This is a genomic window from Nocardia puris (assembly GCF_036051655.1).
GTDB classification, from domain to species: Bacteria; Actinomycetota; Actinomycetes; order Mycobacteriales; family Mycobacteriaceae; genus Nocardia; species Nocardia puris.
In genome coordinates this window covers 4,000,951-4,231,636 of sequence record NZ_CP107943.1, presented here as the reverse complement: position 1 = coordinate 4,231,636, position 230,686 = coordinate 4,000,951, and the positions used below count along the sequence as shown (strand labels likewise).

Sequence of the window (230,686 nt, the reverse complement as noted above, 5' to 3'; positions counted from 1 at the left end):
CCGCATGACCCGCACCGGCACCCGACCCGCCACCGCGCGCCAATGGGCGGGCCTGGCCCTGCTCGCCCTGCCCACCGTGCTGCTCGGCCTCGACCTGACCGTGCTCTACCTCGCCCTGCCCGCCCTGTCCGCCGATCTCGACCCGACGGCGACCCAAACGCTGTGGATCATGGACTCCTACGGCTTCTTCATCGCCGGATTCCTGCTCACCATGGGCACACTCGGCGATCGGATCGGCAGGCGACGACTGCTGGTGCTCGGCATGGCCGCGTTCGCGGCGGCGTCGGTCCTGGCGGCGTTCGCCCCGACCGCCGAGGCGCTGATCGCGGCGCGGGCCCTGCTGGGCATCGCGGGCGCGACGCTCATGCCCTCCACGTTGTCGCTGATCGCGACGCTGTTCCCCGAGCCGCGACAGCGCGCGGTCGCGATCGGCGTGTGGGCGACGATGTTCGCCCTCGGCATGGCCGCCGGACCCGTGGTGGGCGGCCTGCTGGTGGAGCGGTTCTGGTGGGGCGCGGCGTTCCTGCCCGCGCTGCCGATCGCGGTGATCGTCCTGGCCGGCGCGCCCCGGCTGCTGCCCGAGTACACCTCGCCCGGCCGCGGCCGGCTCGACCCGGTCAGCGTCGCGTTGTCGCTGGCGATGCTGCTGCCCGTCGTCTACGCGGTCAAACATCTCGCGGCGCACGGTCCGGACGTCACGGTCGTCCTGACCGGCGGGGTCGGCATCGCGGCGGGAATCGCGTTCGTGCGCAGGCAGATACGCCTCGATGATCCACTGCTGGACGTCACGTTGTTCACCGACCGGGTGTTCGCGTCGGCGTCGGCGGTGCTGCTGGCCGGGCTCGTCGGTGTGGGCGGGGCGATGTATCTGGTCACGCTGTACCTCCAAATGATCGCGGGCCTGTCCCCGGCCGCCGCGGGGTGGTGGATGGGGCCGCCCGCGCTGGCGATGTTCGCGGCGGCGATCGGCGCGCCGCTGCTGGCCAGGCGGGTGCGGCCCGGGTGGGTCATGGCCGGCACGCTGGGCGGTTCGGTGATCGGCTACGCGCTCCTGGCGACGGCGGGGACCGACAGCCGTCACGCCGTCGTGCTCGGCTTCGCGTTCATCTACGCCGGGCTCGGCGCGATCGCCGCGCTCGGCACCGATATGGTGGTCGGCGCCGCGCCGCCCGCGAAATCCGGTTCGGCGGCGGCGGTTTCGGAGACGGTGCAGGAGTTGGGCCTGGCCGTCGGCGTGGCCGTGCTCGGCAGTCTCACGACCGCTCTCTACCGCGCTCGGGTGCGGATTCCCGAGGGGACACCGCCCGAGGTGGCCGACCGGATCGGCGAGAGCATCGACGCCGCCGTCGCCGCGGCCGACCGCGCGCCCGCCGCCGCGATGGACAGCGCCGCCGCCGCGTTCACCACCGGCCTGAACGTGTCCGCGGCGGTGGCGGGCGTGGCGATCGCGGTGGTAGCGGCGCTGTGCGCGGTCGCGTTGCGCGGGATCCGGCCCCTCGGCGGCGGGTGAGCGTCGTCTAGCCTGTGGGCAGGAGGGCGCATGGGCGAGGAGGACGTGATCACCGACGGGCGGATCACCGACGGGCGCAAGGCCAGAGGCCAACGGCGCCGCGCCGAGATCATCGACGCCACACTGACGATCGTGCGGCGCGACGGGGCGGCCGGGGTCACGCATCGCACCGTCGCCAAGGAGGCGGGCATCCCCACCAGCCTCAGCACCTACTACTTCGCCACCCTCGACGACCTGCTCGTCGCGGCGCTCACGAGCGTCGCGGAGAACTACACCGCCCGCATCCGCGGCATCATCGACGGCCGCGACGACAAGCTGCGCGGCCTCGCCGAACTCATCGCCGAATCGGCCGGTCCGGGGCGCGACCGGGCGCTGGCCGAACGCGAACTGTCGACCATGGCGGCGCGCAGGCCCGCGCTGCGGCCGGTCGCGCGCCGCTGGCGGGAGAATGTCGCCGAACTCGGCGGGCACTGCACCGACGACCCCGAGGCGATCGCGTCGCTGGTCGCGACGTCCGACGGGCTGTGCACGGCCGTGCTGCTGGACGATATGCCCGCCGATGTCGAGCACATCGAGGCGGTGTTGCGCCGAGCGATCGGAATCGCTTGACGCGTGAGCGGATCCGCGACGCTCGACCCGGCGGCGCGCGGGTGGTCGCACTCCCCGACAATCGAGGAGCCCACTGGGTAAGGCGAACAACAGGATTCGCTGAGCGAGCCACTCACCCGCGCGGGATGCCGAGCACCATCCCGTCCACGAACTCGGCCACGGCGGTGCGGGCGCGGAACTCCTCGCGCATCCGCGACAGTTCCGGCAGCAACTCCCCGACGCGGTCGAATTCCGCGAACTCGTCCGGTGCCACCAGATCGCTCCACAGCGGGCGCGGGTCCCCCGCCGCGGCGGCGGCCGCGCGTTCGTCCGGGACGCGGCGCATCATGAGCTCGCCGAGCACGAAACGCCACATCGCCGAGTACATGTAGGTGCCGTGGCGGATGTCGGCACCGAGTTCCATTGCCGCGCCGACGAACTCGTCGAGGATCCACATCGCCGCGCGACCGAACGATTCGCCCGCGACGAGTACGTCCACCACCCACGGCAATTCGTGCAGCACCTCGATGACGTGCATCGCGAGGGTGATCAACCGGTCGCGGGGCGAGTCCGGCAGGTCCGGGCGCGGCACCCGCTCGGCCTCCTCGCTCAGCACGGCGATGAACAGCTGCGCCTTGCCCGGGAAGTGGTGGTAGACGGCGGCGGTGCTCACACCGAGTTCGTCGGCGAGTCTGCGCATGCTGAACCCGGCCGATCCGTCCTGTTTCAGCATGCGGGTGGTGGCGGCCACGACTTCCTCGCGGGTCACCCGCACGGGGCGTCCGCGTCGCCGGGGTGTAGTCGCGCCTGTCATGGGCCCATTCTTCGATGCGAAGGTCTCGACAGCGAGGTAAGGCTGTGCTGACCATAATAAACACACGCGTTACTAAATTATGGAGGTCGCCGTGACCACACGGACCGGAACCGGGCGGGCTGGACCCTCGCCGCCGTCTTCACCGTGATGTTCCTTGTGTCCCTGGATCTTTCGATCGTCAACGTGGCACTGCCGGATATCGACGCCGAGTTGGACTTCTCGGCGTCGGGGCTGAGCTGGGTGCTCAACGCCTATCTGCTCCCCTTCGCGGGCCTCATGCTGTTCGGCGGCCGCTTGGCCGACTTCACCGGGCGGCGCACGCTCCTGCTCGCCTGCCTCGCCGTGTTCGGAGTGGCCAGCGCGTGGGGCGGGTTGGCCCAAGTCGCACCGGAATTGCTGGCGGCGCGGGCCATTCAAGGTGTGGCCGCGTCGGTGCTGGCGCCGATGTCGCCGGCGTTGGTCACCGCGGAGTTCGCCGAGGGGCCGGCACGGTCCGGGGCCATGGCCGCGCGTGGGGCGGTGCGGACGCGGCCGGCGGTGCGGCCGGTGTGGTGCTGAACGGGTTGCTCACGGAGTACGTGGGGTGGCGCGCCGTGATGTGGGTGAACGTGATGTTCGTCGCGGTGGCGGTGTTCGCCGTGCTGCGCGGCGTGGACAACGCGGTGCGCGGGCCGCGCGGCAAGCTGGATCTGCCCGGCGCCGTGCATGGTGGACGCCTTCGGCGAGGACGCCGCCGACGCGGTGCTCGACGTGACCGGCGGGGATGTCAACGACGAACTGCGGACCGTGCGCGACACCGTCACCCGGCTCACGGGCGCTCCCGGTCGCTCGTTCCGGCAGTGGGCCGAGGAGAACGCCGCCGCCTTCCGCTGAGGGGGGATATGAGTTGACCTCGAGTTCGGTTGATGTTTCAGGATCGGGAGCATGAGCATCCTGTTCCACAACACCATGAAGATCACCGACGGCCATCTCGAGGAGTTCAAGGGGGCGGTGCGTCGCGCGGTCGCCTTCGTCGAGGAGCACGGGCCGCAGCTGGTGGTGCAGGTCTTCCTGGATGAGGCGCGCGGGCTCGCGCACAGCTTCCAGCTCTACGCGGACTCCGACGCGGTCCTCGCGCACTGGAAGCTGTCCGACCCCTACATCCGGGATGTGATGGCGCACTGCACCGTCCAGTCCTTCGAGACCTTCGGCGAGATGTCCGACGACGTGCTCGACGGTCTGCGGTCGGGGCCCGCCGGCGAGGCGACCGTGCGGCCGTTCCTCACCGGGTTCACCCGATTCGCCTGACCCGGCCCGGCGGTGGCGCGCGGCGCTACCGCAGCGGAATGTCGACGCCGTGCTGGCCGGCGGGGCGCGGGCCGAAGATCCGGCGCTGCGCCTCGGCGATGGCCACGTCGTTGATGCTGGCCTCCCGTCGCGACATCAGACCCTCGGAGCTGAACTCCCACAACTCGTTTCCGTAGCTGCGCCACCACTGTCCGGCGCGATCGTGCCACTCGTACTGGAAGCGCACGGCGATGCGGTTCTCGCGAAAACCCCACAGGCTCTTGCGAAGTGCGTAATCGAGCTCGCGTTCCCACTTGGCGGTGAGGAACTCCACGATCTCCGCACGGCCGCTCACGAAGGCGTCCCTGTTGCGCCACAAGGAATCCGGCGTGTACGCGGCGGCTACGCGCTCCGGATCGCGAGTGTTCCACGCGTCCTCGGCGGCTTGGACCTTCTGCGCCGCGGTCTCCGGGGTGAACGGCGGGAAGGGCGGGCGAACGTCCGGCATGGGCACTCCTCTCACAGGTGGAGAACGAACGTTCTCCACTCCCGCGCTACAGTAGGGAACGACCGTTCTCCACGTCAAGGGAGCCCCGATGCCCGCCGCCCTCACCGCCGAGCGACAAGCAGGCGACCGCGAGGCGCTCCTCGACGTCGCCGAATCGCTGTTCTACGCCCACGGTTTCCAGTCCGTCGGCATGGACCGTCTCCGCGCGGCGTCGAGCCTGTCGCTCAAGCGCATCTACGCGATGTTCCCCACCAAGGACGACCTCGCCGTCGCGGTCCTGCGCCGCCGCGACCTCCGCTGGCGCACCCGCCTGGTCGACTACGTCGAACGATTCGCCGACCCCACCCGGCGCGTGCTCGCCCTCTTCGACTGGCTGCGCGACTGGTTCGCCGAACCCGGCTTCCGCGGCTGCGCCTGGATCAACGCGCACGGCGAACTCGGACCGACCTCCGACGCCGTGCTCGCCGAAGTCCGCGCCCACAAGGAGGCGTTCCACGCTCACGTCACGGGGTGGGTGGACGCGGCCGGATCCGATGCGGGCGAAGCGATCTACCTCCTGGCGGAGGGCGCGATGGTGACGGCGGGTATCACGGGCGATCCGGACGTGGCACGCAAGGCCCGCGACGCCGCCGAACGCCTGCTCACCGGGGCACGGCCATAGACCCGACATCGCCGCGATCAAGCCCAGGTCCCGCTTGTCCGGAAACGCAACAGCGGGGAACCCGCCGCCATGGCGAATTCCCGCTGCGCGAATTACTTCGAGCCGATCAGGCGAGCTGCGCCTGGAACATCCAGCGCTGCTTCTCCAGTTCGGCCGTGATGCCGATGAGCAGATCCTGGGTCACCGGATCGGCGGTATCGGTCGCCTCGACGCGTTCGCGCATGCGGCGCACGAGCAGGTCCAGCCGGTCGGTGATCGCCTCGACCACGTCGTGGTCGGCGAGGTAGCCGGCCGGGAACTCGGGCAGCGCCGAGGTGGCGGCCACGGTCGCGGCGCGGCCGTCGGGCGAGATGCCCAGGGCGGCGGCGCGCTCGGCCACCGAGTCGGAGAACTCGCGGGCGCTGCCGACCAGTTCGTCCAACTGGAGGTGCAGCTCACGGAAGTTCTTGCCGACCACGTTCCAGTGCGCCTGCTTGCCGATCAGCGACAGGTCGATCAGATCGGACAGGGCGTCCGCCAACACCACGCCGACGGCCTTCTGCTCCGCCTTCCCCAACGGGCTGGTGATGGGGCTCTTCGGCAGGGTCGAAGTCATTGCAGCTCCTCTCGTGGAAAGTCCTCGGTAGGGCTTTTCTGGAATGACTCCAGATTAGCCTCGGACTCCGCGGGATGCCAGCAATCAGGAGATGAGTTGCTTCACAATCAGCCGCAAACGACGTCCACGGCACTCCCCAGCAGATCGAGGCCATGATCCAGCTCGTCGTCGGCGAGCGTGAGCGGAGGCAACAGCTTCACCACTTCGTCGAACGACCCGGAGGTCTCCACCAAAAGGCCACGCTCAAAGGCCGCCTGACAAACCTTCCCCGCGCGCGACGCGTCCTCGAAGACCAACCCGTGCACCAGCCCGCGCCCGCGCGTGGACACACCGGACACCGTCGCCGCGATCCGCGACAACACCCCGGCGATCCGCTCCCCCTTCGCCTTGGTGGAACGTTCGAGCGCGTCGTCCGACCAGTAGTGCTCCAGCGCGACGCGCGCGGTGACGAACGCCGGGTTATTGCCGCGAAACGTGCCGTTGTGCTCCCCGGGCGCCCACTGGTCCAGTTCGGATTTGAAAAGCACCAGCGCCATGGGCAATCCGTAACCGCCGATGGACTTCGACAGCGTGACGATGTCGGGGGTGATGCCCGCGACCTCGAACGAGAAGAATGGCCCGGTGCGTCCGCACCCCATCTGCACGTCATCCACGATCAGCAAGATCCCGCGCGCCGCGCACAGCTCCGCCAACCGGCGCAACCATTCCGCCCGCGCGACGTTCACGCCGCCCTCACCCTGCACGGTCTCCACTATCACGGCGGCAGGTTTGTCCACGCCGGACGACGGGTCGTCGAGGGCGCGCGCCATCCACGCCAACTCGTCGCCCGACTCGAGGTACCCGTCGTAGGGCATGGGCGTCACGTGCACCAGTGGCACGCCCGCGCCCGCCCGCTTCGCGGCGTTTCCCGTCACCGACAGCGCGCCCAACGACATCCCGTGGAACGCGTTGGTGAAGTTCAGCACCGCCTGGCACCCCGTCACCTTGCGCGCCAGCTTCAGCGCGGCCTCCACGGCGTTCGCCCCGGTCGGACCGGGGAACTGCACCTTGTAGTCCAGCCCGCGCGGCGCGAGCACCCGGTCGCGCAGGGTCTCGAGCAGCGCACGCTTGGCGACCGTCGACATATCGAGCGCGTGAGTGATCCCGTCACCCGCGATGTAGTCGAGGAGGGCGCGTTTGAGCACCGGGTTGTTGTGGCCGTAGTTGAGCGCGCCCGCGCCGGCGAAGAAGTCCAGGTACTCGCGGCCCTGTTCGTCACGCAGCCAGCCGCCGCTGGCCGTGCGAAACACCGTGGGCCAGGACCGGCAGTAACCGCGCACGTTCGATTCGAGTGCCTCGAAAACGGTCGACTCGGCGACAGTCATCGACGATCCTTCCTGTCGTGCGCGACCTCTCCACATATGTGAAGTGAGTGCGTTTCTAACACTCGCGCGACGGATCCGTGGCGGTTTCGGCCGAATCCGCGCCGAACACTTCCCCGTGCCGCGCGCGGGCTGTAATGTCAACTCCTTGTGCGCTGGGGTGAGGTAGGCCGGAATTCACTGACGGCGACCACCCGCACCCGCCGCGAAACCACCCTCTACTGGCGCCTCGCGGTGGCCGGATTCCGCCGGCAATCGCAGTACAAGCTGGCCATGTTCGCCGGCCTGTTCACCAACTGCGTGTTCGGACTCGTCCGCGCCTCGGTGCTGCTGGCGGCGGTGCGGGCGGGCAGCGAGTTCGGCGGCTACGACGAGGGCAGCATGGCCGCCTACGTCTGGCTCTCCCAAGGCATGATCGCCCTCACCCAATTCATGGGCCCGCCACTGGAATTGGCCGAGCGTGTGAGGAACGGCGACGTGGCCGTCGACTTCCTGCGTCCCGTCGACATCCAATTCGCCTACCTGGCAGCCGATCTCGGCCGCGCCACGTGCGCGCTCATCCCGCGTTTCCTGCCCAGCGTGCTGTTCGGGGTGGTCACCTTCGGGCTGGCGCTGCCCGGCACGCCCGGACCCTATGTGCTGGGCCTGATCTCGATGGTGCTGGCCGTCTCGCTGTCGTTCCTCGGGCTGTTCGCCGTGGGCCTGGTCGGGTTCTGGGTGGTGGAGACGCGCGGCGTGCGGACGCTGTACCAGATCCTCGGCACCTTCCTGGCCGGGCTGTTCGTGCCGGTGCACATGTTCCCCGACTGGCTGCGCGCGCTCGCCCACGCCACCCCGTTCCCGTCCATCCTCCAGGCGCCGATCGACGTCCTGTCGGGCCGCGTCCTGGGCATGGACGCGGTGAGTGTGGTGGCCACCCAGGCGTTCTGGGTGCTCGCCATCGGCCTGCTCGGCCGGTTCCTGCTGCGCGCGGGCCGGCGCAAGCTGGAGGTCCAGGGTGGCTGAACGTCTCGGCACCGCACCGGCGGGCACCTGGTTCACCCCGTACGCCGCCGTGCTGCGCTCGCGCATCCGGGCGCAGCGCGCCTACCGGCTTTCCTTCGCCAGCGAGATGTTCAGCGCGCTGCTGGTCGGTCTCGTCGAATTCGCCGAGGTGTGGGTGATCTTCCACAACGTGCACGTGCTCGGCGGGCTGGACCTGAAGGCGGCGCTGCTGCTGTTCGGCCTGTCCAACACCGCGTTCGCGCTCGCGCAGGTGCTCGTCGGCCACCTCGACACCCTGCCGACGCTGATCCGGATGGGCACCCTGGACGCGTATCACCTACGCCCGCAACCACTGCTGGCCCAGCTCGTGACCGGCGACATCTCGCTGCGCCGCTGCGCCCGCGCCGCCGTGGCGATCGTGGTGCTGGTGATCGGCTTGGCGCACAACGACATCGCGTGGACCCCCGCCACGGTGGCGCTGCTGGTGACCACACTCGTCTGCGGCGTCCTGATGTTCGCCGGGATCTTCGTGTGCGCCGCCGGACTCCAGTTCTATCTGATCGACGGCTCCGAACTCACCAACAGCTTCACTTACGGCGGCTCCTTCGCCGCCACGCAGCCCGCGTCGGTGTTCCCGACGCCGCTGAAACTGTTGTTCGGCTTCGCGATTCCGGTCGCGTTCACCGCGTATCTGCCCACCCTCGCGCTGCTGGACCTGCCCGGCCCGGCGCTGCTGCCCGCCTGGCTCGCGTGGTGGGTCCCGGTGGCGACGCTGTGGGTGTGGCTGCTGGCCTTCGGACTCTGGCGGCTGGGCACCAGGCACTATCAGGGAGGTGGGGGATGAACACGGCGGCGGCAGGCTTACCCGACGCGATCATCGATATCGAGGATCTGACCAGGCAATTCACGCTCTACCGCAAGAACGGCCGGTGGCGCCGCGAACGTGACGTGATCACGGCCGTGGACCGGATGACCTTTCGCGTGGAACGCGGTGCGGCCGTGGGCTATATCGGCGCCAACGGCGCGGGCAAGTCCACCACCATCAAGATGCTCACGGGCATCCTGGTGCCCACCTCGGGACACGTGCGCACCTGCGGGCTGGAGCCGGTGCGCATGCGGCGCGCGCTGGCCTCCCGGATCGGCGTGGTGTTCGGGCAGCGCTCCCAGCTGTGGTGGGATCTGCCGCTGCGCGAATCGTTTTCGATCCTCGCGGCCATCCACCGGCTCGATCCCGACCTCGCCCGCAAACGCACCTACGAACTGGTCGAACAACTGGAGATGGCCGAAACCCTCGGCACCCCGGTGCGGCAGCTCTCCCTCGGCCAGCGCATGCGCGCGGAAGTGGCTGCCGCCCTGCTGCATTCGCCCGAGCTGATCATCCTGGACGAGCCCACGATCGGACTCGACGTGCTCTCCAAACAGCGGCTGCGCGAGTTCCTGCGCGCCGAACGGGCCGACCGCGGCACCACCCTGCTGCTCACCACCCACGACATGGGCGATATCGAAAGGCTCTGCGACCGTGTGCTCGTCGTCGATCACGGCCGTCTCGTCTACGACGGCACCCTGCCCGGCCTCGGCGCGACGGTGGGTGCGCGCCGGGTCCTCGTGCTCGACCTCGCCGAGCCCGCCCCCGATCTGCGCGACCTGCCCCCGGGCGCGGAACTGCTCTCCAGCGAGGCCGACGGGATGCGCCAGCGGCTGGCGTTCGACGCCGAATCCGTCACGGCCGCACAGCTACTCGCCGCCGTCGCGGATCGGGCGGCGGTGCGCGACCTGTCCATCGAGGAACCGGGCATCGAGGACGTGGTGCGCCGCGTCTACGAGAACGCCCGCTGAATACACGAATCCCCCGCATGCCGAGGCACGCGGGGGATCACCGGCCGGTTGATCAGGGTTCGCGCGGACCCTGATCGAGCCGGAACGGCGGGTACTCGTCGCGCATCAGACCCGCGTAGGCCTGCACGCGCAGCAGCCACCGGTTGATGCCGACCACGAAGTCGTACAGCCCCTTCGGGTAGCGGGCGGTGAACAGCAGGCCGATCAGCGCGATGGCCACCAGCACGTGGATCACCGGCCAGCTCATCGCCAGGTTCCACGCGCCGGTGCCCTCGTCCTGCACCGCACTGGCCACGGTGCCGCTCATCAGCACACCGATGATCAGGTAGTGCGGGATGGCCAGCAGCCACCACTTCACCAGCACCAGCCCGCGATGCAGCTTCTCCGGGTGGTCGATCTCCAGATCGGCCGGGTACTCCGGGTCCGGCCGCAACGAGAACGGCGGATACTTGTCCGTGCCGAGCACGGTGAGCGCGTAGAAACTGACGCGCCAATTCCAGCGCATCACACCGACATTGAACTCGAACAACGCCTTCGGGTACTTCCCGGTGAACAGGATCGCGAAGAACGCGATGACCGTCACGACGGCGTACCCGATGTGCAGGAAGAACAGCACGAAGTAGTGCGGGATGGCGAGCAACCACTTCACCAGCCACATCCACCGGGACAGTCCGGGGTCCAGATCGCCCCTGACCCGCACCGGGTGCGCGGCCGGTTCCGGCTTGCCGAGCTCCATGTCCATGGTCGAGGCTCCTTCGGGCGGCAGCATGCTGTGAGGATTTTCACGATTCTGGCGGACGAAGAGCGCGGTCCGGCCACGATGCGGGCTCGACACGCCGACGAATCGCGGCGGGCTTCGTTGCGCCACCGCGACGGCCGCGCAATACTGTTCGGCGGTTGTTTCGAAATCCGTTGCGATTGGGGGGAATCCGACCATGCGTAGATCGCGCACCCTGGTGGCCGTCGTCGGCCTGTTGCTCATCACCGTGCTCGTCGTCAGCGCCTGCGGCGGCAGCAACGGCAAGCGCAAGCGCTCGCACTCCTCCTCCGGCGGCGGGGCGGCCGCCACCAGCACCACCGCCGCGCCCGCGTACCGCACCTGCGAGGACGCGTGGAACGCGGGCAAGGCCCCGCTGCGCCGCAATCAGCCCGGCTACTCGGTGCAATTGGACCGGCTCGACGGCGCCGAGGACGGCGTCGCCTGCCTGGTGCGCCCGAAATCCTGAGCGGGGCACTCAGCCTCGGCTTGTACCATCGGCGATCGTGACGTTCGCTGCCGCACGCCGCCCCGCCCCGCGGGCGGTCGTCGCGTTCGTGTTCGCGGCGTGGGTCCTGGCCCTCGTGCTGCCGGACTGTCACGTGTTCGCCAGGGCCGCCGCCGTCCACGAGCACATCGAGTCCGTCGGCCCGGGAGTCGAGAACACCGTCACGCTCTGGGCGGCGGCCGACCGGCACGCGCACGTCAACCCGCCGGAACGGCACCTGCCCGGCGACGCGCTGCTCGTCGCCCCGCCGCGCTCCGGTCCGTCCTGGCCGGATCTGCTGCCCGGCCTCGACACTCCCCCGGCCGCGCCGCCCGCCCCCGAGCGGCTCGGCGCGGCGCCCCGCGCGCCACCCGGTAGCGCCCTTCCGGTTCTCGGCGGCCGGGATCTCCTCGTCCGATTCGGGATCGATCGGAACTGATCGGTTCGCGTCAGGCCGCGCCCGCGTGCGCGGCCGGTGTCCGTGCGTCCCGCACCACACCCCGTCGGTGACGCGCGTCCCCGCGCGCCCCGACCCGCACAGAATCGGACGATTCCATGACCGCAGCCTTGCAGTACCCCCTGCCCGCGTCGCCCGACGCGACGCCGAGCCCCGCCGGACTGCTCACCAGCGCCCAGCGCTGCCCCCGCCCCGCCACCCTGGTAGGCAACACGCCCGTCCTCTGGATCACCGAACCACTCGCGCCCGCGGGCCGGGGGTTCTGGGCAAAGCTCGAAGGCGCCAATCCGGGCGGGATGAAGGACCGGCCCGCCCTGCACATGGTCGAACGCGCCACCGCGCGCGGTGAACTCGCGCCCGGCGCGCCGATCGTCGAATCCACCAGCGGCACACTCGGACTCGGGCTCGCGCTGGCGGGCACGGTGTATCGGCACCCGGTCACGCTGGTCACCGACCCCGGTTTGGAGCCGATCGTGGCGCGCATGCTCGCCGCCTATGGCGCGCGGGTGGAGACCGTCACCGAACCGCACCCGGTGGGCGGCTGGCAGCAGGCCCGCCGCGACCGCGTGACCGACCTGCTCGCCGCCGACCCGCGCGCCTGGTGCCCCGACCAGTACCGCAACCCCGACAACCGCGACGCCTACACCGCCCTCGCCACCGAACTCGTCGCCCAGCTCGGCCGGATCGACGCGCTGGTGTGCTCGGTGGGCACCGGCGGGCACTCCGCGGGCATCTCCCGGGCGCTGCGCCGCTGGTTTCCGCACCTGCGCTTGATCGGCGTCGACACCGTGGCCTCCACCATCTTCGGCCAGCCCGCCGGGCCCCGCCTCATGCGCGGGCTGGGCTCCTCCATCCATCCCGCGAACGTCGACTACCCGGCGTTCGACGAGGTCCACTGGGTCGCGCCCGCCGAGGCCGTGTGGGCGTGCCGGGCGCTGGCCGCCACCCACCACACGGGCGGCGGCTGGAGCGTGGGCGCGGTCGCGCTCGTCGCGGGCTGGCTGGCCCGCACCGGCGACCCCGACCAGCGCATCGCCGCGATCTTCCCCGACGGGCCGCTGCGCTACTTCGACACCGTCTACAACGACGCGTACTGCCGCGAACACGGTCTGCTCGGCGGGGAACCACCCGTCGAACCGGCCACCCTGCCCCACCCGTCGGCGGCCGTGGTGGACTCGTGGACGCGCTGCGCGACGGTGGTGGACCCGAAGGCGCGCCCGCTGACCGACCCGACCGAGGACCCGCACATGCCCGACGTACCAGCCCGGCCCGGGGCCGCGCGGTGAGGAACTTCTACGCCACTTACCGCAGCTTCGGCGCGCCCAGCCGGATGTTGATGGTGAACCAGTTCGCCATCAACACCGGGTTCTTCATGCTCATGCCGTACCTGGCCGCCCACATGGCGGGCCCGCTGGGACTGGCCGCGTGGGCGGTGGGACTGGTGCTGGGCATCCGGAACTTCTCCCAGCAGGGCATGTTCCTGGTCGGCGGCACGCTGGCCGACCGGCTCGGCTACAAACCGCTGATCGTCGCGGGCTGCCTGCTGCGCACCGGCGGTTTCGCGTTGCTGGCCGTCGCCGATTCGCTCACCGCGCTGCTGATCGCCTCGGCGGCAACGGGATTCGCGGGCGCGCTGTTCAACCCGGCGGTGCGCGCGTACCTGGCGGTCGACGCGGGCGAACGCCGGTTGGAGGCGTTCGCACTGTTCAACATCTTCTACCAGGCGGGCACCCTGCTGGGGCCGATCCTCGGGCTGGTACTGATGGCATTCGACTTCCAGGTGACGGCCGCCGCCGCGGCCGCGGTGTTCGCCGTGCTCACGGTGGCCCAGTTGCGCGCGCTGCCCCAGCACCGCGCGGCCCCGAAATCGGCCTCGGTGCTGGACGATTGGCGCACGGCGCTGGCCAACCGGCCGTTCCTGCTGTTCTCGGCGGCGATGATCGGCTGCTACGTGCTCTCGTTCCAGGTGTATCTGGCGCTGCCCATGCAGGCCGACCGCGTGGTCGGCGCGGGAGCGGCGGCCGCGCTGATGACGGCGGTGTTCGTGGTGTCGGGCGTGATCGCGATCGCCGGGCAGCTGCGCATCACCCGCTGGTTCGCGGCGCGCTGGGGCAGGCCGCGCAGCCTGGTGATCGGGCTGGGCGTGCTGGCGGCGGCGTTCGTGCCGCTGCTGCTGGTGCCCGGCACGGCGTTCGGCGTTCCGGTCGCGGTGGGTGCACTGCTGCTGACCGCCGCCGGACTGGGCATCGGTGCGGCGGCGGTGTTCCCGTTCGAGATGGACACCGTGGTGGCGCTGTGCGGTGACCGGCTGGTGGCCACCCACTACGGGCTGTACAACACCATCGTCGGCACCGGCATCCTGCTCGGAAACCTGGGCACCGGCACGGTGCTCGACGCGGCGCGCGCGGCCGGTGTGAGTTCGCTGGCGTGGGCGGCGCTGATCGCGATCGGGCTGGCCTCGGCGGCGGGCTTGTACCGCCTGGCGCGCACGGGGCGGCTGGAGTCACGCGTCCCGGTCGGCTGAGCGCACGGGGTGGGCCGGGTGCGTCGCGTCCGGCCCACCCCCGAAGCTCAGCGCTTCCGGAGCCGAAGGGCGCCGGCGCCCGAATGACAAGCCGAACTCGGATCCCGGTGCACGAACGCGAGTACCGGTGCACAGTTGTACTCGCGGCACAGTTGCCTTCGCGGCCAGGCGTGCGATCAGGTCGGCGCTTCCCCCTGCGCCGAATACAGACTGACCTCACCGCGTTCGCTGAGAAACGCGTTGACCAGCATGATCCGGTTGGCGCGCAACTCGTCGGGCTCCGGCGCGGTGGTGGTGATCGAGATCTGCGGAATGGCGCCCCAGTTCACGACATAGCGTTCGGGCGGGCCGCCGTCGTCGGACAGGCGCGCGAGCCGGTACACCGACACCGTTTTCCGGACGATCAGGCCGCGGACGACCTCCGCGATTCGCTCCGGGTCTTCCAGGGCGAACATGAAACCGAACGTCAGCTCCGGTGACGACACGTAGGCGGGCACGAACTCCGAGGTTAGCCCATCGACCGGAGGCGCGCAGCAGCCCCGCCGAATCGGTTGCCGCGCATATGCCGACCGCCATTCCGGCGCGGATCCCCGCGGATTCCCGGTGACCGAAACGTAACGGACGATAACGATTTCCCGCCGGCGCGTTGATTTTTACACCATACTATTGCGCGGTTTCCGCGCTCGCGCTTTCCTGAAAGTGTCCCGATTCACCGGGTCGTCTTCCTCAACGCACCGTCGCGTATTTCCCGGTCGCCCCGAGGCGTGCCGGGGGATCGAGTGGGGGCGCGCGGACTCGGGGCTGCGCCGGCGCCGAGGGGCTGCTCCTCCCCGAAATCCCCCTCGGCCCTGGCGCATCCACGCCGAGATCCTGATCGCGAGAGCGCCATGCCGACCGAATACGCCGTGAGCCGCGTCCGGGCCGACGAGCTGCCGCCGAGTTCGGCGCTGCTGCGCGCCTTCCGAGACCGGGACGGGCGCGGGCACCCGGTCCTGGACACCGCCCGCGAACTGGCCGCCTGCCACGAGCGCAGGCGGGCGCTGACCGCGGGCGCGGGCGACCCGCAGCGCACCGCACTCGAGGACATCGACGGGCACCGCGCCGAACTCGTGGACCGGATCAACGGCTGGGTGGCCACCCACGTCGTCCACCGCACCGGCGCCTCGTTGCACACCGAGACGCTCGGCGCGGTGATCGACAGGATGGCGGCGAAATGGATTGCGGCGCGACAGGCCCTGGGTTTCACCGACGCGACCGATCGGCCGCCGGCCGGGCTGGACGGCCAGGCCCGCCTGCAGTGGACCCGGCTGGCCGAGCTGGCCGACGGCTATCAGGATCTGATCACCGACGTCGCCGAACACCGGCGCAGGCTGCCGGTGTGGTGATCACCGGCGGTCGTCGACCTCCGTGTCGACGACCTCGGCCTCCACGAACGACGTTTCGGCGGTGGGCTTTTCGGTGGCGGGGGCCGCGGCGGCGGGCTCGTCGAACCCGGCCGCGGCGTCCTCGTCGTCGAACAGCGCCGCCTCCCGGTGCGCGGCGGCGTCCTTGCGGGCCGCCGCGGCCGCCTCGTTCATCTCGATCGCGTCGGTGATCCACTCACCGATCTCCCGGGTGACCTCCTGCACGGTGCCGGTGATGATCGTCGCGATATTTCCGACGTGCCGGGCACCGGACGACGTCAATTCCTGGATCAAATCCTTGTTGGTCTCGAATTTCCCGATCATTCACACGCCCACTTCGGTTGCCTTCCGCTGTCGCATCACGATAACACCGGGTGATGGCGACCCCTTGACGAAACGATCCGGCAGCGAGAGCTTGAAAATCTTCAGCCACACATCGCCGAGCTGCTTGCGCAGCGGCCCGCTGTTGTAGGGCAGGCCGTACTTCTCGCACAGCGCGCGCACCTCGGGCGCCATCTCCGGGTACCGGTTGGCGGGCACGTCGGGGAACAGGTGGTGCTCGATCTGGTGCGACAGGTTGCCGCTCATGATGTGGAACAGCTTGCCGCCGTCGATGTTCGCCGAGCCCAGCATCTGGCGCACGTACCACTCGCCGCGGGTCTCCTCAGCGGTCTCGTCCTCGGTGAACGTCTGTACGCCCGACGGGAAGTGCCCGCAGAAGATGATCGAGTACGCCCACACGTTGCGGACGATGTTCGCGGCGGCGTTGCCCAGCAGGGTGCTCACGAACAGCGGGCCGGTCAGCGCCGGGAAGATCACGTAGTCCTTCAGCGACTGCTTGCCCGCCTTGCGCCACCAGCCCTTGACCAGCGGCTTCAGGTCGCTCCACTTGCGCTTGCCCTGCACGATGTTCTCCGCCTCGGCGTCGTGCAGCATGACGCCCCACTCGAAGAACACCATGAGCAGGAACGCGTAGAGCGGGTTGCCCAGGTAGTAGGGGTTCCACTTCTGGCCCTCATCGATGCGCAGGATGCCGTAGCCGATGTCGCGGTCCATGCCGTGGATATTGGTGTAGGTGTGGTGCATGTAGTTGTGCGAGTGCCGCCACTGGTCGGCCGGGCACACGGTGTCCCACTCGAATTCGCGGGAGTTCAGGTCCGGCTCGCGCATCCAGTCGTACTGGCCGTGCATGACGTTGTGGCCGATCTCCATGTTGTCGAGAATCTTCGACACACCGAGCGCGGCGACGCCGGCCAGCCAGAACGGGGGCAGGAAGCCCAGGTACATCAGGCCGCGCCCGGCGATCTCGAGTCCGCGCTGCGCCTTGATGATCGAGTAGATGTATTCGCGGTCGCGATCGCCCAGGTCGGCGACGATGCGGGCGCGCAGCTCGTCGAGGGTCTTGCCGATCTCCTCCACCTGTTCGGGCGTGAGGACCAGCGGGCCGTCTTTGGTTTCGGTCAGGATGGTCATGTCGAGAGTCCCCTTCGTGTCTAGATTTCGATGTCGACATCGCCCACGGCGGCGCTGACGCAGAGCTGGATGGGCTGGTCGGGGTCGCTGTCGAGTTCACCGGTGCGCAGGTTGCGGGTGCAGCCGGTGCGGCGAACGGCCGTGCAGGAGAAGCAGATCCCCATGCGGCAGCCGTACTCCGGGTTCAGTCCGGCGGCCTCGGCCTGCTCGAGCAGGCTGGCCCCGGCGTTCTCGGAAGTCACGCCGCTGGCGCTGAACGTGGTCGCACCGGTCACCTCGCTCGCGTCGACGGGCGCGACCGAGAGGGTGAACTCCTCCGAGTGCAGGCGTTCGCCGAGATCCTCGGCCTCGAACACCTTGCGGACCGCTTCCATCATCGGCGGCGGGCCGCACATGAACGTCTGCGCCTCGGCGTACCAGGGCGCGACGCGCTCGAGCTCGTCGTAGCCGAACGGGCCGTGGCCCTGTTCCGGGTAGCGCATCTCGATGCGGAAGTTCGGGTGCCGCGCGGCGATCGCGTCGATCTCCGCCCGGTGCGGCACCGCCTCCGGGGAGCGCGCGTAGTGCAGGAAGGTGAGCTGCCCCGGGTAGCCCTCGTCGGCGAGGGTCCGCATCATCGACAGCACCGGCGTGATGCCGCTGCCGCCGCTGATCAGCAGCACTTTCTCCGGCCGCGGCGCGGGCAGGCGGAACACGCCCTCGGCGGGGCTCAGATCCACCACCGTGCCGGGCGTGGCGTGCTCGTAGAGGTACTGCGACACCAGCCCGCCGGGATGCGCCTTGACGGTGAGCTGGATGTGGCGGTCGCGGCGCCCCTCGGGGTTGACCGGCGAATAGCACCGGGTGTGCCGGACGCCGTCGATGACGACGCCGAGCTGGACGTACTGCCCCGCGACGTGCCCGCGCCACCGGCGGTTGGGCCGCAGGGTGAGCGTCACCGAGCCGGGCGCCGAGCGGCGCACGTGGGTGATCTCGGCACGCGTCTGCCGCACCGTGAGGGTGGGGCGGACCAGTTCGAGATACCGGTCCAGCGGGTGGGGCGTGGTCAGGGTCTGCACCAGGTCGATGAGATCCACCATTCGGTTCTCCGTGCCTCTGCTCGTGGGTACTGATGGGCTGTCGGGCGTGCGGATCGTCACTGGACGAAATTTCAGTGCACGCCTGTACACTCACTTAGTGTGACCGATGGACATGGGCCGGTGTCAACCGGCAAAGCATGTGACCCGAACTACACAACGTGGAAAAGCGAATGGTGAACGGATGTATGCTCACCCTGATGAGCGAGCAGGCAGCAACCCGGGGCGAGCGCAAGGAGCGCACGCGGCAGGCCCTGGTCGAGGGCACCTTGGCGCTGGCCGAGGACCGCGGTTTCGCGGCCCTGAGCCTGCGTGAGATCGCCCGCTCGGCCGGCATCGTGCCCACCGCCTTCTACCGGCACTTCGCCTCGCTCGACGATCTGGGCACCGCCCTGGTCGACGAGGGCGTCACCGCGCTGCGGCTCGCGCTGCGCGAGGTGCGCCGCAAGCCCGACGCGAGCGTGGCCGACACGGTGCGCTTCGTCTTCGACCAGGTGGCGGGCAAACGCGCGATCTTCGGTTTCCTCACCCGCGAACGGCACGGCGGTTCGGCCATCCTGCGCAAGGCGATCGCGCTGGAACTCCAGCTGATCGTGCGCGAACTCGTCGCCGACCTCTCGCGGGTGCCGACCCTGGACGACTGGAGCCCGCGCGATCTGGAGATCGCCGCCGACCTGCTGGTGGGCACCGTCGCCGACGGTATCGCCACCTACCTCTCGGCCGACGAGCGCGAGCAGCGCAACGCCGTCGCGAACACCGTGCAGAAGGTGCGGCTGATCGCGCTCGGCATGGACAACTGGTGGCCGCCGAAGGACCGGTGAGCGCGGACTTCGTCCGGGCTCCGGCGAGTCCGGGATTCCCTCCCGTGGTCCGTGCGGCGGCCGGAACACCGGTAGTGCGGTTGCCGGGCCCGGACCGGTAGTCCCGCCTCGGCGGCGGCTCTGGCTACCGTCCACGCGAGAGAGGGCCGGGCTCGTCAGACGGGCTCGGCGTGGTCAGGCGGGCTCGGCGCGTTCAGGCGGGACTGGCACGCTCAGGTCGGACCGACACACTCAGGCGGAACCGACACGCTCAGACGAGACCGGCGCACCGACGAGTCCGGCGCGTCAGACGGTCTGCGCCGAATCCCTCTCCGGCGCGCGCACGGGCAGTAGCACGAGCAGGCCCAGCCCGAGCACGATCAGCAGGCCGACGATGCCCGCCCGGTCGGCGTCGAACAACCACACGAACAGGCCGAACAGCGCGGGCGCGAGGAACGAGACCGCGCGGCCGGTGGTGGTGTAGAGGCCGAACATCTGGCCCTCGCGGCCGGGCGGGGCCAGGCGCGCCAGGAACGAGCGCGCCGAGGCCTGCGCCGGGCCGACGAAGATGGTGAGCAGCAGGCCGAACACCCAGAACATAGCCGGGCCCGACACGATCAGCAGCGCGACGCCGCACACCAGCATCGCCCCGAGCGAGCCCACGATCACCCGCTTGGGCCCGACCCGGTCGTCGAACCGGCCCGCGACCACCGCGCCCAGCGCCGCCACCACGTTGGCGGCCACGCCGAACAGCAGCACATCGGCGTCGGCGATGCCGTACACCTGCACCGCGAGGATCGCGCCGAAGGTGAACACGCCCGCCAGCCCGTCCCGGAAGACCGCGCTGGCCAGCAGATACCAGACCGTGCGCCGATCGGTGCGCCACAGATCGCGCAGATCGCGGAACAGCACGCGGTACGACCCGAGGATTCCCGCGCTCGCCGCGCCGGGATCGGCTCCGGTGCGCGGCAATTCGGGCACGGCGAAGAGCACGGGCAGCGCGAACGCGGCGAACCACACCGCCGCCAGCACCGCGACCAGGCGGATATTGAGGCCGTCGTCGGTGGGGATGCCGAAGATGCCCCGGGTGTCGCCGTCACCGGAGATGAAGCCGAAGTAGCAGATGAGCAGCAGGAAGATGCCGCCGAAATAGCCCATGGCCCAACCGAATCCGGAGACCCGGCCGACGGTCTCGGGCGTGGACACCTGGCGCAGCATGGCGTTGTAGGGCACGTTCGCCAGTTCGAAGACCGCGGCGCCGAACGCCAGCAGCACCAGGCCCAGCCACAGGTCGCGGTGGTCGTCGTGCACGAAGAACATCGCCATCATCGACAACACCACCAGCGCGGTCAGAACACCCAGCCCGCGTTTGCGTTTCGCGGCCGCGTCGAACCACTGCCCGCTGACGGGCGCGGTGAGCGCGACGACCACGCCCGAGACGGCGAGCGCCCAGGCCAGCCACGCGCTGGCCGACACGCCGCCGGGCAGGTCGTCGCCGACCTCCTTGGTGAGATAGACCGAGAACACGAAGGTCAGGATCACCGCGTTGAACGCCGACGATCCCCAGTCCCACAGCCCCCACGCGACCACCTGACCGCGCCCGGCGGCCTCTCCGATCGTGCCGCGCGCGTCCACCTCGGTCATGCCACGCAGCGTAATGGCTGCGGAGGTCGCGCACCCGGGTTCGGCCGCGCGACGCGCGCCGGAACGCTATGCACTCGGTTGCATAGTACTGTGAGTTCCGAGTAAAGTCGCCGCATGGCCCTCGAGCACGCGCTGCTGGTATCGCTGACCGAGCGGGCCGGTTCGGGCTACGAGCTGGCCCGCCGCTTCGACAAGTCCATCGGCTTCTTCTGGAGCGCCACCCACCAGCAGATCTACCGGGTGCTGCGGCGCATGGAGGAATCCGGTTGGCTGGACTGCGAATCCGTGGCGCAGGAGGGCAAGCCGGACAAGAAGGTGTACTCGGTGAACGCCGCGGGCCGCGCCGAACTGGCCCGCTGGATCGCCGCGCCGTCGAACACCGACCTGCCGCGCAGCGAACTCGGCGTCAAGATCCGCGGCGCCGCCCACGGCGATATCGACGCCCTGTGCGCGGAGATCACCCGCCACCGCGACGAGCACGCGGCCCGGCTCGAGGTGTACCGCCTCATCGAGAAACGCGACTTCGCCGCGCCGGATCAGCTCTCCGGCACGGCCCTGCACCAGTACCTGGTCCTGCGCGGCGGTATCCGCGTGGAGGCCGGGTTCACCGAATGGTGCGACGAGGTACTGCAAGCCCTGCGTCCCGGCGCGTCAGCCCCGCGCCCGGACCGAGCGAAAGGCGAGACGCCCCCATGAGTTCCTTCCCCCACCTGTTCGAACCGCTCGACCTCGGCTTCACCACGCTGCGCAACCGCGTGGTGATGGGCTCGATGCACACCGGACTGGAGGATCGCGCCTGGGATACGAACAAGCTGGCGGCCTACTTCGCCGAACGCGCGAAAGGTGGTGTGGGCCTGATCATCACGGGCGGCTACGCCCCCAACCGCACCGGCTGGCTGCTGCCCTTCGGCGCGAAGCTCACCAACAAGACCGAGGCCTACCGCCACCGCGCCATCACCAAGGCGGTGCACCGCGAGGGCGGCAAGATCGCCATCCAGATCCTGCACGCCGGACGCTATTCCTATATGCCGGGCAGTGTTTCGGCGTCCTCGATCAAGGCGCCGATCAATCCGTTCCGGCCGCGCGCGCTCTCCTCGCGCGGGGTCGAGCAGACCATCGACGACTACGCCCGCTGCGCTCAGCTCGCGCAGTTCGCGGGGTACGACGGCTGCGAGATCATGGGCGGGGAGGGCTATTTCATCAATCAGTTCCTCGCCCCGCGCACCAACAAGCGCACCGACAAGTGGGGCGGGTCGCCGGAGAACCGCAGGCGGCTGCCGCTCGAGATCGTGCGCCGCGTGCGGGCGGCGGTCGGTACCGACTTCATCATCGTGTTCCGGCTCTCGATGGCCGAACTGGTGGAGAAGGGGCAGACGTTCGAAGAGATCGTCACGCTCGCCAAGGAATTGGAGCGGGCGGGCGTCACCATCATCAACACCGACATCGGCTGGCACGAGGCGCGGGTGCCCACCATCGTGACCTCGGTGCCGCGCGCGGCGTTCGTGGAGTTCACCGCCAAGATCACCCGCGAGGTGAGCATCCCGGTGTGCGCGTCCAACCGCATCAATATGCCCGAGATCGCCGAGGAGATCCTGACTCGCGGTGACGCCCAGCTGGTTTCGCTCGCGCGCCCGTTCCTCACCGATCCGGAGTGGGTGAACAAGGCCGCGCAGGACCGCGTCGACGAGATCAACACCTGCATCGCCTGCAACCAGGCCTGCCTGGATCACGCCTTCCAGCACAAGACCGTCTCCTGCCTGCTCAACCCGCGCGCCGGGCACGAGACCGAGCTGAAGCTGCTGCCCACCCGCCGCGCCAAGCGCGTCGCCGTGGTGGGCGCGGGGCCCGCCGGCCTCTCGGCGGCGGTGAGCCTGGCCGAGCGCGGCCACCGCGTGGACCTGTTCGAGGCCGACGACAAGATCGGCGGCCAGTTCGACATCGCCCGCCGCATCCCCGGCAAGGAGGAGTTCAGCGAATCCATCCGCTACTTCACGCGGATGATCGAAATCCACGGCGTGCGACTGCATCTCGGCAAGCGGGTGAGCGCAGGCGAACTGCTCGAAGGCCGCTACGACGAAGTGGTGCTCGCCACCGGCGTGAAGCCGCGCATCCCGAACATCCCCGGCATCGACCACCCGATGGTGCTCTCCTACGCCGAACTAGTCCGCGACGGGAAACCGGTCGGCAAGCGGGTCGCGGTGATCGGCGCGGGCGGCATCGGTTACGACGTGAGCGAATTCCTCACCGTCGACGGGCATCCCGCGCTCAAACTGGAGGAGTGGAAGGAGGAGTGGGGCGTCACCGCCGACGACGAGCAGGTCCCCGGCCAGCTCACCACCCCGCGCCCCTCCCCCGCCGCGCGCGAAGTGGTGCTGTTGCAACGCAAGTCGGGCACGTTCGGCAAGAGCCTCGGCAAGACCTCCGGCTGGGTGCACCGCGCCGCGCTGAAGGCCAAGGGCGTCGAACAGATCGGCGGGGTGAACTACGAACGCATCGACGATCACGGCCTGCACATCAGCTTCGGCGAGAAACGCGAACGGCCGCAACTGATCCCGGTGGACAACGTGATCATCTGCGCGGGCCAGGAGTCGGTGCGCGACCTCGAGCAGCCGCTGCTGGCCGCGGGCATCACCCCGCACCTCATCGGCGGCGCCGAACTGGCCTCCGAACTCGACGCCAAACGCGCGATCGACCAGGGCACCCGCCTGGCCGCGCGGCTGTAGGCGGGCGGGCATCGCCTAGCATCGCTGGCGTGAGCCTGCCCTCCCCCACCTCCGAGAACCGCGCCGTCGTCACCGGGGCCTCCTCCGGCATCGGCACCGCCCTGGCCGCCGATCTTGCCGGTCGCGGCTATTCGCTGATCCTCGTCGCCCGCCGCGGCGACGTCCTCAACGAGCTCGCGCAGCGGCTCACGCTCGCGCACGGCATCACCGCCGAGGTGCGCGCGGTCGACCTGGCCGACCGCGACCAGCGCGGGCCGCTCGCCGAGGAACTGGCCGCCCGCGATATCGCGATCCTGTGCAATAACGCGGGCATCGCCACGTTCGGGCCGGTCGCCGAACTGGATCTGGCCTACGAACGCGCCCAGATGGAACTCAACGCGGTGGCGGTGCACGACCTCACCCTCGCCGTGCTGCCCGGCATGATCGCGCGCGGCGCGGGCGGCATCCTGATCAGCGGCTCGGCCGCGGGCAACATGCCGATCCCGAACAACGCCACCTACGCGGCCAGCAAGGCCTTCGCCAACACCTTCTCCGAATCGCTGCGCGGCGAGCTGAAGGGCTCCGGCGTGCACGTCACGCTGCTCGCGCCCGGCCCGGTGCGCACCGAGACCCCCGACCCGGCCGAGGCGTCGATCGTGGACCGCATGGTGCCCGACTTCATGTGGGTGTCCTCCGAGCACACCGCGAAGGTGTCCATCGACGCGCTGGCCCGCAACAAGATGCGCGTGGTCCCCGGCCTGATCAGCAAGGGGATGAGCGTCGCGGGACAGTACGGTCCGCGCGCGGTGACCGCGCCCATCGCCGGGGCGTTCTACCGCAAGCTCGGCGGCTGAGCCGGCGTCAGCGGTCCGTCAGGAACGAGCGCGGGCGCGTCAAGGAGGCGTAGGCGAGCGGTTCACCCGGCCCGGATCGGCGTAGTCCTGGCATCGGCCCCGCAGTGCCGAGAAAGCGGGGGCACACCAGGAGAACACTGTGACGCTGCTCGACATCTTCCCCTCGTTGAAGTCGGGAATGCCCTCGCGGCTGGACCCGGCGGTGTGGCCGCGCAATACGCACTACGACACCGAGGGACGGATCACGGTCGGCGGGGTAGCCCTCGCCGACATCGCCGACGAGTACGGCACGGCGGTCTACGTCCTCGACGAACACGAGGTCCGCGACCGCTGCCGCGCCTACCGCGCGAGGTTCCCCGAGGCGGAGATCATCTACGCGGGCAAGGCCTTGATGATCACGGGCGTGGCCGAATGGGTTGCCGCCGAAGGTCTTTCGGTGGACGTGTGCTCGGCCGGCGAGCTGGCCGTCGCGCTGGCCGCCGGCGTGGACCCCGAGCGAATCGTGCTGCACGGCAACGGCAAGACCTCCGAGGAACTGCGGACGGCGGTGCGCCACGGCGTCGGCCGGATCGTGGTGGACTCGCTCACCGAGATCACGCTGCTCTCCGCGCTGGCCACCCGGCGCCAGCGCGTGCTGCTTCGGCTCTCGCCGGGGATCGACGTGCACGGGCACCCGGCCGTGCGCACCGGCGTGGTGGACCAGAAGTTCGGGCTGCCGCTGGGCAGCGACGCCGCCGCCGAGGCCGTGGCACGCCTTGTCGGACAACCGAATCTGGAGCTCGTCGGCTTCCACTGCCACCTGGGTTCCCAGATCCACAACCCCGACCACTACGGCGAGGCGATCCGCCGGATGGTCGCCGCGGCGGCCGAGGCGCATCGCGCGCACGGCGTGCTGCTCACCGAACTCGACCTCGGCGGCGGGCACGCGGTGGCCTACCGGTCCGGTGACGCCGAGATGGACCTCAGCGAACTCGCCGACATCGTGGAGGACGGCCTGGACGCGGCCTGCGCCCGGCACCGCTTCCCCCGGCCGCGGATCGCGTTCGAACCCGGACGCGCCATCGTCGCGCGGGCAGGCGTGACGCTGTACCGGGTGCTCTCGGTCAAACACGTCGACGGCGGGCACACCTACGTCACCGTGGACGGCGGCATGGGCGACAACCCGCGCGTCGCGCTGTACGGCGCGCGCTACGAGGCGGTGATCGCCAACCGCCACCCGTGCGGGCCGCACATGGTGGCGACCGTCGTGGGCCGCTACTGCGAGGCCGGCGACGTGCTCGCCGCCGACGTGCGCCTGCCCGCCGACCTGCACCCCGGCGAAGTCCTCGCCGTGCCCTGCACCGGCGCCTACCACCACAGCCTGGCCTCGGCGTACAACGGCGTCGGCCGGCCGCCCGTGATCGCGGTGCGCGACGGACGCACCCGGGTGCTCGTGCGCCGCGAGACCGTCGAGGATCTGCTGGTGCGCGATATCGGGCGGTGAGGATGGTCCGGGGCGCTCGGTGGGCCTGACCTGCTCGGCCCGCTCGGCCACCGACCATGGCCCGGCTCGGCTTCCGCGCACGGCGGGACCCAGCCTCAACCACGGCCCGGGCACCGCCTGGTCGCGCTCGGCCAAGTCCGGCTCCCGGGCACCGGACGGCACCGGCTCGGCTCCCGCGCACCCCGGGTCGGCCGCCGAGCACGGTCGACCAGATCACTGCGTCGACCGTTCACGACCTCAACGGTCGACAGCCTCCGCTCAGCGGCGTTTGCGGGTGCCGAACAGGCTGCGGCTGATCTCGCGGCCGGCGGCGGAGGCGGCCGAGCGCAGGAAGCTCTTCACCGCCGGGTTCTTCATGATGCGCTCGGCGGCCGAGTCCTCCTCGGCGTTGCTCGGCGAACGGCCGGGGGCCCGCGCGGCCTCCGGCTGTTCGGCGGGTGCGGCGGCCAGCTTCGCGGCCAGCATCTCGTAGGCCGATTCGCGGTCGACGGTCTGTCCGTACTTGCCCGCCAGCGGACTCGACAAGGCGCGGGACTTGATGGCGTCCGCGCCGATGGTGTCCATCAGCGAGCGCGGCGGCACGATCCTGGTCCAGGCCACCGGCGTCGGCGCACCCTTCTCCGAGAGCACCGTCACCACGGCCTCACCGGTGCCGAGCGAGGTGAGGGCCTTCTCCAGGTCGTAGACGGCGGTCTTCGGGTAGGTGCGGACCGTCTTGGAGAGCGCCTTCTGATCGTCGGGGGTGAAGGCGCGCAACGCGTGCTGGATGCGCGCACCCAGTTGCGAGAGCACCGGATTCGGGATGTCGGTGGGCAGCTGGGTGCAGAAGAACACGCCCACGCCCTTGGACCGGATGAGCTTGACGGTCTGCTCGACCTGCTCCAGGAACGCCTTCGACGCGTCCGCGAACAGCAGGTGCGCCTCGTCGAAGATGAACACCAGCTTCGGCTTGTCCACATCGCCCACCTCGGGCAGCGTCTGGAACAGATCGGCCAGCACCCACATCAGGAACGTGGAGAACATCACCGGCCGCGCCGCCTGCGCGCCCAGCTCGAACAGCGTGATCACGCCCTGCCCGCCCGCGACGCGCAGCAGATCGGCCGGGTCCAGTTCGGGTTCGCCGAAGAAGGTGTCGCCGCCGTCGGCCTCCAGATTCACCAGCGCGCGCAGGATCACGCCCGCTGTCTGCGCCGAGACGCCGCCGATGCCCTTCAGATCCTCCTTGCCCTCCGGGCTGGTGAGGTGGGTGATGACGGCGCGCAGATCCTTCAGGTCCAGCAGCGCCAGGCCCTGCTGGTCGGCCCAGTGGAAGATCAGGCCGAGCGTGGACTCCTGGGTGTCGTTGAGGTCGAGCACCTTGCTCAGCAGCACCGGGCCGAACGAGGTGATCGTCGCGCGGATCGGCACGCCGATGCCGCCGGTGCCGAGCGAGACGAACTCCGTGGGGAATCCGCTCGGCGCCCAGCCTTCCGCGCCGGTCTCCTTCGCGCGTGCGGTGATCTTGTCGTTCGCCTCCCCCGGCTGGCTCAGGCCGGACAGGTCGCCCTTGATGTCGGCCAGCACCACGGGAACGCCCGCCTGCGAGAGCTGTTCGGCGATGCCCTGCAAAGTCTTGGTCTTACCGGTGCCGGTGGCCCCCGCGACCAGGCCGTGGCGGTTCAGGGTGCGCATCGGGATGCGGACGCGGGCGGTGGGGTCGACGGTGCCGTCGACCACGACCGTGCCGAGTTCCAGAGCCGCGCCCTCGGCGGCGTAGCCGGAAGCGATCTCCTGGGCGGCCGAGTTCGATTCGGCGGCGGCGGGTTTCGTGGCGGCGTCCGCGTCCGGCGACGATGTGCCGGTGTTCGCGGCGGCGTTCGCGCTCGCGGCGGTGGATGCGGCGCCCGCGGGATCCGGGTCCTCGGCGGTCGCGCCCGCGCCGTCGGTCGCGACCTGGTGCTCCGCCGCTTCGCGTTCGGCGGCTTCGGCCGCGGCGGCCGCCTCCGCCGCCACGCGCGCCGCTTCCTCGGCCGCCTTGCGCGCCGCTGCCGCCTTCTCCTGGGGGGTGGTCATCGCACGTCCTCCGTCCGGGTACCGCTCGCCAACCGCATCACCGGGCGCCGCGCCGGTCGTGGGGCGGGACCCTGCCGAAACTGTAGTCCCGGCGACCGCGATCGGAGGGGTGATAGCCGAGGTGGTGTCGCCGGCGCCGCGACGCGCGCGAGGGAAACGAACAGGGCTGTTCACCGAAGGTGCACACCGAGGTGGCAGTAATGTTGCCTGCGTGTCCGACAAACTTGTGGTGTGGATGGATTGCGAGATGACCGGCTTGCGTCTCGACGGCGACAAGCTGATCGAGGTGGCCGCGCTCGTGACCGACAGCGATCTCAACATCCTCGGTGACGGCGTCGACATCGTCATCCACGCCGATGACGAAGCGCTGGCCGCGATGCCCCCGGTGGTGGTCGACATGCACGCGCGCTCCGGGCTGACCGAGGAGGTCCGCCGCTCCACCGTGACGCTGGCCGAGGCCGAGCAGCAGGTGCTCGACTACATCAAGACCTACGCGCCCACCCCGGGAACCGTTCCGCTGGCGGGGAATTCGATCGCCACCGACCGGGCCTTCATCGCCCGCGACATGCCCGCGCTGGACAGCCACCTGCACTACCGCATGATCGACGTGAGCTCCATCAAGGAGCTGTGCCGCCGCTGGTACCCGCGCATCTACTTCGGCCAGCCGGAGAAGGGCCTCACCCACCGCGCCCTCGCCGACATCAAGGAGTCCATCCGCGAGCTCGAGTTCTACCGCCGCACGGCCTTCGTCGCCCCACCCGGCCCCTCCTCCGCCGAGATCAACGCCGTGGCCTCCGCACTCGGCGGCACCCCACGACCCGCCGCATCGGCCCAGGTCAACGGCGCGCCGGAAACCGATTAGGGATTCGGCGGGCCGACACGCTAGTATCTACCGCGCCGGTGTTTCACCGGCCACGGTGAGTGTAGTTCAGTTGGTAGAGCACCAGGTTGTGATCCTGGCTGTCGCGGGTTCGAGTCCCGTCACTCACCCTCCCAGACCCGGGTGGTCCGAGAAATCGGCCCACCCGGGTCTTTTCCGTTGGTGGGCGTGTTGTCCGCGAAAGAGCACCAAAAAGGGACCGGTGGCCGATCAGGCTTCGCGTCCTGACGGACGGTACACGGCGCTCTACCTGACGGTTCGTGGCGCGCTGGCTGACGATATGCGACGCTCTGACTGACGGTTTGCGACAGTCGTGACTGACCGATTGCGACGCTCAGACTGACCGTTTGCGACAGTCTGGCTGACCGATTGCGACCACCCGGCTGACGATCTGCGGCAGTCGGACTGACGCCACGCGACTACTGGCGCGGTCGGGTTCGCGGCCTCGATCGCGGCAGGTCGGGACGGCCCATTCGAGTAGTCGACCGCGTTCGGCTGCATCCCGTCAGATCGAGTCGGGCCGAGCGGGGAATGCGCCCAGAGAACCCGGTGCCGAGCCGGTCGCACAGCCCCTAGTGGTGTGAAACATATTCGTGTCCGAATGTGGTCCTCATCTCCCGACGGCGACGTAGGATGCCGGGTTGGGCGGTGTCGCGGTGACATCCGCCCGGAGAGTAGAAGGACAGCACTTCGTGAAGCGTTCCGCCGTTCTCGCAGCACTCGTCGGCGCGGCCCTGGTCGGCGGGTCCGGCGGGACCGCGACGGCAGCCGTCGCCCCCACCCCGATCGACCTGCCCGCGGGCACCGGAGCCGGAACCGGATCGGCCGGGATCACCAGCGGGTCGGCGTTCGACACCGGATCGTCCGGCGGCACCACGACCACCGGATCCGGTGACAGCGGGTCGGGGGCCGCGCTGGAACAGCTCATCTTCGGCGGGCCCTTGGTGTGCGCCGCCGTCGGCAGCGCCATGAACCGCAACCTCACCTGCGACGGCACCCCGGGCCCGAACATCCCCTGAACCACGAAGAAAGGCCCCCGATCTCGAAACCGGGGGCCTTCGTCGTACCAGGGTCAGCCGATGTCGGCGTTACCGGCCTTCCACTGCTCCCACGGAATGTTCCAGTCGCCCAGACCGTCCACACCGGACAGCGTGCCGCCCACGGTGTTCTTCACGATCGCGATATCGCCCCGCTTGGCCGTATTGAACACCCAGCGCGCGTTCTCCGGACTCAGGTTCAAGCAACCGTGACTCACGTTGCGGTACCCCTGATCGCCCAGCGACCACGGCGCCGAGTGGAAGAAGATGCCGCTGTAGGACATGCGCGTGGCCCAGTCCACCGGCGTGCGGTATCCGTCGGCCGAGTTCACCGACACACCGTAGGTGGACGAGTCCATGATGATGTGCTCGTGCCGGTCGGCGATGATGTAGACGCCGTTCGGGGTGGGCGTGGAATCCTTGCCCATCGCCGTCGGCATCGTGCGCACCACCTGGCCGTTCTGCTCGACCGTCACCTGCTTGGTGTTGTCGTCGGCGGTGAAGATCGTCGCGTCACCCACCACGAAATGCGAGGTGATGTTCTGCTGGCCGTACAGCCCGTTGCCCAGATCCTTGCCGTAGACGTTCACCTTGATGTCCACGCGCGTCCCCGGCGCCCAGAAATGCTCCGGCCGCCAGCGCACCTCGCGGTTGTTCACCCAGTAGAACGCCCCCTCCACCGCCGGCGTCGTGGTGATCTCGATCGCTTCCTGCGCGGCCTTGCGGTCGGGGATGTTCTCGTCGAACTGGATCGCCACCGGCTGGCCGATACCGACCACCTCGCCTTCGGCGACCGTCAGATACGGCTTGGTCTGATTGTTCGGCGAACTCGTCGTGAAGCTCAGCCGGGTCGAGTTCTCGCCGCCGAGACCGATCGCGTCGGCCGTCAACTGGTAGGTGCGGCCGTAGCCGAGCACCTCCGCCGTCTCCCACGTGCGGCCGTCCGCCGCCAGCGTGCCCTGCACCTGTTTGCCGTCGGGGTTGGTCAACGTCACATTCGTGAATTTGCCGTCGTCGACCTTGAACGCCATCGGCATCGCGGGCGAGACGCCCTTGTCGCCGTCCTTCACCGGTGACACCAGCTTCGGCTTGATCAGCTCGGTGATCGGATTGCTGTCGATCGCCACGTCGACGGTGCTACCCGAGGACGCCCCGCACGCCGTCAATCCGAGCACCACCACCGCGAGCAGGGCCACCGGCCCGCCGACTCTCCGGAACGGCCGATGTCGACCTCGACCAACGCTCATCATCAACCCCGTTTCAAGTCCCGGCGCCGCTCACCAAGCGCCGACGGCTTCGGATCCGACCGATTACTGGAAGCTCAACCCACCGCGCCGGGCGGGACCGGTCGAGACCACGCCTGCCATTCTGCCAGCCCCACCGCGACCGAACCACCGCCGACACCGCACGACACGAGCCGAGTTCCACCCCATAGATCCCCGCGCACCCCCGCGGCGTTAACACCGGGCCGCCGGCCCGCGAACACGCCTCACCAGGCGATTTCACATCTCCGGCCCTCTCCTGTTACTGTTTGTCCCGCACCGGAACACGGGGCAGGCGCCATTAGCTCAATTGGCAGAGCAGCTGACTCTTAATCAGCGGGTTCGGGGTTCGAGTCCCTGATGGCGCACCCTTTCTCTACTCACGAACAGAACAACCGTGTTCCGTGCTCTAGTGCACTGGAACACGCTTCTGGCGGCCCTTCTACCAGCGGCTTTCCTTCAAAGAACCAGGTCGGCACTGTTCCGCCGGTCGTTCCTTTGCCCTCTCCCGAATCGGTTGTCGTCCCGCGTGCGCGCGGACGACTCGAGGCGATGCCGCCCACGTCCTATAGCCGGGTCAAGGTGGTCTTCGGGTCGGTCTTGGTCAACTATGCCGGTCGGATCGCCGAACGATCGGTCCTGTCGTCGTTGGGCTGGGAGGCGGGAACGCCGATCCATATCGAGCCCGTACTGCCCGATGTAATCCTTGTCACATCGCCATCGGACGGCGTGTACGCCATCGCCCGCAACGGCCAATTGCCGATCCCCGCTCGGATCCGGCGGGCGGCGCGGGTGCGTATCGGCCACCGGGTGCTGCTGGCCGCGCACCCGGATCAGAATCGGCTGATCATCGTCTGTCAGAACGCATTCGACACTCTCGTCGCAGGTATCTGCGATCAGATCGACGGGGGTGGACAGCAGTGACCACCTCTGCGCAACCGGTCAACGAGGCCGAACTCGACGCCGCCCGCACGCTCCTGGCCCGGATGGGCATCACCCCCGCTGACCTGCTCGATATCCGCGCGACAGCACCAACTTTCGCCGAGTACATCCCCGTGGTGAGAGCCAGGGTGGTCGCACCGGGAACCCTCAAGACCTACAACACCCATTGGAAGGCACTCGAAAAGCTGTGGGGCGCACGTCGCCTCGACGAGCCGACCGTCGGTGAGATCACCGATATGCGAGACACCGCGCGGCGCAACGCCAAGCAGGATCGCAATGCCCGCGATGGCCGCGGAGCCGCCGAAGCCATGATCGGTGCCCTGCGGTTCCTGTACCGGCAGGCGGAGAACGACGGACTGATTCGCCCGGGTGACAATCCGGCGCGCCGGGTGCCCAAACCTCGCCGAGTCCCGTCCACCCGTCGAGGGCTGCCGCTGAGCCAGATCGCCGAGATCGCCCATGTCGCGGCGACTACCGGCAACGACCCGGATTTGGACACTCTCCTGCTGCGGCTGCATTCGGAGACCGCGTGCCGTCGCGGCGGGGCACTGGCGCTGCGGCCGGAGGATCTGGATCCGCAGCAATGCCTGATCTTCCTACGGGAAAAGGGCAAAGTCTCACGGTGGCAACCGGTCTCCCCGACACTCATGGCCAACCTGCTCCACCATGCCCAGACGCGCGGCGCGCATCCCGGCGAACAACTGCTGCGCTACCGCAGCGGCAAACCCATCACGCGCCGCCGCTACGACGGCCTGTGGACCCGCATCGGACTCGAGCTGCCGTGGGTGGAGAAGCAGCAGATCAGCACGCACTGGCTCCGGCACACGACCTTGACCTGGGTCGAGCGAACCTTCGGGTATGCCATCGCCCGCGCCTATGCCGGCCACGCCGAGAGCAAATCCGACGGCTCGACCGCGACCTACGTGCGGGCCTGCCTCGAGGAGGTCGCGCTCGCGCTGGCCACTCTCACCGGCGAACCACATCCACTCGCCGCAGCCTGATTCGACATCCGCACCCGACCGCGCAATAGCCCGTGTGTGGCACCGGCGCGAAGCGCGGTCGGGTGTCCGACGCTGATGGAGTTCTTCATGACCGTTATCCGGTCTTCCGTGCGCACGAGCGCAATCGAGTGCGCACAGCCCGTCCATGCCCGTTCCGAGTTCGGCTCCTCTGCTTCCGTCCGCTTCTTTTGGTGTGTGCTGATCGTGTCCGTCGCCGTGAGCATCTCCGGCAATGCGGTGCACGCCGTACTGCACGCTCGATCACTGGCGATCGTGGCTGCGGCGGTCGCCGTCGTGCCCCCGGTCGCGCTGATGACAGCGGTGCACGGCGTCACGATGCTGCTGCGTGCGCACGCCCGATCCAGGCTCATCCACTTGCTCACGACGTTCATGACCATGCTGATCGCGGCCGGGGCGTTCCGGTTGTCCTTCACCGCTCTGCGCGATCTCGCGGTCATGGCCGGAATCTCGGAACGGGAAGCCTGGATTTGGCCCGTCATCGTCGAGGGCTCCCAGGCCCAGGCGACGCTCGCCCTGCTCGCCATCGCCCATACCCCGATCACCACCCGTGCGCACGCGGCTTCGCCAATGCTGCCACCAGTTGCCGCAGTTCTGTGCACGCAGAACTCACCCGATCAATCAGACCCAGGCCCTGTGCCCGACGCCCACGAATGCGCTTCCGATGTGCGCACACCAGCTCAGCCCTCCCGCAGCGATGAATCCTGGATCCAGGTCGCGAGACTCATATGCGCGAGCGACCCTGCCCGGCGCCGTGACCCCACGGTGGTGGCGCGAGTCCCCACCCGTCATCACGAAGATGGGTGGAGCCCCTCGCAGATCGCTCGCGAGATGGATCGCAGCCGTTCGAGTGTCAGCCGGATTATCAGTCAGGCGCGTGACCTACTGGGCAACCATGCTCTGTCCAGGCCCGTGAACCCCATGTGTCTGGATGCGCTAGGCAGCTCGAATCCTGAACCGCAATCACGGAATTCGGTCCTGTCTGTGCCGGACTCGTCACTGGACAGTCGAATCAACGACTAGGCGATATCGCCACGCGGCCTTTGGGGCGGTGGGCGGGCGCACGCTACACCGGCGGCGTGGGCGGTCAAGCCGCGTGTGCCGACCACGGTAGGTGCCGACAGTTCGACCGTGGCCGGACGAGTGGGTTTCTCGGCTTGACCGCCCACTGACGCCGCCGGTGTCGACGCGTTGCGCCCACCGCCCCGAAGGCGCGGCGGACACCTGTACGCGGGTGTTTCGGCGCGCTTATCGGGCTCGTCTCGTTGAGGAGTCGTCGATGTCGTCGTTCGAAGCTGTGCTGAAGGAACCTGGTCAGTTCATCGCCGCGGTGCCGGCGATGCTGGGATTCGTCCCGGAGCGGTCGTTGGTCGTCGCTGTGCTGCGCCAATCGTCTGCCCACACCCATGATGTGCAGGTCGTTGCTCGTCTCGATCTGCCTCCTGCAGGGCAAGATTCGCTGCTGCCGGAGCGCCTTGTAAAGGTTTGCCGGAGCTCTGGTGCTGTCCATGCGCTGGCGGTGATCATCGATGACCGTGCCTCGCGTCCCGACGACGCTTGCGGTGCCAACGATGTCGAGCATCAACGGCTGGTCGATCGTTTACGACAGGATCTGGCCGCCTGCGATGTCGTACTCGCCGGAGCATGGGCAATGCCGCGGATCAGCGAAGCCGCTCGTTGGTGGAACATCGAATCACCGGAGTTCCACGGTCTTCTGCCGGACCCTTCGGCCTCGCAGGTAGCTGCCCAACACGTTTTTGCCGGTCGTGTGCTGCGATCGTCGCGAGAGGAGTTGGTCGATTTCATCGCCATCGACAAAGTGATGCGCGCACAGGTGTTGGCTCACCTGCCGGACGCGGCCGCCGATGCGCAGCGGCGGCTGGCTCGTGCGATCCAGATCAACAATCCTGACGCCTACACCAGGATGGCGTTGTGTCGGGTGCTGTCGGTCATCGCCCAGGCTCGTGCCGTGGTGGCGATTCCGGCGCGCGCGATCGCCGAAGTCAGTGTCGCGCTGCGTGATCTGGCCGTCCGCGACGTCATGTTCGGCGTCGCGGGTGGTGCGCACGCGCACGCTGCCGAGCACCTGTGGAGTGTTCTCACGCGTGCACTGCCCGACCCGGATCGAGCAGAGGCCGCTACCTTGCTGGCGTTCAGTGCGTATCTGCGTGGCGACGGTGTGCTGGCCGGGATTGCCCTCGAGCAGGCGCTGGCCTCTGATCCCGAGCACAGGATGGCGGTTCTACTCGATATCGGGTTGCAGACGGCGCTGCCGCCCGCGCGCTTGGCCAAGCTCGTCAACTCCGGGATCGAAGCCGCCGCTGATCTGCGCGTCGATATCGGTGCCGCCACAGCCGATTCCGGCACGGAGGGCGCGCGATGAGCATTGACCGTCTGGCATGGGCGTTACTGTCTCGCGCGGCATCGGGTCCGTGCGGCCCGCTGACTGCGCTGATCGATCAGATCGGCCCCAGCCGAGCGGCCCTGATGCTGCAATCCGGTGATCTACCAGTGGATCAGAATGTCCTCGATCGTGGTGCCTCCGGCCTGAAGGCCGCGGCGCGGGATCTGGACCTGGTGGAGCGTCTGGGCGGCCGGTTGGTGACTCCCGAGGATGACGAATGGCCGCAGGAGATGTTGGAGTGCCTGCCGTCGCGCTCGGACAACGTCGGTGACGCACCGCCGGTCGCGTTGTGGGTGCGCGGGGACCGGTCGCTGCGGGAGGTCACCGACCGTGCGGTCGCGGTGATCGGAGCACGAGCCAGCACCGACTGCGGCAACCATGTCGCCACCGAGATCGCTGCTGATCTCGCGGGTTCGGGCTGGACTGTGGCGGCTGGCGCAGCGTTCGGCATCGAAGCGGCAGCGCATCGCGCGGTGATGGCGGTCGGCGGGGTGACGGTGGCGGTGATGCCGTGCGGGCTCGACCGCCCGTACCCGTTCGCGCACGACCGGCTGCTGGACGCGATCGCCGACGACGGGCTGGTGGTGACCGAATATCCACCGGGCTCGACCGCTCGGCGGCAGACGTTCCTCGACCGGAACCGGCTGGTCGCGGCGTTGTCAGCAGCGACTGTCGTCGTGGAGGCCGGGGCGCGCTCGGGGGCGGCGTCCACGTTGCGCTGGGCCGCGCGGTTCGGCCGCCCGGTGCTCGCGGTTCCCGGACCGGTGACCTCGGCAGCGTCAGCGGGCTGTCACCGATTCATCGCGGACGGTGACGCACAGTTGGTGACCTGCGCAGACGATATTCGCCAGACCTTGGTCAGCCATTCTGGACCCACACGATAGCGGTGCCCGCAAATACGCTGCCCCCGCCCGAGGAAAAGGGGCGATGACGATCCTGCCGCAGACCTTATCAGGTGCGGGGTGTCGGTTTCGTCGCGTACGGGTGGTCGGTGGGCGGGCGCACGCTACACCGGCGGCGCGGGCGGTCAAGCCGCACCGCGCCTCACACCAACAGGCACAAACCGTCACATATCCGGCACCGATCGTCGGCGGAACGGCTTGACCGCCCTCCCCGCCGCCGGTATCCGCGTATAGCGCCCCACCGACCACACCCGCACGTCACGGCCAGTCCTGGTGCCGCCGCGGTTGTGACTGGCCCCGGGCGCGTTGTCGTCGGCTGGCGTGGGCATGTCATCGGGCCCACGCCAGCCGATCCCCATCCTTCACCCCATCGCCGATCCAGCACGGCCACGTTTCACGCCCAGGGGTCGGCTGGTGAATCCCTATCGCTTTCAAGGAGGTTCCCTCGATGTCGGCATACCAGAACCCGCAGGGCAGCACCGTGGTCGCGCAGCGCGAAGGTTCGATGCTGCATGTCACGCTGTCGCGGTCGATCGATGATCCGCCGATCTCCGAGGCCAGCTGGTCGGCCCAGCTGGCCGCGGCAGCGCGCCGCGAACTCGGCGGCCCGGCACGGCGGGTCTCATCCGGCGTGGCGTTCACCCGCGACTCCACCGGCGGGCGGCAGCAACGCCGCACCGCGACCTACACCATCGATTCCGCGTTCACGGTCACAGATCGCGGTGACGAGATGCGCGTAGCTGTTTCCGGGTCGCTCACTGCGGCCGGTGCCCGAGCGCTCACCGCGCGACTTCCGCTCGACTATGTGGTGCGCCGCCACCGTGGCGGGTGGTGGCTCGCACGCGAGGGCCAGGTCCTGCACAAGCTGAGTGTCGGCGCGAAAGTCGTTGTGGCACTGCCACCACGCTGCGAGCTGGCCGAGCACTTCGGCAAAGGCGTCGCCGCCACGACCCGCACCACCATCCGGGGATCGATGGCCCCTTTCCTCACCGTCGCGCACGCGTGCACCGCGCACACGCCGACACCGGAACAGATCGTCGCGCACAACCACGCATGCGGCGAAACGGTCGACTCGATCGAGATCACCGATCTGACCTCCGGGCGCACCGTCGTGTCCTGGACACCCGAACCCGCTGCGGCCACTTCGTGACCCTGAGCACCTATCCACACATCGCGCCGGGCCTGGCCCTCCCACTCAGGAGAGCCGGGCCCGGCGCGACCACTTTGAGGAGGAATACGCCGTGTCCCCCAACAGATTCCGTGACGCCGCCTACGCTGCGGCGGAGCGGGGGTGGATGGTCTTTCCTTTGCGGCCAGGCTCCAAACGTCCCGCCATCGTGGCCTGGCCAAACCAGGCCACGACCGACCACGATCGCATCACTCGATGGTGGACACGCAATCCCACCTACAACATCGGAATCGCTACCGGCCCCAGCGATTTGCATGTGATAGACCTCGACACCCGCCATGACCACGACGGGGCCGACACCCTCTGCCAGCTCGCGGTTGATGCATCGGCGCGGGCGTCGTTGCTCACCTTCGCGGTGGCGACACCGAATGGCCGTCACCTCTACTACCGGGTTCCCGCCGGTATGCGCCTGCCCAATACCGCCTCTCGAATCGGTGCCGGAATCGACTCGCGGGGACACGGCGGCTACGTCGTGGCCGCAGGATCGCGGATCGGACCAGGCTCCTACCGCGTTCTGTCTGCCCGTCCACCGGTGGTGCTGCCGGACTGGATAGTCGAACTGCTTGCGCCACAGCCACTTTCCCCGAACCGTTCGATGTCGACACCGCCCCGCAGTCTCGACGCCTACCTCAACGCCATCGTCGCCGCCGAAACCCACAACGTCCGCGCAGCGGAGCCGGGCGTTCGCAACATCACCTTGTTCCGCGCCTCGTTCACTCTCGGCCGTCTGGTGGCGGGCGGAGAACTCGACCAGCTGTTCACCCGTGACTCCCTTGCCGCCGCGGCGCAGGGCCACATCGGAATCCAGAATTTCACCGCCCGTGAGATGTATCGCACGATCGCCAGCGGCTTCACCATCGGCGCCAACCGGCCGCGCCGTCTGGCCCGACCGCAGTGATCTCCGCCGCTGGCCTTCCGTCCCGCAGTCTTTCCTTCCGCTCCCGAGGAGTGCTCATGCCTGAGTTTCGTGTGCTTTGGGAAATCGACCTCACCGCTGGGACTCCGTGCGACGCGGCGCGCCTGGCCCGCGAGGCACGGCTCGATTTCGACAGCAGCGCAACCGTATTCACCGTCACGGGTTCGGACGACAACATCGCCCATACGGTCGCTCCCGCTGTCACGGATTCGTCCCGGTGGTGACCCGATGTCGTGTGATCCGATCATCACGGCCGGGCTCTCACCTCGCCGCATCGCCCGCAACATTGCTCGGGTGTTCGCCGCCGCGACGCCACAGGATCTCGAGGCCGGACGCCGCTGGTATCCCGACGCACGTGCTCTCGCCACCCAGCTCGCTATCGAGGGCGAGGTCGCCGTCGAGACCGCCGCCATCGTGCTCGCGCACCTCTCGCCCCGCACCCCTTGGGCGCGCACGATCGGCTTCGCCCGCGCTCTACTGACCATCGGCGAGGCACGAGGGGCGATCGGTGCCAATGTCGGCCGTGCTCGCGCCGCTCTCGTCGCCGCTGATCCGTGGACGACGTTCGCCGCGACCGCACCGAAGACCCGTGCCTTCGCCGCCGCGATCCTCGGTGACCCGGACGCCGTTGTCATCGACGTCTGGTCCGCACGCGTCGCCGGAATCTCGGACCCGGCCCGCCGCCTGCGCCGCGTCGGCTTCTACGACGCCGCCGCCGACCTCTACCGACACGTCGCTCACGACCACTCGATCACCCCGACGGTCCTTCAAGCGGTCACCTGGACCGTCATCCGCGGCAAGCCCGACTGAATCACCCCAAGCCTCGGCGCGCCACCGGTCTCCTGCCCGCCGCCTCAGCGCGGGGCTTCATCGTGCCGCCACCACGATCCGACGGCGCCGACTCTCCTCCAACGGAAAGGACTCTCCTGTCATGGGTAAGGGAAGCAGCAAATCGACTGTGCAGCACTTCAACCGGCTCCCCGACGGTTCGATCGGATGCTGGATCTTCGGATGCAACAAGCCCGCGACCCGCTGGATCGATCTGGAGCGCTGGGGGATTCGCCGCTGGCTCTCCACGGCCTATTGCGACGACCACGGCGACGACGACTTACGCGACACATCCCATGTCCATCGCGTCCGGCCCATCCGCACCAACCGTCCTGATCGCAGCTCCACCCCCGATCCGGACTAGGTCCGCAGGCATGCCGCGATGGGATCAATTCATCTCTCGAACTCCAAACAAAGGTGGCAACAACGAATTTCGGCATAACCGGCACGGGCCGTAGTGCCGTACCTGGTGGCCACAGCTTGGCCTCCACACAACGACCTCCCCTTGATGGACCGGACGCACTCGCGCCCGGTCCATCTACCGTTTCCCGAAAGGACTGAGCAGCAATGGATTTCGACACGATCGGCACCGCCACCGCTGAGCTCTTGCTCCGCCAGGTCAGCAGGATATGCGGCAATTACGCCGAGCAGCACCAGTGGACCGAAGAGGAAATCGCGGCTGCTCAGCAGCGCCACCCCGGCCAGGCCGATGTGCTGTTCCACGCGTTCTACCTGATGCAGCTGACCAATGTGAACCTGTACTGCGAGATGCTGCTGCGCGCACACTGCCGCGAGCTTCTCGAACGCGTCGCCGCGGGTGCGGACACCCGCCCTGGTACGGCGGTGGAAGTCCTGTTGCTCACCCACCGCGCCAGCCTCACCGCGCCTCTGACCGCTGCCGCAGTCGGCTTGTTCCTGCGCATGTGGAAAGCCGCCTCTCTGCCTGATCCGGACAACCACACTGCAGCCCTCGACTACTACGAATCCAGCGTCGGCAGCGAAATCGACGAACTCGAAACCCGCGCGCGACGATCCGAGCAACAGGTCCAGCGCATCCCGGACCCCAGCCCCGAATGCGCGGGCGAACACCTCGGACAAGCAGTCACCTGCCGGATCGTGGGATCGATCCCGCGCCGTGCCGCTCCGGCACCTGGGATTCCGGACGCCGAATTCGCTTCTGAGAGAGGACCTCACGAATGTCCGGCATGAATTGGTCCGAGGTGTTCGGCCTACGTGTGGACGTCTACCGGTCGGTGAACGCAACCAAGACCGCGGTATCACTGCCAGCCACGATCAGCTCACCGTGGTCGGCCTCATCGACGAGACCAACGGCGGTCGGGTCGTGGCCACACCCTGGTGGCGGCAAAGCCGGCTCAGCGCCACCGCCCCGGCGGTGGTCGTGTACATCGAATACCGCTACCGGCTCGACGGCAGACAACCGCCCCAGAAATACGCCTAACCTGACACCGCTGGAACTCGACCCGGATAAACCGGCCGTCTACTACACAGCCCACAGCGGCAACTACGCCGGCGGCAGCGCGATGTTCAGCGACCCGATCGAGGCTCTGCTCGGCTATCCGCCAGGCCACGTGCTGCCCGTCCACGACCACAACCCGTTCTAGCCACTCATCAACTAGCTCCCGCACCTCGAAGGGCCAGGCAGTCCTTACCTGCCTGGCCCTTCGTCGTGTCCGACCCACGTCCGAATACGAAGGGACGCACCCATGTTGAAAGCCATGTCGTGGTTCTGCGGCGCCGGTGGCGACTCGCAGGCGATGGGCCAAGTACCCGGCGTCGAAGTGTTCTTCGGCGCGAACCACTGGGACCGCGCCATCGAATCTCACTCTGCCAACTTCCCTCTCGCCGACCACTTCTGCGGAGATCTCAGCAGCAAAGACGGACGCAGGCGAGTCGCGACATTGCCTGTCGCCGACATCTTCTGGGCGTCTCCGGAGTGCCCGCAATGGAGTGTCGCGCGAGGCAAGAAACGCGACTACGACGCCACCATGCAGGGTGACCTATTCGATACTCCCCGCGACGAGGAGGCCGACCGCAGCCGCGCTCTCATGGAAGAGGTTCCGCTGTACCTGCGTACGGTGATCGCCCGCGGTGGGCGTATCCGTGCCGGAGTAGTGGAGAACGTGGTCGATGTCCGCCAGTGGGACAAATGGTCGCACTGGCTGGCTTCGATTCGCGAACTCGGTTACCAGACACGGGTTATCGCGTTGAACTCGATGCACGCCCAGCCCGCACGTACCCCGGTCGCACCACAGTCGCGCGACCGGTTGTACGTCGCCTACTGGGACACCAAGCTGGGCCGCACACCGGATTGGTCGAAATGGTTGCGCCCGTTGGCCTATTGCCCCTCCTGCGATCAATGGGTCCACGCGATGCAGGTGTTCAAAACGCCAGGCGCGGATATGGGCCGCTACCGCCAGCAGTACATCTACCGGTGCCCGCACGTCCGGTGTCGCAACACGATCGTGGAACCGCCCGCCTACCCCGCCGCCAGCGTCATCGACTGGTCGATACCGGGCCAGCGCATCGGCGACCGCGACCGCCCCCTCGCCGAGAAGACCATGGCCCGCATCCGGGCAGGGTTGCAGCGCTACGCCATCCCGCTCATGGTCCCCGCCGGAGGCACCTGGCGCGACGCGGCGGCCCCGGTCACCGAGCCGCTGAGCACGCGCACCACCCGCGAGAACGACGCACTGGCGATCCCGGCCCCGTTCCTGGCGCTGCTGCGGTCCGACCGCGCCCGCACGGTGGGCTTGTTGGATCCACTGGCCACCATCGTCGCCGACGGCAGCAACCACGCCCTGGTCGTGCCGTGCGAAGGCCGCGACGGCAAGGAAGCGGTACCGGCCAGCCTGCCGCTACGCACCCAGACCACCCGCGCCGAAACCGGCATAGCATTCCTGCCCTTCATCGCCGAACTGCGCGGCGGAGCATCCGACGCCCGCCCGGCCACCGACCCCTTGGCAACGGTGACCGCCAGCGGCAACCACCACGGACTGGTCACCCCCGACCCGTTGCCCGAGCAGGTCCGCGAAGCACTACTGCTGCCCTACTACAGCAACGGACTGGCCCGCCCCATCGGGCAACCGGTACCCACGGTTTCCACCCGCGACCGGTTCGCGCTGGTCAATCCGGACACCATGGCCGACCTCGATATCGACGACGTGCGTTTCCGCATGCTCGACCCGGACGAGATCGGTCTGGCCATGGCGTTCGCCCGCGACTACGTCGTACTGGGCAACAAACGCGAACGCGTGCGCCAGTACGGCAACGCCGTCACCCCGCCCGCGGCCGAAGTCATCGTTTCCGCGCTGGTCGAGGCGATCACCGGCGAACAGATGGAGCGGTGGGCGGCCCCCGTCGCCGCCTAAATCCCCCGCACACAGTGGGTCCCGGGCAGTCCTTACCTGCCCGGGACCCCTCCAACTCTAACCAGGGAACCCCGATGCCCACCAACAACACCTTGCAGTTCGCGCGTCTCATCGCCGCACTGGCGTCCCAGTCCTCGACATGTCACGTTGAGCGCACGGGTGAACTGTCCGGCGGTCCCAGGCAAGTAGCAGTGCGCGGATCGAGCTGGTGTCCGGAGTGCTGGCGATCTGCCCCAAGGGGATCAGGGGTGGTCGGGTAAACCGCCGATGAACCTGCGGCACGGCGATGGGGACGAACCTCCGCTGGCGCTCCGGTCGCCGCAAAGAGCGCGGCGATCCCCATCCCCGCACCGCAGAACCCCCGCCGGCCCGCAGGGCCCGGCCCTCCCCTGATGGCGAAGCCGCAGATCGCCAGCCCTCCAGGCACCGCCCGATCACGGAGTTCTCCGGATCGGGGGTCGGGAGGGGTTGGGGTCAGTCCAATTCCGTTTCTCATTCGAGGAGTGCATTGTCATGGCTGGAGAAATCGTCGTCCCGGTTATGGGTAATCTCACCGCTGACCCCGAGCACAAGCTGTTGCCCAGCGGCCAGACCGTCGCGAACTTCACCGTCGCGCAGAACTCGCGCGTGTTCGATCGTGAGTCCAACGAGTGGCGCGATGGTGCCACGGTGTTCATGCGGTGCGTGGCGTGGGCCGAGCTGGCTGATCATGTCGCGGCCACGCTGGCCAAGGGCATGCGGGCGGTCGTCTTCGGTCGGCTGCGTCAGCGCAGCTATGAGGACCGCAACGGCATTATGCAGTGGATCACTGAGCTGATCGTCGATGACATCGGGCCGTCGCTCAAGTACGTCACTGCCGAGGTGCACGTCCGCGAGGCGGCCGACGATGAGCAGCCGGGTGCCCGCCGCGGTGACCGCGCTCTGGTCGGTGCCGGTGTCGGGGATCAGCCCGGCTTCTGATCGCTGTCACCTACGCAGGGAGCCGCTCATCCGTGAGCGGCTCCCTGCTGCTGTTCTGCACGACAACCAGGAGGTGGCTGTCGATGTCTGTCCGCGAATCCTCACCTGTCCCGTCCGTGGTGGTGCCGGGGGCCTGGTTAGCGCTGCTGATGCTGTCGCGTCAGGTCCGCGAATTGATCGTCGCCCGTGACGATCTGCTCGACGCCGCCGCCATCCACGCCCTGTGCGAGCACGAGGAGCGCCTGATCGGCCAGGCCCGCTACTACGACCGAACCCGTGCATGCGCAGGGCTGCGGTGAACACCTCGACCGCCCGTGAGCCATTCACGGAGGAAGGAGATCGATCGTGGGACTGATCTGGATCGCGGCCGTCGCCGTACTTGCCGCGCTGCTGCTGTGGTGGGCGTTCCCCACTCTGGCTCGGATCGTCGGGTTCTTCATCGTGTTCGACTCACTGCTCGCGCTGGTGTTGACCCCGGCTCGCGCGATTCCCGGCCGACTGGGGTGGCTCGCGCTCGGCCTGGTCATCTGGCTGGCCGGGCACTGGGCGTACGCATTCAAGCACGGCGCGTGGGCCTCGCCCATCGCCCTGCGCATCTTCGCCCTGCCCGGCCTGCGCTGGATGATCCCCCGCTGCACCCTCATCCACTTCGACGACCGCTACCGGTAGATCGCGCTCCCCGATCCCCGTGTCCTCACCAGGATCGGGGTCCAGTGTCGCGCTACGCAGCAGTTGCCGAACCCGTCCCACGCCGAGCCCGGTGATCGCGCACAACTGCGATTCGTTCATGCCCCGTCCGTGCAGGCGCGCCAGCGCGGCTCCTGCCCCGGCTTCGGCTTCCGCTTCCACCCGCGCATATCGCGCGTTCGCGGCGGCGATCGCGGTGTCCCGCCTGCACGCCGCCCGCCTCAGCCGCCCGTACAGTTTGCCGAACTCCACCAGATCGGACTCGTTCGCCCGCACCAGTCGGGCCTGCTCGGCGAGCATCTCCGCCATCACCCCGTGCGCCCACTTGCGCGCATTCCCTGTATCCGCCATCGCGGACCTCCCTTCCCGAATCCCGCGCCCGGGACCGTTTCGCCCGGCCTGTCCCGCGCGGTGAATCATTCATTCATTTCCTCTCTTCATCCAACATCCCACCCCTTCGTTACATTCATCAATCCCTCCAGAAATTCCTCACCATCACTCCCCATATGGGATTTATTCTATTCATCGACACACCTCTTGCATTCACATGCTTACTCGTGGGTAATGTCTTTTTAGAGTTTACATTCCGCGCTATTTTCGAAGAGGTGATGACCCTTCACCGCTTACACGCCGGAGACGGCTACGAGTACCTGACCAGGCAAGTGGCCAGCGGTGATCGCCTGCGCGACCGCACCCGTGACCTCACCGACTATTACACCGAGCACGGCACCCCACCGGGTGTATGGATGGGCCGCGGCGCGCGTGCACTCGGCTTGTCCGGAAATGTGACCGAAGCACAGATGCAGGCATTATTCGGGGAAGGATTGCACCCTGACGCGGACGCCATCATCGCCGCGGCGATCGCCGAAGGGAAGACGGCGAAACAGGCGGTCGAAGCCGCCCAAATCGGCAGAATCTTCTACGAATATTCCACCGAGCCCAGCCCCATTCGCAACATTTTCGACCGCAAGGTCGACGAATTCACCCTCACCCAGCGGTGCCGGCCCGACTGGGACGAGCGCACCATCCTGCGCACCGATGCCGCCCGCGAACACCTCGCCACGACACTCGGTCGCGTCCCGGACCGCGCTGAGATCGCCGAGGCGCTGGCGGCGGAGAAAGTCCGCACGCGCAAGGCAGTGGCCGGGTTCGATTGCGTGTTCACCCCGCAGAAATCGATCAGCATTCTGTGGGGGCTGGGTTCGGATGCGGTGCGCCGCGAGATCTGGCAATGCCACCTCGAGGCCGTGACAGAGGTGCTGGAGTACGCCGAATCCCGCTACGCGGTGACCCGCCGCGGCGCGAACGGCGTCAGGCAGATCGACGCGACCGGGCTGATCATCGCCGCGTTCACCCACTACGACAACCGTGCAGGGGACATGAATCCGCATACGCACGCGGTGATTTCGGGAAAGGTCCTCGGCTCCGACGGCGAATGGTCGGCGCTGGATGCGCGAGCGCTCTACGCGGCAGCGGTGTCGCTGTCATGCCGCTACAACGCCACCATCGTCGGAAAACTCAAGCGGCGCATGGGATGGCGCTTCGAAGAACGCACCCGCGGGCGCGGCAAACTGCCCGTGCTCGAAGTCGTCGGCGTAACCGAAGCCATGGTTGCCGAATTCTCCCGCCGCGACGACATCCTGGCCCGCTTCGAACAACTCGCCGCCCACTACCGGGACACACACGGACACAACCCGAAGCTGACCACCCAGTACAAACTCGCGCAGCAAGCGACCCTCGAGACGCGCCAGCACAAGCCGTTGCCGACCACATTGCGGCACATGATCGCCGAATGGGGCGTCCGATTCCGCGCCGTGTTCGGCCACCGCAGCGGGCAGGAATTCGTCGACCGCCTGCACTGGGAACACACCCATCCCGACGCGCCCCGGCCCTTCGATCCGAACGAAACCGCGGCCGCGGTCGGTGTCGACCTCGGCGGTATCGCCGCGCTGCCGGCCGCTGCTCCAGCGCAACTCGAGTACGCGATCAATTCCCAGCTCGATCGCTGCTTGTTCGATTCGCCGCAGGCGCGGACCGCCGCTCGTGCGCAGGTAGTTGCCCGGCTCGTCCCCGAGCCGGAGCAGGCCGTGCTCGATCGGATCGACGAGATCTGCGCCGTGCACAAGCGCAGCGTCTACGATCCTGCGGTCATCGCGGTCGAGGTCACCGAGATCGTGGGACGGCGCCGCCCTACATGGACCGAAGCCAACATTGCCTCCGTGGTCGAGGACCGCCTCGCCGTCTGCGACTTCGCCTCCGACCAAGCACACCGCGACGCGGTCGCCCACGTCACTGCCTTGGTCCGCGACAGGCACTCGATCCAGCTGAGCATCGACCCGGATCCTGTCCCAGCCGCCGTGGCACGGGCGTCCGGGGAGAGCATTTTCACCACCACCGGCTCCATCCGATATACCTCCCCCGCCGTGCTGGACGCCGAAACACGTCTGCTCAAGGCTGCCCGGACGCCCGTACGCGGACAGCTATCCGCTCCTGTTGTGGACAAGGCGATCAAGCGCGTCGAAGCCCGCGAATCCTGCCACTTGAATCCCGGCCAGCGTGCGATCGCCCGCTATCTGTGCACCGTCGACACGCGGCTCGCGGTTGCGATCGGCCCGGCCGGCACCGGCAAGACCACCGCCATGAAAGCTGTCGCCGAAGCGTGGCAGGCGGCCGGGCGGACCGTCATCCCGCTGGCACCGTCGGCCTCGGCCGCCCGCGAACTCGGCGCCAGCCTCCACGCCCCGGCCCGCACCCTGCACAAACTGTTCGCCCAAATCACCTTCGGAGTCCCCACCGGACTGACACCCGACACGATGCTTCTCATCGACGAAGCCGCCATGGCCGCCACCTTCGACCTCGACAAACTCCTGACAGTGGCCACCAGCCACGGCGCGATCATCCGCTGTATCGGCGACCCCGAACAGCTATCCGCCGTCGAATCCGGCGGCATCATCCGCACCATCGCCCGCGATCTCCGCGCTCCCCAGCTTCGACAGGTTGTCCGCTTCGACGACCCGAACGAAGCCGAGGCCACCCTCGCTGTCCGCGCCGGCGACGCCAAGACAGCGTGGGAGTTCTACCACGATCACGGCCGGATCACCCACGGCATGAGCGACCAACTGCGCACCGCCATCCTCACCGCACACCTGGCCGACACCGCAGCCGGAATCTCCTCGGTCATGATCGCCGCCACCCTCAACGACGTCTCCGCCCTCAACACCGCCACCCAAGCCGCACACATCAACACCGGACGCGTGCGCACCGATGGCGGCCGGATTCCGTTGTCCGACGGGCACTGCGGATTCCCCGGCGACATCGTCGTCACCCGCGCCAACAACCCCCACCTGAAGATCATCGGCGGGCGGCGCCACGGCACGCAGGTCGACAACGGCGACCTGTGGCGCATCCGCCGCGTCCACACCGACGGCTCGATCACCGTCACCGGTACCAGCCACCGCGGATCGGTCCTGTTGCCACCGGACTACATCAGCGAGCACGTCGAACTCGGCTACGCCACCACCGTCCACCGTGCCCAAGGCATCACCGTGCGCCGCGCCTACCTGCTCCTCAACGCCACCCTCGGCCGTGCCCTGGCCTATGTCGGTCTCACCCGCGGATCCGAACTCAACCGCCTCTACCTCGCCACCGACGCCCTTGTCGACATCTCCGGCGACCAGCAACCCGACGACCCGCAAGAACCGTTGCGCTGCTTCGCCCGCGTGCTCGCCCGCGAGGACGACAACCGCTCCGCCATCGACATCATGCGCGCCGAACAAGCCGCTGCCGACCGCCGCATCCACGCCAGCTACCAGCACGCCCACCAGCTGCTCGCCGACGCCCGCGCCGAATACCTGCTCGATCGGGCCCTACCGGTCATGTACTTCCATGACGCGAAACAGTCACCGACCTACCGGGATCTGCTCGACACGATCGCTCTCGCCGACGCTCACCACTTCGACACCGCCGAGCTGGTCGCCAGTATCGCCACCAACAACTACGACGATCTCGGCGAATCCCTCGCCACCGCCCGCGACACCGCCGCGGTCCTGCGTGCTCGCGCCGACCGCTGGATCCGGCACCGCCTCCCAACAACCACCCCCAACCCGCTCGTCATCGCCCCTCACGAGACCCTCACCGCCACAGACGAACACGCGCTCTTCGCGCTGGTCGGGCAAGCCAACACCGGACCCTCTCCCACCCTCGCGACACAGCCACGATTCCGCGCCCTACGCGACCTGTCCTCCGCCCGGCAGTGTCCACCCGTACCGACACCCTGGCCCGGCATCGACGTTCAACTCGCCGACTACGCCCACGAACTACGCCGCCGAGTCCTCGCGCGCGCAACAACCACTACACCTGTCACCGATCCACTGGCGCGCTCACGGGAAACCTCTGCCGTCACCACTCCCATGGGGGAAGAAACCCCAACACTCAATGGCACTCTGACTGCCACCGCCATGCCGGACACCGAAACACTGTGCGACGTCAGCGCATACGACGCTGCGTGCCTGATCGCGGACCTCAATGCCCACGAGACCCTCGCACTCAGCTCCGCCGCTCCCGTCGGCACCGAACCACCGACACCCGGTTCCGCGGTGAGTCCCGACCGTCTGGACCGGATGCGGGCCGACTACCACTCCTACGTCAAGGAACTCGCCGATTCCCACACCGACCGATGCCTCTACCGGGCGCTGCCTGCCGTCCTCTACCGACTCGCCACCCAATCCCGGCACTGGACACCCTTGCTCGACACCATCGCCCTCGCCGGCGCCCACCAACTTGACACCAGTTCGCTCATCGCGGCCATCGCCACCGACAACTACAACGACCTGGGCGCCTCTCTTCTCCTCACCGACGACCCTGCGCGCGAACTACGCGACCGCGCCGACGGATGGATCCTCCAGCACCTACCCGACCCACGCTCCACCGACCAAGCCCGCTTTCGCGCACTCAATGATTGGCCCTATTCCGGTCAGTTCAGACCGATCCCCAACTACCCCGGCCGCGACGAACTGCTGGCCGACTTCGCCGACGAGCTACGCCAGCGAATCGAACGGGCACGATCACTCAACCGCACCGCCGCCCCATCCACAACGACCACACCCGCCCCACCCTCGCCCGCGCCCGCGCCAAAGCGAACCACCACATCCGGCCGTCGCCGTGTCAAGTCAGCTACCCCCGGCGCCAACCACCGTCGACATCGGCGCGGGCTGTAAAACTAGTCTTCATCGACTGTCGCGGCCCCGGACATGGGCCCGGGAACAGGTCGCCATCCCGACCATGGCCGGGGACCGAGCTTCCCACGGAGACACGCGATTCGGTGATCGGCTTGGGCGCGGTCGACAGGAATGCGTACGGCGGTTTGCGCGGCCATGGTGGTCATCCGGAATTCGCGAAGATCACGAAGTAGCTCGTAACCTTCCCACTCGGTCACGTCGTGCCCGTAGACGTCGCAGAATGCCCGGTACTGCTCCGCGCTGATTTGGCCGAGCGTCTGGTACTTGATCGCGGTGTGGACGGTGTCCCATTCCGGTGGCCCGGTAGAGGTTCGTTCCAGGTCGAGCAGGATTACCTGACCGTCCTCGGTGGCGACGACATTGCCGCCCCATGCGTCACCGTGGACGACGGACCAGGGGAGCCCGGTCGGTCGCTGATCCCAGCGCATTTTCAGCTCGGCTAGGTGCTCACGCATCCACATGCGGTCATCGGCCGAGATGGTGCTCGCCGATTGGATTCGCTTATCCAGTCGCACAAAGGGATCCAGGGTGCCCAGGTCGAAATCCTCTGGTGGAGTAAGCGCATGGAGCTTTCGGAGCGCGGCAGCAACCTCGGTGGGTGTGCCGTGCCGGTGCGGCGGGAGCTCCTGCCAGAACGTCACTGCGCGCTCGTCGATGACGACCGGCTGATCGATCTCGGGAACGACGCGCACGGCTGGCATGCCCACTGATTCGAGCCATCGCGCCACCTGGACTTCGCGCTGTGCTGCGGCTTGCTGGCCGGGCCGCGCTATCCGTACGACGACGGCGCCTGGAAGCCGGTAGATGACATTCTCGCTGCGGTTCAGGACAACGGCTCCGCTGGAATCCAGGCCGACATGTTTGCAGGCAGCGCGCAGGACCTCACCGGTTGAATCGGCCGAAATCTTTGAGCTCATATGGCGACAAGTCCCTTGATGCGGTTGCTGAGCTTGGCTACGCCCGGCTGGTCTATCCGCCGGGCCGCGAATCTCTGCAGATCTCGCAAATCGTCGGCGGCTCGGTGGGAGCGCAAGCCTTTCGCGTCGGTGAGTGCCCGTGTCGCGATGGTCGTCGCTTCCTGTGGGTCGCCGAGAGCCATCACCAGAGATGACAGTTTGATCCCTGAGATGGCGCGGGAGCGGCGGTAGGCGTCGGTGTGCCCGTTGACCGCTGTCGCGAGTCGGTGTCGTGCTTCGGTGGCGAACGCTCCGCCCATGGCGAGGTCGTAGAGGGCGTGCCCGGTGTCTCCGGAATGCTGCGCCAGGTCGTAGTACTTCATCCAGGCGGGATCGTTGTCGGGGCGGGCGCGCGCGAATTCGTCGTCGGCCCTGCCGACCTCGGTCACGGTGTCCTGCACGCGGCCGAGCTTGGCCAGCGCGCGGGCCTTGGTGGTGTGCAGCATCGCTCTTTCCGTCGCGGTGAGCCGATCGGATCGGACGAAGGCCAGCTCGACCGAGGTCAGTCCGTCCTCGAGATCGCCCCGCCAGATCGATTGCCGGGCCATGGAGGAGAGCACCTTCGCACGAAGGCTCCAGTCGTTGCTCTTCTCGGCGCAGTCCAGCGCCAGCTGGAACATGGCTCGTGCGTCGGTGTGCTCGTAGCGGTCGAAGGCCATGAATCCCGCTGTGTGGCTGAGGAACCCGACCGCGGAGCGGAGTTCGGCCTTGTCTTTCGGTGTCGCGTTCGCGTCGAGCAGGCGCACCGCGTGACGCAGCTGCGCGAGGACGGCTTCGCGTACCAGACCGCGGCCGTCGGCGGCGTCCCACGAGCTGATCTGTTTGGCCGCGGTCCGGATCTCCTCGATTTCCGCCTCGCCGACCGTGGAGGGTACGGGCGTCGATTTGAGGGTGGAGATCAGCTCCAGCAGCGTCGCGGGGGCGAGCGTGATCGCTGCCGCGGTTCGCAGGAATCCCTGGCGGTTCACATCCTCGAGAGTATCGGCGTTTCGCATCGGCAGTTTGAACCACAGGAGATCGCCGGGGATCTTCAGTGTCTGGGCCCAGTGGATGAGTTTGCTCAGCTGTTCTGGTGCGGCACCGTTCTCGAGTCTGCTCAGCTGGCCCTGGGTGAGGTTGAGCCAGCCGGCCACCATTTCCTGCGCCAGCGGGCGGCCGTGGAAGGGGTGGGTTCGGTAGGCGTAGATCACGCGACCCATATGCCAGGTAGCCAGCGCGTCGTGCATCAGGTCGGTTTGCCAGAATTCGCGGGGCAGGTCGGGCGGCTCGAGGATCCTGGGTTCGCAAGCCGCGCACACGGATTCGTCGTTGTACCGGTTCAGCCTGGTCCCGCAATGCGCACAGTAGCGCCGCGGCGGCGGCATCCGTTTCATCCGACCGCTCCGGCCCGACGTTGGGGCATCGACCCCCTCGATCTCCCTGATCTGCGGAAGCTACCACGCCTCGGGGGTGGCCGGTATGTGTTCGACGCATATCGCGGCCCGTGCACGGGACATGGTTTCGCCCCTTCTCGGGCTGGACGCTTGGGCTGTCCGATTCGGTATCGAGAAAGGAGCAGGCTGTGGGATTGTCGTTGGTCGTTCCGCTGATCGGACCGCCTGCCGCAGGGAAGACCACGTTGGCCATGGTGCTCGGAAGCGAGCCAGGGCGGCGGATCTTCCGCCTTCGCGAACATGTGCCGCGACAGGTGCTGTCGGCCACCGCGACCGACAGCCAGCGGCTGGGGTGGATCGACGAGGACACCGTCGAAACGGCACTGCGCGGCTACTTCACCCGCGTCTACGAGGACCCGGATGTCCATACCGTGTTGATGGACAACTTCCCCGGGTCCGCAAGCCAGGTCGACCAGCTGGTGTCCGTGCTGCGGGAGTTCGCGCCGCCGTACCACATCGAAGCGATCGAGGTCGTGACCGACGCCAAGACGTTGAAGCAGCGAGCGCACAACCGGAAGGTCTGCCACCGCTGCGAGCGCGACCCGATCTCCGATCCCCGGCTACCCGCCATCCCGAAACCGAGTGATCCGTGGGCCTGTGCCCAGTGCGGGGGCCTGCTCCATCCGCGCCGGGGTGACTCGCCGCGGCTGCTGAAGGCCAGGATCCAGCGTTATCAGAACGCCGCCGGGGCAATCCGTTCCGGATTCGCCGATTCGGGCATCCCGGTCACCCAGCTCGACACCACAACAACCATCACCGGGGCTGCGGATCTGCTTGCCCCACTGCTGATCTCACGGAGCGCAGTCCAATGACATCGGTTTCACTGCCCACCCCGACCCTGCGGGCAGACGGCTACGGCCATGCCCGGATGCCGCGCAAGATCGATATGCCCGAACCCGAGCGGGTCGACCGCGTGCCCTATGGGCGGTTCCGGAACGTCTACCTCTACATCACCGAGGCGTGCCAATTACGTTGTGAGCATTGCTATATGGGCGAGCGCCTGGAGCGCGCGCTCAAGCTGGAGCTGCCGCAGATCGTGGACACGCTGTCGACCTGGCGGAAACTGGGCGGGTCCAAGGTGACCATTCTTGGTGGCGAACCGACCCTGCACCCCTACTTCGTCGATGCGATCCGGGGAGCGGGCAAGCTCGGCTACGAGGACGTCATCACCACCACCAACGCGCAGCTGCCGGCGGCGAAGAAGTTCCGGCAGATGGAGCCCTCGGACTTCGCCTACGTCCAGGTCAGCATGGACGGAGGCAGCGCCACGACCCACGACCGTGTGCGCGGCCCCAAGACGTTCGAAACCGCGCTCGCGACAACCGAAGAACTGACCGAACGCGGATTCGACACGCGCATCATCTGCACCGTCAACAAAGCCAACGAGACCGACGTCCTGCGGCTGCTCGACATCGCCGACGAGCTGGGCGTCAGCCTGGTGAAATTCCATGTGTTCAGCACCATCGGCACCGGCCACGGAAACCCCGACATGGCCATGACCCCACCGGAATGGGTCACCTTCTGCGACAACCTGAATCAGGTTGCCCTCGAATACAAGACGCGCGTCTGGTACCAGCCGACCTACGCCCGCCGCGACCAGATGGACCGCTACGCCGGTGAGGGCTATCAGGGCTGCATCGGCCGCACCCTCGACCGGATCTCGATCTTCCCCGACGGCAGGGCCTACGTCTGCTCGTACTTGTTCGACACGAAGATGAACTACGCCCAGATGACCGACGGTCAGGTCCAGCTCAACCACGGCCCCAATGAATTCGAGCTGTTCACAAGCGTGCTGACCGAATCCAGCTGCGGCGACTGTAAATCCAGCGCCTGCATGGGCGGCTGCCCAGCCGAAGAGCTGGTGATGGGCGCGTCCTCCTGCAGCGCCTACCCCGACATCGTGCCGGTGTGCCGACTGTGGAAATCCAGCGCCAAACCCGAGGAATGAGACCGATGAACGACACCAACGCCGCCGACCGCCTGGACCTGGCAGCGAACAAACTGTGCGAGATCGACTGGAACGACATCGACGAGGTAGAACGCGCGTCCTTCGAGTTCTTCGAGGAACTCGCCGCCGATCCGGCCATCGTGCGCGCACGGCTCGACGACCTGCCGAACCGGCCGCAGCTGCTCGCCTTGTGCGAGCACTACGACATTCTTGACAAGGTCGTCCTATTCAGCGACGACTCCGGCGTGCGGGTTCGGCTGCATGTGTTCCTGCCGGGCTACTTCGACCGGCCACACAACCACCGATGGTCCTACGCCAGCAGGATTCTGCGCGGGCAGTACCGGCACTACCTGTTCGGCAACGCCGAGGTCGACGACCAGATCGAACCCGCGAAACTGCCCGTCCTGCAGGTCCGTGAGGAACCGGTCGGCGTCGGCTACGCGCTGCATCACACGATGGTGCACGCCGTGGTCGCCGAACCATTCACTGTTTCGCTGGTCGTTCGTGGTCCGGCGGTCAAGGATCGCTTCCTGGTCGCAGACCGCAGGACCGGGCAGGTGTGGTGGCAATACGGTGCCGACCAGGAATCGCCCGAGGAGTCGGTGAAGAAGCGGATGACCGGCGAGCGGTTGCAGGAAATCGTTGCGCGCCTGGCGGAGTGGGACCTCTACTAATTGGCCGAACTGCGCGCCAGCATCGTGATCAGTGACTCCAGTTCGATCAGCGTCGGCAGTGGGGCGCTGTGCTGCCGTGCGCACCGCAGCGCCCCACTGGCCGAGCCGAGCAGCAAACTGCGGTCCATGGGGATACCGGCGCGCAGGCCGTAGAGCACGCCGCCGGAGAATGCCGCTCCAGCGCAATGCGTGTGACGCACCGGGACCCCGAAGGCGGGGCGGTGACCAGTTGCGAGCGACTGGCTGCGAGCGCGCCGAAAGCGCCGGCGGTCACGATCACCCACTGGGCACAGGTCTGCCCCAACAGTTTCCGAGCGACGATCGGTGCGTCGCGATGCGAGCTATCGTCGACATTCGTCTGGATCAGCAGATTCGCATAGCCCGCCAACTCGACCCGCAGGGTGTCCGACAGCGGCGTGCCGCCGAGGTTGACCAGCAGCCGCGCCCCGTGATTGCGGGCCGCTCGAACGACACGGAGCGCGGCTGCCTCGATGAGCTGGTAAGCGTCGAGATAGACGAACGCGGCGGCGCTGAGCGCGGAAAGGTCCACGTTGGTCAATTCGTTGGCTACACCGGACAAATGCGCGAACCACGTGCGGGTGTTGTGGTCGTCGGCGACGACCACAATCCGCGGCGTCGAGACCTCGGCGCTGGCTACAGCCGTCGTAGGCACTGCGCGTTGCTGTAGCCAGCGGCCGACCCGCCCGCCGGCCTCGTCGTTGCCGATTCTGTTAGCCACCAATAGCGTTGGCACGTCGAGGGCCGCCAACACTGCGGCCGTCATGGGTCCATCGGCAGCGATCGACTGCTCGGTGACCCGGACTTCGGCTCCGTGGTTGGCGAAAGGGAACTCCGGCACGCTCCACAGCTCGGCCGATGCCAGGTAGCTGACGCACACGACCGGTCTGTCTTGCGTGGTCATGGTGCTACCAGCCGTACACCGAGAATGGCTCGTCCGCAGCGAGGTGGTGCATCGCGGTGCGACAGTAGGCGATCATGTGGTCAGGCAGCGCGTGAATCGGAAACCATTCCAGCGCGACGCATTTGTTCGGTTCCAGGTTCGTCGGTTCACCCTGCCAGGTGTCCACGGTGAAGAAGAACGCCATCCGCCCGCCGGAGGACGAGTTGTGCATGATGTGGCCGAACCGCACATCCTCCGGTGCGATCCGCACACCGATCTCCTCATCCGCCTCCCGGAGCAGAGCGTCGACGACCGATTCATCGGCTTCGAGATGACCGGACGGCAGATGCCACGCCCCGTCCTCGTATCCGGTGTTCTGCCGCCGACCGAACAACACCTCATCACCACGGCGCAGCACCAGATGCACGTCCCCGGTGACCTTGTGACGCTGCGGCTTGGCGACCTGGCTCGGCTGGACTGTCGTTTCCAAGACCTCTCCCTTCGAACGATTCATGTGCGCTGAGCTGGACTGTTGGAACGAATCGTGGTCGAGCGCTCCGAGCCTAATGTGCTGAACGGAGGGTGGTTATGCGTCGGATACATACCGCACACCGTGGACGCCCGGAGAGGCCGTCCACACCACCGAGACGAAGGCGAAAACGTGCGCTCCACAATCGAACTGCGAGTTTCGGCATCGTGGCTATCAACTGCCACCACTCTCTGGTTACTCCAGGTATCGCCCTTGCCGCATCGACAGGCGAGTAGATTCCCGGCCCGATGGACAAGCATCGCCCCCAAGATTCGCACGCGAGGAGTGCAGCCCCCATGATCATCGCTCCACTGCAGCCCAAACACATCAGTGACATCCATCAGCTCATGGAGCGAGGCGAGCCATATGTTCATGCCCGCAACCTGTCCGATTATTGGCTGTACGCCGCCTTGTTCTCGTCGACATGCCCTATCGCAACCGACGGCGACAGCATCGTCGGTGCCGTCATCGCTTTCCGCAGCCAGGACAATCCCGCAGACGTCTACCTCCAGGACGTCATGGTCCATCCGCAGCACCAGCGGCGCGGCATTGCTCGGGCACTCCTGGACAGCGTGCGATCACAAGCCGAGACATGGGAGTGCGAACGAATCTACCTGACCTCGGAACCCGACAACGAAGCTGCTCACGTCACCTGGACCGCCCTTGGCTTCACGAATGTGCCTGGCGATCACGAGATCAATGGCGTCTCGGTCATCACCGACTTCAAGGGCCCAGGACGCAACCGCGCCGTCTTCGAACTAACCCTGACAGGTAAGTGAGGCAATCAATTTCAGCCCGAAGCTGCGGCGTGAACTGCAGTTAAGCCGCCAGAGCTTCTCTATCGAATTCCCCATCACGTGCGCCTGCCACGAAGGCCACCCACTCCTGGCGAGTGAACCGCAGCATCACACCGCTGTTGGTACGGAGTTCGACCCAACCCGTGTCGCCGATCTCGATGGCGGGCTCCGTGACGGCGCTCGAGCCGGTCACGGCAACCGTGACGAGGTGTTTCCACTGCGCCGGTGTCACGGCAATGATCGGCTCTGACACCGGATCGTTCGCAGGGTCGCGCCGGTATTTGCTGTCGCGAATGTAGACCCGGATACCGTCGCTCGCCACCTCGACGCAATTGCCGCCGGTGTTTCCGCTGTAGCTGGATGTCCGCCATGTGAGCGGGCGCGAGATCATGATTTGCTCCACTAGTTGTTGTCGATCGCTGCGATGCGCTCAGCAAGCATATCGGCCGACTCCGCTGGCGAAAGGGCTGCGGCGCAGAGCCGTTCGGCTGCCAGTTTGTACCAGCGCAGCTGGTCTTCGTCTTGAACGTAGAGGGCGCCGGTGGAGTGCTCGACGTATCCGATGCTGCGGTCGCCGGGCAGGTCGAGCAGCACGAAGTCTCCGTTGATGCCGTCGTGCACAGGCACCGAGAACGGCATGATGTGGAGTTCGACATTGTCGCGCTTCATCAAATCCAGCAGGTGCTCGAGCTGTTGGCGCATCACCGCGGGGCCGCCGACGAGCCGATGCAACACGGCCTCATCGATCACCGCGCGGAAATTCAACGGCGCCGTCTCGGTCTCCAGTCTTTGCCGGGCCATCCGGGCCTTGACGACTTGGTCGATCTCCAGCGGGGCGATCTCGATGCTGTCCGCGAACAGTGCGCGAGCGTATTCAGGCGTTTGCACCTGGCCCGGGAGCTTCATCGATTCGAAGGCGAAGAGTCCCTCGCACATCCCCTCCAATCCGACGAAGGTTTTGAACCAGTCGGGCAGCACCTCACCGAACGGTGTCCACCAAGGGTTCTGATCTGCGCGAGCGGCCAGCGACACCACGCGGTCGATGTGCTTCTCGTCAACGCCGTAGAGCGCGAGCAACTTTCGAATGTCAGCAGGTTGCTGCTGGGTACGGCCGGTCTCCAGATAGTTGATCTTCGCCGTGCTGGAGCCGATTTCCTTGGAGGCTTCGACCTGCGATATGCGGGCACGCTCCCGTGCCACGCGCAGCTCGTATCCGATCAGGAAGCTGACGGCTGTCGGGTCTGCACGACGCTCTGACATCGGACCATACCTCCTCAACTTGGCAGCGCGAGAGTACCGGGCGTCCCTCCACTACCACCGTACTCAACGCTCGTGAAGCTATTGCTGAATGTAGACCTACCAAGTAGTCTACATTCAATCCATCTAAGGGATGTCCCGTAAGCCGTTGAGCGGCAACGGGTATCGTGTCGCGGGTGGTGAACTCGGCGTCTGACCCGGTGATGGTGGAGTTGTTCTCCGGGCTGCGACCACGCACGTTCGCTCGCCTGATCACCCAGTTGCGGCGCGAGGGCGCTGATCGGCCGTTGCGGGGCCGGCCTTGGGGGTTGTGTTTCGAAGACCGGGTGTTGCTGGTGGCCTCCTACTGGCGGACCAACCTCACGATGCGTCAGCTCGCGGCGGTGTTCGGGGTCTCGAAATCGGCCGCGGCCCGGGTGATCGATGACCTGGGGCCGGCGTTGGCGCTACGGCCCCGGGCCCGGTTCGGCCGTGGTGCGGTGTTGATCGTGGACGGGACCCTGGTCCCGACCCGTGATCACAAGGTCGCCGCCCAGAGTAAGAACTACCGGTACTCGACCAATCATCAGGTCGTGATCGATGCCGACACCGAGCTCGTCGTCGCGCTCGGGCGGCCGTTGCCGGGCAACCGCAACGACTGCCGGGCCTGGACCGAGTCCGGTGCGGCCGAGGCTTGCCGCAACGCGGTGGTGATCGCTGATGGCGGCTACCAGGGCACCGGCTTGATCATCCCGCACCGCCGCTCGCCTGGTGTCGAGCTGCCGGAATGGAAACAGGCACACAACAAGTCCCACCGCAAGGTCCGCGCCCGTGTCGAGCATGCCTTCGCCCGGATGAAGACCTGGAAGATATTGCGCGACTGCCGGTTGCGCGGTGATGGGGTGAGTGTCGCGATGTCCGGGGTGGCGAGGCTGGCCAACCTTGCCCACGCCTGCTGATTCCTGGCCAGTGGACCGGCACTGTCACCGAGTCAGACTTACGGGACATCCCTTAGTGCCGTGTCCGAGAAGGTTGATGCGGTAACCGTCGTCGGGGTGGCGGGTTGATCATCTGACGGGGACCGGCGATGCTGCCCGGTGGAGGTGGTGCCGGTGGCTCGGAAGCCGGATGTGTTCGTCAGGGCCCTCACCTCGGAAGAGGGCCGCAAACTCGCGCAGATCGGGCGGCGCAGCAAGCAGCCGGTGCGGATGCGACGCGCGATCGTGGTGATGGCCTCGGGCCAGCACCAACCAGTGCCGCTGATCGCGAAGCTGATGCAAGTATCGGAAGCGTATGTGCGGCAAGTGATCCACGACTTCAACGAGAAGGGCATGGACGCACTGGACCCAAAATGGAACGGGGGCAGACCAGCGAAGACGGACCCGGCCACGCGTGACCGGATCTGTCAGATCGCTCGGTGCTGTCCCCTGGATCTGGGGTGGCCGTTCTCGACGTGGAGTCTGTCGAAGCTGGTAGAAGTGCTGCGGGGTAACGGAATTGCCGACATCAGCCGCGAAACTCTGCGGGGAATCCTCAAGGTCGGTGGGGTGTCATGGCAGGCCACGAAAACGTGGAAGGCCAGCAACGACCCCGATTTCGTGGAGAAGATGAACAGGGTCCTGAACCTCTACGACAATCCGCCGGCCGACGGGCGGGTGGTCTGTGTCGACGAGTTCGGGCCGCTGAACCTGATGCCGCGCCCCGGTCGGGGCTGGGCGCAGGCCGGGCGACCGAAGCGGCTTCGTGCCACCTACAACCGTCACGACGGGGTCCGGCACATGTTCGGTGCTCTGGACCTGCGGACCGGCCAGTTGTACTACCGGATCCGGGACCGGAAGCGGGCGGTCGAGTTCTTGGCGTTCGTGAAATCGTTGCGAGTTCGCTGGCCGGGTGAGCGGTTGTACCTGATTCTGGACAACTACTCGGTCCACAAGCGTCGTGAAGTGCGGGAATGGTGTGCCGACAACGAGGTCGAGTTGGTGTTCGTTCCGACGTATTCGTCGTGGTTGAACCGGATCGAGTGCGAGTTCGCCGCGCTGCGCTACTTCGCGCTCAACGGCACCGATCACCGCTCCCATGCGGTGCAGGACGCGGCGATCGGTGACTACATCCGGTGGCGCAACCAGCACGCCCGACCGATCCGAGACTTCGCTGTCGGCTCGAAGATCCGGCGCCCGGATTACCTAACCAACGTTGCCTGACGAGGCACTAGATCGGGTTGTCCGGCGAGCGGCCCGCGAATCCTGCCGAGGTAGCGGCTGGCCGTCCGCAGGATGACACCCGACACTACCGATTCGCGGTTCGCGAAGTGCCGGTACACGGTGGCCCTGGAGACGCCGGCCTGCCGAGCGATGTCCTCCATCGTTGTAGCCGAGAGTCCGATCTCTTCGAAGCAGAACTCCGCGGCATCGAGTAGGGCATCCGTCGTGTCACGCAGGGCCGTAGTTCGCGCACGGCGACGCACAGGTTTCGTCGTCACCACGACGAGTATGCCGCTCCTGCGTTAATAGAGCGCGCACTTCCGCTCCTCCCTCTCGGTGAGCACTTCAGCGATCGGATTTATGACACATATTGAACGATATGTCTCGCCCCGAATTCTATCCGGCCCGTTCGTCACGCAGCCGGGGCAGGAGATGGCGGCGCGCGAACCGGCGCGCGCCCTCAGGGGTGTCGAGGGATATGCCGGTCGAAGGGGTGAGCACGAACGACAAGATCACGCGGACCGTCAACTCGGAGACCACGCGAAGTTCGGCATCTGTGCGGTCATCATGGACCTCTTGTGCGAGTTGATCGGCCAGAAAGTTCGACGCGGTCTCGACAAGGCCGCCTCCCTCGATCGTGAGAAACGGTAGTAAGGACTCCGGCTCGGTCTCCAACAGGCGATTGAGCAGAGCGTGCCCACGGACTGCCGCCAGCGTGAACACGAATCCCTCGACGATCTTGTCCTCGAGATCCCGATGGCCCGACACCTCGGCTTCCAACTCCACGAGGAACCTGCCGAGTTCTCGCAGGATCACCGCCTCGACGATGCGCTCCTTGCTCGGGAAGTGTCGGTACAGCGTCACACGCGCCAGCCGTGCGCGACGCGCGATGTCCTCGATCCTGCTGCGACTGATCCCGACAACCTCGAACTGCCGGAGCCCGGCGTCGAGGATCCGTTCCGGGGTTCCAGTCGGCGTCGGCGTCCGGATCACCGACACTGCCTTCAGAAGCAAGCTGGTGTAGTTCATCGTCCTGATCAGGTCCTTCGATCCAGGCGGCTGGTCGGCTGCCGAGCGTGCCGGATCGCCGGTCGACCTTGAGCGTGTCCCAGACCCATCGTATAGCCCACTTCGAGAAACACTCTGAAGTGGGCATTGAAACAATAATACTAGATAGGTACCGTTATTCTCTGTGGTTCGCAAAGGGGCGACCCGGCGCATCCCCGGACTGACCGATGAACGGATGAGGACCAATAGGCACCGGCCCTCATCCGCAGATGCCCTTGCGACAGCCATCGCTGGAGTCGGCGTCCGGTACACCGCGCGGCCCACCGAGATATCACCTGTGCGCGTGACTTGCTCACCGCGGACCCACCGGAGACCAACGGGCGAACTCTCCGCACGATCAGAGTTTCCGATGATCGCGGTCGCATACCAGAAGTCCCTGCGGAATCGCTTTCCCGCCGCGAACGACGACGCCTGGCGGGGCTATCGATGGTTGAACTCACGAGCCGATGGTGGCCGGTTGGCGATCGTGGGAGACTCGGCGGGGAGATATCAGGCGGTCGCCACGCCACCCGCGGCTACTCGAGGAGCACCCAAAGGTGGCTGTCATCCGCAGTCGGCCTTGCTGGCCTTGAACCCATTAACGGATGCCACGCTCAAATTGGAGCGGATGCGCGGGCGGCTTCAGAAGGGCCCGCCGCCAACCTCCGCCGCCGTCGGGGCCATCGGCTTGTACACCGCCAACCCGTCCGCGAGAGTCTTCGCTGCCGGACGTGGGCGGATCGGCTCCCGCGGCGCTGCCCTGTCCTCCGGACACCAGGTCGGAATAGTGTCCACAATCGCGAAGGAGTAACGCGATGCCAATCGATTTGCACCACACACTAAACACCGTCAAACAGCGTCAATGGGCACTCGGCGACTTCGACTGGGAGGAGCCCGGGGCGGACGCGATAACGACCGAGCAACGCCCGCAGGTCAAACAGTTCATGTCTGATCTTGTCTGGATCGAGCAGGTCGGCTCGCGAGCGTTCATAGCGCTCGCCCATCAAACCCACGACACCACGCTGAAAGAGATCTACCGCTACTTCCACGCCGAGGAGCAAAAACACGCGAACGCCGAACTGGCCCTGATGCGCCGATGGGGCATGCTCGACGACGACGAGATCCCCGAACCGAATACCAATATCCGGCTTGCCATCAACTGGCTGGACAACTACGCCGACGATCTGCCGCTGTCCGTTCTGGGCTCGGCCATTCCAATGCTCGAGGTGGCGCTCGACGGAGCACTACTGAAGTTTCTCCTCGAGGAGATCAAAGACCCGCTGTGTCACAAGGTCTTCCAAAAGATCAACGCTGATGAGTCCCGTCATCTGGCTGTAGACTTCCACGTGCTGGACATGATCGGAGCGGGGCCGGTGCACCGACTGTTCATCGAAGCAGCCGGCACCGCGCTGCGCCCATCCATGCTCATCGGCATCCTCACCGGGTTGCCCCTGCTGACCCGTATGCACGACAGCATCATCGCGATGGGGCTCGACGAACAGAAGCTCTTCGACGCGATTCGGAAATTCGGCGTAATCGGAGACCGCAGCGTAGCCACCCGCCGCAATCCGATTTACCACGTAATCAAGTATTACGGCGAAATGGTCATGGACCGGTCACACCCCTATCACCTACTGGTCGGCAACGCTCTCCTGACGATTACTGAACGTTACCCTAGAAAATGGCTCGGACCGGTTCCCTCGTGGATCAACGAACTCACCTACCAACCGGTGTCCGCAGCATGATCGACAAGAGGCAGCAGCAGCGCGATGACCCCGGGAAAACGATCCCCGCCGTCACACGCGTGCTGATCATAGGTGCGGGGTTATCAGGAATCGGTACCGCAATTCGATTGCGTTGCGCGGGTATCGAGGACATCGTCGTACTCGAGCGCGCGACCGGACCCGGCGGCGCGTGGCGCGACAACGTCTACCCGGGTGCGCATTGCGATATTCCGTCGGTGCTGGGCTCGTTCTCGCTCGCCCGGAATCCGCGAGGGAGCCATGAATATTCGTCAGGTGCGGACATCCTTGCCTACATCCACGACGTGATCGCCCGTCACGGTCTCGAACGACGAATCTGGTACGGCCGCACCGTGATCGGACTCGACTTCGACGAAGCCGCAGGGACCTGGCGGGTGCGTACCTCGACCAGTGGTGGCGAGGAGGTCATCACCGCACGCTCGGTCGTGATGGCCGTTGGGCCGTTATCCAACACGAGCAGGCCCGACATCGTCGGTATTGACGGCTATCGCGGTCACAAGGTATACAGCGCCCGATGGGACCCCAGTCTCGACGTGACCGGACTTACGGTGGCGGTCGTCGGCACCGGTGCCACTGCAGTTCAGGTCATCCCGGAGTTGGTGAACCGGGCCCGTCACGTGACCGTGTTTCAGCATACGCCGAGATGGGTCCTACCTCACCCGCAGTACAGGGTGCCAGCGTGGAACAGGTCGTTGTTCGAGAAACTTCCGCTCACCAAGGATCTGACCCGGACCGCCTACTTCTGGGCACACGAGGCGATGAGGTCCGGTGTGGTGTGGCCAACGGGTCTCACCACTGCATTGGAACAGGTGGCCAAACTCCAGTTGAGACGTCAGATCAAGGACAAGTGGACACGACGGCAACTCACACCGAACTATCGGGCCAACTGTCAGCAATTGCTTGTTTCGAATGCGTACCTTCCGGCTCTAGATCGGGACCACTGCAAACTCCTCACCTTCCCGATAGTCCGTCTCACCGAACGCGGTATCCTCACCGTCGATGGTGTCGAGCGCTGCTTCGACACCATCGTGTTCGCAACCGGATTCGACGTACCCTGCAAGATCGGAACGCCATTCCCCATTCGTGGTCGTGACGCCCACCTCCTCCGGGAAGAATGGGCCGAGGGCGCCTGCGCGTACAAGAGCGTCCATGTTTCCGGTTACCCCAACCTGCATTTCACCTTCGGCCCGAACTCCTGTTCTGGTCGCAATTCGGCGCTGTTCTTTCTGGAAGCCCAGATCGACTACATCGTCGAGTCGGTGCGGATGCTCGAGCGATGGGGCCTGCGATACCTCGATGCGCGTAAGTCAGCGCAGGACCGATTCAACGCGGGTATTCGGCAACGCTTTTCCGGGACGACCCGGAATTCCAGATGCGCCAGCTGGCATCCGACGGAAGATGGATTCAACCCCACCATATTCCCGGGCTCGGCGCGCCAATTCCGTGCCCAAATGGATGAGTTCACGCTCTCCGACTATCACGCAGTGAGCCTTTCCGAGTAGCGGTGTGTCGCGGTCAGATGCTGCGACCGTGTTGAAGGTGTAGCAACACCAGAGCAGCCGCGGTGATCGCACCGATTCGCCAGGGGCACAAGCTGACTCGGCGCAGGGCCTTGAACCATTCGATTAGCGCGTTGCCGCGCTCGCCGACCGCGCGAACCTGGTTGTGGGCCTTGTTCGTGGCCGCCTACAGCCGGGAACGGGAGCAACTGCAACGAGGCACGATCGGCCGCAGGACGGCGGCCCGTGCACGCCGTCCTGCGCGGCGAATCCGTCGATGCCGACGAGCTGTCGCTGGCTCTGGGCCACGGCAATTCCGGACGGCGCTGATTCTCACCGCCGACGAGAACGCCGCCGAACCGGATGTCGTCCGGGCGCTCGAACGACAGGCCGCGGAGTACGCCACCGCCATCGGCGGTTCCCGTCCTTTGACAATCCCGAGTGCCGCCCGCAGCTTGTGGGCGTGGGTGGCCTCACCCAGACCGCCTGGGGAGACGGTCTCGCTCCCGCGACCGCGTGCGGGCATTCGTGTCGCGATGGGGACCGCAATCCCCGGGGTGACCGGTCCAACGAACTCGGGGGGTTTAGAACCGGAGCAGGAGCAATCCCGCCACCGCACCCCGGGCCTACTCAGCGATCGCAGGGTCGTGTTGTTCAGTTGCCCAACAGGATTCGCTTTCGTATTGACTGAACTATCAAACTTGTTCTCGCAGTTCAGGAGACAGATCTGGAGTCATTGATCTACGGTCGTTGCCCATGGCCTCGAACGAGGACGAGCAGCGGGATCTGGCGGTCCTGGTGGATTCGGCGGCGGGGGCGTTGGTCGCGACGGGCGATCGGTGGGAGCCATGCCGTCTGGTCGATCGCGACAGGGTGCCGCGTCGTTCTTTCGCGAGTTGCTGGCGGCCGTGACGCAGTCGGGCTACGGTTCGCTCGTACGGCGCCTCTGCCCCACCGACACAGGTCCTCGATCAGAACAGACCTCCCGATCCCGTCCAGGCTGGCTGCCCGAGACGAAATCCGCAGTCCCGCACGGTGATTCCCACGTTCACCAGGTAGTCAATCGGCCAGGCAGGCACCCAGCTCTACTCCGGCAGCACCGCCACGGCTACGCCGCAGACCTTCACCATGACCACCTCACCGCTCGAGATGCGCGGATACGGAGCCGAAAACCCTTACAACTAGAGGGTTTTCGATCGCTGCAGACCGGCCCACATCCACAGGTTGGAGCCAGCTCCGCTGTTACGGAGGCTGGTTCAGAGTGAGCTGGCGGCGATGGTGAGAAGATTTGCCAGAGCTTCCTCCAACTCCGGTAGCAAGGCTGCCTCCTGGGCTACCCGGACCGAGCGTAGCGATGGGGTCTCGTCGGATGTAGCGATTTGGGCGAGCCTCGTCCATGATTGCGCGGCCAGCCGTGCTGCGCTTGCGGCCGCGTCGACATGCGGGTTACGCGTGTGATCGGCAAGATCGACGCACCCCTGAGCGAGGAGCCGACGAAACAGGCCGCCTCCGGTGCCCGCTTTTTCGATGAAGGCGGCGAGTGCCCTGAGCACGGCCTCGAGGTCGGCGTCCCCGAAGATGTCGGGCCAGCGTGTGACATCGTCGGCAAAGCAGCGAACGCCGTCGAGTCCGGTGCCGGACACACCGTTCGCGGGTGGTGCGGCGATGGCACTCGGTCCCCCGTGTCGCAGGGTTGCCGCCGATTGTTCGAGTGCCGCGGCAGCCATGGACGGGAGGTCGGGCGCGGCGGAAGGCCATTCGACCATGTAGGTGGCGTGACGTGTGGGTGTCGGGAATCCGGTGGAGGAGCGGGCTCGTGCCAGCGCGTCATAAGGCACCGTCTGGATCTCATCGCGGTCGTTGTCGACAACATATGCCACGCGGGTCTCGTCGTCGTAGCCAACGATAACGATGTCGTGGCGGCTCATGCGCAGTCGTACCCGTAGGTACGGCAGTTCAGCGATATCGGCCCAGACCATGACGGGCCGGCCGGAGTCCAGTTCGGTCGTCACCCATTTCCAACCGAGAACGGGATCGTCGGTCTGACGTAGTTCGACCTTCGCGCCGAGGCGCCGCAACAGGTCGACCTCCAAATCGGCACCACGCCCCACCAGGTATATCGGCGGGTTCAGCGCATCGACGCGCAGGTACGCGAAATCGAGCGCACCGCCGAGGGTGAACACGAGTCCTTCGCTGAGCTGACCACCCCAGCCAAGTCCCGCCCAGGTCATGAGATCGCGCAACGCACCCGACCCGCAATGGCCGCCCTTCTGGTGCGGGTACGGCAGAACTAGCATCCGGTAGCCACCTTCAGACTCGACAGACCGCGGAAGGACAACCCCGTGCGCCATTGAGGCTGTTCGACGAGCCTCATGCCGGGAAAACGCGCCGTGAGGAGCGGGAAGAGTTCAGCTCCTTCGAGCCGGGCCAACGGCGCGCCGAGGCAGAAGTGAATGCCGGCGCCAAACGATAACGGCGGGATCCCGGTTCGGGTGATGTCGAGCCTATCGGGGTCACAGAATCGGTCCGGGTCTCGGTTGGCCGCCCCGAGCAGGGTCAGTACAACCTGCCCAGGGTGTAGGTCGACTCCCGCCAGCCGTGTCGGCTCGAGCACCGTGCGCCCGTTGGTCTGGACCGGCGAGTCGTAACGCAACAGTTCTTCGACGGCATTGCTCGCCAGGTCGGGCCGGTCGCGCAGTAGGTCCATTTGGTCGGGATGGGCTAGCAGCGCGGCAACCCCGTTACCGATGAGGTTTGTGGTGGTTTCGAACCCCGCCGCGAACAACAGAATCGCGGTGCCGACGCATTCGTCGTCATCCAAGACGTCGTCGCCGTGCGCGACAGCGAGTCGGCTGAGCAAGTCATCGGCGGGGTGGGCGCGTTTGACCGCCAAGAGGTCTGTGAAATACGTGGCGAGTTGGTCTTCAGCTTCACAGGCGGCGGTCAGCGCCGCGACGTCGGCGCCGGGTTCGAGTGAGGCGACCAGGGCACGCACCAGAGGCGCTGCCACTGCTCGATCGGCCACTGGCACTCCGAGAAGATCGCCTATCACATTCACAGGCAGCGGAAGCGCGAGATCGGTGATGATGTCGGCGAAGCCCTGGTCCTCGATGACATCGAGCAGGTGCTGGATCTGCGTGACGATGCGGCCGCGCAACTCTTCGATGTGCCGGGGGGTGAACACGTCAGCGACCAGCCGACGCAGCCGGTGGTGGTCCGGCGGGTTGCGGAACAGCATGGTGCGCCGGAACCGATGCATGGCCTGATGTTGCAATTCTTCAGGAATCTCGGACAAGCCGAAGCCCAGTGACTCATCGGCCTTGCCGAGTCTACGGTCGCGGAGCGCGGCCGCGCAGTCGTCGTAACGGCTCAACACCAGCACACCCGATCGCGTGACAAACACGGGCTGCGTCTCGCGCAGGCGCCGGAACGCCTCGTAGGGCCCGGCTGAGCCGTGATCGGTGAGCAAAACGTCGAGGAGCAGTTCCCTCTCGGTTGGTGCGGTCATGACTGCCTCCGAGTGGTCGCCTGCGACTGGAGGAAGTGTTCGGCCTCGACCACGATGAACAGGGCGGTGGCCGTGGCTACCGAGCGTCCCTCCGCATCCTCCATCCTGGCCGCGAGATTCAATTTCCGGCCATCCCGCGACCGCACATCGGCATGCAGGGTGTAGGGAGTGTCGAGCAGAACCGGGGCGAGATAGTCCAGGTCAAGACGGCGTGTCACAGCGAGTTCGCCGACCGTGTAGAGCAGGAAGCCAAACAGGTCATCGATGACGGTCGCCACCGCGCCGCCGTGTGCTATCCCGGGCGCTCCCACATGACGCTGGTCGAAAAGGTGGTGAGCGACGACGCCGTCTCCGCAGCGCCGCACCGACAGGGAATGCCCGTGCGGGTTCGCCGGCCCGCAACCAAGGCAATGGGGATGGTGTGGCGGCAACTCGGGCGAGCCGGACTCCAGGAACCGGAACGAGCGCGCCCAGTCCTCCACTTCGGGGTTGGACGACCAACTGACCGCATCCGACCTACCGACCTCATCCGAAGCCTTGCCCATGGTCAGACCTCCCTGTCGACTGACGCGCACCCAACACCGGTCTCGTGTGTGACCGTGATGCATCTACCATTGGAGACAATCAGCACATATTTGTCAACAAATGATCAGAAGTCCGTCGCGTGTCACATCATGGTTGCAACAAGCGGCGGCGATCACGCCAAAGTTGGACACTCGAAGAGAGGCGAGGAGATTGTCAACTCATGAACAAAACTGGCATTCTGTTACGCTCGGTTGAGTGGTAGAGGAATCGGTGAGGCTGTCGTTCAGACGGCACCTCCGCGAGACGGCAATCCGCGCGGCTCGCACCCTGACTGTCGAGAAGGGCTGGGAACGGGTCCGCTTCGGCGAGGTCGCCACGCTCATCGGGGTATCACGTGCCACCTTGTATCGAGAGTTCGGCGACAAGCAAGGCCTTGGGGATGCGCTCGTACTGTACGAGGCGGAGCGGTTCTTGAGCGGCGTCGAGGATGTGCTCGCATCGCACAGCGGAGCGGTGCCTGAATCGATACGCGCGATGGTGCGCTACACCCTTGACGAGGCTGCGGCCAGCCCGTTGCTCAAAGCCGTCCTCACCACTCCGGGTAGCAGCCCTCGCGACGAAACCGGCGTCCTCCCCCTGCTGACAACCTCTGCTTCCATGCTTCAGCTCGCGTCCGAGCGACTGGTCGCCTCGTTCGGCCAACACTTCCCCCGCCTTGACCTCGATGACGTCGCCGACGCGGTCGATGCGCTCATTCGCCTGACGGTCAGCCACCTCGTACTACCGGCCGACGACAGCACCGAAACGGCACGCCGAATCTCCGAGGTGGCGCTGCGTTACCTCGAAGCGGGCTCCACGGACCTCACACCGGATGGGGCAGCCGCGAGCCACAGCGCGGTACCCAGCGGGTGAGACTGCTGACCTGCTCGACGATGCGTGTGTTCAGGGCTGGATCTGCGAAGCCAAGTACGCGGCGAGTTTGCCCGGTCACGACGAGCCGTACCCGTCGATCGAGGAACAGCTCGCCCCCAGATATGGTCCGGCGTGATGGCGCGGATTCACCACGAACGGCCACCTACAACCGGTGGGCACACCAAGCCCGCCATGAACGAACTTGGTAGCGATCGAGCCTGGCTCCAAAAAATGCGGGCACGCACTCGCTGTTGTCAGATCACCGTCCCGAGGACCCGCCTCATCAGGCCGAGCGGGCGAGCACCAGTTCCGCCCGGTCGATGGGGAGTTGCTGCGTGATGACCCGCTTGCTGTATATGAAGTCACGGGGGCGGTTGATGCAGTCGGCCGCAATGAGCTCGCCCGCACGCAGGTAAAAGCAGGTGAAGTCGCGGTCCAGGGTCGGATCGCCGCTGAGGACGACTTCGTCGTAGCCGGTGTTGAGCCCGGCGATCTGGAGCTTGAGGTTGTATTGATCTGACCAGAACCACGGAAGCGCCGCTATCTTCTTGGACTTCCCGCAGACGGTCGCGGCGGCGACTTTGGCCTGCTCGCCCGCGCTCGGCACGGACTCGAGGCGTATGCGACGGCCGTAACGCGCCATGGTGTGGCTGGCGCAGTCCCCGGCGGCCACGATGTCGGGGTCGCTGGTCCGGGTCTGGTCGTCGATCACGACGCCGTTGTCGACGGCCAGACCCGCGGCGGCGGCGAGCTCGGTGTTCGGCTCCACGCCAATGCCGACGATGACGAGGTCGGCCGGAATTGCTTCGCCACTGGCCAGGACCACTTCGCGGACTCGGCTGTCGCCGGACAGCGCCTCGACCAGCGCGCCCGTCCGGATGTGCACACCCGACTCCCGGTGGATGCGGGCGAAGAACGCCGACACTTGGGGGGCGGTGACCCGTTCGAGGACACGCTCGGTCGCCTCGAGCACGGTGACCTCCAGACCCAGCGCACGTAACGAGGCAGCCGTCTCCAGTCCGATGTAGCCGCCGCCGACGATCACGGCCCGACGTCTGGGGCTGGTGGCCTCTCGGATCATCTCGACGTCTGCGGCGGTGCGCAGGTAGTAGACCCCGGCCAGGTCGGCTCCCGGGGCGGAAAGCCGACGAGGGCGGGCTCCAGTGCACAGCGCGAGCTTGTCATAGGGCAGTGCGTCGCCGGTGCTAAGTAGGAGGTGACCAGCCGAGCGGTCGATCGCCTCCACCGTCGCAGCCAGCAGTCGGATTCCCTGCTTGGCGTAGAATTCGGCGCTGCGGATCGCGAGCCCATCGAGTGTGCTCTTCCCGGCCAGGTATGCCTTCGACAGCGGCGGGCGGTGGTAGGGCAGTGTCGACTCCTCGCCGATGAGGACGATCTCACCGGTCCAGCCTTCCTGGCGCAGACTGGCCGCGAGTTGGACCCCGGCATGGCCGGTCCCGACGATGAGGGCTCGCCGCGAGCTCATGCGCTGGCTTTCGGAGTGAGGCGGACCATCATCTTGCTGATACCTCGGACGAAGTTGGACTGCACGTACTCGGGCTCGCCGACCACCTCGATGTTCTCGAAGCGAGGAAGCAGCTCCTCCCAGAGAATCCGTAGCTGCAACTCGGCCAGCCGGTTGCCCATACAGCGGTGGACGCCGAAGCCGAAGGAGATGTGGTTGCGGGCGTTGGCCCGGTCGATGATGAACTCGTCGGGCCGTTCGAACACGCGCTCGTCGCGGTTGCCCGAGGCGTACCACATCACTACCTTGTCGCCCTTGCGGATGAACTGCCCGTTCAGCATGGTGTCCGCCTTGGCGATCCGGCGCATGTAGGCCAGCGGGGTTTGCCACCGGATGATCTCCGAGACCATGTTGGGGATCAGGCCGGGGTTCGCCTTCAGCTTGTCGAACTGGTCAGGGAAGCGGTTCAGTGCGAGAACACCGCCGCTCATCGAGTTCCGGGTCGTGTCGTTGCCTCCGACGATCAGCAACACGAGATTGCCCAAGAATTCCATCGGGCGGTCGATCAGGTCCTTGGTGTTCTCGTTGCTCTGCAACATAGTGATCAGATCGAAGCCGGGTTCCTCCCCGGCAGCTGTCCGGGCCGCCTTGTCGTGCCAGAGAGCGCTGAGACCGCGCGCCATGTCGCGCATGGCGGGGAAAATCTCGTCGTTGTCCGAGGGACCGCCGTTGGCTTGCTCCATCGACGTTGCGAGATCTGACCAGTAGACGAGCTTGCGACGCTGCTCGTACGGGAAGTCCAGTAGAGTCGCGAGCATCCGAGCGGTCAACTCGATCGAGACGTTCCGCACCCAGTCGAACGGCTGATCCACGGGCAGGTTGTCCAGCACCTCCTGGACACGCGATCGGATCAGACCCTCCATCTCACGCAGGTTCTTCGGTGCGACAACACCTTGGACAGCGGCCCGCTGCGCGTCGTGGCGCGGTGGGTCCATCGCGATGAACATCTCGATATCAAGGAAACGAGGCGGGGCCCCGATGATAATGAACGGCTCGGCGGAGAAGAGCTCGTGGTTCTTGTCGACGGCCACGATGTCGGCATGCCGCGTGACGGACCAGAACGGACCGAACGGACTGTTGGGCTGATAGTGGACCGGAGCCTCGTTGCGCAAGCGCTCGAAGTAGGACTGCCAGCGCCCCTGACGATAGAGGAAGGGGTTGCTGAGGTCGATGTCGGCGAGCTCGACGTCCTCGACCGGCGGGATGGGGCTCTCGACGAAGAGCTTCTCTCCGTTCGTCCCGGTCACCCACCGCTGGGTCTTGTCATACAGATGTGCGCCCTGGATCTGAAGATCCATCGGGATCGTCGACTGAACTTTGGTGGTGATTGCTTCAGGAATCTTCATAACCTTGGTGGTGATTACTTCAGGAATCTTCATCACGTCTTAGCTGTCTCTCGTAGTCACATCTGGAACTCAGGTAGTTGGACGATCAAGCCGTCCCACTCCGCGGCGGCCGTCATCTGGCAGGACAGCCGGGAGGTCGGCTGGCGCTCGGGGTTCATCGCGAGCATCTCCTCCTCCTCGGGGCCGGAGAGGCCGACCTGCCCGGACCATTGCGGATCGACGATCACATGGCAGGTGCCGCACGCGGCTTCACCTCCGCAGTCGCCGTCGATGCCGGGCACCGCATTGTTGGTCGCGACCTGCATCAGCGACTGACCCTCCTGGAGAGGCACCTCGTGCTTCTGGCCGTCGTGGGAGACAAAGGTGACAACTGCCATAGCCAACTCCTGATACGTAGTCCTCAATCTGAATACTGGGTAAAAGTCTTGTCGACGATGAGCGCTACGACTATGTTCGACGGAGTCAGAAACTTGTGAATTCGGCTCAGCGAGACGATGGTGAACCTCAATGACGAGGGTGTGCACCAATGACGCGGGTGTGCCCCCGCTCGTGTTCGTGCAACTGCTCGAGAGCCAAGCGCTCGACCCCGACGCCGTCGCACGGCTCCGCACCATCATGGCTCGCGAAGGAACCGACGAGGCGACGCTGATCCAGCGTGACGCCCAGGTCCCGTTACGGTGGTTTCGGGAGGTATACCCCGAACTCGATGTCGATCAGGCAACCCTGCTCGGTTTCGCGTTCGCTGAACAGGCCCAGTTGACGTCCTTCGGCCCGTTGAGTTTTCCGCTGGTCAGCGCGGGCTCGGTGGCCGAGATCGTGGAGCTGCTCACCTATCTGCCGTTGATTTCGACAGCGGTCAGCCCACAGTTCCATCCGAGTGAGCACGGCCTCACCGTCGGGCTCACCGGGCACACACGTGATCCGGCGCTGGACTGCCTGGTCGTCACCTACAGCGGGTCGGCGCTACTGCGACTGCTCGACATGCTCGCCGGAGAGGTACGAACTGTGACACTCCATCTGAGTTGGCCAGCGCCGGCCTTCCCGACCAATCGCGAGGACATGCTGGCCGGGCGCCTGTTCTTCGACGCTCCGATGTCGTTCCTCCATATACCCGCTGACACTCTCAACGAGGTCTGCCGGTTCTCTGATCCCGTCGCGTATCGACTCGCCATCGTCGATCTGCGACGAACTCTCGACCAGCGCAGCGGAACCATATCGTTCTCGGAGAAGGTGAGACGGTTGTTGGAGAAGGATCCCGGACAGAGAAGTAGTCAGTCGGTCGCACACGAGCTGTCGATATCCACCAGCACGCTCAAGCGTCGCCTCGCCGATGAGGGGACCACCTTTCGCGGGTTGTGCCAGTCATTCCTGCGCGAACGCGCGGTGCTGCGGCTACTCGACCGATCAATGTCGGTAAGTGAGATCGCCACTGACCTCGGATACAGCGACCTCACCAACTTCTCACACGCCTTCAAGCGATGGACCGGCCGCTCTCCGAGCGAGTTCCGGCACACACAACGCTGAGTTGCCCAGGGCAGTCCGGAGACAAGATGGTTCGGCCTGTCGCTTCCGGTCCAATACTGGATCTGGCACGAGTTTCGTGATCCCGTCTGGTCGGGTTGTTCAGTCGCTCATCAGGATTCGCTTGCGAAGCAGGTCGGGTTTGGCCCGGCCGAACATCTGACGTTCGATTATCTTGACCCTGTTGACGTGGCCCTCGACGACACCGCTGCTCCATGACAAGGTGAGTCTCGGTCGTCGGCCCGGTGTCGATGAGGTCGACAGTCAGCGAATCGGGTTGTGTTTCCGCCACATTCGCGTTGTTCAGGCACTCGCGATGGCGGCGAGGGTGCGTTCGACGGCCTCGCCAAGGTTGTGCCACAGATGCCAGCGGTCGGCGACTTGCAGGGCAGTCGGTGCTCCGGCGGTGGCGACGTCGGCAAAGGCTCCCGCGCGGTCGCGGCAGATGATCTCGACACCAGGGTGCGCTCGGAGCCAGGCGGCCACCGTGTCGGCGGTGCGGTCGTCGAGCACTTCGACCGGCCGCCGGGACTCGACGTCGATCAGAATCGTGCCGTAGTCGTGGCCTCAGCGCAGCGCGAAGTCGTCGACCCCGCGCACCCGCGGCGTCGCAGGTTGCGGGTCGGGCATCGCGCGGATCTTGCGCAACAACGTCATCCGGCTCACCGACGCCGCCAGGTTCCGGGTCAACCGAGCCCCGGCGCGGCCCACCCACTGCCAGCGCGACCGACCGCACCCAGCACGCGCTCCAGCAACGTGGTGCGCCGCGCGAGCCCCGCCAGGCCGGGGAGCTGTTCGGCGAAAGTTCTTCGGTCGCAAGCGGAGTTGCTGCAGAACAACCGGCGCTCATAGCGGCTGTGCACCGGGCTCGACACCTGCCCGCAGTCCGGACACGGCACCGGTGCCTCGGGCGCGCTCGCCTCGATCCGGACGACGGCACCGGCCTCGACCACGCTCTCAATCCGCAGCTCACTCAGGTGCGGGAACAGGACCGCCAACGGCCCGACAGCAGAGCACGCGCGACATAATGAATCATCAACGGCCAACGCGCATCCCGATTGGGTCAATCACTCAATCTGTGCCAGATCCACAGTTGGGCCGAAGTTGACACGCCCACGCAATCCCCATCAACACCGGATGAGTTGAATGGGGAGGCCGTCGGAAGGGACCGGCAACGATGTGTTGTCCCAGCGGACACGGTAGCCTGCACGCCACGCGCGACGAGATCATCGACAACGTCACAAATCAGTTCACCGCGAGTGCTCGGCGCAGATGATGCTGACACAAGCAACGCCGAGAGGGCGGATCGGGCTGCTGGCATTGCAGGCCTCCTGTTGGTACCAGTCGGTGGTCGCGCACGATTCGTCGAGGATGCGCCTCTTGCCTGGGCTTGTCCGCCCGCAGATACCGGGTCGATACCGGCGGCGGGGAACGTGCTGGACGAACCCACCGGAGGGTTCGAGGAGAACCCAACCGCCCGATCCCGCCGAGAATTTGCCGCGGACGGCTACGTGGCGCGTTGCCCCGGCTTTTCGAGAGTGGGACTTGTGAGGGCTCCGGAAGCCATGGTTGAGTACTCTTCCACGTGTTCGGCCAGCCGGTGCCAGGCGGCGTGGACGGCCGGATCCGCCGGGTCGCCGTTCATCAGGAGATGGTAGGCGTGGATCTGGCTGCCCGCGAGGGTGTCGATCAGATCGCCGAGTGATTCGTGGCGATGTGTGATCGGCGGTTCGAGATGGGTGAGGTGGGCTGTGGCCCAGCCGTCGATCGCTGTGATGAGAGAGAGTCTTTCCGCATCGATGGCAGCGGAGTTCGTGAGTTTGAGTGCGAATCGATGCAGGGTTCCCAACTTGTTCGCGGGAGTGCTCAATGGATGGCCGCCCCTACTGTCACCGCGTATCGCCGCGAGTAGTTCCGCGCCGGTTGGTAGCGAAACAGCGTGCTCGGAGGGCACTGCGGAGAGCGGCTGCAGTGGAACACGATCGGCAGCCGCGGCGTTGGTGGACGGTGTCATGCTCGACTCCCGCGGTTGTTGGTTGCAGGTCGGTGGTGGCACCCGACGCGAGGTGATTCCAAATCGGTGGGGCGGTGCCGGACCGATTCGGTGGCGCGGGCACCTCGCGCCAGGTGCACGAATGATTGTTTCGCGGCCGAGCAACTATCGGGAGACCGGTCCCGCCCCCCATTGAGCCCCCCATTTTCGCGGCGGGCTCACCGGGTTCGGTGCAGGCAAGCTACCGTTTGGCCAAGCTCGGGACGCGGGAAGGGTCGGCTCGGTGGTGCCATCGGCGAGAAACCAACGGTTGGATCACATGATCAAGCGGCGGGGTTGGACACGCCGCGACGCCGCTGATGCCGTGAATGTGGCATATGAGCAAATCACCGGCAGACCAGGGGCATACACCGAGGAACGAATTCGTCGCTTGATCAGGGGTGAGATCACCTGGCCGCATCCGGAATACCGGCGAGCGCTCGAAGAGGTATTCGGGGTGCCGGTATCGGACCTGGGGCTGTTCAATCGCCGACGCGGGGTGGACGCGTATGTGAGCACGGCCCAGGGCGGCAATGGTGTTTCGGCGTGGGACATCGAGGCGATGGAAGGGAGGAGCGAGATGAACCGCCGGAACGTGATGGAGGCGATCGCGGTTCTCGGTGCGGCATCGCCGGCGGTCCTGGTCGGCACGAGCGGTGGCGACGAGACCGAACGGCTGGCCGGACCGGTGTCGGCACCGTGGCGTGTCGACGACGCGACGTTCGATATCGTCGAGGTCATCGTCAACCACGCGAAGCTGCAAGACGATCTCCTCGGCCCACGAGCGGCCCTCGGGACCATGCTCAGTCAGGCGCGGCTGATGGATTCGTTACTCGTCGGTGTCGACGGCGGACGGTTACGTTCGCGGGCACTGGTGCTGCGTAGCCATATAGGCGTGTCCTCCGGGTGGCAATGTTTTGATCTTGGTCATCACAGCGCTGCCGCTGCACATTTCACCGTTGCGCGTGAAGCAGCCGATGAGGCCGGCGCGCACGACACGTCGGCAATGGCAATGGCTGAGTGGTCCTGGACGGCCGGGGCGATCGGGGCCGCGACGCTCGCACTGGATCTCGCCGCCGCCGCGGAGTCCCGCGCCGCGGTCGCCGGTGACCCGCGGCTGCGCGCGCACGCCGCCGGGATCGCCGGGGTGGCCCTGGCCAGGCTCGGTCACGCCCGCGAAGCGCGCGCCGCGTTGACGCGCGCCGTGACGCCCGACATCGAGGCGGTCCGCGATCCCGCGGAATCGATCGCATACTTCTGCGATCCAGCGCACATCGCGCGACTGCGCGCGGAAACCCTCCGGTGCACAGGCGACACGGCGGCCGCGATCAGTGCGGCGACCGAGGCGATCGCGCTGCAGCCCCGGCGCGACAGCGCTGAAACCTACGTGCTGCTCGGCACGCTCCACCTCGAGGCCGACGATATCAACGCCGCCGTCGCCGCATTCTTGACTGCCGCCGACACCGCTAATCAATCCCCGCGGGTAGCCGGCCAGCTGAGATCAGCGCAAGATGCTCTCGAAACCGCGGCGCCACGATCGAGCGCTGTCCGATTGCTCGACGATCGACTCAGCGACCTGCAACCTCCGGCCCCTTGACTGCCAGTCCCCCGGACCGAACCCGCAGACCACGCTCGGTCGGCAGCCGGCGAGTTCGACGGAGGAATCCGTAGCGGGTGCCATCCGGTGGGCGATATCGACTGGGGTGTAGCAGGATTCGAACATCACAGGTCCTCGGCCAAGCCGCCGCAGTAGGCGGTCGCGGCCACGTCGGCCAGGCGATCAGACTGCCGCGCAGGCCGCGCGGAGCGCTTTAAGACAATCTATCCGCCGCTTGACCGGCCTGGATACGAGGGCTACCTTCTAGCGCATGAACACCTACAGTCAGGCTGTGGGTGGAGAAAGTGTGACAAAGTCCCTGATGGCGCACTCCACTCGATAGCAGGCCCATGCCCACGGAGGGCGTGGGCTTTTCTCGTTTCGTCGTGTTTTGCGGGGGCGCAGCCCCCGCGCCCCGCCCGGAGGGGCTTCGCCCCCCGGACCCCCTATTGTGGCTGGTTGCGTTGGGCGGGGGTGTCGCGGATTGTGCTTGGGCTTGCTGCCTGAGGCCCATTGTGGCTGGGTGCGTTGGGCGGGTGTGTCGCGGATTGTTCTTGGGTGTACGCCTGAACGCCATCGTGACTGGTCGCGTTTGTGGGGAATGTCACGTTTTGGTGGGTGGACTTCGGGGGGTTGCGCACCTCTCTCTGGTCCGCCGGGCGACGCACGGCGGATCTCGTCCATGAGTAAGCGGTCCCGTGTTCGCGAACGGGTGGCGCGTCGCTCGTGCACCGGGGTATCTCGGTGCGTCACCAGTCGCTGAAGCTGTGGCGAGTTTGCCTGCCCCACAACAGGAATGAAGCGTCGCGCTGCCGCCGGATCGGCCACCCGGTCAGCGACGGGGCCCGAGGGCCGCGGCGAGACCGTTGAGGCGCAGGGTGGTGCCGCCGCGCAGGTGGGGGAAGTCGGCGCTGCCGTCGCCGGTGCGGGCGAGGAAGGTGACCTGCTCGGTCCACGTCAGGAGACTCGTGCCGGGGGTGTCGTCGGCGAAGAGAATGGTGGCCAACGACGCCCAGCGCGGGATGTCGTCGACGGTCGATTCGTAGGCGAAGACGATTCGCCGGTCCGCGACGATATCCAAGTAGTGCGACCGGTAGGTGAGGCGTTCCGGTGGCGAATCCAGCACGGCGAAAGTGCTGTGCGCTTCTTCGCCGCCGCCGACACGGAACTCGTGGCGGTAGGTCGCGTCCGATCCGGGCAGGCGGAACCAGCGTCGGCGGATCGGCTCGTCCGCGAATGCGGCGAACACCGATGCCGTTGGGGCGTCGAAGTGGCGGGTGAGGGTGAAGCTATGGTGCCGGACGTCCAGCGCGGGATGCGGCGGCGAGACGGCCTCCGTATGAACATTCTGGGCTGACATGTCGCCTCCTCCGCGCCAGCCCAGGGGGCAATGGCTCGTCGGTAAGGAACACGGACGGTGCCGCGATCCTTCCCTCGCGACGAAATCGCCACCTCCATAGATGAATTCGCCTACTACCGCCCTGAGGACGGCCGGACCCGAGTCCAGCCACGGACGGTCGGCGGCACGGCCTGGCCGACTCAGGAAGAACAAGCGGCCGCGGATCAGTTCGGGGTGCGAGTCAGGGCCGTTCGACGGTGGGGAGGATTTCGGTGAGGTCGGCAGTGCCGGGCAGCCAGGTCGGAGCGGCGGTAGTGCTGAGCCCGGGGTGTTGCGGAACAGCACCACGCGCCATTCTCCGGGCGGCCCGCTGCGCGACGAGTGATTGGACGGCCGTTGGCGTCCGGGTTCAGCGCGGACCGGGCGGATGGGATCATGCCGGCGATCGCGCGCAGCAGGACGAGGGTGCCCAATGGCCGGGGTGCGTGATCCGGGCGTTATAGAAGGTGGCTCCAGAGGGTCGAATCGGCCCCCGGAGTCCGGATTGCCCTATCCGTGGCGCCTGTTACACGACTTCTTCTGTGACCTCGGGCACAGGATGTTTACCCGCAAACTCCCTGCATAGATCGCGTTTCGATAACGGCTTCCTGGGCTTTTCAAGATCGGTGACCCCATCCGTTCAACTCTCGTTCACCCGCCGTTTACCTTCCGTGACCATTCTGCAATGCGGGTCGAAGAAGAGACCTGAAGTCGGTTCGACCGAACGAGAACTGAACATCAGTCGGAATCGGCCGGGAGGGCACAGCGCCCCGAGAACGGCACCTTCCGACTTCGCTCCACCGTAGTGGAGTTCCGCGCGACGTCGCGGGGCGGGGCCCATGCGCCCGCCGCGACTACCCCGAGCCAGGGGCGCGTTCCGGGGACCCGGTGTCCCCCACAACCAAATCCACACAACAGCACATCGATCTCTGCCCGACGAGCGCTCCGCGCGCCCGCCGCCGGATTCGTGCTGCCTCGCGCGGCCCGGACCCGACCCTGTCCCCGAACAAGGAACGATCCAGATGCCTGACAGTCGCCTTTCCACCCTCCGCCGCACGACCCTGCGCGAGGGACTGACCTTCGCCGTCGCCGCGGCCGGAATCGTGGCCGTCACCGCCTCCTCGGCGGTGTCGGTGGCCGACGACAGCACCGCGCCCCGCGTCGCGATGATCGCCGAGCAGGAGCAGACCGAGCCGGCCGAACTGGTCGCCGAGGCCGCCCCGGTGGCCGAGCCGGTCGCGGAGGTCCCCCAGATCGACGAGCTGATCGCCCAGCCCGCGCCGATGCCCGAGCCCGCCCCGCCGGTGTACGAGAACAACCTGGACGGCTGGATCCGCCAGGCGCTCGACATCATGCGCGCCAACGGCATCCCCGGCAGCTACGAGGGCATCCACCGCAACATCCTGCGCGAGTCCTCGGGCAACCCGCAGGCCATCAACCTGTGGGACTCCAACGCCGCCAAGGGCATCCCGTCCAAGGGCCTGCTCCAGGTGATCGACCCGACCTTCGCCGCCTACCACGTGCCCGGCACCCCGTTCGACGTGTGGGATCCGGTCGCCAATATCGTCGCCGCGTGCAACTACGCCGCGCACCGCTACGGCAGCATGGACAACGTCAACGGCGCGTACTGATCCACGCCCCTCGAACGCCCCGCCCCGGCCCCGGCCGACGGCGGGGCGTTCGTCGTAGGATGCCCCCGTGGCCGATTACGCGCACACCGACGCGTCGGTCAGCCGCCGGGCCGAGAAGGCCCGCCGCTTGGCCGTCTACCTGTGGGACCGCGACATCAGCGGCGCCGAACTCCGCGACATGCCCGCCGCGACCCGCCGCAAACTGGCCCGCGCCGCCGACACCAACCCCCCCAGCACCGACGAGACCTGGCACGCCGTGGCCGACCTCCTCGACGAGAAGAACGCCTGGGCCGACCGCCACCCCGCCCACCCCGCCGCCCGGCGCGCCCACGCCGACGAGAAACTGCTCTGGGTGAAGCCCCCGATCACGCCTTGGTGAACCGGCATTCGGATCTCCACGGACCCCCGTGCCAGGTCCTGTCGTTCCGCGTCATCGTCACCCTCGAAACGACCTTGGCGCACGTCTGCGACCCGCCCGCCGCCCTGCAGATCTTGACCGAGAACCCCGTTCTGGGCAGGGAGTTCGCCGAGCCACCGGTCGGACTGGCGCACCTCGGCGCCTGTCTGGATCGCCTCGCCACCGGTCGGGTCGAAGGAAAAGTCCTCATCGACCCCGCGGCCTGAACGCCCGAGATGGCTGCCACCACCGCGATCACGAGGATCGGCGCTCAGTCCCGATGACCGTGCAGCGTGAGGGTGTCCTCGATGCAGCGGGTGAGGAAGGCGTCGTCGATGGGTCTCCCGCCGACCAGAACGCGGAAATACAGTGGTGCGGCAAGGGTTTCCAGGACCGCCCGCGGTTCGGTGTCCGGTGGGAGTTCACCGCGCTCGATCGCCCTGGTGACCACCGGCGAGCTGAGCTCGAACCGGTCGCTCCAGAACCGGCGCCGGGCCGCGTCGACCTCGGGATCGGCCGAGAGCGCGATCGTGGTCCCCACCAGTCGGCCGATCCCCGGCTGTTCGATCAGGTGCGACACCTGTTCGGCGAGCACCCGCAGATCCGTGCGCAGCGCGCCGGTGTCGGGCAGTGGGTTCGCCGCGGCGGCCAGTTCGGCGAGCGCCGCGGCGATCAGCGCCGTACGGGTGCCCCAGCGGCGGTAGATCGTGGTCTCGGCGACCCCGGCCCGGGCGGCGATGTCGCTGACGGTCAATCCCTCGATGCCGTGTTCGATGACCTGGTCCAGGGTCGCGGTCAGCACCGTCCGGCGCACCCGCGCCGAACGGCCCCCGGTCCGCTTGCGCGGGACCGGGGCCGAGGGGATCTGGTCGTCGGCTTCGCGGCCCTGCTCCATGGTCCAAGTTCTACTCGACCGGTACGCGCGTGCCCACTCCGCGGGCCGGGACGCGCGGCCACGCGTGCTCTCAGCGCAGGCAGGCGAGATCCAGTTGCCGAATTCGCACGCCAGATGCCGGACTCATGTACAGCGCGGCGGCCACCTCGTCGGCGAGGGTCGCGAAGGCATCGATGCTCGGCGATATAGAGCTTGGGCAGCGCCGCGGGGCACGCGACTTCGAGCTGGCTGCAGAACCCGTCGGCGGGCTCGTCACGGAATTGGTGGATACTCGAGCGCGAACTGGCGGTGTCGGAACGGATCACCCGGATCGCGGTCGCGACGAGCCGGGGCCGAGTCAAGTACTCGGTCACCCATCTGCGAGCGCCGGGCCTGTCAGCCGAACGATTCGCCGCCTGGTTCGAGAATCTCGTCGTTGTCGACGACGAGAGCGCGATGAACGCCGCGTGCCCGGATCACTACCTGCTACGGGGTTTGCCCGACGGACGCCAGGAGGTGGTCGAGACCACCGGCGGCTCCCCCGCGGCGACCCGCTTCCTCGTCGACTATCGGCTCACCGACGACATCACCGCCCCGGTCGACCCGGCCTATCCGGTCCAGATCGCGGGCACGGCTCTGCTGGACGACGGACTGGTCATCGGCGGAGTCCGGCACCAGTTCCGCGACCGCGACGGCGCGCTGGAGGCACTGCTGAGCGTGCAGTTCCCCGCCGCGGTGCCCGCCAGGAACATCCACCAGCACCAGTGGCACCTGGCGTGCGAGTTCAGCAACTGGCTGACCGCGTCGGCGCCGTTCGCTGCGATCGCGCGATGACCCTCACTAGCGAACGCACCGCTGGGGCCTGCGCGCCATATAGGAGGCCGCCGTGAAGTACGTGGCGGCCGCCGAACGAGCTGTCATCGACGAGATCCCGCGAATCCGCGAACAGGCGGCGCGGAGACCATCGCGGATCACACGTCCGCCAGGTCCGTCGTCTCCTCGACGGTCGCGCTCACCCGATCCGACAACGACCGCAACGCCGCCCCTTCGGCGTCGGAGAGCTGATCGATGAACAGCCGGCGCACCAGCTCCACATGGTTGGGCGCCGCGCGCTCCAGTGCTGCACGACCCGCCGGGGTGAGTTCGACGACAATCCCGCGGGCGTCCTCTTCCGAGGGTTTGCGATCGACCAAGCCGCGCGCGGCCATGCGGGCCAGGTGTTTGGAGAGGCGGCTCTTCTCCCAGCACACCTCGGCGGCCAGATCCTTGGCGCGCAGGCGCCCCTCCGGCGCGGCTGAGAGCGAGACCAGCAGTTCGTAGTCGGCCGCCGAGAGGCCGTCGCGGGCGAGCCCGGCGGCGAGGGCCGCGTCCATGCGCTGGCGCAGCCGGATATAAGCCTGCCAGGTCCGCTGCTCGTCGTCGTTCAACCATCGCACCACGGGAATGATCCTAGTACGCATATGGTTGACATGGACACCAACTGAGGGAACCGCAACAGGAGGACCCCATGCCCGCCATCGCCGTCGACAACATCCTGGTCCTGCCGCGCCTGCCTCGCCCGGACGAGACCCTGCGCCGGCGACCCGTCAAGCAGGTCGTCACCGCGCACAAGCAGCGCGAGGGTGCGGGCTTCGAGGTGACCCGTCCGTTCCCGAGTGTGGACCTGCGCACCGCCGACCCGTTCATCCTGCTCGACCAGATGGGCCCGGTCACCTACGAGCCGTACGAGGCCAAGGGCGCGCCGTGGCATCCGCACCGAGGCTTCGAAACCGTCACCTACATGCTCGACGGCACGATGGTGCACCACGACTCCAATGGTGGCGGCGGCACCATCGGCGAGGGTGACACCCAGTGGATGACCGCGGGCTCGGGCATCCTGCACGACGAGGTGCCGCCGGAGGAGCTGGTCGTCACGGGCGGGCTGTTCCACGGCATCCAGCTGTGGGTGAACCTGCCGCGCGCCATGAAGTTCGCGGCGCCGCGCTACCAGGATCTGCGCGGCTCGGAACTCACGCTCGTCTCCTCGCACGACGGCGGCGCGCTGGTGCGGCTGATCGCCGGCGAAGTGGGCGGATTCGAGGGTCCGGGATCGACGCACACGCCCATCGCCTACGCGCACGCGTCGGTGAGCCCGGGTGGACAACTGGAAACGCCGTGGCCGCAACACTTCTCGGCGATGGTGTACGTGCTGTCGGGCAGCGGCACGGTGGGCGAGGACCGCAGGCCGGTCGCCGAAGGTCAACTAGCGGTTTTCGGCCCCGGTGACGCGATCACGGTCGCGGCCGACGATCGCCAGCACAATCAGACCGGCGATCTGGAGATCCTGCTACTGGGCGGGCAACCGCTGCGCGAACCCGTCATCCAGTACGGGCCTTTCGTGATGAACACCCGCGAAGAGATCATCCAGGCCATCGAGGACTTCCAGTCCGGCCGCATGGGCAACATCCCCGCCGAGCACCTGACGGGCAAGCGCCTCGGCACATAACCGCTCCGTGCTGCCATCCCCTATTCGCGCCGATTAGGGGATGGCTCGGTTGACAACGGCGCGGCCCGTCGCGACAGTGGGTGCGGCGCCGCTCGTCGGGCGCCGAACAACCGACCGCAGCACAAACAGAGGAATACATGAACGTTCGCCGGCTCACCGTCAGCGTCGCCGCGGTGGGACTCACTGTCCTCGCGGCCCCGGCCGCCCTGGCCAACACCGGTTCCGCGGGAACCGGCTCTTCCGCCATCGACACCGGCTCGGCCGCCACCGGGTCGGCGGGCCTGTCGCAGACCGGCTCCGCGGGCGGTGCGTTCCGCAACTGCGACGAGGCCCGCGCGGCCGGTCGCGCCCCGATCTTCCGCGGGGAGCCGGGCTACGGCCCGCACCTGGACCCCGACGGCGACGGATTCGCCTGCCCGACGGTCTGATTCACCGCCGACAGACGAGAACCCCCGGCGCGGCTCGCACCGCACCGGGGGTTCTGTCGTTGATCGGGTCAGCGGAACAGCTTGACGAGCACCAGGCCCACCACCAGCGCACCCGCGCCGATCAGGCTGTACTTCACCTTGGGCTCGTTCAGCTTGGCGACCACCAGGCTCTTGGTGTCGTTCGCGATCCGCTGCGGATCGGCGCGCACGGCGATCTCGTCGAGGGTGGTCGCGAGCCGGGCTCGGGCCTCCTCGATCTCCCGCTCGATCCGCTCGGTATCCCTGGCCACGTCTGTCCTCCTGTCGATGGGCGTGCCGCCGGGCGCGGACCGGCCGCGGTGTTCGCACCGGCCGAGGTCCGCCTGTCAGCGGGGCTCGCGCTCGAGTGTATCGGTCCGGCGTCGGACCGGTCCGATACCGTGCACAGGGTGACCAACCAACGACTCTCCCCCGGCGACACCGCCCCCGCGTTCACGCTGCCCGACGCCGACGGCAAGGAGGTCTCGCTCGCCGACTACCGCGGCCGCAAGGTGATCGTCTACTTCTACCCCGCCGCGTCCACACCCGGTTGCACCAAGCAGGCCTGCGACTTCCGCGACAACCTCGCCGAACTGAACGAGGCCGGCCTCGAGGTCCTGGGCATCTCTCCCGACAAGCCCGCCAAACTCGCCAAGTTCCGCGACGCGGAGGGCCTCACCTTCCCGCTGCTGTCGGATCCGGACAAGGCGGTGCTCACGGCCTGGGGCGCCTTCGGCGAGAAGACGATGTACGGCAAGACCGTCACCGGCGTCATCCGCTCCACCTTCCTGGTCGACGAGCAGGGCCGCATCGAAGTCGCCCAGTACAACGTCCGCGCAACGGGCCACGTCGCCAAACTCCGCCGCGACCTGTCGGTGTAGTAGCAAAGAGGGTCACAGATAGGATCTGATCATTATCTATTTACACATATGGTCTCTTGGGAGACTATATGTGTATGAGCGAGATGACGACCTCGCAGGCGGCCGAGCTGCTGGGTGTCACGCCACGGCAGGTTGCCCGCATGGCATCCTCCGGTCGGATCGACGTGGCAAGACGCGTCGGACGAACCTTGCTGGTCGATGCCGGCTCGGTACATCGACTCGTCAGGCAGCGCCGACATCCCGGGCGGATATGGACTCAGCGCACGGCATGGAGTGCGCTGAGCCTGCTGTCCGGATCCGATCCCGTATGGGCGTCTTCTGCCGAGCGGACCCGGCTCATTCACCGGCTCCGGAGAATGGCCCCGGAGGAGCTCACTCACCTGAGCGCCAACCGAGCTGTCGTCCATCGCTTCCGAGGTGACTCGGAAGCCACGCACGACCTGCCGAACTACATCGCGGTGACCGGATCGTCAGCAACACGGCACCCCCTCTGGCAGCGCTTCGAGCTGACCTCCGAGCCGACAGGAGTTGATGGGTACGTCCCGGCATCCGAGCTGGAACCGCTGGTCGACCACTTCCACCTGGTCCCCGACCCAGCAGGTGAGATAGCGCTCCGCACAACAACTTTCGAGAGCGCATTCCTCGGCGGCCACACTCCGTGGGCGGCCGTCGCTGTCGATCTGACCGAATCGCTGGACACCCGCGAGAGTCGGGCGGGACACAACGAACTCACCGAGTTGCTCGAGAGGATGCGTCAGCATGACCGATAGCACCGCCCGCGCGCGCTGGCGTATTCCGGCACCGGCGGGCGGCTGGGGTCCACCATGGCCGCAGGTGACCGAGCTCGTCTCCGTATTTCCCGGCGACCTGTGGACATTGGTCGGCGGCCTGATGATCCAAATCCACGCCGTACACGCCAACCTGCCGATCCACAGGGCGACCATCGATATCGACATGGTGTTGCATATCGAAACCGGTGCAACAACGTTCGGCCAGGCACGGTACGCACTGGAATCAGTCGGCTATGAGCTTCGCCTCCCGGACACCCGGAAGGCGCCCGTGCACCGATTCCTGCGGGGACACCAGCAAGTCGATGTCATGATCGCTGATCACCTGGCGCCGAGCCGTCGCCCGACCGTGGCCGGCCACGAGGTATTTCGCATCCCGGCCGGCACGTCAGCTCTCCGCAAGACCGTGAACTGCGACATCGAAGTATCCGACGGCCAGACCATCACCGTGAGTGTGCCCAACGTTTTGGGCGCGCTGGTTCTCAAAGGTGCTGCCTACCTCGAGGATCCACGCGACCGAGACCGCCATCTCGACGATGCGGCCTTGCTGGCATGCGCGATCGCCAACCCACGCGCGTACGCCCGCGAGATGTCGGGAAGCGATTCCCGACGGGTCCAATCCCTCGTCACGCAGTTGCGCGATCCATTGCACAGATCATGGTTGGCCGTTCCGCCCGAACTTCGCGAACGGGCTCGAGATGCCCTGATCGCTACGGTTCGAGCCCCGCACGGGCAACCGCCCGTGCGACGACTCGGCGAGAGGTGAGTGTTGAGCGATGCAGCGCCCAGTACAACGAACTCCGCCGCGACCTGTCGGTGTAGTCAGCGTCCATAAGAGCTGAGGAACGCCTCGTAGCCGTCGAGTAGGCGGTCCAGGCCGAAGACGAAATCGGCTTCCGCCCAGTCGATGTCCTTGTTGTCGAAGGCGCGCTCGGCGAACGCGGCCAGCAGCGCGGGGAATCGCTGCGGGTCGAGCAAGTGACGCATCGGCTCGTCGAAGTCGATTTCGGCGTCGAGGTCGGCGGCGATGTCGCGCGCCATGCGCCGCCTGCCGATCACGTACAGCGACAGGTTCATGACCAGCTGTAGTTTCACCGATTCCGGCACCGGCACGCCGGACAGCGTGCCGAGCCCGGCCTCGAGCCACGCCATGTTGTTGGGCCCGAGCGGCGGCGTGCCGAGCGGGATGTCCAGCGCCCACTGGTGGCGGCCCAGCACCTCGTATTCGGTGCGCCCCCACAGCGAAAGCCCTTCCCGCCAGGACAGTTCCGGCCCGATCTCGGGGGGCAACCCCACCACGCGGTCGAGCACCATCTCCGCCAGCGTGCTCTTGCTGTCCACGTACCGGTACAGCGACATCGCGGTGAAGCCGAGTTCGCGCGCGACGCGGTTCATCGACATCGCCGCGTAGCCCTCCGCCGCGCCGACGGCGATGGCCGCGTCGAGGATCTGGTCCAGCGTGAGCCCGCGTCTGGGCCCGCGACCGCCCTCGCGCTCCAGCCCCCACATCAACGCCACCGACTTGGGCAGCACCTCTTCGCCCGGCGTCATCGCCTCGACCTCCTTCGCACACTCCGACTCTATCCGGGCCCCGGCGGGCTTCCCTTGCGCCACAAAACTATTTACTCTATAAACTGAGTTTATCTCATAAACAGTTTTGAACGGAGATCGCATGTCCCCCCACCCCGCCCTCACCGTGCGCGGCCTGGCCAAGTCGTTCGGCGCGCACACGGTGCTCACCAACGTCGACCTGGACGTCGCCGCGGGCACCGTGTACTCCCTGCTCGGCCCCAACGGAGCGGGCAAGACCACGCTCGTGCGCATCCTCACCACCCTGAGCAAGCCCGACCGCGGCGAGGTGCGCCTGCTCGGCCACGACCCGCTGCGCGAACCCGACATCGTTCGCCGCCTGATCGGCGTCACCGGCCAGTACGCGGCCGTCGACAACGTGCTCACCGGCGCCGAGAACCTGCGGCTCACCGGCAAGTTGCTGCACCTCGGCACGGCCGAGACCCGAAGCCGCAGTGCGGATCTGCTCGCGCGCTTCGACCTCGTCGAAGCCGCCGACCGGCCCGTGTCCACCTACTCCGGCGGTATGCGGCGGCGGATCGACCTGGCGATGAGCCTGATGGGCCGCCCGCGCATGGTGTTCCTCGACGAGCCCACCACCGGCCTGGACCCGCGCAGCCGCCGCGATCTGTGGACGGCCATCCGGGAACTCACCGCCGACGGCGCCACCGTCATCCTCACCACGCAGTACCTGGAGGAGGCCGACCAGCTCGCCGACCGCATCGCGGTGCTCGACGGCGGCCGCATCGTGGCCGACGGCACGGCCGAGGAATTGAAGCGGCTGGTCCCCGGCGGGCACATCAAGCTGCGGTTCGCCGACCACGCCACCCTCGCCGCGGCCGCCCGCGCCGTCGCGAACGCCCAGGCCGACCCCGCCGAACTCACCCTCACCGTGCCGTCGGGCGGCGCGGCCGTCGAGATGAAACTCCTGCTCGACCGGCTCGCCGACGCGGACGTCACCATCGAGCAGCTCACCGTCCACACCCCCGACCTCGACGATGTGTTCTTCGCCCTCACCGGGCACCCCACCGCGGCCGGCAAAGCCGCGTGACGAGAAAGCGACCCCTCACCATGACCGCACCGACCCTCGCCGTCCGCGCCCTGCGCACCGCGCAGGATTCCGGCACCATGTTCGACCGCAGCCTGCGCCACACCCTGCGCAGCCCCGACACCATGATCGTGACGTTCGCGCTGCCGATCGTGATCCTGCTGATGTTCGTCTACGTCTTCGGCGGCGCGATGGACGTGGGACCCGGCCCCTACATCGACTACGTCGTGCCCGGCATCATCCTGCTGTGCGCGGCGTTCGGCGCCGCCACCACCGCCGTCTCACTGTCCACCGACCTGGCCGAGGGCATCATCGACCGCTTCCGCACCATGGCCATCGCGCGGTCGGCCGTGCTCGCCGGGCACGTCGCGGAAAGCCTGCTGCGCAACCTGATCACCACGGCGCTGGTGATCGCCACGGCCGTCGCGCTCGGCTTCCGCCCCACCGGCGATCCGCTGCGCTGGCTCGCCGCGTTCGCGGTGATCGGGATGTTCGTGGTCGCGATGTCGTGGCTGGCGGCCGCGTTCGGCCTGCTGGCGCGCAATCCCGAAGCGGCGAACGGGATCACGTTCGTGTTCATGTTCCTGCCCTACGTCAGCAGCGCGTTCGTGCCGACGGAGACCATGCCGACGGCGCTGCACGCGTTCGCCGAGAACCAGCCGGTCACCCCGATCATCGAGACGCTGCGCGGCCTGCTGATGGGCACCCCCATCGGCAACAGCGCGTGGCTGGCGGTGCTGTGGTGCGCGGGCCTCGGGCTCGTCGGCTACCTCGCGGCCGGCGCGCTGTTCCGCCGCCGCACCGCCAACTGACGGTCGGGCCGCACGGCCGTCGCGAATGCTCCCAAACCGTCGGGAAACCCGGGCTCCGGCGTCACCACGGTCGCCCCTGACCGCCGATCCCGTGCCGGCCCGGGTCACGTGACATCACGCTCCCACCGGCCGCACCACGCGAAATGCCCGGCATCGCCGTGATGCCGGGCATTTCGAGACTCCTGTCCTTCCGAGACGAGAGCGTCAGCGCACGACCTGGTCGGTCCCCCAGCGCAGCATCAGGCGGAAGTGGTTGTCCCACCACCGCTGTGCCTCCGGGGTGAACGCGGGCGGCAGCGGCTCGTCGCCGCGGAACGCCGGGTCGCTGTGACCGGACGACGGAATCCCGGTGCCGGGCACCGGAACCGAGTCGGCCTCGCCCGCGACCTCCGTGGGCGCGACGGCGTCCTCCAGCGCGAGGGGCCTGCTCCCCCACTGTTGCACCGCCCAGGCCGCGTCGCCCGGAACGCTCTGCGCCGCCTGTGGTTTCACCACGGGGGCCGGACCCTGCGCGGGGTGACGTTCGTCGGGCACGAGGCCTTCGGGGAGCTCACCGGGCCGCACCGTCGACCCGGTGCTCAGACCCGCCGACGAGCCGCTGTCGGACACCACGCGCGAGTCGGCGGTGGTGCGCGCATCCACCACCGTGGGCGCCGAACCGTCGAACAGCGACCAGGCGCCGCCCACCGCACCGGCCGCCACCACGCCCGCCACCGCGAACAGCGCGCCCGCCCGGCGTCCGCCGCGCCGCGCGCGGGCCTCGGGCATCGGCACGACCGCGCCCGGGACGTCGTCCATGGCGAACAGCGCCGCCCCGAGTGCCGACGCCGTGGTCGCGATCGGACACGGCAGCACGGGCGCGCCGAACCGCTCGACCGCCGCGCGCACGGCGGGAGTGTCGGCCGACGAGCCGATCAGCACCACCGCGTCGGGCCGCACCGCCGCCGCCTCGATCTGATCCAGCGCCGCGGTGACGGCCGCGCCGAGCGATTCCGGGGTGGCGCCACCGGTCTGCGCCACCGCCGTGAGCACCCGGCTGCGGGCGCGGTCGACCAGGGTGAACGCCTGGTGGCCCGGCACCACCTCGCACAGCAGCAGGTTGTCGAATTCGTCGAGCCAGGTCATCGCGCCGGACGCGCTCAGGTGCGCCGACTTCGCCGACAGCAGCGAGGCGGTGTGCCACGGCGTCGCCGCGAGCGCCGTGACGACGGCGCGGCGTTCGGCCGCGTCGCGATACGCCACGGCCGCCCCGGCTATCTCACCGTCCACCTCGCCGGCGACATGGTCCATCGCTGCATGCACCGCCGCGGCCACGTCGGCTTTGCCGTCGCCGCCGGTTTCCTCGACCCGGTGCGCGAGCACCCGGTCGGATATCTTCCCGTCGCCGTCACCGAGCGCCACCGCGTGCACGGCGCCGCGTTCGGTGGAAACGCCGAGAGTTATCACAGATCGAGCTACCACAGATTCGCCTTCCCCAGTGACCACACCGAACGGATCGCCCTCGCGTGCGTGGAGGGCGCAACCCCTTGACAAGCGGGTGAATCGAGCGCGCGATGCACGCACGCTCGGTTGGTGTTCGGAGCCGTCACGGCGGTGGATGGGTGGTGAAATGTGACAGAGTCGGACACGCAGACTCGCATGCGCGTGTTGCCCACGTGCCGGTACCGCTAGCCTGGGTCTGTGGAAGTGGACACGGAGACCAGGGCGAAGCCGGTGAAGCGACACCTGGACCCCGCGTTGGAGTTGCAGGACGACCCGCAGGAGTTGATGCCGCGCAAGCGGCCGACCCAGGAGCGCAGCAAGCGGAAATTCGACGCGCTGCTGCAGGCTTCCCGCGAATTGCTGGTCGAGGTGGGCTTCGAATCGTTCACCTGTGAGGAGGTCGCGGCCCGCGCCGAGGTGCCGATCGGCACGCTCTACCAGTTCTTCGCCAACAAGTACGTGATCGTCTGCGAGTTGAATCGCCAAGACCTGGTCGCGGTTTCGCAGGAGCTGGCCGACTTCCACGGCGAGATCCCCTCGCTGGACTGGTTGCGGCACATGAACCAGTTCGTCGACCACCTGGCCAGCCTGTGGATGACCGACCCGTCGCGGCGCGAGGTGTGGCTGGCCATGCAGTCCACGCCGTCCACCCGCGCGACCGGCGCCCTGCACGAGAAGCAGTTCGCCGAAGTCGTCTCGCAGATGCTGCGCCCGCTCACCCCGCGCACGCACCGGGCGCGGCGCACCATGATGGCCGAGGTGCTGGTGCACGTCGTGTACTCGATGCTGAATTTCTCGGTGCAGGACGAACAGTCGCACGCCGAGGCCGTGTCCGAACTCAAGCGCCTGATGGTCGCCTATCTGCTGGTGGCGGAGAAGGAATCCCGCTCCGCCAGCCAGAAGAAGTAGCGGCGCTCAGCCGACGCGACCCTCGATGAGGTCGGCGAGTTCGCCGGGATCCTCGAGCACGACCATCGCGGCGGCGGTGTCGCCGTCGTGGGTCAGCGAGAGATGCACCCGCGCGCGCGGCAGGAATTCGGCGGCCAGCCCGTGCAATTTGATGCTCGGCCTGCCCCACGCGTCGTTGACGACTTCGATCAGCGGGTATGGGTTGTCGCCGATCTGCGGGCGGCGCGCGAACCGCGACGACGCCCAGGCCTTGAGCACCGCCTCCTTCGCCGCCCAGCGCGCGGCGTAGCTGCGCGCCGGATCGGTGCCCTTGCTCTGGCAGTAGCGCCGCTCGCCCGCGGTGAAACTCTCCCTGAGCATGGTGGTGCCCGATCGTTCGAGCTGTTCGGCGAACTCGGAGATGGTCACCAAGTCCAGGCCGATCCCCAAGATGGTCACTGCGCTCCTCGACCCTCGGTGGAGTGCGGCCGCGGCGCGGCCGCACTCCGTGTCACCCGGCCCGGCGGGTTCGCCGGGCCGCGCCGCCGGACGTACAGCGGCCTGGAGTGCAGGGTAACGGCCGGAGTTACTGCGCCGCAGTGCCTTCGCCGTCGAGTTGCCCGACGATCACCGCGCTCGCCCCGCAGCCGAACCCGTCGGTGCGGTACGCGCCGTCCGCGCCCAGCCGCGCCCGCGGCGAGAGCAGCACGTCGGCCTCGAGCTGACGCACCTGGTCGGACGGGGTGCCGTCGGCGCCCAAGCGCCGGTCGGCCGGCCGCTCGTACAGGGGGGCGCCGCCGCACATGGCCTCGGCGATGCGCTGGCGCCCGGCCAGCTGACGCCGCTGCGCCGCCTCCCGGTACTCGTCGCGCCGCCCCGGCTCGATGGCCTGGAGGAACGCCTCCGGATGCACCACCGCGAGCAGACCCGACACGTGCCCGAAGCCGAGCGAGGTCACCAGGCCCGCCTTGAGCGGGAACCGGTCGCCGAACCGCAGCGGCTGCCGCGGCCACACCAGGTGCGGGTAGGCGCGCATCTTCTCGTCCACGCAGTCCAGGCTCCGGTTCGGCGGCACCACACCGTTTTCCAGCACCTGGCACAGGCCGATCAGCTGGAACGCGGCGGCACCGCCCTTGGCGTGGCCGGTGAGGCTCTTCTGCGAGACCACGAACAGCGGCGCGCCCTCGGAGCGTCCGACCGCGGCGGCCAGCCGCTCGTGCAGCTCCGACTCGTTGGGATCGTTGGCGGCGGTGGAGGTGTCGTGCTTGGACACCACCGCGATCTCGTCGGGGCGCACACCGAGCTTGCGCAGTTCGGCGGCGAAACGGCTTTCGCGTCCGCCGCGGCCCGCGCCCAGCGCGCCGAGGCCGGGCGCCGGGATGGAGGTGTGCACGCCGTCGGCGAAGGACTGCGCGTAGGCCACCACGCCCAGCACCGGCAGGCCCATCTCCAGCGCCACGTCACCGCGGGCCAGCAGCACGGTGCCGCCGCCCTGCGATTCCACGAACCCGCCGCGGCGGCGGTCGTTGGCGCGCGAGAAGTAGCGGTCGCTGATGCCCTTGGCGCGCATGGCCGCCGAGTCGGCGGTGGCCGACATGTCACCGAAGCCGACGATGCCCTCGATGCCCAGATCGTCGTAGCCGCCGGCCACGACCAGTTCGGCCTTGCCGAGCTTGATCTTGTCGACGCCCTCCTCGACCGACACCGCCGCCGTGGCGCAGGCCGCCACCGGGTGCACCATCGCGCCGTAGCTGCCCACGTAGGACTGCACCACGTGCGCCAGCGCCACGTTGGGCAGCGCCTCCTGGAGGATGTCGTTCGGGCGCGGCTCGCCGAGCAGGTTGTCGATGTAGAGCGAGCGCATCGAGGACATGCCGCCCATGCCGGTGCCCTGGGTGTTGGCCACCAGGCTCGGGTGCACCCAGCTCATCAGCTCGGCGGGGCTGAACCCGGAGCTCACGAACGCGTCCACCGTGCAGGCGATGTTCCACAGCGCCACCCGGTCCACCGACGAGGCCATATCGGCGGAGATGCCCCACACCGTGGGATCCCAGCCGGTGGGGATCTGGCCGCCCACCACGCGCGACAGCTTGGCCTTGCGCGGCACCCGGATCTCGGTGCCCGCCTTGCGGGTGACCGACCAGTCGCCGGAACCCTCGACGGGGGTGATCACCGTGTGCTCGGGATCGGCGGCGTGGAAGGCGCGGGCCTCGGCCTCGCCGCCGACGGTGAAGGTCAGATCCTTGTCCAGGAACACCGAGGTCATCAGCGGCGCGGTGTTGTCGACCATGGCGGCGTCGTCCTCGTAGCGGCGCACACCGCAGCGGGCGACCACGACGTCGTGGTAGCGCTCGGCGAGCTCCGATTCCGGGACGTACTCGCCGGATTCGGCGTCGTACCAGCCGGGCTTGGGCTCGTTCTCCCAGACCACCAGGCCGGTGGTCCACGCCAGTTCCAATACGCCCGCCGCGGACAGTTCGTCGGAGACCTCCATCTCGAAGCGGGTGCGCGAGGAGCCGTACGGGCCGAGTTCGGCCGCGCCGACGATGACCACCATGTCGGCGAGATCGGCGGCGACCTCGCCCCATTCGGGCACCGGCAGCGCCGAGCTCACGGTGGGCGGCGCGGGCAGCGCCGGAATGGTCACGGCCGCATCGGTGTCGGCTTCGTCCGCGGCGGCGGCCTGCTCGGCGGCCTGCTTGGCCAGCGCGGGCAGGTCCAGCTTGGCGCGGGCCAGTCCGCCGGTGAGGTCGATCTGCTGCGGGCCGGTCGCGGTGACCTGCCGGGCCCGCGAGGTGCACCACTTGAGCAGTTCGTCGGCCATCTCGGCGGTCGACCAGGTCTGCACGCCGGCCGCTTCCACGGCCTCCACCATCGGATCGTTGTGGCCCATCAGCCCGGTGCCGCGCACCCAGCCGATCAGCGCGTGCACCAGCGTGACCCGCGCCGCCCACGACTTCTCGGCGCGCCACTTGGCCACCACCGCGTCCAGCGCGGCCTTGGACTCGCCGTAGGCGCCGTCGCCGCCGAACATGCCGCGGTTGGGCGAACCCGGCAGCACCACATGCAGTTTCGCGTCCACGTCGTGGTCGGCGCCGAGCTTGGAAAGCCCGCCGATGAGGCGTTCCACCGACCACAGCAGCACGCGCATCTCCATCTCGGCGCGCGCGCCCGCGTCGGCCAGATCGCCCGCCACGCGGGGCGCGGCGAAGGGCAGCAGCAGCGTCGGGGTGAGGGCGTCTTTGACCTTCACCTTCGCACCGCCCGTGGTCTCCACCTGTTCGGTGCCGACCCAGTCGATCAGGGCGTCCACGTCCTGGTAGGAGGCCATGTTCGCGGGCACCACCCACAGCTTCGCGCCGTCGCGGGCATTGTCGCGGTAGAGCTGCTTGTAGAAGGCCAGGCGCTCGTCGCCGAGGCTCGAGGTGGTGACCACGACGGTCGCGCCACCGGCGAGCAGCTTCGCGGTGGCCGCCGCGGCGATGGAACCCTTGCTCGCGCCGGTGATCACCGCGACGTCGTCGGACCACAGGCCCGCGTCCTCGGTGTTCAGCGCGGCCTCGGCGATGCGGGCGTAGCGGCCGGCCAGCACCGAGCGGGCCTCGTGCTTGGCCTTCTCCCGCCACCAGTTGGCCTGCGCGGCAACGGCTTCGCCCGCGCCCAGGTAGCTCTCGACCGAGGCGTCGGCGGAGTCGGCGTCGTCGAGCAGCCACAGCCGGGCCAGGTCCTCGCGGGCGGTGGCCCAGCGGTCGTCGATCAGCACGGCCTTGCGGGCGTCGAAGGCGGGCGCGACCAGACGCGGCCAGTCCGAACCCAATTCGGCCGAGACCAGATCCACCAGCGAATCCGTGGTGGCCTCCGGCGCGGACGCCTGCTCGGCCAGGCCGAGCTGTTCGAGGATGACGCGCGCGGCCGAGGCCAGCACGCCGTCGCGGCCGGTGATCTGCTCGGTGAACTCGCCGAGCGCGGCTGCGTCCACGGTGGCGCCACCACCGCCGCCCGCGCTGGGCAGCGAGACCGCGACGCCGCGCCGCGCCGCGACGGCCTGCACGGCCGCGTCGATCGCCGCGTCCACCGAGGCCGCGTCGCCCAGCGCGCCGGGCACCAGTCCGCCGAGATCGCCGCCGCGCACGCTGGCGCCCTCGCGGGTGCCGAGCGAGACCTCGGCGGTGACGTGGCTGGCCCAGCCGTCGCCCAGTTCCCACACCTTCTTGACGCGTTCGGCGACGGCGGCCGGGCGCTTGCCCGACGGACCGAACACCTTGCGCAGGTGGTCGTTGATGGCATCGGAGAGCACCGAGCCGAACGGCTTGTAGGTGCGCGCCAGCCGGTCGACGGTGGCCGCGAGCGCGCCCATATCGGCGTCGGCGGCGCCGTCGATCGCGCCGAGCGAGAGCTCGGAGCCGAGGTCGACCAGCAGCTGGTTGCGGCGCGAGGAGACGCCGTCGCACAGGCCCTCGATGGTGTCCACCGGGCCGATCTGGTCCAGCCGCAGCTTGGTCCACAGCGCGATGAGCACGCGGGTGGCGTCGGCGGCGGTGAACGCGATGTCGTCGGGGCGCGGTCCGCCCGCGCTCGCCGCGGGGGCGGGCGCGGCGGCGGCCACCGGGGCGGCGGCCTGCGCGGCCGGCTCGGCGACGGTCTCCTCCGGCTCGTCCACGTGGGCGGGATCGGTGTCGGTGGAGTACACGATCGCGGCTTCGCGCTCGACGTTGAGCACCTCGACGGTCGCGGTGCCGAACGCGGGCAGCTTGAGCGTCTGGCTCGCCAGGTTCGCCACGGTCGGCGTGGCGCCGAGACCGATCTCCACGAACCGCTCGACCCCGAGGCCGCCGTGCGCGGTGTCGGTGAACAGCAGGTCCTGGGTCTCGATCCAGCGCACCGGGCTGGCGAACTGCCAGGCCAGCAGTTCGATCAGCACCACGCGGCACAGCTCGGTCGGGCGCGCGGCCCACGACTCGAAGTCGGCGAGCACCGCGGCCAGCGGCTCCGAGGGCACCAGATCGGCGATCTCGGCGATGAACGCGCGCTCCAGCGAGAACGGGCGCGGTACCAGGTTCGGGATGTAGCGGCCGACAAGGACTTCCGGGTGCAGATCCTCGGGCAGCAGCTGCTCGAGCTTGTGCCGGAACTCGGGCACGCCCTTGCGCAGCACCGTCGAGTGGAACGGCACGTCGATGCCGGGCACCAGGATGAACGCCCGCTTGCCGCCGAATTCGGCACGGCGGCGGTCGATCTCGGTCTCCAGCGCCTCCAGGCCCGCGACCGTGCCCGCGATGGCGTACTGCGAGCCGCGCAGGTTCAGGTTCACGACCTCGAGGAATTCACCGGTGCGCTCGGAGATGCCGGAGACGAAGTCGATCACCTCGTCGTCGGGCAGGCCGATCTGCGAGGGGCGGATGGCGGCCATCCGGTAGTCGCTGCGGCCCTTGGCATCCCGGGGCACCAGCTCGTGCATGGCCGAGCCGCGCTGGAACACCACCTCGAGCACCGCCTCCAGCGGCAGCACCCCGGCCACGGCGGCGAGCGCGTTGTACTCGCCCACCGAGTGCCCGGCCAGCATCGCGCCCTCCACGAAGGCGCCCGCCTCGCGCAGCTCCGCGACCTGCGCCACGCCGAGGGTCGCCATCGCGACCTGGGTGAACTGCGTCAGGTGCAGCACGCCGTCGGGGTGGCGGTGCTCGACGCCACGCGCCTTGAGGTAGGTCGGGTTGTCGCGCACCACGGCCAGGATGGAGAAGCCCAGCGCCTCGCGGGTGTGCTTGTCGGCGCGGTCCCAGATCTCCTTGGCGGCCTTGGACCGGGTGCGGGCGTCCAGGCCCATCCCCTTGCGCTGGATGCCCTGGCCCGGGAACGCGTAGACGGTGCGGGGGGCGGCGGTGCGGCCGGTCGCGGTCATCACCAGGTCGCCGCCGGTGCGGCAGGAGACCTCCACGATCTCGGCGCCCGCGTCCACGGCGACCCGCTCGACGCGCACGTCGATCTCCGCGCCGGGGCGGACCATGCCGAGGAAGCGGGTGGTCCACGCGGTGAGAGTCCGTGCGGGAACGGAGCTTTCGGCGTCCACGGCCGACACCGCGTGCTGCGCGGCGGCCGAGAGCCACATGCCGTGCACGATGGGGCTGCCCAGCCCGGCCAGCTTGGCGGCGTTGTCGCTGGTGTGGATCGGGTTGTGGTCGCCGGAGACCGTGGCGAACGCGTCCATGGCGCGCGGCGCGACGATCGTGACGTCGCGGCGACGGCGGCGCGGGGTGTCGGTGGCCGACTCCGCGGTGCCCGCGGCGCGCGGCGGATCGGTGAGTTCGCCCGCGCCGTTGCGGCCCCGGATCGCGAAACGCTCGGTGAGCTGAGCCAGCGGCACCACGTCCAGGCCCTGGTCGCGCATCTCGCCGACACTCACCCGCACCTCGACCACGCGGCCCAGATCGGTGTCGAGCACCGAGGCCGATTCCGCGCGCACCACGAGAATGCTGGTGGTGGTGGGCAATTCGCGCAGCAGCTCGATCCGGTGATCCAGGTGGACCAGGTCGAGCATGCCCTCGATCACCGACGCGGCGTCGGCCGTGCGGGTCGCGCCCAGCACGGCGAACACGGCGGGCCAGCACGCGCCGACCAGCACGTCGGGCACGGTGCGTCCCAAGGTGCTCAGGTTCGCGGGCAGGCCCGAGCCGGTGACGCCCGCGTGGTCGGCGATCAGGTCCGGGGTCCACGCCACGTTCACGTGCGCGGCGCCGCCCTTGACCTCGGGCAGCGACTGCCCGGCCGCGACGGCCAGCAGCGCCGACATGGCGGCCTCGGCGTCGTCCTCGGTGATGACGGGCGCGCCGCCGTTGTAGCTGGAGGCCGGCACGGTGATCCGCAGGCGCACCGCGTCGCGGCGCAGCAGCGGGACCGTCAATTCCACGTAGGCGTGGTCGGATTCGGGTCCGGTGGTGGGCGTCAGCGTGGCGCCGGTGGGGCGGTGCACCGCGCCCTGCTCGTCCACGGTCCACTCGCCCAGATCGCCGAGGCGGTGGATCGGGTTGAGCGTGGTGCGCCCGGCCCACTGCACGTCGGGGGCGGCGAGCACGACGTCGAGCACACCGGAGGTGACGCCCGCGCGACGGCGCCCGTCCACGGCGGCCGGGACGACGCCCGCGCGCACCAGCGAGTACGCGGTGTCCTGTTCGAAGCGGTCGAGCAGTTCGCCGACCGGCTCGTCCACGCGGGTGATGCCCGCGACGGACACGGTGCCCGGGATGACGCACACCTGGTCGGCCGAGTAGCGCGGATCGTGAGCCTGCCACAGCGAATCCGAGCGCCACCAGCGCCGCACGTCGGCGTCGACGACCGGCACGAAGTTGACCGGCTTGCCCGGCGTCTTACACAGCGATACGAAGAACGGCACGTCGGCCGGGTGCAGCAGGGTCCGCTCGGCGGACGGGTAGCGCTTGCGCAGCGTGCACAGCGCGTCGACGGGACGCTCGAACGCGTCGTCGTCGGCGAACAGCGTGGCGATCTCGCCGCGGTCGGCCGGGTTGAGCCGGGATTCGGTGCGGCGCACCATCTCCGCGAAACGGTCGCGCCAGCTGATGTCCAGCCACACCGAGCGGGTGGCGTCCAGGATGGCCTCGCCCAGATCGCTGCCGCAGTCGAAGTCCTTGCGGCGGTCCAGCCCGACGGCCAGTTCGACGTAGCGCTCCAGCCACTCCGCGTAGGTCATGGTGGCGACGTCGCCGAAGTACGGCTTGGCGGTGGCGTCGAGCGCCTCGATGATCTCCGCGCGGCGGGCGGCCACGGCGTCGGCGTCGCCCGCGACCTCGTCGAGCAGGCGGCCGGTGCGCGAGGCGGCGTTGTCGATCTCGTGGATGTCGGCGCCCAATTGGCTACGGCCCGAGGCCATTCCGCCCGAGGCGGTACCCGCGCCGACCCAGTCGGGGGTGCCGGGGGTGTCCACCAGCAGCTGCTTGACCTCGGGCGCGGTGGTGGCCTCGAGCGTCGCCATAGCGGCGGTGCCGACCAGCACGCCGTCCAGCGGCATGGCCGGATAGCCGTGCGCCGTCGACCAGGCGCCGGTCAGGTATTCGGTGGCTCGCTCGGGGGTGCCGATGCCGCCGCCGACGCACACCACCACGTTCTCGCGGTTGCGCAGTTCGGCGTAGGTCTCGAGCAGCAGGTCGTCCAGGTCTTCCCAGGAGTGGTGCCCGCCGGCCTTGCCGCCCTCGATGTGCACGATCACCGGGTAGTCGGGCACCTCGTCGGCGATGCGCAGCACCGCGCGGATCTGGGCGACGGTGCCCGGCTTGAACGCGACGTGCGGAATGCCCACCTCGGTGAGCTCGCCGATCAGCGCGACGGCTTCCTCCAGCTCGGGGATGCCCGCCGTGACGACCACGCCGTCGAACGGCGCGCCCGCGCTGCGCGCGCGCTGCACCAGGCGCTTGCCGCCCAGCTGCAACTTCCACAGGTAGGGGTCCAGGAACAGCGAGTTGAACTGCACCGCGCGGCCGGGGTGCAGCAGCGTCTTCAGCTCGTCCACGCGGTCGGCGAAGATCTGCTCGGTCACCTGGCCACCGCCGGCCAGCTCGGCCCAGTGGCCCGCGTTGGCGGCCGCCGCGACGATCTTCGCGTCGACGGTGGTGGGGGTCATGCCCGCGAGCAGAATCGGCGAACGGCCGGTGAGGCGGGTGAACGCGGTCTCCACCACGATGCGGCCGTTGGGCAGGCGCACGGGCCGGGGCGCGTGATCGGCCCAGGCGCGCGGCACTTCCGGTGCGGCGCCCGGCGTGAGCAGGCTGCGCTGGCCCGGCCGGGTCGCGGCCGCCACGATACCGACGCCGGTGCCCTTGAGCGAACCGCCGGTGAGGCGGGTCAGCAGATCGCCGGGGCCGAGGTCCAGGATCCACTCCGAACCGGCCGCGAGCGCGCCGTCGACGGCCGCCACCCAGTCCACCGGATCGACCAGGATGTCCTGCGCCAGCGCACCCGCCAGCTCCGCGTCGAGCCCGCACTGCCCGGCCCAGCCCGACACCATGTCCACGGTCTCGGCCAGCGCCGGGTGGTGGAACGCGACGTCCACCGCGAGGTCCTCGAACACCGGCGCGAACACCGCGCCGCCGCGCTGCTTGGCCTCGCGGGCGCGGGTCTGCTCCTCCTGGATGCCCGCGCAGTGCTGACGCACCCGCGCCAGCTGGGCGGGCGTGCCCGAGAGCACGGCGCGCCTGCGCCCGTTGCGGATGGAGACGACCGGCGCGGCGGCCGGGTCCACGCCGGCGGCGACTTCGGCGACGACCTCGGCCAGCACGGCCGGGTCCACGTTCGACACGGCGACCATCGGGGAGCGCTCCCCCACCGGCATCAGACCGCGCCTGCGCGCGACGAGACTGCCCGCGGCGCCGATCAGTTGGGCGATGGCGAGGAGTTCCGCGTCGCGCGTGCCGCTGTGCTTCAGCGATTCGGCGGCCAGGCGGCCCTGGGAGTGCGCGATCACGGCGACGGGCGCGTGCTCGCCCGGATCGAGTCCTTGCAGGCGCAGCGCGCGCAGCGCGGCCAGCTGGGTCAGCAGCACACCCGGCATCGACACCGCCGAGGCGCGCAAGATCTGCTCCGACGGCGCGGCCGAAGTCTCCCCCTGATCAGCGTCGGCGAGGTCGTCCTCGAGCATCCACGCGACGGGGTCGAACCCGACGGGACGCACGACGAGCAGTTGTGCCGCAACGGGTTCCAGCAGCGCGGCGGCCTCGTTCACCAGTGCGGTGAGCTCCGGCTCCAGCGCGCTGTCGCGGCCGATCTCCTCCAGCTCACCCAACCACCGCGCACCTTGCCCGCCGAAGGCCAGCGCATACGGAGTGCCGTTCAGCAAACGATCCAGCAGCGGGGCGCGGCCGGCCACCTTCGCGTTCGCGGCGGCTCCGGTTTCGGTGCTCTTGTTGATCGTCAAGACGCTTCGACTTCCTTCTCCTGGCGACATGCCCGTGCCGGCACGCCGCTGCGTCGGGGGTGCGCGGATGTTCCTCAACCTGTGGGCCTGATGGGCCGAGAATGACACAAAATCATGAGGAAATCCTCACGTTTGGTGGCTCGTACGCCGAGTCACACGCAAGTTTCCCGTACGCAGGTACCAGAATCCGAGAAAACATGACCCCTCCTCATGTTTGAACCCGCAGGTCCCTCTGGTTACCAACGCGTAGGAAACATGAGTGCCCCTCATATTGGGCGTTATGGGATCGTTATAATCGCTGGTGAGGTTACCGGTGAGTACTTCGTGGGCGGCCCCGGACCGCTCGCCACGTTCGACGAGAAGATCGCCGAGGTGAAGGCCGACCTGCGGACTTCCGCCGCGGCGCTCGCATTCGGCTCGCAAGAGTCCGTCGCCATCGTCGAGCTCTTTCCGAATCCGGGTAATCCCGCCCTCGCCGACGCGTTTCCGTACGTCGGAGTCGAGCCGACCCCGCACCGATCACCCAGTTCGACACCGCGAAGAACATCAGCGCCCGAGCCCGCTGGGCCGCCGGCAACGCCATCGGCGACGTACCATCCGCACCCACCTAATTCGGCGAACTGGCCCCATCGCCACCAACCGTGACGTCGGGGGCGACCGGCAGATGGTCATCTCCCGGCTCGGCGAAACCCGTAACACGTTCGGCCACCACGCGGCCCTCGCGGGATTGGTCCGCTGCGCCGCAAAGGCCCACCCGGAATTGCCGTGCACCTCCGGGCACAGGACCGTCAGGGATCAGGGGAAGGTCTCGACGCACACGAAAATGGTGGAGCCCGTACAGTTTCGCCTGTGTCCGTGAACATTCATCTATCGCTGTACATCGAGAAGCTCGCCTCCCCGGACGAAGCCGACGCCGTCGAGGTCGCGGTGCAGAAGGTGTTGAACGACCACGGGATCGACTCGTGGATGTGCATCGGCGTGTTCCACGACCCACCTTGGGTCAAGGCGTGCAGCGAGCACGGGCCGATCATCGTGCGGGGATTCGCGGAGTGGAGCAAGACCTTCGAGCGTGATGTCACCGCGGCCATTCTCGGCGTCGCGCCCGAGGCGAAGATCGATCTGGAGTGGGGCTACCCGGACGAACGTTGAACCGCGTGGCTCCGCGCGGGTCGCGGCATGGACGGATGTCCCGGCCCGCTGAGTGACTGTCCCGGGTGACCCACCGACTTCGCGAGACAGCGCCACCGCCGCCTTCTCTTCGGCACCGAAGGCGGTGCCCGGCTGCGCGGGAACACCACGGTCGGCGCCGAGGTCGACCTCACCGTCATCGGCGACGCCGAATTCGAAGTGCTCGGGCCGGGCGATGTCCGCGAACCGTGCCGGATGCGATCATCCGACGTCATCCGGGCGCCCGGCGCCACCGATGTCGAGGAGACGGAGGTCGCTGATCGAACTCCGCGCACCGGATCTGCCGTGGCGGTACGCACCCTCGCGCCGCACGACAAGCTGCGACCGTGGCTCGGACTCGTCGTCGGTGCGCCGACAGGTCTCGCTCCGCGGGGCCGTGCCGCGCAGCGGTGCGCGCGGTGCGAACGGCGGTTAGCGCGTCGGTGCCCCGAATCGCGGTCGGGTGCGGTGTGGAATCGCAGCGTCACTCGCTTGTTGCCGAGGTGTGCGGCGGCGCGAGCGAGCAGGGCAAGGCGCGCCGCGCCTTGCTCGGTGGTCGGTCGGTCGGGGACGTCGTTCGGATCGACGACGACGTCGATATCGGGGTGTGCGAGTCGCTCACATTCGGTCACGACCCTCGTCGGCGACTTGCTCGAACTCGCCGGGACGCGAACGGATCACCACTGCGCCGACCGATCTGCCGCATCGGTTCATTCCGGTAAGTGGTCGGGAGAGTCGGGAACCGGGATCTCGAACTCCCAGGCACCGATGAGACCCGGACGGGCGACTGCTCGGCTGTGCACATGCAAGTAGTCCGCCCTGGAGAGTTCGATCGCGCCGAGGGACGTGAGGTGGCCGGTGGTCATCTGGCAGTCGATGAGGGGGAAATCCCAGGCGGCCAGCTGGGCGCAGAGCCAGTAGAGCGCGATCTTGGAGGCGTCACGGGCGCGCGAGAACATCGACTCGCCCGCGAAGCTGCGGCCGCGGGCGACGCCGTAGAGCCCGCCGAGGAGATCACCGTCGCGCCACACCTCCACCGAGTGCGCATGACCGAGGTGGTGCAACCGAAGATAGGCCGCCATCATGTCGGGGCCGATCCAGGTCCCGTCGTCATCGGCGCGCGGCGCGGCGCACTGCGCCATCACCTCGGCGAACGCGCGATCCATGGTCACCGTGTAGTCGGCATGGGCGACGGACCGGCGATAGGACCTGGTCACCCGCAGATCGGTCGGCACCAGCACACTGCGCGGATGCGGGCAGTACCAGTGGATCGTCTCGCCGGGGTTGTACCAGGGAAAGATGCCGGCGGAGTAGGCGCTCAGCAGCCGCTCCGGCGACAGATCCCCACCCACCGCGACCAGTCCGGTCGGATCCGCGAGCTCGACAGCGGGGAAAGGTTGGTCGGGATCGACCAGAATCATCCGCATCAGGCCGGTCGCATCGGTCACCGGACAGAGAGTACCGACCCGAGCCCCCGACCTCACATGCTGATCCGCCGCGGCTCAGTCCATGCCGCAGATCGCCTTGCACCCGGCGCATCGGAAGTTCGCGAAGACGCGCTGGCCCGGTACCCCTACCACCGGGCCGGCCGCGCGCAATGCCGCGTAGTGCGGATACGGACCGAGAATCGCTTCGATACTGAACGAGATTCTCGCGCGATACCGCAGGATGGAATGTCAACCGCCATGGGAACTCCTGTGCGTGGACTTGCTGGACAGAGCCGGGCAGCTCGGTACACGGGTGTGCAGGGAGGAGATCGATCGGGAAGCCGCCAGCACGGTCTTGTCCGGTCGCACGATCGCGGCGCTCGCACGCCCGCGGCGCAGCCATTCGCCGAGCTCGGAGGAGGCCGGTACTACCAGGATCGCGGCGCCGCGCCGATCGAGTTCGGTCCGCTGTTCGCGGGTGAGCGGGGTGACCGCGACAAAGAGAAAGCCCCCGGCGGCGATCTCGTCGATCCGCGTGCCGTGGTCGACGACGCAGTTCGGACACAGCGATCCCGCCAGGTCGAACGGCCGAGATCCCCGTCGCGCAACGAACATCGACCGAGACAGGCGCGGTGTGACGCTGTCAGTGACCGCGGAGCCGATGACCGGGACGTGGCCGAGGAGCGGCCACAGGTGCGTGCGGGCCATCTCCCCCGCCGCCCCGCTCGCCATCACCCTTCCGACGACGACAGCCAGACCGATCATCGAGGTCACGTGCGGTTTACGTTCGGACTGATAGGTATCGAGGGCGGCGTCCGGCAGTTCCGCGCGCAGGACGGCGACCAGCTTCCAGATCAGATTCTGGGCGTCACGGAGACCGGCGCCCAAACCCTGCCCGATGAATGGCGGCGTGAGATGCGCGGCGTCACCGAGCAGAAAGATCCTGCGGTCCCGCCATCGGTCGACCACGCGGGCGCAAAAGGTGTACTCGGCGGACCGGATCAGCGTCAGCTCGGGATCTCTCACACCTCTCAACCAGGGGGACACGAGCGGCTCGAGGGTGTCGAGCGTGGCGTACTGATCCGCGGATTCGTTGTCCCGGAGACGGAACTCCCAGCGGTAGCGTGACGCGCCGATGCGCATGTACGTCGCGGCGCGTTCGGGATCGCACACCTGGTGGACGCCCTCCCACCGCCCGAGATCGGCACCGGTGGCGATGTCGACCACCAGCCACCGCTGCGCGAAACCCAGGTCGCGCATCCGTGACCCCATCGACGCGCGCACGACGCTGTTGGCGCCGTCGCAGCCGAGAACGAAGTCCGCTGTGACAGCGTGACGTTCGTCTGTCTCGGCATCGCGAAACAGCACGCGAACGCGATCACGCAGGTTCGCCACATCGAGCACTTCGCACCCGCCCCGGATCCGCACGCCCTCCGTCGCCTCCAGTCTCGACCGCAGCAACCGCTCGAGATCGGGCTGGTCGAACATGTTGGCCTGCGGGAATCCGTGCCGCATCCGGTCGGGGTCGCGGCGGAATTCCGCGAACGTGGCGATGGTGGCGTCGACCAGCCGGAGGCCGAGGCCGGGTCGGGAGATCCCCGCGAACTCGTCGCCGAGCCCGAGGTCGGCCAGTATGCGGTATACCTCGTCATCGAGGTGCACTGCCCGCGGCCGCGGGTACACCTCGTCCCGGCGATCGAGGATCAGGCACTCGATGCCGTACCGCGCCAACAACAATGCGGCGGTCATGCCGGTCGGGCCCGCCCCGACGATCACGACCGGGTAGTGCTCGATCCGGCCTCGCTCACCGCTCATACCGCACCCTTGTGCGCTGAACGCCGAGGTCGATCGCGCCGTCCGGTGTCGAGACCGTCAGCTCCAGCACATCGCCGTCGTGCAGGTAGTCCGGGTTCGATGCCTGCTTGGCGAAGAAGATCTTCCACTTGAGCGCGGGCGGGATCAGTGACCCGAGGATCTCGATGGGTTTGGCGGGCGCCTTCAAGGCGGTGCCGCCCGGGGTGCCGGTGAGCAGCAGGTCGCCCGCGTCCATGCGCTGGAATCCGGTCAGGGCGCGCAGGGTTTCGAGTGGGCCGTAGATCATGTCTGCCACCGTGCTGTGCTGGCGTACTCGGCCATTGACGCGCAATGTCAGGCACAGATCGTGGAATCTGTCGAACTCGCCTGCTTCGAGCAGCAGCAACACCGGGCCGACCGGTGTGAAGGTGGGATAGGACTTGCCCTCGTAGAACTGGGTTTTGGGTAGTTGGACGTCACGGGCGGAGACATCGTCGGTGATGACCAGGCCGGCGATGAAGGCTTCGATGTTCGACTCGTCGAGTGCGGTGCCGACGGGCAGCGGCGCGCCGATGACGAGCCCGATCTCGATCTCGTAGTCCAGCAACCGCACGTGCGCCGGTTTGACGATGTCGTCCTCCGGACCGCTGATGGATCCGGACGATTTGCGGAAGAATGTCAGCGGAACGGTCGCCGGGTTCATCCCCGAATCCCGCACGTGCGAAACATAATTGGTCATCTGCGCGACCACCCGGCACGGTGCGGTCACCGGGGAGAGCAGCGCCAGGGTCTCCACCGGCGTGGTGCCCCTGCCGTGGCGAGCCGCTTCGATCGCGGCGCGGTCGGCCAGCAGTTCACCGGTGGTCGCGGCCTCGCTGTCGATTCGGACAGCCCCGTCTGGGGTCAGCACCCACCATGCGTCGATGGTGCGCACCACGGAAATGCTCATGAGCCGGCTACTTTCAGAAGGCCCCGCAAGCGCTGGGCGTCGAATTCGTTGTCTCGGTGTAGCGACGAGAAGATGGAGCGGAGTTCCTGCAGCGAGTTGCGACTCGGTGCGATGCCGAGGAAGTCCTTGGTCACCGGTGGGCCCCACTGCGCCAGTCCAGAGGCCGTCATCGGTGCCCAGCCCGGTTCCAGTGAGCTGTCGAACATGTCGCCGTCGCTGAAGTGCTCGACGAGGAAACCGTCGGGATCGCGCCAGTAGTCGAAGATCTGACTGCCCTGGATATGCCGTCCGATTCCCCAGGACCGGCGATAGCCACGCTCGGCCAGAAACTCGCCACCGGCCGCGAGCGCGTCGAGGTCGCACACCTGATACGCCGAATGCACGTAACGATCCGAGGGGCCGAGCGTCATGGCGAGGGTGTGATGGTCGGTCGGCGTGGTCCCGCGGTCGCAGCGGATGAAGGCCATCACCGGCCCGCGTTCGCGCTGTCGGTCGAAATACAGGAAATCGCTCACGATCAGGCCGAGATGTTCCAGATACCAGTTCAGGTTCTCGAGGAAGCGGGTGCGCGCGAGCACGACATGGCCGAGCCGCTCGACGCGGGCCGGCGCACGCGGAGGCCGTTGCGCCGCGTTGATCCGCGCGGTAGACGCACCGACGTTGAGTGGGCGTGCGGGCTGGCCCGGCAGCTCCGGCAGCCGATGCGCGCCCGCCACGACCCGTACGGTCCCACCACCCGGATCGTGCAAGGTGACGCCCATGCCGCCGATGCTCTCTGGTAGCCGTCGCACTCGATGACCTGTCGCCTCGGCGAGCCTGAGCAGGTCGGACCCCTCGGCGGCCTGAAACGCCGCGCCCGCGAAGTGGGAGCGCCCCGCCTTGCGGACGATCACGCACGGCGTGCCCGCCTGCGTGCCGCGCAGGTGCATCTCCTCCGAGCTGCGGTAGGCGACCGAGAACCCGAATGCCAGCGCGAACGCTTCAGCCTTCGGCAGGTCGGGCTTGCCGAACTCGAGCCAGGCGAGGTCAGCGACCTTGATGATCGGGCTCCTGGTACGGCCGGTGTGCTCGCCCGGCAAGGCGCCCTGGTCGACGTGCAAGTCGCGATGGGTGTCGCTGTGGCCTACCGACATCTCGCCTCCTCCTCAGCGCTCGAAGATTACTGACGATATCGTCAACTATGACTATTCGTTCAGTCAAGAGTTCTGAGCGATTCGTCAGATTTGAAGGTGGACTAGGATCACGGCAGTCCAGCGCCTCTACCGCCAGAAGGTTGACCGACGACGATGTCCCCCGCAGCGAACAGGCTCGAACGCCGCAAAGCTCGCACCCGCGCGGCCTTGATCGCGGCCGGGCAACGCTTCATCGCCGAGGGCAGGCTCAACGCGCCGATTCTCGAGATCACGCAGGCCGCGGACGTGGGAATGGGCTCGTTCTACAACCATTTCGACAGCAAGGAAGAACTGTTCGTCGCGGCGGTCGACAGCGCGCTGGAATCATTGGGCGCCTACCTCGACGCGCTCACGGCCGACCTCGCCGATCCAGCGGAGATCTTCGCCAAGTCCTTCCGGATCGTCGGCAGGCTGTTCCGGCTACAGCCCGATCTGAGCCGGGTCCTGATCAACTCCGGCGCCTCGCTGATCGAATCCGAGCACGGTCTCGCGCCGCGCGCCGCGCGAGACATCACCGCCGCGACGCGCGCCGGACGATTCACCGTCGAGGACATCGCCCTGGCCATGGCGCTGGTGACCGGATCACTACTCGGCCTCGGCCGCCTGCTGCTCCAACAACCCGACCGGGATTGCGCCGCGACCGTAGATGCGATGACCGTCACTATCCTTGTCGCACTTGGCCTCTCGCGTGAAGACGCCCAGGAACTGTGCAGCAGCCCCATGCCGTTGGACCTCATTACCACGGCCGACGACCCGAACCGAGAAGTTCGCAACCTCTCGGGGTGATGTCCTCCGGCTCCCCGAGTTCACCCGGATTCCGCGCGCTCGACGGTCGCTTTGCGGACACAGCAACCCGTGGCGAGGATGCCCGACGAGCAGTGGGCGGTCACCGACAGACAGCCCGACCCGGCGCCGCAAGCGGTGAGGAACGCGAAAGAAGTGACCGGCCGTTATCGCGACTGGGCCATCAGGTGATACCTGGGCCAACACGGTGCCGGAGTTCAGGCAGGTCAGCGACAGGCGCGTGCCGGGGAGCCATCCCAACGCGGTGAAGCAATGCTTGTCGGCGATCCGGCCCGCCTCACCGACCGTGCACAGCCCGTACACGATGGCGGGATCAGCGGCCCGAACCAGAACTGGCGACAGCACCGGCGAGCGCTGGGCGGCGCGGCCCAGCAGCGGAGTCCGGATGGTATGACGGGCGGGATCACCGGCGATCACCGCCGCCAGCAAACCCTCCGAACGTCGCCGACGGGCCGGAATCCGGCAGATCTGCCAACAATCGTCGCAGGTCAAGGGTCGTTTCCACAGGTCATACCTCGCGTGTCAAAGGGCCCTCTAACACGTGGCACGGAAATCCGGCACGTATGACGTGGATCTGTGCGCGAGAGGGGACTTGAACACGGATTCACGACAAAAGTGACGAAAGTTTGTGTTAGAGAGTATGAAATTTAGTTAGCGGGTGGGTTGATGTCAACCGGACGGGCGCATGTGATCGACGAATTGCATTCTACTGCAACAGGTTCCAACGGCGCGACATCAGTAGCTGCGGCAGTCGCCAGCGATGTCCGCAAACGGCTTGTGCGAGAGATCGCGAAGGGCAAATTCTAGGGCCGGCTGCCAAGCGGCGAGCTACTGACATGCTTCGTGAAGTCATGAGCATGTCAGAGCGGTTCGCGTGCAAAGTTGTTGGGCTGCATCGCGCCACATATCGGCGGCGACCGATCGCGGCGACACCGGCCAATCCAGACGCCGGTTTACGGGCATGGCTTCGCTCCTACGCGGTGAAACCCAGGCCATGGGTTCCGGCAGGCGTGGGCGGGACTGAGGTTCGACGAGGGCAGCGAGGTGAACACGAAGAAGGTACACCGGCTCTGGCGGGAAGAGGGCTTGCTGGTGCGAGCCCATTCGCCGCGGTAACGGGCGGGTTGTTCGTCGGCGCCGGCGATGGCCGCGGATGCGCGGAAGGTGTTGTAGGCGTTGGATTTTCAGTTCGACTCCACTGTCGATGGGCGGGCAGTGAAGATCGCGTCGATGATCGACGAGCACACCCGCGAGTCGCTGTTGCACATCGTGGAGCGCTCGATCACCGTCGAACGGCTCGTCACCGAACTCGATCGCGTGTTCACCGCCCGAGCAGGGGCACCGCGGGCGCTCCGGATGGACAACGGTCCAGAGATGATTTCCGTAGCCCTGCAACAGTTTTGCGCTGACAAGGTCGGGATCGTCTACATTCCGCCCGGTACGCCGTGGAACAACGGGTTCGTCGAATCGTTCAACCGCAGATTGCGGGCGGAGTGCTTGATCCACAACCACTGGACCAGCCTGCTCGAAGCGCGGGTGGTGATCGGCGACTTCAAAGACGACCACAACCGTCGACACCGGCATTCGGCGCTGGGCTACCGGACGCCGGCCGAGCACGCTGCGGCCTGCACGCATACCCATCACCCGATGGGCTGCGGCATCAACTGAACCGGAACGAACTCACCGGGCTCTGATTCCGGGTGGTCACGTTATCGGGGACCGGCCACGATTGAGACAACTTCTCTGATGGAGATTTCGTCGTCGATGAACGTATCGTTCCTCTTGCCTTCACCCGAGGCCGTGCTTCGATTCGACCGGTGACCGGTCCGCGACCCGCACAGATGCACGCTATTCACTTCCAGTTCGCAGTCTTATCGGAGGGACCGTGAACACACGGTCGCGTGTACGAGGGAGTCGTATTCCTCCAACCATTCCCTCTGTTCCGGTGCCAGGTTATCGGTTATCCATGGTGTGCGCGAATCATTCGCTCGCAACCGCGAATCGGCACAATACAGAAGGGCATCTGTCAGAGGAGCGACCGGATAGTTACGTAGTGTCTGCAGCGCCTGCTGATCGAGAACTCCGTACTGATCCGGTTGCAGGGACGACATGTAGCGGATGTAGCCGTCGATGAGGTCGCCGCAGTACGATCGTCCGAAGTCTCGTGCCGCATGCTCCGGCATTGTTTGTAGGACGTTGCGGCTCGGTGCTCCATCTCCCGGAAAGCTCGGGTTGTCCACCAGCCCCATCCACATCAGGTCACGTTCAGTTTTGGCCGGGATTTCGTGTTCCTCAACACCCCTGTCGGTGTGCTTGATTCGATTGAACGCCGCGTAGTCGGCAACAACGGTCTCGATCGAAGGATTTATTGAGTAGAACTGGCAGTTATCCTGAGACTGGAGCGGGCCCCCGGCGGAAGACTCTGCATCCGGCTGGGTTGCCGAAGTGCACGCCGCTATCAACGCTGCTGCGACCAGTGACAGCACAGTCGGAAGGGAGCGCGCGTACGCACTCGATCTGCGCAGCCGACGATTGATGAGTCGACGGCGATCCGTCACACGAACCCTATGCATGCGTCGTAAGACCGGAAGCGCCGATACGCGCAGTCGCATGTCGATTCAACCCATCTGAGAGATACTGTGGTGCAGCGGCTCTCAGTATCCGGCGGCCGAACGAGTCTCCGGTATCGACTGTTCGTACGACAAGCGCGTGCCGTAGCCGGCGTAAGAATTCCTAACAGGTCCTGTCGGGTGGCGATGAGTCCTGTTGTGGTGCAGGATGTTTGGCTGTGGCAGCGCCGTGGATCGTGGATGACCAGCTGTGGGCAGTGATCGAGCCGCTACTGCCGGTCAAGGCACCGGGAACACCGGGACCGGCACGGATGAACGATCGGCTTGTCTGCAAGGGATTCTGTTCGTGCCGATCACCGGCATCGGGTGGGAGGACCTGCCCCAGGAACTGGGATTCGGGTCCGGCATGACCTGCTGGCGCCGGTTACGCGACTGGCAGACCGCCGGGGTCTTCGAGGCCATGCACACCGCGATCCTCGCCCACTGCCACCGGGCGGGATTAATCGATTTCGACCGCGTCATCCCGGACGGCTCGCACGTGCGGGCGAAAAGGGGGCGCCGACACCGGGCCCAGCCCGGTCGACCGCCGCAAGACCCGGAACGAAACACCACATCCTGACCTGCGGCAACGGACTCCCGCTCGCGGTCGTGCAATCAGCGGCCAACATCAACGACCACCTGGTGCTGCCCGAACTGCTCGACCGAGTACGACCGCTGGGGGACGTCCCTGCCGGCCACGGCAGAAGATCACGACCCTGATCGCGAACAAGGGCTACGACTATCCGCGGGTCCACGACGAGCTCGAGCACCGACGGAACACCGCCTACATCCCACGACGAGGAACCCGCGACAAGGTCACTGCCGACCGCTGGATCGTGGAGCAAACCCTGGCCATGCAACACCAAGACCGGCGCCTGGCCACCCGCTGTGAACGTCGCACCGACATCCATCAAGGATTCCTCGACCTCACCGCCGCTCTGATCTGCTGGCGACGACCTCAGACCCCGGACATGGCGTCGGTAAGCCGGGCGTATATAGAGTGAATGTCTGGCCAGAAGCCCTCGGACGAATCTGTCAGGGCGATCTTCAAGGCCTCAGACATCATCTTGGACGCTGGCCGACCCGCCGAACCTGAGCCGCCGCTGATCTTATCTACTCCGGCCAAATGACCTGACCGAGAAGGTAGTCCGGCTCGACTACCACGACTGCCCTCTGCGAGAGATGACGGGCCGTTGCCGTACGCCGGCCGCGGAGGTATGAACGTATCGCTTCCACGGGATCGGCATCTGCGGGGACGTCGAGGTCCCTACCCATGAAGTCAACATGCCGCCCCGCGTAGCCGATGTCGTTTGGGTGGCGCCCGAGCACGGACGGGCCGAAGTCGCCCATCTTTCTCCGACGCGGGTACGCCTGGTCTGGGTGTCGGGCGTAGAAGGTGAAGACATCGAGGTCCTTCACGCCGGTCCTCCCGTCGATCCAGTGCAGCGCCGCGCCCTGACAGAGGGCGACCAGGAGAACGCGATCCGCCAGGACGCGAAGGTGTGCCTTGCGCCGGAAGAGGTCTGCACGGTCTGTACGTGCCAGTTCGGCGAGACGGCGAAGGTGCTCCTCAGTGAGCGGCGCGTACGAACGCTCGGAGGCTTCATCGGTGGTCATGGAACGACGATAGTACTGATCCCGCCCGAACTTGTTCCCTAATGGGCGCTCGACCTATTCGGCAAAACCCGCTATCGCGCAATTTGTGGTATTCGCGAATCCGATGAGGCGAGGTGCCGCATCTCCCTGCCCGCCCCCCCAATCGGCTGATGGACCCATTCTGAAACCTTCAGTATGATTTCCCGTCGGCCCCGACTCGGAGATTACTACCCAATGATGAACCATGCAAGAATGGTGAAGAAGAACGGCGTTTCTAAGGCGCATCGTTTCGCGGCTGGAACGGAGGTTCTACTGTTCTCTGCCGTATTGGTAATTGGTTGCGCTAACTGTTGCGGGTCATGAGGTTGTTGACGCTGGGGCAGGGGTGAGCTGAAGGGGGACGGATCTCCCGGCGGCAGGATGGAAAACGCCAATCCCCCATCCGCCCCAGCCGAAAGATCCGTCCGTGACCCACCGTAATGCCCCGCTGTCGATCGAAGGCCGCCGCCGTCTCGTGCAACGCTGCCGAACCCGCCCGATCGCCCATGTCGCCGCCGAGATGGGCATCTCGCGGCAATGCGCATCGAAGTGGGTCAACCGTCACCGTCAGTTCGGTGAGGCCGGGTTGCAGGACCGCTCCAGCGTTCCGCACCACCAACCGAGGGCCACCCGACCAGAAGTCGTGGTGCGGATCGAGAAGCTGCGGCGGGACAAGAAGTGGTCCGCCCGTCGGATCACCACCGAACTCGCCACCGACGATGTCGAGATCGCTGTGCGGACCGTCGGCCGGCAGTTGAAGCACCTGGGACTGCACCGGCGCCGGTTCATCGACCCGAACGGCGAGAACAACCGGAGACCACGCCGGATCACAGCCCGCCGGCCCGGTCACATGATGCATCTGGACGTGAAGAAGGTCGGACGGATCCCCGACGGTGGTGGCTGGCGCGTCCACGGCAAAGGATCAGCGCAAGCCAGAACCGTCGGCCGCGCCAAGAAGAAGGGCGCGCGAGCCGGATACGTCTACCTCCACTCAGCGGTGGACGGCTACTCCAGACTGGCCTACACCGAAGCACTCACCGACGAGAAAGCTGCTACAGCAATCGGATTCACTCACCGCGCCCGGGCGTTCTTCGCTGCTCACGGCATCAGGTTCATCGAACGGATCGTCACCGACAACGGGTCCTGCTACCGAGCCCACGACTTCGCGACCGTGCTGCACGGTGCCCGCCACCAGCGCATCAAGCCCTACACGCCCCGCCACAACGGGAAGGTGGAACGCTACAACCGGATCCTGGCCGAGGAATTCCTCTACGCCCGCGAATGGACCTCCGAACGGCAGCGCAGCGAGGCCCTCGGGATCTGGAACGTCCACTACAACTACCATCGGCCGCATACTGCTGCCGGCGACCGACCCCCGGCCAGCCGCCTCGACACCGGCGTCACCAACGTCATGGCCTCATACAGCTAACCTCGATCTTTGGGTCTGTCCAGAAATGGTGTAACTCGGTCTGATTGGGTTACTTCCGTCCGGCGGTGAGTCTGCCTTCGAAGGTGATGTCGAAGGCATTCAGAGCGGCTTTCCACCTGGTGACCCACCGTTTCTGCCCGGCTCCGGTGGGGTCGAGACTCATGATCGCCAGGTAGACGCATTTCAGGGCTGCTTGCTCGTTGGGGAAGTGCCCGCGGGCACGGACGGCGCGGCGGATGCGGGCGTTGACCGACTCGATCGCGTTGGTCGAGCACACCACCCGCCGGATCTCGGTGTCGAAGGCGAGGAACGGCACGAACTCCGCCCAGGAATTCTCCCAGAGCTTGACGATCGCCGGATACTTGCCGCCCCATGCTTCGGTGAACTCGCAGAACCGTTCCAGTGCCGCCGATTCCGTCGGTGCGGTATAGACCGGTTTGAGGGCTTTGGCGATCGCGTCCCAATGCTGGCGGGCCGCGTATCGGAACGAGGCCCGCAGCAGATGCACCACGCATGTCTGGACGACAGCGGCCGGCCAGACTCCGGCGATGGCGTCGGGGAGTCCTTTGAGGCCGTCGCAGACGAGCATGCACACGTCTTCGGCGCCCCGGTTGCGCAGCTCGGTGAGGATCTGCAACCAGAATTTCGCGCCCTCACCGCCGTCACCGGCCCACAAACCCAGGATGTCGCGGGTGCCGTCCACGGTTACCGCCAACGCGACATAGATGGGCCGATTGGCGACCTTGCCATCGCGGATCTTCACGTGGATGGCATCCAGGAAGATCACCGGATACACCGAGTCCAGGGGCCGGTTCTGCCACTCGGCCATCCCGTCGATCACCTTGTCGGTGATGGTGGAAATCGTCTGCTTGGACACCTCGGCGCCATAAACCTCCCGCAGATGCGCCGAGATCTCGCCGTGAGTCAGGCCCTTCGCCGACAGCGACAGCACCATGTTCTCGACCCCGTTGAGTCGCCGCTGCCGTTTACGCACGATCTGCGGCTCGAAGCTCGCCTCCCGGTCCCGCGGGACGTCGATATCGACCGGACCGACATCGGTGACCACGGTCTTGGAACGGGTCCCGTTGCGGGAGTTACCGCTTCCACGGCCGCCGGGATCGCCGTGGTCATAGCCGAGATGGTCGGTGATCTCGCCTTCGAGGGCCGATTCGACCACCATCTTGGTCAGCTGCTGCAACAGTCCGCGTTCGGCGGTGAGCTGCAGCCCGCTCGCGCGGGCCTGCTCCACCAGTTTGCCTACCAGCTCGGCATCCACCGCCGAGGTCTTCGCATCCTTACCCCCTGGCCACCGCAGCAGTATCGGCCACATCGGCTGCCGCCACATCAGATGTCACAGCGCTACTCCCTGGGTCGGAGTTACACCGTTGTCTTCACAGTCCCGTCGCCACGCTTTGTGCATTTGGCTCTCGTGGGAACCGGGACGTCGAGCGTGAGTGTCGTGCGCCCGTGGTACGGAGTGGTGTGTGGGAACCGGTCCCTGATCTTGTTGGCGTAAGTTGTCGAAGAGAGGGTTGCTGGTGGTTGGTGCGCTGCTCGCTGGGATTACGGCGGACTCCAATCTGCTGGAAGCATGGAATGTCACGCTGAGCCGGCTTCCGGAGGAGCCGGTACCACACGAAGAAGTCGCGCGATTCACTGGCGATTTGCTGGCGAATCTCGCGGAGATCGGGTCCGCGCTGCGGGACGGCGCGTGGCAGCCAGGGCCGTTGCGGCGCGCGGCTGTCCCGAAGAGGGACGGTGGGCAGCGGATCCTGCATATTCCGCCATTGGCTGATCGAGTCGCCGAGCGGGCGATCGCGGCGGTGATCACCCCGTGGGTCGACCCGCATCTCCAGCCGGACAGCTACGGATTCCGTCCCGGCCTCGGCGTCGATGACGCGGTCGAGGCACTGCGGGATCGAGTGGAGCAGGGCGAGCGGTGGGTGATCCGCACCGATATCTCCGAGTGCTTCGCATCGATTCCCGTCGAGGAGTGCCTCGCCGAGATCGCGCCGGTGATCGGAGATCCCGATGTCCTGGAACTGCTGGCCCGAGCGGCGCGCCGCTCGGTCGGCGACCGTCCGGGTCGAGGGCTGGCGCAAGGCGCACCACTTTCTCCGCTGTTGGTGAACTTCTACCTGGATCAGTTCGACCGAGACGGTTGGTCCGAGGGCGTCTCGGTTATCCGATACGTCGACGACATCGCGGTAGCGGCGACCGCCCGCGGTGAGGCGGAGCGACAACTGGGAGTACTGCGCCGGTGTGCGCGCCGCCGGGGCTTGGCGCTCTCGCCGGGCAAGACGCGGATCGTCAATGCCCGCGACGGCGTCGAGTACCTGGGCAGGATTGTGCGCGCCGACGGCAGGCGCCGGGTCGCGCCGCTGACCGACCCCGCCCGTGCCACGCTATACGTACTGCGGAGGGGAGCGGCGGTGCGCGCGTCGGGCACCCGCTTTCTGGTCACCGGCAACGGGAAGAACTTCCGGCATCCCGCGTCCCGCACCCGCATGATCATCTGCGGAGACCGTGTTCTCATCACCTCCGCCGCGCTCGGACTCGCCGCCCGCTCCGGTGTCGGGCTGGTCATGGTCGACGCCTATCACGATCACTCGGTGTTCCTCTCCCCGAACACCGGCCGCCACGAGGTACTCCGTGCGCAGTATGCCGCCGAGTCCGACGCTGAGCACAGCCTCCTGATCGCCGCCACCATGGTGCGTGGAAAGATCGCGAACAGCCGAATACTGCTCACCCGCACCAAATCCCGGCGGTTGCGTCTCGATGACCGCACGGTGCGTCACCTCGACCGCCTGCGCGATCACAGCGCCGCCGCGACGACCGTGGCAGGACTGCACGGCATCGAAGGGGCGGCGTCACGAATCTACTTCCATGCGCTGGGCGCGTTGATCGCTCCCGAGTGGAGATTCGGTGGGCGGACTCGACGCCCACCGCGCGATCCGGTCAACGCCATGCTGTCCTATGGCTACACCATCCTGGCCGCGGAGGCTCGCCGCGCGGTGGAACTGGCCGGCTTGGACCCCACGCGAGGATTCCTGCACACCGCACACCGTCGCAGGCCGAGCCTCGCGCTCGACCTGATGGAAGAATTCCGTGCGCCGCTGATCGACTCGACGGTATTGCGCCTGCTCAACACACGCGCGGTCCAGCCGTCCGGCTTCTCGGCCGGTGGCGGCGGCTGCCGAATGGACGCCCGGACCAAGCGCGTCCTGATCGACGAGCTGGAACGCCGGATGCTCACCAGAATCACCCATCCGATCAGTCGTAAACCAATAGCCTACCGAGAGTGCCTACACGAACAGGCGCTGCTCTTGGCCAGCTCGCTCGCGGGTCGCGGCGCCTACACACCGATGCCGTGGCGGTGAGTTTCTTGTCCCGCGCGCTGGTCGTCTACGACATCGCCGACAACGGCCGCCGCGCCGCGCTGTCCGCGATACTCGCCGAGTACGGTCCGCGTGTGCAATTGAGCGTGTTCGAGATCGAAATTCTCGACGCGAAGGACCGCCGTGTGCTGCTGACCCGCATACGCGACATCATCCTCGACGAGGAAGACCAGGTCCGGATCTACGAAATGCCGATGCACGCCTCGTCACGGACAATTATTGGTGAACGTGTACTCGAGGAGCGGCGGCCGTACTACTTCATTTGACAGGTAGTGAGGTTATTCTACGAGCCCTCCCCGTGTCTCGTCGAAACCCGAGCAGAGATCAGGTGCCGTCCACGATACCGGAACCCGTTCGGTGCGTTGCGGGCGCACCAGCAGCCAGTTCCGAAAATAGCCAGCCTGCCGCAGTGTCGCGATTGTGACACCAGTGGGCGAATGCGGGTATCGAAGACGCGTTCGTCACTGCGTTTACCGTATCAGGCGCCGCGACCAAGGTCGGTCTTCGCGCCGGAAGAAGCTCGACATCGTTGCGCCAAGCAGGCTCGGGCTGGCCACCACCAACTATTCAGAAAATTCGGGACGCCTCGCACGCAACTCATCAATAGCGGACATTACTACAGCCAAGGGTCGTTCTTGTTCCCTTCCGGGACGCGCTCTCGCGCAACCATAGGCACTTTCACAAAGGAACGCAATGACTACCAGTTTCTGTTCCCTTCCGGGACGCGCTCTCGCGCAACATCACTACCGTAAGGAAGAGAGAGCAATGAGCGGTTTCTGTTCCCTTCCGGGACGCGCTCTCGCGCAACGGAGGACAATGTACAAGGTCAACCTGACCAAGACGTTTCTGTTCCCTTCCGGGACGCGCTCTCGCGCAACGCAACCACAAAGGAGAAGACAATGTTCGGAATGATCCGTTTCTGTTCCCTTCCGGGACGCGCTCTCGCGCAACGTTCACTCACAGTACGAAAGGGAGTAAAATGACAGTTTCTGTTCCCTTCCGGGACGCGCTCTCGCGCAACAGCTCCTGAATTTTACCCCCTCCGACCTGCCGTTTCACCACCGGTTCGCACGCACCCCCGCACTTGCGGCCCTTGTCGCGCTCGTCGATCAGGCGCGGGCGCGTGACCAGCGCAAACACGTGCACGCACCTCCTTCGGACGTCTCGTTCGGCGTGTCGGCAGGGGTAGTCGGCGTCCAGTATCGGTTGTGGTTCGTACGAACGATACCCAGTTTGCTTGGTGGGCAGTAACATTGCTGACCAGTTGCGTCGATGGGAGGCCGGTGTGGTCGGTGGGGTGCGCGGTGATGTCGTGCACATCGAGGTCGCCGGTATACAAGAGTTCGTTTTCGGGTCTCGCACACTGGCGGACACCATTGGGCGGTCGAGCGAGCTGGAGTACCGGACCAGCGCGAGTTATATAGAGCGGCACGCCGATTCAGCGTGGGGAGTGGTGGTCGAGTTCGCGGCCGCGGGGCGGGTTTCGGTGCGTGTCGCGCACGGGTGCGGGAAGGCGTTCGCGGGGTGGATCACGCGAGAGTTCGCGGAGATGTCCGACCTGTTGCGGGTGACCGTGGCGATGGATGTGTGTGGGTCGGCGCAGGAAGTGGCGGATTCGGTGCTGGGCGCTCCGGAATCATTGCGGCGGGCCCGGCACGCGACGCTTCACTCGCGGAGCGGACCGGCGCGTAGTGCGGTGCCGTCGTTGGCGGGTGAGGCGCCGTGGGGGGCGCTGACGTGTGCTGTGTCGGGTGCTGCGGCGGAAACTCTCGATCCGGGTTCGCAACCGTGCGCGTGGGAAGTGGTGAGGGCTGAATCGTGGGGGAAGCGTTGGCACGCGCGTCAAGAGGAGTTGCTGCTCGCTGATGTCGCCGGTCCGTTGCGGGGGCGGCTCGCGTTGCCGCGGTTGACCGACAAGTTGGGCAGCACGCACGGGGTATCCAGTCATGTGTCGGTGCTGGTCGCCGATCTGAACGGGGTCGGCAAGCTCCTTGGGGAGCTCGCCGGGCGCCCGGACGCGCGCGAGGCCCTGAACGAGGCCAGTTCGGCGCTGCGTGAGCTGGGGCTGGGAGCGTGTCGGCACGTGGTGAATTCGATTGCCGGCGCGCTGGTTCCGGACGAATCCACGGGGGAACCGGTGGTGAGTGGGTTCCCGGCGGAATTGGGGTTCCGGCTGCATCACAGCGATGAGGACGGCCCGCGACGGTGGATGCTGCCGCTGCGACCGTGGGTGCTGGCCGGAGACGATCTGGTACTGGTGTGCGAATCGCGTATCGCTTGGTCGGTAGCGCTGGCGGTCCTGCGGTGGCTCGACGCGCCGGATCCACCGGAAGGTGATCCACGTGCGCGTCTGGACGCGCTGTTCGGGCGCAGACCGACGATCGGTATCGGTGTGGCGGTCGTGCCGGTCGGGTTCCCGCTGATCCGTGCGCACGAACTGGCGCATACGCTCTGCGAGAGCGCGAAACGGGCAGGGCGGCGGGATGATCCGGACCATCCGCAGCACGGTCTCGACTGGTACCGGGGTGGCGGCGCGCCTGAGTCCATCCTCGTCGAACGTACCCCGGACCGGCGGCCGTTCCATTTCGACAGCGCCACGACAATGACCGACTACTTCACCACGTGGCTCGGCGAAACGTCGCCGAACAGCCTGCGCGGCATCCATTTCCGTGAGCACCGCGGCTGGATTCGCGGTCGCCTCCGTGACGCGGCGCTCGCCGCGCGTGCCGACCCGGACGCGATCGGCACCGCGATCCGCTCCCTGAACCGCGCCCGCGCGGTCGCGGGCAAGTCCGCGGTGAATCTCCCCACGACACATCGCCATACGGCCGCGCTCGTCTTGCCGGCCATAGACCTGATCGATGAACACCTGGAACTGCGCGACGGTGGGGACGCGGACTGGGCACGACTCCCCTCGGCCACCGTGACACCGGTCGATGAGAAGCCGAACGATGTGGAAACGACGGCCACCGAAACAGCTGGCGGCGCGAAGGTGGCTGCGCGATGACCGACGACCTCGTGCGATGGGTACCGGTGACCCTGCAGATACAGGTGCGGACCACCTGCGTGGTCGGCACGGAGCCACGCGACAGTCACGATGTCGATGTGACCACGGTCGTCGACGAGAACGGACTGCCGTTCATCCCGAAGAACCGGATGTCGGCGCGACTGCGTGATGCGGCGTTGACGGTGTTGGGCGGACCACCCGAGCCGGTCCTGTCGACAGATACCGCACTCGCGTTGTTCGGCGGCGCCTACACCACCGAGGCCAGCCGTCGCGGCCTGCATGTCGGGGCGGCGGTGTGGCCGAGGCAGGCACAGGCGAGTGTGGTGCGGTCGTTGCGGAGCAAGTCCGGCCGCTACCCGGGCGCGGGTCGGCTTTTCCGGCAACGAATCACCGAGGCGCTGACCGTGGAGATCGCGCAGACCGCGATCGGCGCCGATGGTGTTGCGCTGCCGGGGTCGCTGCGTTTCGCCCGCGGGATCCGTCCGGGGGTGGTGCTGGAGGCGCCGCTGCGGTGGAGTATCGAACCCACGTCGGCGCACGTGGGGTTTCTCGCTCGATGTGTGCTCGCCTTGACACAGATCGGGGAGGGCCGGTCCGACAACCTCGGGCGCGTTGTGTGCAGCCTCGACGGCGACTTCGGTCGGACCCGCGACCTGGCCTACCCGGTCGGCGCTGTGGAGGCGCTGTGACCGAATTCGGTTTCGTCACTGTACGATTCACCACTCGCGAGCGTCTGCTGCTGCGCGGCAACGGCCCCTCCCTCGCGCCCGTCACGTTGCCGGTGATCAACGGTAGTGTGCTGCGCGGGATTCTCGCGCAGCGTTGCGCGCGCGACCCCGACCTACTCGAGCGCGTCATCATCTCCGGGTCCATCGCCGCGGCGCCGGGTTTCCCGGTGATCGACGTGGACGGCATGGAGCGAGTGGCCTTCCCGGCGCCGCGGAACCTGACGCGTGTGCGCACCGAACCCGGCCTGGACAGTGCGGCGTTCGACGGACGCGCCCACATCGCCGGGGACCAGACGATCGAGTCGGTGCGCGGTCTCGTCGCATTCGCGGGCCGGCAGTGGATTCCCGCCCAGATTCGGGTGAACACCCATACTCGGCTGGTCCGTCCGCGCGCGGGCGGCACGCGAGAGGGACTGGGACCATTGAGCTTCACCACCCTCGACCCGCACCACGTGTTCGAGGCTCGCCTGCGGCTGCGCGGGGATATCGAGCGGCGCCGAGCGCTGCGCGCCGACCTCGCCGGGCTCTTCGACAACCGGGGGCCGGTGGTGTTCGGTTCCGGGGCCGACGGCTCATACGGGGGTGAGGCCGTCGTCGAGGTCGGTCCGTTGGTCGACGATGCCGATCCGTGGCCGATCCGCACCGTCGTAGCGGGCGAATCCGTGGACCTGGTGTTGCGCTCGCCCGCGCTCGTGGCCGACCCTGGCACCGGTCACTACGACCCCACCGCGCTCGCACATCACCTCACTGCCCTGCTCGTGGCCCACGATGTCGCCGCACACGTGGTCGACAGTTCTGTGGTGGGCGCCGAAGTCGGTGGTGCGCATGCTGGTTACGGTCGAATGCGGCCGGATCACTGGGCGGCCGCGGCCGGTAGCGTGCTCACGGTGCGCTGCGAGGCCGATGTGACCGAACGGGACTGGCGGCGGCTGCTCGCGCACCGCGTCGGCGCACGGACCATCGACGGGCTCGGCGTGCTCGCCATGGTGCCACCGATCGCCCACACCATCGTCACCGCGCCGACGCCGTCCCTCGCGCGCACACCACACGGACTCGAGCCTCTCGCCTCCGGCCCACCCGCACAACCAGTTCCGCCGGAGACCACGACCGGCACGGCGGCCTCCCAACTGGAATTGCTGCGCGACCAGCTGTGCGGCCGGGCATCCGACAGGTGGGTGGACGACGCCGCGGTGACCATGGTCGAGGCCGTGGGAGATGCGGCACTCGGACTGGGAGTGTCGCTGCTCGGCAGGCTCCGCACCGCGGTGAACGACCCGGCCGACCTCACCGAACTCCTCGCCGGCGATGCGCCGGAAACACCGGGGACCGACCAACTGCGCCATTGCCGCCTGTCCGGCACGAGTCTGCACGCCTGGTTCACCGCGGCGATCTCCGCCGAATACGAGATCCTCGACGAGGCCTGGCAGATCGAGCTCGATGGATCGACGCTGTTCGAGAACTGGCGCACCGCAGTCGAATACGACGCTCTCGATGAGCACGACCGCGAGGGCCTTCCGGCCGCGCGGTGGATGGAGGACAACCGTCGGGCCGTGCTGCTGGAACTGGTACGGGCGGTGGTGTCGACCCTGTATCGAGTCCGGCCCCGCCCGGCCGCTGATTCGAGCGCGTCATGAGTCCATCCCCGGCCGCGCTCGCCCGCTTCGCCGGTGCGGGTGGCGTGCCACCGCGCGCCGATCTGCTGCTGATCACCGCGGAGATCACGTGCGACACCGACACCGCGATCGGTGCGGGCGGAACGGGAGACCGGCTTGCCGACAGCACTGTTCGCCGTGATCCCGCGACCGGGCTGCCGATGATCCCGGCGCCGTCGCCGACGGGTGTGTTGCGCCACCGCCTCGCCGAGCTCGCCGGGCCCGACCTCGCCGAGGCACTGTTCGGCACAGACCTGCGCGGCGCGGACGAGCAGCCGGACCGCCAGGTCCGGTCGGCCGCTCTGGAGCCTCGCGACGCGATCGCGATCGGCGGGGCGGCGGTCGGCTGGCGGACCGGCAACACCGTGGACTCCGCGCGGCGGACGGTGCGCCCCGGCGGTTTGTTCACCGAGGAAGTCGTCCCGGCCGGAACAAGATTCGTGATGATCTGGCAGGTGTGGGTGCCTCACGACGATGCCGAGTTGGCGCGGCGGGTGTTCGATGCCACCGCGGTGGCCGGACATCTGCTCGACAGCGGACTGATCGCGGTCGGCCGCCGCACGGGAATCGGCCGCGGCGTGCTGCGCACTCGTGACTGGCGCGCTCGATGGTTCGCTCTGGCCACCGAGCCCGCCGATGTCGCCGCCTGGTATCGCACTTCATACGACGACACGGCGACACTCACCGCGGCCGTCGCTGCCGAACCGACCGCCGCCGCGGCGCTGACACGGCTGCAAGACGCGCACGACGTCGTGGCGTTCGGGGATGCCTCCCGACTCGACACCGACCGAAGGCTGACGATCACCGGCACCCTGTCGGTCGCCGAGCGGGTCGGCGCACAGGTGGTGCCGTCGACAACGGTGTCCGAGCGATTCGACACCGACGCACCCACCGATTCCGGCGCGAAAGTGAAAGCACTGCTACGCACCACTGCCGCACGAGCGCTCGACTACATCGCCACCGGCGCCGCCGGATCCGCGGACCTCGACTGGGACATCGATCAGGCACGGCAGCGGGCCCGGTCCCTGCGCATCGCACTGTTCGGCCCGCACCCCGGCGACAACAGTCGCACCCCGAGTGCCTCACGGGTCGCCCTGGACGAAGCCCCACTCACCGGCGCGTATCCGGTCACCCTGTACCGGGTACGCAACCATCCACTCACCCGCGGCGTCGTCTCCGGTGCGTTCGGTGTCGTGAGAGCGCATTACGGCGGGTCGCGGACGCTGACCCTCACCGTGCGCGACCCGAACGCGGCCGAACGCGGGATACTCGCCTTGGTACTCAAAGATCTCTGTGAAGGAACCGCAACACTCGGCGGCCCGCACCGCAGACTGCTGGAGCGACGTTCCGTGCGGATCCGAGGGGCATCGAGTCGAGGGCCGCTCATCGGCTGGGAACAGATGCGCGACAACCCCGATGCTCGCGCGGACGTGACCGCGCTCGTCGATTGGATCAGGTATGGGCGGACATGACGCGCCGAGTCCGGCGGGACTGACGATCCTGCCCGCGGACGAGGAACTGGTCGCCGAGGTGGTCGAGGCGGTAACGGGCGCCACCGACCTCCCCCACTCCCTCGGACCACGCACCGAGTACCTGTTCGCGGCCTACTCCCACGGCTACGACGTCGCCCGCCGCGGCGACGCCGGATGGTCCTGGGGCTCATCGGTATTCGGACATGACGGTCCCGGCCACCCGAAACCCGGCGCGGCCGAGCAACTCGAACGGGTCCGCGTGTTCGGGACCGACGACGAACTCGTCATCGCCCGAATCGGCGACCGCTGGCGCGGCTGGTGGCACCACCACGAACAGGAACCGGCCATCGGCCCGCTGGCCCCGAGACCGCGCTCGTATCTGGTGACCGTGGGCCGCGGACTCCACCATCGAGGCGGATTCACCCGCATCGAGCATGGATCAGGCCAATTCAGTGTGCTGCCATACCCGTTCGCGCGACGGCGTGGGTACGCCCACACTCGTGAGTACTTCGCCGCCGACCGGCGAACCGGCGCCGTCCGTGTCGCGGCCGTGACCTGGACCGGCTACGGAACCGTTCCCCGAGCCAACCAGCAAGGAGGCGAACGGTGACGCCGCCGAACCCCGGTCAGATGCGGCGAAACATCACCCCGGCACCGCAACGCACCGAAAACCGGCCACCCCGGCCCGCCCCGGTGACAGCGCCCGAACACACCACCGCCCCCTACACATTCGTGCCGTTCGCCCCCACGATCTCGGCTCGTACGCTGTGGGCAGCACACGCGGATTCCGATTTCGACCCGACGGCCTCGTTCGACCGAGTTCTGCCGGGCACACACTCGGGTCATATCGACCTCACGATTACCGCGCTGTCCCCCGTGCACGTCGGGCCCGCGCATCAGGGCGCTCCCTTTCGCTGGCCCGGTCCCACCGACGCGCCCGGCCGCTTCGGGATCCCCGCCTACACGCTGCGTGGCATGGTCCGGGCCTATCTGGCAGCCCTACTCGGTGGTGGCCTCGGGCTCGGCGACGATCCGATGCCGATTCTCGAACGGTTTCCGGTGGGACGAACCAGAGGCCAGCCCGACAGTGTTGTCGAGCGCCACACCGTGTATCGGAAACGACGAGGCCACAGCGCCACGATCGGCCGTCAGCATGTCGGTTTGCTGTACTGGGACGGCCGCTCCGATACCGCGCGCCTGCGCGAGTGCCCCCAGTTCATCCGGCCCGTGCCGAACGATCCGGACAGCCGCAAAGTACCCAGCGTGCGATGGGAGGTCGTGCGGAGCGATCTGCTGACGGGACACCAAGCAGACGCGCGGGTCGTGCTGCACGGCCTTCGCGGGGCACGGATACACGCGGTCTGGGCGAGGGTTTCGGTCGGCGGGGTGCCCCGGCCGGTAGCGTGGAGTGTGCATCCCGATCGCGACGCCGCGATCGCGATCGCCCGAGCGACCGGCCCCGCGACCACCGGGCACACGACACGACTGCGATCGGTGTCGGCGTGGTCGAAACGGGGCAACGACAACAAGCGGCACCCACCCGAGTTCGAAGGTTTCCTGACCGAGACCTTCGAACTGGCCGACCTCAAGTCCGCCGAGACGGTGCCGTACGCGGTGCCGATGACCTTCTTCCCCACGAACCTGGCCAACCTGGACGAGCGTGGTGTCGCCACCGGTGACGCACGCCCGGCCGCGAACTGTTATCTGCTACCCGATCCGGGCACCGTCTTGACCCGCGACCGCACCTGGATGGGCGCCGCGAACGAGTTCCTCGTGCGGGACGACCCCGAGACCGGCCGTCTCCCCCTGCACACGCTCGGCCAGGTCCTGCGTGGACCGTACTGGAAGCATTCCACCACGCCGGCCCAGGTGAGCACGACCGGCTGGCCGGTGTTCTTCGATACGAACGCCGACGGTGAGGTCCTCTGGCTGGGCGGCAGCGGCGGATTCCCCATTCGCGCCGCGCACACCGTCGCCGACGCGGTCGCCAATTCCGGTGGCGTGTGGGCGAGTACGATCGCCGCCACCGTCGAGGACAACGACGCGGTGATCGCCCTGCTGGGTGCGGTATCGCAGAACGCGCAGATCGCCACGCGTGTCGAGGTCGGGCACGCCACCGCCCTCGACGCGGATATCGCTCCCTTGTCCGCCTACGAGGTCGACTTGCTCACCCCGCACCCGCAGTCCGCGCACACCCGGCTGGTCCCCGACCGCTCCACTGGGAACTCCGCCTCCTACAGCGATTCCGAGCCGAAATACCGTGGCCGCGAACTGTATTGGCATCGAGGAACGTGGAGCACGGACCTCGGCGAACAAGACGAGCAATGGTGGCAGGCGGTGCAAGCGCACCGGGCTCTGGCCGAGCAGGTGACCGGCGAAGCGCGGCAGCCGGAAGCGGCGAGCAAGACCGCGACCTCGATGGCTCCGCTGCCGGCGGGCACGACGTTCACCGCGCGCATCGATGTCACCAATCTGACCGACGCCGAACTCGGCGCGGTGCTGTTCGCACTACGCCTGCCACACGAAGTACACGACGGTGGTGAACCGGTTTTCGCGCACAAGCTCGGCGGTGGACAACCGTTGGGCCTCGGATCGGTGCACCTCACCGCGACGGTGCGCCTGCGCACCGCCGACCGCTACACCGCCCTCGCCGGCACCGGGTACATCGACCATGACGGCAACGAGTTCATCGACGCCTTCCTCGACCGGGTCGGCTGGACCGCTGAGTCGGCGCCGACCGCGAACGTTGCGGTGCCGGAGACCGGGCGATCCTGGCCGCCACATGTCGCCGCGTTGCTGACCGCGGCACGCTGGCGAGACCGGCCCGCGCCCGAGCGGACCGCCGAGATGGACGTCGCCCGGCACCGATTCAAGATCCCGATGCTGGAGGTATTCGACGTCGGCGACCCGCCCGTGCCGGGTCAACCCTCCGAGCGCACCTGATCGGGCAGGACATCCACAACCGGGTCCGCAGGGAAATGCGCCGCCCAGATCTGGTCGGCGTACGCGGTCAACCGCTGGGCCCGTGTGCGTGCCCGCTCCGCCTTGGCGGCCGCGCGCTGCGCGCGGTGGGTCATTTCCGCGATCAGGGCGCGATCGACTCGGGCCTGTTCCACTGCCAGTCCTGCCAAGCTCGCCACCGACTCGTCGTGCCAGCGGTCATAGAAGGCGTCCAGCGTGTGCCCGGTGAACTCGTCGGTGGCGCCCGCGCTCGTCAGCCGGGTCGACCGTTCGAGCGCATCGTCTTCCAACGCGCGCGGCTCGGGCACATCGGGTTGGGGCAGCGGCAAGCTGGCCGGCGCCTCCACACTGCGCAGCGAGCCCGCGCGGGTGTCGGTGAACGCCCAGCGCCTGCGGCGCGGCGAGTTGGTGAACATGGTGACCTCCTCGGTCGTGTCGGTTCATCAGGCTCGGTCAGCTGATGTTTTCGATTCCGCGTAGTCGCGACGCGACGTCCGGATCAGTCATTTCCGGGTGATTCGAGTTCGCCCCACCCTCCCCCCGGGTGCCGGCGATTTCGGCCGAGCGCCGGCGCAGTCCCGCTTCGGGGGTGGGTCGTCCTCGCCGAGAAATCACCGTGGCCCGAATTCGCTGCGACCTTTCTCGAGCGGATGCGGCGGCACCGGTACGACCGGGACCCCGTATCCGGCGCGCAGGTCCGGCAGTTCAGGGTGGTGTCGTTGGAAGAAGCGCCAGTACCTAGCCACAACCTGCTCGGTGCGCGCTGTGCAGCGCCGAATCCGCAAGGCGCCCACCGTCACCCGGTCCGCGCGCCGTTCCTCCAAGACGGCGAGTTGTTCGGCGATCGCGGCGAGTTCCTCCGACCACCGCCCGAGCGCCGCGGCCCGGGCTCGTCGTGCACGCACGGCCGCCACGCCGTCCGCGCCGTCCTCGAGCGCCTGGTGGCTCGCGTCACTGAGTTGCTCGAGCACACGCTCGCGGCGCTCCACCTGCCGGGCGCGTTCCTGGTCGATCGGCGCGCAGTCCGCCGCGGTGCGCAACCGCTCGGACTCCACCATCGTCGCGTTGAGCGAGCACAGCTGATTCAGGTACGGTGTCAACCCCGTTTCGGGGTCGGGGGTGACACCGCGCTTCCCGTCGCGGCGGCCCGCCCACCCGGCCGCCCACCGATGCGGCAGCCGAGGGGCCAGGCTCACGACGGGATCGGTGACGTCCGGCGGATGCGGGGTAGGCGTCTGGCGGGCGGAGCGAGTGCCGAGCATCTGTGCGGCCTTTCGGATCGAGGTGTCATGCACCGTGATCATCCGGGACCGGTTTCGAGCTCGTTCGGCTACCGGGTGTGCGTGCGCCCGTGCAAGTGTGTACGCACCGCGTCGAGCTCGACACGTACCGCGGCGCTGCCATCGCCGGCGGCCGCGCTCGGCGACCAGAGCCCGAACGGCAGCCAGCCGTTGGTGTCGCGCCAACGCGGCCAAGCCTTGTCGATGTCGAGACCTGGTGCGGTGAGGCATCTCTCCAGGGGTGTGGACCCAGCTCTGTCGTGGAGCACGATCAGGGCGCGGTGCGCCGCTCCGACCAGATTCACCACGTCCGCGGCCTGGTTGAGAACGGAGGTGCGGAACCTCGACACCACCTTGCGGATGATTTCCTCGTCGGCGGTGGCGGGAAGTCCCAGCACATGCACCGAACAGCAACCCCACCGGCCGGTGAGGAGTAGGCCCGCGCGCAGGGCATGCAGCGTGCGTTGTTGGAGCGGTTCTCCGGAGAGCAGCGCGGTCGGCGGCGACGGTATGTCATCGTGTTCGCGGGTGTGCTCCGGCGCCAGGCTCTGGTCGAGTGCGAGCTCTGCAGCACTTCGCGGAGCGGGCCACCACAGCTGGATGTCCGCATCGTCGAGCCCGTCCAGCAGATGGTCGGCAACGAGGTGGATTCGTTCGTCCACACGCCGGGGACGGTCGAGGGTGTACCTCGGTGAGAGGAAATCGGTCCACGCGGGACGGGCCCGGACCGGTTCCGGCTGTGCGCAGTGGGCAACACGCTCGTCGGTGAAGCGCACCTCATGGCGGCGGCCGTCCAGTCCGACGTGTTGCACCCGCGCTGCGGACTCGCGAGCGCGGCGCACCAAGGCCGCCGTAATGCCCTTCGGACCCGGTGTCACCATGGCATCGGTCACGTCGACCAGTTCCACGGCCTCCCACCCCTCCCACTCGCTGAATCCCGCCGAGCGTCGAATCTCGGCGGGGAGATCGACCTTCCGCGCATACCCCCGAAGTTGTGCTTCCAGTTCGGCGCTGCGCACACCGACACCGACGACCCGCCTGCCACCGTGGTGGGCTGCTTCCGCGATGGACACCGCGACCGCGAGACGCACCCCGTTGAAGGGGATCAGGACGGCCTGGTCGATCGGTTCCAGTGCGTCGACGGCTTGCGACCGGTCACCCGCGGACTCATTGAGCCACTTCAGGATTCCGGTGCCGACCTGTGCATGCCCGGCCGAAACATCGAGCTGCCACGGCTCGATGCGTCCCAGCCACGGCGCCCGGTCGGTCAGGATCTGCACCGCGGCGACCAACTGATCCCAGCCCTGGTTGCCGATTCCACGGGCCGAGATCATGCCCACCACCGTCGCGGAGCCGAATACCGCCCGTGCGTGCACCGAACGCCTGCCGAGGCTCTGGTACGCCTCGGGCACACTGGATTTCACCTCGATGGCCAGCACTCGATGCTCGTGCCGCAACACCAGATCGAACTCCGCGAAATCCGAGCCCGCGAGCTTCACCTTGACCGAGAACAGAACTTCCAGCGTGGTCAGGTTGTGCTCCCGCACACAGCGTGAGACAACCGCCCAGGCGAGGATCTCCCGTAGCTTGCCGCGGACAAGGTGGGGCTTGCCCGCGGGTTTGGTCACCCACTCGGGCTCGGGCAGGCCCAACTGCCCGGCCAGCGCGGCCAGCCTGCATTCGGCTTCGGTCGCCACGCCGGACGCGGTTCCGTTACGGTCCGCTCGGTCCAGCAGCTGAATCAGGTCCTCGATCAAATTCTCGATCTCGGTGGGGCTCAACTTGATCGGCCCGCGTGCGGTGTGCCTGATCCAGAACCCATGCATCTGCGCGATATCTCGTAGACGCAGCCCGGTCGAATCGACCGGCAGCGCCCCCGCCCCCCTGGCGTTCGACCCCGTGACCAGGTAACCGGTGTCCGGATCGACGTAGGACCGCAACCGCGCTCCCGCATCGGCGCCATCATCGTGATCTTCCAGGTGAGCCGTGACCGCGGAAACGGTCATGATCTTGTTTCCGCCGCTGTAGTCCAACAGGTACTCGGTGCTGGGCGGAATCTTGCGACTCGGCCGCGCCTTGCCTTCCTTGGCGGGTGTGCCGTCCGCACCGACGTGCTCGGGGGCATCGTCCCGGACGATCAGATCCCCATTCCGGAGCCGTCGGCTCAGCCCCTGGAAGTACTCGAGAGTCGGCGCGAATTTCTCGGCCGCACCGCAGCATTCCGATTCAGCGAACCGCGGCATGGGCACGAGCGCGTCATTCTCGTGACGTGGCCTGCCGTATGGGCCGCACGCACTTCTCACCGCACGCGCGACGACATCCCTGATGGCCTCGGCCTCGGCCTCGGACCCGGTGCTGTGCACCAGCACGACATACTCCGCCCGCGTAGTCAGAATCGCGAGCGCGACCGGCAGCGGATTCAGTCCCACGGTCGCGACCAAGACATGCGGCACCCAGCACTCCTCTCACCCTGGAGGCGACCGTATCCCACCGCGTCGGTGCCCGTCAGGACAACAGTTGCCTCAGTTCGGTGATCCGCGCGTCGATCCGCACGATCTGCGCCGGCGTGGCGACCGTGCCGTCCGGCAGCAGGTAGCGTTCCAGACGAATGTCGAGCAGGAACCGGAGTTCGGTGCCCAGCGGCACCAACGGACCGGATGCGCTCGAAGCGCATGCGCGGTCGTAGCCGTTGTCCGACAGCGCATCCAGGCTGCCGAGCAGCAAGTCGTGCGCAGCCGACTGCCACCGGTCATAGATCGCCATCGCCTTGTCCAAGCGTCCGTACCGCGGTTCGCACCGCTCCCAGGTCGCCTGGTCGCGCACGACGCACAGATCCGCGGCGATCCGGTCATCGGGGACCTCGACCAGCGGGCTGGAGACCCGCTTGCCGCGGTAGGTCAACACCGCGAGATGACGCAGCCGCCCCACCTCGGTGGCCGGGTCCTCCATCCCCAGGGAGATGCGCGCGTCGGCCTCCATCCCCAAAGCCACTCCGCGAATCACGTACGTCGCGGCGGCCACCTGAGTGGGCGTGAACAACGGTTCGCCACCACCGCGGCACAGGCGCGTCAGCGTCCGGTCCAGTCGCGCACCGAATACGGTGTGGGTGTTGATCACTCGGCCGATGTCGGCGATGCTGTCGCGCAGCGCGAGTTCCACGTCCCGGCGTTTGGCCGGCGCGTGCGCCGCATCGGCGCGGAGCAACGCGACGACCGCCGAACGCAGCCTGGCGGAAACCACCAGCGCCCCGTCGTCTCCGGCCCCGTCGCGTTCTTCGGCGAAATGGTCCTCACACTGCGCCGCGCGCAACAAGTAGGCCAGTCCTCGCTCGACCTGTCGCTCGTAGAGCCACTCGGGGCGTTGCGAGCGGGGTCGCCCGGCCGACGTGGTGAGACGGGACGTCGGCATGTATTCACGCAGCCGACCGTGATCGCGCAGATAGCGGCTCGCCACGGTCATCGCGATCGAGGCCAGCTCCTCACGCACGGGTTCCGACGCGCAGCAGCAAGCCTCGGCGCGCCGGGCGCAGGAGGGACGTTTGTGGTCGAGGGCACGGGCGGAAAGAAACACGAGGGCTCCCATTCACACGAGGAGACGCCGCTGTCGGGATCTCCTGGGAGTGCCTGTCCGACCACTGTGCAGTTGTGTAGCCCGGCACGGTACCGGTGCCAGCAACTATCGCCGGACCGCCAGGTGGTTGTCAACCCCATGCCGCGCGGCGAAACCGGTCCATGACGAACTCGACGTGGCCGAGCAGCCGGGCCGCGGAAGGAGCAGATCATGAACGGACCCATCGCCCCTGGCCAGTTCGAGGGCGGCGAGCACTCCCAGCTGGCCACCCTTGCGCGCCGGCGCGCCGAGCGACTGAGGCGGCTGCTGGCGCTGCCCTTACCGGTGCTGGTTCTCCTCGAAATCGCCTGGTGCTCGGCGCTCTTGGTCGCGGCGGTCCTCGAGGTTCCCCTGCTCGAGACGGCGCTGGCACGGATCATGCCCGGCGCGAGTGATCTGCTGATCCGTATCGGTTCGATCGCGTTCGTGATCGTCTACGCCGTGCTGTGGCACGCGGTGGGACACCGGCTCGCCGATGCGCATCTGCTGTCGATGTCCACGACGACCGCGGGCCGAGCCGGCGTCGTCAGCCCGGCCTTCGGATGGATCGGCGTCGGCCTGTCCGTCACGTTGAGTGCCGCGTTGATCGGCGTCGCCATCCGGCGCGGCCAGTCGCTGGCCGACACCGCCGCTCAACGGGCGGCCGACAACGCCGCGCTGGACGCGATGACGACGCCGACCGAGCCGGAGCTCGACGGAATCCGTTCCGCGGCATGGCATGCGGCGTTCTGGCCGGATTTCGGCTTCACCGTACTGGTCATGGCGATGCTGGCGGCGCTGGCGGTCTGGATCGGCTACAGCTCGCCGGTACGGCACGAAGCGTTGAGCCTGCACGCTGCCCGCGCGGGCGCCGAGTGGGCCAACCGGCGCGCGGACACGCTGGCCGCGCACCACGGCAATGCGCTGCAGCGCTTGGAGTCCCAACGTGTCACCGCCCGCGAACGTGCCGAGCAGGCCGTGCGGCTGACCAGCGCGCTCGAGCACCGGTTCGCACGCGCCAAGCAGGTGAGCAGGCACCACATGGCCGAGCACCAGGGACGGCCCGACGCGACGACCACGCTGTTCCCACACGCCGACGACCAGCCGGAGGCGGGCAGTTGATCGTCATCGGGATCCATCCGTCGACTCGAAAGGGAAGGCCCGTGCCGGTCAAGAAGTTCGCGAGCACGCTCCTCGCCACCGCGTTGACAACGCTGGTGCTCACCGCGTGTGGGTCATCACCGACGCAGCCGCCGGGTGCCGCGCTTTCCTGCGACGCCGGCCGTGGCGCGCTGGTGATTGCCGCCTCGGGTCGCCACCATTCGGCACGTGCCCGTGTGGACGGCGAGTTGCGAGCGATCATCGAACGCGCCGTCCGGGCCGAGGCGCCGGTGTACATCGTCGGCGTGGACGGCGAACCCGCACAGACATGGAAACGGCCCGCCGGTGAGCCGCCCGCCAATGGCCCCGCACTGCAGGACTACGTCGACTCCGGCGTCGCGGCCGTCGCCGCGGCCCTGAGCCGGGTGCGTGCCGACGACCCACAGGTCGATGTTCTCGCGAGCCTGTCGACCGCGGCCCGCGTCGCGCGTGGCGCCGGCACCGACGTCGCCACGGTGGTGCTGCTCGACTCCGGCCTACAGACCATGGGCGCGTTGGATTTCCGCGTACCCGGCGTGCTGGCCGCCGACCCCACCGAAGTCGTCGAACACCTGCGCCGCGTCGGAGCACTGCCCGACCTCGACGGGGTGAACGTACTGCTCGGCGGCCTCGGCGCCACAACCGGAGCACAGCCACGGTTGAGCGACGCTCAGATCACGAACCTCGTCGCGATCCACACCGCGACGGCGACCGCGGCCGGCGCCCGGTGCGTAGCCGTGCTCGACACCGTCGCCGACCCCCTTCCGGTCGAATCACCGCACCCGGTCGACCTGGTGCCGGTACCGGCCGCACCCACGTTCATCTCCTCGCTCCGTCCGACGGTCTTCCACTCCGACACCATCGGATTCCACCCGGACAGCGAAGACTTCCTCGACGCCGCCCGAGCCGGCCAAGCGCTGACACCGATCGTGCGTGCCTTGCGCGCCGACCACTCGCTGCGCGTCACCGTCACCGGAACCTGCGCCAGCGGCACCGGACATGGGCGCGACCCGTTCGAGCTGTCCACCGCGCGGGCGAACGCCGTACGGGCGTTGCTGATTCGCGACGGAATACCCGGCGATCGCGTCCTCGCGGTCGGCGTCGGCACGAACTTCCCCGAGTTCGTGCCCGATCTGAGCGCCGCCGGAGAACTACTCCCCGGCCCCGCGGCGCTCAACCGCTCTGTCCGCCTGCTCATCCACCCCTGATCGGAGCCGAGATGCGCCTGGTGAACTGCACGCCGCACCAGATCGTGCTGCTCACGGCGAGGGGCCCGCTACGGTTGCCGCCCGCGCGTCGACCCGCACGATTGATCGACGAAGACGCCGCGACGACCTTCGCTGCCACCGCGCTACCCGTTCCCGTGATCGACCGGGTATTCGGAACCGTGGTCAGTGACCTGCCGGAACCGCGCGGTGACACCCTCTGCATCGTGTCGCGAGCACTGGCGGCCGCCTGCCCCGACCGCCCCGACCTCCTGGTGCCCGGCGCCCTCCGCGTACGACCGCCCCATGGCGAACTCGGTTGCACGACACTGATCCGGTTCCACCACCGCACCACCGGCATACCCTCAACAGGTGCGGACGTGGATCCTTGATCTGACATACAAAACCGGTCAGCTGGCGGACGACCGGATGCGACCCCCGCGGGGCACCCAACTGCGAGAGATGGGCATCGCCCTGCTCGGCGAGCACGCCACCGACACCGGCGCGCACGACGACGACCTCAAGCCCCGCGCCCTCTGGCTGAACCCGCCCGGCCCCCGACACCCCGGCCTGCTCCAGCTGACGTGGCTGTCCGACCACTGGCCACCACCCCGCACACCACCACGCGCCGGACGACTCAACTGGGGCCAAGGAACCAGCACCGTCGAATTCCGTTTACGCGCAGAGGCTTCCACGACCACCGCCACCGCGCTGCACCACTACTTCCACGAACGCAGCGACACCGAAACCTGGACGACCTGCCGCCTGCGCACACGCTCCGGAGTCCTCTTCAAACGCGGCCACACCCACTACCTCAACGCCGCCCACCTGCTCGACGCGACCATCAACCGATGGCACCTGGTGACCAGCTGGACCCCACCCGGCACCCCACGACGCGACCCACCACTACCCGTACCCGATCACGTGGCCATCCGGTTGCGAACCGGAACCGCCCTGACCGTGCGCCACTGCACCGCCGCATCCCCACACCAAATCGCTACCAAAGCCCAGCGCAGCACACCCGCGATCCGCGAGACCGCCCTGGAGTTCGACGTCGATCTACACTGCACCGCAACCGATACCGAAAGCCTGTGCTGGTTCCGCACCCTGCTCGCCTTCGCAGAAATCGCATCCCTCGGCCGCTACACCCCCACCGGCCTCGGCGCCGTCACAGCGACCCCCGCCGACGACGCCACCAACCTGGTCGAGCCAGAACTCGAAAGCGGTCCCTGACATAGAAGATGTCAGAACACCCAGGAAGGGAGCATCCCATGCCGATCGACCAGCCGCCGCTCACCCCACAGGTCAGCGAAGTGCGCTACGCGCAGGAGCAGGACAAACTCCGGCGCCGCCGCGACGAGGAACGCAAGAAAGCACTCGCCGCCGAAATGCGCCGCAAGGCGCAGGAGACCAAGCAGGACAAGTAAGGTCTCCAGCATCGAGGGTCGCCACCACCACACGGAGGCGACCCTCGATACAGAACACACTCGCGCCGTTGACACACGCGGCGCCGACAGCGGATTCGCCCAGTCAGCGAACACGAAAAGCGCACCCCAACCATCCGACCACGCGATCAGACCCTGAACGCTGGGCCACGACCGCAGTAGTGCCCGGTTGGTTCTCACCGACCAGGCCGATGAACCGACGCCCGTTAAGATCCGAGCGCGGCAACTACCTGGGCCACCGCGATAGCCACGACACCGCCACACCGCGGTTCGCGCGCGACACGCCTGCTCAGCCACCTCTTGTCCCGAGTTCGAATTCCTCGATGAGTGAAAATGCCGTACGGCCCACGCCTTCGGAATAACAACTCATCGGAAACTCTCAAAATCTACATCGGCACACCAATCGTCGAGGTGCCGCCTATTCACATATTCCAACCTGCGCGAATCAATTCCATTTCAAGATCCACTAGCGCGGAACGTCGAATCAACACAATCCAATAGCCCGAGTAATTTACCCACCCTTCCAGGTCATGCTCGCACGCAACCGACAAGAAGGAAGGAAGAGGCAATGAGATTCAGTATCTGTTCCCTTCCGAGATGCGCCCTCGCGCCGCATAGGAGAATTCAATGCAGGTCGCAGCATTTAGGTTTCTGTTCCCTTCCGGGACGCGCTCGCGCAGCAATCAGGTCAACCAGTCCGTCGCAAACGTTGCGTTTCTGTTCCCTTCCGGGACGCGCTCGCGCGCAACGTTATCTAGGCCAAGAGCGTGATGCCAAGGAGAGTTTCTGCTCCCTTCCGGGACGCGCTCGCGCGCAACAACGAAAGGATACCCTATGGGTGTCTCGCTGACGTTTCTGTTCCCTTCCGGGACGCGCTCGCGCGCAACAAACACATCGTTGGAGGTCATTATGTGGATGAGGTTTCTGTTCCCTTCCGGGACGCGCTCGCGCGCAACGGTATAATGAACAAAACAGTTACATGGATGAGCAGTTTCTGTTCCCTTCCGGGACGCGCTCGCGCGCAACAGCTCCTGAATTTTACCCCCTCCGACCTGCGTCTTCACCACCGGTTCGCACGCACCCCCGCACTTGCGGCCCTTGTCGCGGTCGTCGATCAGGTGCAGGCGTGTGACCAGCGCAAACACGTGCATGCACCTCCTTCGGACGTCTCGTTCGGCGTGTCGGCGGGCAGGGAGTGGTGTCACGGTTGGCGCCATCGACCAAGCCAGGGTGGATCGACGTGCCGATGGTACGCAAGGTCCTTGCCGACTACGTTTCCACGGCAGAGACGGTTTCACTGTCTGCGAGCCGCGAATCAGCGCGTACCGCTCGTCGGCGTACCAACAGAACCCGCACCGCGAGAATCCCCGCGGCCGCGATGCAAACGGCCGAGCCCACTGCGATCATCCACCACCACCAGGGCAGCGGCGGCGCCACGCGCAGTGCGATGGCGTATTCGGTGACCTCACCGGATTCCGACACCAAGATGACGTGCAGGGTGTGGCGTCCCGTGGTGAGCCTGGTGGGCAGGTCGATCCGTAGTTCGGAAGCTCCGGCGCCCACTTCGCCGCCGCCGAGCGCGATGGGTGTGCTGCGTACTTCTGCCCAGTAGGTGCTCGGTCTGGACGCGGTGACGTGCACGGTGATGCACTGCCCCGGCCGGACCGAAAGGTCGAGGTCGGCCTGGGTGAGCGCGAGGGGTTTGCATGTCGGTTCACCGGTGATGACGTTGGGTGCGGTGCGCGCGCGGTCGCCGCCGGCGCCGGTCGGCGCCGCCGGTCCGCTCGACCACGAGGCGATGGCTCCCGCGATCCGCGTGTAGCCGAGCTCGGTGGGGTGGACCAGTTCCTGGGCGAGCGCCGTCCGCACCACCATGTCGGCGGCCGTCTTTCCCAGCGCTTCGCCCAGCCCGATGCCGGTGATGCCGGATTCGGTGTCGCACAGCGTGTTCGACGGCTGCATCGCGTACTCCACCGCGTCGATGAAATAGATGCCGCGACCGTCGGATACGGCGTCGGCGACCGCATCGCGCAGGACGGCGTTGAGTTCCCGCACCACCTTGTTGGCGAAAGTGACCTCCCGCGGCGCGAACTCGCCGCAGCCGATGCCGAGTACCTCGGGGAAGACCTTCGGGTATCCGAGCACGAATAGTGGTGCCTCGTGTCCACGCTCGGCGACCGAGTGGCGAACGTTGATCGCGTCGTAGAGCTTGCGGTAGGTGTCGGGCAGTTGCGTGCCCAGCGCGCTGAGTCGGGTGGCGAGGCCGGTCGCGTTGATCCGCTCACCGATCTCCATCCCCGCGGCGGTGGCGTCCTGTTGACCGCATTCGGTGTCGGCGACCAGCGTGGCGGGTCCGCCGTCCACCGTCGACGGCCCCGCGATATGCAGCTCCGCCCGGTTGATCCACACGCAATCTGCGACGACTCCGGCGAAACCCACGTCGTTGCCGCCTATGCTGACGAAGGCAGCGTCAAGCGCCGTACCGTTGCGACTCATTTCCTCGACCTGCGACATGATCGGCATCTTCAGCGGATACGGTCCGAACAAATGGTGCTGGACCGCTCCGGAGCAGGCGAAGTTCAATGTTCGTCGCGCACTGAAAAGCTGTGCGATGTGGGTGGATTCGGACCGATGGCAGCGCCGGTCGACCTTGTCGCTGCCCGGCAGATATGAACCGGCGCCTTCCCCGGACGCGTACGAGTCACCGAATACGCCGACCTTCGTCTCCGGGTCCCGGAGCAGCTCGGCGAGCAGTCCGCCCGCGACGTCGCCGTACGCGCCGGACTTCACCACCGTGATTTTCTCCTCGCGACCGCCGTACGCGCCCGATGCCGCGGTGGCGATGATCCGATATGTCGCGGTTACGCTGTCGTCGGTCATGGCGACCGGCAGCTTCCAGGTGAACTCACCCGCCTGTCCTGGCGGAAGGTTGCCGATTCGCACCACCGGTGGGGCGACCCTGGGGAACATCTGGGCGCCATCGACGAAGGCGAGCGAGATACGCACGTCTTTGGCGGATTCGGTGAGCGAGGTGTTGCGCACCGTCAGCGCCACGGTCGCGATACCGCCGCCGATGATTTTGGCGGGTGCGCTGACAGTGACGTCCAGGTTGCGCTGGGTGAGTTCGGCCAGTGCGTCGATCAGGTCCTGCCCGTTCTCCGCGCTGATGTAGCGCCCTTTGGTGGCGTCCACGATGCACTGGACCTCGTCGCGGCCGCTGCCGGACAGTTCGAACCCGACTCCGTGCACCTGGAGATCGAAGCCGTCCGCGACGATTTCCTTCGCGACCGCACAGGGGTCACCGCCGCAGGTGCTCTCTCCGTCCGAGACCAGCACCATCGTCGCGCCGGTGAATCCCTTGTCGGACAACGCTTTCGCCGCAGAACGCAGGGCCGGGGCCGTCGGTGTGCCGCCCGTGGGTCGCAAGGCGAGCACATCGGCGACGAGCCGGGAGCGCAGGTCGGAGTCGAGCGTGCGCATATCGAGTCCGGGCAGAAATCCGGCACCGGCACAGTCGTCACCGGCCGGGTAGGTCCACACGCCGACCGTCGCGCCCGCGGACATGCGCTGCACCGCCCCGAGCACCGAGCGCTTCGCGCTGCTGAGCTTGTGGACACCGTTGGAATCCGAATCGCCCATGGAGCCCGATGTGTCGAGCACGAGTAGTAGCGGGGCATCCTTGGTGGCGCCGACGGGTTGTGCCGCTGTCGGTGCCGGGTGCGGGCCGAACAGCGCGGAGGCCATTGTTATCAGAAGGACCGCCGCGACGGCGAACAGGCGCATGCTCAGTTCCCCTCGGTGAGGTCGATGATCGCGTCCTGGCTGCCGCGCACGGTTCCGGTCACGGTCAGCGACTCCGGTTTTCCGTCCACCGGAGTGATCACCATGGAGACTTGGAGGGCCCCCGATATGCGGGCGGTGAGCGTCTCTGTCGACCCGAATGCCACGTCCACCGTGCCGGACGGCCTGCCGTCGACGAAGATCTCGACCCGCACCGAGCTGCCGGGTTCGGTATCGGTGGGCAGGCCGAAGGTGAGCTCCAATTCGTCTACGGCGCCGGCGAATTCCCACATCGTGGCCCGGGGCCGGGCGCCGGGCCGGGTGTTCACCGAGCACGACAGCGCGTTGTCCCGCTTCGCACCCGCCTGTGTGTAAGAGCCGGTGCTACAGCCGTTCTCGGACGCCCTGAGGTCCGAGACGTAGGCGGTGGCGGGCGAGTCGGCGACGGTGACGGTGACCGTGTCGGTGAGGTCCTGGCCCGGCGCGGGCTCTATGCCGAGCACGGTGCCGGGCGCGACGTCGGGGACGTAGCGCCGCACGAAGACCGGCTGCGTTCCGAGTTCGATCAACTGGGAACGGATCTCGGCTTCGGTGCGCCCGTCGACCGCGGGCACGGCGGCTGGGGCGGAGATGGTGAGTGTCACCGTCTCCGGGTTGAGCGCACCGAAGGCGGGCTGCTGTTCGATGACGATGCCCGGCAGGCCCGCGTACGGGCGGACATCGGTTGTGACGCGGGCGCTCGAACTGCCGGAGTCGGCCAGGACCTGGCGCGCGACGTCCTCGGTGAGCCCGCGGACGTCGGGCACGGCCCCGGACTCGGCCGGAGCGTCGACAGCCGGCGCGTCGCCTCCATTCGTAGCGTCGGCCGCGTCGACGGTGGTGTGGGCGAGACGGGTGTTGTTCGCCCAGAAGCCGACGGCGACTCCTGTGCCGAAGAGTCCGATCAGCACCAGCGCCAGGGCCGCGGCGGCGGCGCGGCGGCCGGGCTTCTTTCCATCCGTTGTCATGCGATGTCGTTCCTGTCCGGGTGGGCGGTCAGATCCTGGTGAGGCACAGCACGACCCAGCCCGAGGTGGCAGAGCCGGTCCGCACCCACGTCAGGTTTCCGCATGCCGAGGTGTTGCTGGCGCGGCTCGAAACGCGGTGCGTGGCACTGCTGTTCGAGCAGGGCCGGGGGTAGACAGTGGTGTTGGAGGTACCGTCGGCGCGCCTGGACCCTTCGATTCGCTGGAGGCACGATCCGACGGCGGCGTTGCGGATCGCTTGATCGGTAGCGGCCGAGTCGGCGGTCGTGGTGGTGGTCGGATTCCAACTCGTCGTGGGGGTTCCGGTATGGAAGCTCGGGTAGTCACTCTGCGAGGAGAGTGCGAAGAGCCCCGTGAACAGGGACACGTAGAGAGCCGCCACCAATACGGTCGCGACGAGGCTGAGATAGCCGACGACGAGGCCCGCGACGGCCAGGCCGCGTCCGTCCTCCCCCCGCCGCCGGATCTGCCCGAGCGCGACGTGACCGAGGATCACCGCGACGGGTGAGCAGCCGACCAACGCGACCACGAGCGAGATGATCGCGAGCGGATTCAACTCGGGCCGTGGATATCCCTGCATCGGGTAACCAGGTGGTGGGATCGCGGCCGCACCGAGCGGGGCCGGATGCCGAGTTGCCTGTGCGGAATCCGCGGCGACGAGTGTGCGTGACCCGTCGCCCGACACCGGCCCGTTGGACGTCGACGGAGTTTCGCCGGTATTGCCTGCTGAGGCAGCGGCATGCCCCTCGGGCATAATCGGCGACTCCGTATCGGCGGCGCCGGCCCCGGCTACGGTGAGGTCCGCAACCGGTACTCCACCGGGTACCGCCGTCGCGCCGCCCGCGACCGCGGTACCCGCCGATCCGCCGCCCGGCATCGCACCGCCGGAGACCGCGGCACTGGAGCGAGCCTCCTCGGGCACCACGACGCCGGGGACCACCGGATGCGGCCCGGACATGGCGGTATTCGGCTCGACCGGGTGGTGGACACCCCGGCCAAAGGCCGCAGCAGCGAGCGCGGCCCCGGTCAGGGCGACCGGAACCACCACGTCCAGGTAGCCGTTCAGATATCCCTGCGAGGTGCGCAGGGCGATCGGCGCGAATGCCAGCAGCGCGGCGGGGAGAACCAAGGCGAGCAGAACAGCGCTGGGCGGAGGAGATCCGTCGGCGCGGTGGCGCCAGAGAACGACTGCGACGACGGTGAGCACGATCGTCGGCGCGGAGGTCGCCGCCACCGCGACGGCCGTCGACCACGGGGCACCCATCCGCCCGAACGCGCCTGCGAAATCCTTCACTACGCCCGCCGTCGCGCACGCCACCGCGAGCACCAACAGCGCGCGCCCGGCGGCGACCCGATCGAAGTCCGCCCCGTACCCCCCAGGCCGCCCTGCGAACTCATAACGCGCGCAGGCGTGTCCGGACACAGCAGCGAGCACCACGAAGACCCCCGGCAGATACGGGTTGTTCCCGAGGAACTGGATACCCTCCCGATAGGTGAACTGCGCAAGGACACCCGCGGCGAGCAACACCGCGGCGACGGCGATCAGCCCCGATCGTGCAGCGATCGTCTCGCGCACGCCCGGCAGCACGACCGTCGCGGACAGCACCAACGTCAGTAGTGCGGTCACACCGTAGTAGAACAGCGGATGGAAGTACTCCGAGCCGATGCCCTGCCAACGCAGTTGCAGCGCCATGGCCAGCGCCGCCGAGAGCCCCGCGGTCCCGATCACCGCGATCAGCGCACCCTGCCGCACGATCCGATATCGCCGCGCCGTCGCATCCGCGATGGGGTCCCGCGTCATCACCGGTGGCCACGCCGCCAGCACTGCCGCCGCGATACCGAACAGCGCGCCCGGCCCGACACCCGCGTGCGACACGATATGACTGCGCAATTCCCACGCGTCGAAGAACTGACGCACCCCGAAAATCAAGTCGTTGGCTACCACCAGCGCGGCGAGGAGCAGCAATGGCGCGTTGAGCCCGACCGCCGCCACGGCTCTCGTTCGCGCGGGCAGCGCCACGTACGGCAGCAGCGCGGAAGCCGGCGTCAGCAACAGGCTCACGACCATGAGCAGCGCGAAGAACACCGGACCTTCGGTGATGCGCCACTGGTTCGTCCACGGCAGGAACAGCGCGAACAGCATCAGCCCCGCGACCGAGACGATATGGACCGCCATAACGCGCCCGTCCGGCGCGACCGCCGGCACACCGCGCGCTATGCCGGGCTGCTCACCCCATCGGGGTCCCGCGTCCCCGTGCTGCTCCATCGAACGGCTCCCACTCTCCACCGGCCCAGGCATCAGACGAGTGGCACACCGCCCCGCGTTTGCTGCGTTTGCCGAGAGTAGCCCGAACGAGCGGATTCTCGTGTCGGTTGTTCGACCGATTTTCGGTTCGCCGCCACACTCCACCCGGTCCACGCGTCGGAAGAACGCGTTCTCATTCGAACGAATGATGGCGCGAATCGTTGCCACTGGGTAACGCGACGTCGCAGAATTCAGATAGGCCGAGCGCAGTGATCGACCAGTGTTGTTCCCCAGCTGCGTCTTTCGTCCAGCTTTCCGCGCCACGGATCTCCGTCGGCGGCAACCGCGTGCGTGGCACGCCCGTTCGGACCGCGAGGTGTCGATGCACAAACGTCCCACTCGCATCGGCGTCGTCGAGGACCATCGGGTCACCATCGCCGGCCTGCGCCAGATATTGGCGGGCGAAGCCGATCTGGAAATCGTCGCGGATGCACCCTCCGTGGCCGAATTACTGGCCGTCACCGACCAACTGGACCTGGTTATTCTCGATCTGCGTCTGCCGGACGGCTCATCACCCATAGCGAACGTGGAGCGGCTGCGGCGGGCAGGCATCGAAGCACTGGTGTTCACCTCGGGCGATGAACCGTATCTGGTGCGCGCCGCCGCCAGGGCCGGGGTCCTCGGCGTGGTCCGCAAATCCGAACGCGACGACGTGGTCGCCGCCGCTGTGCGCAGCGCAGCGCGCGGCGAGCCGACACCGACGATGGATTGGGCCGCGGCGATCGATTCCGATGACAAACTCGCCGACGTCGGATTGAGCCCACGGCAACGCGAAGTGCTCGCGCTCTACGCGTCAGGGGAGCCTGCGGCGCGGGTGGCACGGCTGGCTGGTCTCAGCGAGGACACGGTAAACGCCTATCTCTCACGCATCCGGCAGAAATACGCCGAGGCCGGTCGACCCGCGCGTTCCAAAACGGACCTGTACAAGCGCGCACTGGAGGACGGATGGTTGCCGATACCGCGGCTGTCTCGTCGCAAGTGGCGATAGCGCCGGATTCGGATAGGGCTCGGGGGGCGGCCGAGATCCGGATCGCGCGGCTATTCGGACGGTTCATCGGCTCCGGATATGTGTTCTATCTGATCCTGCTGTCCGGCGACATCATCAGGCAGGCCGCGGCCGTGGCGACCTGGTGGACCGTGTTCGCCGTACCCGCCGTGTTCGGACCGCCGATCGCCTTCGGCTTGCTGTCGTTCCGCCGCGATCTCGCGCCGATGCGGATGATGGCGCGCATCGGGGCGATCCTCTTCGTCGTCGCCGCGGTGACCTGGCCACTGGCATGGAACGGAACGTTACTGGAGCGCGACGCCTGGATCTCGATGTTTCCCGGTCTGGCCGGACTCTCGGCCGCCCTCGCCTGGCCACCACGCTGGACGATCGCGCTGCTGGCCACAGCCGTCGTCCCGGTCCAGCTCATCAACCACTACTGCCGGGTGCCCGAACTCGACGGACGGCTGATCCCGGACATGATGTTCGCACTCGCCTTCTGCCTGATCTACGTGGCGGCCGCGCTGATGGCCATGCGCACGGGCCGCCTGCTGGACCAGACCCGCGCCGCCGCCCACCTGGCCGCGGCCGGAGCAGCCGCCACCCAAGCGCGCGACGTACAGCGCGCCCGGTTCAACGCCCTGATGCACGACTGGGTGATGTCGACGTTGCTGGCGACCTCCCGGCGCACCGACCGGACCGAAGTGCGCCGCCAAGCCGAGCTCACCCTCGCCAAACTCGACGAGTTGGAACCCGACGACACCCGTGACTACACCGAGGCCGAACTGGCAGCACACCTGCGCACCGCGATCTCCGATGTCGACGACAGTCTCACCGTGCAAGTGCGTGGAAGCGGCGAAGCTGATGGCATGTTCCCGGCCGATCCGGTGCACGTACTCGGCGCCGCGGCCGCCGAGGCCGTGCGCAACAGCGTGCGGCACGCCGGCCCGGACGCCACACGCACGGTGAGCCTGGACATCCGGGCCGGACGGATAGAACTCACGATCGCCGACGACGGTGCCGGGTTCGATCCATCCGCGGTGCCGCCCCATCGGCTCGGGCTGGCAGCGAGCATCATCGGCCGGATGCGCCAATTACCAGGTGGTGCCGTCGAGTTGGAAACCGGGCCAGGCGCGGGCACCAGAATCCGGATGAGCTGGCAGGACAACTCCCGATGACAGGACCGAGCGGCGACGCGCGCACTCTGCTGGGAATGGACACCAAGGCCGCGTGGGCAATCGCCGGCTTCTACCTATGTGCCCTCACCAGTTTGGCGGTGAGCACCTGGGACGACGCACATCGCCGCTGGCCGATCGTGACGGCGCTGTTGATGACTGCCGCAGTGACAGCAGTGCTGCTGGTCGCGCGCCGTGACCCACTCTCGCCGGTGCCGACGGTAGTGCTGACTGCCTCGGTTCCCGCCGCGAGTCTGCTCGTGCTGCTCGCGGTGCCCTACCCACCGACCTCGCCGGCGCAGCTGTGGGTGTTCGGCGCCGGGACGGCGACAGCGACATTCATGTGCGTACGCGGGCGGACCGGCGCGGCGTGGATCGGCCTGTGCGCGATGATCGCGACGGCCGCGCTGCGGTCGGAAACGAAAGGATACGGCGCCGCCCATGGCTTGGGGCTCTCGGTGATCAATCTGGCTCCGCTGCTGATGGCCACCTTCTTCGCGTACACCATCCGGCCGGCAGCCCGCGAGATCTTCGCCCTGCACGAAGAATCCACCCGCCGATCCGCCGCGGAGGCCGCCGCATCCGCGACGCTGGCCGAGCGCCGCGACCAACTCCTGCGCCTCGACCACAAAGTGCGACCCATCCTGGAACGGATCGCCGGTCCCGACCCTCTCGGCAACACCGACCTTGCCGAATGCCGTTCGGTAGAGGCGCATCTGCGCGACACGCTGCGCGCGCCCGCGCTGGCGGTGGAACCGGTCACGACCGCGGCGCGCGCGGCGCGCGAACGCGGACTCGATGTCGTACTGATCGATGACCGCGGTCTCGACGGTGTATCCGATGAGATCCGTGACCGGTTGCTCAGACTGGTCGCAGCGGAACTCGATCAGGCCCCCGGCGGGACCGTGACGATTCGGATCCTGCCGCCGGACCGTGGGTTACTCGCCACCATTGTGGGTACACACCCGGTCGACGGGACCCGTCGCGTCGAGATCACCATCAGCGGGGTGCCACGGGAGTCCGCCGAGAAACCCGTCAACTACTGACCTCGGCTAACGATGACACCGGAATCTGGGTCAAGCAAGTGGAATCTGCTCAACTGGGTTGCTGTTCAGTAGCGTGATGGACAGTTCAGCGGACGCGGTCATGACCACGTCACGCAGGTTGGCCATCACAGAGAAAGACAACGGTGTGTCGACAAATTCTCGAACCGCATCCCTCGACGCGCCCGCGCTGAGTCCCCGCGAACGTCAGATCATGATCGAGTGGATTCTCAGCGACAGGAAATCCGATGTTTGCGGCAAACTCCACATCGCCCCGGGAACCATGAACTCCCACCTCAGCCGCATCCGCGAAAAGTACGACCGCGTGGGGCGGCCCGCCCCCACCAAAGCCGCCCTCCTCGCCCGCGCGCTCCAAGACGGATACCTCGACCTCCACCAACTCTGAATGGGCAGACGTCAGGGTCTTGCCGACCGCTACGACATACTGAAGCCTCGGTTCTAGTTCACCTCTCGACACTTACAAATCGCAGCACGGACGCGGCGACACTCGCAACGCCAATGCGCAGAAGTTTCGGAGGCAACGGGGACCTCCAGAGTTCGTCGGGAGGTGCCCTGTCGGCAGCGGACCGCGGCGACGCGATCCACATGGTCCTGCACAACCCCAACGAGAGCGACTATACTCCCGATGCAATTCAACCCACTTCCCAACTGGCCGCAGCCTCCCAGAGATTGGGCGCCACAACCCGGCTGGACTCCTGTCCCTCCTGGGGCGAACCATCGACGGGCTGACAGCTATGGATAGTCGATGACATCGAGATCGCGCAGACCCAGCGGCCTTTGCCGGCGCGGGCGGAGCGGGTTCGGCGGTCTCGGCCAACGATCATTGTGTGATGCGTTTTGTTGCCAAGAACGCTCTTCGTCGCCGCCGCCTTTTACGTACGCGACCGTAACGCAGAATGTATCGAGCGACTATTGACCGATTGGACCGCAGCCTTCAATGGCGTTGACGACCTGGCAGCACGTTTCGAACTGTCATTCCTCTCGACACACACGGGATCTGATCAATCCTTCGATACCGCGACACAACCGGGCGTAGAAAAACAGCACGATATCGACGTGCACTCCGGATTCACCGAAATCGCAATCTCCCCCGACCTATCCTCGGCGTATACCACTGTGACCATAAGAGTACGCATACAAGTTCCAGGCACGTACCTGACAAGCGGTGATGGAACTTACCATACATTAGAATTCGAGCTGGCGAAAGAATCTGGAGATTGGAGAGTGTGCGACTGGTGAGCCCCGCGTAATCAACCGTGACCGCACCACCATCTTCGGCTGGAAGCTGAACGGACCTCCTATACGATGACAGAATCGGAGACATACTCATTTCGCCCCGGGGACGTAGCTCGGCAACACAATACAGTCATACGAACAAAATAGCTAATAGGAGTCGGCGTGCGATCCGTACATCCAATGCACTCACTAGCCACTGCGGCGTTGATCCTGGCAATCGCCGGATGCTCCGGGACAGATCCGGAATCACCGACACCGATAGTCGCAGCGCCCACAACACCACCGGTGGCGCCCACAGGGCCTACAATCCGACATCTTAGCGAGGACATGCTGCTCCCCCGCTCGGAGTTCCCCGACGGCAACTTCCACTTCTCCCCAATCAGGACCGTTGACGGACTCGATCCGACTACCGACGAATGCGATCCCCGAGGCTGGGTTCGCGACGGCGATCAGGAAACTGCCGCAAATGTCACCTTCGACGAGCCCAATTTTATCAGATACAACATCGAGTTGTTCGCAGTGCACACGGACCCCGGCCTGGCAGAGTGGGAAGTAGAATGCCTGCCATACTCCGATTCGCGTACCACCTTTCAACCGGCGAACCTCCCCGGAGCACCGGAGTGGGCCACCACGATCGAGGTCTATGGACCCAACAGTGAATCAACGGCATACTCGGCAGTCGGATACTACCGCGGAATACTGGTGCAAGCGTACGTGAGCGGCAATCGCGACGACCTGAACTCCGATGCACTGGAGCTCGTCGCACTACTCTTCCAGAAGCAAGTGGAGCGACTTCAAGTCTGACCGTTACCCGATGTAGCGCCACCTATCCGCCGAGTCTCATGCCCAGAGTTGGCCTCAGTCGCCAGTCCGGTCCAGGCTCACCCCGTCTTCGCGGTTACGGGCGACCCGGACCACGTCGTCACGGAACTCTGGGGATTGGGATTGTGCACGATGAACATCCTTCCAGGCACACCTTCCGGCAAGCCAGATCGATGTCACCTATCCATGCATCAGGCCCCCATCTGGAGCCACCATGGCGGGCCTGGTTCCGATTCGCGTCAGCCGTATCTGCCGTGGAGCCGACATAGAGTACTTCACGGAAGACGTGCAGCGATCGAACTACCAGGCCCGGCAACGGGAGCACCGGCTCAGGCAGGACGGACTATCGGCTGTTTGCCCGTCGCCGCGATCACCACCTCCGATCCCCGCATTGCGGCACAATGAGCTGTCTGCCGACGACGTGCATCTATCCAAGAGTCGGACATAAGTTCTCGATTGTCCCGCTCCACGCCGCAACAGCTGGGTTGCGTGTGCCTGATCGACGCATTTCCTCGAGTTGCATTCTAATTTGCTCTGCGGCCGGCCCGCCCTTGCTCAGGTAGATGCATGTTGTGATTCCGTCGAGGACGCTGAGGTATTCGCACCTCTCCCAGAGTGCGATGACCTCTCGCCGGAGAGATTCTCCGTCTGCAACACTGGGATACGCCGTCGACTTTGCCCGAGCTACAACGTCGATCATGCGCACCGGAAGCGCGCATTGCGCCTCGAAGTATCTCGCCATGCCCCCGGCAGGCACAGCACCGACCAGAATTTTGTAGAGATCGGCATCTTCCCCTTTGAAAGCCGCACCCGGGTCGTATATCTGTGCCAGATGAACATCCCTCGTAGCATATTCTCGCCGAAGCTCCTCATAGGCCGACTCCAGATCACGAGTATCTTTTCTGATCCTGTCGATATCAATGTTCTGACCAGACAGTACTAGACACTGAGAGTCTCGGTCCCGATAAAACTCTTGGCCGGGTTGTGAGGTGCTGGCCGGTGACGACTGTCCGACCGAGGCCGGAATTCGCGTCGTCTCGGTAGCTTCTGATCCGCTGGTTCCATCGCGCACCCCTACGCAGGCAGACACTCCCCATACAATCGCCACGATTACCGCCGCCACACCCGAGCGAGTCAGAGTCACGGTGCCACCTTCCACAGTCTGATCCGCATGTCCGTACCGGTGCATCCGACGGCCGCATATTCAGCTCTTGGACTTACCGCCAATGATAGGACAGCGCAACGTTCGTTGTTGAGCGAGGTAGGCTCGTTCATCTGCTCGCTATTTTTGTGTACCCACACCGCCGATCCGGAATTGCGGTCGTCACCGCCATACACCACCGCAGTGCCGTCCGGCGCGAACTCGGCGACCAATAGTGTGGTCGTGGTATTCTGTCCACCGCCCGGTAGATCCGTGAATACTCCGGTTTCCGTGTTCGTAGTCCGTGCGTCCATCCCGACCGCACCAACGACCGTTGAGCCATTCCCACTGAGTCCGATTGCTCGACCCGAGCGAATTGTCATGACGTCAGTACTGGTCTCCGACGAAAAGTCCCACCGGGTCACCGATCGCGCGCACGCAACGATCAGGGATCGGTCATCGGCGGCGAAAGCGATGCGTACAGTCGTGGTTCGAATAGATTCGACGCATTGCCGCGTCCAGCTCATCGCCGCGCCAACAGGTTGTCCATTCTCGACGTCCCACACCCGTCCCGTATTTCCCCCTGCGGCCAGCAGACGACCATCGCTACTGAACGCTACGGCATTGATATTTTCGGCCCTGCTCGATTCCGGTCGATACACCGATAACGGCGCGCTGCGGAGAGATCGGGCTTCCAGGTCCCATATTCGGACTGTCCCATCTCCAGCGCCCGAAGCCAAGTATCTTCCATCAGGACTGAATGCGATGGAATACACAATGTCCTTACGAGGCGCATCCGGCGGAGAATCATGTACACCGAGAGTAGCCTCCGGGTTGCCCGTCGCAGTATCCCACAGCTTTACAGTGCCACTCCAGTCGCCCGTGGCGAGCAATCGCCCATCCGGGCTGAATCGCATCGCCGAAACAGGGCTACCGTTGGCACTTCCCAAAGTGGCGACGATTTCCGGTGCGACGGGGACGCTGACGGTCGTGGCATTGGTCGACGAATCTGCAGCCTGGGTTTCAGTCATCGAACCCTCAGAGTCACACGCGGCGGTCCCGATAAGCGCTACCACGCAAGCGAGGCCGAGAAGCGGACTCAGCCTCTGCATGCGGCCCGATCGCGACCCTCTCCATTCCACAGCCCTCACCCGCCAATCACGCGAAGTCGACAGCCGACCTATTCTTCCTCGTCGATTCCGAGCAGATTTAATCATACGATCTGATGGCCTTTCTCCACGAAACTTACGTTGATGGTTTTCGCGTCGACTGCAGCGGAGTAGATGGTAGACATCTAACGCACGCATCCCCGCGACCTCGTCGATCCCATGAAAGAGCATCAGAAAACATATGATCTCGAGAGCATGAGAAGTTCCGGCGAGTCGACGTTCAAAGCTACGGATCTGCATGCGACTGACGTGCCACTGCCATCCAACGAGGTGCTTCGCGTCCCTTCTCGATCCATCGGACGCTCTCCACTCTCCAACGGTCGCGCATCAAGGGAGAAACAACCATCAATCGGCCTACAGCGGATGTTGATGTTAGCCCGCAGAGCCCCATTCCGGTATCGGTTGTTCGAACGGCAACACACCTGGCGCGGCTGGTCGTGTCAACGTCACACGAGCACCCGGTTACCAATCCGGCACAGAGTGGCAGCGCTTGTCGAGGATTCGGCTCGCCTGATACTAGCCACCGAGACGCGGGACCACTATGGCCGCCACGGCTATCTGATCCTCAACGGCTTGGCGTCCACTCGTCAGAACTTTGATGGATATATCCGATCCAGTTTTCACGAATAGATTGGGACCGGCATCGACCGCCTCCACCCCGAGGTTGGGCACCAGGGTAGGCTGCGCAGAACCTCCGTCAAGCTGTTCGGCCAGGCGCTGCTCGTACTCAGAAGTCGGGAAAGTTGTCAGTTCGACATACTCGTCTTCCGAATCGTAGACGCAGCCATCCTCTCCACGGTCCTCGGCGGTTGAATAGGTAGTCCCCATGGCGTCGCTAATCTCTTCCAGGCTGGCAAACCGGCAACCCGAGTCCGCCTCTAGCGCTGTCGCGGGCGAGTCTTTACTGGCGGCGCCATCGCTATCGCTGTCACCGCACGCCGAAAGAGCCAGAGCCATCGCACCGAATGTTACGAAAGCGTATTTGATCATGTGTCGTTGCGTCACGCGCTGAACCTAACACCAATACTGTCAGTTTGTGCGTGGTACGCACTCGATTACCTTGTCGCAGGTTCCGCGCTGTTTCGTCAGCCGGCGAAGATTGGCCGACAGCGAACGCACGGGAAACGCAGACACCATCCCACGGCGGTTCGATGCCACTACCACTCCAACGGGGAATCGAACTTGCATCGCCAGCAGACGAACTCGGACCGGCCGGGCTCGACGTTCTGTTCAGCCCCGCAACGTGGGCAACGAATCTTTCCCCACCCCCGAGGGGTTCGCACTCGGCCCGGCACGACCAGCGCCACAACGATCCCGATCTCACCAGACACCGCCCCGAGCAGAAAGAATCCCACGCCGCTGCCGCCTTCGACTCCGCGATCGCAGCAGCCACCATCCCACACACCACCGCATACGCAACGAGGCCGATCAGGAACACGTTCGACGCGTTCGCCATGACTGCCATCCTCACCAGACTTGCCTTGTGATCAGCGCGGTGCCGGCGGCAGCTGTCACACCGGCGTGGAAAGGGCGTCTGAGCGCGCCCGCCTCGGGCGGCAACCCAGCCACACGGTGAGTTGCCGCCGGTACCGGGACCGGACGCGTGCTCGTTCCCGGGCTCGGCCCGACCGATTACTCAGGGGCAACGGACGGTGTAGTCCCATTTGGTGCCGCTGGGGCCGGTGACCCGGACGGTGACCGAGGTCGCCGCGCCAGCCGGGACTGTGACGACCGCCGAACCGGTGCCCTGGTTGATGTGGTCGCCCACGTATCCGGTGTCATGAATCTGAGCACCCTGATAGAACACCTGGATACGGTCGGGAACGTCGTAGGTCTCATAGACCAGAACGAAGCTGGTCGGTCCCCCGGTGCCGAGCTGATGAATCGTCGTGGTGATGCCCTCACCGCCCGACTTGGTCGAGTTGTTGCACTGCTGCGTCGCCGCCGATCCGCTACCGAACAGATCTCCCAGAATGCCACTACCGCCATCGAGGATGCCGCTGCCGGTGTCGATAACACCATCGAGTACCCCGCTGCCGGTGTCGATCACCGCACTACCGGAATCACTGCTGCCGGTATCCGCTAGCGACACGCCAGGTGCCGCACCAACTGACAACGCCAGCACCGCAAGGCCGGCCATCGCCAACATGGTCTTCGAATTCATGGTCGTGCGCACAGTCTGTTCCTCCGCTGGTTCCGCGTTCTCTTGCATCAGGCAAGGTCGTACAAACTCACTCGAGGAACCGTATGGCGTGAACAGAGAAGGAGGTATCGGTTGAACAGGGGACACTGTCTTCGATCGACACACCGATCGCGCGCTGGCCCGGTCCGGAAACGGAGGGCCGCCGCGATCTGGTTCGGCTGTGCCTGTCCAACGCCCTCGGCCGCAAAGAAGCACGCGCCGTCAAGACAGCGGCTGTCCCCGCACTGATATCTCAGTTCGACCCCGCCAAGGCCATCAGCGCCCGAGCCCGCTGGGCCGCCAGCAACGCTATCCACGACATACCATCCGCCCCCACCCAACTCGACGACAAAACAGTGCAGGGCCACGTCCTCGACACCCTGGCCGGGCTACGCGCACAAGGTGTCCGGGACCGGGTCGAGCCGTTCCTGACGTCGAAGAACAAATGGCACCGCCGCAGCGCCCAACGGATCGTGCGCTACGACCAGACCTGAGCAGCCTTCCACGGGTTTACTGCCAGATCCGACGCTGCGCGGTGAACCCTTCCAACGAACCCACCACGACTGAGCCCGCCTCGATCCGATACCGCTCGACCACACCGGTCGCGGGCCCCTCAGCGTGCTCGACGTGAACCTCGATCCCATCCGAGCCAGTCTCGGGAAGCCGGACATCACAGCGAACGCCGCAGCCCGGACCTCACTCCCACCGCCCCGAAAGTTCATCGCCGACGGGCCGGAATCCGGCAGATCCGCCAACGAGCGTCGCAGGTCAGGGAGCTTCTCCACGGCGATCGGCAGTTTGCTCCACGGGGCGACCCGATACCCGCATTAGCGACCGGCGGCGACCTTGTCGCCGGTTCTTCGTGGGATGTATGGCCACGGAAGAAGATCACGACACTGATTGCGGACGAGGGCTACGACTACCCGCGCGTGTATGCCGCACCCGCGCAACGACGGACCACAGGCTCCGGCAAGGCCATCCTCGCAGGGGGGCTACTTGGTCGTGCAGTTTGGGCAGCACGACCTCCCGCTTGTCTTCAGCATCAGTTCTCCGTCGCGGTGGCGTTTGTGCCGAGCGCGGCGAGGATGAGCTTGGCGAAGCCGAAGTACAGGTGAACCAGCCCGAGCATGGCGACCATGAAGTTGTGGTGCTCAATTCCTTCGCGCTGGGGATCCTCGGCAAGAGCCTCGTACTCCTTGCTGCGCCGGCCGAAGTGGATTAACTCGCCATAGTTGAACAGGTTGATGATGTCCGTTGGATTGACGTCGCCGTACATCTCGTGTTTGTCGATCTGGCTCGGTGAGCAGCCGTTCTGCTCAAGGACCATCCTGCACACGATGTTCTGTAGGGGGCGGTTCATCAGCTGGCCGCGCGCCTGACGCCACTCGGCAAGGACCGCCATGCGCTGATCGGCGTTCGAATCGGTTTCCTGCTTGGCGTACTTGGCGAGGATGTTGACCACCTTCGAGAAGTCCGGATCGCCGGCGGTCGAGTGGTGCAGTTGCCGGAACCTGACCGAGAACCCCACAGCCTCCTCGTCTTCGACCTGCTCGAAGGTCATCGCCTGCTCGCCGTTCTCCATGGAGAGCGTGACGCCACCTTTGTGGCTGACGACGCTGTAAGTCGAAGTCGTCTCGCAGACCTGGACAAAGCGCTGTAAGCTCCGCCTGTCTGCCCCGTCGATCGGGACCGTAAGAGCCGGGAACTGTGCGGGGTCGGGGAGGCCGAAGGCGTAGGTGAGATGCTGCCAGTTGTACTCGAAAGTCGAAGGGTCGGTGGCTCGCTCGACAAGCGGCGGTGGGAACTTCAGCGGCACCGGCAGAATCGAATCCTGGTGGGTGATGAACCTGGCGGTCAGAATGCCGCCGCTACCGCGCCTCGTCGGTGCAGGCTGTAGTTCGGGCAGGGACTGCCGCTGTTTCTTCGCTGGCCGTGGTGGCTTCGGAGGGCGATTCTGGTTCCTCCGCCCGACTTTGCCCTTCGACATTTACCCTCCTCGGTCTTGATCCGTGTGTTCGGTAGAGCATGAACCAAATAGCGGTTCTCGGCCAGTGCTTTCCGCGCGCAGCCGAGCGCCGCGCAAGCTTCGCGATTCCGCCCGAGCGCCCGGAAAAGAGTCGATCTACAAACTGAGGTTCCCCCTGGGTAGTGGACACCGAGTTGACAGGACTGTTGGTTCTGTTGGAAGGATGTCCTCATGCCTCCTCGCAAGCGTCGGTCGTTCACGGCCGAGTACAAGGTCGAGGCTGCGCATCGTGTGATCGATTCCAGTCGCACGATCGCCGAAGTGGCCCGTGAGCTGGGTCTCAACGATGGTTTGCTGAGCAATTGGGTCAAAGACGAGCGGCGCAGGATCGCCGCGGCTGAGGTGCACGGTGAGAAGCCACTCGAACCCGCGGAGAGAGCCGAATTGCTCAGGCTGCGTAAGCAAGTCAGCGAGCTGGAGAAGGACAACGCCTTCTTGGTAAAAGCTTCGGCGTACTTTGCCGCGATGCAGAAGAACCGGCCCGGCTCGATCTGAGGGCCGAGTACGCCGGCCCCGACGACCTCGCCGAGACCGCCGGCACCGCTGGCTGGGAGGGTGAGAAGTTCTCGATCCGCCGGATGGCACAACTGCTGAAGGTCTCGATGTCGGGTTACTACCAGCATGTGAAATGCAGGTCGGCGACGGTTCTCACGCCTCGGCAGCAGCGCCGCGCCGATCTGACGATGAAGATCCTGGATGTGCACGCCGATTCCGACGGCACCTACGGGTCCCCGCGGATCACTGAGGAGTTGCGTGAGCGCGGTGAGGTCGTCAACGAAAAGACCGTCGCCAAGATCATGGCCGGGATCGGGATCGAGGGCATCAGCCCGCGCACGTTCAGGGTCCGCACGACCGTGACCGATCCGGAGGCGTCGTTCCCGCCGGATCTGATGTTGCGTGCGTTCGATCAGGGCCGCCCGGACGCGGTGTGGACGACCGATTTCACCTATTTGACCTGTGGTGAAGGGGACATGTATTTGTGCGCGATCCGGGACGGGCACACCCGGCGGGTGCTCGGGCACGCCGTGGCCGGCCATATCGGCGCCGACGTGGTCGAGACCGCGATCGAGCAGGCCGTCGCCGTACGCGCAGGCGAGGTGCGGGGCACGATCCTGCACTCCGATCGTGGCGGTGAGTTCACTGCGGGCTTGACGGTGAGGACCTGCGCTCGCCACGGTCTGCGCCGGTCGATGGGCGCTACGGGCATCTGCTGGGACAACAGCCACGCCGAATCGCTGTGGTCGACCTTCAAACACGAGTTCTACTACTGGCACACCTTCACCACCAAAGCCGAACTCGTTGCCGCAGTTGACAACTGGATCATTCGCTACAACACTACGAGAAGACACTCCGCGATCGGCGGCATCAGCTCCATCCGCTACGAGCGATCTCGTGACAGTCGCAGCCAACGCTGCCTAACCAACTGTCCACGGTTCGGGGGGAACCTCAAACGCCCCATCTCACCGCTCACCGCGCAACTCGATGGCATCGCGGAGGCAACGGGCCCCGCCGATGCCGCGATGTCGAGCACCGCCGGACACACCCGCCCGCGCCGGGCGGTGACCGCGGCCCTGCCCGCCCCGGGCAGGTCTTCACCGACGCCTCGGTGATCGGCTTCGGAGTGGCGGCAACGCACCGCGACGGCGCTATAGCCGGTGTCACGATTGTCGGACTCGCAACGATCGTGGCGGATTTCGGTGACCGACTCTGACAAGCAACGATGGTCGGTGGTGCGACGTTCCGCCGAGGCGCGAAGTCGACGGCATCCCCGTCCAAAGTCGTGTTCATCGTCGGGCTCCAGCTGCGCCGATGTTCGCGAACCTGCACAAGTCCGGGGTCACACCGCTGCAGGTCGTCCTGACCCACTCCAGGATCTGACTCCGGGGAGCGTGATCGGCCTACACCCCCACGAGATGGCCGGGGAAGCCTCGCAGGCCATGGCAACATGCGAGAACCAGACCCGCACAGGTTCCACAGATCCACACCCGGTCTCGCCGGATGGACTGTCCTCCGACCGCATCTTGGATGTGATCATCGCGATGGCAACCCGCTCGCTTGTCCCCGCTACCGTTTCGTTGCCGGGCAACGGCTTGTGGGCGGTCGATCGACATGATGGCACGTCATATTGAGTCGGGCGTTCCGCGGCAGGACGGGCACGCTGCGAAATGCGCGTTGAAATTCCTGGACTGCGGGCTACATGCCGAGCATGGTGGGATCGGGCTCGCGCGTACCGGGAGCGAGGGGGTGAGGCTCGCCAGTCAGGGCCGAAAGGGCGGCAGCGACTTCTTCGATGGACGCGACGACGTAGGTCAACGTTGCACCGTCCGGCCCAGCGGGGATTGCCCAGCCGGCCGGGTTGGTCGGACCAGTCGGGGTGGCGTGCGCGGCGAACGTGGCAGCGACCGCGTAGCCGAAACGGCGCTCAATCCAGGTGAGAGTTGTGTGACGAATCCAGTGAGTCGAAACCTGCTGAGTGGCAACCCATTTGAGACGGCGTCCTACCCGTTCCCAGATGTGGTCGTAGCGCCGTCTTGTGATGGGCTTGCCGCTTCTGTAGCGCAGGAGTTGACCGGCGGGATCTGGGGACCGTTCGGCGTGGTCGATCAGCGCGCGGGTGAGGGTCGGGGAGATCGGCTGCCAGTGGAGGGTGCCACCCTTGCCATGGAGACGGACCAGGCAGTTGTCCTCGTCGATGTCGATCCGGCGGATCTTGAGCGCCGTGCCGGTGCGGCAGGCGGTTTCGAGGTGTATCCGGATGATCAAGGTGTCGAGTTCGGGATCGTTGCCAGTGGTCGCGACGATGTCCGTTATCTGGCTGAGCTGCCTCGGGGCAAGGGCGTGCCGCGGGCTGCGAAGACGGCGGGGTTTGTTGAGTTTCAGAGATGGGTTGGAGGCGGCGAGGATATATCCGTCACGAACAGCGAAGCCGTACAGGCAGCGGATAGCGCCGACCATGTGCTCGGCGGCGGAACGACCGCCTCGTGTGTTGCGCCTTACCACAGCGGTCTGGCGAGCTTCTTCGACGATCGCCTGCAGCTCGGTGGCTGTGGGCTCGTTGAGACGTCGATCGGGCCAGCGCTCGGACAGGCGACGCCAGTACGGCCGGTATGTCCTCAACGCACCCGGAGTCACCGCAGCGGTGACCCGCGGGATATAGGCAGCGAAGGTCGGTGTTGCGTCGTGATGGCGTGCAACGTCATGGGGTGCAATATCAAGTAGGACGCTCGGGTCCACGCCCAGCCGATCGAGCAGTAGCCGCGCAGCTTCCAGTTCGGCAGTCACGGTCGCGGCACCAGTGCCTCGCCGATGAACGGGAGCGACTCGCGCAGCACCGCAGGCGGCACCAGCACGACAACAAGCCGCTGCGGCATAGCGACCAAGAGCAGTTGGTCACCGGGCCGGATCCCTGCGGCGCGCTGAATAGTCACTGGAACGAAGATGTGCCCGGATGGACGCACAGCAGAATGCCCCTCGGCCTCTGATGATCTGATAGTTACCAGGCGCGTATCGGTCGTGAAATTTACTGGGTGTCCCGAATTCCAGCCCATCGTGGTGAATATTCGACTTGCAGCGAGGCGGGAGCGACCGTTGATCGTGGAAACAGCAAATACGACCGACTCGGTTAGGCCACGCCGTTGGAGCGAGCCCGTGGTCCCTGGTCGCGAGAAAATGGGACTGACCGGCGAGATCAGGGGGGATATACTTCCCCGATTGGGATGCACTTGTCACTACGCTTCCCCGTCCCCTGCGATTCCCGCTCTTTCATGAACCGGAATAGTGGAGCTGGCCATGCTCACTGTATTCAATCATCCATCATATTCGACCCTCCAGTAGGCGTAACGGCGACTGCAGCGAGGTTGATGCGAGAAATCCTTACCTCCCCGGCCGCCTCAGGCAGCTATGCAGCCGCCAGTTGGTTCGGGTAGCCGGTGATGAGCCGGATCGCGTCTGTCCCGGGGATTTCGGTGTGGTGCAGGCTGATGGCCCATACCGAATCTGCGTCGTCGCGGAGGTGGACGACGTCGGATGGCGATCGCGCGTAGCTGAGGTCGGCAGTGGTGTGGTTTATCCAGCGACGCTGGAACTCGGGAATTTCCATCATGCGCAGGAGGTAGGTCGTTGTCGCGGGTATGTCTCGCCAGCGCGGGACCTGGCTTCTGAAGCTGGCCACGGCGTGGTCTGCTTCGTGTTCCCAGTGCGGGAGGCGTTCGCGTGCCAACGGGTTGCGGAAGACCCAGTCGCCGAGGTTGAAGGCCGAGTCCTCGAGGTTGTCGAAGGGGATGAACGTCCGGAAGATCTTGTTCGCGCCGAGGACGTTGCAGAGGGGGTCGAGGTAGTAGGCGACGACCCCGCGTGTGTCGAGGTCGGCGAGCCGATCGGTGACGTCGCGGGGCAGGAGATTCCTCAGCTGCGCTGGTGAGCCGAGTTCCCAGCGTGCGGGTGCGCGTAGCTCACGGAGGAACCGGGCCGTCGTGTGGGGCAGCTCGTAGACTCTGATGAGGTGTTCGAGGACTTCTTCGCTGGGTGTGCGTGTGCCCCGCTCGATTTGGGTCAGATGCGAGTAGGACAGCCCGGCGATCACGGCGGCCTGGACTGTGCTGATGTCGCGCTCGGAGCGGAGCCGCTTGAGGTAGGAGCCGAGTGTTGGAAGCTCCACTGCGGTGGAGCCTGGGGTGCGGTGAGGTTTCCTGGGTGGGGGCCCAGGTGTCCGGGACATGCTTACCCCCCTTTCAGGGTCTTCCTTTGCGAGTATCGCGATGGATACGATGAAATGTTGCCCCCGAGTTCGTGGTTTCGGTTCTACCAGAACGGGTAAGGGTCGGCAAGCGTCGAGCGGCAGGCGGGTGCCGCCCGAGATTTGCTGGGACGCAAAGCGTGTCAGCGTTCCATGGTGCGGGCCCGCACCGCCACCACGCACGGGATTGGTGCCACGTCACCGACGGCTGCCGGGCGCATCGGATGCGACATCGTCGGTGCAGCAAGATTTTTCGCTCGACACATCGAGTGTCAGACCCAGCAGGGCGGCGAGTTCAGCGCACTGTTCAGGTGTGGCACATCATGTGCATCACAATCTGTGCAAGCGAGATAGCTAGCGCGGCAGCGTTTTTCGGGATTTGAATGGGTGTCGGTAATGCACCTGACCCGAAAGGACATCGACATGGATCCCTTCACGATCCTGAATCTGGTGAACGCCGGTCTCGGCGTTTTGAGTCACGGCCTGTTCATCGTGACGCAGATTCTCGGCCTGGTCTGACCAGGACCTTTCTTTCCCCTGGCCGGCCGTGCGCCTGCGTGGCCGGCCAGGGTTCCCGAGCCGCCGGGCGAGTTCGGTGGCGGCGATTTCACTCATCTTTGTTTGGGGGTTGTTTCAGCATGCCCGAAATACGAAATGCGCGGTCGCAGACCATGCGTCGGCGTGGCTATCGGCAGTGCGGTCGTGTGCTGGTGGTGGCCGGTCTGGTGCCGGTCGCGGCGATCGCGACGTTGAGGTCACCGGCGGCGGCGTCGACCGAGGTGGCGGCCGCGATCGCGGACCAGCCCGGTGTGACGGGCCCGGCGCAGCCGGGAACCACACCACCTCCCCCACCGCCACCTCCCCCACCGCCGGAGCCGCCCGCTGCGGAGCCGCCGGTGTATTACGAGCAGCCGCCACAGGTGCGCAACGAGGCTCCGGTGCGTCCGGCGCCGGAGCCCGCACCGGTGGAGCCGCTGCGGGTGCAGGATCTGCATCTGCCCGAGCCGGTGCCGCCGGTGGCGCCGATTGAGCCGCCCCCCAACACGATTCGTGTCGGGCAGTGGCAGGCGGAGTCGCCGCCGTGGCTGCCCGTGGAAGTGCGCGACACCATCAACGACGTGGCGGCGGGCGCGGAGGCGCATGTCGCGACGGCGCTGGATTCGATCGGGGTGCCGGCGGGGCGGTCGGATCGGGTCTCGGGCGCGACAATGGCCGGAGCGGCGGTCGGTGGCGCGATCGGCGCGGTGGGCGCGGGCGCCCCGGCCGCGGCGGTGGGCGCGGTGATCGGCGGCGCGATCGGCGGGACCATCGGCGGGATCGCCGGTGCGGCGCTGGGCACGATGGTGCCGGTCCCGGTGCTCGGGACGGTGACCAGCGGTGTCGCGGGCACCGCGCTGGGGGCGGCCGCGGGCGCGGCGGCGGGTGCCGCGGTGCTCGGTGGGCCGGTCGCGGTCATCGGCGCGGCGGCCGCGGGCACGGTGGGCGCCGGTTTCGGTGCGGGCGTGGGGGTCGGGCAACCGTGACCGCCACACCCTCTACTGTCGTGTCACCTCGTCGGCGGGTACGCCGCACCGTGTCGGCGGCGCTGGCCGCGGCGAGCGTGACCACCGCCGTGTACGGCACCGCTTCTACGGCAGCGCAGGCGGCCCCGGCGGGGTGTGCGGTGTTGGCGGTGATCGGTGTTCAGGGCACGGGCCAGTCGAGTCCGGGCGCGGACCCGACCGCCGACACCGGCGTGGTCGGCGCGCTGCTGGGACCGGTGGTGGCCGCGGCACCGGATCTGGTGTCACGCACATACATCGGCTACCAGGCGGGTTTCGGCGGTGTGGTGCCCGGCGGCGGGCCCGCCCCCTACGCCGAGTCGGTCGCCGAAGCGGCCGGTGGGGTGCGCGCGGCGCTGGCCGATATCGCCGCCCGCTGCCCGCAGACGCGGTTCGCCGGGGTCGGCTATTCCCAAGGCGCGCAAGCCTGGTCGGAGGTCGCACGCGAGATCGGCGCGAGCCGGGGACCGGTCCCGGCCGATCGAATCGCGGGCATCGCACTCTACAGCTCGCCGGATCGGGCGCCGGGATCCCCGGTGATCCCGGGCCGGCCCGGACAGACCACCCCGGATCCGGCGCCGGGCACCACGGGAGCCGCGGTGGCCGGGGTCACGATCGGGTCCGCGCCCGCCGGAGGGAGTGGAATCGCTTCGAGCGCAGCGGATTACGGTGCGCTCACGGGGCGTGTGGTCGATATCTGTGTCGAGGGCGATCTGGCGTGCTCGGCGCCGGACCGGGCCCTGGCGTTGCGGCTGGGCGCGCAACTGATCGCGCAAGCCGATCTCACCAACCCGGTGGCCGCGCTGGGCACGATCGGGAGCTTGCTGTCGGCGGCACTGGGCGAAGCGTGGACCACGGTGCTGCTCAACGATTTCCACCTCGGACCGGCCGGTGTGGACTACGTGCCGGGGGTGCCGTTGTCGCGGCGGCTGCTCGATGCCGCCGACCCCCGCATCCCCGCACCGTCGGCGCACGAGCACGACGCCGCGGGCGCGCGGTGGGGCGAAATCGTCGCGGTGATCGGCGCGGACCCGCTCGCACGGGTGCCGCGGCTGGCCGGCCAACTGGCCGCCGCGTGGACGCAGCTGGCCGCGGACAACGCGGACCTGCTCAACCCGGCGGTGTGGCTGCGGTTCGCCGACCTCGTCGCCCGCCACAACAACTACGCGGCGACCGGGCAATTGACCTCGGGCACGCAGTGGCTGATCGCCCTGGCCCACGACCTCGGGACACAACGATGACCAACCCTCTCGATCCCTCCGACATCGACTCCAGCGACATCCACTCCAGTCCCACCTTGCGCAGGGAGTCGGCGGCGCGGGCCGCCGCCGACGCCATGTTCCGCACCGCTCCCGAACTGGCCCCCGACCAGGGCGCCGGGGAGATCCTGCGGGCGCGGCAGGTCCGGGCGCCGCAGCTGGACTGGGTCGATGCCTGGCATCTGCTCTACACCTCGACCTCCTCGACCGAGGCGACGATCGCGGCGTCGGCGACGCTGCTCAGCCCGACCCTGCCCACGCTGATCGGGATGGGCCCAATCCTGTTGTACTGCCCGCAGTTTCGCGGATTCAGCGCGGAGTCCGCGCCGTCGGTGCAGCTGCAGGCCGGGACCGATCCCGACATCGAGCCGGTCCGGACGGCACTGGACCGCGGGTGGACGGTGGTCGTGCCCGACGGGGAAGGGCACGGTGTGCTCGACGCGGGCCCGCACACCTGGCTGGCCGGACGCGCCGCCGCCTACACCGCGCTCGACGCCGTCCGCGCGGCGCGGGCGATGCCCGATGTCGCGTTGACCGACGTGCCGGTGGCGATCTGGGGATACGCCGACGGCGGGCGCACCGCGATCTGGGCGGGCGAGCTGCACACCGACTACGCGCCGGAGGTGCCGCTGGCCGGTGTCGCCGCGGGCGCGCCGGCATTGGATCCGATCACGTTGATCACCGACCTCGACGGCGGGGCGTGGAGCGGGCTCGGGCTGGCCGGGATGATCGGGCTGGGCCAGGCGTACCGGCATCTGCCGCTGGATCATGTGCTGACCGCCGAGGGCCGCGACGCGGTCGCCGACGCCCAAACCCTCGACATCGCCGAACTACTCTCGCGGTATCGGGCGCCGCTGGGCCGCTGGTGCGAGGTGGTCGACCCGTGGTCGACGAGCATGTGGCGCTACGTACTCACCCGGGAGGTCGCCGGCACCGGCACCCCGACAGTGCCGGTGCATCTGTATCACGGGTCGCGCGATTCCCTGATCCGCCCGCAGTCGACCAGGGCGCTGGATGCCGCCTACCGGGCGCGGGGGGTGGCGGTGACCTGGCACGAGCCCTACGCCACCCACCTGCAGGCGGCTGCGGACGCGATCGGTGAGGTCATGACCCGCCTGACCGAGCTGGCCCACCAGGACCGCACATGACCACCACCACAGCCGGTGTGGGCGGGCGAGCGGTGAGCGTCGTGGTCGCGGGAGTCGTTGCGGCAGCAGTGATTCCGGCGGTGGTGTGGGCGGGGCCGACGACCGCGCCGATCGAGCAGCGCTGCCCGCGCCTGTACGCGATCGGGATGCAGGGACCCGGCGACGGGGACGCCTCGGGCCGCAGCGACACCGGCGCGCTGTCGGCGGCGTTCGGGCCGATGCGCGCCGAGGCCGCGAACCTGGCGCAACGTCTGGTGGTGCCGTTCCCGGCCGACGCCCCGGACGGCTACGCCACGGCGGTCGAGGCGGCGGTGGCCGATCTCGAGACCGTCGCGGCGGATGTGCGAGCACGCTGCCCCGCCACCGCCCTCGCCCTGGGCGGCTACGAGCAAGGCGCACAAGCGGTGTCGGAGCTCGCGCGGCGGATCGGCCGCGGGCAGGTCCCCGGGATCGCCGCAGAGGCGGTCGCGGCGGTGGCGTTGATCGCCCACCCCGGACGTGGCCTCGACAGTCCGATCCTGCCGGGCCGTGCCGGGCGCGCCACCCCCGACGCCCCCGACGGCACCTCCGGTGAGCATGTGGCAGCGATCCGGCTGCCTGCCCTGACCGGCACGGGCGGGGGCGGGTTGGACCCGGCCGACACCGACTACGGCGCGCTCGCCGGGCGGGTCGCCGAGATCTGCGCGCCCGCGGACCTGGCCTGCGACACCCCGGCGGGGACGCCGCTGGCGCAGACGATCGCCACCATCCGTGGACGGGCGAACCTGGCCGATCCGATCACCGCGATCGCCTCGATCGCCGAAGCGCTGGCCACGACCCTGCTGTCCACCACGGTCGGCATCGTCACCGAAGACCTGCGCGGCACGAGCCTGGACCAGCTGTCCTACCAACCCCAGATGACGCTGGGCCAGCGCCTGGCCCACGCCTCAGACCCCGCCACCCCGGTACCGGGTCCGGCCGAGGTTGTCGCGGCGCTGGTCCGGCTGGGCACCATCGGGCTGGCCTCGGCCGTGACGGTCGCCCGGCGGGTCCTGACACCGGCCACGATCACCGAACTGGCCGCGGTGGGCCTGACCAACCCGGCCGCCGCACTCGGAATGCTCGCGACCAAAGTCGGGCACGCCATCGTCGCGTTGATCCCGCCCCGCACCGCGATCGGCTGGGTCGCCGACGCGTTCGACGCGATCACCAGCGTGGTCACCGACAACGCCCAGATCGCCGAGCTGTCCACCCGCGCGACCTACAGCGACCCCGTGGGCCGCCGCTCCGGATACGCCGCCACCACCGATACCGGCGAATCCCGCCTGGCCGCGGTGGGTCGATGGTTCGCCGCGGCGGCCCGCGACCTCGACGCCGCACAGCAGGGCAACCCGCCGCAGCCGCCCCGTACCCCCTCGGCCACGAAACCCGCACCCTCGCAACAGAACTCGACCGTCACACCGTCTGCTCCGGTGCCGACGGCCACGACCGGGCCCGGCGCACCGCCGGGCTGAAGACCCCTGCGGAGGTCACCGGCCGCCAGATCGTCCCCTGCACGGCGGCCTCCGCAGGGCCCACCCCACGCACTGCACGCGATTCATGAGAACGGAGGTGACACTCATGGCTGCCGACAGCCCCACCACACCCGACACCGACCCGGCCTGGGGCTGGATCGACGACACCGACGCTACCGTCCACCCCCTCACCCCCGCCGCTCCCGCGCAGCCGCATGACACGCGCACCGGCGACCCGCGACCGGACGCGCCCGCGCCCGCCGACCCGGGATGGGCATGGCTGCACACCGCGCGCCCGCGCCGCGCTTCGGCCGAGGACCGCGGAGCCGGCGTCGGCGTCGGGCGTGGCGGGCGCGCGGTCCTGGCGGTGGCGTTCGCGGCGGCGGTGGCCGCGGTCGCGGTCGGGGGGGTGCTGGTGGTGCGCGCTGGTGAGGTCACCGAGATCGCCGCCCCGTCCCCGACGTCGGCACCGCCACCGTCGTCCTCGGATTCGGTGGCGGTGCCGGACAATCCGGCGTGCGCGGGTATCGACGCGCCGGTGGTCACCGACCGCGCGGGGGAGCCGACCACACCGGCCGGGCTGATCTCGGCGTGGGAACACGCCTACTACACCCTGCGCGACGCGCCCGCCGCCCTCACCCACGTGGACCCCGCGGCGGGGCTCTCGGTCGAGGCGCTCGCCGCCGGGATCGCCTCGATCCCACCCGGCACCCGCTGGTGTGTCGGGATCACCCCGATCGCGGAGTCCGCCGCGCAGGTGCATCTGGCCGAACAACGGCCCGGCGGCGACCGCGTGGATTATCTGCAGCTGATCAACCTGCGCCGCACCGGCAATCGGCTGGTGATCACCAACTTCCAGGCCCGCCCATGACCAGCGCGGTCGTGTCCGTGTCGGCCCGCCGCGACCGATCCCCGATCGTGGCGGTGCCGCCCGTCGAACAGCGCGCCGCGCACCGCGCCGAACCGCTGCCGATCACCGGACCGTATCCGCCGCTGCTGGCGGTGATGGCCGCCCACGGCGGGGCGGGGGCGAGCACGCTGGCGCGCTGGTGGGCCCACGCCGCCGACGCCGGCACCGCCTGGCCCGCCTGCGCGGCGACCACGCAGCGGGTCGTGCTGGCCGCGCGACTGTGCCAGCCCGGCCTGACCGCCGCGGCGACCCGGCTGCGCGAATGGCACGCCGGGCTGGCCCCGGACGGCGTCGAGGTGGCGGCCCTGGTCCTGACCGCGGCCCGCCCCGGCCGGGTCCCCGCCGAGGTCCGCCGCTACCGGCATCTCGTCACCGACCTCATCGATGGGCGCGTCCACGAGATCGGCTGGCACGACGAGCTTCTCGTGCACGACCTCGACGACCTCGCCCCCTACACGCCTCACGACCCGCCGCCCCCGCGGCGAGCCGGAGTGACCCGCGCGGTCCCCGCCGACGTGCACCGCGCCGCCGAAGCGATCACCGCCCAGGTGCTCGCCACCCGAACACCAAGGAGGACACCGTGACCCTCGTGTCGCTGATCGACCCGATCAGCACCCTGGCCCAGACCATCAATATCACCCCCACCCAGCCACCCGGTGCCTTGGGGTTCCTGCGGATCATCGACTACCTCGCGTGGCTGGTCACCCTGGCCGGTGTCGCCGCGATCATCTACGCCGGCGGGCGCTTCGCGTGGGAGCGCTGGGTGGGCGGACAGCTCGAAAGCCCGAAGATCGTCGCCGGCGCACTCGCCGGAGGCGTGGTCGCCGCCACCGCCGGCCCCCTGGTCACCGCCATCAGAAACGCCGCTACCAGCGACGCATGACCCCCGAATCCGCTGATACACAGCCGATCTCGGCACATCCATCCATCCTTCCTTCCGAGGAGTCCGTCATGAACCATGACCACACCACACCCACACCGGTGCGGGTGATCGAACTCGCCGACACCGCCTCGCGGCGCCCGCCCGATGTCACGCTCGTCTACACCTGCGTCGCCGGCGGCGCACCACTGCCGTGGACGGGGGTCGCGCGGCGAGTTCAGCGGATCGGGGGCGTGCGCCAGCTGGCGCTGGACCGGCGCATCGACGCCTCGGTCATGAACGCCGACCCCGCCCGCACCGGTCACGCGCTCGCCGCCGATCTGGACGCCGCCCTGGCGCATGCGTTCGGCGCGGTCGTGCTGGTCACCCACTGCCTGGGCGGCGCGCTGGCAGCGGCCTGGGCCGAACACCATCCACGCCGGGCCGCGATGCTCGACGGGCACGTGATGGTGAACGTGCCCGCCGCCCCCGACCCCGCCCTGGTCGGTGAGGAACTCCTCACGACACTGCGGGCGGTCCCGACGGTGCTGGTCACCGGCATCCAGGATCCGATCGCCGACCCCGCGTCGTGCCACCAGTGGGCCGAGCATCTCTGGGCCGAGGCCGATCTGGTGCCCGGCGGCGGGCACATGCTGCCGATGACCCATCCCGACGAAGTCGCCGCCAGCATCACCCACGTCATCGCCATCGCGCGTGCCGCCCGCGCGCACGCCGCCGACCTCGGTGAGATCCCGGGGGTGGAGTTGTGAATCTGCCTGCCGCGGTGCTGGATCCGATCACGCAGCTGCTGGGGTGGCTGGCCTGGCTGGTCATGCTGGTGTGCATCGGGCGCGTGGTGTGGATCGGCGGGGCGCTGGCGGTGCGCGCCTACCGCGACGAGGCGGTGGAAGGCTTCGCCGGGTCGCTGGTGGGGGCGGTGCTGGTGGGTAGCGCGTCCGGTGTCGCCGGTGCGGTCCTGACCCGATGAGCATCATGTCCGACCTCGCCACCAAGCCGAGCCTGCTGATGATCACGGCGATCGGTATCAGCGGGGCGCTGCTGCTGGTCTGGCTGGCCGGCTGCGACGACCCCGCACCCACCACCTTCCCGGATTCCGGCGCCGACCACCCCACCGGCGTGAGATGGATCGACTACCAGGGCGTCGCGGTGCCGCATGCCGATCAGGGGCCCGGTCGTGTCGAGGGACCGGCCGCGGCCGGGTTCGAGCACAGCCCGCCGGGTGCGGCGCTGGCGGCGATCCACGCGACGGTGCGGATGTCGCTGGCCCCCGATCACGACTGGGTGCGGGTCGGGCAGGCGATGCTCGCACCCGGACCCGGTCGTGACACCTGGGCCGCCGCGCGCGCCCAGCTCCACCTCGAGGTCCCGATCCCCGCGGCGACGGCCCCGCAGATTCTGGGCTACCAGGTCGCGCGCTACCACCGCGACCGTGCCGAGATCGCCGTCTACGTCCGCCACGGCGATGCCTCCCTGACCCGTCAGCTCGCCGTCGTCGTCTGGCTCGGCGAGGACTGGAGACTGCTGCTCCCACCCGAACCGGACGCGGTCGTGTCCGCCGTCGCGACCACCCCGGCCGACACCGTCCGGCTCGGCCGGTAGCGGAAAGGACCTGGGCGCCATGCGTATTCCGACCTCCTGGCCACGCCCCCGCACCCTGGCCGCCGCCGGGGCGATCACCGCCGTCGCGGTCCTCGCCGCGCTGCTGCTCACCGGCACCCGCGACCGCGCCCCCGACCCCGGCACCGTGCCCCCGGGCACAGGCACCGGCCCGCCGACGAGCCCGGCACCGAGGCCACCGAGCAGTGACCTGTTCGGTCATCGGCTCGACACCGCCGGCGGTGAGAGCGGGTCCACACTGCCACAGGACCCGGCGACCAGGCCCGATCCGTCGCGGCCGGACTATCTGGCGGCGCCCCCGGCCGGGCTGGTGTGGCAGCGCTTGTGGGTCGGGGCCGCCGCGCCGGTCTCGGCCAGCGACGGACCCGCCGCGATCACCGACGGGATCGCCACCGGGTTCGCCCCCACTCCGCAAGGAGCGGCGCTGGCCGCCGCCGACGCGCTGGCCCGCGCGCTCGCCGCACCGGACCCGATCTGGCGAGACGTCCTCGCCGACCGCTTCTACACCGAAACCCCGCGCCACCACCACGAATTGGCCGACCGATTCGCGCGGGCCCGCGCCGCGACCGGCCCGGTCGCCGCGATGTATGTGGTGGTGCCCTCCGGGGTGCGCGTCACCGCCTACCGGCCCGGGGAGTCCGCGCAGGTGCATCTGGCGTTCCGCGCCCGGGTCGGGTGGACGTATGCGACGTGGCCGATGGCCTGGGTCCAGGGTGACTGGCGGGTCCGCGTCCCGGTGGACGTGGAGCGTTTGTGGGCCGCGGCCACCCCGGTGACCGATCTGTCCGCGTTCGGCGACTGGACCACACCATGACCGCCGCCTCGCCCGCCCAGGGGTGGCGGCGGCAGCCCCCGGCCCCGGATCTGCCGCCGATCCCGGGGATTCCGCAGCCCCCGAGCCTGCCGGACTGGCCGGAGATCCCGGGCCTGCCGGAGCTGCCCAAGATCCCCGGGCTGCCCGACCTGCCCAGCCCCGAGGACCTCTGCGACCTGCCCACAGGCCCGCAGGAACTGTGTGATCTGGGCGAAGACCTGGATCGTGGTCGCGAACTCATCGAGGAAGGCCGCGACGCGGTGGGCTCGCTACCGAGCCTGGACCGCCTCGCCGAAAGCGCGATCGACGGGTTCGGCTCAACCCTGCAAACGTGCTTGACCTGGTGGACGAAGCTGCCGTCACCGGCATTGACCGCCGAGGATGGCTCTCCGGGCCCGGTGCTCGAGCGGGTGCTCGCCTACACCACCCAGTTGCAGGTGCTGATGCTGATCGCGGGGTGTTTGTTCGCGGCGGGGCGGCTGGCGCTGGCCCAGCGCGGCGCACTCGCCGGGGAAGCCCAGGAGACCATACTGATGGTCGGGCGCGCGGTGCTGGCGGCAAGCCTGATGGCCGCGATCGTCACCTCCTCCACTCGCGCGGGAGATGCGTTCTCGCAGTGGGTGATCGATGACGCCAGCGCCGGGGACGCGGACGCGGCCGTCGAGCGGATGATCCGATACGACCTGCTGCACAGCTCCGGGCTCGGGACCATGACGTTGATCATCATCGGCGTACTCGGTGCGATCAGCGCGCTGGTGCAGCTGGTGGCGCTGGTGATCCGCCAGGCGGTGCTGATCCTGGTGGTCGCCGTCCTGCCGATCGCGGCGTCGGCCGCAGGCACCGGACCGGGCGGGCAAGCCTACAAGCGTCTGCTCAGCTGGTCGCTCGCGTTCATCCTGTGGAAACCAGTCGGGTCGTTGATCTATGCGATCGCGTTCACCGCGGTCGGGTCGCCCGACAGCGACGCCCAGACCGTGCTGCTCGGCCTGATTCTGCTGGTGATGGTCGTGCTGGCGTTGCCCGCGCTGGTCGCGCTGGTCGCCCCGGCGGTCACCGCGATGGGTGGCGGTGGGGGCGGGGCGGCCGCGACCCTGGCCGGTGCCGGCGCCGGTGTCCTGATGGCCCGCACCGGATCGAGATCGGGGGGCGCCCGCACGATGAGCGAGCAAACCGGCCACCCGCCCGGCCCCTCCGGCAGCGGCCCCTCCGGGAGCGGCCCGTCCGGCAGCGGGCCCTCGGGCGGGGGCCCCTCGGATGGCGGCGGCCCGTCCGGCAGCGGCGTCCCGGCCGGCCCCAACGGTGCGGGTACGGCCTCCGCGGGCTCCGGGTCCGGGACGCGAGCCAACACCGCCACCGCACCAGCGGCCTCGACGACCACCGGCGGATCGGCGGGCGCACGCGGCACCGCCGCGGCCGGCGGCGCCGCGACGACCGCAGCGACCGCGGGTGCGGGCGCGGCGGCAGGCGCCGGTGCCCGCACCGGGACCGGCGGCGCCACCGGCGGTAGTGCCGGGGGCGGGTCGGGGGTCGGGGGCGCGGCGGGCGCCGCGGCGGGGTCGGCGGTCGGTGCGGCGTCGGTGATGGCCCATGACGGCATCGACGGCGCGGTGCCGGGACCGTGGGAGGTGCGGCGATGACGACCGAACGCCTCTACGGCCGCTGGGAACGCCCACGCTCGGCAGGATTTTTCGGACTGACGTGGGGCGCAACACTTCTCGGACTCGGCCTGGTGATCATGATCATGGTCACGGTGATGGTCACGCGCTCGATCGCGGTCGTGGCCGTCGTGGTCGCGGCCGCGGCGGCGGCGTTCGTGCCGACGGTGGTGACCGTCGGCGGGCGCACCGTATGGGAGATGGCGAGCCTGCGCACGCAGTTCGCGCTGGCACGGGCACGCGGGGAGACCGAGTACCGGGCCGGCCGCTTCTCCCGCGTCCCGGGCGCGGCGCGGCTGCCGGGTCTGCTGGCCTCATCGCGGCTGGTGGAGTTCGAGACTCCCGGCGGTTACCGGTTCGGGATGATCCACCTGCCCCGGCTCCATCACTACAGCGTGGTGTTCCGGGTCCAGCCTCAAGGCCAGGACCTGGTCGATCAGGCCCAGATCGATGCCTGGGTCGCCGGATACGGGCAGTTGCTGGCCGCCGCCGGGCGTGACGGCGAGGTCGTCGCGATCACCAGTGTGGTGGAGTCGGTGGTCGAGACCCATCTGCGGCATCGGCGCGAGGTCGCCCAGATGGTACGCCCGGACGCGCCGGAGGTCGCGCGCACTGTCGCGCATCAGGCCGCGGCCCTGGGTGGAATCGGGATACGCACCGAAGCGCGGATCGCGGTGACCTGGCGGGCGATCGGACGCGGCCGCCACGACGTCGCCGAGCAAGCGCGCGAGGTCGCCACTCGTGTGCAGGCGGTGCTGTCGGATCTGGCCAACGCCGGCCTGCCCGCCACACCGATGCCGGCGTGGGAGGTGACCGCGCTGGTCCGCAGCCGCTACGACCTGGCCGCGCAAACCGACATCGAGGCCGCCGGTCCCGCGAGCAACCTGTCGTGGACCTCGGCGGGGCCGGTGGCGCAGTCCGAGCAGTGGGGTCACCTCGTCCACGACGGGGCACGCTCGATCACCTGGGAGATGGACGCCGCACCCGCGGGCCCGGTCACCGAGACCGTGCTCGCGGCGCTGCTGCGCCCCCGCACCGACGTCCCCCGCAAACGGATCGCGGTCCACTATCGGCCCCACCCCGCCGACGAAGCCGTCGACATCGTCGACAGCGACTACCGCGACGCGCTGGCGGCCTCGCAGACCGAACGCGGGATCGCCTCGGCCGCGGCGTCGATCCGCGTCGACAACACCGGCGCCGCCCGCCGGGAGCAGGCGCTGGGAGCCGGCCTGGTCCGTTTCGGGCTGCTGATCACCGTCAGCGACCGCGCCGACGCCGACATGCCCGGCATCGAGCCCACCATCCAGGCGATGGCCACCGCCGCGCGGCTGGGTGTGCGGCGCTGCTACGGCAGCCAGGCCGCCGCGTTCGCCGCTGGCCTGGGGGTGGGCGTCGTCCTGCCCGAGCACGCCACTATCCGCAAACGGCTCTCGTCATGACCGCGCACCGCCAACCCCCGCCGCGGCGCCGTTCCCGCTCGACGGTGTCGGTGCGGGGTGTGCGGGTGCTGACCGAGCAGGCCCGCGCCGCCGCCGAAACCACGGCAGCACACGGGGGTTGGCGCGGTGCGCTGGCCAGGGTGCGGGTCGCCACCGACGATCAGCGCCGCGCCACCGCGCTGCGCCGTGTCGAGGACCACCGCATCGACGGCGGGTTCGATCGGGAGCTGGCGGCCGCGAGCCCGCGCGGATACACCGGAGCCGGGGGCGGGCGGATCGCGGCTGTCCCGATGCCGCCGGAATGGCGCGGCACGACGGTGCAGGTCGCCGGACTCTACCCGTGGTGTGTGGGCGCGGCCGCACCCGCGGTCGGGACCCCGGTCGGACGGCATCTCATCACCGGCGCCCCGGTGCATTTCGACCCCATGCGCTGGTTCCGGCGCGGATTCGTGACCGCGCCGAGCGCGTTCGTATTGGCCCTCAACGGTTTCGGCAAGAGCAGCCTTATCCGGCGATTGGTGACCGGCGCGGTCGCGGCCGGGGACACCGCGCTGATCCTGGGCGACACCAAAGGCGAGTACACGCGGCTGGCCGAAGTCCTCGGCGGCCAGGTCATCACCCTCGGCTACGGTCACGGCACCATCAACCCCCTCAGCATCGGGGCCGGACTGCTGCGCGAGCTCACCCGCCACCAGACCGACCCGCAGTCGTGGGAGCAGGCCCTCACCCGGGTGCGGACCACCCAGGTCACCGTCGTGGCCGCGCTCATCGAACTCGTGCGGGGCTCGCGGTGCGCCGATTTCGAGGAGCTGATCCTCACCGCCGCCATCACCGAGCTGGGACGGCGGGGGTTCGGTCCCGACCGGCACCCGCTGCTGAGCGATCTGCTCGCCGTGGTCGCCGACGCCGACGCGCTACAGGCCGCGGCCGAGGAAGACACCCCCCAGGACTACCGGGCCGCGACGAAACCCCTACGCCGCTCCCTGCGCGCTCTTGTGGAGGGCCCGCTGGCCAGCCTGGTCAACGGGCACACCACCCACGAACTCGACCCCGACGCCCCGGCCGTGGTGATCGATGTGTCCCGCATCCCCAGCGGGGACAGCAAATCACTGGCCGCGGCCATGCTGCTGGCATGGGCAGGAGGTTTCGGCGCGATCGCGGACGCGCACGTGCTCGCCGACGCCGGTCTGGGCCCGAAACGCACCTACACCGCGGTCCTGGACGAGATCTGGCGAGTACTCGCGCTCGGCGAGGCGATGGTCGGGCGCGTGGACGCCCTGACCCGGCTCAACAGAGAGTTGGGCGCGTCGGTGATCATGTGCAGCCATTCACTGGCCGATCTCGAAAAGCGCGGCGCGATAGGATTTTTCGAGCGATCTCGCGCCAAACTGATCGGACCGATCGGCCCGCAGGAGGTCGAGCGCGTCCGCAGCTGCGTCACACTCACCCAGACCGAGGCCGCGCTGGTGACCTCCTGGGCGGCGCCGCGCCCACCCGGCGACGACACCCCCTTCCAGCAGCACGACCGACGCGAAACCCCGCCGGGCACAGGGTGTTTCCTGCTGACCACCGGCGAAGGTGAATCACCCGGGATCCCGTTCCGGCTCGAATTCACCGACGCCGAGCATGCCCTCGGCGTGCACAACACCAACCGGCGTTTCGATTTCGACGACGACCCCGCCCCGGCACCGGCCGGGCGGGCCGGGTGAGCGGCGATGCCTGCCTCGAGATCGACTGCCGCACTGGCGTTGTCGGCGCCACTGTTGCTGATCGGGCTGCTGCTGGCGGTGTCGGTGGGCCCGGGGCTGCGCGCGGACTGCGCCACGGCTCCGGAGCTGGTCGCCGACCAAGCCCCGACCGGTGTCGCGATCGACGGGCTCACCGAGTCCCAGCTGCGGCTGGCCCGCCAGGGCGTGGTCATCGGGATCCAACGGGGTGCACCCGAACCGGTGATCCTGGCCCAGTTGATGGCCATGGGCGCCGAGAGCTCCTACCGCAACCTCGCCAACAGCAACGTTCCCGCCTCCCTGGGCTACAGCCACGACGGGGTGGGCTCCGATCACGACAGCGTGGGCCCGCACCAGATCCGGGTCAGCATCTGGAGCACCGACACCATCGGCATCGCGCAACTGATGAACCCGAGCTTCCAGATCGACTGGTTCTACGACCAGGCGTTGGCGATCCGCGGCGTCGAGCGCGCGCCACCAGCCCAGACCGCCCAGGCCGTCGAAGGCAGCGACCATCCCGAGCGCTACGCCGAGTTCACCGACCTGGCCGTCGACCTGTACGCGACATTCGCCGGCATCGACCCGGCCTCCCTGCCCCCGGCCGAACCGGGACAGCCCACACCGGGCTGCGGACCCGACGGCTCCGGGGCACCGGTCACCCCGGGCGCGACCGAATTCGGCGAAGCCGTCGTCGCCGAAGCCGAACGCTGGCTGGGCACCCCGTATGTGTGGGGTGGCGGCGATGTGCACGGCCCCACGATGGGCGGATTCGACTGCTCCGGACTGACATTGCGCGCGGTCTACGTCGCCTCCGGCGGGACACTGTCGCTGCCGCACTACACCCAAGCCCAGCAGGATCACACCGCGGCGCAGGTGGTGGCGTTCGCGGAGCGCGGCGACCTGATCTTCTTCACCGCGCCCGGTGCGGCCGACAGCCACCACGTGGGCATCTACTACGGCCAAGACGCGACCGGCACCGATCTGCTCCTGCATGCCCCGACCACCGGACAGAACGTCACTGTGACGCCCCTGTCGGCGTGGGAGGGCGAACGCTGGGACGTACGCCGCTACGCGCCCACCACCAGCGGAGATCCCCATGACTGAGCGCGTCCACCCGGTTACGGGCGTTCGTGAAAACAACTGCCCGCGAACGAGTTCCGACTCACTACACCGCAACGGCCGAAGGGGGCGAGCCGGCGTCGCGCAGCCGGAATCGGTTCGGGGCGTCAGCGGTCGCGAATCACCTGGCACCGCAACACGTCCCGTGTGCCGGAAGGGTCGCGATGACCAGCCGTGGCCGCCGCGCCGCGCACGCGCGGGCAAGATTCAGAGAGAGGGCGATCTTCATGGTCAACAACCGCATCTACCTCGACCCGCTGGACGGGGCTGCCGATCGGGAAATAGTCGTCGGATGGGACCCTCCGCTGGGCACCTTCTTCGCCTACGTCGCCGACCGCGGTGGCGAGTGGGAGGAGGATCTGTTTCTGCTCCACATCGGTACCCGACCCGATGACATCCTCGACCCCGACCGGATCGTCGAGGCGGTCCGCCCCTACGCGGCGATCCCCGACACCCTGACCGACACCCTACGAGCACAACACGATGCCCCCGGCGCCTCGGAGAAATCGCCGTTCATCGATCTGGTGATCGCGAGCATGGCCGCCGCAGATCCGCAGGAGTTCCCGGATTCCGCGCCGACCGCCGAACCAGGCACGCCGCCCCTCGACCACGGGCACGGGCTGTGACGCCGATGAGGACAGCCACCACCACGATGCTGGCCGCTGCGGTTCTCGCCGCGGTGGTCGCCGGATGCGGCCACTCCACCGAACCCGAGCGGGGCGGTCGGAGTTCCTGTGGCGCAGCGCGTTTCGAGCCGCCGTATGCCGCAGTGGATCCGTGTGATGCCGAGGCGGTGATGCTCGCCGCCGTGCCGGCGGTCTTCACCTACACCCCGGGTGCGGATCCGGCGCGGCGCGCGTTCGAGGCCGCCTCGCCGCTACTGGCGCCCGATTTCGCGCGCCGGGCACGGGCGGCGGCGGTCGCGCGGGCGCCGGTGGCCGCGGCGACCTGGCGGGCGTGGCGAGCGGGTGCGGTGCTGGTGCGCGCGCACGCGCGGATCACTGCCGATGACCACCCACCCGACACCTCCGTCACGGTCTCGCGCGTGCTGGCGGTGGAGTTGCGGCCCGCCGACACCTCGCCCGTGATCCCGATGACCGTGTACACCAGCGCCACCCGCCGCGACGGTGCGTGGCTCGTCTCCGCTCTGGAGGTGCGATGACCAACAGCAGCGACCCGGTCCAGGAAGCCTCGAGCACCGTGCGGCAGACCGCGTGGTCGGCGTTTCAAACCGCGGCGACGGTGACCGGACTGCTCCAGCGGCGCGCCGGGGAGGCCCGCACTCTGCTCGAGCACGAGCAGCGGATGGACACCGCGGCGGCGCGGGAGATGCGCGAGCAGGACATCCACGGGCTGAAAGTGGCGGGCTATGAATCCCGGGCCGACGACAGTGCCCGGTTGACCACCGCCCGCGTCGAGGAGATCAGCGACCGCCGCGAGCACGCCCGCCGCCTCGCCGACCTCGACGGCGAGGCCAAACAAGCGCTGCGGGCGCGCTTCGACACCGACCGGGAACGCCGTGTCGTGGAGAGTGAGGCCGCGATCGAGCGCGGCGGGGAAATCCACGAGCTGCAGAAGGCCGGCTATCTCGGCCGGGAACGCCGCGCGGAGGCGCTGTTCCGCCTCGATGAGATCGACAAGCAGTGGCGGATCTTTCTGCGGCTGCGAGGTGCCGGCATCGGCGACGGCCTGGGCGAGGACACCGATCTCAGCGAGGCGCAGCGGTGGGTGGCCGCGTTCGCCGCCGCCCAGGCCACCGGACCACTCAGCGAGCACCACCAGCGCGCCGCCGACGCCTTCGGCGAGCGATTCACCGACGACACCGGCCTGAACCTCGACGACCTCGCTGATCCAGTGACCGAGCCCGCACCCCCGCCACCCGACCCCGACCCCGGAGTCGGCCCGGATGGTGGTGTCGGGGAGCCGGAATCGGCGGCGGTCGAGGAGGATCCGATGCGGGAGCTGATCGTGGAGCTGGTGATGGCCGGGTTCCTCGACTACGTCAACGGCCCCGCTACCGACGACACTGCGACGTCGGTGGATGAGGCGGCGCACACGATCGACGGACAGGTCGAGTCCGTCGTGTGGGACACCGGTCTCGACGAAGGCACGGTCCCGGACCCGGGTGGCGCGGCCCCGGGCTCGACGCCGGGACCGGAGGTGGCGCCGTGACCACGCTGGGAGAAATCCCCACGCCGCAGGCGAACCTGCTGGTGGTGGTGTATCGGGCGGCGGCCTGGCAGGCCCGGCACCTCACCGGGCGCCGGTCGGTGTGGGATGTCGACGACGGCGCCGCGCTGCAGCAGTGGGCGCGGCGCACCACCGAACTCGCCGCGCAACGCGACATCGCCGAGGCACAAGCCCGCGCCGTCGGAACCCCCGCGCCGTGGATCGCGGCGGCTATCCAGGGCGGCGCCGCGCGCTCCGCGTTCGATGACACCACACCCCTGCCCGATGCCGTCGCGCCGCAGCGTGAGGTCCTCGTGGCGCAGGTTCAAGTCGAGATGGACCAGTGCCGGCACATGGTCTCTGTGAGCCAGGTCTTCGCACGGCACCCGGGCGGGCCCGCGCACAGCCCGATCGTGGCGCGGCGCGCGGCGCGCGCCGCCGAACTGTCCTGGACCCGGGTCGCGCTGCTCGCCCACGCGCTGGACCTGTCCCCGCGCGAGCGCCGGTCGCTGTGGGGGCGATCCGCGAACACACTGTGGCGCAACGCGTTCGCCGCACAACTGAGCTCGCCGGAGCCGCTGCTCGCGCGCTGGCGGGAGCTCACCGCGCCCACGGCCGTGCACCACCGCGCCATCGCCGTGTCCTACCTCTCGGCGGCGGAGCTGACTGTGGAGGACGCCCGCGCCGCCGGACACACGCCCCCGGAACTGCCCGTGCTGGCACAGCACCTGACCCTCCGCGCGGAGGCGGGCCCCGCGATCAGCACCGCGGTCACCGCCGCCGCCGACCCCACCCACACCCCGGTGTGGACCGACACCGCCACCACCCCGACCCCGCCGGACCCCGGCCCACCGGCCCGGCACCCGGAGGTAACCACATGACCCCGTACGACTGCCGGCTGCTCACCCACATGCCCGCGATCCACGACACCCCCACACCCTCCGCCACACACGAAAATCTCTGCGCCGCACGGCGATACCGGACGACGATGCAGTCCTGGCGGCAAGGCGCGAGTGTGGCCCTCGCCCACGCCCGGCTGTGCGAGCCCGAGCGGGCCGAGCTGTGGCCACACGCCCGCGAGCAGTCGCGGCGCGTATGGCGCGCGGTCATCGCCGGACAGGGCGAGCGGGCGGGCGCGGCACAATGGTGCGCGTATGCCTCGCCGCTGGTCTCGGCGATGACCCGCCACGTCCTCGACGCGACACCACGCAGACGACCCGCCCCCGCGCACACTCCGCTCCCGGCACCCGCGATCCCGCCGCACCAAGCCGCTGCGGCCCTCACCGGAGCCGGGTCGTGATGAGCGACAACGCCATCCAGCGGGCGTGGCACGCGCAGATCCTGCGCGGCATCACCCGCGCCGCCGCCGACCGCGCCCGGCGAGAACGCACGGGCGCCCAGCACTACGAGCGCTACGGCGGGCCGGGCGGCGAGCCCGACGAACTGCTGGCCGCGGACCTCGACGCCGCGAGCGCGCACCTGGAATCACTGGAACACACCGCCGCGACCGCCGGTATCCCGGCCGAGGAGATCGCCGACGCCCGCGCCGTGGGCGAACACGACGTTGCTCGCCGCGATCCGTTGACCAGCGGGTGGGATCACCAGGGACTGCCCGGGTTGCGGCTGGACATGCTCGGTGTCGACCTGTGGCACCTCGCCCGGCTGGTCATGCTGGGTGAACTCGCGACGGCGCGTGGCTCCGCTCTGGCCACCGATCCCGGCGTCACCGCCGCCTCCCGCGAGGTCGCCGAAGCGCTGCGGACACGGATCACGCTGCTCGCGCACACGTCCGGCCTCGACGCGCAGCGCGCGGCCGCGCTGTGGACGAGCCCGGACTGGTCCGGCCTGGCAGGCGCACTGTCACAACTGCCGACCTCCAGCATTGATGACCGGCTGTGGCATTACGCCGCCAGCGACCCGCTCGTCGTTCCGCCCTACCTGCCCGGCGGCGCCGACCGGATCCGGCTGGTCCCCGAACTCAGCCCGCCCAGCCTCGAGGAGATGAGCGCACACGCCCGCGCCGCCCTCGCGACCACCGCGCACTCCGCCACGGCAACGGGTGGCGCGAGGGCGGCGATCGAGGCGGCACTGCCCGCCACCGGGCACGCCGAGTGGAGCCCGCAGACGCCCACCGTCCCCGGCCTGGAACCGGTCCACGACTACGGCACCGGCCCCGGAACCTGACCACCCGAACCCCACCATCACCGTCGACGAGAGGAGAGCCCCGCACGATCCACGCGAACATGTTCTGACACAGCAGATTACGTGCGGCACGACCGCGATCGGTGCAGGGGACACGCCACCGACGAACCCACACCCACCCGGACACCGCCTGGGGCTTCAGGGCGTGGGATGTCCCCCGCAGGAGTAACTCGTGACCGATCCCGGCTCTTCGGCGCCGCGCATGTGGCATCCGTGGCTGCTGGCCCGTATCCAGAACACGTTCGCCGATCACCATCACGTCGCGATGACGCGGGTGCGCCGGCCGGTGACCGTGTGGCAGCGCGACTGGCAGGATCACCTCGCCGATCTGCGCGAACGCGCGACCGGCCTGGAAATCCGTGCCCGCGCAACCGGAGTCGACCTCACCGCGGTCGACGCGGCGGTGGCGGCCGGGCGTCGTGGCGAGTTTTCGACCGAGCAGCTCGGACCCAGCTCCCTGCTGGGGAACGCGGTGGAATCGGTCGCCCGCGACTCGTGGGTTCTCCAGCACATGGCGGTGGTGGGCGTGGAATACGCCCACCGCCATCACGTCCTCGCCGACGGCGCCGATGTCCGGCAGTTCGTCGCCGGCTTGAGTGCGTGGCGCACCCGCGTCGCGGTCGCTACCCGCGTGATCGCCATCCCGGCCGCAGAAATCGACGGCTTCTGGGCGCGTACCCCCGAGCAGTGGGCGCGGCTGGTCGCGCAGTCACGGATCACCGAACTCGACGCCGAGGAACTGGGGGCACTCTGGGGCGCCTACGCCAGCCCCGCGACCGAGAACGAAGCCAACGCGGTGATCATCCGACTCACGGTAGGCAGCGGCCTGGTCAACCTGTCCGCCCACGACGACACCCTGCCTCCCACCGCGGCTGACCTGATCCGCGCGGCGGAAACCGCTGTGGCCCGACATCGCGCCGAAACAGCTTCTAGCGCTGGTGAATACAGCACGGACGCGGCGATCGGGCTGCCACCCGAGCCCGCCGCGACATTCGATGCCGAGGAACTACCGCCCGACCCGCACCCCTGCCCACCCGACACCGGACCCGAACCCTGACCGCAGGAGCCGAACTCATGCCCACTCACCACCCGTGGCGGCGTGCCCGCACCGCCCACGCTCTCACCGTCACACACTCGTCGCGCCGGCCCCCGTCACCCGACGGCTGCGGACGTGTGCGCTTCACGCGGATCTGCCACGGGCACAGACAGTTTCATCGCGATGGATGAGCCGAAACTCTCGCCGCGCCAGGATCGGTTGCTGCGCTCGATCCACGGAATCGGGATCTCGCTGGGCGAGCACCACCCCGGCGACGGGTCCGGTGACAGCCTGCGCGAGGTCGTGGAGCTGGCGCAGGCCAGCCGGATCCTCGAGGACGTGGCCGGCCAGATCGGAGTGCCCCGCCGCTGGATCGCCTACGCGCGCACCAGCGGGGAACGGGGCGATATCTGGCGACCGGACCTGCTACTCGGTCCCGCGATGGACCGCGCCGAGGTGCTGGGCCGGCTCACCGTGCAAGTCCATCGGCTCCAGGACAACACCGCGGTGGCCGCCGAATACGCCCGCCGCCACCGCCTGCCCGAGGTGGATCCCGACGTCGGGCAAACCTTGGGGCTGGCCTGGCAGCGCGTCGGCGCACTCAGCGCCGCGGTCGCCCTGCACCGCACCGAACGCACACGGATCTGGGAACGCGCCCGCACCCCCTGGCCCCCGGCCGCAGCCGCCGCAGCCGCGGCGATGTCGAACACCGAGCTGAGCGCACGCCATCAAGGGTTGGCCGATACCCCGATCACCGAGGACGGGATGGCCGTGGCCGTGCTGCGCCGCCTCGGCATCGGCCACGACGAGATCACCGCCCATATGCCCGTCACGACCGAGGACATGATCGCCCTGACCACCCGCGAACTCACCACCACGATCACCGGGCACCGCATCGACACCGCCGTCCACGCCACCCCACCACTGGACACTCCCGGCATCGGATTCGACCCCGCACCCGAACCCGAACTCGATCCCGACGTGGACGCCGGACCGCACCTGTAGATCACCTCCGACTGTTCGGCTCGGCACCCCCGGTAGGGGTCGCCGGTGCAGGGGACGCGCACCGCAACGGCCGAACACCCCGCAACCCCACACGCGTGTGGGGGGTGTATCGCGGCCGTTTCTCCACACCTGAGAACAGGAGAAACGATGACCCACCCCGACACCCCGGACCCCAGTGGCCGCCATACCCCACATGGGATCGAGCCGATCGCCGAGGAGGCCGCGGCTGCAGCCGCCCGGGAAGAAGCGATGGCCCAGCTGGCCCACGACCTCACCGCGCCGGTGTCCGCCGACTACACCCTCGACGCCGCTACCGCGCTCGTGCACATGGAACGGCTACGCGCCGTGCAGGGCTGGGCGCGCGCGATCGACGCCGTCCGCACCCACCCGGTGGAACTCGAGCGATTCGAATGGAGTCTGACCAGCGCCAAACTCAGCGCCCGTGCCGACGGCGTGCCCGAAGCCGACATCGCCGCGGCCGAAAGGTTGGGGCGCCGCGGCGTGTCGTGGCCCGAGCAGCCCTCACACCCGGCGCTCGGCATGACCGAACAGCTCCTCGGCCACGTACAGGCGATGCGCGCAACCGCCGCACGGGCCGAAGAAGCAGCCCGCCACACACGCGACCTGCTCCAGGAAGCGGAGTGGCACCTGGGCCCGGACTGGCTGCACGGCCACACTCCCGAGACCGGCCGGACCACCAACCAGGACCGGCTCGCCGAAACCCTCACTCCCGCACCAGCTCCGGCCGAGAGCATCGCCCAGGCGATCGAGGCGGCAGGCCCGGCCACCGCGTCGGCATGGGAGCCCACCGACCGCTCCGAGCCCGGCGACACCTCACGCACCCCCGCGGTACCGCCGACACCCGGGATCGAGCCGTGACCCGGCGGCAGCGAACACGGGCGCCGCAGCGCGCTGCACCCGATGCCGCCACGGCGGAGTTCGCGGAATGAGTTATCAGACAGCACCTTTCAGCGCAGCGCACGTGATCGGCGCAGGGGACGCCACCGATTTGAACCTCGCCCCCACGTGGTGCGGGGCGGGTCCGAGAAGGGAGTAGTCCCATGACCGACGACGCGCCGCCGAGGTGGCAGCGCTGGCTGCTGGCACACCTGCAGAACGTGGTGGCCGATCACCACGATCTCCAGGATGCGCACGGCCCGGCCGGCGATCGAGAACGGTTGATCGACCTCGCGGTCGGCGCCAGCGTCTACGAACTGCGCGCGCGAACGAGCGGCGTGGCCTCCGAGGCCGTGGATCAGGCGATCGCGCTGGGTCGGCGCGGCGAACGGCCCAGCACACTCGACCTGCCGCGCACCGCGCTCGACCGGTCGCTGGAGGTCCTGTTCCTGGACAGCTGGACCATGCAGCACATGGCCGCCGTCGGTGCTGAACACCTGCGCCGTCACGGCCCCAGCACCGACACCAGCCAGCTCCAGACGAATCTGGACGCGATCGGTGTGCGGACCGCGCTCGGTATCCACGTCCATCAGATCCCGGCCGCCGACGTCGCCGGCCTGTGGGCCCGCACCCCTGCGGAGTGGTCGCGATTCGTCGCGGCCTGCGAGGTCACCGAGATGTCCGACGACGGTCTCGCCGAGGCCTGGAGGGCCTACACCCACCCGATGGTCGAGGAGCAAGCGCGGCAGGTGAGCATCGAACTCGCCATGGGTCGCGGCGTCCTCGAAATGGTCGGCGAGGGCGTGCCGGACACCGGAACCGTCCTGCTCGCCGATGCCGCAGCCGCGATCCGCCAGCAGATGCGTGACAGGGATTCCGTGGCGGCCGAATCCTCCTACAGCAGTGAGCTCGTGCTGTTGTACGAGGCGACTGGGACCTTCACCGCGCCCGACGACCCCTCGCCAGAACCCGACCCGGGCTCGCCCGACATCAGCCCCGACCTGTGAGCACCCAACCCTCACCACGCGGCCCGCCGACATCACCACCGACCCGGGCGCGATACGCGCCAACCAGCGAACACGGCCACCACCACACCGCACGCAGGTTCACCTCCGGCACCCGCCTTCGCGGGCGCGTGACCCGCCCCGCTGAGCCACCCGGCTGCCCGCTCTAACGGCCGGCAGACACGCTCGGTCGCACGACACCAGATCGCACACGTTCGGCTCGACCCCTCGATGCGAGGGCGTCGATGCAGGGGACACCGCAACGGCCGAACATTCAGCGCCACAACATATTCCGCGCTCACTCGGCCGTTTCTCCCACCCTGCAGGAGGAACGATGTCCGACCCCGCTCCAGTGCCGCTGACGCCTGAGCCTCACCACCGCCCCTGGCCGGGGTGCGAGGTCTGCGAGGTGTCGCCGTGAGTTGGCCGCCCCCGGGACCCCCGCCGACCGACCCGCAGTACTACACCACCGCGGCCAGCGAGCTCGAGCGCTCGGTACGCGCCGACTTCGCCCGCGCGTACCAGCTGGTCCTGATCGCGCCCGCCGCCGAATCCCCGGAGCAGACAGCGGACCTGGGACGCCAGGCCGCCGTGGTGGCGGACCGCTGGACCGGCCGCGACGCCCCCGACGAAGCCCGGCAGCTGTGGCAGCAACTCGCGTCCGCGGTCGCGGTGTGGGGGTCTCGGCCCGAAACCGCCCGCCGGATGGTGGCCCGGGTGTCGGCCGCGCGCGCCGACGGCGATCTCGATATCGACCAGACGGCGTGGCGCACCGTCGAGCAGGCGATGCTGCTCACCGGTCACGCCGAACCCCGCAACACCGGCCCCGCCGACGCCGCCCGCACCCCCGCCCGCGCCGCGGACGCGGCCCTCGCCGAGCAACTCCCGGAACGGGCGCGTCGGCTCACCCGGTTCCTGGGGCCACCCCGGCCAGAGCTCTCGCTCGACGAGGTCGACCGGATCATCACCGGCACCGAACACCAACTGCTGGCCGAGGCCCACGCAGCCGACGCCGACACCGGCGACGACGCCGACGCGGTGCTGCCCGCGCACGTACGCACCGCGCCGATCAGCACCGACTACACCGCGCGCGAAGCCACCGAACAACGCCAGATCGCCGCGCTGCGGCGGGTGCAGGACCTGAGCGCCGAACACACCCGCCGCGCCGACGCCGCCCCCTACCAAGGCCTGGATCAGACGGTCGAGCAGCGCGACGACGCGCTCGTGGCCTGGGCCGACGGCCTCGACGCGGTGCTGGAGGCCCTGCGCGCGGCACGCCGTGAAGCGCTCGACGCCGGGCTCGACGACCATGTCGTCCGCACCGCCTACGACGCCGGGCTCGACGGCACCTACTGGCACCAGCACCCCTGCGATCCGCACCTGGGCCGTATCGCCGCTCTCACCGAACAACGCGATCACGCCCTCGCCGAAGCCGCCCGGTTGCGCGACACCGTCGCCGAACTCACCGCCCGGCTCGATACCCCCAGTGCCGCACCACACTCCGTCGAACATGAGCATCTTCGCGCCGCCGACGACGTCATCGCCGCGATCGACGCCGTCCTGCCCGACCAACGCAGCGGTCCCGCAGCGTACGTCTGGGACCACCCGGGCGCGGACACCGTCCCCGACCACAGCGCGGCTGTCACCGATCACGGGGCCGGGCTGTGATGGCGCGCCGGCACACCCGCCGCCACGGGCACAGCGGTATCGCCGAGGAATTCGCCGTCCTGATCCTGGTGCTGGCGTTGCTCGGGCTCGGACTGCTGGTGTGGGCGGCGCTGAGCCTGGGCCGGGCCTGGGCCGGGCTGCCCGTCACCACCGAACCCGTCACCGCCCTGGTCGAGGTCCTCGACGGCAGCGCGCGCTGGCCCTGGCAATCCACCGCCGTCGCCGTAGCATTCGCTGTCCTGGTCGTGCCCGCGGTAACGGCGTTGCGCCGGATCGGCGGGCACGGTGACGACTACACCATCGCGGCGCGCACCATGCACCGGCCGCGGGAGCTGGGCCTGGGCCGTGCCCGCGACATCCGCGCCGCCAACCAACGGCTCCTGCGTGACGCGCCGCCCACGGTCCGGGACCGGCTGGGCCCCACCCTGGGCACCACCCTCATCGGCGGTGTCCCGTTGTATGTGCCCGCCGAACTCGGTGTCACCATCGCCGCCGGAACACGCTCGGGCAAGACGATGGCCTGGGCCGTCGGTGCCGTGCTCTCCGCGTGGGGGCCAGCGCTGGTCACCTCCAACAAGCCGGACCTGTTGCGGCACACCGCATACGGGCGCGAACGCGTCGGCCGCACCTGGCACTGCGACCTCCAAGGCGTCTCCGGTCGCCGCGTCTGCGACTTCTGGGTTGATCTCCTCGCCGATATCGACGGACTTCCCGCCGCCAGAAAGCTTGCGGGGTTCTTCGTCTCCGGATCCACCGCCTCAGCCGCAGAAGGCGCGAATGCCAAGGTGGACAGCTACTTCGACGGCGGAGCCCGCGAACTGCTGGCGTTGTATCTGCTGGCGGCGGCATGCGCGGGCGGGGATCTGCTGCACGTGGCCGAATGGCTCGGCCGCGACCAAGACGAAACACCCGCCCTGATCCTGCGCCACCACGGCCAAACCCGCGCCGCGGACCGGATCGGTGAAGCCCAAGCCCTCTACTCGCGTCAACGTGACGGGCTCTACGACATGGCCAGACGCTATTTGAACGCGCTCACCGACCCCGGCTACGCACAACTGGTCACACCCCCGGCACGGCGACGGCTCACCGCGAGCAGCAACGGCACCACCACCACGGTCACCGTCGAGACCGGTGCAACCACCCACCAGCTCCCGCAATTCCGTCCCTCCGCCTTCGTCACCTCCACCGACACCCTCTACGCGATGTCCATGGCCGGACCCGACGGCGCCACCCCACTGACCTCGGCGCTGATCGGCGCGATCATCGAAGCCGCCCTCACCATCGCCCGCGCCCGCCCCGACGGACGCCTCGCCATCCCACTGCTCGCCGTCCTCGACGAAGCCGCGAACTGCGCCCGAATCTCCGACCTGCCCAACTACTACTCCTACGCCGGCGGCTGCGGCATCATCCTCATGACCATCCTGCAGGTCCTCGAACAAGGTGAGGAGCTCTGGGGCGCATCGGGTCTGACCGCCATGCGCGCGCAAAGCATCGAGATCTACGGCGGCGGCATCGCCCACACCGGCTACCTCGAACAATGGCAGAAATACATCGGCGAACACGACGTCCTCGACCGCTCCTACAGCACCGGCGCCACCGGCCGCCAACGCACCACCAGCTGGCGCACCGAACCCATCCTCACCATCGCCCAACTCGCCGCCCTGCCCAAACACCTCGCCCTCGTCCGACTCCCCGGACACGGACCCGTCCTCGTCACCAAAACCTGGTGGCAACACACCGAATTCGCGCCCCTCATCCGCGCCTCCCTCGCCCGCGCCGAAAAAGCCGCCACCACACCACATCCCGACAACAACCACGGAGACCACACACCATGACCACCCCCGGCACACCGCCACCCCCACCGCTCTACCGCGACTACGCCCACTTCGCGACCGACTGGCTACTGCCCATGTACACCGTGCGTCTGGCCGAATCCCACCGAGAGAACACCTACACCTGGTGCACCGACTGGTGGCGACACCGACCCGTCACCGTCCGAATCGCCCACCTCCACCGGGCTTTCGAAGCCACCCGACGAAGCACCAGCGGCACCGCACTCAACACCTTCATCCTGGCAACCATCGACCCCGTCATGCGCTACATCACCGACGCCGCCAACGGACCCCTCCACCGCTGCACACGCACCCACCACACCCCATTCCCCTCACTCACCAGCACACCACCACCCCCGAACTGGTTCACCACACCGAAACCCCCACCCGCCACAGACCCCGACCACACACCCCGCTACCAACACTTCGCCCACTTCGTCACCGACTGGCTACTACCCATCACCGCCCTACGCACCACCGGCCGCGGCCGCGAAGGCCAATACACCTGGTGCCGCCAGTGGTGGCGACACCGCGCCGTCGCCATCCGATTCGCCGCCATCCACCGGGCTTTCGAAGCCGCACGAAAATCCACCGACCCCACCGCCATGATCACCCTCATCACCAAACACATCGACCCACAAACCCGAACCATCCTCGATGCCGCCAACGGCCCCCTCCACCGCTGCACCCCCGACAGCCACACAGACCTACCCGGCCTCCCCACCACAACCATCCCCCCGACCTGGCTGGAGACCCCCCACTCACCACCCGAGACACACGGATGGGGACCCGACTTCCGAACAACACCGCAGGAACGCACCGCGCCGTGAAGAAGGGCCGCATTCGTTGAACCGTCACGCGCAAACGACTGGCTCGAGATCCAGTGCGGTTCACCAAAGCGGCGGCGCGGTCGAACCGGCGGTACAGAGCACACTCTCCGAACCCAGACATGCTCCTGAGGATGACGGCGAACCGTGACTCATCGTGGCAACGAATGCGAGCGGAATCCGCCGACTGCCGCGTGGAGCAGGAGCTGCTGGGTTCGACCACTTCCCGGCGAACTTTATTCCACGGCCGCCGCCCCTCGCGAGGCTGTCGACCGCCGACGCCCCCCTGCGCGACGCGCAAGCGCGTAGAACTGTTCAGGAGCGCCCGGTCGACAGCCACCTTTCGACCAACTCGAAACCCGCCTCCCTCACCGCCTCCGACTTGGCGTCCGATGTCTTCGTGGCGGCCACGATCACCCGAATCTCGTCCCCACCGATGTGCACGAATACCGAGCGGCTGCCCGCACTGGTCAGTGCGATCATTCGCGCGAATGTACGCGAATCGAGCTTGTGCACAAGCAATTCCGCAGTACGGCAGGGTGCGAACAAGGCTCGAAACCGAATCCCGCGGCGGTGCTCGATGGACCACTCACTGACGCGGCGATTACGCAGGCCCGCCGCCCCGAAGGCGACGTCTTCGCCATCGCGCGAACGCGCGACTCCGCGCCCGGTCGCTCACCGGGTAAGGAGACCGGATGAGCCGACCAACACTTACCCATGGGAACACATGTTCGATATGATTGCCGGATGATAACGAAGCCCGCCACCACCGGGGAGCCCGACGACGGCCGCACCGCGGTGCGGCGGCTCCCGCACCCACGCCCGGTATTGGTTGATCCCAAGCGGATGTGGATGCCAGCGCAGCGTCCCGGTGCCGACCGGCCGACGCTCGGCGCGGCGGCGGCCAGTATCGATCCCTGTTTCCAGGAGCCGTGGCTGCCCGCCACCCAGTACAGCTGGGTGCGACTGCACTTCGGCCACTACCTGGCCTGGTACGCGGAGGTGGCGGTGGACTATCGGACCCGCAACAAACTCACCGAAACCACCCTGCGACAGTGGGTCCCCTGGGACGCGATACACCTCCCGGCAACCGGCACACAGCAGTAGTCGAGGTCAGGTCCGAACCACGAAATCGCATACTTCACAGGCCAATTCCCGGATTCCCGACTCCAGTACATCGGACCGATAGTGTGGCCACCTTGAGGTTCCCCCGCTAATCCGGGGAGCGGATTATCTGGTTCCAGCAGGAACCCGTTGATGGTAACCGGCTTCGTACTCGTCGGGTGATCGCCAGCCGAGCTTCTTCTGGATGCGCTGGGAGTTGTACCAGCCGTCGATGTAGGCGAACAGGGCGTTCTCGGCCTCGTCGCGGGTGCGCCAGGTCCGCCGGTAGACCAGCTCGGTCTCGAGAGTGGAGAAGAAGTTCTCCATCAACGCGTTGTCGTAGCTGTCGCCGACCGATCCCATCGATTGCGCGATCCCGATGTCGGCCAACCGATTAGCGAACCGGATCGCGGTGTAGGTCGAACCGCGGTCGCTGTGGTGAATCAACTGCCCGTCACGGATCTCCCGGCTCCAGACCGCGTATTCCATCGCGCCGAGCACCAACTCGGTATCGCAGCGGTCAGAGGTCTTCCAGCCCACGATCCGGTTGGAGAACGCATCGCGCACCGCGGCCAGCCAGAACGCGCCCTGACCACACGGAACACGAGTGGCATCGGCCACCCACAGCCGGTTCGGTTCCACGGCAGTGAAGTTGCGTTCGACCAGATCCGGCGCCGGTGTGGCCCGCGGATCCTGCCGGGTCGAGCCGAGCCGCCACTTCTTGCGCAGGAACGCTCCCTGCAACCGCGAGGCCCGCATCAACCGTTCCACGCGTTTGGGTCCGACCCGGAAACCTCTGCGCCGCAACATCGCATGCACTCTCGGCGACCCATTAGTGCCGCCGGAACTGGTATGAATGTCGACGATCTCGGCCAACAGCTTCTCGTCTTCGACATGACGGTCCGATGGCTGTCGCGCGCGTTTGCGCCATTCGTAATAGGTCGAGGACGCGATGCCCAGGACCCGTAGTAGGAGCTCGACCGGGTGCTGGCTGTTCTGTTCGATGAACCGCATGATCACCGCCGGGTCGGGCCGAGCTCCGAAGCGAAATACGCACTCGCAGAACGCAATATCTCGTTCACCCGCTCCAACTCCGCGACCCGCTTCTTCAACGCGCGGTTCTCGGCGGCCATGTCGGTGGTCGGCCTGTCGGCGCGTTCGCCGGCATCGGCCTCGGCTTGGCGGATCCAGTTCCGCAACGCCTCGTGATGCACCCCGAGCTGGGTGGCGAGCTTGCGGATCGTCGGCTTGGGGTCGGACTCCCGATACAACCGCACAGCCCGCGCCTTCAACTCATCTGGATACTTCTTCGGTGCTGCCACGAATGACTCCTTCCGGCCCCTACCGGACCACAATCAGAGCCCTCCGAGAAAGCGGGGGAACCTCACCCACCGCTTCCGATGGGGAGTACGCGATCGTCTCACCGTCACCGGAACCTGCGACACCCCGACACGATTCGGCGTCGGCCGCGGATACATCGCCGGATATCATGCCGAAGTCGACCTCGACGCACACCACACCACCACCCGCGGCTACGCCGAATACGTCGACGTCCGATAGCCCTCAGATCAATGAATCCGGGCAAGCCAGGACGGTGACATCGGGTGGAAATGTTGTTCGGGCAGGTGCGACTGCACCACGTCGGACCACCAGCGGAGTTCCTTGAACTCCATCGTCCTGACCGACCGCCGGCCGCGCCGCCAACCTGCTCGGTGCGGGTCGTGACGAAGTCGGTGAACGCCGTGAGCTGGGCCTGGCCGATGCCTTCCGGAGCGGGCAACCACTGCAGCACAGGTTGGTCCTCGCTCATCGTGGGCCCCCATCGGTCTCGCCCGAACACGGAACCTCGGAGCCGCGTTCTGCCCTGCGGAGCAGGTAGTCGAAGCCGGCCCGGATCTGCGTCGGGTCCCAGACCTGGCTGCGTTTGAATTCAGTTTCGGACTCGCTCGACCAAGCCTTCGGACCACCTGCCGACATGGACATGATCTGGGTGCGGCATGCCCGTTCAAGCAATACGGAATACATGACGGCTGTTTCCACGTCGGGGCCGACAGTGACCGCACCATGATTCGGGATGAGGACCGCGGCGCCGTCGCCGAGTGTGGTGGCCAACGCCTCGCCCAGATCGTCGGTGTCGATCAGGGCGCCGGTGTCGGTGAAGCGCGGCAGCCGCGAGTACGCGAACAGCACCCCGTCGTGGGAGATCGGGCGGATTTCGCAGTTCAGTGACGCGAACGCCGACAATGCCGGCGCGTGGGTGTGCACGACACTGCGCACGTCGGGTCGCGCCGCCATGATGGCGGTGTGGATGGGATATTCGAGGTGGCGTCGACCTGTTCCGTCGACGACGACGCCCGCGGGTGAGACGAGGACGACCTTGCCGTCGTCGATTTCCTCGAATCCCCACCCGGATGCCTTCATCCACACGCCACGACCCCCGGGGTCGCGCACCGAGGCGTGTCCCCACACCATGTCGCCCAAACCTGCGGCAGCCAGCGCCCGGCTCGCGTGCACAACGTGAGTTCGTGGGTCGGTCACGGAATCTCCTGGGGGTCAGCGGGAGCGGTCGGCAGCAGGACCGAGGGTTGCGGTCGCTGCCGGGGATTGCGGTCGGCGTCGGAACGTGACGGAGCGTCTTCTGCGCAGCCGAGCGTGACGAGGGCCAAGGTCACCAGAGCTGAGGCCAGCCGCTTGGCGGCGTCGGCATCGTAGCCCCAGCACAGGGCAATCGTTGTCACCTCGTCGCGGATTCGTTGGTGACCGTGGGCGATCAGTCGTGCGATATCACCATCGTCGCTCGCTCGGTCGGCTGCCTGACTCAGTGTTCGTACGGCGGTGTCGAGATCGGTGCTGCGGTGGTCGGAGCCCATCATCGTCCGGAGTCGGTCGCTGATCTGGCGCGGGCTGAGATCGGGAGCATCACTGGCAAGCGCGGCCCGCACGGCCGCGCTCACATCGGTGTGGGCGGTCTCTATCGTGCACACACGCCTACCGCGGGTTCGGGGCGTCGTCATGAGGTGGCCTGCCGGTACCAGTCGTCGGGGACGGTCCAGTCCCAGCGCAGGTGATCGATCGCGTCGTGCCGGCGCTGGTGGTCGATGTAGGCCCGATAGACCTCGCCCGATCCGGTGGCGTACGCGCCGAGCAGAACCAATCCCGCCGAGAGTCGATGCCAGATCACGGTTGTCGAAAGAAATCGCCACATCGGGCAGCTCCTGAGGAGAAGGGATAACCGGGTGACCTTCCATGACCTGGTCGGTCATGGAAGGTCGGGGCCGGGCGAGCTGGGTCAGCAACTCGCCGACTGCCGAGCCGAGCCGCGCTTTCGCCCGTGACTGCGGCCGCCGGGCGGGGCCGCGGCACGGTCGATAGTTCGCGAGGGACCTGGCCTCGGCGCGCGGGCGGCATCGATGTCGGCGAGCCGACCGCGAGTCCGGGTAGCGCTAGGGCGAGATGGTGCGCATGGTCGCGTGGTCGAGAACCAGTACTTCGGTGCTCGCGGGCGCGAGATTCTTCAGCAGCTGGCAGTGCATGTTCTGGTGCGCCGGTGCCAGGCCCGCCTGGTGAATCGGCACGACCACGCGCGGAGCGATCGACCGCAGATAGTCGATTCCCTCGCCGATCTTCATCCACGGCCCGCCGATCGGCAGTAACAGCACATCGACCGTCGTCGCGATCTCGTCGAACGCGTCACCTGGGTGGAAGACAGCGTCGTCGATCAGGTAGCCGACATTCTTAGAGGCAGGCAACGCGGAATGGACGCAGGCATGCTCACCGCCGGTGACCACGATGTCGTGACCCAGTACCGACAGCTTCTGGCCCGGCTGCGCCACGTGTGCCGGCCGGCGCATGGTGTCCGGGTGGTCCGGGTGATCGAGTGCCGCGAGCGTGTCCTGCCCGACGATCAGCCGCGCGGCGGGGTTGGCTGCCAGCAGCGTGGTGAGCCGAGGGATGTCGAGGTGGTCGGGGTGGGCATGGGTGATCAGGATCAGGTCGAGATCGGTCAAGTCTTCGAAGTCCTGCGAATAGGTGCCCGGATCGAACAGGATCCGCCGCGAAGCCGCCTCGCCGGGCAGTTCTACCAGAACGCAGGCGTGCCCGAAGTGGGTGATGTTCATAGCTTTTCGCCTTCTGTCGGGGGACTTCGTACTCAGGGGTTGACCACGCTCATCCACATCGGTTCCTTGCGGTTCACCATCGCTTCGACCGCGGTGTCGGCCTCGGCGAGGGGAAAGCGCTGGGTGATCAGGTCGTCGACGTTCAGCGCGCCGGATCCGAGCAGAGCGAGGACCTGTTCGGCGTCGGACCGCGTGCAGGCACGGGTGCCGACGAAGCGCCAGCAGTTCACCATCAGGGCCACGGGCGGCAGCGACAACGGTGTGGTGTTGCCACCCATGTGCGCGATGGTGCCGCCGGTGCGCAGCGCGGCCATGGCCTGGCCGGTAGCGGCGCCGGCCGGGATGTAGTCGGCGACCGCGTGGACACCGGCCGGGGCCAGTTCGCGCAACCGGCGGGTGAGGCCGCCGGTGCTCTCCCAGTCGGTCGGCAACTCGTCGAGGGCGATGGTGTCGACCTCGACACTGCCGGCCAGCGGCCGCACCGCGGCGAGCCGCTCCGCGGAGCGGCCGACCAGGAGCAACCGGGCGATGCCGAAATGCTCGGCCAGTTTGATCGTCGCGGTGCCCATCGTCCCCGTCGCGGCGGTGGTGACCACGGTCGAGCCCAGCGGCAACTGCGCGCATTTCAAGATCCGCACGACATTGGCCAGATCGTGGACCTTGGCACCGACGTCGAAACTGACATTGCCCGGGAGCTGATCGATCAGCCAGTGTGGCGCGCGGACGTATTCGGCGAGGCCGCCGTCGTGGTAGCGCTCGTAGAGCGGCATCGGCACCGTGCCGAAACCCGCGTGCCCGATCATCGCCTGTTGCGGGCACATCATGTCGCGGTCGGTGCGGCAGTAGTCGCAGCTGCGGCAGTTGAGGTTGGGGTGGACCCGTACCCGGTCGCCGACGGTGATGCCGGTGACCTGCTCGCCGACCGCGGCTACCGTGCCTGCGGCTTCGTGCCCGAGCGTCGTCGGAAGGTGTTTGAACGCGCCCATTTTCAGCAGCGCGATCATGCCGGGAGCCAGCCCGGCCGAGACGACCTCGACGACGACGTCGAGTGGTCCCGGCTCGGGAATCGGGATCTGCTCGAGGGTCAGGGTGTGCGCGCCTCGGGTGGCGCGGGCGGCCAGCATGGTCATCGCGAACTCCTTTCCCCGGCGAGGGCATCGAGGTATTCGGGTGCGCACGGCTGTGCGGTGCGGGTGGTCTCGGCGACCTGGGGCAGTGCGCGATGGGAAAGCACGCTGAGGTAGGCGCCGTCTTCATGGCCGACGCTCGCGCCGGCGATGCCGAGCGGAATGCGCACGAAGTCGCCTGGACCGAGTTCGACGATCCCGCGCTGGGTCACCAGGGTGCGCGTGCCGCTGATCTGGTACTGGATCTCGTCGGCGTCGAGGCGGCGGGTGTAGCGTCGAACCCCGCCCCGCTCGGCGGTGAATGTTTCTGTGCCCAAACGGAATCGGTCGGCGACGAAGAGCGGATTCGAGCCTGGGCCGACGGTGAACACCGACATCCGGTCGGGTTCGTCGTTGACGCGCTCGAGCAGCGCGTGCTCATCGATGGGGAATACCGCGATGTCGTGGCCGAGTGACCCCATGCACTGGGTGATGGCCTCGTTGAGCTGTCCTGGCCGCCAGCTGGGAAAAGGGGGCAGCACAGCGGCCGATGTGCGTACGGCGCTGCCCGTTTCGATGACCGGTGCAGGCACGTAGAACAGCAGGTGGCTTTCGGTGCGTCCGTAGTTGTCGTGGGCGACGCCGCGCGGGATGCGGGAGAACTCGCCTGGTCGGTGTTCGATGGTGCCGAGTTCGGTCATGAGGGTGCGTTCGCCGTCGATCTGGTAGGAGATCTCGTCGACATCGCAATTGCGGTGGTAGAACGGCTGACGGTTGTCCATCGTCTGCCATTCGATGCGGATCTGATCGTTCTCGTAGACCCCGCGCGGTGGGGCGAACGGCTGTGCCTGGTACTGCTGGGGGAAATGGACGACCGTCAGCGGCGGATGATCGCGCCATAGCTTCATCGGCGCCTTGCCCGGATGGGGTGCGGAGAGCAGGTTCCGTTCGTCGCGTTCGATGCTGCGCAGGGGAACCTCGGATGTCATGATCACGATGTCTTCGATGACAACACTCATGGAGAGACCTCTTTGTCTCGTCAGGAAACGGTTTCGGCGCTCGGCAGCGCCTGGTAATAGGCCGCTGCGCCGGGGTGCAGCGGAATCGGTGTGATGCCCATGGTCGGCGGGTCGAGCGGGTAGGTGATCGGGCTGCGCTCGGGCGCCAGATGCTGGTACTGCGCCTCGATCAGGTGGCGGGTCTCCCCCAGGATCCACGCGATGGCGTAGGCGAGGTCATCGGGCATATCCGCGCGGGCGAGGACAAGAAAATCGGAGAAATCCAAGGTCTGGAACTCGCCGCAGCCGGGGAAGTATCCGTCAGGGACGGTGGCGGCAGGCCAACCGAAGTCGCGGTCGAAGGAGGCGAGCACCTCGGGTTCGACTTCGAGGAAGCGGTAGTCGCCGCCGAACTGCTGCCAGTGCGGCAACATGACGGCCTCGTGCAGGATCGCGTCGGCGCGACCGGCCAGGACGTGATCGAGCGATTCGAAGGGCCGTTCATCGGTGAGGAACTGCCCGCCCCAGCCCTCGACGTCGACCCCCGACCGAACGAGCAGTTCGGTACCGGCGACGCCGACGGCGTTCACTCCGTCGTCGATGGAAGTCGCCAGCCGCAGCTGCGGTTTCAGCTCGCGTAGCTCGGCGAACGAGGTGACCCCGAGATCGGCGTGCACGGCGAGGACGAGTCGATCGCGTTGGGGCACGACGCCGAGGGCGCGCAGGTCCGGATAGTGCTCGTCGCCGTAGGTTCCGCGACCGTCGAGTGCGACGCGGGTGAACGCGGCGGGCGTCGTCACGGCGAGATCGACCTCACCGCGCCCCACCGCACGCACGTTGTCGGAGAACCCTCGTCCGTTCCAGATGGCGACGCGCGTATGTGGGCCGGCCCGGTCGGTCAGTTCCTGCGAGATCCAGCCGCCGACGCGATGGAAATTGGCCATGCCCCAATCACCTTGCAGCTGCACGCGAAGCGATCGGGCGATCCTTGGTTCGGTCGGTCGTGCGCTCATGCCGAAATCTCCACGCGACGAACCAGGTTCCTGACTGAGCCGACGCCGTCGATCTCGACGCTGACCTGGTCACCGTCGTGCAGGAACAGCTGCGGGTCACGACGATAGCCGACCCCGCCCGGGGTGCCGGTCAAGATCACGTCGCCGGGGTTGAGGGTGGTGAAGACCGAGATCTCGGCGATCAGCCGGGGGATGGAGAAGATCAGCATCGACAGGTCCGACTCCTGGACCTTCTCCCCGTTCACCACGGTGCGAATCCCCGCGCTCGACAGGTCGACCTCGGCCGGGGTCACCAACGCGGGGCCGAGCGGCGTGCTCGCCTGCCACGCCTTGCCCTGCATCCACTGATGGGTTTTGTACTGGAAGTCGCGCATGGTGATGTCGTTGGCCGTGACGTAGCCGAGCACATGCGCCGGCGCGTCGGCTTCGGCGATACGCCGGCCTGGCCGTCCGATGATGACGGCCAGCTCGCCCTCGTAGTCGACCTGGGTCGACTCCGGCGGGAGCACGATGTCGTCGTAGGCGCCCAGGAGGCTGTCGGCGAATTTGGGGAAGAGCACGGGATAGGTCGGCAGCTCGCGTTTGGTCTCGGTGACGTGCTCGCGATAGTTCAGCCCGACGCAGAACACCTTCGATGGGTTGGGCACCACCGGCAGCAGCCGGACGGAGTCGATCGCGACTCGACCGCTGGGGTCACGTCCGGCCTCGGCCAACACGTCCGAGGTGGTCCCGGTACCGATCTCGGTGAGCCCGTGCAGGGGAACCACGTCCGAACCCTGCACTTCGCCGACTCGGCGCACGCCGCCGTGTTCGTAGGTCACATATGCCATGTCAGTGTCCTTCGCTGGTCTTGCGCCAGGAGGCGAGCTGGCCGCCCCACAGGTTCACGGAATTGGGGATCGGCTTCCACCGGCGTGGCACGTAGGTCACGCGGTCGTCGTGGAACTTCTCCATCTCGGCGGACAGTTCGATGTGGTTGCCGGCCGGGTCGTCGAAGAAGACGAACAGGTTGTTGCCCGGGCCGTGGCGACCGGGACCCCAGGTGACATCGACGTTCTCGTCGGTCAGCCGGTCACACCAGGCTTTGAAGTCCTCCCATTCGGCCAGGTCGAAGGAGTAGTGGTCGATGTCGCCGCCCGCACCGACGTTGACCACGGCCAGAGTGTGGTGGTCGCGGTCACTGCGCAGCCACGCGAATCGGCCGTCCTCGAGCTGGTCGGAGATGCGGAATCCGACGGTGTCGACGAAGAATTCCACCATCGGCACCACGTCGGTGGTGGCCAGGGTGATGTGCTGGTATTTGATCGGTCGGCGACCGGTGTCGGCGGCGTTCTCGCCCTCGCGTGCTACCGCGGTGTGGAAGTGGACGGGTGTGCCGTGGGGGTCGGTGGTCACGATGCCGGTCGCTGTCCCGATTCCGGCGTCGAGATAGGCCGCCGCCAGCGGCGAGACGGTGTGCCCGGCGGCGGTCAGCCGCTTCGCGATGCCCTCGACACCGTCGAGGTCGCGGACCTCGAAACCGTAGTGGTGCAAGCCCTTGTCACCTGCGACCAGGTCGATGACGTGATGACCGGTACCCCAGCCCAGGCGAAGCCCACCCTCGGGTAGCTCCGCATGGACCTGTAGTCCGAGCACCCGGCCGTAGAACGCGGCTGTCGCCGCGACATCGGGCACGCTGAACCCGATGTGGGACACGGTGGTCCGGGTCAGCGTGCCTGCTGCGGCGCGTTCCTGCAGAACGATCCGCTGGGGTTTACTCATGGCTCGACGCCCTTTCTGTCCAGGTCGAGATGGTGGCCACCGTGTCGGTGGTCCGGTCGGGATGCCAGGCGGCCGCGACCACGCGGTCCGGTCGAATGAGCACGAACTGCTGGGCATAAGAGCCGAATTCGCGGGCCGCGGCGCCGTCGACATCGATCAGGATCCGGCGTGGCGTGCGAGGCAGGTACTCCCCCAGCGCGAATACGGCCGTTGTCGTCGCGAGCTGGGCGACGACCGGCTCGACCGCCGCCCAATCACGCTCGTCGACGTCGACACCGATCAGCGCCCATCCCGGACCGAGCACGTCGTCGAGCCGCGCGACGCGGTGCTCGACGGTGTCGAAGACCAGGGGTTGCCCCAGTGTGACCCCGACACCGGAATGCCGATCGGCGTCGAGGACCAAGCCTTCGCGGATTCGCTGCGGGGGTCGGTACCGCATTTCCTCGAGGTAGGCGCGGCCCTGCTCGCTGCCCAACGCTTGCTCGACCACTGTGTCGCGGCGGCGGGCCAAACTCGTGGATGTCGTCATCACGACACGTCCCATGCGTTCTGACATCCGTACCGTCGCCCGCACATGGCCCTCCCGTTCGCGCTGGTAGCTGGCCAGCACCGACGGCGCGAGCCGGCCGGTGAGCACGTCGGCGATCTTCCAGGTCAGGTTCGCCGCGTCACGGATACCGGAGTTGAGACCCTGTCCGGCGAAAGGCGGCATCATGTGCGCGGCATCGCCGAGCAGGAAGGAACGCCCGAGCATCCACTCGTCGGCGACAACCGCGTTGAACCGGTAGTTCACCGCACGTTCGACCTGCGTCGGCGCCAAGTCGCGGTAGCGCGCGACCAACGCGCGGATCAGGTCGAAGGACGGCGCCTCTCCGGGTGTCCCTTCGCCGTCGAAGAGCCGGAATTCGTACCGGCAGCGGCCGTTCAGGCCGGGCACGATGACGTGTGGACGTGCCGGATCGCCATGATGCATCGCGAAGCGTTCGGTGTGCGGATCGTCGAGGGTGTCGGCGACCAGCCACACATCGGGGTAGCTGCGCCCGGTCATCTGGATGCCCTGACCGAGTCGAGTCACCGATCGGCCGCCGTCACAGCCGAGAACATAGGCAGCGTCGAGAGTCGCCGGGCCGCTGTCGGTCCGAGTGTGGACGCGCACCGAGTCGGTCAGCTGGTCGAATCCGGTGACTTCGACACCGAACCGCAACGAGACATTGGGCAGCTGCGCCAGCGCTTTGACCAGGACACGCTCGAGATCCGGTTGCGCGAAAGGATTCTTGAACGGGTATCCCACACGGAACGGCTGAGGACCGCGCGCCTGAAACAGTGGCGTTCCGTGGCGATCGTAGTAGCGAGTGCCCGTGCCCGGAACCACGATCGGCAGTACCTGCTCGACGATGCCCGCCCGCTGATACACCCGCAACGACTCGTCGTCGATGCTGATGGCCTTGGGCTCGTCACTGGTCGAGGGATTCTGTTCGACCACAACCACCTCGACACCCCGCTCGGCGAGCAGGGCCGCGGCAGTCAGGCCGACCGGCCCGGCACCACAGATCACCACCTCGGTCTCGTCTGGCGACTTCACCGGCGCCATCACCTCACCTTCTCCCGCTGTCGGACGAACTCGATAGCCCAACCTTTGCATGGTGTCCTGCATTACAAAAGCCACGTCCTGTATCGCAGGACACAATCGGATTCGACGGGTCTGCGCATGAGCGATCTCATACCTCACTTTACTCTAGTTCTATAGCTATATTGATAGATTGAAATGATGTCCCTAGTTCCCCCTGGCCACGAGCCGTCGCCGATGTCGGCGCTGAGCTACCTCCGTCGGCCCAAGAACTGGCTGGTTCCCAGCGTCGTTCTCACCGCTGCCCTGTTCGTGATCACGGTGATCTTCACCGGTAGCGTCGCCGATCCCGCGGCCGATCTGCACCACGCGCCCATCGGTGTGGTCAGTGTGGACAAAGGCGTGCCCGACGGCTCGATGAACATCGGCGACCAAGTGGTGGCCGGCATCGTGAACCAGCCACAGCAGCCGAGTGAGGCGGTGAGCTGGCAGCGCTTCGACACCGTCGAAGCAGCCACCGCAGCGATCGCGGACAACCAGCTGTTCGCGGCGATCGTTCTTCCCGAGGACTACTCCGCCAAGCTCGGTTCACTACTCGGCCCGACCCCGCAGCGTCCGGAGATCACGGTGCTGACCAATCCCGGCTCGGGCACGATGGCGGCCGAGCTCGGCACACAGATCGCCGAATCGGCGGCTCGGGGCGGTTCGACGGCCGCCGCCGCGCAGCTGTCCGCGCGTACGCCGGGCGCGATCAGCCCCGCCAACGCGGTGCTGCTCGCCGACCCGGTCACCGTCGCCCGTCACCAGGCGCTGCCCTTCGGCGACCGGACCGGCAACGGCATGACCGCCTTCTTCTACGCCCTGCTGCTGATGATGGTCGGTTTCCTCGGCGCCAACGTGGTCAACGGCCTCGTCGATGCCGAACTCGGGTTCAGCCCGACCGAGATGGGGCCCATGCGGCGGATGTTGCCGCCGCGCCGGATCACCCGCGTCGCGACCTACGGTGCCAAATGTCTCACTGTGGCGATCGCTTCGATACCCGCGGCGACCGCGATCCTGGCCGCGAGCGTGTTCGTGATCGATCTTGACCTGCCACATTGCGGGCTGCTGTGGCTGTTCAGCCTGCTCGCGATCAATGCGATCGCGGCGGGCACGCTAGCGGTGGTGACCCTGTTGGGCCCGATCGGGATCGTGGTGGCCATGGTCTTCTTCATCGGCTGGTCGATCCCGGTGTCCGGCGGCGCGATTCCCCAACAGGCCATGCCGCCCTTCTGGCGTTTCCTCGGTTCGTTCGAGCCGATGCGGGCCGTCGCCGACGGCGTGCGCGCCATCATCTACTTCGACGCGCACGCCGACGCCGGCCTCAGCCGCGCGCTCACGCTCCTGATGATCGGCCTGATCGCCGGACTCACGCTCGGAGTGCTGGGCAATCTGTTCTACGACCGACGCCGGCTGCACCGAATCCATCCGCGAGCCATCGCGCACATCCAGGAGTTCCTGCACCGCGTGCCACAGCACAAGGATCCGACCGCACCCGCCGCGGCCGACGCCGCACCGATCCCACCCACGTCATGACACTGTCGCCGAGCCCCTCGTCGAGGAGCTCGGCGACTCTGCGCGCGACCTCGGTCACCCCCGGGCGGAGTGCGCACCGCTCATCAGTGCGGCCAAGTCGTCGGGTTCGAGGAACGACGGCGGGGGCGGTGGTCCCCAGGCGTACAGGCCTTGCAACCCTTCGAGCACCGCTGGGCTCCAGAGCTCGTCTTCGGGCACGGTGTCCATGTCGGAGTAGTACTCGGAGAAGTTCCCCGCGGGGTCCTTGAGATACCAGAAGAAGTTGGCGCCGGCGAAATGGCGACCCAGCCCCCAGATATGACGTTCCGGATGGCCTTCCAGCATCGCCTGCGCGCCCCTTCCCACCTCGTCGATGTCATCGACCTGCCAGCTCGTGTGATGCATGAAGGCGACCGGCGCGGCCATCACCAGCACATTGTGATGCTCGACCGAACACCGCAGGAACGCGGCCTTGTCGCTCATGTAGTCGCTGACCTTGAAGCCCAGGCCGTCGACGAAGAAGCGCATGGTCGTGGCGAGGTCCGTGCTCCCCAGCACCGCGTGCCCGAGCTTGCGCGGGCGGACCGGCTCGGTGCGCGACAGAAACGGCGCCCGGCCCCACCGGTCGATGCGGCCGGGGCCGTTGTACGGCGTCGGAGCCACGGCCGGCTCGGTGACGATTCGCGGTCGCACCAGCACGCGCACCACGGTGCCGGTGACCGGTTCGACGGCGCGCACCGACAGCGCGTCGCTCACACTCGGCACCCCGATCGCGGCGAGACTCCGCTGCACCGAGGCGATGTCATCGCTGTCGTCGGCGGCGACGGTGAGGTCGAGCAGCTTGCGCAGCGGCGCGTGGACCACCTCGAGCTGTTCACCGCCGTCGCGGGTCGCGAACCGCCCCTCACCGAGATGATCGAGACCGAAATCGGTGTAGTAGCTGATGGTTTCGGCAGGGTTGGGAACACCGATGGTGACCTTGCCCAGTCCGTGCAGTGCCATGGCGGCCCCCTACCGCGTCCCGACGAAGGTCTGCCGCAACGCACCGATTCCCTCGATCCACGAATCGAGCCGTTCGCCAGGCCGCAGAAACCGTTTCGGCTCGCGGCCGACACCGACTCCGGCCGGAGTGCCGGTGAAGATCACATCGCCGGGGAACAAGGTGACCGTCTGCGACAAGGCGGCGATCAGGGACGGCACCGGGAAGATCAGGTCCCTGGTGCGGCCCTTCTGCACTTGTTCACCGTCGATGGCGCACCCCAGCTCGAGGTCGTCGGGATCGGCGAACTCGTCCGGTGTCACCAGCCAAGGACCTTGCGGGGAGAATCCAGGGAAGGACTTGGCGAGCCCGAACTGCGGAGCGGGTCCACGCAACTGGGAAATCCGTTCCGAGATGTCCTGGCCCACAGTCAGGCCCGCTACCCCGGCCCACGCCTGCGATGGTTCGACGCACCGCAGCGTCTGTCCGATCACCACGACGAGTTCGACTTCCCAGTCCACACTTCCCTCGTCGGGGATGGTCACCGTGGTGTCGGGGCCGCTGAAGCTGGAGACGTATTTGGTGAAGACCGGCGGCAGATGCTCGGGCGCCTCGAATCCGGATTCCGCCGCGTGTGCCCGGTAGTTCAGCCCGACCGCGAAGACCTGCCGCGGGGCAGGCGATGGCGCGCCCAGCTCGGCGCGGTCCAGCGTGACCGAGTGCCGCTCGATCTCCTCGGAGGTCAACCCGGCCGCCCATTCCCGCACGCTCCCCCAGTCGGCATACAGCTCGGCGAACTCGCCACTGAACCGGCCACCCGACGCCGAGGCGATCTCCACGGCGCGCTCTCGACCCCGCTCGCCGTAGACGAGGGCTCCGTGACCCCGCACATTCGCAATTCGCATGACAGTTGTTCTCCTCTGTGTTGTGTAGGTCAGGCGAGGCCGGCGCTCAGGCAGGCGATGTAGTCGGCCGCCAGCGACGCGGCATCATCGACGGACGTGGCTGTGCCGAACACGTAGTGGTCGGGCCGTATCAGCACCGCGGCGAGGGAATTGGCGCTCAGCCATGCCGTCCACGCTCCGTCGCAGTCGCGCAGGTCCGGGTTTCCGCCGGAGGCCAACGACAAGGCCGTCACCTCTGCTGCGGCCAGCGACGCGCGCAGTGTCGGGTCGAGCAGATCGGCGACTGGTCGGTCCGCGGCGAGGATCAACAGCGCGCCGTAGCCGGTGGCAGCGTCCAGCAGGCCCACGGTGTCGTCGACAGCGACGGGGAACTGTGGGCTCATCGTCCCCGCGAGTTCTCCGCTGGGCCGGACCGCTCCTGGTCCCAGCACCGGGCGGGCTGTGAGGGGCAGGACCACCGTGGGATCGGCGTTTCCGGCGATCATGCGGGCGTCGCGCTGGGCCGCCTGTTCCGGATCGAGCACGCAGATCACCTTTCCCAGCTCCACCGACATCGCGATCGCGTGCTGCAGGTGAACGCTGCGTTCGCTGGTGTAGGTGTCGAGCAGATCCGGCGGCGACACCCGGCGTAGGACTCGATCCAGTTTCCAGGCCAGGTTGGCTGCGTCGCGAAGCCCGGAGCACATGCCTTGGCCTGCGAACGGCGGCATCTGGTGGGCGGCGTCACCGGCGATCATCATTCGTCCCTCGCGCCAGCGATCGGCCCATCGGGCGGCGAAGGTGTAGATCGCGTGCCGTTCCAGCCTGGTGTTGGTCGGCGTCCTACCCCATGAGGACAACAGCTCCCATGCGCGCTCGACGGTGCCGAGTTCGGCGGGATCCTCGCCGGGCAGCCGCATGAATTCCCAGCGGCGCCGGCCCGGTCCGCCGGAAACGATCGTGGTCGGGCGTGCCGGATCGCACAGTTGCCAGTTCTGCGGTGACCAGACGATGTCGTCGGTCGGGATCGTGTCGACGATCAGCCAATCGAAGAAGAAGCCCTGATCGTGCATCGTCGCGCCCATGCGCTTGCGCACCAGGCTGTTGGCTCCGTCGCAGCCGATGACATAGCGCGCGCTCAGCGTTCGGCTGACGGTAGCCGCGGGCGCGGCATGCCCGGCATCGATTGTCGTGTCGGCCACGCCGACGACGACCCGGCCGGGGTGTTCGTCGACGGTGACGACCTCCGTACCACGGCTCACCGTAACGTTGGGCATCGCCTCGACGGCATCGGCCAGGACCTGTTCGAGTTGCGGTTGGGAGAAGAAGTTGGCCGTCGGCCAGCCGTTGGGCCCCAGTCCCGACCAGTCGATGCGCAGCAACGCCTCGCCGGCCGCGTTTCGCCATTCGTAATGATCGGGAACCGGGTCCGCGATCTCCTGGATCTGCCGGGTCAGGTCCATCGATCCGAAGACCCGGCCGATCTCGTCGTCGAAGTGCACGGCGCGGGGCAGCGGATACGGTTGCGGCCAGCGTTCCACGACGGCGACATCATGGCCGCGCAGCGCGAGCATTCGTGCGGTGGCCAGACCGACCGGTCCGGCGCCTACGATCACCACATCGTGATCTGTACTGGTCATTGGTCCTCGCTTGAATGGTTCTCAGTTGCCTTGGTGGACGAGGTGCTTGATCTCTTGGAACTCCTCGATCGCGCGGTGGCCGTTGAGCCTGCCGACACCGCTGTGTTTGAAGCCGCCTTCCTCCATCTGGTCGTGGATGACGCCCCAGGTATTGGTCCACACGGTGCCCGCGTCGATCCGGCGTCCGACCCGCATCGGTCGATCGACATCCCTGGTCCAGATCGAGGCGGCCAGCCCGTATTCGGTGGCGTTGGCGAGCTCGATCGCGTCGAGTTCGGTATCGAAGATCTCGAACGTCGCGACGGGTCCGAAGATCTCGTTCTGAACCACTGGCACCGTCACGTCGGCCACTTCGATCAGCGCGGGACGGAGGAAGGCGCTCGAGCCGGAAGGCTCCACCAGCCCGCCGCGGACCAGCACCTTCGCGTATCCGGCCGCTTCGTCGACGAGCCGGTCCACGCGTTCGGCCGCGGCCCGGTCGATCAGTGGGCCCATCTCGGTATCGGGATCGGTGGCGGGACCGACCTGGACCCGGGTCAACGCCTCGGTCATCAACTCGCGCAGTGCGTCGGCAACACCGCGCTGCACCAGAATTCGGCTACCGGCCATGCAGAACTGGCCGCTGAAGGTGGTGATCGCGGCAGTCAGGGTCGGCACGACGACCTCGAGGTCGGCGTCGTCGAACACGATCATCGGCGACTTGCCGCCGAGTTCGAGGGATACCGGTTTGAGGCCGGGCGCCGCGGCCGCCATGATGGCGCGGCCCACCGCGGTCGATCCGGTGTAGCTGATCACATCGGAGTCCGGGTCCGACACCAGCACGGGGGCACCCTCGTTACCCGACTCGGTGAACGCGTTGACGACACCGGCGGGCATCGTCTCGGCGAGGAGTTCGTAGAGCAGCCCGTTGGTCAGCGCGGTCTGTGCGGGCATTTTCATCGCCACGGTGCACCCCGCGGCCAGCGCGGGAGCGAACGAGCGCACCGCCAGGATGATCGGCGAGTTCCAGGGCACGATCACCGCGGCTACCCCGATCGGCTGGGGCAATGTCATCGAGTACATCCCCGGCGCCAGTTGCGCGGCCCGGCCGCTGTCGGTCAGGGCGAGCGCCGCGTTGTAGCGCAGCTTGGGAATGGTGGCGTCCACCTCCATGGCCGCATCGGCGAGCTTCTTGCCGTTCTCGCGAGACAACAGCTCGACGAGTTCGTCGCGGCGTGCGGTCATCGCGTCGGCGAGTGCGAACAACGCTGCGGCCCGAGCGTGCCGATCCTGCGGCCACGTCGTCGTGTCGAATGCCCGGCGGGCTGCCTCGATCGCGGCCCGGGCGGTGACCGCGCCCGCGTCGGCGAAGGTGCCCAACGGCTGCCCGGTCGACGGGTCGACGCTGGTGCCGATGGCGTGGCCGTCGCGCCACTGGCCGTCGACGAGGTTGCGGGCGTACGGAAGTGTCATGGGGCCTCGAATCGGATGACGGGTTTGACGGTGATGCCGCAGCGCGCGTCGTCGACGGCGCGTTGCAGCGCGGTCGGTGGGTAGAAGCGCACGAGTCGATCCAGGGGTAGCCGTCCGGCGCGGTACAGCTCGATCAGTGCGGGGATGAAGGTGACCCGGTCGCTGCCGCCTTCGGTGACACCGAGCAGGGTCCGGCCGTCGATCATGGCGTTGACGTCGACAGCGATGCGGGTTCCCGCCGGAGGTGCGCCGATGACGGCGACGGTGCCGCCCGCGCGGATCTGTTCGAGCGCCGCTTCGAGCAGGTTCGGCACGCCGGTGGTCTCGATGATGAAGTCGAACTCGCGCAGTTCGCTCGCCTCCGTTGTCGTCGCGGTGGCGCCGAGCTCGCGCGCGAGTCCGAGCCGGGCGGGCACCCGGTCCACGGCCACGATCTCGCTCGCACCGCACAGCCGCGCGGCCATCACCGCCGACAAGCCGACCGCGCCCGCTCCGACAACGGCGATCCGCGATCCCGGCGGCGGGCGAAGGAGATTGAGGACCGCGCCGGCCCCGGTTTGGATGCCACACCCGATCGGGGCGAGCATCGCCAGTTCGTCGTCGTTCTCGACGGCTACCGGCACGACACTGTGCTGCGAGGCCACCGCGTACTGCGCCAGCGACGACTGGCCGAAAAACAATCCACCGATCGGCTGTCCCGCGTGATCTCGCAGTGGCGTCGTCCCGTCAGGTCTGCGGGCCCGGAAGTTGAGTGGAAAGTAGGTGGGGCACTGGGTGGGACGCCCGGTCCGGCAGCGAGCACACGCGCCGCAGGACGCGAAGGACAACACCACGCGGTCGCCGACCGCCGCGGTGGTGACACCGGCACCCACTGCTTCGACGATCCCGGCGCCCTCGTGTCCGAGAACAGCGGGCAGCGGCGTCGGCAACCGGCCCGCGAGAACCGACAGGTCGGTGTGGCAGACCCCGGCCGCGACCAGGCGGACCAGTACCTCACCGGGGCCGGGGTCCTCGACTAGGACGGTCTCCCACGAGAAGTTTTCCGCCGCCGCACGGGCGACAGCGGCCATGGATTCGATCGGCATGGCAGCCACGCTACGATTGTGTCCTGCATAACAAAAGCATCATCCTGTAATACAGGACACATCGGATAGCCGAGACGGTCTACCACTAGAGGTAACCTGAGGCGTGCCCATCACCGACCACGGCGACCTGCCTGCCGAGATCACCAGAACGAGCTGGACGCTGCATCGAGCCCTTCGGCAGAGCCAGGGAACGCCCCGTGGAGAGAACCCGCGACCGCTCGCCCAGGTCGAGGTCCTCAAACTCGTCGACAGCCGCCCCGGCATCACCGTCCGCGAGATCGCCGAGACGCTGCGAATGCAGGCCAACAACGTCAGCACATTGATCTCGAATCTGACCAGGGACGGATTCCTCGACCGGCGCGCCGACCCCGCGGACGGCCGGGTGATTCAGCTCCATCCCACCGCCAAGATGCGAGCCGCGAGCGACGAACTCGCCGACCGTCTCGACGCCGGGGTGTCCGATGCGCTGGCAACACTGAGCGAGCAGTCCCGGGCCCGCATCGCCGCGGCGCTGCCGGACCTCCGCGCACTCGCCGAAGCACTCGGCTCGCAGACCTGAGCGCGGTCACAGCACCCCACCCGACCGAGCAAGTCCTATAATTCAGCCGATCAATCCTGCTTTACAGGACGCACCCCGGGCGACTAGCGTAGGTCCATGGCCGAACGGAACACCACACCGAGCACCTACCGGGAACGCAACTCCACCGCCGATCGCGCGCTCGACATCCTGCTGCTGTTCTCCGCCGACAAGCCGGTCTGGACCGGCACCGAGGTCGCCGCCGGGCTCGGTGTCGCACGCTCGACCGGCTACCGGTACCTGCAGAGCCTGTCCAGCAACGGTTTCGTCGAGGAAACGCCCGGTGGATTCCGGCTCGGGCCCAGGATCTTTCAACTCGCTCGCCTCGCCCGCGCCGGCCTCGGGCTGTCCGAGGCGGCCTTGCCGGTGATGCGGGCGCTGGCCGCACACGTCGACGAAACGGTGCTGCTGACTCGCCGCTCCGGTCGCTCCGTGGTCTGCCTCGATCTCGTCGAGGCCCAGCACGCGGTCCGGCTCTCCTACGAGCGCGGCCAGGTCCTGCCGATCAACGCCGGCGCGGCCGCCGAAGTCCTGCTGGCCTGGGCCGACCCCGACGAGGTCACCTCGGTCCTGGAACAGGCCCCGCTCGAGCGATTCACCGCCAAGACCCTCACCGATCCCGCCGAGCTGCGCACGCGACTGTCCCGCATCCGCAAAGCCGGAATCGCGGTATCGCAGGGCGAACTCGATCCCCATGTCCTCGGGGTGGCCGCACCGGTCCGAAACGCCGCGGGTTCGGTCTGCGCCGCGGTCAGTGTCGCCGCCCTCGCCGCTCGCGTGCCCCGGACCCGGCTGCGCGATGTCGAGTCCTCGGTGCGAGAGGCTGCCGCGGCGATCTCCCAGCAGCTCGAACTCCGCGACTCCTGATCGTCAGCGCACCGATCGACGAGTCCGCTCAGCTGGGCGGTCGCGAAGCCGGCGAACTCAGTCGAGGTATCCCAGCAGCGGATACGAGCGTGCCGGGTGGCACAGCTTCGACATCGTCCTGGCTTCGATCTGCCGAATCCGTTCACCCGTCACGCCGAACAGACCGCCGATCTCGTCCAGTGATCGGGCGCCGGCGCCGTCGAGACCGAACCGCATCCGCATGACGGCGGCCTCTCGCGCGGTCAGGGAATCGAGCACCGCGATCACATGGCGCTGCATGAGCGCGAAGGACGCCGCCTCGGCGGCGATGACACCGTCGGAGTCCTCCACCAGATCACCGAGACTCGTGTCGGTGTCATCACCGACGGACTGGTCCAACGAGATCGGATCGAGCGCCAACTGCTCGAGCTCACGCACCTTGGCGGCGGAGATCCCCATCGCCGCGGCGAGTTCCTCCGTCGTCGGCGCCCGGCCGAGTTCCAGCACGAGTCTCCGCTGTATGCTTCCGAGCCGGTTGATCACCTCGACCCCGTGCACCGGGATTCGGATGGTGCGGCCCTGGTCGGCTATCGCGCGGCTGATGGCTTGACGGATCCACCACGTCGCGTAGGTCGACAGCTTGAAGCCCTTCTGGTAGTCGAACTTCTCGATGGCACGAACGAGACCACAATTGCCCTCCTGCACGAGGTCCAAGAAGTCCAGGCCACGACCGTTGTACTTCTTGGCGATCGAGACGACCAGTCGCAAGTTCGCTTCGAGCAGGTGCGCTTTGGCCCTGATGCCATCTCGCGCAATCCACGCCAGGTCTCGCCGCCGAGCGGCACCGGCTCGCTCCAGCCCGTCCGAGATCTCCCGCAGTCTCGCTGAAGCGACCAATCCCGCCTCGACGCGGATGGCCAACTCCACCTCCTGTTCGGCGGTCAGCAGCGCGACACGGCCGATCTGCCGGAGATACGACCGGGTCGAGTCGACCGCGACCCTGCTGTCGTCTCGCACACCGCGTGGTGCCATCGCTGTGGGATCAGCCGGCATGGTCGAACCTCCCGAGTAGTGGCATCGCGAGGTGTGTGATCGCGGAGAGGCCGTGGAATGAGCTGTGCCCGTGGGACCGCTATGTGACGATCCTGAGCGGGTTCTCGATCAGGTCCTTCAGGGCGGCCATGAACTGGGCGGCGACCGCGCCGTCGACGACTCGATGATCTGCTGACAGAGTCACTCGCAGTATCTTGCGGGAAACGACCTCGTCGTTGTCGAGGCGTAGTTCGTCGGCCGCCGCCCCGACCGCGAGGATGGCCGACTCCGGTGCGTTGATGACCGCGGTGAACTGTTCGATACCGAACATTCCGAGGTTGGAGATCGTGAAGGTGCCGCCTGTCATGTCCTCGGCGCGAAGCTTGCGCTCGCGGGCCCGGGCCGCCTTGTCGCGAGTCTCGGTCGCGATCTCGGAAACACGCTTACGGTCCGCGTCACGAATGACCGGAACCAGCAACCCGGCCGGGGTCGCGACGGCGACGCCGATGTGGATCCCGTTGTGCCGCAGAAGCTTGTCTCCCGCGTAACTGACGTTGATCGAGCCGTCCCTGCGCAGTGCGACAGCTACCGCCTTGACCAGTAGATCGTTCACGCTGACCTTGCCCTCACCCACCGCGTCCTGCGCCGCGTTGATCCGGGTACGGAAGGCGAACAATTCGGTCACGTCGATCGCGCTGGTCACGTAGAAGTGCGGCGCCTGCCGCATACTCTCGGTGAGCCTGGTCGCGGATACGCGCTGAACAGTGGTCAGCGCGACCTCCTCGAACTCTCCGGATGCTGGACGCTCCGGCACAGCAATGTCACTCGCGTCATCCGAGATTCCGGTGTCAGCCGACGCGGCGATCTCAGCGGCGCTGTGGGCGGCCTCCACGTCCCGTTTCGTCACCCTCCCACCCGGGCCGGTTCCCACGACAGAGTCCATGTCGACCCCCAACTCACGGGCGACCTTGCGGGCCAGCGGCGACGCTTTGACCACATCGCCTCGGCGTGCGCTCGCGAGAGGATCACGATGGGAAGCGCGCTGTGGCGCGGAGTCCGGGGCCGCCGGGCCGCCGTCGGGTAGCCCGTCGTTCGATCGCGTTGCCGCGGCAGTGGTCTCGCGTGCCGCCGGGACGTCACTCGATGCGGTGCCATCCCTCACGACCGCGATCGGCTCGCCGATCGGAACCCGAACGCCCGGCTCGGCGAGGATCTTCTCCAGAACGCCGTCGTCGTACGCTTCGAGTTCCATCAGCGCCTTGTCGGTCTCGATTTCGGCGACGATCTCACCGCGGGTGATCCGGTCTCCGACGTTCTTGAGCCACGCCGAGACAACTCCGTCTTCCATGGTGTCCGAGAGCCGGGGCATGATGATGTCAGGCATGGCGCGAATCCTTACCGACGGCCGCGAGGGTTTCCGTCACTGCGGTGTACAGCGATTCCGCGGACGGCAGGGCGAGCTTTTCGAGTGGTTTGGCGTAGGGCAGCGGGACCTCGGCCATAGCGACGCGGCGCACGGGGGCGTCGAGATAGTCGAACGCGCCGTCGGATATCGAGGCCGCGATCTCCGCACCGATGCCGTAGGTGAGCCAGTCGTCCTCGCCGATGACCGCGCACCCGGTCTTGCGGACGGAGGCCACGATCGTGTCGCGGTCCAGCGGGCGCAGACTACGCAGATCGATCACCTCGACCGATACACCCTCGCCGGCGAGGCGTTGCGCGACCTGCGTGGCGACCGTAGCCATGCGGGAGTACCCGATCAGGGTGATATCGCTTCCCTCCCGGGTGACCGCGGCCTTGCCGATCTGTGCGGGTGGCAGGTTTTCCGGCACTTCCCCTGTGGTGTTGTAGAGCGACAGATTCTCCAGGAACAGCACCGGATCGTCGTCCTCGATCGCGGCGATGAGCAAAGCCCGCGCGTCGGCGGGAGTGCTCGGGGCCACGACCTTGAGGCCCGGCACGAAGGCGTAGTACAGCTCGATGTTCTGCGAATGCGTCGCTCCGAGCTGTTGGCCACCGCCACCGGGAGTCCGGATGACCATGGGCACGCTGGTCTGCCCGCCGAACATGCCGTAGATCTTCGCGGCATGATTGACGATCTGATCCAGCGCCAGCAGCGAGAAGTTGATCGTCATGATCTCCACGACCGGGCGCAATCCGAGCATCGCCGCGCCGATCGCCGCACCGACGAACCCTTCCTCGGCGATGGGGGTGTCGCGCACCCGCTTCTCGCCGAACTCCTCGAGCAGACCGGCGGTGATCTTGTAGGAACCTTCGAAGACGCCGATCTCCTCACCGATCAGGAAAACGTCGTCGTCGCAGTGCATCTGTTCGCGCAGGGTTTCGCGTAGCGCTTCGCGGTAGGACATGACAGGCACGGTGGGAATCCTCAGTGGGTGAAGAGCGGATCGGCGGGCAGGCGTCGAGAATCGCCCGGCACGGCAGTGGCATAGGTGTAGTCGAACAGGCTCGACGGCTCCGGATGTGGGCTCCCGTCCGCGAATTCGACCGCGGCGGCGACACCGTCGGCCACCTCGCGCTCGAGATCGGCCAGCGCCGATTCGGTGAGCACTCCGGCGGTGAGCAAACGCTGCCGCCACAGCACGATCGGGTCGTGCTCGCGTGCCGCGGAAACGGTTTCGGTACTGCGATACTTGGCCGGGTCGACGACCGAGTGTCCCTTGAGCCGATGACACACCGCTTCGAGCAATGCCGGTTCGCTCTCCCGGCGGGCAGCTTCGATCAGTTCGCAGGCTGCGTCACGCACGGCCAGCACATCGGTTCCGTCCACCCGCTCGCCACGCATGCGGTAGGCGGCGGCGCGCTTCCACAGCTCCGGTTCGGCCGAGGACTTCTCGACCGTGGTACCCATGCCTGTCTGGTTGTTGATCACCAGGAACACCACCGGTAGCCGCCACAGCGCCGCGATGTTGAGCGACTCGTGGAAGGCACCGATATTGGTGGTGCCCTCCCCCATCTGGCAGACCACCACGTCGTCACCGTCGTGGTAGTCGATGGCCAGCGCCGCGCCGACGGCCAACGGAACCTGTCCGCCCACGATCGCGTAGCCGCCGAGCAGACGGGTCGCGGTGTCATACAGGTGCATCGAGCCGCCCCAGCCTTTCGATGTGCCGGTGGAGCGACCGTAGAGCTCGGCCAGCACGCGGCCCGGTTCGATGCCCTTGGCCAGTGCGTAACCGTGTTCGCGGTAGTTGGTGAACAGGTAGTCGGTGCGGCGCATCGCGGCACCGACGCCGACGACGGTGGCTTCTTCGCCGAGATTGAGGTGGCAGTAGCCGCCGATCTCGGCCTGCTGATAGCTCTGGGCGGTGCGCTCCTCGAAGCGCCGGACGAACAGCATGTCGCGGTAGAGACCGCGCAGAGTCTCCGGATTCTCCTCTGCAACAGCGGTTTCGAGTTCCGAGCCGACCGCACGTGCAGGGTCGGCTTTCGTCGGCTTGCGGACGGACTTTCGCCGCGCGGTGGTCGTGGTCATGTTCGGCTCCTCAACGCTTCGTGCGTGGCGCGATGTGTACCGGCAGTCCGAGACCGGCCATGGCCGCCTCCATGCCGATCTCAGCGAGGGTGGGGTGGGCGTGGATGGTCTCGGTCAGCTCGTCGAGCGTGGCTTCCAGCGACATCGCGAGGGCTCCCTCGGCGATCAGATCACTGGCGGACGGACCGATGACGTGTACGCCGAGCACTTCCTGATGTGCTCGCCCCGCGATGATCTTGACGAATCCCTCGGTCTCGCCGAAGGTCTTGGCCCGGCCGAGGGCCGCGAACGGGAACTTGGCGGTGATCACCTCGAGGCCGGCAGCGCGGGCGGCTGCTTCGGTGAGACCGACGCTCGCGATCTCCGGGTGGGTGAATGTCGCGGCCGGGATCACCGAGTAGTCGACGTGCGTGTCGTGCCCGGCGATCACCTCGGCCGCGGCGATGCCTTGGCGGGAGGCTACGTGCGCAAGCAGTGCCCGCCCGGTCACGTCGCCGATGGCGTAGACGTGCTCGACGCTGGTCCGCAGTCGATCATCGACTTCGATGAAACCGCGTGCACCCGTCTCGATACCCACAACGTCGAGGCCGAGTTGGGCGGTGTTGGGGCGCCGTCCGACGCCGACGATCACGACGTCGGCGTCGAATTCCTGCGGGGCAGAACCACCGACCGACACCCGCAGCACGTCGCCGTCACCCTCGGTGATCGCGGTGACGGTGGCGCCGGTGAGGACTGTGATGCCTCGCCTACGGAACGATCGGCCGAGGGCTTCGCCGATCTCTTCATCCTCCGACGGAACCAGACGATCCTGCATCTCCACGACGATGACCTCGGCGCCGAAGGTCGCGAACAGGCTGGCCCATTCGGCGCCGACCGCGCTGCCGCCGATGATCACCAAGCGGCTGGGCACCTCGGTGAGCCCGAACGCGCCGTCAGAGGTGACGACACCAGGCAGTTCAGCGCCCGGGAGCGGCAGCAGCGCGGGCACCGAACCGGTCGCGACGATCACATCGCGCGCCCGCACCTGGCGAACCGCCGGTCCAGCGGCGGCGCCGTAGCGAGGGCCGCCGTCGAAGATCGGCGAGACGCCGACCTCATGGATCTCGACCATCGTCGGCTCGATGAACCGGGCATGGCCTTCGATCAACGTGACCCCGTTGGCCTTCAACAGGCCCGCCACACCGTCGGTCAGCTCTTCGACGATGGCGTCCCTACGTTCCCGCACCGCAAGGAAGTCGTAGCGCACATTGTCGGCGAGGACTCCGAATTCAGCTGCGGTGGTGAGCGTGTGGAACACCTCCGCGGAGCGAAGCATCGCTTTGGTGGGAATACAACCCCAGTTCAGGCACACCCCGCCGGGGCGCTCCTTTTCCACAACGCAGACCCGCAGGCCGCGTTGCGCGGCCCGGATGGCGGCCACGTAGCCGCCCGGTCCACCACCGATGACCAGTAGATCGAATTCCAGCACTCGTGGTGCTCCTCAGCTCGAAGGATCAACCCCATCCGCGGTCGCAGTGCGGGCTGTTCCTCGAGTCTCACGGTCCAAGATTGCCCAATCAACGGACAGACAGCCCAGACTTCATCGCCCCAGAGTGGGCGCAGCGCCCAATTCGAGCACGGGATCGACCGTTCAGTCAGTGGTGATGGAATTCATCTCCAACGCGGCCAATGCCAGCGAAAGCTCCAGATAGGACCGCTGCCCTTCCAGCCGTCGCCCCAGCAGGGCGGAGATCCGCTGCAGCCGATTGATCACCGTATTGCGATGGCAGTGCAGCCGCGGCGCAGCGTGGGCCGCCGAACAGTTCTCGGCCAGCCAGATGTCCAGTGTGGACAGCAGGATCTCGCGGTCCTTGGCGGGCAGTTCGAGAATCGGACCGAGGGTGCGAGTGATCATCAACTCGGTCAGATCAGGGGAACGTAGTAGCAACGCCTCGGGAAAACGATCTTCCAGCGACACCAGACCCTGCGCTGATGTGGGCAGGGTTTCGAGTGCGAGCACGGCCAGCGCATGCGCCGTGCCGACCTGAGCCAGGCCGGCGACGACGGGCGAGGCGGCAGCCAGCCCCCGAATCCGCTTCCCGATCTGATCCAGCAGCACGGAGCTCTCGCGCTGCTCCACAGCAACGAGTCCGACCATGGTGTCGACCCGATCGTGCCACACCGAACGGAGACCCACCGCAGCCAACGCCGTCTCGGTGCCCAGCTCGATGTTCGGCCGTTCGCCACGGACCGCGACCACCAGGTAGCCCCCATGGGTGGGCAGATTCAGCTCACGCGCCGCCCGCGCGGCGAAGCTCGCGTCCTGCGCACCGCCCGCAAGCAGATCTTCGATCAATCCATGACGATGCCGCTCGTCGCGCCGCACCTGCTCCAGTTCGGTGCTTCGATAGGAGGTGACCAGCGCGGACGACATTCCATCGATCGCTGCCCACATCGCCGCACCGATGGCCCGAACCTCGACGGCGGACAGTTCGCCGGCCCGGTCCAGCAATGCCTCCCATACGACCTGACCCCCGAGCCGGAAAGTCCGCAACATGACCTCCAAAGGCACACCCTGGGCGGCGCGATCGCGACCGATCGCCGTGGCGACATCATCGCGGTCCGCCGCGGTCACCTCCCCCGCCAACAGATCGAGCACTCTGGCCAGATAGCTGCGACAGCCGGCGCGCAGGTCGTCCCGGCTCACCGGCGAGTAATCGGTCCATTCCGGAATATCGGTGAAGATCGCCGACATCAGGCGCTGGGTCAATACAGGCACTCGAGGTCGACACTCGACCGCCAGCCGCCGCGCCCCCTCCGAAGGGCCAGAGTATCCGGGTGTCCCTGCCATCCTGTTGACGCTACGCGAGGTGGCGTTGTGGCCATTGCTCGGAGAGATCGCGTTCACTGGCGATGCCGTCTACCCCAGGCAAGGCCCGTAAGGGCGGCACCCGGCTGACATTGCTCGCTGCGGCTGTCGACCCACGTCCAGAACACGGTGCAAGGGCCGATCTCATGCAGCGCCTCGGTATGCGGCACGTCCGGCTACCACGATGCATGTCGGCAGAACGTGAAAAATGGATCTGGCACGGTTTACGTGATTGACCGGTCCCGGATTGCCAACGGGTGCTTGATGATCGATCATGTCGCGGGTGTTCTGATCTTGGGCCGATCGAGGTCTTGTTCCCGCATCTGGATGGGCTGCAGTTCGACGCTGTGACAGCGGTCGGGCTTCGGGTGGACCTCGAAGTGAGGACTCGCGACGAGTACGCCGCCTGTCCGGGCTGCGGAACGTTGTCCCGTCGGGTCCATAGCCGCTATCGGCGACGGTTGGCCGACACCGCGATCACCGGTCGTGAGGTCGTGATCCGGCTGATGGTGAGGCGGCTGTTCTGCGACAACTCCGAGTGCGGCAGAAGGACTTTCGCTGAGCAGGTCACAGGGTTGGCGGCGCGGTATGCCCGGCGCACGAGCGTCTTGCAACGGCTGCTGTGTGCGGTCGCGCTGGCATTGGGCGGTCGTCCCGGGGCTCGGATGACCCGTCATCTAGCGTCTACAGTCAGCCGGATGACGCTGTTGCGGCAGATCCGGGCACTGCCCGATCCGGACCGGGCGACCCCACGGGTGCTCGGTGTCGACGATTTCGCACTGCGTCGCGGGCATCATTACGGATCGATTCTGATCGACATCGAGACCCGACGCCCGGTCGACGTGCTCGAAGACCGCCGTGCCGAAACCCTCGCAGCCTGGCTGCGGGCCCATCCCGGCGTCGAGATCGTCTGCCGGGACCGCGCCGGCGCTTACGCCGAAGGAATCGCCGCCGGTGCACCCCATGCATTGCAGGTCGCCGACCGCTGGCACATCTGGCACAACCTCGGCGAAGCAGTCGAACGTGTCGTTGCCCGGCACCGCGACACTCTGGTTGCCGCCGCCGAACAGGCGCAGGCCGACGCACCGTCAGCCAGCGAGCCGGACATCGCGACCCAACCGGAGATCCCGGTAACCAGCGCGAGGACCGAGCTACCGGCGGACAGGACAGACAAATGGGCTGTGCGGGCCCGTGAACGATATGCCACGATTCACGCGCTACTCGACGACGGCGTGAGCATCCTGGCCATCAGCGCCCGGCTCGGTCTTGCCCGCGGAACCGTACGGCGCTTCGCCCGCGCGGCCAGTCTCGAGGAGTTGCTGGTCAACAATGGCACCGGACAGCGTCCGAGCCTGTTGGAGGAGTTCAAGCCCTACTTGCATCAGCGATGGAACGAGGGCTGCACCAACGCCACCGAACTCTTCCACGAGATCAAGGCCCGCGGCTATCAAGGCGGAGCCAAGTGAGGTTCCCCCGGTTTCTCGGAGGGCTCTGACTGTGGTCCGATAGGACCGGAAGGAGTCATTCGTGGCAGCACCGAAGAAGTATCCAGATGAGTTGAAGGCGCGGGCAGTACGGCTGTATCGGGAGTCCGATCCGAAGCCGACGATACGGAAACTGGCCGCCCAGCTCGGTGTGCATCACGAAGCATTGCGGCTGTGGATCCGCCAAGCCGAGGCCGATGCCGGCGAGCGAGACGACAAGCCGACGACCGACATGCTGGCCGAGAACCGGGCCCTGAAGAAGCGGGTCGCGGAGCTGGAGCGAGTCAACGCCGTATTACGTGATGCGAGTGCGTATTTCGCCTCGGAGCTCGGCCAGACCCGGCGGTGATCGTGGCGTTCGTCAGCGAACACCCGCAGCACCCGGTCGAGCTCGTATTACGGGTTCTGGGAATCGCGTCCTCGACCTATTACGGCTGGTTGCGGCAGGCGCAGACGCCGTCTCAGCGACGTTTGGCCGACCAAGAGCTGCTGGCCGAGATCGTCGATATCCATACCAGCTCCGGCGGGACTTACGGGTCGCCGCGGGTTCACGCGATGCTGGCCCGGCGTGGTTTCTCGGTCGGCCGCAAACGCGTCGAGCGGTTGATGCGGGATGCGGGTTTGCAGGGCGCGTTCCTGCGTAAGAAGTGGCGGGTGGGTTCGACCCGGCAGGATCGGCGTGCCACCCCAGCTCCAGACCTGGTCAACCGCGACTTCACGGCTGGCGAGCCGGACCGGTTGTGGGTTGCCGATGCCACCCGCATCGTCTGCGGCGAGGGCGTGTTCTGGCTGGCCGCGGTCCGGGACGCGTTCTCGAATCGGATCGTGGGCTGGAAGTGCTCGGACCGATGTGACACCGAGCTGGTCCTCGGTGCTCTCGAGTACGCGGTCTGGACCCGCGATGTTCGTGACGGGCAGCTGGTTCATCATTCCGACCGCGGGTCGACCTAAGGGATGTCCCGTAAGCCGTTGAGCGGCAACGGGTATCGTGTCGCGGGTGGTGAACTCGGCGTCTGACCCGGTGATGGTGGAGTTGTTCTCCGGGCTGCGACCACGCACGTTCGCTCGCCTGATCACCCAGTTGCGGCGCGAGGGCGCTGATCGGCCGTTGCGGGGCCGGCCTTGGGGGTTGTGTTTCGAAGACCGGGTGTTGCTGGTGGCCTCCTACTGGCGGACCAACCTCACGATGCGTCAGCTCGCGGCGGTGTTCGGGGTCTCGAAATCGGCCGCGGCCCGGGTGATCGATGACCTGGGGCCGGCGTTGGCGCTACGGCCCCGGGCCCGGTTCGGCCGTGGTGCGGTGTTGATCGTGGACGGGACCCTGGTCCCGACCCGTGATCACAAGGTCGCCGCCCAGAGTAAGAACTACCGGTACTCGACCAATCATCAGGTCGTGATCGATGCCGACACCGAGCTCGTCGTCGCGCTCGGGCGGCCGTTGCCGGGCAACCGCAACGACTGCCGGGCCTGGACCGAGTCCGGTGCGGCCGAGGCTTGCCGCAACGCGGTGGTGATCGCTGATGGCGGCTACCAGGGCACCGGCTTGATCATCCCGCACCGCCGCTCGCCTGGTGTCGAGCTGCCGGAATGGAAACAGGCACACAACAAGTCCCACCGCAAGGTCCGCGCCCGTGTCGAGCATGCCTTCGCCCGGATGAAGACCTGGAAGATATTGCGCGACTGCCGGTTGCGCGGTGATGGGGTGAGTGTCGCGATGTCCGGGGTGGCGAGGCTGGCCAACCTTGCCCACGCCTGCTGATTCCTGGCCAGTGGACCGGCACTGTCACCGAGTCAGACTTACGGGACATCCCTTACACGGCGATCCGCTTCGCTAACCGGTTGGCCGACAACGGGATAGCGCAGTCGATGGGGTCGGTCGGTGACAGCTACGACAACGCGCTCATGGAGAATTTCTTCTCCACCCTGAAGACCGAGTTGGTATATCGAAACAGTTGGCGGACAAGGGAAGACGCCGAGAACGCCTTGTTCGCCTACATCGACGGCTGGTACAACACCCAACGGATCCAGAAGAAGCTTGGCTGGCGATCACCCGACGAATACGAAGCCAGCTACCATCATCAGGTTCCCGCTGGAACCAGATAATCCGCTCTCCTGATTAGCGGGGGAACCTCAGCGTGTTCGGGCCGGTGGCCTCGGATCCAACGGTGTCCCGGTTGATCACCACACTGGCAGCGGATGCGCCGAAAGCGTTGTCGGCCATAGCATCGGCCCGCGCGCAAGCACGAGCAGTTGCCTGGTCGAGGGCCGGTGACCGGGCTCCTGATCACGAGATCGACGCCGAGCATCCGCTGATCATCGACATCGACGCCACCCTGCTCGATTCAGACAGCGAAAAAGAATGCGCCGCAACGACATTCAACGCGGATACGGCTTTCACCCGCTGCTGGCGTTCATCGACCACGGCGCCGAGGGCAACCGGAGAGCCGGCCGCGGACCTGCTACGAGCAGGCAATGCCGGTGTCAACACCGCCGCTGACCACAAGACTGTCCCGGCCGCCGCGCTCGCCCAGTTGCCGTGGCAGCCCGACTATCGGGTCGGGCGCAAGGTACTGGTCCGCGCCGACGCCGGTGGCGGCACCCATGAGTTCCTCAACTACTGCCACGCCCGCCGGGTGCAGTACTCGATCGGATTCGGATTGAGCGAAAACATCATCGCCGCACTGGACTACCTTCCCGAACACGCGTGGACACCGGCCTACAACGGCGATGATGAAACCCCGTGACGGGGCCGCGGGCGCCGAGATCACCGGCCTGATCGACCTGTCGAGCTGGCCACCGGGCATGTGGTTGATCATCCGCCGCGAACGCCCACACTCCGGTTCCCAACTGCGGTTCACCGACCACGATGGCAACCGGCTCACCGCGTTCGCCACCAACACCAGAAAAGGCCAGCTCGCCGAACTCGAACTGCGTCACCGTCACCGCGCCCGCTGCGAAGACCGCATCCGCAACGCCAAAGACACCGGACTACGCAACCTACCGTTCCGCGGCTTCGACGCCAACCGGATCTGGCTGGCCATCGTCGCTCGCGCTCGACCTGACCGCCTGGCTGCAAAGACTCGCTCTACACGACCACCCCGCCCGCCGCTGGGAACCGAAAACCCTACGCCTGCACCTATTCCCAATACCCGCACGGATCGCTCGCCACGCCCGCAAGGTCCACCTGCGACTATCCCGCACCGCCCCGGCCACCAGCCTCGCGCTCACCGCCCTCGACCGGCTACACGCCACCTGACCAGCGGAAAGCCCGCCCCCACAACCACCGAAAGGACCATCCGGGCCCGTGGAACCCAGCAGCCAACCCGCTGCACGGGCCACCCCCTCACACCGTTCTACAGCCAAAACGGCCGCACACGGGCCATCCAACCAAATCAGGCCAGCACATCACCCACGTGAAAGAACGAGGCTAGGCAGATCGGCGATGTCCAGCTGCGCGTATTACCGCACACGCATATCGCATAACCGATCGGGAGTGCACGGTCGGCGTACGCGGGCACATGGTGGATCACGACACATCATCGCGTGGACAAAGGACGGAGTATCTCGTGAATCAGTTGCCCACCAAAACTATTGGGATCAGTGAGAGCCGAGCCGAGGAGTTCTATCGTGGTCCGGCCGATGCCGTGTTCGATGTGAACCTGCTGCGGCAGGCCTGCGAGCAGGTGATGGAACGGGTGCGGCCGCTGGTCACCGACCGCGCTGGCGATCGGGTGACCTGCGTGTCGCTGACGCATCGTCCCGGCGCGGTAGATCGGCCGGGCGATGGCTTGGAATCTCAGTTCGCCCCTGATGGCACCATTCGGCATCTGGAAAGCGAATTCTCGTGCTTCAACGACGAATTCGCCGATACCTACTTCGCGACAGTGTGGCGCTCGGTGAGGGCGTTGTTCCCGGTGGGCCGGATGCGGCTGATGATCATGCGGCCCCAGCAGATCTACCGGGTGCACGCGGATGCGACCAAGCGCGCGCACCTGGCCATCCACACCGACCCGGACGCGTTCCTGGTCGGCCCGGACGGGCAGGGGCATCACATCCCGGCGGACGGGCAGCTGCGGGTATTCGACACACGGCTGCGCCACACAGCGTTCAATGCCGGCTCGACCGACCGCGTGCATCTGGTGATGTCTGTGGCCGACACCGAGCGACGCCATCACAGCATCCTGCTGCCACACGCGGCGGGTGACCTGTCGTGACGATCCTGACCGGGGACGAGATCCATCGCCAGTGGCAGCGCGGAGCGATCCGGATCGACCCGTTCGACGCTGCGCGCTTGAACCCCAACAGCTACAACTTCACCCTCGGATCGACTCTGCGCGTGTACAGCTTTGCGGAATTGGACGCCCGACTCGACAACCCGACCACCGAGTTCACGATCGGTGAGGACGGCTTCGTGCTCGAGGCGGGGCGGCTGTATCTGGCGGGAACGGCGGAAGTGCTGGGCGGCACTAAGTTCGCGCCCACATTCGCGGCACGGTCGAGCATCGCGCGGCTGGGCCTGTCGATCCACCTGTCCTCGGGACTCGGTGATATCGGCTACGAGGGCCGCTGGACGTTGCAACTGCTGCCCACCGCGCCGGTGCGGGTGTATCCGGGCATGGAGATCGGGCAGATGATGTGGTGGGTCCCCTCGGGAGACATCGTCTGCTACGACGGAAAATACCAGGGCGCTCAGGGGCCGCGAGCCAGCGAGAGCTGGCGCACCCTCGACAGCGACCTTGCCCGCTTCCGGTTTCCCGGCTTGGATGGGCCCCGCCTGGATCCGGATCGGGTGGGCGCGAAAGCCGCGACGCTCGCGCGGCTCGCATCGGTGGTGCCGGTGCCGGAGTTGATCGTCGTACCGGCAACGGAATTCGCCTCGGCGCTGCCATCGGGAGTGGTCGAGCAGATCGGTGCGGTGTTCTCCGATCTACAGGCCACGGTCGGAGCCAACATCGTCGACGACGTGACCCGCCTCGCCGGGCTTGTCGGTGAGGTAGCGCTCCCGCCCCGGGCCTCGGAGCTGTTGGCGCGGCGGCTGCGCGAGGTGTTCGATCCCGGTAGCCGCTTCGCGGTGCGGTCCTCGGCGGCCGGAGAGGATTCGGCGGCGACCTCGCACGCGGGTGTGTACTACAGTGCGCTGGACGTGGACGCCGCCGGTGTGGCGGCCGCGGTCGCTGCGGTCTGGCGCTCGTTCTATTCGCTGGCCGCGGTCACCGCCCGGCTGCGCGGCGGGGATCTCGACCCGGCGCCACGCATGGCGGTCATCGTGCAGGCCATGATCGAACCCGACATCGCGGGCATCGCCATGACCGGCCTGGACCCCGCCGACCCGGACCGGACGCACATCGAAGCCGTGCGGGGCCGCGCCGATGCACTCGCCACAGGCACACAGACCCCCGACGAGGACCTGGTATCCGACCGTGACGCTGCGCGAATCGGTCAGCTCGTCGACGCCGCGCGCACGCACCTCGCGCAGGCGGCGGTCGATATCGAATGGGTGCGCGCCAGCGAGGAAGCGCTGTATCTGGTGCAGGCGCGCCCGAACACCGCCCGCCACACCAGCGCCCGCGATCGCCCCGCAGTCGTGCGGCTCTACGACGACGCGATCCCGTCCGATATCCCGCTCGGGCCGATCGGCCCAGCCGTGGCGCACTTCATCTCGAAGCGCCGGATTGCCGCCCAGCTCGCCACCGAACTGGAACTGGCCCGGGGTGCCGCGTTCGTGGTGTACGTCCCGGCCGATCCAGGGCCCGGCTGGTACGGCGACCTGGCGGCTGCTCTGGATCCCGCGCTCGAGGGTGCCCGCGTGATCGTCGACGCCAGCGAATTCGAGCGGCAGACCATCCTCGACTACGTGCACCTGCGCGGACATCTGGAACGGCTGCTGGCCGCCACGCCCGCGGAAGAACCGCTGACGGTGCTGGTCCGCCAATTCCTCACCGGGCGCCGGGGGGTGATCACCCGACGCACAAGCAACAAGTTCTACGCCGAGACCTCGACCGACGGACTGCTGGCCATGAACCGGGGCACCGCCACCTGCACCGAGATCCGGTTCACCGCCGCCACGCCCGCGCCCGCCGCGACAGTGTTCGGCGGGACCGCCAACGTTCGCCACGTCGCCCTGTTCAGCACTCGCCTGGAACAACAGCTGGGCCCGGTCGCGGTGGAATGGGTGGTCGACGTCCACGGCACCGTCTACTACATCGACCACACCGTGCTCGGCGCCGGCGAGCACGACGCGTTCGCGGTTCCGGCCTCCGCCGACTCGATCATGCTCGCCCGGGGGCGCTGTGTCGGGCGTGTCCTACGTATGACCGACGACGATGTGCTGCAACGATTGTCGATCGCCCCGGCGGTCAGCGTCAGCGGCGGCGTCGATGTCAGCGGTCACCGCGCCATCGCCGACGTCGTCGCCCGCGCCCGCGAGATCCACGCCCGCGGTGAACAGGTGATCGTTTCCGCCCACCACCCCTTCGCCATCCTCGCCGCCCTGCTCGGCCACGTCGACGCCTTCCTGTTCGACGCGGGCTCGCGGCTGTGCCACCTCGCAATCATCCTGCGCGAGAACAATGTTCCCGGCGCCGTACACCACGCGCCAGACGGCGTGCTGGTGATGATCGATGACGGCGCGGTCTACACACTTACCCCATCAGGAGGCCAGCAGCCATGACCACCGCACACGAGCACACAACGCCACCGACCCGAGTGTGCGTGCTGGGCCACTCCGGCGCGGGCAAATCCACCACCGCCGCCTTCGTCCGCTCCGCTGCCACGCGACGGCGGCTCTCGTGCGAAGTGGTGAAGGTCGCCGCGCCGCTGTACGACCTGCAGGACGCCTTCTATACCCGCCTCGGCCGACGGCTGCCCGACGGGCAGCAGGATCAGCAACTGCTCGAAGCGATCGCCCGCCTGATCCGCCACCGGCACCCCCGGTTCCTGGTCGAGGACTTCCTCGCGCGCGCCGCCGCCACACCCGCGCAGGTGCTGGTCAACGACGACGTGCGCTCCTACGACATCGACTACCCCGAACTGCGGCGGCGCGGCTGGACCGCCGTGCGGATCTCGGCACCGGACGAACTGCGCGGCAAGCGCCTGGCCGCCCAAGGCTACGTAAGCCTGTCCGATGCCAGCACCGCCGGCGTCGAAACCGTCGAGGTGGACTACGAGATCCGCAACGACGGCACCCTCACCGAGCTGGAATCAAAGGTATCCGCACTGGTGAACGAGGTGTTGCCGTGCTGACCGGGCCCGCCATCCGCGCCGCGGTGCGCCGCGGCGACATCGTGATCGCCCCGTTCGACCCGACCGGACTGTGCGCCAACAGCTACGCCTTCCACCTCGGTGAGGAACTGCTGCGATACCGTCCGCCCGAAGGCGGCATCCTCGACCCCCACACCGATATCGCGACCCTGTCGTGCCCGATCCAGGAGACCGGGTACGTGCTGCGGCCGAACACGCTGTATCTGGCAGCGACCCAGGAGATCATGGGCGGCACCTGCCACGCCGCGACCCTGCACGCCTGCCGATCGGTCTCGGCACTCGGGCTGCGGATCCAACTGTCGGCGCCGCTGGGGCACTGCGGCGCGGTCATCCCCTGGACACTCGAGCTGCGCGCGGCGATGCCGGTGCGCGTGTACCCCGGCATGACGATCGGCAAGATCGCGTTCTGGCCGATGCACGGCCACGCACGCCAGTACACCGGCCGCTACACCGGTTCCGGCGGGGTGGTGCGCTCCCTGCTGGCCGCCGGGTGCTCCACGCCGGACCGCAGGCAGTGATACCGTCCGCCGGACCCGCACCGACACCCCATCCCGTCAACCACGTGCCCCAGCGAGAGGAACCACAACGATGAGCAGCATCGATGTCATCATCCTCACCTACAACAGCGCCCGCCTGCTGTCCGACGCCGTCGCCTCGGTGCGCGCGCAGACCATCGCAGACCAGGTGAGGATCACCGTCATCGACAACGCATCCACCGACGACACCCTCACCGTCGCCCGCGATCTCGGTGTCGAACCCATCGCCAACCCCACCAACATCGGGTTCGCCGCCGCCATCAACCAAGCCGCCGCCACCGGCCACGGCGACTATGTAGCGATCCTCAATCCCGATGCGGCACTCGGTGATCCGAAATGCTTGGAAGCCCTGCGCGCCACCCTCGACGACGAACAGGTCGGCGTTGTCGGCACCCGCATGGTCACCAACGGCACCCCGTATCCGAACGGACGCAGGTTTCCCTCGACCACCACTGCGGCCCGTCACGCCGTCATGGGCATCCTCAGGCCGAACAACGCCGCAACCCAGGACTACTTCGGCGACGCATCCGACCACCCGGACTCCGATCAGATCGTGGATTGGGTGTCAGGATGCTGCCTGATGATGCGCCGCCCACTCTGGGAAGCGATGGGAGGCTTCGACGAGCGCTACTGGATGTACCTCGAGGACTGCGATCTGTGCTGGCGGCTGCGGCAAAGCGGCTACCGCACGGTCCTGTCCGGACCTGCCTGGGTCATCCACCACGGCGGCCAGTCCAGCCGCACCCGCAAAACCAAATCGCTGTGGCACCACCACCGCAGCGCCGCCATCTTCTACGCCACCACCCGCACCGGCTGGAAACGCGCACTCCTGCCCGCCGCCACTGCATTGCTCGCCGCCCGCCTCGGCGTGCTGATCGCACTGAACACCGCGCGCCGAATCACCCACCGCGCCTGAACGAACTCACCTGAACAACAACATATTCGGGGGTATTACTGCCATGCCTGAAAACCCTCCATGCTGGCTGATCCTGGGATCGTGGCGCAGCCGCTACCCCGACCCCACCCGCACCAGCGCAGACCGCGGCGTACACCGCCTCGTCGACGTCCACGCCGTCGGCGGCCACGCCACCCGCGTCCTGCGATGGGACCAACTGCGCGACAGTCGAACCGTGTACCACATCACCGACAGCGGCCGCATTGTCGCGGCCGACGAATCCGTGACCTACACCCACCTCACACTCTCGATCCACGGCAGCCGGCCGGTGCCCGACACGATGCCGCTGGCCCTGCTGGCACCCGCCAACAACGGCACGTGGCAGGTGTATCTGCCGATCCGCCTCGGCGCCGACGACGCCCTGTTCCACCACGTCGACACCCTCGACGCGAAAACCCGCCACCAGCGCCCACCACCACAGGCCCTCACCCACACACTCCAGCGACTGCCCGCGTACTCGAAACATGTGGGCAGCCACGAATGCTGGTACTTCACCCACGATCCCGACATCGAATACGAACACAAGTTCACCCTCGCCCCCGACACCGACATCTACACCCTCGCCCGCGACATCACCACCCAGATCGGCCACGACGAACTGAGCCGCTACCGCGCCGAGTTCCGCAACGACTTCGAGCTATGGCAATTCGGCAACCACATGTTCGACATCACCGGCCCCGACGAGTCCGATCACGGGTACGCCTCCTTCATCCCCCGCCTCAACGGCGGCTACACCATCAAACGCAAGCAGTTCCGCCACGACGGATTCGCCCGCATCGAACACAAACACAACTACCCGTACGCACTCGCCACCACCGACGACATGCACGCCCACCTCGCACGCCAACTCCGCCTTGACGCCTGCTACCTCGGAAGTTTCGACCGCATCCGCTTCGACGCCATGCTCGAAAGCAGCGAAACCGGCCACATCTACTCACTGATGACCGATCGATGCCAGTTCAGGGACCACGACGCGACCCTGCAGCAACTGGAAGTCGAATACATCCGCACCCGAGGCGACACCCGCGACTGCGGCAACGAGATCATCGACGAACTCGACCACCTGAAACAATGGACACAGAAGTTCCTCGCCGACCGCAACATCGCCTTCGAATCGGACTACACCTCGAAATACACATATCTTCGCCGACTGATCGAGGGGCCGCTCCCATACTACTAATCGCGGGGCCGGTCGGGTATCCCGACAACCTCAATTCCGACACATGACTTGCCTAACAAAGGCTAGAACGCCGCACAGAGCGCCGCAGGTTCGCGCAGACTTTGCCCCGGATGTCAATGGCCATTAACAAGTGGCTCTGGCCCGAATTTGATGGTCGATGCGTGTCGATCCCGGCAGGGCCGCAGGGTGATCGCTTATAGACGCAGTTCGTGGTGTTGGATGATGTTGCGAGATCCGTTGTCGGCCTGCTGTTTCCGCATCTGAGTAGCGTCCGGCTAGACGGAGTGTCCGCGACGAGCTCGACGATTCGGTTCGAGGCGGTGGCTGCGCTGCATCGGCGCAGTGCCCGTCATGCGGGTCTCGGTCGAGCAGGGTGCACAGTCGATACGCGCGATGGATCTGCGACTTTGCCGTGGCGGGTCGCGAGGTGGTGATCCGGCTGGTGGTGCGCCGGTTCCGATGCCTCGAATCGGGTTGCCCGCGAAGGATTTTTAGTGAGCAGGTCACCGATGGCGTCGGACGACATCAGCGCCGCTGCCCGCTGCTGGCGGAGTTTTTCACGCGCGTCGGGCCGGTGGTCGGTCAGCTCGTGGAGGTCGGTGTCGACGACTGGGCCTTCCGCCGCGGTCTGCCCGACCCCGACACCGCGGCATCGAATCCCACCTGGTCGAGGCGATCACTCACCTCGACCAGATGAAAGCTGCACCTCTCGCGTCATCGCACGATGAAGCCCTGGACGCCAGGCGCGTCGCAGGGCAGCAGCACGAGTGGCGCAGAGTGGCTGGTGTCGGCGTTGGGGATGCCTAGACACTTCCCGGAGGCAGGGTGGGTGAACACCGCAGCGGCCGAACCCTCCTGCCGCATGGCAAATGTCTGACTGCGCGGCACATTGCACTCCCATTGGATGACATGAGTGCCGTCCGCTGTCGACCTATCTTTGAGGTGCCAGCATTTACCCGCGAAGGTCAGGACCACCACGGTATCCTCACTCGCCTTTTTGATGATGAACCTTTGGCTCCGGTCGTCTGAACAGCCGAATTGCACAATCTGCCGGTGACTCTCGCTACCACCACCATAGACATCCAGACACTTGCCGGAGATCTCTCCACGCAAGGTGACAGGCGTCGGGGAGGCCAGCGCCGTTCCGCCGGTCAACAGGACGATCGCGGCAGCGGAGACCATCACGGTTGCACGCATCAATGTGCCTTCTCTCTCTGGGAAGGAGTAGTTCTACGAGCGGGCTACGCGACCGGTGTGTGTTTCACAGGGTAGATCGTCATTGCCGTTGAGCCATCGTTACGACACGGCCGAAAAGGTACACAGCGGACAAATCCCGCGCGGCTACGAACTGGCCCTCGACGACCACGACCTGCTCGCGACCCTGGACACCGGCACCCGCACCGGCCCGGACCCGACCGTCTACGGCGCCGTACCCAGCAGCACCACCACGTCCGCCTGATCGACCGCGACCCGGCTGTTGACCAGTTCGGTGCCGCCCCACTCCGCCGATGGTGGCTACGTCAAGCGCGCATGCGAGTACTGCGGGCGACCGGTTCGCAGTAAGGCCGGTGCGGACTTCCACGTCCCGTGTCGGCAACGTGAAGCCGAGCGGTTAGCGCGCCGCGAGGAGCGGCAAGTTGCTGGTGAGCCCGCGGTCTGCGTGCAGTGTGGCGGTGAAATCAACTACGATCAGGGGTTCAGCGGGCTGTGCCAGGACTGCCGAGAGCGGCTGCGCTACATCCCCAAGCCGCCGCGGAGCGCTGTTCTCGCCCCCGGCGCCCGGTGCGTGTACTGCGGTGCCACCGCGATGTGTATCGACCATGTTCGACCGATCGCCTACGGCGGCGACAGCTCACCGGAGAACCTCGAACCTTGCTGCGCAGACTGCAATCTCGACAAGAACCGCCAACCCATCGCGCGCTGGTTCGCCGGCCCCGACTCCACTGCGATCGGGCGCCGGGCCATGGCGTTGAGCCTGGCCCGCAGCGCGAAGGTAGCCGCGGAGTGGATGCGGCTGATCGGATAACACTGACCGGCACGTTCTCCCGCCCCGCAGATCTTCGTGGCGGCAGCCTATGCCAGCGCACTGCGCCGGGCTGGCGTGCCAGCGTTGGCGACCCGCTACTCCGGTGTCACCAACGCCTTCATGATGCTCGACGTCATGCGCGGCACGCTCGCCGCGGACGCGGCCATCACGCAGGCAGCACACGCTTTCGGTGCGAACCTTCACTCGTGAACGGAAGCCATTGGCCGAGTTGGTAAGTGAATCCGCTGGTCAACCGAATTGCATTCCGTGGCGGCAACACAGTAATCGGATCTGGAGACAGATCTCGTGGCCGATCATGGAGCGGGAATTCGACGTGCCCGTGAGTTGCTCGGAGAGACTCCAGAGGCGGCGCTGAAGAACCCACCCTCGCTGTGGGTAAC

Annotated in this window: 219 protein-coding genes, 2 tRNA genes, 5 pseudogenes and 1 CRISPR repeat array; of the genes and pseudogenes, 139 read left to right on the top strand and 87 right to left on the bottom strand. The window is 67.6% G+C overall.

Annotated features, from left to right (window positions below):
- Nucleotides 1-4 precede the first annotated feature (4 nt).
- A complete protein-coding gene (locus OHB21_RS19475) occupies nt 5-1,510 on the top strand; it encodes an MFS transporter (RefSeq protein WP_067511251.1) in 1,506 nt (501 codons plus the stop codon).
- 30 nt (nt 1,511-1,540) lie between these two features.
- The gene (locus OHB21_RS19470; protein ID WP_195126470.1) at nt 1,541-2,119 is read left to right on the top strand and encodes a TetR/AcrR family transcriptional regulator; all 579 of its coding nucleotides are present in this window, start codon (nt 1,541-1,543) and stop codon (nt 2,117-2,119) included.
- Nucleotides 2,120-2,231: 112 nt separating this feature from the next.
- Here the strand turns inward: OHB21_RS19470 and OHB21_RS19465 are convergent, their stop codons facing one another.
- Entirely contained in the window at nt 2,232-2,912 is a 681-nt protein-coding gene (locus OHB21_RS19465) for a TetR/AcrR family transcriptional regulator (protein ID WP_195126469.1), read from the bottom strand.
- Nucleotides 2,913-3,095: 183 nt separating this feature from the next.
- On the opposite strand from OHB21_RS19465, the gene OHB21_RS19460 reads away from it, so the two are divergent.
- The 3 genes from OHB21_RS19460 (at nt 3,096) to OHB21_RS19450 (ending at nt 4,199) form a co-directional block, all read left to right on the top strand.
- On the top strand, nt 3,096-3,470 hold the full coding sequence (locus tag OHB21_RS19460; protein WP_324195172.1) for an MFS transporter: 375 nt from the start codon (nt 3,096-3,098) through the stop codon (nt 3,468-3,470).
- 147 nt (nt 3,471-3,617) lie between these two features.
- Entirely contained in the window at nt 3,618-3,785 is a 168-nt protein-coding gene (locus OHB21_RS19455) for a hypothetical protein (RefSeq protein ID WP_228801577.1), read from the top strand.
- A gap of 51 nt (nt 3,786-3,836) precedes the next feature.
- The gene (locus tag OHB21_RS19450) at nt 3,837-4,199 is read left to right on the top strand and encodes a hypothetical protein (RefSeq protein WP_067511255.1); all 363 of its coding nucleotides are present in this window, start codon (nt 3,837-3,839) and stop codon (nt 4,197-4,199) included.
- A gap of 25 nt (nt 4,200-4,224) precedes the next feature.
- Here the strand turns inward: OHB21_RS19450 and OHB21_RS19445 are convergent, their stop codons facing one another.
- Nucleotides 4,225-4,686: a nuclear transport factor 2 family protein gene (locus OHB21_RS19445; protein WP_067511256.1), complete on the bottom strand. Its 462-nt coding sequence runs from the start codon at nt 4,684-4,686 to the stop codon at nt 4,225-4,227.
- A gap of 88 nt (nt 4,687-4,774) precedes the next feature.
- Between OHB21_RS19445 and OHB21_RS19440 the strand changes: the two genes are divergently transcribed.
- The gene (locus OHB21_RS19440; RefSeq protein ID WP_195126468.1) at nt 4,775-5,347 is read left to right on the top strand and encodes a TetR/AcrR family transcriptional regulator; all 573 of its coding nucleotides are present in this window, start codon (nt 4,775-4,777) and stop codon (nt 5,345-5,347) included.
- A gap of 106 nt (nt 5,348-5,453) precedes the next feature.
- Here OHB21_RS19440 and OHB21_RS19435 read toward each other — a convergent pair whose 3' ends face one another.
- Together OHB21_RS19435 and ectB are read right to left on the bottom strand one after the other, a co-directional pair.
- Nucleotides 5,454-5,942 carry a Dps family protein gene (locus OHB21_RS19435; RefSeq protein ID WP_067511258.1) on the bottom strand — a complete coding sequence of 163 codons (489 nt, stop codon included), beginning with the start codon at nt 5,940-5,942 and terminating at the stop codon, nt 5,454-5,456.
- Nucleotides 5,943-6,049: 107 nt separating this feature from the next.
- Entirely contained in the window at nt 6,050-7,306 is a 1,257-nt protein-coding gene (gene ectB / locus OHB21_RS19430) for a diaminobutyrate--2-oxoglutarate transaminase (protein ID WP_067511259.1), read from the bottom strand.
- Nucleotides 7,307-7,453: 147 nt separating this feature from the next.
- Here ectB and OHB21_RS19425 point away from each other — a divergent pair, with 147 nt between their 5' ends.
- Genes OHB21_RS19425 through OHB21_RS19415 form a run of 3 tightly spaced genes read left to right on the top strand, consistent with a single transcriptional unit; the run spans nt 7,454 to nt 10,123 of the window.
- Complete coding sequence (locus OHB21_RS19425) at nt 7,454-8,308, top strand: ABC transporter permease (protein ID WP_232331823.1); 855 nt, start codon at nt 7,454-7,456, stop codon at nt 8,306-8,308.
- Nucleotides 8,301-9,131, top strand: a complete 831-nt coding sequence (locus OHB21_RS19420) for an ABC transporter permease (RefSeq protein ID WP_067511260.1) — start codon at nt 8,301-8,303, stop codon at nt 9,129-9,131. The genes OHB21_RS19425 and OHB21_RS19420 overlap by 8 nt, the downstream gene beginning before the upstream one ends.
- On the top strand, nt 9,128-10,123 hold the full coding sequence (locus OHB21_RS19415) for an ABC transporter ATP-binding protein (RefSeq protein ID WP_195126467.1): 996 nt from the start codon (nt 9,128-9,130) through the stop codon (nt 10,121-10,123). Before OHB21_RS19420 ends, OHB21_RS19415 begins: the two co-directional genes overlap by 4 nt.
- 52 nt (nt 10,124-10,175) lie before the next feature.
- Here OHB21_RS19415 and OHB21_RS19410 read toward each other — a convergent pair whose 3' ends face one another.
- Nucleotides 10,176-10,865, bottom strand: coding sequence for a DUF4389 domain-containing protein (locus OHB21_RS19410; protein ID WP_228801576.1), 690 nt, complete (start codon nt 10,863-10,865; stop codon nt 10,176-10,178).
- 193 nt (nt 10,866-11,058) lie between these two features.
- Between OHB21_RS19410 and OHB21_RS19405 the strand changes: the two genes are divergently transcribed.
- The 4 genes from OHB21_RS19405 (at nt 11,059) to OHB21_RS19390 (ending at nt 14,348) form a co-directional block, all read left to right on the top strand.
- On the top strand, nt 11,059-11,349 hold the full coding sequence (locus tag OHB21_RS19405) for an excalibur calcium-binding domain-containing protein (RefSeq protein WP_067511262.1): 291 nt from the start codon (nt 11,059-11,061) through the stop codon (nt 11,347-11,349).
- 37 nt (nt 11,350-11,386) lie between these two features.
- Nucleotides 11,387-11,806, top strand: coding sequence for a hypothetical protein (locus OHB21_RS19400; protein ID WP_195126466.1), 420 nt, complete (start codon nt 11,387-11,389; stop codon nt 11,804-11,806).
- Between the two features lie 116 nt (nt 11,807-11,922).
- Entirely contained in the window at nt 11,923-13,110 is a 1,188-nt protein-coding gene (locus tag OHB21_RS19395; protein ID WP_195126465.1) for a PLP-dependent cysteine synthase family protein, read from the top strand.
- Nucleotides 13,107-14,348 (top strand): MFS transporter, encoded by a 1,242-nt coding sequence (locus tag OHB21_RS19390; RefSeq protein ID WP_407674977.1) that lies wholly within the window; start codon nt 13,107-13,109, stop codon nt 14,346-14,348. The genes OHB21_RS19395 and OHB21_RS19390 overlap by 4 nt, the downstream gene beginning before the upstream one ends.
- Nucleotides 14,349-14,524: 176 nt before the next feature.
- Here the strand turns inward: OHB21_RS19390 and OHB21_RS19385 are convergent, their stop codons facing one another.
- Nucleotides 14,525-14,845 carry a hypothetical protein gene (locus OHB21_RS19385; protein WP_067511265.1) on the bottom strand — a complete coding sequence of 107 codons (321 nt, stop codon included), beginning with the start codon at nt 14,843-14,845 and terminating at the stop codon, nt 14,525-14,527.
- 390 nt (nt 14,846-15,235) lie between these two features.
- Between OHB21_RS19385 and OHB21_RS19380 the strand changes: the two genes are divergently transcribed.
- Nucleotides 15,236-15,733 carry a DUF4254 domain-containing protein gene (locus OHB21_RS19380; RefSeq protein WP_067511266.1) on the top strand — a complete coding sequence of 166 codons (498 nt, stop codon included), beginning with the start codon at nt 15,236-15,238 and terminating at the stop codon, nt 15,731-15,733.
- Here OHB21_RS19380 and OHB21_RS19375 read toward each other — a convergent pair whose 3' ends face one another.
- The 3 genes from OHB21_RS19375 to OHB21_RS19365 are packed head-to-tail and all read right to left on the bottom strand — an operon-like array spanning nt 15,734 to nt 18,303.
- Entirely contained in the window at nt 15,734-16,075 is a 342-nt protein-coding gene (locus tag OHB21_RS19375) for a hypothetical protein (protein ID WP_067511267.1), read from the bottom strand. It abuts the gene before it with no gap.
- A complete protein-coding gene (locus tag OHB21_RS19370; RefSeq protein ID WP_067511268.1) occupies nt 16,076-17,224 on the bottom strand; it encodes a fatty acid desaturase family protein in 1,149 nt (382 codons plus the stop codon). It abuts the gene before it with no gap.
- A gap of 20 nt (nt 17,225-17,244) precedes the next feature.
- Nucleotides 17,245-18,303: a ferredoxin reductase gene (locus OHB21_RS19365; protein ID WP_067511269.1), complete on the bottom strand. Its 1,059-nt coding sequence runs from the start codon at nt 18,301-18,303 to the stop codon at nt 17,245-17,247.
- Between the two features lie 197 nt (nt 18,304-18,500).
- On the opposite strand from OHB21_RS19365, the gene OHB21_RS19360 reads away from it, so the two are divergent.
- Nucleotides 18,501-19,121, top strand: coding sequence for a TetR family transcriptional regulator (locus OHB21_RS19360; protein ID WP_228801575.1), 621 nt, complete (start codon nt 18,501-18,503; stop codon nt 19,119-19,121).
- A 285-nt stretch (nt 19,122-19,406) separates the two neighbouring features.
- Here the strand turns inward: OHB21_RS19360 and OHB21_RS19355 are convergent, their stop codons facing one another.
- Nucleotides 19,407-20,744 carry an MFS transporter gene (locus tag OHB21_RS19355; protein ID WP_067511271.1) on the bottom strand — a complete coding sequence of 446 codons (1,338 nt, stop codon included), beginning with the start codon at nt 20,742-20,744 and terminating at the stop codon, nt 19,407-19,409.
- A gap of 114 nt (nt 20,745-20,858) precedes the next feature.
- Here OHB21_RS19355 and OHB21_RS19350 point away from each other — a divergent pair, with 114 nt between their 5' ends.
- From OHB21_RS19350 to lysA, 4 genes are all read left to right on the top strand, one after another.
- Nucleotides 20,859-21,440: a PadR family transcriptional regulator gene (locus OHB21_RS19350; RefSeq protein WP_067511272.1), complete on the top strand. Its 582-nt coding sequence runs from the start codon at nt 20,859-20,861 to the stop codon at nt 21,438-21,440.
- Nucleotides 21,437-23,467, top strand: coding sequence for an NADPH-dependent 2,4-dienoyl-CoA reductase (locus OHB21_RS19345; protein ID WP_067511273.1), 2,031 nt, complete (start codon nt 21,437-21,439; stop codon nt 23,465-23,467). The genes OHB21_RS19350 and OHB21_RS19345 overlap by 4 nt, the downstream gene beginning before the upstream one ends.
- Nucleotides 23,468-23,496: 29 nt before the next feature.
- The gene (gene cmrA, locus OHB21_RS19340; protein WP_067511274.1) at nt 23,497-24,300 is read left to right on the top strand and encodes a mycolate reductase; all 804 of its coding nucleotides are present in this window, start codon (nt 23,497-23,499) and stop codon (nt 24,298-24,300) included.
- A gap of 139 nt (nt 24,301-24,439) precedes the next feature.
- Nucleotides 24,440-25,783: a diaminopimelate decarboxylase gene (gene lysA, locus OHB21_RS19335; RefSeq protein WP_195126462.1), complete on the top strand. Its 1,344-nt coding sequence runs from the start codon at nt 24,440-24,442 to the stop codon at nt 25,781-25,783.
- Between the two features lie 258 nt (nt 25,784-26,041).
- Here lysA and OHB21_RS19330 read toward each other — a convergent pair whose 3' ends face one another.
- Nucleotides 26,042-27,835 (bottom strand): helicase HerA-like domain-containing protein, encoded by a 1,794-nt coding sequence (locus OHB21_RS19330; RefSeq protein ID WP_195126461.1) that lies wholly within the window; start codon nt 27,833-27,835, stop codon nt 26,042-26,044.
- Nucleotides 27,836-28,046: 211 nt separating this feature from the next.
- On the opposite strand from OHB21_RS19330, the gene orn reads away from it, so the two are divergent.
- The 3 genes from orn (at nt 28,047) to OHB21_RS19315 (ending at nt 29,734) form a co-directional block, all read left to right on the top strand.
- On the top strand, nt 28,047-28,697 hold the full coding sequence (orn, locus tag OHB21_RS19325) for an oligoribonuclease (protein WP_195126460.1): 651 nt from the start codon (nt 28,047-28,049) through the stop codon (nt 28,695-28,697).
- 55 nt (nt 28,698-28,752) lie between these two features.
- Nucleotides 28,753-28,825: transfer RNA gene (locus OHB21_RS19320), tRNA-His, on the top strand.
- 582 nt (nt 28,826-29,407) lie between these two features.
- Entirely contained in the window at nt 29,408-29,734 is a 327-nt protein-coding gene (locus OHB21_RS19315; protein WP_067511278.1) for a hypothetical protein, read from the top strand.
- 53 nt (nt 29,735-29,787) lie between these two features.
- Here the strand turns inward: OHB21_RS19315 and OHB21_RS19310 are convergent, their stop codons facing one another.
- Nucleotides 29,788-31,002 (bottom strand): L,D-transpeptidase, encoded by a 1,215-nt coding sequence (locus OHB21_RS19310; protein ID WP_067511279.1) that lies wholly within the window; start codon nt 31,000-31,002, stop codon nt 29,788-29,790.
- Between the two features lie 307 nt (nt 31,003-31,309).
- Here OHB21_RS19310 and OHB21_RS19305 point away from each other — a divergent pair.
- The 18 genes from OHB21_RS19305 to mobF all read left to right on the top strand — a co-directional run bounded on the left by OHB21_RS19305 (nt 31,310) and on the right by mobF (nt 49,466).
- A tRNA-Lys gene (locus tag OHB21_RS19305) sits at nt 31,310-31,382 on the top strand.
- Nucleotides 31,383-31,566: 184 nt separating this feature from the next.
- Nucleotides 31,567-31,938: a hypothetical protein gene (locus OHB21_RS19300; protein ID WP_029894528.1), complete on the top strand. Its 372-nt coding sequence runs from the start codon at nt 31,567-31,569 to the stop codon at nt 31,936-31,938.
- The gene (locus OHB21_RS19295; protein ID WP_029894527.1) at nt 31,935-32,957 is read left to right on the top strand and encodes a tyrosine-type recombinase/integrase; all 1,023 of its coding nucleotides are present in this window, start codon (nt 31,935-31,937) and stop codon (nt 32,955-32,957) included. The genes OHB21_RS19300 and OHB21_RS19295 overlap by 4 nt, the downstream gene beginning before the upstream one ends.
- A gap of 75 nt (nt 32,958-33,032) precedes the next feature.
- Nucleotides 33,033-33,998 (top strand): DUF2637 domain-containing protein, encoded by a 966-nt coding sequence (locus tag OHB21_RS19290; RefSeq protein WP_051727615.1) that lies wholly within the window; start codon nt 33,033-33,035, stop codon nt 33,996-33,998.
- 256 nt (nt 33,999-34,254) lie between these two features.
- Nucleotides 34,255-35,358, top strand: a complete 1,104-nt coding sequence (locus tag OHB21_RS19285) for a DUF4192 domain-containing protein (protein ID WP_051727614.1) — start codon at nt 34,255-34,257, stop codon at nt 35,356-35,358.
- Nucleotides 35,355-36,263, top strand: a complete 909-nt coding sequence (gene dprA / locus OHB21_RS19280) for a DNA-processing protein DprA (RefSeq protein WP_081872562.1) — start codon at nt 35,355-35,357, stop codon at nt 36,261-36,263. Before OHB21_RS19285 ends, dprA begins: the two co-directional genes overlap by 4 nt.
- Before the next feature lie 466 nt (nt 36,264-36,729).
- On the top strand, nt 36,730-37,431 hold the full coding sequence (locus tag OHB21_RS19275; protein WP_029894519.1) for a hypothetical protein: 702 nt from the start codon (nt 36,730-36,732) through the stop codon (nt 37,429-37,431).
- Between the two features lie 91 nt (nt 37,432-37,522).
- Nucleotides 37,523-38,368: a bifunctional DNA primase/polymerase gene (locus tag OHB21_RS19270; protein ID WP_029894517.1), complete on the top strand. Its 846-nt coding sequence runs from the start codon at nt 37,523-37,525 to the stop codon at nt 38,366-38,368.
- Nucleotides 38,369-38,424: 56 nt separating this feature from the next.
- Nucleotides 38,425-38,610, top strand: a complete 186-nt coding sequence (locus OHB21_RS19265; protein WP_148310421.1) for a hypothetical protein — start codon at nt 38,425-38,427, stop codon at nt 38,608-38,610.
- A gap of 4 nt (nt 38,611-38,614) precedes the next feature.
- Complete coding sequence (locus OHB21_RS19260) at nt 38,615-39,196, top strand: DUF7178 family protein (RefSeq protein WP_029894509.1); 582 nt, start codon at nt 38,615-38,617, stop codon at nt 39,194-39,196.
- Between the two features lie 121 nt (nt 39,197-39,317).
- Entirely contained in the window at nt 39,318-39,578 is a 261-nt protein-coding gene (locus tag OHB21_RS19255; RefSeq protein ID WP_148310420.1) for a hypothetical protein, read from the top strand.
- Between the two features lie 203 nt (nt 39,579-39,781).
- Nucleotides 39,782-40,423, top strand: coding sequence for a hypothetical protein (locus tag OHB21_RS19250; RefSeq protein WP_051727611.1), 642 nt, complete (start codon nt 39,782-39,784; stop codon nt 40,421-40,423).
- A gap of 94 nt (nt 40,424-40,517) precedes the next feature.
- Nucleotides 40,518-40,673, top strand: coding sequence for a hypothetical protein (locus tag OHB21_RS19245; protein WP_158439838.1), 156 nt, complete (start codon nt 40,518-40,520; stop codon nt 40,671-40,673).
- Between the two features lie 265 nt (nt 40,674-40,938).
- Entirely contained in the window at nt 40,939-42,603 is a 1,665-nt protein-coding gene (locus OHB21_RS19240) for a DNA cytosine methyltransferase (RefSeq protein ID WP_051727610.1), read from the top strand.
- Nucleotides 42,604-43,116: 513 nt separating this feature from the next.
- A complete protein-coding gene (ssb, locus tag OHB21_RS19235; protein WP_029894503.1) occupies nt 43,117-43,563 on the top strand; it encodes a single-stranded DNA-binding protein in 447 nt (148 codons plus the stop codon).
- Nucleotides 43,564-43,646: 83 nt separating this feature from the next.
- Entirely contained in the window at nt 43,647-43,862 is a 216-nt protein-coding gene (locus OHB21_RS19230; RefSeq protein WP_148310750.1) for a hypothetical protein, read from the top strand.
- A gap of 46 nt (nt 43,863-43,908) precedes the next feature.
- Nucleotides 43,909-44,232 carry a hypothetical protein gene (locus OHB21_RS19225; RefSeq protein ID WP_051727609.1) on the top strand — a complete coding sequence of 108 codons (324 nt, stop codon included), beginning with the start codon at nt 43,909-43,911 and terminating at the stop codon, nt 44,230-44,232.
- A gap of 524 nt (nt 44,233-44,756) precedes the next feature.
- Complete coding sequence (mobF, locus tag OHB21_RS19220) at nt 44,757-49,466, top strand: MobF family relaxase (RefSeq protein ID WP_081872559.1); 4,710 nt, start codon at nt 44,757-44,759, stop codon at nt 49,464-49,466.
- Nucleotides 49,467-49,468: 2 nt separating this feature from the next.
- Here mobF and OHB21_RS19215 read toward each other — a convergent pair whose 3' ends face one another.
- Nucleotides 49,469-50,404: a phosphotransferase enzyme family protein gene (locus OHB21_RS19215; RefSeq protein WP_081872557.1), complete on the bottom strand. Its 936-nt coding sequence runs from the start codon at nt 50,402-50,404 to the stop codon at nt 49,469-49,471.
- Nucleotides 50,401-51,816 (bottom strand): ATP-binding protein, encoded by a 1,416-nt coding sequence (locus tag OHB21_RS19210; protein ID WP_235210895.1) that lies wholly within the window; start codon nt 51,814-51,816, stop codon nt 50,401-50,403. Before OHB21_RS19210 ends, OHB21_RS19215 begins: the two co-directional genes overlap by 4 nt.
- 188 nt (nt 51,817-52,004) lie before the next feature.
- Between OHB21_RS19210 and OHB21_RS19205 the strand changes: the two genes are divergently transcribed.
- Genes OHB21_RS19205 through OHB21_RS19195 form a run of 3 tightly spaced genes read left to right on the top strand, consistent with a single transcriptional unit; the run spans nt 52,005 to nt 54,498 of the window.
- Nucleotides 52,005-52,688: an AAA family ATPase gene (locus OHB21_RS19205; RefSeq protein ID WP_036558098.1), complete on the top strand. Its 684-nt coding sequence runs from the start codon at nt 52,005-52,007 to the stop codon at nt 52,686-52,688.
- A complete protein-coding gene (locus OHB21_RS19200) occupies nt 52,685-53,824 on the top strand; it encodes a radical SAM protein (protein WP_029894490.1) in 1,140 nt (379 codons plus the stop codon). Before OHB21_RS19205 ends, OHB21_RS19200 begins: the two co-directional genes overlap by 4 nt.
- A gap of 5 nt (nt 53,825-53,829) precedes the next feature.
- Complete coding sequence (locus OHB21_RS19195; RefSeq protein ID WP_029894488.1) at nt 53,830-54,498, top strand: hypothetical protein; 669 nt, start codon at nt 53,830-53,832, stop codon at nt 54,496-54,498.
- Between the two features lie 46 nt (nt 54,499-54,544).
- Here the strand turns inward: OHB21_RS19195 and OHB21_RS19190 are convergent, their stop codons facing one another.
- Both OHB21_RS19190 and OHB21_RS19185 read right to left on the bottom strand, forming a co-directional pair.
- On the bottom strand, nt 54,545-55,420 hold the full coding sequence (locus OHB21_RS19190; RefSeq protein ID WP_029894486.1) for a PfkB family carbohydrate kinase: 876 nt from the start codon (nt 55,418-55,420) through the stop codon (nt 54,545-54,547).
- Nucleotides 55,421-55,424: 4 nt separating this feature from the next.
- Nucleotides 55,425-55,889 carry an NUDIX hydrolase gene (locus OHB21_RS19185; protein ID WP_228791201.1) on the bottom strand — a complete coding sequence of 155 codons (465 nt, stop codon included), beginning with the start codon at nt 55,887-55,889 and terminating at the stop codon, nt 55,425-55,427.
- Nucleotides 55,890-56,224: 335 nt separating this feature from the next.
- Between OHB21_RS19185 and OHB21_RS19180 the strand changes: the two genes are divergently transcribed.
- Complete coding sequence (locus tag OHB21_RS19180; protein WP_029894483.1) at nt 56,225-56,707, top strand: GNAT family N-acetyltransferase; 483 nt, start codon at nt 56,225-56,227, stop codon at nt 56,705-56,707.
- A 40-nt stretch (nt 56,708-56,747) separates the two neighbouring features.
- Here the strand turns inward: OHB21_RS19180 and OHB21_RS19175 are convergent, their stop codons facing one another.
- Together OHB21_RS19175 and OHB21_RS19170 are read right to left on the bottom strand one after the other, a co-directional pair.
- Nucleotides 56,748-57,116 carry a DUF397 domain-containing protein gene (locus tag OHB21_RS19175; protein WP_036558193.1) on the bottom strand — a complete coding sequence of 123 codons (369 nt, stop codon included), beginning with the start codon at nt 57,114-57,116 and terminating at the stop codon, nt 56,748-56,750.
- Nucleotides 57,117-57,127: 11 nt separating this feature from the next.
- Entirely contained in the window at nt 57,128-57,985 is an 858-nt protein-coding gene (locus tag OHB21_RS19170) for a helix-turn-helix domain-containing protein (protein ID WP_029894479.1), read from the bottom strand.
- 200 nt (nt 57,986-58,185) lie between these two features.
- Here OHB21_RS19170 and OHB21_RS19165 point away from each other — a divergent pair, with 200 nt between their 5' ends.
- Together OHB21_RS19165 and OHB21_RS19160 are read left to right on the top strand one after the other, a co-directional pair.
- On the top strand, nt 58,186-58,920 hold the full coding sequence (locus tag OHB21_RS19165) for a transposase (protein WP_328439888.1): 735 nt from the start codon (nt 58,186-58,188) through the stop codon (nt 58,918-58,920).
- 249 nt (nt 58,921-59,169) lie between these two features.
- Entirely contained in the window at nt 59,170-60,162 is a 993-nt protein-coding gene (locus OHB21_RS19160) for an IS630 family transposase (protein ID WP_328435419.1), read from the top strand.
- Here the strand turns inward: OHB21_RS19160 and OHB21_RS19155 are convergent.
- Nucleotides 60,141-60,425 (bottom strand): TetR/AcrR family transcriptional regulator, encoded by a 285-nt coding sequence (locus tag OHB21_RS19155; protein WP_407675252.1) that lies wholly within the window; start codon nt 60,423-60,425, stop codon nt 60,141-60,143. The genes OHB21_RS19160 and OHB21_RS19155 overlap by 22 nt on opposite strands.
- A 133-nt stretch (nt 60,426-60,558) precedes the next feature.
- Nucleotides 60,559-61,191: a TetR/AcrR family transcriptional regulator gene (locus tag OHB21_RS19150; protein ID WP_029894368.1), complete on the bottom strand. Its 633-nt coding sequence runs from the start codon at nt 61,189-61,191 to the stop codon at nt 60,559-60,561.
- A gap of 214 nt (nt 61,192-61,405) precedes the next feature.
- On the opposite strand from OHB21_RS19150, the gene OHB21_RS37550 reads away from it, so the two are divergent.
- Genes OHB21_RS37550 through OHB21_RS19140 form a run of 3 tightly spaced genes read left to right on the top strand, consistent with a single transcriptional unit; the run spans nt 61,406 to nt 64,474 of the window.
- A complete protein-coding gene (locus tag OHB21_RS37550) occupies nt 61,406-62,020 on the top strand; it encodes an alpha/beta hydrolase fold domain-containing protein (RefSeq protein WP_081872533.1) in 615 nt (204 codons plus the stop codon).
- A 4-nt stretch (nt 62,021-62,024) separates the two neighbouring features.
- Nucleotides 62,025-62,954, top strand: a complete 930-nt coding sequence (locus OHB21_RS19145) for a reductase (protein ID WP_029894366.1) — start codon at nt 62,025-62,027, stop codon at nt 62,952-62,954.
- Complete coding sequence (locus OHB21_RS19140) at nt 62,951-64,474, top strand: flavin-containing monooxygenase (RefSeq protein ID WP_081872531.1); 1,524 nt, start codon at nt 62,951-62,953, stop codon at nt 64,472-64,474. The genes OHB21_RS19145 and OHB21_RS19140 overlap by 4 nt, the downstream gene beginning before the upstream one ends.
- 13 nt (nt 64,475-64,487) lie before the next feature.
- On the opposite strand, the pseudogene OHB21_RS19135 reads toward OHB21_RS19140, so the two are convergent.
- From OHB21_RS19135 to OHB21_RS19120, 4 genes and pseudogenes are all read right to left on the bottom strand, one after another.
- Nucleotides 64,488-64,649 (bottom strand): annotated as a pseudogene (locus OHB21_RS19135) (IS5/IS1182 family transposase); the annotation flags it as partial.
- Between the two features lie 1,078 nt (nt 64,650-65,727).
- A complete protein-coding gene (locus tag OHB21_RS19130; RefSeq protein WP_029894362.1) occupies nt 65,728-66,768 on the bottom strand; it encodes a BtrH N-terminal domain-containing protein in 1,041 nt (346 codons plus the stop codon).
- Entirely contained in the window at nt 66,762-67,979 is a 1,218-nt protein-coding gene (locus tag OHB21_RS19125; RefSeq protein WP_029894359.1) for a cytochrome P450, read from the bottom strand. Before OHB21_RS19125 ends, OHB21_RS19130 begins: the two co-directional genes overlap by 7 nt.
- Entirely contained in the window at nt 67,976-68,524 is a 549-nt protein-coding gene (locus OHB21_RS19120; RefSeq protein ID WP_029894357.1) for a PaaI family thioesterase, read from the bottom strand. Before OHB21_RS19120 ends, OHB21_RS19125 begins: the two co-directional genes overlap by 4 nt.
- A 235-nt stretch (nt 68,525-68,759) precedes the next feature.
- On the opposite strand from OHB21_RS19120, the gene OHB21_RS19115 reads away from it, so the two are divergent.
- Nucleotides 68,760-69,416 (top strand): TetR/AcrR family transcriptional regulator, encoded by a 657-nt coding sequence (locus tag OHB21_RS19115; RefSeq protein ID WP_063726243.1) that lies wholly within the window; start codon nt 68,760-68,762, stop codon nt 69,414-69,416.
- 283 nt (nt 69,417-69,699) lie between these two features.
- Here the strand turns inward: OHB21_RS19115 and OHB21_RS19110 are convergent, their stop codons facing one another.
- Genes OHB21_RS19110 through OHB21_RS19100 form a run of 3 tightly spaced genes read right to left on the bottom strand, consistent with a single transcriptional unit; the run spans nt 69,700 to nt 72,664 of the window.
- Nucleotides 69,700-70,902 carry an NAD(P)/FAD-dependent oxidoreductase gene (locus tag OHB21_RS19110; RefSeq protein WP_029894353.1) on the bottom strand — a complete coding sequence of 401 codons (1,203 nt, stop codon included), beginning with the start codon at nt 70,900-70,902 and terminating at the stop codon, nt 69,700-69,702.
- Entirely contained in the window at nt 70,899-72,287 is a 1,389-nt protein-coding gene (locus tag OHB21_RS19105) for a cytochrome P450 (RefSeq protein WP_029894351.1), read from the bottom strand. Before OHB21_RS19105 ends, OHB21_RS19110 begins: the two co-directional genes overlap by 4 nt.
- Nucleotides 72,288-72,343: 56 nt before the next feature.
- Nucleotides 72,344-72,664 (bottom strand): 2Fe-2S iron-sulfur cluster-binding protein, encoded by a 321-nt coding sequence (locus tag OHB21_RS19100; RefSeq protein WP_029894349.1) that lies wholly within the window; start codon nt 72,662-72,664, stop codon nt 72,344-72,346.
- Nucleotides 72,665-72,902: 238 nt separating this feature from the next.
- On the opposite strand from OHB21_RS19100, the gene OHB21_RS19095 reads away from it, so the two are divergent.
- Entirely contained in the window at nt 72,903-73,811 is a 909-nt protein-coding gene (locus tag OHB21_RS19095) for an AraC family transcriptional regulator (protein ID WP_228791278.1), read from the top strand.
- 300 nt (nt 73,812-74,111) lie between these two features.
- On the opposite strand, the pseudogene OHB21_RS19090 reads toward OHB21_RS19095, so the two are convergent.
- From OHB21_RS19090 to OHB21_RS19075, 4 genes and pseudogenes are all read right to left on the bottom strand, one after another.
- Nucleotides 74,112-74,363 (bottom strand): annotated as a pseudogene (locus tag OHB21_RS19090) (transposase); the annotation flags it as partial.
- A gap of 12 nt (nt 74,364-74,375) precedes the next feature.
- Nucleotides 74,376-74,498: a hypothetical protein gene (locus OHB21_RS19085; RefSeq protein WP_268808379.1), complete on the bottom strand. Its 123-nt coding sequence runs from the start codon at nt 74,496-74,498 to the stop codon at nt 74,376-74,378.
- On the bottom strand, nt 74,495-74,761 hold the full coding sequence (locus OHB21_RS19080; RefSeq protein WP_148310748.1) for a hypothetical protein: 267 nt from the start codon (nt 74,759-74,761) through the stop codon (nt 74,495-74,497). Before OHB21_RS19080 ends, OHB21_RS19085 begins: the two co-directional genes overlap by 4 nt.
- 554 nt (nt 74,762-75,315) lie before the next feature.
- On the bottom strand, nt 75,316-75,822 hold the full coding sequence (locus OHB21_RS19075) for a hypothetical protein (RefSeq protein WP_148310747.1): 507 nt from the start codon (nt 75,820-75,822) through the stop codon (nt 75,316-75,318).
- Between the two features lie 289 nt (nt 75,823-76,111).
- Here OHB21_RS19075 and OHB21_RS19070 point away from each other — a divergent pair, with 289 nt between their 5' ends.
- Nucleotides 76,112-77,437: a helix-turn-helix domain-containing protein gene (locus tag OHB21_RS19070; protein WP_148310408.1), complete on the top strand. Its 1,326-nt coding sequence runs from the start codon at nt 76,112-76,114 to the stop codon at nt 77,435-77,437.
- A gap of 832 nt (nt 77,438-78,269) precedes the next feature.
- On the opposite strand, the gene OHB21_RS19065 is transcribed toward OHB21_RS19070, so the two are convergent.
- Nucleotides 78,270-78,797 carry an SRPBCC domain-containing protein gene (locus tag OHB21_RS19065; RefSeq protein WP_067514100.1) on the bottom strand — a complete coding sequence of 176 codons (528 nt, stop codon included), beginning with the start codon at nt 78,795-78,797 and terminating at the stop codon, nt 78,270-78,272.
- A 1,040-nt stretch (nt 78,798-79,837) separates the two neighbouring features.
- Between OHB21_RS19065 and OHB21_RS19060 the strand changes: the two genes are divergently transcribed.
- The 3 genes from OHB21_RS19060 to OHB21_RS19050 all read left to right on the top strand — a co-directional run bounded on the left by OHB21_RS19060 (nt 79,838) and on the right by OHB21_RS19050 (nt 81,070).
- The gene (locus OHB21_RS19060) at nt 79,838-80,446 is read left to right on the top strand and encodes a transglycosylase SLT domain-containing protein (protein ID WP_195125703.1); all 609 of its coding nucleotides are present in this window, start codon (nt 79,838-79,840) and stop codon (nt 80,444-80,446) included.
- 67 nt (nt 80,447-80,513) lie between these two features.
- Nucleotides 80,514-80,825 carry a hypothetical protein gene (locus OHB21_RS19055; protein ID WP_195125702.1) on the top strand — a complete coding sequence of 104 codons (312 nt, stop codon included), beginning with the start codon at nt 80,514-80,516 and terminating at the stop codon, nt 80,823-80,825.
- Nucleotides 80,822-81,070: a hypothetical protein gene (locus OHB21_RS19050; RefSeq protein ID WP_228791188.1), complete on the top strand. Its 249-nt coding sequence runs from the start codon at nt 80,822-80,824 to the stop codon at nt 81,068-81,070. Before OHB21_RS19055 ends, OHB21_RS19050 begins: the two co-directional genes overlap by 4 nt.
- Before the next feature lie 44 nt (nt 81,071-81,114).
- Here the strand turns inward: OHB21_RS19050 and OHB21_RS19045 are convergent, their stop codons facing one another.
- Nucleotides 81,115-81,738: a TetR/AcrR family transcriptional regulator gene (locus OHB21_RS19045; RefSeq protein ID WP_195125701.1), complete on the bottom strand. Its 624-nt coding sequence runs from the start codon at nt 81,736-81,738 to the stop codon at nt 81,115-81,117.
- Between the two features lie 192 nt (nt 81,739-81,930).
- Here OHB21_RS19045 and OHB21_RS19040 point away from each other — a divergent pair, with 192 nt between their 5' ends.
- Nucleotides 81,931-82,551 carry a hypothetical protein gene (locus OHB21_RS19040; protein WP_084538190.1) on the top strand — a complete coding sequence of 207 codons (621 nt, stop codon included), beginning with the start codon at nt 81,931-81,933 and terminating at the stop codon, nt 82,549-82,551.
- 137 nt (nt 82,552-82,688) lie between these two features.
- On the opposite strand, the gene OHB21_RS19035 is transcribed toward OHB21_RS19040, so the two are convergent.
- Complete coding sequence (locus OHB21_RS19035; RefSeq protein WP_232331921.1) at nt 82,689-83,156, bottom strand: MarR family winged helix-turn-helix transcriptional regulator; 468 nt, start codon at nt 83,154-83,156, stop codon at nt 82,689-82,691.
- A gap of 68 nt (nt 83,157-83,224) precedes the next feature.
- Between OHB21_RS19035 and OHB21_RS19030 the strand changes: the two genes are divergently transcribed.
- Together OHB21_RS19030 and OHB21_RS19025 are read left to right on the top strand one after the other, a co-directional pair.
- Nucleotides 83,225-84,202 (top strand): pirin family protein, encoded by a 978-nt coding sequence (locus OHB21_RS19030; RefSeq protein ID WP_195125700.1) that lies wholly within the window; start codon nt 83,225-83,227, stop codon nt 84,200-84,202.
- Nucleotides 84,203-84,339: 137 nt separating this feature from the next.
- Nucleotides 84,340-84,630 carry an excalibur calcium-binding domain-containing protein gene (locus OHB21_RS19025; protein ID WP_067514108.1) on the top strand — a complete coding sequence of 97 codons (291 nt, stop codon included), beginning with the start codon at nt 84,340-84,342 and terminating at the stop codon, nt 84,628-84,630.
- Between the two features lie 68 nt (nt 84,631-84,698).
- Here the strand turns inward: OHB21_RS19025 and OHB21_RS19020 are convergent, their stop codons facing one another.
- A complete protein-coding gene (locus OHB21_RS19020; protein ID WP_067514109.1) occupies nt 84,699-84,920 on the bottom strand; it encodes a DUF3618 domain-containing protein in 222 nt (73 codons plus the stop codon).
- Between the two features lie 138 nt (nt 84,921-85,058).
- Between OHB21_RS19020 and bcp the strand changes: the two genes are divergently transcribed.
- From bcp to OHB21_RS19005, 3 genes are all read left to right on the top strand, one after another.
- Nucleotides 85,059-85,529 carry a thioredoxin-dependent thiol peroxidase gene (bcp, locus tag OHB21_RS19015; RefSeq protein ID WP_067514120.1) on the top strand — a complete coding sequence of 157 codons (471 nt, stop codon included), beginning with the start codon at nt 85,059-85,061 and terminating at the stop codon, nt 85,527-85,529.
- 74 nt (nt 85,530-85,603) lie between these two features.
- Entirely contained in the window at nt 85,604-86,299 is a 696-nt protein-coding gene (locus OHB21_RS19010; RefSeq protein ID WP_067514110.1) for a helix-turn-helix domain-containing protein, read from the top strand.
- Nucleotides 86,289-87,083: a hypothetical protein gene (locus OHB21_RS19005; RefSeq protein ID WP_067514111.1), complete on the top strand. Its 795-nt coding sequence runs from the start codon at nt 86,289-86,291 to the stop codon at nt 87,081-87,083. The genes OHB21_RS19010 and OHB21_RS19005 overlap by 11 nt, the downstream gene beginning before the upstream one ends.
- Before the next feature lie 56 nt (nt 87,084-87,139).
- Here OHB21_RS19005 and OHB21_RS19000 read toward each other — a convergent pair whose 3' ends face one another.
- Nucleotides 87,140-87,868: a TetR/AcrR family transcriptional regulator gene (locus OHB21_RS19000; protein ID WP_067514112.1), complete on the bottom strand. Its 729-nt coding sequence runs from the start codon at nt 87,866-87,868 to the stop codon at nt 87,140-87,142.
- A 121-nt stretch (nt 87,869-87,989) separates the two neighbouring features.
- On the opposite strand from OHB21_RS19000, the gene OHB21_RS18995 reads away from it, so the two are divergent.
- Together OHB21_RS18995 and OHB21_RS18990 are read left to right on the top strand one after the other, a co-directional pair.
- Nucleotides 87,990-88,937, top strand: coding sequence for an ABC transporter ATP-binding protein (locus tag OHB21_RS18995; RefSeq protein WP_195125699.1), 948 nt, complete (start codon nt 87,990-87,992; stop codon nt 88,935-88,937).
- A 20-nt stretch (nt 88,938-88,957) separates the two neighbouring features.
- On the top strand, nt 88,958-89,746 hold the full coding sequence (locus tag OHB21_RS18990; RefSeq protein WP_067514114.1) for an ABC transporter permease: 789 nt from the start codon (nt 88,958-88,960) through the stop codon (nt 89,744-89,746).
- A gap of 204 nt (nt 89,747-89,950) precedes the next feature.
- Here the strand turns inward: OHB21_RS18990 and OHB21_RS18985 are convergent, their stop codons facing one another.
- Entirely contained in the window at nt 89,951-91,207 is a 1,257-nt protein-coding gene (locus tag OHB21_RS18985) for a hypothetical protein (protein WP_195125697.1), read from the bottom strand.
- Between the two features lie 306 nt (nt 91,208-91,513).
- Here OHB21_RS18985 and OHB21_RS18980 point away from each other — a divergent pair, with 306 nt between their 5' ends.
- The gene (locus OHB21_RS18980) at nt 91,514-92,137 is read left to right on the top strand and encodes a TetR family transcriptional regulator (RefSeq protein ID WP_407675251.1); all 624 of its coding nucleotides are present in this window, start codon (nt 91,514-91,516) and stop codon (nt 92,135-92,137) included.
- Between the two features lie 6 nt (nt 92,138-92,143).
- Here OHB21_RS18980 and acpS read toward each other — a convergent pair whose 3' ends face one another.
- Together acpS and OHB21_RS18970 are read right to left on the bottom strand one after the other, a co-directional pair.
- A complete protein-coding gene (gene acpS, locus OHB21_RS18975; RefSeq protein WP_067514116.1) occupies nt 92,144-92,575 on the bottom strand; it encodes a holo-ACP synthase AcpS in 432 nt (143 codons plus the stop codon).
- 127 nt (nt 92,576-92,702) lie between these two features.
- On the bottom strand, nt 92,703-102,035 hold the full coding sequence (locus OHB21_RS18970) for a fatty acid synthase subunit beta domain-containing protein (RefSeq protein ID WP_407674976.1): 9,333 nt from the start codon (nt 102,033-102,035) through the stop codon (nt 92,703-92,705).
- 849 nt (nt 102,036-102,884) lie between these two features.
- Between OHB21_RS18970 and OHB21_RS18965 the strand changes: the two genes are divergently transcribed.
- Nucleotides 102,885-103,184 carry a hypothetical protein gene (locus tag OHB21_RS18965; RefSeq protein WP_067508511.1) on the top strand — a complete coding sequence of 100 codons (300 nt, stop codon included), beginning with the start codon at nt 102,885-102,887 and terminating at the stop codon, nt 103,182-103,184.
- A 728-nt stretch (nt 103,185-103,912) separates the two neighbouring features.
- Here OHB21_RS18965 and aat read toward each other — a convergent pair.
- The 4 genes from aat to OHB21_RS18945 all read right to left on the bottom strand — a co-directional run bounded on the left by aat (nt 103,913) and on the right by OHB21_RS18945 (nt 108,505).
- Nucleotides 103,913-104,650: a leucyl/phenylalanyl-tRNA--protein transferase gene (gene aat / locus OHB21_RS18960; RefSeq protein ID WP_232331727.1), complete on the bottom strand. Its 738-nt coding sequence runs from the start codon at nt 104,648-104,650 to the stop codon at nt 103,913-103,915.
- Between the two features lie 228 nt (nt 104,651-104,878).
- Nucleotides 104,879-106,444 (bottom strand): bifunctional 3-(3-hydroxy-phenyl)propionate/3-hydroxycinnamic acid hydroxylase MhpA, encoded by a 1,566-nt coding sequence (mhpA, locus tag OHB21_RS18955; RefSeq protein WP_195125695.1) that lies wholly within the window; start codon nt 106,442-106,444, stop codon nt 104,879-104,881.
- A complete protein-coding gene (locus tag OHB21_RS18950; protein WP_067508517.1) occupies nt 106,434-107,372 on the bottom strand; it encodes a fumarylacetoacetate hydrolase family protein in 939 nt (312 codons plus the stop codon). Before OHB21_RS18950 ends, mhpA (OHB21_RS18955) begins: the two co-directional genes overlap by 11 nt.
- Complete coding sequence (locus OHB21_RS18945) at nt 107,369-108,505, bottom strand: VOC family protein (protein WP_067508518.1); 1,137 nt, start codon at nt 108,503-108,505, stop codon at nt 107,369-107,371. The genes OHB21_RS18950 and OHB21_RS18945 overlap by 4 nt, the downstream gene beginning before the upstream one ends.
- A gap of 153 nt (nt 108,506-108,658) precedes the next feature.
- Between OHB21_RS18945 and OHB21_RS18940 the strand changes: the two genes are divergently transcribed.
- On the top strand, nt 108,659-109,330 hold the full coding sequence (locus tag OHB21_RS18940) for a TetR/AcrR family transcriptional regulator (protein ID WP_195125694.1): 672 nt from the start codon (nt 108,659-108,661) through the stop codon (nt 109,328-109,330).
- A 1,233-nt stretch (nt 109,331-110,563) separates the two neighbouring features.
- Nucleotides 110,564-111,016 (top strand): transposase, encoded by a 453-nt coding sequence (locus OHB21_RS18935; protein WP_407674975.1) that lies wholly within the window; start codon nt 110,564-110,566, stop codon nt 111,014-111,016.
- 203 nt (nt 111,017-111,219) lie between these two features.
- Here OHB21_RS18935 and OHB21_RS18930 read toward each other — a convergent pair whose 3' ends face one another.
- A complete protein-coding gene (locus OHB21_RS18930; RefSeq protein WP_328435377.1) occupies nt 111,220-111,834 on the bottom strand; it encodes a hypothetical protein in 615 nt (204 codons plus the stop codon).
- Between the two features lie 334 nt (nt 111,835-112,168).
- Between OHB21_RS18930 and OHB21_RS18925 the strand changes: the two genes are divergently transcribed.
- Nucleotides 112,169-112,537 (top strand): transposase, encoded by a 369-nt coding sequence (locus OHB21_RS18925; protein WP_328435376.1) that lies wholly within the window; start codon nt 112,169-112,171, stop codon nt 112,535-112,537.
- Complete coding sequence (locus OHB21_RS37545; RefSeq protein WP_407675250.1) at nt 112,531-112,677, top strand: hypothetical protein; 147 nt, start codon at nt 112,531-112,533, stop codon at nt 112,675-112,677. The genes OHB21_RS18925 and OHB21_RS37545 overlap by 7 nt, the downstream gene beginning before the upstream one ends.
- Nucleotides 112,678-113,070: 393 nt before the next feature.
- Here OHB21_RS37545 and OHB21_RS18920 read toward each other — a convergent pair whose 3' ends face one another.
- Nucleotides 113,071-113,574 (bottom strand): hypothetical protein, encoded by a 504-nt coding sequence (locus tag OHB21_RS18920; protein WP_328435374.1) that lies wholly within the window; start codon nt 113,572-113,574, stop codon nt 113,071-113,073.
- A 445-nt stretch (nt 113,575-114,019) separates the two neighbouring features.
- Between OHB21_RS18920 and OHB21_RS18915 the strand changes: the two genes are divergently transcribed.
- Nucleotides 114,020-115,021, top strand: coding sequence for an IS481 family transposase (locus tag OHB21_RS18915; RefSeq protein WP_328435373.1), 1,002 nt, complete (start codon nt 114,020-114,022; stop codon nt 115,019-115,021).
- Nucleotides 115,022-115,070: 49 nt separating this feature from the next.
- On the opposite strand, the gene OHB21_RS18910 is transcribed toward OHB21_RS18915, so the two are convergent.
- A complete protein-coding gene (locus tag OHB21_RS18910) occupies nt 115,071-116,351 on the bottom strand; it encodes an IS256 family transposase (RefSeq protein ID WP_328435371.1) in 1,281 nt (426 codons plus the stop codon).
- Nucleotides 116,352-116,559: 208 nt separating this feature from the next.
- On the opposite strand from OHB21_RS18910, the gene cas1 reads away from it, so the two are divergent.
- The 8 genes from cas1 to OHB21_RS18870 all read left to right on the top strand — a co-directional run bounded on the left by cas1 (nt 116,560) and on the right by OHB21_RS18870 (nt 128,221).
- Nucleotides 116,560-118,401 carry a CRISPR-associated endonuclease Cas1 gene (gene cas1 / locus OHB21_RS18905; RefSeq protein WP_328439990.1) on the top strand — a complete coding sequence of 614 codons (1,842 nt, stop codon included), beginning with the start codon at nt 116,560-116,562 and terminating at the stop codon, nt 118,399-118,401.
- Nucleotides 118,402-118,406: 5 nt separating this feature from the next.
- Nucleotides 118,407-118,685, top strand: a complete 279-nt coding sequence (gene cas2 / locus OHB21_RS18900; RefSeq protein WP_328435370.1) for a CRISPR-associated endonuclease Cas2 — start codon at nt 118,407-118,409, stop codon at nt 118,683-118,685.
- A 365-nt stretch (nt 118,686-119,050) separates the two neighbouring features.
- Nucleotides 119,051-119,440: a CRISPR direct-repeat array (repeat unit 36 nt; unit sequence GTTTCTGTTCCCTTCCGGGACGCGCTCTCGCGCAAC).
- 528 nt (nt 119,441-119,968) lie between these two features.
- Nucleotides 119,969-121,426, top strand: coding sequence for a hypothetical protein (locus tag OHB21_RS18895; RefSeq protein ID WP_328435369.1), 1,458 nt, complete (start codon nt 119,969-119,971; stop codon nt 121,424-121,426).
- Entirely contained in the window at nt 121,423-122,115 is a 693-nt protein-coding gene (locus OHB21_RS18890) for a hypothetical protein (protein ID WP_328435367.1), read from the top strand. The genes OHB21_RS18895 and OHB21_RS18890 overlap by 4 nt, the downstream gene beginning before the upstream one ends.
- A complete protein-coding gene (locus OHB21_RS18885; protein WP_328435366.1) occupies nt 122,112-123,788 on the top strand; it encodes a hypothetical protein in 1,677 nt (558 codons plus the stop codon). The genes OHB21_RS18890 and OHB21_RS18885 overlap by 4 nt, the downstream gene beginning before the upstream one ends.
- Nucleotides 123,785-125,278, top strand: a complete 1,494-nt coding sequence (locus tag OHB21_RS18880) for an RAMP superfamily CRISPR-associated protein (RefSeq protein WP_328435365.1) — start codon at nt 123,785-123,787, stop codon at nt 125,276-125,278. The genes OHB21_RS18885 and OHB21_RS18880 overlap by 4 nt, the downstream gene beginning before the upstream one ends.
- Nucleotides 125,265-125,888, top strand: a complete 624-nt coding sequence (locus tag OHB21_RS18875) for a hypothetical protein (protein ID WP_328435364.1) — start codon at nt 125,265-125,267, stop codon at nt 125,886-125,888. The genes OHB21_RS18880 and OHB21_RS18875 overlap by 14 nt, the downstream gene beginning before the upstream one ends.
- Complete coding sequence (locus OHB21_RS18870; RefSeq protein WP_328435362.1) at nt 125,885-128,221, top strand: hypothetical protein; 2,337 nt, start codon at nt 125,885-125,887, stop codon at nt 128,219-128,221. The genes OHB21_RS18875 and OHB21_RS18870 overlap by 4 nt, the downstream gene beginning before the upstream one ends.
- Here OHB21_RS18870 and OHB21_RS18865 read toward each other — a convergent pair.
- The 4 genes from OHB21_RS18865 to OHB21_RS18850 all read right to left on the bottom strand — a co-directional run bounded on the left by OHB21_RS18865 (nt 128,200) and on the right by OHB21_RS18850 (nt 133,005).
- On the bottom strand, nt 128,200-128,655 hold the full coding sequence (locus OHB21_RS18865) for a hypothetical protein (protein ID WP_328435361.1): 456 nt from the start codon (nt 128,653-128,655) through the stop codon (nt 128,200-128,202). The genes OHB21_RS18870 and OHB21_RS18865 overlap by 22 nt on opposite strands.
- A gap of 195 nt (nt 128,656-128,850) precedes the next feature.
- On the bottom strand, nt 128,851-129,543 hold the full coding sequence (locus OHB21_RS18860) for a hypothetical protein (protein WP_328435360.1): 693 nt from the start codon (nt 129,541-129,543) through the stop codon (nt 128,851-128,853).
- Nucleotides 129,544-129,569: 26 nt separating this feature from the next.
- Nucleotides 129,570-131,972 (bottom strand): hypothetical protein, encoded by a 2,403-nt coding sequence (locus OHB21_RS18855; protein ID WP_328435359.1) that lies wholly within the window; start codon nt 131,970-131,972, stop codon nt 129,570-129,572.
- 52 nt (nt 131,973-132,024) lie between these two features.
- Complete coding sequence (locus tag OHB21_RS18850; RefSeq protein ID WP_328435357.1) at nt 132,025-133,005, bottom strand: hypothetical protein; 981 nt, start codon at nt 133,003-133,005, stop codon at nt 132,025-132,027.
- Between the two features lie 294 nt (nt 133,006-133,299).
- Between OHB21_RS18850 and OHB21_RS18845 the strand changes: the two genes are divergently transcribed.
- The 4 genes from OHB21_RS18845 to OHB21_RS18830 all read left to right on the top strand — a co-directional run bounded on the left by OHB21_RS18845 (nt 133,300) and on the right by OHB21_RS18830 (nt 136,879).
- Complete coding sequence (locus tag OHB21_RS18845; protein WP_328435355.1) at nt 133,300-134,229, top strand: hypothetical protein; 930 nt, start codon at nt 133,300-133,302, stop codon at nt 134,227-134,229.
- 41 nt (nt 134,230-134,270) lie between these two features.
- Nucleotides 134,271-135,455, top strand: coding sequence for an OmpA family protein (locus OHB21_RS18840; protein ID WP_328435354.1), 1,185 nt, complete (start codon nt 134,271-134,273; stop codon nt 135,453-135,455).
- A 426-nt stretch (nt 135,456-135,881) separates the two neighbouring features.
- Complete coding sequence (locus OHB21_RS18835; RefSeq protein ID WP_328435352.1) at nt 135,882-136,685, top strand: hypothetical protein; 804 nt, start codon at nt 135,882-135,884, stop codon at nt 136,683-136,685.
- 38 nt (nt 136,686-136,723) lie between these two features.
- Complete coding sequence (locus OHB21_RS18830; protein ID WP_328435350.1) at nt 136,724-136,879, top strand: hypothetical protein; 156 nt, start codon at nt 136,724-136,726, stop codon at nt 136,877-136,879.
- Between the two features lie 701 nt (nt 136,880-137,580).
- On the opposite strand, the gene OHB21_RS37535 is transcribed toward OHB21_RS18830, so the two are convergent.
- The 4 genes from OHB21_RS37535 to OHB21_RS18815 form a co-directional block, all read right to left on the bottom strand.
- Nucleotides 137,581-138,042: a hypothetical protein gene (locus tag OHB21_RS37535; protein ID WP_407674973.1), complete on the bottom strand. Its 462-nt coding sequence runs from the start codon at nt 138,040-138,042 to the stop codon at nt 137,581-137,583.
- A gap of 124 nt (nt 138,043-138,166) precedes the next feature.
- Nucleotides 138,167-140,680, bottom strand: a complete 2,514-nt coding sequence (locus OHB21_RS18825) for a GDSL-type esterase/lipase family protein (RefSeq protein WP_328435349.1) — start codon at nt 140,678-140,680, stop codon at nt 138,167-138,169.
- 2 nt (nt 140,681-140,682) lie between these two features.
- Nucleotides 140,683-141,684, bottom strand: coding sequence for a PASTA domain-containing protein (locus tag OHB21_RS18820; protein WP_328435347.1), 1,002 nt, complete (start codon nt 141,682-141,684; stop codon nt 140,683-140,685).
- Nucleotides 141,685-141,712: 28 nt separating this feature from the next.
- Nucleotides 141,713-144,337, bottom strand: coding sequence for a DUF4190 domain-containing protein (locus OHB21_RS18815; RefSeq protein ID WP_328435346.1), 2,625 nt, complete (start codon nt 144,335-144,337; stop codon nt 141,713-141,715).
- Between OHB21_RS18815 and OHB21_RS18810 the strand changes: the two genes are divergently transcribed.
- The 5 genes from OHB21_RS18810 to OHB21_RS18790 all read left to right on the top strand — a co-directional run bounded on the left by OHB21_RS18810 (nt 144,330) and on the right by OHB21_RS18790 (nt 149,271).
- A complete protein-coding gene (locus OHB21_RS18810) occupies nt 144,330-144,995 on the top strand; it encodes a response regulator transcription factor (protein ID WP_328439988.1) in 666 nt (221 codons plus the stop codon). The two genes, OHB21_RS18815 and OHB21_RS18810, sit on opposite strands and share 8 nt — an antisense overlap.
- Nucleotides 144,996-145,075: 80 nt before the next feature.
- Nucleotides 145,076-146,170 (top strand): sensor histidine kinase, encoded by a 1,095-nt coding sequence (locus tag OHB21_RS18805; RefSeq protein ID WP_328435345.1) that lies wholly within the window; start codon nt 145,076-145,078, stop codon nt 146,168-146,170.
- The gene (locus OHB21_RS18800; RefSeq protein ID WP_328435344.1) at nt 146,167-147,213 is read left to right on the top strand and encodes a hypothetical protein; all 1,047 of its coding nucleotides are present in this window, start codon (nt 146,167-146,169) and stop codon (nt 147,211-147,213) included. The genes OHB21_RS18805 and OHB21_RS18800 overlap by 4 nt, the downstream gene beginning before the upstream one ends.
- Before the next feature lie 145 nt (nt 147,214-147,358).
- A complete protein-coding gene (locus OHB21_RS18795) occupies nt 147,359-147,616 on the top strand; it encodes a LuxR C-terminal-related transcriptional regulator (RefSeq protein WP_407675249.1) in 258 nt (85 codons plus the stop codon).
- Nucleotides 147,617-148,794: 1,178 nt separating this feature from the next.
- Nucleotides 148,795-149,271: a hypothetical protein gene (locus tag OHB21_RS18790; protein ID WP_328435340.1), complete on the top strand. Its 477-nt coding sequence runs from the start codon at nt 148,795-148,797 to the stop codon at nt 149,269-149,271.
- Between the two features lie 445 nt (nt 149,272-149,716).
- Here OHB21_RS18790 and OHB21_RS18785 read toward each other — a convergent pair whose 3' ends face one another.
- The 4 genes from OHB21_RS18785 to OHB21_RS18770 form a co-directional block, all read right to left on the bottom strand.
- Nucleotides 149,717-150,433, bottom strand: coding sequence for a hypothetical protein (locus tag OHB21_RS18785; RefSeq protein ID WP_328435339.1), 717 nt, complete (start codon nt 150,431-150,433; stop codon nt 149,717-149,719).
- On the bottom strand, nt 150,430-151,461 hold the full coding sequence (locus OHB21_RS18780; RefSeq protein ID WP_328435338.1) for a WD40 repeat domain-containing protein: 1,032 nt from the start codon (nt 151,459-151,461) through the stop codon (nt 150,430-150,432). Before OHB21_RS18780 ends, OHB21_RS18785 begins: the two co-directional genes overlap by 4 nt.
- 654 nt (nt 151,462-152,115) lie before the next feature.
- Nucleotides 152,116-152,556 carry a hypothetical protein gene (locus tag OHB21_RS18775; RefSeq protein WP_328435337.1) on the bottom strand — a complete coding sequence of 147 codons (441 nt, stop codon included), beginning with the start codon at nt 152,554-152,556 and terminating at the stop codon, nt 152,116-152,118.
- 679 nt (nt 152,557-153,235) lie between these two features.
- A complete protein-coding gene (locus OHB21_RS18770) occupies nt 153,236-153,775 on the bottom strand; it encodes a hypothetical protein (protein WP_407674972.1) in 540 nt (179 codons plus the stop codon).
- 362 nt (nt 153,776-154,137) lie between these two features.
- Here OHB21_RS18770 and OHB21_RS18765 point away from each other — a divergent pair, with 362 nt between their 5' ends.
- The gene (locus tag OHB21_RS18765) at nt 154,138-154,275 is read left to right on the top strand and encodes a hypothetical protein (protein ID WP_328435336.1); all 138 of its coding nucleotides are present in this window, start codon (nt 154,138-154,140) and stop codon (nt 154,273-154,275) included.
- Between the two features lie 548 nt (nt 154,276-154,823).
- Here OHB21_RS18765 and OHB21_RS18760 read toward each other — a convergent pair.
- Nucleotides 154,824-155,768, bottom strand: coding sequence for a hypothetical protein (locus tag OHB21_RS18760; RefSeq protein WP_328435334.1), 945 nt, complete (start codon nt 155,766-155,768; stop codon nt 154,824-154,826).
- Nucleotides 155,769-155,978: 210 nt separating this feature from the next.
- Here OHB21_RS18760 and OHB21_RS18755 point away from each other — a divergent pair, with 210 nt between their 5' ends.
- Both OHB21_RS18755 and OHB21_RS18750 read left to right on the top strand, forming a co-directional pair.
- Nucleotides 155,979-156,302, top strand: a complete 324-nt coding sequence (locus OHB21_RS18755) for a transposase (protein WP_328435333.1) — start codon at nt 155,979-155,981, stop codon at nt 156,300-156,302.
- Nucleotides 156,299-157,417, top strand: coding sequence for an IS3 family transposase (locus tag OHB21_RS18750; protein WP_328439984.1), 1,119 nt, complete (start codon nt 156,299-156,301; stop codon nt 157,415-157,417). Before OHB21_RS18755 ends, OHB21_RS18750 begins: the two co-directional genes overlap by 4 nt.
- 583 nt (nt 157,418-158,000) lie before the next feature.
- Here the strand turns inward: OHB21_RS18750 and OHB21_RS18745 are convergent.
- From OHB21_RS18745 to OHB21_RS18735, 3 genes are all read right to left on the bottom strand, one after another.
- Nucleotides 158,001-159,089: a tyrosine-type recombinase/integrase gene (locus tag OHB21_RS18745; protein WP_328435331.1), complete on the bottom strand. Its 1,089-nt coding sequence runs from the start codon at nt 159,087-159,089 to the stop codon at nt 158,001-158,003.
- Nucleotides 159,086-159,235, bottom strand: a complete 150-nt coding sequence (locus OHB21_RS18740) for a hypothetical protein (RefSeq protein ID WP_328435330.1) — start codon at nt 159,233-159,235, stop codon at nt 159,086-159,088. The genes OHB21_RS18745 and OHB21_RS18740 overlap by 4 nt, the downstream gene beginning before the upstream one ends.
- Before the next feature lie 470 nt (nt 159,236-159,705).
- Entirely contained in the window at nt 159,706-160,464 is a 759-nt protein-coding gene (locus OHB21_RS18735) for a helix-turn-helix domain-containing protein (protein WP_328435329.1), read from the bottom strand.
- Between the two features lie 716 nt (nt 160,465-161,180).
- On the opposite strand from OHB21_RS18735, the gene OHB21_RS18730 reads away from it, so the two are divergent.
- From OHB21_RS18730 to OHB21_RS18595, 28 genes are all read left to right on the top strand, one after another.
- On the top strand, nt 161,181-162,065 hold the full coding sequence (locus tag OHB21_RS18730) for a hypothetical protein (protein WP_195142909.1): 885 nt from the start codon (nt 161,181-161,183) through the stop codon (nt 162,063-162,065).
- A gap of 20 nt (nt 162,066-162,085) precedes the next feature.
- On the top strand, nt 162,086-163,324 hold the full coding sequence (locus OHB21_RS18725) for a cutinase family protein (protein WP_328435327.1): 1,239 nt from the start codon (nt 162,086-162,088) through the stop codon (nt 163,322-163,324).
- Nucleotides 163,321-164,490, top strand: coding sequence for a lipase family protein (locus OHB21_RS18720; protein ID WP_328435325.1), 1,170 nt, complete (start codon nt 163,321-163,323; stop codon nt 164,488-164,490). Before OHB21_RS18725 ends, OHB21_RS18720 begins: the two co-directional genes overlap by 4 nt.
- Nucleotides 164,487-165,983 carry a cutinase family protein gene (locus OHB21_RS18715; protein ID WP_328435324.1) on the top strand — a complete coding sequence of 499 codons (1,497 nt, stop codon included), beginning with the start codon at nt 164,487-164,489 and terminating at the stop codon, nt 165,981-165,983. Before OHB21_RS18720 ends, OHB21_RS18715 begins: the two co-directional genes overlap by 4 nt.
- 106 nt (nt 165,984-166,089) lie before the next feature.
- A complete protein-coding gene (locus tag OHB21_RS18710) occupies nt 166,090-166,854 on the top strand; it encodes a hypothetical protein (RefSeq protein WP_195142906.1) in 765 nt (254 codons plus the stop codon).
- Nucleotides 166,851-167,477: a hypothetical protein gene (locus tag OHB21_RS18705; RefSeq protein WP_195142905.1), complete on the top strand. Its 627-nt coding sequence runs from the start codon at nt 166,851-166,853 to the stop codon at nt 167,475-167,477. The genes OHB21_RS18710 and OHB21_RS18705 overlap by 4 nt, the downstream gene beginning before the upstream one ends.
- Nucleotides 167,474-167,776, top strand: coding sequence for a hypothetical protein (locus OHB21_RS18700; RefSeq protein ID WP_195142904.1), 303 nt, complete (start codon nt 167,474-167,476; stop codon nt 167,774-167,776). The genes OHB21_RS18705 and OHB21_RS18700 overlap by 4 nt, the downstream gene beginning before the upstream one ends.
- Nucleotides 167,777-167,844: 68 nt before the next feature.
- Nucleotides 167,845-168,522: an alpha/beta fold hydrolase gene (locus tag OHB21_RS18695; RefSeq protein ID WP_328435323.1), complete on the top strand. Its 678-nt coding sequence runs from the start codon at nt 167,845-167,847 to the stop codon at nt 168,520-168,522.
- Nucleotides 168,519-168,740, top strand: coding sequence for a hypothetical protein (locus tag OHB21_RS18690; protein ID WP_195142902.1), 222 nt, complete (start codon nt 168,519-168,521; stop codon nt 168,738-168,740). The genes OHB21_RS18695 and OHB21_RS18690 overlap by 4 nt, the downstream gene beginning before the upstream one ends.
- On the top strand, nt 168,737-169,372 hold the full coding sequence (locus OHB21_RS18685; protein WP_195142901.1) for a hypothetical protein: 636 nt from the start codon (nt 168,737-168,739) through the stop codon (nt 169,370-169,372). The genes OHB21_RS18690 and OHB21_RS18685 overlap by 4 nt, the downstream gene beginning before the upstream one ends.
- A 19-nt stretch (nt 169,373-169,391) precedes the next feature.
- A complete protein-coding gene (locus OHB21_RS18680; RefSeq protein ID WP_195142900.1) occupies nt 169,392-170,204 on the top strand; it encodes a hypothetical protein in 813 nt (270 codons plus the stop codon).
- Entirely contained in the window at nt 170,201-171,841 is a 1,641-nt protein-coding gene (locus OHB21_RS18675; RefSeq protein ID WP_328435321.1) for a hypothetical protein, read from the top strand. Before OHB21_RS18680 ends, OHB21_RS18675 begins: the two co-directional genes overlap by 4 nt.
- Nucleotides 171,838-173,298: an SCO6880 family protein gene (locus tag OHB21_RS18670; protein WP_328435319.1), complete on the top strand. Its 1,461-nt coding sequence runs from the start codon at nt 171,838-171,840 to the stop codon at nt 173,296-173,298. Before OHB21_RS18675 ends, OHB21_RS18670 begins: the two co-directional genes overlap by 4 nt.
- Nucleotides 173,295-175,007, top strand: coding sequence for a hypothetical protein (locus tag OHB21_RS18665; protein WP_328435317.1), 1,713 nt, complete (start codon nt 173,295-173,297; stop codon nt 175,005-175,007). The genes OHB21_RS18670 and OHB21_RS18665 overlap by 4 nt, the downstream gene beginning before the upstream one ends.
- Nucleotides 175,008-175,013: 6 nt before the next feature.
- Entirely contained in the window at nt 175,014-176,129 is a 1,116-nt protein-coding gene (locus tag OHB21_RS18660) for a C40 family peptidase (protein WP_195142722.1), read from the top strand.
- Nucleotides 176,130-176,308: 179 nt separating this feature from the next.
- Nucleotides 176,309-176,770, top strand: coding sequence for a hypothetical protein (locus OHB21_RS18655; protein ID WP_328435314.1), 462 nt, complete (start codon nt 176,309-176,311; stop codon nt 176,768-176,770).
- Nucleotides 176,771-176,775: 5 nt separating this feature from the next.
- Nucleotides 176,776-177,306, top strand: a complete 531-nt coding sequence (locus tag OHB21_RS18650; protein WP_328435312.1) for a hypothetical protein — start codon at nt 176,776-176,778, stop codon at nt 177,304-177,306.
- A complete protein-coding gene (locus OHB21_RS18645; RefSeq protein ID WP_328435311.1) occupies nt 177,303-178,316 on the top strand; it encodes a hypothetical protein in 1,014 nt (337 codons plus the stop codon). Before OHB21_RS18650 ends, OHB21_RS18645 begins: the two co-directional genes overlap by 4 nt.
- On the top strand, nt 178,313-179,194 hold the full coding sequence (locus tag OHB21_RS18640) for a hypothetical protein (protein ID WP_328435310.1): 882 nt from the start codon (nt 178,313-178,315) through the stop codon (nt 179,192-179,194). Before OHB21_RS18645 ends, OHB21_RS18640 begins: the two co-directional genes overlap by 4 nt.
- Entirely contained in the window at nt 179,191-179,613 is a 423-nt protein-coding gene (locus tag OHB21_RS18635; RefSeq protein ID WP_328435308.1) for a hypothetical protein, read from the top strand. Before OHB21_RS18640 ends, OHB21_RS18635 begins: the two co-directional genes overlap by 4 nt.
- Entirely contained in the window at nt 179,613-180,497 is an 885-nt protein-coding gene (locus tag OHB21_RS18630) for a hypothetical protein (protein WP_328435306.1), read from the top strand. Before OHB21_RS18635 ends, OHB21_RS18630 begins: the two co-directional genes overlap by 1 nt.
- 190 nt (nt 180,498-180,687) lie before the next feature.
- A complete protein-coding gene (locus OHB21_RS18625) occupies nt 180,688-181,572 on the top strand; it encodes a hypothetical protein (protein ID WP_328435304.1) in 885 nt (294 codons plus the stop codon).
- Nucleotides 181,573-181,734: 162 nt separating this feature from the next.
- A complete protein-coding gene (locus OHB21_RS18620; protein ID WP_328435303.1) occupies nt 181,735-182,556 on the top strand; it encodes a hypothetical protein in 822 nt (273 codons plus the stop codon).
- Nucleotides 182,557-182,703: 147 nt separating this feature from the next.
- Nucleotides 182,704-183,435, top strand: a complete 732-nt coding sequence (locus OHB21_RS18615) for a hypothetical protein (protein ID WP_328435301.1) — start codon at nt 182,704-182,706, stop codon at nt 183,433-183,435.
- A gap of 182 nt (nt 183,436-183,617) precedes the next feature.
- Nucleotides 183,618-184,460: a hypothetical protein gene (locus OHB21_RS18610; RefSeq protein WP_328435299.1), complete on the top strand. Its 843-nt coding sequence runs from the start codon at nt 183,618-183,620 to the stop codon at nt 184,458-184,460.
- A gap of 414 nt (nt 184,461-184,874) precedes the next feature.
- On the top strand, nt 184,875-186,125 hold the full coding sequence (locus tag OHB21_RS18605; protein WP_328435298.1) for a hypothetical protein: 1,251 nt from the start codon (nt 184,875-184,877) through the stop codon (nt 186,123-186,125).
- The gene (locus tag OHB21_RS18600) at nt 186,125-187,960 is read left to right on the top strand and encodes a type IV secretory system conjugative DNA transfer family protein (RefSeq protein ID WP_328435296.1); all 1,836 of its coding nucleotides are present in this window, start codon (nt 186,125-186,127) and stop codon (nt 187,958-187,960) included. The genes OHB21_RS18605 and OHB21_RS18600 overlap by 1 nt, the downstream gene beginning before the upstream one ends.
- Nucleotides 187,957-188,787 carry a DUF4913 domain-containing protein gene (locus tag OHB21_RS18595; protein ID WP_195142735.1) on the top strand — a complete coding sequence of 277 codons (831 nt, stop codon included), beginning with the start codon at nt 187,957-187,959 and terminating at the stop codon, nt 188,785-188,787. Before OHB21_RS18600 ends, OHB21_RS18595 begins: the two co-directional genes overlap by 4 nt.
- Before the next feature lie 312 nt (nt 188,788-189,099).
- Here OHB21_RS18595 and OHB21_RS18590 read toward each other — a convergent pair whose 3' ends face one another.
- Nucleotides 189,100-189,267, bottom strand: coding sequence for a hypothetical protein (locus OHB21_RS18590; RefSeq protein WP_195142736.1), 168 nt, complete (start codon nt 189,265-189,267; stop codon nt 189,100-189,102).
- A 264-nt stretch (nt 189,268-189,531) separates the two neighbouring features.
- Here OHB21_RS18590 and OHB21_RS18585 point away from each other — a divergent pair, with 264 nt between their 5' ends.
- Nucleotides 189,532-189,891, top strand: a complete 360-nt coding sequence (locus OHB21_RS18585; protein WP_328435290.1) for a hypothetical protein — start codon at nt 189,532-189,534, stop codon at nt 189,889-189,891.
- A gap of 123 nt (nt 189,892-190,014) precedes the next feature.
- Here the strand turns inward: OHB21_RS18585 and OHB21_RS18580 are convergent, their stop codons facing one another.
- The 12 genes from OHB21_RS18580 to OHB21_RS18525 all read right to left on the bottom strand — a co-directional run bounded on the left by OHB21_RS18580 (nt 190,015) and on the right by OHB21_RS18525 (nt 200,475).
- The gene (locus tag OHB21_RS18580) at nt 190,015-190,959 is read right to left on the bottom strand and encodes an IS3 family transposase (RefSeq protein ID WP_328439982.1); all 945 of its coding nucleotides are present in this window, start codon (nt 190,957-190,959) and stop codon (nt 190,015-190,017) included.
- Nucleotides 190,905-191,210: a transposase gene (locus OHB21_RS18575; protein ID WP_328435288.1), complete on the bottom strand. Its 306-nt coding sequence runs from the start codon at nt 191,208-191,210 to the stop codon at nt 190,905-190,907. The genes OHB21_RS18580 and OHB21_RS18575 overlap by 55 nt, the downstream gene beginning before the upstream one ends.
- 484 nt (nt 191,211-191,694) lie before the next feature.
- Nucleotides 191,695-192,402, bottom strand: a complete 708-nt coding sequence (locus OHB21_RS18570; RefSeq protein ID WP_328439980.1) for a class II aldolase/adducin family protein — start codon at nt 192,400-192,402, stop codon at nt 191,695-191,697.
- 20 nt (nt 192,403-192,422) lie between these two features.
- On the bottom strand, nt 192,423-192,872 hold the full coding sequence (locus OHB21_RS18565) for a hypothetical protein (protein WP_328435286.1): 450 nt from the start codon (nt 192,870-192,872) through the stop codon (nt 192,423-192,425).
- A 26-nt stretch (nt 192,873-192,898) separates the two neighbouring features.
- On the bottom strand, nt 192,899-193,093 hold the full coding sequence (locus OHB21_RS18560; RefSeq protein WP_328435284.1) for a hypothetical protein: 195 nt from the start codon (nt 193,091-193,093) through the stop codon (nt 192,899-192,901).
- A gap of 238 nt (nt 193,094-193,331) precedes the next feature.
- Nucleotides 193,332-194,063 carry an MBL fold metallo-hydrolase gene (locus OHB21_RS18555; protein WP_328435282.1) on the bottom strand — a complete coding sequence of 244 codons (732 nt, stop codon included), beginning with the start codon at nt 194,061-194,063 and terminating at the stop codon, nt 193,332-193,334.
- Complete coding sequence (locus OHB21_RS18550; protein WP_328435280.1) at nt 194,039-195,136, bottom strand: alcohol dehydrogenase catalytic domain-containing protein; 1,098 nt, start codon at nt 195,134-195,136, stop codon at nt 194,039-194,041. The genes OHB21_RS18555 and OHB21_RS18550 overlap by 25 nt, the downstream gene beginning before the upstream one ends.
- Nucleotides 195,133-196,131: a hypothetical protein gene (locus tag OHB21_RS18545; protein ID WP_328435278.1), complete on the bottom strand. Its 999-nt coding sequence runs from the start codon at nt 196,129-196,131 to the stop codon at nt 195,133-195,135. Before OHB21_RS18545 ends, OHB21_RS18550 begins: the two co-directional genes overlap by 4 nt.
- 20 nt (nt 196,132-196,151) lie before the next feature.
- Nucleotides 196,152-197,054 carry a TAXI family TRAP transporter solute-binding subunit gene (locus OHB21_RS18540; protein ID WP_328435276.1) on the bottom strand — a complete coding sequence of 301 codons (903 nt, stop codon included), beginning with the start codon at nt 197,052-197,054 and terminating at the stop codon, nt 196,152-196,154.
- Nucleotides 197,055-197,119: 65 nt separating this feature from the next.
- Complete coding sequence (locus OHB21_RS18535; protein ID WP_328435274.1) at nt 197,120-197,953, bottom strand: fumarylacetoacetate hydrolase family protein; 834 nt, start codon at nt 197,951-197,953, stop codon at nt 197,120-197,122.
- A 1-nt stretch (nt 197,954) separates the two neighbouring features.
- Nucleotides 197,955-198,884, bottom strand: coding sequence for a VOC family protein (locus tag OHB21_RS18530; RefSeq protein WP_328435272.1), 930 nt, complete (start codon nt 198,882-198,884; stop codon nt 197,955-197,957).
- Nucleotides 198,877-200,475: a bifunctional 3-(3-hydroxy-phenyl)propionate/3-hydroxycinnamic acid hydroxylase gene (locus OHB21_RS18525; RefSeq protein WP_328435270.1), complete on the bottom strand. Its 1,599-nt coding sequence runs from the start codon at nt 200,473-200,475 to the stop codon at nt 198,877-198,879. Before OHB21_RS18525 ends, OHB21_RS18530 begins: the two co-directional genes overlap by 8 nt.
- Nucleotides 200,476-200,652: 177 nt before the next feature.
- Between OHB21_RS18525 and OHB21_RS18520 the strand changes: the two genes are divergently transcribed.
- Nucleotides 200,653-202,026 (top strand): YhgE/Pip domain-containing protein, encoded by a 1,374-nt coding sequence (locus OHB21_RS18520; protein ID WP_328439819.1) that lies wholly within the window; start codon nt 200,653-200,655, stop codon nt 202,024-202,026.
- 54 nt (nt 202,027-202,080) lie between these two features.
- On the opposite strand, the gene OHB21_RS18515 is transcribed toward OHB21_RS18520, so the two are convergent.
- Genes OHB21_RS18515 through OHB21_RS18495 form a run of 5 tightly spaced genes read right to left on the bottom strand, consistent with a single transcriptional unit; the run spans nt 202,081 to nt 208,045 of the window.
- Nucleotides 202,081-203,007: a VOC family protein gene (locus OHB21_RS18515; protein ID WP_328439817.1), complete on the bottom strand. Its 927-nt coding sequence runs from the start codon at nt 203,005-203,007 to the stop codon at nt 202,081-202,083.
- Between the two features lie 9 nt (nt 203,008-203,016).
- The gene (locus OHB21_RS18510) at nt 203,017-203,889 is read right to left on the bottom strand and encodes a fumarylacetoacetate hydrolase family protein (RefSeq protein ID WP_328439815.1); all 873 of its coding nucleotides are present in this window, start codon (nt 203,887-203,889) and stop codon (nt 203,017-203,019) included.
- Nucleotides 203,890-203,918: 29 nt separating this feature from the next.
- Nucleotides 203,919-205,508, bottom strand: coding sequence for a bifunctional 3-(3-hydroxy-phenyl)propionate/3-hydroxycinnamic acid hydroxylase MhpA (gene mhpA / locus OHB21_RS18505; protein ID WP_328439813.1), 1,590 nt, complete (start codon nt 205,506-205,508; stop codon nt 203,919-203,921).
- Between the two features lie 21 nt (nt 205,509-205,529).
- The gene (locus OHB21_RS18500) at nt 205,530-206,960 is read right to left on the bottom strand and encodes an aldehyde dehydrogenase family protein (RefSeq protein WP_328439811.1); all 1,431 of its coding nucleotides are present in this window, start codon (nt 206,958-206,960) and stop codon (nt 205,530-205,532) included.
- Complete coding sequence (locus OHB21_RS18495) at nt 206,957-208,045, bottom strand: NAD(P)-dependent alcohol dehydrogenase (RefSeq protein WP_328439809.1); 1,089 nt, start codon at nt 208,043-208,045, stop codon at nt 206,957-206,959. The genes OHB21_RS18500 and OHB21_RS18495 overlap by 4 nt, the downstream gene beginning before the upstream one ends.
- Before the next feature lie 103 nt (nt 208,046-208,148).
- Between OHB21_RS18495 and OHB21_RS18490 the strand changes: the two genes are divergently transcribed.
- Together OHB21_RS18490 and OHB21_RS18485 are read left to right on the top strand one after the other, a co-directional pair.
- Entirely contained in the window at nt 208,149-208,604 is a 456-nt protein-coding gene (locus tag OHB21_RS18490; RefSeq protein ID WP_328439807.1) for a MarR family winged helix-turn-helix transcriptional regulator, read from the top strand.
- Between the two features lie 96 nt (nt 208,605-208,700).
- Nucleotides 208,701-209,489, top strand: coding sequence for an IclR family transcriptional regulator (locus OHB21_RS18485; protein ID WP_328439805.1), 789 nt, complete (start codon nt 208,701-208,703; stop codon nt 209,487-209,489).
- Between the two features lie 57 nt (nt 209,490-209,546).
- Here the strand turns inward: OHB21_RS18485 and OHB21_RS18480 are convergent.
- The 6 genes and pseudogenes from OHB21_RS18480 to OHB21_RS18455 form a co-directional block, all read right to left on the bottom strand.
- Nucleotides 209,547-210,497: pseudogene (locus OHB21_RS18480) on the bottom strand (RNA polymerase sigma factor); the annotation flags it as partial.
- 103 nt (nt 210,498-210,600) lie between these two features.
- Nucleotides 210,601-211,884 (bottom strand): dihydrolipoamide acetyltransferase family protein, encoded by a 1,284-nt coding sequence (locus tag OHB21_RS18475; protein WP_328439803.1) that lies wholly within the window; start codon nt 211,882-211,884, stop codon nt 210,601-210,603.
- Complete coding sequence (locus tag OHB21_RS18470) at nt 211,877-212,869, bottom strand: alpha-ketoacid dehydrogenase subunit beta (RefSeq protein WP_328439801.1); 993 nt, start codon at nt 212,867-212,869, stop codon at nt 211,877-211,879. The genes OHB21_RS18475 and OHB21_RS18470 overlap by 8 nt, the downstream gene beginning before the upstream one ends.
- A 20-nt stretch (nt 212,870-212,889) precedes the next feature.
- Nucleotides 212,890-213,996: a pyruvate dehydrogenase (acetyl-transferring) E1 component subunit alpha gene (pdhA, locus tag OHB21_RS18465; RefSeq protein ID WP_328439799.1), complete on the bottom strand. Its 1,107-nt coding sequence runs from the start codon at nt 213,994-213,996 to the stop codon at nt 212,890-212,892.
- A 10-nt stretch (nt 213,997-214,006) separates the two neighbouring features.
- Entirely contained in the window at nt 214,007-215,464 is a 1,458-nt protein-coding gene (gene lpdA / locus OHB21_RS18460) for a dihydrolipoyl dehydrogenase (RefSeq protein WP_328439797.1), read from the bottom strand.
- Nucleotides 215,465-215,626: 162 nt separating this feature from the next.
- Entirely contained in the window at nt 215,627-216,730 is a 1,104-nt protein-coding gene (locus tag OHB21_RS18455) for a PucR family transcriptional regulator (RefSeq protein WP_328439795.1), read from the bottom strand.
- A 371-nt stretch (nt 216,731-217,101) separates the two neighbouring features.
- Between OHB21_RS18455 and OHB21_RS18450 the strand changes: the two genes are divergently transcribed.
- The 14 genes and pseudogenes from OHB21_RS18450 to OHB21_RS18380 all read left to right on the top strand — a co-directional run.
- Nucleotides 217,102-218,310 (top strand): ISL3 family transposase, encoded by a 1,209-nt coding sequence (locus OHB21_RS18450; protein WP_328439793.1) that lies wholly within the window; start codon nt 217,102-217,104, stop codon nt 218,308-218,310.
- Between the two features lie 61 nt (nt 218,311-218,371).
- A complete protein-coding gene (locus OHB21_RS18445) occupies nt 218,372-218,677 on the top strand; it encodes a transposase (RefSeq protein ID WP_040723173.1) in 306 nt (101 codons plus the stop codon).
- A 2-nt stretch (nt 218,678-218,679) separates the two neighbouring features.
- The gene (locus OHB21_RS18440) at nt 218,680-219,279 is read left to right on the top strand and encodes an IS3 family transposase (RefSeq protein ID WP_328439791.1); all 600 of its coding nucleotides are present in this window, start codon (nt 218,680-218,682) and stop codon (nt 219,277-219,279) included.
- Between the two features lie 73 nt (nt 219,280-219,352).
- Entirely contained in the window at nt 219,353-220,087 is a 735-nt protein-coding gene (locus OHB21_RS18435) for a transposase (protein ID WP_328439888.1), read from the top strand.
- A gap of 80 nt (nt 220,088-220,167) precedes the next feature.
- Nucleotides 220,168-220,431, top strand: a complete 264-nt coding sequence (locus OHB21_RS18430; RefSeq protein WP_328439789.1) for an IS3 family transposase — start codon at nt 220,168-220,170, stop codon at nt 220,429-220,431.
- Between the two features lie 71 nt (nt 220,432-220,502).
- Entirely contained in the window at nt 220,503-221,072 is a 570-nt protein-coding gene (locus OHB21_RS18425; RefSeq protein WP_328439787.1) for a transposase, read from the top strand.
- A pseudogene (locus OHB21_RS37530) lies at nt 221,056-221,584 on the top strand (transposase). The gene OHB21_RS18425 and the pseudogene OHB21_RS37530 overlap by 17 nt, the downstream one beginning before the upstream one ends.
- 310 nt (nt 221,585-221,894) lie before the next feature.
- Nucleotides 221,895-222,542, top strand: a complete 648-nt coding sequence (locus tag OHB21_RS18410; RefSeq protein WP_328439785.1) for an aspartyl/asparaginyl beta-hydroxylase domain-containing protein — start codon at nt 221,895-221,897, stop codon at nt 222,540-222,542.
- Nucleotides 222,539-224,998 carry a PEP/pyruvate-binding domain-containing protein gene (locus tag OHB21_RS18405; RefSeq protein ID WP_328439783.1) on the top strand — a complete coding sequence of 820 codons (2,460 nt, stop codon included), beginning with the start codon at nt 222,539-222,541 and terminating at the stop codon, nt 224,996-224,998. The genes OHB21_RS18410 and OHB21_RS18405 overlap by 4 nt, the downstream gene beginning before the upstream one ends.
- Nucleotides 224,995-225,570 carry an ATP-binding protein gene (locus OHB21_RS18400; protein ID WP_328439781.1) on the top strand — a complete coding sequence of 192 codons (576 nt, stop codon included), beginning with the start codon at nt 224,995-224,997 and terminating at the stop codon, nt 225,568-225,570. The genes OHB21_RS18405 and OHB21_RS18400 overlap by 4 nt, the downstream gene beginning before the upstream one ends.
- Nucleotides 225,564-226,106 (top strand): dCTP deaminase, encoded by a 543-nt coding sequence (locus OHB21_RS18395; protein ID WP_328439779.1) that lies wholly within the window; start codon nt 225,564-225,566, stop codon nt 226,104-226,106. The genes OHB21_RS18400 and OHB21_RS18395 overlap by 7 nt, the downstream gene beginning before the upstream one ends.
- A gap of 70 nt (nt 226,107-226,176) precedes the next feature.
- On the top strand, nt 226,177-227,040 hold the full coding sequence (locus OHB21_RS18390) for a glycosyltransferase family 2 protein (RefSeq protein WP_328439777.1): 864 nt from the start codon (nt 226,177-226,179) through the stop codon (nt 227,038-227,040).
- A 43-nt stretch (nt 227,041-227,083) separates the two neighbouring features.
- Entirely contained in the window at nt 227,084-228,259 is a 1,176-nt protein-coding gene (locus tag OHB21_RS18385) for a hypothetical protein (protein WP_328439775.1), read from the top strand.
- A gap of 349 nt (nt 228,260-228,608) precedes the next feature.
- Nucleotides 228,609-228,956: pseudogene (locus OHB21_RS18380) on the top strand (transposase family protein); the annotation flags it as partial.
- Between the two features lie 17 nt (nt 228,957-228,973).
- Here the strand turns inward: OHB21_RS18380 and OHB21_RS18375 are convergent.
- Nucleotides 228,974-229,456, bottom strand: a complete 483-nt coding sequence (locus OHB21_RS18375) for an RICIN domain-containing protein (RefSeq protein WP_328439773.1) — start codon at nt 229,454-229,456, stop codon at nt 228,974-228,976.
- An 88-nt stretch (nt 229,457-229,544) separates the two neighbouring features.
- Between OHB21_RS18375 and OHB21_RS18370 the strand changes: the two genes are divergently transcribed.
- From OHB21_RS18370 to OHB21_RS18360, 3 genes are read left to right on the top strand one after another with little or no spacing between them, the layout of a single operon-like run.
- Entirely contained in the window at nt 229,545-229,718 is a 174-nt protein-coding gene (locus OHB21_RS18370; protein ID WP_328439771.1) for a hypothetical protein, read from the top strand.
- Between the two features lie 18 nt (nt 229,719-229,736).
- Complete coding sequence (locus OHB21_RS18365) at nt 229,737-230,285, top strand: HNH endonuclease signature motif containing protein (RefSeq protein ID WP_328439769.1); 549 nt, start codon at nt 229,737-229,739, stop codon at nt 230,283-230,285.
- A 36-nt stretch (nt 230,286-230,321) separates the two neighbouring features.
- Nucleotides 230,322-230,495, top strand: coding sequence for a hypothetical protein (locus OHB21_RS18360; protein WP_328439767.1), 174 nt, complete (start codon nt 230,322-230,324; stop codon nt 230,493-230,495).
- Nucleotides 230,496-230,686: the final 191 nt, after the last annotated feature.

Bases quoted from the DNA above. Each gene is read 5' to 3' on its own strand.
- OHB21_RS19475 (WP_067511251.1), top strand. From the start codon at position 5: ATGACCCGCACCGGCACCCGACCCGCCACCGCGCGCCAATGGGCGGGC.
- OHB21_RS19470 (WP_195126470.1), top strand. From the start codon at position 1,541: ATGGGCGAGGAGGACGTGATCACCGACGGGCGGATCACCGACGGGCGC.
- OHB21_RS19465 (WP_195126469.1), bottom strand. From the start codon at position 2,912: ATGACAGGCGCGACTACACCCCGGCGACGCGGACGCCCCGTGCGGGTG.
- OHB21_RS19455 (WP_228801577.1), top strand. From the start codon at position 3,618: ATGGTGGACGCCTTCGGCGAGGACGCCGCCGACGCGGTGCTCGACGTG.
- OHB21_RS19450 (WP_067511255.1), top strand. From the start codon at position 3,837: ATGAGCATCCTGTTCCACAACACCATGAAGATCACCGACGGCCATCTC.
- OHB21_RS19445 (WP_067511256.1), bottom strand. From the start codon at position 4,686: ATGCCGGACGTTCGCCCGCCCTTCCCGCCGTTCACCCCGGAGACCGCG.
- OHB21_RS19440 (WP_195126468.1), top strand. From the start codon at position 4,775: ATGCCCGCCGCCCTCACCGCCGAGCGACAAGCAGGCGACCGCGAGGCG.
- OHB21_RS19435 (WP_067511258.1), bottom strand. From the start codon at position 5,942: ATGACTTCGACCCTGCCGAAGAGCCCCATCACCAGCCCGTTGGGGAAG.
- ectB (WP_067511259.1), bottom strand. From the start codon at position 7,306: ATGACTGTCGCCGAGTCGACCGTTTTCGAGGCACTCGAATCGAACGTG.
- OHB21_RS19415 (WP_195126467.1), top strand. From the start codon at position 9,128: ATGAACACGGCGGCGGCAGGCTTACCCGACGCGATCATCGATATCGAG.
- OHB21_RS19410 (WP_228801576.1), bottom strand. From the start codon at position 10,865: ATGGACATGGAGCTCGGCAAGCCGGAACCGGCCGCGCACCCGGTGCGG.
- OHB21_RS19405 (WP_067511262.1), top strand. From the start codon at position 11,059: ATGCGTAGATCGCGCACCCTGGTGGCCGTCGTCGGCCTGTTGCTCATC.
- OHB21_RS19395 (WP_195126465.1), top strand. From the start codon at position 11,923: ATGACCGCAGCCTTGCAGTACCCCCTGCCCGCGTCGCCCGACGCGACG.
- OHB21_RS19380 (WP_067511266.1), top strand. From the start codon at position 15,236: ATGCCGACCGAATACGCCGTGAGCCGCGTCCGGGCCGACGAGCTGCCG.
- OHB21_RS19375 (WP_067511267.1), bottom strand. From the start codon at position 16,075: ATGATCGGGAAATTCGAGACCAACAAGGATTTGATCCAGGAATTGACG.
- OHB21_RS19370 (WP_067511268.1), bottom strand. From the start codon at position 17,224: ATGACCATCCTGACCGAAACCAAAGACGGCCCGCTGGTCCTCACGCCC.
- OHB21_RS19365 (WP_067511269.1), bottom strand. From the start codon at position 18,303: ATGGTGGATCTCATCGACCTGGTGCAGACCCTGACCACGCCCCACCCG.
- OHB21_RS19360 (WP_228801575.1), top strand. From the start codon at position 18,501: ATGAGCGAGCAGGCAGCAACCCGGGGCGAGCGCAAGGAGCGCACGCGG.
- OHB21_RS19355 (WP_067511271.1), bottom strand. From the start codon at position 20,744: ATGACCGAGGTGGACGCGCGCGGCACGATCGGAGAGGCCGCCGGGCGC.
- OHB21_RS19350 (WP_067511272.1), top strand. From the start codon at position 20,859: ATGGCCCTCGAGCACGCGCTGCTGGTATCGCTGACCGAGCGGGCCGGT.
- OHB21_RS19345 (WP_067511273.1), top strand. From the start codon at position 21,437: ATGAGTTCCTTCCCCCACCTGTTCGAACCGCTCGACCTCGGCTTCACC.
- OHB21_RS19330 (WP_195126461.1), bottom strand. From the start codon at position 27,835: ATGACCACCCCCCAGGAGAAGGCGGCAGCGGCGCGCAAGGCGGCCGAG.
- OHB21_RS19310 (WP_067511279.1), bottom strand. From the start codon at position 31,002: ATGATGAGCGTTGGTCGAGGTCGACATCGGCCGTTCCGGAGAGTCGGC.
- OHB21_RS19300 (WP_029894528.1), top strand. From the start codon at position 31,567: ATGCCGCCCACGTCCTATAGCCGGGTCAAGGTGGTCTTCGGGTCGGTC.
- OHB21_RS19290 (WP_051727615.1), top strand. From the start codon at position 33,033: ATGGAGTTCTTCATGACCGTTATCCGGTCTTCCGTGCGCACGAGCGCA.
- OHB21_RS19285 (WP_051727614.1), top strand. From the start codon at position 34,255: ATGTCGTCGTTCGAAGCTGTGCTGAAGGAACCTGGTCAGTTCATCGCC.
- dprA (WP_081872562.1), top strand. From the start codon at position 35,355: ATGAGCATTGACCGTCTGGCATGGGCGTTACTGTCTCGCGCGGCATCG.
- OHB21_RS19275 (WP_029894519.1), top strand. From the start codon at position 36,730: ATGTCGGCATACCAGAACCCGCAGGGCAGCACCGTGGTCGCGCAGCGC.
- OHB21_RS19265 (WP_148310421.1), top strand. From the start codon at position 38,425: ATGCCTGAGTTTCGTGTGCTTTGGGAAATCGACCTCACCGCTGGGACT.
- OHB21_RS19260 (WP_029894509.1), top strand. From the start codon at position 38,615: ATGTCGTGTGATCCGATCATCACGGCCGGGCTCTCACCTCGCCGCATC.
- OHB21_RS19255 (WP_148310420.1), top strand. From the start codon at position 39,318: ATGGGTAAGGGAAGCAGCAAATCGACTGTGCAGCACTTCAACCGGCTC.
- OHB21_RS19250 (WP_051727611.1), top strand. From the start codon at position 39,782: ATGGATTTCGACACGATCGGCACCGCCACCGCTGAGCTCTTGCTCCGC.
- OHB21_RS19240 (WP_051727610.1), top strand. From the start codon at position 40,939: ATGTTGAAAGCCATGTCGTGGTTCTGCGGCGCCGGTGGCGACTCGCAG.
- ssb (WP_029894503.1), top strand. From the start codon at position 43,117: ATGGCTGGAGAAATCGTCGTCCCGGTTATGGGTAATCTCACCGCTGAC.
- OHB21_RS19230 (WP_148310750.1), top strand. From the start codon at position 43,647: ATGTCTGTCCGCGAATCCTCACCTGTCCCGTCCGTGGTGGTGCCGGGG.
- mobF (WP_081872559.1), top strand. From the start codon at position 44,757: ATGGGATTTATTCTATTCATCGACACACCTCTTGCATTCACATGCTTA.
- OHB21_RS19215 (WP_081872557.1), bottom strand. From the start codon at position 50,404: ATGAGCTCAAAGATTTCGGCCGATTCAACCGGTGAGGTCCTGCGCGCT.
- OHB21_RS19210 (WP_235210895.1), bottom strand. From the start codon at position 51,816: ATGAAACGGATGCCGCCGCCGCGGCGCTACTGTGCGCATTGCGGGACC.
- OHB21_RS19200 (WP_029894490.1), top strand. From the start codon at position 52,685: ATGACATCGGTTTCACTGCCCACCCCGACCCTGCGGGCAGACGGCTAC.
- OHB21_RS19195 (WP_029894488.1), top strand. From the start codon at position 53,830: ATGAACGACACCAACGCCGCCGACCGCCTGGACCTGGCAGCGAACAAA.
- OHB21_RS19190 (WP_029894486.1), bottom strand. From the start codon at position 55,420: ATGACCACGCAAGACAGACCGGTCGTGTGCGTCAGCTACCTGGCATCG.
- OHB21_RS19180 (WP_029894483.1), top strand. From the start codon at position 56,225: ATGATCATCGCTCCACTGCAGCCCAAACACATCAGTGACATCCATCAG.
- OHB21_RS19175 (WP_036558193.1), bottom strand. From the start codon at position 57,116: ATGATCTCGCGCCCGCTCACATGGCGGACATCCAGCTACAGCGGAAAC.
- OHB21_RS19170 (WP_029894479.1), bottom strand. From the start codon at position 57,985: ATGTCAGAGCGTCGTGCAGACCCGACAGCCGTCAGCTTCCTGATCGGA.
- OHB21_RS19165 (WP_328439888.1), top strand. From the start codon at position 58,186: ATGGTGGAGTTGTTCTCCGGGCTGCGACCACGCACGTTCGCTCGCCTG.
- OHB21_RS19160 (WP_328435419.1), top strand. From the start codon at position 59,170: ATGCGACGCGCGATCGTGGTGATGGCCTCGGGCCAGCACCAACCAGTG.
- OHB21_RS19150 (WP_029894368.1), bottom strand. From the start codon at position 61,191: ATGAACTACACCAGCTTGCTTCTGAAGGCAGTGTCGGTGATCCGGACG.
- OHB21_RS37550 (WP_081872533.1), top strand. From the start codon at position 61,406: ATGAGGACCAATAGGCACCGGCCCTCATCCGCAGATGCCCTTGCGACA.
- OHB21_RS19145 (WP_029894366.1), top strand. From the start codon at position 62,025: ATGCCAATCGATTTGCACCACACACTAAACACCGTCAAACAGCGTCAA.
- OHB21_RS19140 (WP_081872531.1), top strand. From the start codon at position 62,951: ATGATCGACAAGAGGCAGCAGCAGCGCGATGACCCCGGGAAAACGATC.
- OHB21_RS19130 (WP_029894362.1), bottom strand. From the start codon at position 66,768: ATGCTAGTTCTGCCGTACCCGCACCAGAAGGGCGGCCATTGCGGGTCG.
- OHB21_RS19125 (WP_029894359.1), bottom strand. From the start codon at position 67,979: ATGACCGCACCAACCGAGAGGGAACTGCTCCTCGACGTTTTGCTCACC.
- OHB21_RS19120 (WP_029894357.1), bottom strand. From the start codon at position 68,524: ATGGGCAAGGCTTCGGATGAGGTCGGTAGGTCGGATGCGGTCAGTTGG.
- OHB21_RS19110 (WP_029894353.1), bottom strand. From the start codon at position 70,902: ATGAGCTCGCGGCGAGCCCTCATCGTCGGGACCGGCCATGCCGGGGTC.
- OHB21_RS19105 (WP_029894351.1), bottom strand. From the start codon at position 72,287: ATGAAGATTCCTGAAGCAATCACCACCAAAGTTCAGTCGACGATCCCG.
- OHB21_RS19100 (WP_029894349.1), bottom strand. From the start codon at position 72,664: ATGGCAGTTGTCACCTTTGTCTCCCACGACGGCCAGAAGCACGAGGTG.
- OHB21_RS19095 (WP_228791278.1), top strand. From the start codon at position 72,903: ATGGCTCGCGAAGGAACCGACGAGGCGACGCTGATCCAGCGTGACGCC.
- OHB21_RS19075 (WP_148310747.1), bottom strand. From the start codon at position 75,822: ATGACACCGTCCACCAACGCCGCGGCTGCCGATCGTGTTCCACTGCAG.
- OHB21_RS19065 (WP_067514100.1), bottom strand. From the start codon at position 78,797: ATGTCAGCCCAGAATGTTCATACGGAGGCCGTCTCGCCGCCGCATCCC.
- OHB21_RS19060 (WP_195125703.1), top strand. From the start codon at position 79,838: ATGCCTGACAGTCGCCTTTCCACCCTCCGCCGCACGACCCTGCGCGAG.
- OHB21_RS19045 (WP_195125701.1), bottom strand. From the start codon at position 81,738: ATGGAGCAGGGCCGCGAAGCCGACGACCAGATCCCCTCGGCCCCGGTC.
- OHB21_RS19030 (WP_195125700.1), top strand. From the start codon at position 83,225: ATGCCCGCCATCGCCGTCGACAACATCCTGGTCCTGCCGCGCCTGCCT.
- OHB21_RS19025 (WP_067514108.1), top strand. From the start codon at position 84,340: ATGAACGTTCGCCGGCTCACCGTCAGCGTCGCCGCGGTGGGACTCACT.
- OHB21_RS19010 (WP_067514110.1), top strand. From the start codon at position 85,604: ATGAGCGAGATGACGACCTCGCAGGCGGCCGAGCTGCTGGGTGTCACG.
- OHB21_RS19005 (WP_067514111.1), top strand. From the start codon at position 86,289: ATGACCGATAGCACCGCCCGCGCGCGCTGGCGTATTCCGGCACCGGCG.
- OHB21_RS19000 (WP_067514112.1), bottom strand. From the start codon at position 87,868: ATGACGCCGGGCGAAGAGGTGCTGCCCAAGTCGGTGGCGTTGATGTGG.
- OHB21_RS18995 (WP_195125699.1), top strand. From the start codon at position 87,990: ATGTCCCCCCACCCCGCCCTCACCGTGCGCGGCCTGGCCAAGTCGTTC.
- OHB21_RS18990 (WP_067514114.1), top strand. From the start codon at position 88,958: ATGACCGCACCGACCCTCGCCGTCCGCGCCCTGCGCACCGCGCAGGAT.
- OHB21_RS18980 (WP_407675251.1), top strand. From the start codon at position 91,514: ATGCCGCGCAAGCGGCCGACCCAGGAGCGCAGCAAGCGGAAATTCGAC.
- mhpA (WP_195125695.1), bottom strand. From the start codon at position 106,444: ATGAGCGGTGAGCGAGGCCGGATCGAGCACTACCCGGTCGTGATCGTC.
- OHB21_RS18950 (WP_067508517.1), bottom strand. From the start codon at position 107,372: ATGAGCATTTCCGTGGTGCGCACCATCGACGCATGGTGGGTGCTGACC.
- OHB21_RS18945 (WP_067508518.1), bottom strand. From the start codon at position 108,505: ATGTCGGTAGGCCACAGCGACACCCATCGCGACTTGCACGTCGACCAG.
- OHB21_RS18940 (WP_195125694.1), top strand. From the start codon at position 108,659: ATGTCCCCCGCAGCGAACAGGCTCGAACGCCGCAAAGCTCGCACCCGC.
- OHB21_RS18920 (WP_328435374.1), bottom strand. From the start codon at position 113,574: ATGACCACCGATGAAGCCTCCGAGCGTTCGTACGCGCCGCTCACTGAG.
- OHB21_RS18910 (WP_328435371.1), bottom strand. From the start codon at position 116,351: ATGTGGCCGATACTGCTGCGGTGGCCAGGGGGTAAGGATGCGAAGACC.
- OHB21_RS18895 (WP_328435369.1), top strand. From the start codon at position 119,969: ATGTCCGACCTGTTGCGGGTGACCGTGGCGATGGATGTGTGTGGGTCG.
- OHB21_RS18890 (WP_328435367.1), top strand. From the start codon at position 121,423: ATGACCGACGACCTCGTGCGATGGGTACCGGTGACCCTGCAGATACAG.
- OHB21_RS18880 (WP_328435365.1), top strand. From the start codon at position 123,785: ATGAGTCCATCCCCGGCCGCGCTCGCCCGCTTCGCCGGTGCGGGTGGC.
- OHB21_RS18875 (WP_328435364.1), top strand. From the start codon at position 125,265: ATGGGCGGACATGACGCGCCGAGTCCGGCGGGACTGACGATCCTGCCC.
- OHB21_RS18865 (WP_328435361.1), bottom strand. From the start codon at position 128,655: ATGTTCACCAACTCGCCGCGCCGCAGGCGCTGGGCGTTCACCGACACC.
- OHB21_RS18860 (WP_328435360.1), bottom strand. From the start codon at position 129,543: ATGATCACGGTGCATGACACCTCGATCCGAAAGGCCGCACAGATGCTC.
- OHB21_RS18845 (WP_328435355.1), top strand. From the start codon at position 133,300: ATGAACGGACCCATCGCCCCTGGCCAGTTCGAGGGCGGCGAGCACTCC.
- OHB21_RS18835 (WP_328435352.1), top strand. From the start codon at position 135,882: ATGCGACCCCCGCGGGGCACCCAACTGCGAGAGATGGGCATCGCCCTG.
- OHB21_RS18830 (WP_328435350.1), top strand. From the start codon at position 136,724: ATGCCGATCGACCAGCCGCCGCTCACCCCACAGGTCAGCGAAGTGCGC.
- OHB21_RS18825 (WP_328435349.1), bottom strand. From the start codon at position 140,680: ATGCGCCTGTTCGCCGTCGCGGCGGTCCTTCTGATAACAATGGCCTCC.
- OHB21_RS18820 (WP_328435347.1), bottom strand. From the start codon at position 141,684: ATGACAACGGATGGAAAGAAGCCCGGCCGCCGCGCCGCCGCCGCGGCC.
- OHB21_RS18810 (WP_328439988.1), top strand. From the start codon at position 144,330: ATGCACAAACGTCCCACTCGCATCGGCGTCGTCGAGGACCATCGGGTC.
- OHB21_RS18800 (WP_328435344.1), top strand. From the start codon at position 146,167: ATGACAGGACCGAGCGGCGACGCGCGCACTCTGCTGGGAATGGACACC.
- OHB21_RS18790 (WP_328435340.1), top strand. From the start codon at position 148,795: ATGCTGCTCCCCCGCTCGGAGTTCCCCGACGGCAACTTCCACTTCTCC.
- OHB21_RS18780 (WP_328435338.1), bottom strand. From the start codon at position 151,461: ATGACTGAAACCCAGGCTGCAGATTCGTCGACCAATGCCACGACCGTC.
- OHB21_RS18775 (WP_328435337.1), bottom strand. From the start codon at position 152,556: ATGGCTCTGGCTCTTTCGGCGTGCGGTGACAGCGATAGCGATGGCGCC.
- OHB21_RS18760 (WP_328435334.1), bottom strand. From the start codon at position 155,768: ATGTCGAAGGGCAAAGTCGGGCGGAGGAACCAGAATCGCCCTCCGAAG.
- OHB21_RS18755 (WP_328435333.1), top strand. From the start codon at position 155,979: ATGCCTCCTCGCAAGCGTCGGTCGTTCACGGCCGAGTACAAGGTCGAG.
- OHB21_RS18730 (WP_195142909.1), top strand. From the start codon at position 161,181: ATGCCCGAAATACGAAATGCGCGGTCGCAGACCATGCGTCGGCGTGGC.
- OHB21_RS18720 (WP_328435325.1), top strand. From the start codon at position 163,321: ATGACCAACCCTCTCGATCCCTCCGACATCGACTCCAGCGACATCCAC.
- OHB21_RS18715 (WP_328435324.1), top strand. From the start codon at position 164,487: ATGACCACCACCACAGCCGGTGTGGGCGGGCGAGCGGTGAGCGTCGTG.
- OHB21_RS18710 (WP_195142906.1), top strand. From the start codon at position 166,090: ATGGCTGCCGACAGCCCCACCACACCCGACACCGACCCGGCCTGGGGC.
- OHB21_RS18705 (WP_195142905.1), top strand. From the start codon at position 166,851: ATGACCAGCGCGGTCGTGTCCGTGTCGGCCCGCCGCGACCGATCCCCG.
- OHB21_RS18695 (WP_328435323.1), top strand. From the start codon at position 167,845: ATGAACCATGACCACACCACACCCACACCGGTGCGGGTGATCGAACTC.
- OHB21_RS18685 (WP_195142901.1), top strand. From the start codon at position 168,737: ATGAGCATCATGTCCGACCTCGCCACCAAGCCGAGCCTGCTGATGATC.
- OHB21_RS18680 (WP_195142900.1), top strand. From the start codon at position 169,392: ATGCGTATTCCGACCTCCTGGCCACGCCCCCGCACCCTGGCCGCCGCC.
- OHB21_RS18675 (WP_328435321.1), top strand. From the start codon at position 170,201: ATGACCGCCGCCTCGCCCGCCCAGGGGTGGCGGCGGCAGCCCCCGGCC.
- OHB21_RS18670 (WP_328435319.1), top strand. From the start codon at position 171,838: ATGACGACCGAACGCCTCTACGGCCGCTGGGAACGCCCACGCTCGGCA.
- OHB21_RS18665 (WP_328435317.1), top strand. From the start codon at position 173,295: ATGACCGCGCACCGCCAACCCCCGCCGCGGCGCCGTTCCCGCTCGACG.
- OHB21_RS18660 (WP_195142722.1), top strand. From the start codon at position 175,014: ATGCCTGCCTCGAGATCGACTGCCGCACTGGCGTTGTCGGCGCCACTG.
- OHB21_RS18655 (WP_328435314.1), top strand. From the start codon at position 176,309: ATGACCAGCCGTGGCCGCCGCGCCGCGCACGCGCGGGCAAGATTCAGA.
- OHB21_RS18650 (WP_328435312.1), top strand. From the start codon at position 176,776: ATGAGGACAGCCACCACCACGATGCTGGCCGCTGCGGTTCTCGCCGCG.
- OHB21_RS18645 (WP_328435311.1), top strand. From the start codon at position 177,303: ATGACCAACAGCAGCGACCCGGTCCAGGAAGCCTCGAGCACCGTGCGG.
- OHB21_RS18635 (WP_328435308.1), top strand. From the start codon at position 179,191: ATGACCCCGTACGACTGCCGGCTGCTCACCCACATGCCCGCGATCCAC.
- OHB21_RS18630 (WP_328435306.1), top strand. From the start codon at position 179,613: ATGAGCGACAACGCCATCCAGCGGGCGTGGCACGCGCAGATCCTGCGC.
- OHB21_RS18620 (WP_328435303.1), top strand. From the start codon at position 181,735: ATGGATGAGCCGAAACTCTCGCCGCGCCAGGATCGGTTGCTGCGCTCG.
- OHB21_RS18615 (WP_328435301.1), top strand. From the start codon at position 182,704: ATGACCCACCCCGACACCCCGGACCCCAGTGGCCGCCATACCCCACAT.
- OHB21_RS18610 (WP_328435299.1), top strand. From the start codon at position 183,618: ATGACCGACGACGCGCCGCCGAGGTGGCAGCGCTGGCTGCTGGCACAC.
- OHB21_RS18600 (WP_328435296.1), top strand. From the start codon at position 186,125: ATGGCGCGCCGGCACACCCGCCGCCACGGGCACAGCGGTATCGCCGAG.
- OHB21_RS18595 (WP_195142735.1), top strand. From the start codon at position 187,957: ATGACCACCCCCGGCACACCGCCACCCCCACCGCTCTACCGCGACTAC.
- OHB21_RS18590 (WP_195142736.1), bottom strand. From the start codon at position 189,267: ATGATCGCACTGACCAGTGCGGGCAGCCGCTCGGTATTCGTGCACATC.
- OHB21_RS18585 (WP_328435290.1), top strand. From the start codon at position 189,532: ATGATAACGAAGCCCGCCACCACCGGGGAGCCCGACGACGGCCGCACC.
- OHB21_RS18560 (WP_328435284.1), bottom strand. From the start codon at position 193,093: ATGTGGCGATTTCTTTCGACAACCGTGATCTGGCATCGACTCTCGGCG.
- OHB21_RS18550 (WP_328435280.1), bottom strand. From the start codon at position 195,136: ATGACCATGCTGGCCGCCCGCGCCACCCGAGGCGCGCACACCCTGACC.
- OHB21_RS18545 (WP_328435278.1), bottom strand. From the start codon at position 196,131: ATGAGTGTTGTCATCGAAGACATCGTGATCATGACATCCGAGGTTCCC.
- OHB21_RS18540 (WP_328435276.1), bottom strand. From the start codon at position 197,054: ATGGCCAATTTCCATCGCGTCGGCGGCTGGATCTCGCAGGAACTGACC.
- OHB21_RS18535 (WP_328435274.1), bottom strand. From the start codon at position 197,953: ATGGCATATGTGACCTACGAACACGGCGGCGTGCGCCGAGTCGGCGAA.
- OHB21_RS18530 (WP_328435272.1), bottom strand. From the start codon at position 198,884: ATGAGTAAACCCCAGCGGATCGTTCTGCAGGAACGCGCCGCAGCAGGC.
- OHB21_RS18525 (WP_328435270.1), bottom strand. From the start codon at position 200,475: ATGGCGCCGGTGAAGTCGCCAGACGAGACCGAGGTGGTGATCTGTGGT.
- OHB21_RS18520 (WP_328439819.1), top strand. From the start codon at position 200,653: ATGTCCCTAGTTCCCCCTGGCCACGAGCCGTCGCCGATGTCGGCGCTG.
- OHB21_RS18515 (WP_328439817.1), bottom strand. From the start codon at position 203,007: ATGGCACTGCACGGACTGGGCAAGGTCACCATCGGTGTTCCCAACCCT.
- OHB21_RS18510 (WP_328439815.1), bottom strand. From the start codon at position 203,889: ATGCGAATTGCGAATGTGCGGGGTCACGGAGCCCTCGTCTACGGCGAG.
- mhpA (WP_328439813.1), bottom strand. From the start codon at position 205,508: ATGACCAGTACAGATCACGATGTGGTGATCGTAGGCGCCGGACCGGTC.
- OHB21_RS18500 (WP_328439811.1), bottom strand. From the start codon at position 206,960: ATGACACTTCCGTACGCCCGCAACCTCGTCGACGGCCAGTGGCGCGAC.
- OHB21_RS18495 (WP_328439809.1), bottom strand. From the start codon at position 208,045: ATGCCGATCGAATCCATGGCCGCTGTCGCCCGTGCGGCGGCGGAAAAC.
- OHB21_RS18485 (WP_328439805.1), top strand. From the start codon at position 208,701: ATGGCCGAACGGAACACCACACCGAGCACCTACCGGGAACGCAACTCC.
- OHB21_RS18475 (WP_328439803.1), bottom strand. From the start codon at position 211,884: ATGCCTGACATCATCATGCCCCGGCTCTCGGACACCATGGAAGACGGA.
- OHB21_RS18470 (WP_328439801.1), bottom strand. From the start codon at position 212,869: ATGTCCTACCGCGAAGCGCTACGCGAAACCCTGCGCGAACAGATGCAC.
- pdhA (WP_328439799.1), bottom strand. From the start codon at position 213,996: ATGACCACGACCACCGCGCGGCGAAAGTCCGTCCGCAAGCCGACGAAA.
- OHB21_RS18455 (WP_328439795.1), bottom strand. From the start codon at position 216,730: ATGTCGGCGATCTTCACCGATATTCCGGAATGGACCGATTACTCGCCG.
- OHB21_RS18435 (WP_328439888.1), top strand. From the start codon at position 219,353: ATGGTGGAGTTGTTCTCCGGGCTGCGACCACGCACGTTCGCTCGCCTG.
- OHB21_RS18400 (WP_328439781.1), top strand. From the start codon at position 224,995: ATGACCACCGCACACGAGCACACAACGCCACCGACCCGAGTGTGCGTG.
- OHB21_RS18390 (WP_328439777.1), top strand. From the start codon at position 226,177: ATGAGCAGCATCGATGTCATCATCCTCACCTACAACAGCGCCCGCCTG.
- OHB21_RS18385 (WP_328439775.1), top strand. From the start codon at position 227,084: ATGCCTGAAAACCCTCCATGCTGGCTGATCCTGGGATCGTGGCGCAGC.
- OHB21_RS18375 (WP_328439773.1), bottom strand. From the start codon at position 229,456: ATGCGTGCAACCGTGATGGTCTCCGCTGCCGCGATCGTCCTGTTGACC.